Here is a 230,686-nt window from a genome sequence, read left to right on the forward strand (position 1 = left end):
AACGTCATGCGGCCTACATGGCGGATGGTTATGCAAGGGTGACAGGTAAGCCGGGTGTCTGCGAAGGCCCGTCTGGAGGCGGGGCGACCTATATTCTACCTGGCGTGGTCGAAGCCAACGAAAGCTCGGTTCCTATTCTTGCGATCACCTCGGATGTGGCGACAACCAGCCGGGGAAAGTACCCGCTGACCGAATTGGACCAACCCGCGCTGTTCAAGCCGCTGGCCAAGTGGAATGCGTCGCTGGATGATGCCAGGCGATTGCCGGCCATGGTTCGTGCGGCATTCCGTGCAATGACCACCGGTACACCTGGGGCCACACATCTTGCCTTGCCCTTCGATACTCAGAAAGCGCCGGTGGACGAGGCAGAGATCTGGGCGGATGCAAGACATCGCAGCTATCCGGCGGAACGTGCAGGCCCCGACATGGATGCGGTCGAGGCGGCAGCAGAGATACTTTCAAAGTCTAAATCCGCCGTAGCCGTTTGTGGCGGTGGACCCGTTCTATCAGGGGCAAGCGACGCACTGCGCCGGGTTGCGGGACTGTTGGATATGCCTGTCGCCACGACCGTGTCGGGGCAGGGCTCGATTGCCGAGACAGACTCGCTCGCGCTTGGTGTTGTCGGATCGAATGGCGGGGTGCCTGCCACCCGCGCTGTGGTAGATGCGGCGGATGTCGTTCTGTTCATCGGATGTCGCGCAGGATCCGTCACGACCGAGCGCTGGAGAAGCCCTGCGCGCGATGCCACCATCATTCATATCGACAGTGACCCGATGGTGATCGGAGCCAACTATCCGACCGAAGTCGCTATTTGTGCCGACGCGCGTCTCGCGCTGGAGGCATTGGCGGACGCATTGGCGGCACGCCAAGACCTGCCCAGGCTGGGCGGGGCGGCCAAATCAAACGCGGCATGGGCGGCCAAATTAGCTGCGTTCGCCCCGCTTGCAGCCAGCCGAGAAACGCCGATCCGGCCCGAGGCTGTCATGGCTTCGCTAATGGATATCCTGGATGATGATGCGATTGTTGTCGCTGATCCCGGCACGCCATGCCCATATTTCAGCGCGCATTACCGCTGGCGGACACCTGGGCGGCATTTCATCACCAACCGGGCGCATGGGGCGCTGGGATATTCCTTGGGTGCTGCAATGGGTGCGCATATTGGACGGCCTTCGGTCAAGACCTTGTCGGTGATGGGTGACGGCTCATTCGGCTTTACCTGTGGTGAGTTCGAAACCATGGTGCGGCACAACATGCCGATCACCTCGATAGTATTCTCGAACTCGGTCTTTGGCTGGATCAAGGCCGGACAGGACGCAGGGTTTGGGCAGAGATACTACAATGTTGATTTCAACCGCACCGACCACGCCGCTGTTGCAAGCGCCTTTGGTGTTAAATCATGGACTGTCAAAGATCCCGAAGACCTGTCCAAAGTTCTGAAACAGGCTATCGAGCATGATGGCCCGACATTGGTCGACATTCACTCACAACCGCTTCACGATGCCGCTGCACCGGTTTCGGAATGGGTGGCATAAGAGGCGATCGAAGGGGTTAGCTGAGCCAGAAAATCCTGTGCAATCGTTGATAGGGGTCGCCCTTTGGCGGTGATAATGGCCAGATCAAGCATCACAGCCGGTCGGAAGGGGCGGGTTTGGTACCCGCTCTCGTCGTCAAAGGTGACAGTGAAGGGATCGATCATCGCGACCCCCATGCCCTGCTTGACGAAACTTAGCAGGTTTTCTGACAGATGGGTGTGAATCTGGGTCCGCCAGTTGCGCTCCGCTGATTGGAAGATGTCCCGAGTTCGTCGGTGGGTTTGATGCTCTGGCCCCATCACGATGAATGGTTCGTTTTCAAGAATTTCAGGTGTGAGCACATCATAATCTGCCAAAGGGCTGGTTTCCGGAAAGGTCGCCAGCGTTTCGAACTCAAAGACCTGATAGTTCAGTGTGTCATGCAGAATGGGCATCTCGACAATGCCGATCTCAAACAGGCCAGAGTTTACCCATTCTTGAATCTTCGAGGAATACTGCGACTGAAAACTCACCGACAGGTTCGGGCGGCTTTCTGCGAAGCGAGCGATCTCACGCGGCATGAAGCCGAAGGATAGCAGATGTGGTGCGGCGATCTGCAATTGACCCGGATGCTTGTTCTGCAGATCCGTGACCGCCTGCGCCACGTGATCCAGCCCCCGAACAACCGTATCAACCTCGCGGTATAGAAGTTCAGCTTCTGGCGTGGGCAGCAACCGGCCTTTGTTGCGTTCAAACAGCGGCAAACGAGCTTCGCGCTCCAGCTGTGCCAACAGATTGCTGATCCCGGGCTGTGAAATCCCAAGCACCGAGGCAGCACCCGTGACAGTGCCGGTTTCCATGATGGCGTGAAAAGCCTGTAGCTGACGAAATCGCAGGGACATCGCTATAGTATCATTTTTCCTGATGACCTCTAGATAATATAGTATTTGAAATGATATCCCCGTCAAGGCAGGCTTCGGCCATTGGCAGGGGGTGCAATGGGCGATCTGACACAGAAAATCATCGGCTATGATCTCTGGTATCTTGAGTTGCCCGTGACGTCTCGCCGTGATCATGGCATCGGGTCCGTCGAAGGAACATGCGAAGTCGTCGTCCTGCGGCTGAGATCCGAAGACGGCAATGAAGGATTTGGAGAGGCCTCTCCCTGGTCTGTCTTCACGGGCACCCCAGAGGCCACTTATGCAGCCCTTGATCGCTATTTGCGCGCTCTTGTGGTTGGGGCCAGAGTGGGCGATCGTTCAGCGATCATGGCGCAGGCAGCTTATGCCGTGGCTCATTGCACCGAGGCGAAAGCTGCATTGGAAACCGCTTTGCTGGATCTTGCGGGCAGAATCAGCGAGGTTCCTGTTTGGTCTCTGCTGGGCGGGAAGTGCCGAGGAACCATTCCACTCAGTTGCTCAATTGCGAACCCGGATTTTGCTCAGGATGTTGAGCTGCTGGCACAATTGCAGGCCGATGGCGTTCGGATTGTAAAGCTCAAGACCGGGTTCAAGGATCACGCCTTCGATATCATGCGGTTGGAATATCTCGCGCAGAACCATCCGGATTTCAGGGTTCGTGTTGATTACAATCAGGGGCTCAGTATCGAGGACGCACCGGCTCAGGTTCGCGATGTTGCGCAATTCGCTCCGGATTTCATTGAGCAACCTGTCCGCGCTCATCAATTCAGCATGATGGGCAAGTTGCGACAGATGATTGACGTCCCACTTCTGGCTGATGAGAGCGTCTTTGGCCCCGAAGACATGGAGCGGGCAGCGCGTGACGGTATCTGTGACGGGGTTTCAGTGAAAATCATGAAATCCGGTGGCCCGACACGAGGCCAGACTGTGGCCCGTATCGCTGCAGCACATGGTCTGACAGCCTATGGCGGTGATATGTTCGAGGCCGGATTGGCGCATCTGGCGGGCACACATATGATTGCTGCAACACCTGAGATAACGTTGGGCTGCGAGTTCTATCAAGCCTCCTACTTCCTGAAAGAGGACATTCTGGAAAATCCCTTCCAAGTAAGCAGCGGCGAAGTTGTAGTCCCTGACGCACCCGGCCTCGGCAACAGGCCTGATGTAACCAAGCTTGAGCATTATGCAGTGGCCAAGGCGGTGGGGGCATGAGCGAGAAGAAGACCATAGCGATCATCGGCGCTGGGATTGTTGGCGTTTCAGCCGCAATCTGGCTGCAGCGGGATGGTCACGAGGTAATCCTGATCGACAAGGCCGGACCGGGAGAGGGCACCTCGCACGGCAATGGGGGCGTATTGGCGTCATGCTCGATTGTTCCGGTGACTGTTCCAGGGCTGCTCCGGAAGGCGCCCAAAATGCTGCTCAGCCCGTCACAACCGTTGTTTCTGAGATGGGGGTATCTTCCAAAGCTGATTCCTTGGCTAACAAAATATCTGAGTCATGCGAATGCATCAGATGTGGAACGCATCGCGTCAGCTTTGACGCCAATTGTTGGCGATAGCCTGAACGACCACAAAGCGCTGGCTGAGGGCACGGGCGCTGAAAAGTGGATCGTGCCGTCTGACTATCTGTTCCTGTACAAGGACCGCGCGCATTTCAATGATGATGCGTTTGGCTGGGACATTCGGCGCAGGAACGGATTCACATGGGAAGAATTGGAAGGCCCGGGCTTTCACGCCTACGACCCGGTCTATAGTGAAGATATCGGTTTTGCGGCGAAACTTTCGGATCATGGCCATATCACGGATCCTGGTCGGTACGTCAAAGATCTGGCGGCGTATGTCGAGGCACATGGGAGCACAATCCTACGTGCAGCGGTCGATGACGTGGTTCAGGAAAATGGTCGCGTAACCGGTATACGGGCGGCAGGCGAAACCATCGCGTGTGATACGGCAATTGTAACTGCGGGCGTTTGGTCGGGACCTTTGGCTAAGCTTTTGGGCATTTCTGTTCCCCTTGAAACCGAACGCGGCTATCATCTTGAATTGGTGGAGCCTTCTGCCATGCCGCGCAGTCCGGTCATGGTGGTTTCCGGCAAATTTGTCGCCACACCGATGGATGGCCGCATTCGTTTGGCTGGCATCGTGGAATTTGGCGGTCTTGATGCGCCACCCTCACGCGCGCCGTTTGAATTGATGCGCAAGAATGCCCGGATGGCCTTCCCGGGTTTGACATGGAAGGAGGAAGTGGAATGGATGGGGCACCGCCCAGCACCAACCGACTCGATCCCGATTATCGGTGAGGCTCCGGGGATTAGCGGTGCGTATATGGGCTTTGGGCACCATCACATTGGCCTGACAGGCGGGCCGAAAACGGGGCGACTTCTGGCCCAAATAATTGCGGGCAGAACACCGAACACTGACATGAGCGTCTACGCGCCCTCGCGTTTCGCAACATAGAAATGACTGGCGAAGAACGCCGGCGTCTCAAAACTCAACAGGGAGAAACATGATGAAAAAACTGACAAGCCTTCTGGCAGCAACCGCTCTGACGGCTGCCGCAGCAGCGCCAGTAATGGCAGAGAAATGGGATATGCCGATGGCCTATTCGGCATCAAACTTCCACTCGGCCACGGGCGCGGAGTTCGCCAAATGTGTGACCACCGGCACAGGTGGTGAGATTGAGATTGTCACGCACCCTTCCGGCTCGCTGTTCAAAGGTGCCGACATCAAGCGTGCGATCCAGACCGGGCAAGCCCCGATTGGTGAGCGTCTGCTGTCTGGGCACCAGAACGAAAACGCGCTGTTCGGCTTTGATTCCATCCCGTTCCTGGCCACGTCATTCGATGATAGCGCCAAGCTGTGGGATGCGGCAAAGCCGTCCATCGAAAAGCTGCTGGCTGAACAGAACCTGACGCTGCTTTACGCCGTGCCTTGGCCGCCTCAAGGGTTGTACTTCAAGGACGAGGTGAACTCGGTCGCGGATATGGCGGGGATCAAGTTCCGCTCCTATAACAACGCCACCTCACGCCTGGCCGAACTGACGGGTATGCTGCCCGTCACCATCGAGGCGGCTGAGATCAGCCAGGCCTTTGCCACCGGAGTAGCGGATTCCATGGTGTCTTCCGGGTCGACCGGCTATGACCGGAAGGTCTGGGAAAGTCTGAACTACTTCTATGAAGTGGATGCCTGGTTGCCGCGCAACTACGTGATGGTCAACTCAGACGTCTGGGCCGGTGTCTCGGATGCGAACAAGAACGTCATCAAAGGCTGTGCGGAACTGGCCGAGTATGCAGGTAACTGGCGTGCCAAGGAATATACCGGCTTTACGCTTCAGGGTCTGCGCGATGGCGGCATGACCGTTGGTCCTGCGTCCGAACAGATGACGAATGAGCTGAAAGAAATCGGCGTCACCATGACCAACGAATGGCTTGAGGCCGCCGGTGACGAAGGCAAAGCCATCGTCGACGCGTTTAACTCTCAATAATCATTCGAATGCGGGCGGCAGTTCATCCTGCCGCCTGCTCCCAATCCACAAAAAGCACAGCGGGGACAGCATGGCGGCGATGCGAGGGCTCAGGTCCGTACTGGATTTCATTTATCTGGCAGCAGGGGTTCTGGCGGCGCTCAGCCTGATTGCCATTCTGGTGCTCATTGTGGTGCAAATGCTGGCCCGTTGGACCGGCGAAGTTTTTCCCGGCGCGCCGGATTATGCTGGATACGCGATGGCCGCTGCGTCTTTTCTGGCCTTCGCCAACGCCCTGAACCGAGGCAGCCATATTAGAGTCTCCATTCTCCTGAATGCGGTTCCCGATGGCTTTCGCAGAATTCTGGAAATCTGGTGCTTTGCGATTGGTTCGGCGGTCATGTGGTATTTCTGCTGGTATGCCTATCGCTTTGTGTACTGGAGCTGGAAGTTCAACGATATCAGCCAGGGGCAAGATAAAACCGCCCTTTGGATACCGCAATCTACCATGCTGATCGGAGCGGTCATTCTGGCCGTCGCGCTGACCGATCACCTGTTCCATGTCCTGTTCAAGGGTGATCACCGCATCACCCGTGATCTGGCCGATCAGAGCCACGGAGAGTAAGAGCATGGAAAATATATCCGTTATTATCCTCTTCCTCTTTGTCCTTTTCACCTTGCTGGGCACCGGTGTCTGGGTCGGGCTGGCCCTGATGGGCGTCGCCTGGGTCGGGATGGAGCTGTTCACGACGCGCCCCGTAGGCGATGTCATGATCACCACGATCTGGTCGGCGTCCTCTTCCTGGACCCTGACTGCCTTGCCTATGTTCATTTGGATGGGCGAGATCCTCTACCGAACCCGATTGTCCGAAGACATGTTCAAAGGCCTGTCGCCGTGGATGGCACCTTTGCCCGGAGGGCTGGTTCACACGAATATCGTAGGCTGTACGGTGTTTGCCGCGGTATCGGGTTCTTCGGCGGCGACGCTGACTACGGTTGGCAAGATGTCGATCCCGGAACTGCGAAAGCGCAACTATCCCGAACGCATGGTCATCGGCACGCTGACCGGCGCGGCAACACTTGGACTAATGATCCCACCGTCGCTAACGTTGATCGTGTACGGCGTTACGATCAACGAGTCCATCACCAAGCTGTTCTTTGCAGGCATCCTACCCGGTCTTGTGCTGGCTGCCATGTTCATGGGCTATGTCGCCATCTATTCCAAAGTTGGCAAAGACTGGAACCCCAACGATGAGAGCAAGTTGACCTTTTCCGAAAAGGTTAAGAACTCTCGCTTTCTGTTGCCAGTGATCCTGCTGATCATGGTGGTAATCGGATCGATGTATCTGGGTTATGCTACAGCGACCGAGGCGGCGGCTTTCGGTGTGATTGGCGGACTGCTACTGGCAGCAGGGCAGGGATCGTTGAACTGGAAGACCTTCACTGAAAGTTTGATGGGCGCAACCCGCACCAGTGCGATGATTGCGCTGATCCTAGCGGGTGCTGCGTTCCTGTCATTGTCGATGGGCTTTACCGGCCTGCCGCGCGGGCTTGCGGATTTGATCGCGGGCTGGGAACTGACCCGGTTCGAACTGCTCATGGTTCTGCTGGTTTTCTACGTCATTCTGGGCTGCTTCCTTGATGGGATTTCTTCGGTTGTGCTGACTATGGCTGTTGTCGAGCCTATGATCCGGGACGCCGGGATCGATCTGATCTGGTTCGGGATCTTCATCGTGGTCGTTGTCGAGATGGCGCAGATCACACCTCCTATTGGTTTCAACCTGTTCGTGATGCAGGGCATGACTAACCATGAAATGAGCTATATCGCCCGCGCTGCGATCCCGATGTTCCTGATCATGGTGCTGATGGTGTTCGTTCTGATCTGGTTCCCCGAGTTGGCGACGTGGCTGCCCGAAAACCTGCGTCAAAGCCCCGGTGGGTAGACACCGTTGAACCCGCTTCACCTCGCGGCGCGTCACGGCCCATATGTGTTAGTATCGGGCCTTGCCGCAGGCCTTCTGCTGCCGGGGCTGGCCGCACCGATGCGGCCTCTCTTACCGCCCTTGGTCATGCTCCTGCTGTTTTTGACGCTGCTGCGAATGCAGCCGGGGGCCATTGTGGGTTCGCTGGTTGACCTGCGAAAAGTTGCGGGAACGATTGCCGCCTTTCAATTGGTTTTGCCGTTGTCTGTCGTTGGGATTGGAATTGCCTGCGGATGGACCGGTTCGCCAGTTTTTTTGGCATTGCTTGTCATGGCTGCAGCCCCATCAATATCCGGCAGCCCCAATATGTGCCTGATGATGGGCTATTCTGCGGAACCGGCGATGCGACTGGTCGTGGTTGGAACGGCTGTTTTGCCACTGACCGCGTTACCGATCTTTTGGCTGATGCCGGAATTGGGTGATCTCAGGGCGGTCCTGATGACCGCGCTTCGGCTTTTTCTTACCATCACAATAGCAATTCTCGCGGCTGTCATATTGCGCCGCACGGTGCTGCGCCAACCTTCAAAGTCTACGCTTTTGAACGTGGAAGGTGCGGCAACGATTACTCTGTCCGTTTTCGTTGTTGGCCTGATGCCATCATTGAGCGCAACCGCACTTGTGGACCCGCGTGTCGCGCTGTTCTGGATCGCGTTTGCCTGTCTGATCAACTTTGGGGCTCAGGTTGTCTCATTCCAATTCACACGAACTCGAATGCCCGGTGCCGAGGCTACGGCGGTGTCTCTGATCGCCGGAAACCGGAACATCGCGATATTCTTCGTGGCACTGCCACCTGAAGTGACCGCGCCGATCATGGTGTTCATCGGGGCCTATCAGATACCGATGTATCTGACGCCGCTGATCATGCGCCGACTGTATCAGACGGCTGCCACAACCAGTTGATTTGGGCCAGAGGCATTGGCGGTGCCAGCCCTAACGCTGATCCCCAACCCCGACGCCGACATAGGTTTCAAATCCCGATCCCAGAACCATCGTGGACGAGTAGATATTACGCAAGTCGACCATTCGGGGGGATCTCATAGTCTCTGCCAGCTCGCTCAGGTTCAGGGCGCGGAACTCGTTCCATTCTGTCAGCAAGACAACAACGTCCGCATCTTTGGTCGCGGCGTAGGGATCATCCATCCACTCGACGCCAGGAAGCAGCGCTTCCCCCTCGGCACGGCCTTGCGGATCGACAACGCGGACCTGGGCACCGCCGCCGATCAGGGCGGGAACGATGGTCAGGGAAGGTGCGTCGCGCATGTCATCGGTGTTGGGCTTGAAAGTCACACCCAGAACCGCCACGGTCTTGCCATTGAAGCTGTCATCGCAGGCATCCCGGATCTTCTCGATCATCCGCTTCTTGACCTCATCGTTTACACGAATGACGGTTTCGGTGATCTGCATCGGGTGGGCAAAATCCTGTCCGATCCGGGCAAGTGCAGCGGTGTCTTTCGGAAAACACGAGCCGCCATAGCCAGGGCCTGCGTGCAGAAACTTGTTGCCGATCCGCCCATCCAGACCAATACCGCGCGCCACCTCTTTGACATCGCCGCCTGCCCGCTCGCAAAGACCGGCGATTTCATTGATGAACGTGATTTTGGTCGCCAGGAATGCGTTCGCCGCGTATTTGATCATCTCGGCGCTTTCTAGATCAGTGGTCAGGATTGGAAAGTCACGCAGATAAAGCGGGCGGTAAATCTCGGCCATGACATCCGCCGCTCGTTCGCTTTCGACCCCTACGACAACACGGTCCGGGCGCATAAAATCATCTATTGCTGCGCCCTCGCGCAGGAATTCGGGGTTCGATGCGACGTCGAATTCCGCCTTCGGATTTGCACCCGAGACAACTTCATGAACCTTGCGGTTGGTGCCGACCGGGACAGTCGATTTGGTTACGACAACCGTATAGCCGGTGATGGCATGAGCGATTTCTTCGGCGGCGGCCATCACATAAGTCAGATCAGCGTGCCCGTCCCCGCGTCTCGTAGGTGTGCCCACCGCGATGAACACCGCGTCCGCGCCGTCGACCGCAGCGGCCAGGTCGGTGGTAAAGGTCAGGCGGCCAGCAGCCACGTTCTTGGCCATGAGCACATCAAGGCCCGGCTCGTAAATCGGCACCTCTCCATTCTGAAGCATCTTGATCTTGCGATCGGATTTATCGACGCAAATCACATCATGGCCAAAGTCCGAAAAGCAAACCCCGGACACCAAACCGACATATCCGGTGCCAATCATCGCAATGCGCATTTATCGAATTCCTTCTTTTGGGTTTCGCCAATGGCGCATTTCCTGGTCTCTTTCAACCGCTGAACTAAGAGCTTTTGGGGCTCGATAATTACAACCGCCTAGGCATTGCCGGCTTGCTTTCGACAACAGCTCGGCACTTCTGAGGTGTTGCGGGCGATAGGGCAAAATCATCAGACTGTCTCTTGGCGACCGAATATGCTTGTTGTGGTGAATTGTTCAAGTGCTGTTCGTGGCTTGCGTTGAACTGGCTATCTGGTCTCGGCGAAGAACGGCGTGTTGCGATCAAGATTCGTTGCCAGATCGGATTTCCGACGATGGCATTCGTTCGACCGCTGGCGCGCATTCTCAATCCTACATGTAATATCAGGCACTTCTTCGCTTCAGCAGGCGTTGGGCATAGCCAGAATGCGAAGCTTCATATAGTCTCACAATCAGTTTTCGTGGTGTCGAGCGGCGGTGCGAGCAATCTGTTAATTATTTTAAGGCTTCGCGATGGGGGGCATGTTCTCGTTTTTGGGTTCCGGGGAAGGCGTTGGCCTTAAATCTCCACGCCGCATGAGCGCCGGTCGCGGAGCGCGCTGATGGTGCTGCACCCCACCGGCCCGGAAACTGATCTTGGCGCGATGGAGCACCGCCATCTGACTGTCATGATGGTGGATCTTGTCGAGTCCACGGTATTGGCTCAAATGCTTGAGCCCGAAGATTTGCTGTCTACGACATTACGTTATCATAAACTGGTCGAACAAATTGCCGATGAGTTCGGGGGCAGGGTGCTGCAGATCGTGGGCGACGGTATCCTCGTCGCCTTTGGTTGGCCTGCTGCGTCTGAAAATAATGCCGAGCGCGCCCTACGCGCGGCGCTGCGCATCCACACTGATCTGCCCGCAATGGCGGGTCCGCTCGATCTCAGGTGTCGGATTGGGATCGCATCCGGCGTGGTTCTTGTCGGGGACATCGCGCTTGGGACCAATATTCAGCCCGACGCGATTTTTGGATCGACGCTAAATCTTGCAGCACGTCTTCAGTCGTTGGCGACCCCCGGTGGAACAATGGTTTCTGCGGCAACACGAGCGCTTGGGGCCGAACAAATGGAGTTCGAGCCGCAAGGCGTTCAGAACCTCGCGGGGTTCGACCGGCCTGTTCCAGTTTATCGATTGACCGGTGAAGGCAAGGATCAGGCACGCCGCCATAACCGCACCCCGTTGCTTGGCCGCAAAGCCGAACGCGGACAACTCCGCCGCGCGTGGAAAGATGTGGACGCTGGAAGAGGGCGGGTGATTCACATATTGGGTGAGGCAGGGATTGGCAAATCGCACCTGATCCGTGATCTGCGTTCGTCGGTCGGGCCGCAGGCATGGGTGACCTATCACTGCAGCCCGTTCCATGTCAGCACACCGTTCTTTCCCTTCATATCACAGGTCGAACGGTGGTGCGGCATCCACGATCAGGACGATATTGCCTCGCGTCGCAACCGGTTGTCAGAACATCTGAGCGATATTCTGGACGACGCGCAACTTCGCACGCTGTATTTCATTCTTGCCCCGGGCCCCGGCGACAGCGGGACGACCAGTGAGGACGAACTGCGCGCGCAGCTGAGTGACATATTCATCCGCGTCTACCAAAAACTCAGCCGAGAGGGGCCGGTGCTTGTCGTGGTTGAGGATATGCAATGGGTCGACCCATCGACCCTTTCGGTGCTGCGCGACGTGGCCGAGCATCTGACATCACTTCCCGTCCTGATGTTGATGGTTTCGCGGATGCCGGCGCCATCAGCGATCAAAGAGAGCATACCGTCTCTTGAGCAATTGTCGCTTCCACCGCTCGATGATGCGACATCGTCAGAACTGGCCAAGGCGGCCTCGGGTGAGCGCCTTGACGACCGCACCACGGCGCAGATTTTGGCGCGCGGCAATGGTGTGCCCCTTTTCATCAAGGAATGCTCTGCCGCCATCGCTGCGTCGCCTGAACGTATCGTGGACAACATTCCCGCCACGTTGCATGACCTCCTGGCGCAACAGGTGGACGAGGTCGGAGAACTCCGACGCGCCGCGATCGAGGCCGCTGTTATTGGTGGTGCCTTTGGGGCACCTTTGCTGGCTCAGATCAGTGGACTGACTGAAGACGAGTCCGAAGACGCTATCTTTGGGCTCGCCGCCACGGGTATTTTGCAACATCTGCCCGGCGCGAATGACGACGCAGAAATGATCTGGCGGTTCCGCCATGAATTGGTGCGTGAGGCGGCATATCAAAGCCTTGTGCGGGACCGTCGCATTCATTTGCATCGACGTACGGCAGAAGCCCTTGCCGCCCAACCGGAAGCCGCCCGACAGCCTGAACAAATAGCGCGGCACTGGGAACTGGCCGGTGAAACAACGAAGGCGGTGGCCGCCTGGTCGGAGGCCGCGCGGCTGAACCTGAGGCGCCACGCAAATCGCGAAGGGGCTCAGCATGCCCGAAACGGATTGCGGCTGTTGGACGAGTTGCCCGCAGACCAACGCGATAAAGCTGAATTGAACTTGCAATTCCTTCTGGCCGCTGCCGAACGCGTGCATGTCGGTTATGGTGCCGAGCCCGCAATCGATGCCTTTGGGCGCAGTTTTGAACTGGCTGAAAAGCTGGGCGACAGACGTACTCTTGTGCGCGCGGGCAGGGGTCTGTTTACCGCTGCAATGGTCAAAGGTGATTACCAGAACGCCGAGCAATGGGGGCAAGCGATCATCGATGCGTATGACGATCACCACACCCGAATGGTCGGAAACTACATCTGTGGGGCCGCGCTATCCCCGCGCGGTCGGTTTCAGGATGCGGCAGCAGCTCTGGAACAAGCGGCGTCTCATGCAGATGCGCATCGCGCCGAAGCTGGAAACAGCCCCGATATTGCAGCCGTGATACAAATCGAGAGTATGAGCGCGCTGGTTGACAGCTTTCAGGGCAAAACTGAGGCGGCACTCGCCAAAGCCAAGCGGGCAGTTGACGCCGCGATGGCGTCGGGCCAGCCCTTGATCATCGCAAATGCAATGCATTGGTTGACCGAAATCCACATGCAGATGGACCACCCGGATTATGCGCGTATGGCCAAGGCGCTGAGCGCGGCTGTTCAGGACAAGGGCGGCCCTTATTACCAAGCTGTTGCGACGGCCCATCTTGCCGGGGCTGCCATCAGAACCGGCGAGGCCACAGAGGGCGTGGCCATGCTGCAGGCCGCTTGGGGAAGGATGCACGCAACGGGTGCCGAGGCGGCTGGCGTGCTCGTCAACGCCGAGCTCGCACGGGGCTATCTTGCTCTGGGTGAGATTCAGAAAGGGTTGGATGCGGTGGAGGCTGGTCTGACATGTGCAGAAAACACTGACGAGCGGAACTATGAGGCTGAAATCCACCGGATAAAGGCGGCTCTTCTACTGGAACAAGGTAGTCCGTTCGATGCGGCTGAGGCGGCTTTGCGTGAAGCTATAGCCGTGGCAAATGATCAGGGCGCGGCGCTGTATGAATTGCGCGCGCTGAGTGATCTTGCCTGCATCCGGCCAGCCGATACGGAAGTTGCCGCGCGGATTGCTGAGCTGGAAGAGCGCGCGGTCGCGTCTTAGGTCCCGCCGGGACGTCGACCTAAAGTGCAGTCTTCGGGTTGCAGGTCCAAGCCAACAAAACGCGCCACCTGCGAGAATGACGAAGTTTTCTTCAACAACTGAAAACCTTTCTCTGAAAAAGTCTCAGCCGAGTACAAGTTTTTGGACACCATCGGGTTGTTCATAAGCTGCGTGATTGCGTCATACGCCACCATCGATGTCATCAGATCGCCCATGATCACATCGCCCTTGTGCTGTTCCGCAAAGAGACCAGGGAACAACTCGACCCTATTGACGTCGCAATAAAGCCGGCTCAGGTCGGCAATCAATTCGTCCGCAAACGGCTGATCACCAACCATCTCAGTAAAGCTTGAATGCGGTTTGCGGCAGAAATGATGACGATAAGTGTTCAGCGACGGAAGACGCGCCTTACGCGTCAGGGCAATTGTAGCTTCGACAGGGGCAGGAGCACCGGGCGCAGGCCTTTGGAACAGGAAATCGGGCGTGTTGCGCAGCGACATGCGGGCTGCAGGTTGGCGCGACAATGATCGGATCATTTCCGCCAAGCCCGTTTGTTCGACCAGTCGCGGATTGAACCTGAAGCCTTCTGGGCCAACCTGTGCGCCGTCGATTATGAACCGTTCGGGGATCATCGAATGCCAGCGGTAGAGCAAATTGAACTCAATCGCGATCTGGTTGGAGTGATGCCAGGGTTGCCAGCGATTTACGCCAATGGGCAGTTTGAATGGCATATTGGCGATGTGGGCGATGTAATCCTCAAGCACAAGCTTGATCAGCAATGCGATCAAGGTGCAGCGTGTAGTCTGGAACACACGCTCTTTATCCCAGCCTGATATGCCGCGCTTTTCGCGCCACAACAGCTCAGCAAAGGTGTTATGGGCGCGCAACATCAGCGTATTGATCGCGATATAGCCTATGGTACCATTGCCATTATCGAGCCCGGTTGCATGAAAATCGAGCAGTAGCTGGTCAATCGCGTGATCGCTGAGACCCGGATGCGCCCGTTTCACCGCATTCCACAGCTTGCATGGTTCGTGCAGAGGCTTTCCGCAATTCTCGCCAGTGGCAAGACTGCCATCAAAGGGGGGCGCAAGCTTAACACCACCGGATTGGTTTTTTTGAAACAGCTTCGGAGCCCACATCTCGCCCTGTGTATCCAGACGAAAGGCCAGCCGGTGGGTTAGTTCATTGGTTTCGGGATCGCGTTCGCGCAGCATGTCGGTCTGAAAATCGTTCAGCCCGTAGATTTGGCACAGATCGACCTCGTGGTTCGAATCCGTCTGATCAACCGGTCCCTTCGCCCCAAAGGTGCGCAGGAAACTGTCAGTAAACCATTGTGCGGCCGAGATAAACAAAAGTGTCGATCCTTGCGGGCACATCAAGGTAAGCGGGCTGCCATCCATTTGTGTCCGTCGGCGAAAGAGATCAGCAACTTCGCTTTCCGACGGCAGGACGGGTGAGAGGTCTTCTGGCGTTGTATGCCGACCGATCCAGCGATGGGAAAACACGCCGGGCCATGTCGTGTAGTCTGCGCCCATCGTATAGGGCCGCGGTCGGTGGATCTTCGCGGCGTTTGCAAGCCTGATCGCGGCTAAATAGCTCGTAACGGGTGGGGAGATCTTGAATCCGAGTTTGATCAGATCATCAACGTCCAGCATCAATACATCTCCGTTTGGTCATCGATTCGGGAACCGGGCGCGGGCCAGGCTCAGATAGGTTCTGAGCCGGATCGCATTAATCGGTCCTAAAGGTTCGTGATCTGCCGTGACACGCCAAGGCGAGAAGCTCATCGCGTCGCCATTCTGCGGATCAAATTCTGCACCTTTGGGAATCGTGATATCCGCCACGGGCGTGACGGTATGATGGTACGGATCAAGAGGTGCATTTGGTTGCGGATCGCATGCCCACCGGATGCGATTGTCTAGCACATCGAATTCGTCGGCCGGGCGCGGGGGCTCAATCACACACAGCTCGAAGTGATTATCTCCATCGGCCACGTCTTGCCGCAAACACTGCCCGATCCCATCTGGGTCGTCTACCGGATGTGCCGGAATTTTTAGTTTAGCGCTGCGGGCCAGGTATCTGATCGTTAGATCGGGGCCCAGCCGATACGGTGTTGTCGACCAGAAATGGACCTCAAAAGGTGAGTGCATATAGTTCGAGGCGAAATCACTCGCGACGCGAAACTGACGCTTGCCTTCACGAGTGAGGAAGGCTCGAAATCCTGCGCGCAGCCCTTTGATGATCAACCTAAGGCTCCAATTTCGTCGCCCTTTGATCGCGTGCTGGACCGCTTGTAATGTGGCGACAAGCCTGCCCAATCGCTCATATTCATCGGGGACATAGCTGGGAAACACATCCTGATCGACCAATACAAAATCGAACTCGTCGCTGAGTTGTGTGGTCCCCAGATGCGCAAGTGCTTCGGCGTCGATCAGCTTGGGGCCTGGCACGTCAAAAAGCTTGATCGCCATCCCGTGGGCATCCGATTTCCGGTCATCCAGATGCGCGCCGTTGGAAAAGCGAAGTGCGGCTGAATAGGCTGCGGGCTGTTCAAACAGGCCGTGACGGAACTGTTCTGGTAGATCGTTTCTGACGGTGAATGTTGCAGCCACACACCCGTGACTGCGCCCATGCTGAGCCCTTAAGCGATGGCTTTTCCACCGTGCAACGGCCTCGAGATTGTGGTCAATGACATCATCAACAATATCCGGCGGCAATGCGTTTTGCGAAACATGCGTCAAAGAACCGTCTCCTTGGATAAACCCAGGCAATGATCAATCAGGGGTAAGGCGCTGACAAAGCTAAACCTCTAAATTTGTTCAGCTTACCTCAGATTGTCTAATTTCCAAACACACCAACTATGGACACCCGTGGCCAGACAAATTCGGCGCGCAGCCCAACCCATTCGGTTGGTGCTACGGACACGTGGTTGCCCGCGCTCGATCCTCGACCAGAGTTCGGCGCCTTCGACTTTATCATTGACGTGTCCGGTGTTCTCGGGCACTCAATCGATTGATGGTTCCCGGTGGTGTTGCCGCGGGATGAAAAGGGAATACGGTGAGGTTTGCCAAAAGGTGCCAATTCCGTAACTGCCCCCGCAACTGTAAGCGGTGAGCAAGGCCAAACAGCCACTGGTCCACAGGGTCGGGAAGGTTGGCCGAGCGTGGACCCGCAAGTCAGGAGACCTGCCATCAGATGTTTAACCAACCCGGGGCGGGGCGTCCTGGAAGGAGGCTTTGATGGCGCGTCAATCGCGTGTTTACATTGTCGGCAGCTTCCGCATGCGCTTGGAAACAAGTGGAGTGGACCATGCCAGATACGCCTGATCATTTCATTCTAGTCTGCGAAAGCTGCACTGAAGGGCTGCCCCTTGATGAAATTTGCGATGCGTTGACTGGGAAATTACATCGCAGTTTTGCGATCCGCGCGTCGTCTTGCATGGCAGGCTGCGATAGTCCCAGAACGGTTGGGTTCCAGGCCGTAGGAAAGGCGCAATACCTTTTTGGTGGCATTCAGACCGCGGATGAGGTGCAGGCGCTGGCTGAGTTTGCAGCGCAGTATCGTGAAAGCCCGGATGGCTGGACAAATGCCACTGATCGCCCGCAGGCGTTGTTCAATAAAACCCTCTCGCGCATGCCGCGGATCGAACAGGGGGCATCGCAATGACGTTGCCACCCTTTCTGATTGCCGAAAACCTTGAGTATTATGCCCTTACCGGAGATGTCCTGTTGCAGGGCGTCTCGTTCGAGTTGTACGAGGGTTCCATTCTAGCCATCGCCGGCCCGAACGGGGCGGGGAAAACGACGCTTCTCAATCTGTTGTGCGGCGCTGAGCCGCTGGCACTTGGCGATGTTCGGATCAAAGGACGCAGTCTGAAACAGCTCTCCGCCAAAGAGCGTGCGCGCATGATTGCAGTGGTAGGTCAGCAGGAACTGCCCGATGGACGCTTGGCGTTGCGCGATTATGTTGCGCTGGGGCAAATACCCATCCGTGCGGACCGCTCTGCCGAAGGCCACGCGCAAGAGCTGGACCGGATTTTAGACCTGACCGGTCTCGCCAATCTCGCGGACAAGCGCATGGCCCAACTGTCCGGAGGCGAACGTCAGCGTGCCCATATCGCACGTGCTTTGGCGCAGAACCCTTCGTTGCTGTTTCTGGACGAACCGACCAACCATCTGGATCCTGATGCAAAAGGGCGGATGCTGTCTTTGGTCGCCGAGCTTGGGATCACCGTGGTCATGATCGTACACGATCTGGTCATGATCCCCGAATTCGCCACACACGTGGCGCTGATGAAATCGACCCGCATGATCGAGTTTGGATCGGTGGACAAGGTGCTGACACCCGAAAGAGTCCGCGAAACTTTTGGCGTTGATTTCCTCTGCTTTCTCCACGAAGGCCGCGTGATCCCGGCGCTTGATATTCGAAGAACCACAATCTCAACTTAGTCGAAGGAACACACTGAGATGAAATACATCTGGCCCGTGGCGTTGGCCACCGCCATGGCAAGCGGTGCTGCTGCGCAAGAAGTCACCGTAGACAACTGCGGCGAACAGCTGGTTTTTGATACCGCGCCCGAGCGCCTGGTTGTGCATGACATGAACATGACCGATATGGCTTTTGCATTGGGTCTGCAGGACAAGATCGTCGGCCTGACCGGCATCACCGGCTGGTACAAGACCAGCCCTGATTTTGATGCCCTGCGCGGCGACATCCCCGAGCTTGCGCCGAAATATCCGACCGTCGAAAACTTGGTGGCGGTTGAACCCGACCTGTTCTTTGCCGGTTGGTACTATGGCATGAAGCCGGGTGGTGATGTGACCCCAGATACATTGGAACCGTTCGGAATCAAGACCTTGGTTCTAACGGAAAGCTGTGTCCATCTGGACAAGGATCGCCCCGAAGCCAGCATGGATCTTCTGTTTGGCGATGTGTTGCGCTTGGGCAAGGTGATGCAAGTCGAAGACAAGGCCGAGGCTCTGGTCTCGGGCTGGAAAGAGCAGCTGGCAGCGATCGAAGCCAAGACTGCTGAACTGCCCAAGCCCCGCGTCTTTCTTCTGGATGGTCCTGCAGATGCTCCGTTTACCGCCGGTAAATTCGCGATTCCCGACGCGATGATCACAGCCGCCGGTGGTGAAAACGTCACTCATGATATGGACACGAGCTGGGGCCGCACTTCGTGGGAGGCCGTTGCCGCATCGAACCCGGAATTCCTGGTTTTGTTGGATTATCAGACCGGCAATGGTGCCGAGGACACCTTCAAGTTCCTGCAGGAACATCCCGTCATGTCGCAGACTGATGCCGTCAAGAACGAACGCTGGATCGGATTGCGCTACGAAGAGCTAACGCCGGGACCGGCAAATATCGAAGCGATCTCGAAGATGGCGCGCGCGATGCATCCGGGTCAGAGCTAATATGGGCCGACTGGGCCTGACGTTGTTGCTGGGGGCGGTCGTTCTGACCGCCCTTTTGCTGATTTCCACGATCTACGGCACAACCTCGATTCCTTTGTCCGACACCTTCACCGCGATATTGCGCGGTACCGGGTTGCAGGACGGAGAGATGTCACCGCTGCATAGGATCGTATTCGACCTGCGATTGCCCCGCGCGTTGTTTGCAGCCGTGATCGGTGCCGGGCTGGGCATCGTTGGCGTGGTGCTGCAAACGACCACACGTAATGACCTTGCCGATCCATTTCTGTTCGGCCTGTCCTCGGGCGCGGCAGCGGGGGCGGTGTTTGTAATTACCGTGACCGGAGATATTCTGGGTTTCTGGACTCTGCCGCTGGCTGCCTTTTGCGGCGGTCTTGTGGCGTCGGGCATCGTGCTGGCGCTGGTTCATGGGCTTCGCACCAGCGCACCGGAGAAGCTGATCCTTGCGGGTCTGGCTGTGTCGTTTTTGTTTTCGGCCATCACCAACTATCTGATTTTCGCCGGCGATAGCCGCGCCGCCCATTCTGTCATCTTCTGGATGCTGGGGGGGCTGGGCCTGGCCCGTTGGGAGACGTTCCCGCTGGTGTGCATCGGTCTGCTGCTGATCCTGAGCTATTCGCTTTATCGCAGCCGCTGGTTGGATGCGCTGCTGACCGGGGATTTGACTGCCGCTACTCTGGGTGTGCCGGTTCGGGGTCTGCGGTTCAGCATGTTTTTCACCGCAGCGTTGGCAACGGCCGTGTTTGTTTCCGTAGCCGGGGTGATTGGTTTTGTCGGTCTGATGGTGCCGCATATTGCACGCGGGATCGCAGGTCCGCTGCACAAAAACATTCTACCTACCGCCGCTATGGTTGGTGCTGCCTTGTTGACCGGCTCTGACATTCTCAGCAGGCTTCTGCTGGCTCCGCAGGAATTGCCGGTGGGGATCGTCACAACTTCAATCGGATCGGTGTTTGTATTCTTGCTTTTATTCAGGACTGCGAGAAATCAACGGTAAGGCCCTCGATCTTCGCTCACAAGATATTTCGTCCTGATCAGGTCTGAGCCGAGTTTATACCTTTCCGTCAGCCGCTTGGCCGAGCCACTTGAACACAAGCTTGGCGCGGTCGGATGAGGTGTTGTGTAGTTTCACGTAGAAATCCAGTTGCGATGAGATGGTTTGCGGCAACAGTCTGACCAGTTTTCCGGATGCGGTCAGCTCCGAGGTCAGTCCCTCCCATCCCAGCACCGCGCCCATATCGTCCTGCGCGGCCTGAAGCGCGATAGTGTAATTGTTGACCCGATGCGCGGAATTCAGGGGGCCTTCATAGCCGAGTTTCTGGGTCCAGGCACGCCAGTCGGTCCAGCCGGTATCCGGAGCGTCGAGATGAATTAGGGGGACCCTGGCAATATCTTCAACACGTTTGATGGGATTCTGTTGCGCAAACCTTGGGCTGCAAAGCGCCATGATCTTGTCGTGAAATAGTGTCTTGAAGATGCCCGTTTCGCGGCTGGAATCGCCGTAATGGATACTTAGGTCGCATTTTGACGTGTCGATGCCGAGGTCAGTCACGACCTGCGTCACGGAAACATGTCCGTATTGCTTCCAGAACTGCGCAAGGCGCGGGGTGAGCCAAAGTGAACTGACTGCCGTGGTTGAGCGGATCGTTACACCTTTTCTGTCATATTGACGCCGCAACTGCCCAAGGGCTTCGCTGATGCCTTCCAGACCACGTTGAAGGGCAACAAGAAGATAAGCACCGCTTTCAGTAAGTTCCACGCCGCGATGATGGCGCAGAAACAGCGCGCATTGCAGCTCGTTCTCCAGCGCTTTGACCTGATGGCTGATTGCGGCCGGCGTGACGTTCAGCTCTTCTGCGGCGGTCTTGAAGCTTACATGCCGCGCAGCAGCCTCAAAGCTGATAAGCGAACTTACAGGTGGAAGATCGTAGGGCCTGTTGAGCAAGGTGATTTGACCTGTGATGGTTTGTAAATCCAATATTATATAAGCACTATCCGAAGATCAGGCTTAGCTGATCTTATTCAAAGTGAATCTTTTTGCAATTGCCCGCCAGCGGTTCACGGTGAAAATTCGCCACAACCGTTTGAGACATGATCAATGGATGTATCAAAGGCCCTCAAGACCCTTGGTGTTCATATCGATCTTTCGTCATGCAATGCGACCCCCGGTTGGTCGTGCACAAGTTGAAGGAGTTGCAGTATGCAGTCACATGCAAAAGTCGTGGTTGTCGGTGGTGGATGCGTCGGGGCGTCAATTCTATATGGGCTGACTGAACATGGATGCTCTGATGCCGTTATGCTGGAACGCACCACACTGACCTCGGGTTCGACGTGGCATGCGGCTGGTTTGCTAGTAACCTTTGTGCGGTCGCACAACGTGTCGAAGATGACGATGGAAACCATCCGCATCTATACCGAGGTGGAAGAGAAGATGGGCAGTTCGGTCGGACTGCGTAAGGTAGGACAGCTGCGGGTCGCCAATACCGAAAAGCGCTGGGATGAGTTCCAGTCCTATATCTCGATTGCCGAAGCTGCGGGCGTGCCTTGTAAGCTGCTGACGCCAGAGGAGATTGCCGAGGTTCATCCCTTGCTGAACCAAAGCCCGGATATTCGGGGTGGTATCCTGCACACGGAAGACGGCTATGTGAATCCCGCCGACATTACCATGGCATTGGCCAAGCTCGCGCGGGATGCCGGCGCCAAGGTATACCAGAACACCGAAGCGCAGGCTTATGAGAAGCTGGACAATGGCCACTGGAAAGTGACCACCAATCAGGGTGAGATCACCTGCGAGCATCTGATCTTTGCCACCGGCAACTACGCCCGCGAAAATGCGCGCCGCGTGGGGCTGGACCTGCCATGTATCCCGATCGTTCACCAGTATTGGACGACCGAGACGGTGCCGCTGTTGAAAGAGCGCCGGGCGCAAGGCTTGCCCGAATTCCCAATCCTGCGGGATGAGGACTACGGCGCTTATCTGCGCGAAGATGTGGGCGGGATCCAGTTCGGGCCGTATGAATTCACCAAAGACCTCAAACTATTCGCCGAGGATCGTGTCCCGCCCGAGTTCGGAGCCGATCTGTTGCCCGAGGATTTTGATGCCGTGGAAACCCAATGGGAACGCGCCATCGAACGGGTGCCAACCTTGGGTGAGGTTGGGATCAAGGCCAACACCCGTGGCCCGTTCCAGATGACCCCGGACGAGCTGCCTCTGGCCGGACCCGCGCCAGGGCATGAGAACCTTTGGCTGGCCGAAGGCATGCCTGGTGGCATCCTCTGGGGCGGCACCGTTGGTAACCGTTTGGCCAAATGGATCGTCGATGGCGATCCGGGCATGGATATGTCGGAGCTCGACCCGCGTCGATTCTCGGACTACGCCTCAAAACGTTGGACCATGGATAAGGTGCGCGAGACATGGGGCACCCATATGGATGCGCATGTTCCGGGTGAGGACTTCCCGGATGCGCGCCCGATGAAGACCATGGGGTCATATGATCTTTTGACTGCTCAGGGCGCGGTTTGGACCAGCTTTAACGGCTACGAATTTCCTCGCTGGTTTGCCAAATCGCCCGAAGAGGCGATCCCCGAACACAGTTTCCGCCGCACCAACCATATGGAGCGTGTTCAGGAAGAGGTGCGCACCACCCGTGAAGAGGCTGGCTTCATCGAAATGTCGCCGATGACCAAGTTCACTGTGCGCGGGCCGGGTGCCGCCAAATGGCTGGATAGCCTGATGGCCAACAAGCTGCCCAAGGTGGGCCGCATGACCTTGTCGCTGATGTTGAACGACAAGGGCGGCATGGATGCGGAGTACACAATCGTGCGCTATGCCGACGACGATTTCTACCTGATATCGACGCCGAACTGGCGAGCCTACAATTGGGATCAGTTACAGCGCGTGCTGCCAGGTGATGGCTCGGTGGTGATCGAGGATATCTCAGAACAGCTGGGCGTGATCGCACTGGCCGGGCCCAAGGCACGGGACATCCTGCAACCATTGACCGATAATGATTTGTCGAACGAAGCATTCCCATGGCTGTCGGCACAGATGGGCGAGGTGGGCTATGCCAAAGGTGTGCACTTGTTGCGCGTCTCCTACACCGGTGAGTTGGGATGGGAACTGCACCACCCGGTCGGGTACAATCGCCACCTCGTTGATCTGCTGCTGAAATCGGGTGTGAAACCCTTCGGGCTTGAAGCGTTGGAGTCGATGCGGCTTGAGAAATCCTATCGCGCGATCAACCGCGAAATCTGCAAGGACCTGACCCCATATGAGGCCGATTTGGGCCGTTTCGTTGCAATGACCGAGAAGATCGGCGGGCAGGTGGCCGAACGTGATTTCATCGGCAAAGCCGCGTTGCAACAGCAGCAGGAGCAGGGTGGATACAACACACTGGTCACACTGAAGCTGCCGTTCTGCGACACCTCGGTGATGTTTGACGAAGGCGTCTATGCCGATGGCAAGCTGATCGGACGCGTCACTTCGGGCGGATTCTCGTATTACTGCAACCACGACATTGCGATGGCGCTGGTTCCATACGAGATGACGGCACCCGGCACCAAAATGCAGGTGCTCATCCACAATGAAATGCGCGAGGCCGAAGTGATCGATACCTGCGCCGTTGATCCCACCAGCGCCCGCGCGCGCGCCTGATCCGGAGGATTTGAGATGGCAGAAGTCAAAGCACGCTCGGGCCGTGGCGGTGGACGTGCCGCGCGGGTCAAGGCTCGTACCAACCCGCCCCCTGTCTACTTGTCGACGCTGAACCGCAAAGTTGGCCCGATTGATCTGCTTGGTCCCGAAGGCGTTGAGAAAATCCACAATGCGGCCATGACTATACTTGAAACCACAGGGATTGAGTTCCGCGATCCGGTGGCATTAGCGGATTGGAAGAAGTACGGTGCGGATGTGCAGGGTGAGCGGGTGCGCATCGGACGCGAGATGCTGATGGACCTGATCTCGGCCGTTCCCTCGGAATGGGGCTATGCCGCGCGCAACCCGGAACGCTCGCTGCGGGTGGGCAATCGGCATTCGGTCTTTGCCAATGCGTATGGCGCGCCATTTGTCTACGGTCTGGATGGTGTGCGCCGCCCTTCGATGCTGGAGGATGCGCATAACTTCTTCAAACTCAGTCAGATGAGTCAGTCGATGATGGTACCGGGTATTTTGCCGGTCGAGCCGCAGGACGTACCCGTCCCGCAACGCCACCTGGAGCTGGTTCATGCCGCACTGACGCTGACCGACAAACCGATCAAGGGTTCAGTTCTATCCGAACAGGCAGCGTTGGATTCGGTAGAGATGACTCGCATCGTGTTTGGTGAGGAATTTGTTGACAACAATGTGGTGATGGCAGCCCTGCTGAACTGCAACACACCGTTGGTCTGGGATGAGACCATGTTGCAGAGCCTGCGCGTCTATGCCGCCGCCAACCAGCCCTGCCTGCTGTCGCCCTTTGTTCTTGCAGGGGCGAGCACACCTGCAAGCCCGCAGGGCGGTGTCGCGCTGCTGATTGCAGAATCTCTGGCCGGTATGGCCTACAGCCAGATCATCCGGCGCGGAGCCCCGATGGTGCTGGGGGTAGCAATCATGGGCGTTTCGATGAAGACAGGTGCACCGATGATGGGTTCGCCCGAACCAGGGCTGATGAACCTTCTGGTGGGTCAGATGGCTCGGTTTTATGGTGTGCCATGGCGGACCTGTACCATGTGGACCGGATCGAAATCCCCGGATATGCAGGCTGCGTTCGACACCGCAAACACCATGTGGCCGGTACTGCTGGGCGGTGCAAACTACATCGTACACTCAGCAGGCTTCCTTGAAGGCGCGCTTGGGGTCAGCTACTCTAAATGGGTGCAGGACGCGTTGCAGTTGGAAAACTTCCACCGTTTCTTCAGCGGCCTGCAAGAGGAAAATCTGGACACGTTGCTGGGCGACATTGACAAAATCGGACCGGGTGGGCACTTCCTTGGTACTGACCATACGCGCGAAAACCCAATGCATATGAACCACTTGCAAAACAATGACAGTTTTGAACAGTGGGAAGCAGAAGGTGCTAAAACCGCAGAAACCGTTGGCACGGAAGAGGCGCAGCGTATGCTGAACACCTACGTCCAGCCACCAATGCCGGACGATCAGCGCGTGGCGTTGGATGAATTCGTCGCTAAGAAGCGGGTGGAATACAGCGCCTAAACAGATCTGCAAGCGGGCACTTATGTGCCCGTTTCCTCAACCAACGACAGGATTAGGCACATGGCCGATAACTCGACGATCGCTCTCTCACTCGACGAAGTAGAGGAATTGGCAAAATCTGTCCTTGTGGCTGCAGGCATGGATGAACATGGCAGCACGGTTCTGGCCGGGCTTGTGCGGATGAGCGAGCGCGACGGCCCGCGTAGCCATGGGTTAAGGATGTTGCCTGTTTATGCGCAGAGCTTTTCTTCGGGATATGCCAACCCCGAGGCCGACCCGAGTGTCGAACGGATCGCACCGGGGGTTCTGCGCGGAGATGGTGACAATGGCTATTACCAGATCGTGGCCGCCAAAGCGCGAGACGAGCTTATTGAAATGGCGCGCGCGAATGGTATTGCCGCGTTTACTTGTGCCAATTGCCACCATCTGGGGGCACTACGTTTCGATACAGGTCCGCTGGCGGACGCTGGGCTGGTAGCGCTAGGTGTTGTGAACTCGCTCTCGATGGTGGTGCCGCAAGGCGGCACCCGCCCTGTTTTTGGCACCAATCCGATGTCCTTTGCTTGCCCGCGACCGGGTCGTGCGCCGGTTGTTTGGGATCAGGCCTCGTCAATGGTTGCGCTGATGGACATCCGGATGGCCGCGGCCGAAGGGCACGAATTGCCGCGCCCTGCGGGGCTTGACCCGAACGGTCAGCCAACCAGCGATCCCAACGCGATTTTGGAGACCCGCAGTCTGTTGCCGTTTGGCGAGCACAAAGGCGCTGCGATTGCCTTCTTGATCGAAGTTCTCGGCGCGGCACTGGCCGGTGGAACATTGTCCGTGGACAATGCCAACCGCGAAGCGCACGGTGCCTTGAATATCAAGGGCGGTTCAACGTTGATCGCGATTGATCCGGCGCGTTTCGGGAATGCCGCATTTGAAGACTATGTCCAACGCATCTGCGCTGAGATTGAAGGCAACGGGGATGCCCGCGTTCCCGGAGATGGCCGCTTGAAGAACCGTGCTGCGGCCGAAGCGGATGGTGTTCGCGTCACGGCGGACTTGATGAAGCAACTTCGCGAACTTCTGTAGGGGTCCCAGTAATGGCACGGGTGGTTGTAATTGGCGGCGGCATCGTCGGAATATCCTGTGCGCTGAAATTGCAGTCGCAGGGCCACGAGGTCACCATCGTAGAACCGGGTCCGGTTGGTGAGGGCGCGAGTTGGGCTTCCTGCGGGTGTATCGCAGTGGGTGAGATCGTGCCGTTGTCGCAGCCGGGGATGCTGATGAAAGTGCCGGGCTGGTTGCTGGATGCCGAGGCCCCGTTGACACTGCGCCCGGCTTCAGCAGTGAAGCTGCTGCCGTGGTTTGCACGGTTTACCGCCAATGCGCGACGCTCGAAAATGCGCACAATCGCCTCCGATCTGGCAAGACTTACGTTTGCTGCAACAGCGGATTTCAAGGCTCAGCTTTTAGATGTAGGCCATCCTGAGCTTTTGGTCGAACGGCCGGTAATCAAGTTGTTTGACGACGACAATGACCTTGCGACCATGCGCCCAGCTTTTGAGTTGGCGCGTGAGTTGGGCTGCACGATTGATCAAGTTACAGGTCAGGAAGCGCATGAAATCGATCCTGCAATAGCATCTGATTTCAAACATGCAGCTTTGCTTAGAGACTGGAGTTTTGTGACGGACCCTAAGGTATTGGTTGAAACGCTGACGCAGAGTTTTAGCAGCCGCGGCGGGGCAGTCGTCGCAGGAAGAGCAATCGGTTTTACGCAGGACGGACAACATGTGAAAAGCGTGAAGCTGAGCGATGGGCGATCGATCAGCGCAGATGATTTCGTCATCGCTGCGGGAACGCCGTCTAGAATCTTGGCCAAGACGCTGGGCGTTCAACTGAGGATGGAAGGGGTGATCGGATATTCGACTGCGTTGAAAGATAGCGGGGTCGAGCTCCGCCATACGGTGTTTTATGCCAAAGGCGGGTTTGGCATTACACCGTATCAGCAGGCGCTGGCAGTGGCCGGTACCGCAGAATTTGCCGACCTGAACGCGCAGCCGAATTGGAACCGAGCCGATGTGCTGGTCAGGCGTGCATTCCGCGTATTACCGGGTTTGAAGACCGATAATGCGGAACGCCGGATGGGTCGCCGCCCGTTTACACCGGACACACGTCCGATCATTGGCCGCAGCAGGCGACTGGCTAACGTCGCCTTTGCGACGGGTCACGGACAGCTTGGCCTGACACTAGGCGCGACGACGGCGCGTATAATCGCAGATGTAATTGCTGGCAGATCACCGGACATCGATATAGAAGCCTTCAGTCCAGATCGGTTCTCGTCCTGAGCCAAAGCCCGCCCAGCTCTTTTTGAGCCACATGGGACGTCATCAGCAACGCGATCATCCAGCCAGTCACCACGGCACCCGCGGTGCCGAACCAGACACCAATTTCGTTAAAGCCGAGCAGGCCGACGAAAATCCAGACAAAAAAGGCGACGCCAAATCCCTGACGATATAGGCTGATCCACACGGTCCAGATCGGTCGCTTCAAGGCTTGCAATAGCGAGTTGATGGAAAACAGCATCATGTAGATCGGGAGGATCAGACTATCGACACGTAGATAGCTAAGTCCGACGCGGATCACTTCGGGATCGTCTGTGAAAAAGCCCATCATAAGGCGGCCAAATATCCACAATATGGGGGCTGCGATGGCGGTCATGATGAACCCGACTTTCCAGCAATAAAACAGTGCCTCGCGTACCCTTTCATAGTCGCGGGCACCGAAATTCTGGGACGCGATGGGCAGCAGTGCCCCCGTGACCCCCAGCACCGGCAAAAGCAAAATCTGCTCAAGCCGAATGGCAATGCCAAAGCCAGCGATTGCGTGCTCTCCAAAGATTTTCAGGGCGAACTGCATGACGAAACCTGACAGCAGCATCACGAAGAAAGATGTCGCTGTGGGAAGTACCTGAACCGAGATCTCCTTGAACTTCTGTAGGCGCGGAATGAAGTTTCGGGGGCGCATGCGCCTCATCCTGCGGCGTCTGAGGACCTGACGGATCAGAAACACCATCACACCGGTCTGGCTGATCACCGTCGATACAGCGAGGCCATCAAATCCGATGCCCGGGATCATGCCCGGAATGCCGTAGATCAAGAGGGGGTTCAGACCGATATTGGCAAAAAACGCCACCATGAGGGCGCGTTGCATCGATACCGCGTCACCATGTGCCTGGAGAATGCCATTGCAACCGAAGGCCAGTAGAAATCCGGGCAAGGCCAATAGGAGCCAGTGGAAATAACGTAAACCTGCATCGCGATAAGGTCCCGGTTCCGAAACCAGAGTTATCAGCGCAGGGCCGTACCAGAGACCAGCCGCCGCCAGAACACAGGCTGCAATGAAGCCATAGATCATTCCCTGTGCCGCAAACCGCCGCGCTGCTCGAGTGTCTCCAGCGCCTAATGCGTTGCCGACCAGCGCGCTCATCGCGGCACCCAACCCGACCCCGACCGAAATGGCAATGAAAAAGGCCTGAAAACCTAGTGCCAATCCAGCCTGCGCGCTGGTCGAGAGAAGGCCGGCGAAGAACATGTCGACAACGTTGTAGAGAGTGTTGAACAACATCCCGATTGCGCCCGGGATCGCCAGGGTTCGGAAATGGGTCGAGATTGGCCCGCGCGTCAGATCAATTTCAGTTGGGATGGCCATATCAACTGGCCACTACGGACGTTCGGCCTGAACGGTCAGGAAGACGAACTCGGGGGTCAGTACCTCTTCGAAGCCGTGATTCAGCTCTGCATCGACGCTGATGCTGTCTCCTGCTGAAAGAGTAAATCGGGCCTCGCCGTAGCGATAGATGGCCTGCCCTTCGAGAACCTGCACAAACACGACGCCATGGCCGACATAAGTGGGCGGCTGCCCCTCGTCGCGCAACAACGTGACACGACGGGCCTGAAAGCGCAGGTCCTTCCGGGAATGCAGCGCAAGGTTGACGTATTCGTGCGAATGGCCGCCCGCCAGTCGCGTAGACTTTAGCCCTTCGCCATGGCGAACCAGCGTATAGTCGGTGTGATCTGTCCGCGCTTCGCGAAACAGCGATACGATTGGTACTTCCAACGCCTCGGCAAGTGCAGCCAGCGTATCGATTGACGGAGAGACCAACCCGTTTTCGATACGGCTGACCATTGCAGCCGAGATACCAGACTGTTCTGCCAACCGACGGGCGGATTGCTTGCGGCTTTGGCGCAGCTCCCTGAGCGAGGCACCAATAGCGCGATCAATCTGTCTTCCCGGCGTGTCATCGTGCATGATTCAATCCGTCAATCCTCGGCGTAGTAGCCCACCACGTCCCCTTCCGTTGTGACACCCAGACCATTCAGCAATCGGTTGGCATAATTGAAATATCCGACGATCTGGTTGATCTCGAGAATCTCTCCGTCTTCCCAGCCGGCATCTTTCAATGCGCGAACTTCGGATTCCTCCATTGCACCCGGCGACAGGGTCAGCTTTTGCGCATAGATCAGCGCGGCCAACTGCGCACCTTCAAATGCGTCCTGCGGACGATGGGCCTTTAACGCGGCCTCGATTGCGTCGGCGCGTGCGTCGTCACCGATCAGATGTCGGGCGTTTGCCCAATGGTTGGCATAAGAATAGGGGCAGGTGTTCAACGTCGATACGTAAGAGCTGATGACTTCCTGAAACCACATGGGTATGGAATTGGCTTCATCATGCAGGCACGCGCGATACAGAATGACGTGACCTTTCATGGTGTTGGGACGCAGTGAATGCACGCGCATCACGTTGTCCACGGTCCCGTGTGGTGTGCGCGCCAGATCCAGAGTCGCTCTCAGGTGCTCGTCGGCATCTTCGTCAGATATCATCCGAATCCAGGCGGACATTCACGTTTCCTCTCGTGTTTTCTGTTTCTATTTTCGCGGCGTGTGCCGTTCGGCTGAGTTTTTTATTGACGAATATTGCACATTAAGCAACCATATTGAACAGCGCGCAACGAATTTGAGGATTCTGAGGCTTTGCCAGATCTCTCCACTCTGCCTGAATCGCCGCGAATGACTTCGTGCGCATGCGTGCATGACCTCATGTTGCGATCGCACTACCACAGCGTCATAGATCAGCGACGCCAGCTGATCCGCATCTTGACAGGTTCGGCATGACACAGCTCTCCCCCATGATCGAAGTGACCAATCTGGATAAGTTCTATGGGACTTTCCATGCGCTCAAGAACATCGATCTGACCGTTCATCAAGGTGAGAAGGTGGTAATCTGCGGCCCGTCCGGATCGGGAAAGTCCACCCTGATCCGCTGTTTCAACGGGTTAGAGTGGCATAATTCCGGGCGTCTCGTGATCGATGGGATCGAAGTCTATGAAGGTGCCAAGGAAATCCGTGGACTGCGACAGGAAGTCGGCATGGTCTTCCAGCAGTTCAACTTGTTTCCGCACCTGACTGTGCTTGAAAACCTGATGATCGGACCGATGAAGGTGCGCAAGCTATCCAAGGCGCAGGCCGAGGAAACCGCGCGCAATTATCTCGACCGCGTTCATATTCCTGAGCAGGCCGATAAGTACCCGGCGCAATTGTCGGGGGGGCAGCAACAGCGCGTCGCTATCGCGCGGTCCTTGTGCATGGAAACACGGATCATGCTATTTGATGAACCAACATCCGCGCTTGATCCCGAAATGATCAACGAGGTGCTGGATGTGATGGTTGAACTGGCCGATACGGGCATGACCATGGTGGTTGTCACGCATGAGATGGGGTTTGCGCGCAAGGTCGCCGACACGATGGTCTTTATGGAGGCGGGGCAGATCGTCGAAATCTCGCCGCCCGATCAGTTCTTCACCAACCCGTCAAGCGAGCGCTGCCGTCTATTCCTGAACCAGATATTGGAACACTAACGTGACCGATCTGGGCATATCACAGGGACGCGGGCAAGCGCTGCCGAAGCCGCCACTATACAAGCGGTTCTTTGGCTCGGTGTTAGTGTCCGTCGTGATCTATGCGGTTATTGTCGGTTTGATCGCCTACGGGTCATATGTTGGCGCGCAGGGTATGGGCTATAATTGGCAGTGGTATCGCGTGCCCCAATTCCTGTACCGCAACACCGAGATTGGGTTCGAGTGGGGCGAAATCCCCATCGGACTGGTTGCCACGATCAAGCTGTCAGTTACCTCGTTTCTGCTGGCCACAGCTATCGGGTTGCTAGTGGCGTTACTGCGCTTGTCCGGCTTGGTAGTTGGCACTGCTGTCGCGGTTGCCTACCTTGAACTGATCCGCAATATCCCTCTGCTGGTTCTGCTTTACCTGTTCTATTATGTCCTGGGTCCTATCTTTGGATTTGATCGATATACCGCCAGCATCCTGACTTTGGCGGTGTTTCATTCAGCCTTGATTTCAGAAATCCTACGGGCGGGGATCAACGCCATCCCATCTGGTCAGTGGGAGGCGGCCAAGTCTATCGGTATGACCCCCTATCAGACCTACAGATATATCATTCTGCCGCAATCTGTTCGCTTTATGCTACCGCCCATGACGGGCGAGGTCGTCCACTTGATCAAATCCTCGGCTATTGTCAGCGTCATTGCCGTGGCCGAACTCACCACCTTCGGGCGCAACATTATATCCGACACGTATATGAGTTTTGAAATCTGGTTCACTATCGCGCTGGTCTATCTGGTGGTGACCCTGATCCTGTCGATTGGCGTTAGCTATCTGGAGAAGAAATATGCCGTCGACCAATAACCACAAGAACTTAACCGGACAACAAGGAGAACCAAGATGAAGCTATCTCGCAGAATGCTCGGGGCGGCCCTGGGCGCGGTCGTGGCAACAGGCATGGCGACCTCAGGCTGGGCGCAAAGCGCGACTCAGGAACTGTCCCGCGAAAGTGTGATTGAAACGATCAAACAGGATGGAGTGATCCGGATTGGTCTGTCGCTGTTCGTGCCGTGGTCGATGCGCGACAAGAATGGTGATCTGATCGGGTTCGAACTGGATGTCGGTCGCAAGCTGGCCGAGGACATGGGTGTAGAGGTCGAGTTTGTACCGACCGCCTGGGATGGCATCATCCCGGCGCTCGTATCCGGCAATTTCGACGTGATCATCTCGGGCATGTCGGTGACTGCGCAGCGAAACTTGACGATCAACTTCACCGATCCTTACGCGTATTCGGGCCTGGCTATTATGGCTAACAAACAGTTGACCGATGGTATGTCTTTGGAAGATTTCAATAAACCTGAGGTCACCTTTGCCGCTCGTCGCGGTGCGACACCAGCTACGGTGATCGCGGAAAACTTCCCCAACGCGACGCTGCTGTTGTTTGATGAAGACGGTGCATCAACGCAAGAAGTGCTGAACGGAAACGCGCATGCCTCAATGGCGGCCCAACCCACACCGAACCGCGAGGCCGGTCGTCATCCGGAAACTCTGACCGTTCCGTTCGATAACCTCTATGATCCGCGTGGCGAAGCGTTCGGAGTACGCAAGGGCGATCCGGACGCCATGAATTTTTTCAACAATTGGATCGCTCAGAACTGGCGGTCGGGTTGGTTGGAAGAGCGTCACAACTATTGGTTCGCAACTGAAGAGTGGGCAGACCAGGTTGCCCAGTAACCAATTAGCCGGGGGCGGATCAGCCGCCCTCGGGCCTGAAGCGGAGCGCCCAGGTGCCTGAATTTCTTAGAAAACTCAGATGGCCAGATTATCTGATCGTAGCGGTATTGATCGCCTTCTTCGGATATATCTGGCTGTCGATCGAAGGTACGCTGAACTATAAGTGGCGGTGGGAATTGATCCCCAGCTACATCGTCGGCTGGCATACTGGGCGAGAAGAGTATTTTGCCAATCTATTGCTGCAAGGCTTGGTGGCGACGGTTCGTATCAGCATCTATTCCGGCATTTTGGCGCTCATTCTGGGTACAATTCTGGGGATCGCGCGCTGTTCTGCCAACCTGACTATACGCATGCTGGCACGCACTTATCTTGAATTTCTGCGTAATGTGCCACCGGTTGTTGTTGTCTTTATTTTCTTTTTCTTCCTTTCGCAGCAACTGATCGACGCACTAAACCTTGAACGCTGGGCGCGTGGAATTGCGCGGCAGGAAGACAACCAGATCTGGACATTTTTCTTTGGTGAGATGCGGCGCTTTCCGTCGCTTGTCTCAGGTGTCATCGTTCTGGCACTGTTTGAAAGCGCATTTGTCGGCGAAATTGTCCGAGCAGGTATCCAGTCGATCCCGAAAGGTCAGCGCGAAGCTGCACGCTCGATCGGTATGAGCCGCATACAGGAATTGCGCTATGTCGTTCTCCCGCAGGCGATGAAAAAGGTTGTGCCACCGTTAGCGAACCAGTTCATCTCATTGATCAAGGACAGCTCAATTCTGTCGCTGATCTCGGTTCAGGAACTGACCTACAAGACCGTCGAACTAGTCGCCTCGTCTCGAATGATCTTCGAGGCATGGATCACAACGGCGGCATTCTACTTCGTTGTTTGTTTCGGTCTTAGCCGTATTTTCGCGCGGCTCGAAAAACGATCAGATAAGCGCTAGGTTCTGGTCACATACGGACCTGAACCATCCCGTCTATTATGCGCGTTTCGAATACGCGCATGGCTCGGGTCGCAGGTGCAGAAACAGGCTTGCCTTCCCGAACGTCGAACGCGCCCTGATGCAAGGGGCATTCGATGACATGGCCGTCAAAATAACCATCGCAGAGATCTGCGCCACCGTGATTGCACAATGCCAGTGAGGCGTAGACACCGCTGGGTGTGTCATATACCGCAATCAATCGTCGCCCGACTGCGACCCGCGTGACCCAGTTTTTTTCCAGTTTAGATGCCTCGATCAGATCGCGCCATGGTTTGTCTGCCTGCATCGCTCAGGTCCTCGCTTTGCGCTGCATGATCTGGCGCAGAATGTCGCGATGCGCGGCAAGATATCCGCCCTTTTCGACAAAGATATGATCCTTCAGCTTCTCATGCAGCCGGGGCAGGGCGTGGAATGGGACCGAGGCGACATAATGATGTTCAGCATGATAGTTCATATTCCAGCACAGAAAGGACATCGGTTTTGACACCAGATTGGTGCGTGTATTCTCTGACATCTGAGCCACGGTTGGCCGCCCAACATGTTCGGTCATGCGCACAAATCGCATCACGGGCTCGCCCAGAAACAATGGTATGATCCAGTACCAGATCAGGCCCCACCACCCGGTGATCGCCATAGCAACAAAGACAACCGCGTAGATGGCAAGCATACGACGCGCGTCCCAATAGACCGATTGGTGTTCTTCCTTGGGAATAAAGCGCAGTTCTGCCGCACTGAGTTTGCCAAATGCATGGCGAAACAGCTCGGTAAACTTGGCGCGCCAGTAGGGCAAGGCGGACAGATACAGAAGATACTCGCCAAGCGTTTTGGGTAGCGGGATCAGTTCGGGGTCTTCGCCAGTCAGTTGGGTATAGGTATGGTGATCGCAATGCTCATACCGAAAGAACCGATGCGGCAAGATAATGATCAGCCCGCAAATCTGGCCAACCAGATCATTCAGCCAACGGGTGCGAAACACAGTATAGTGCACACATTCATGTTGCAGTGAGAAATGGTGCACCAGAACGGTGCCTTGCAGGAACATCGCGGGCCAGATCAGCCAGCTGTTCCAGGCTAGAGTGATCAGCGTTGTCGTGCAGGCCAGAACCAGAAACCAAAGCGCCAAATGGCGCAATCCGGGCCCGTTCGAGCGTTGCATGAATCCTTTAAGCTCTTCGCGTGTCAGTTTTCCTTCGGCCAGAGCCTGAGTCAGCGGCGTGACGATAGCTTTTGACATGTGATTTCCATGATTTTGCCGGAGCGGGGGTCTTGCCCTCTGCGCATATTCCGGCACCGGAGACGGGAGTGCTCCGCACCATAGGGCCAACTCGAACAGACCCTATTATCAAAGAGTATTTCCACAGCTTGTGATTCGATCAAGCCGCTATTGATCAGCCAACTGCACGCAGACCGATATCCGGATCGGGATGGGCGAACAGGGCGGCCGCGCAGGGGTGCCGATCCAGGATTGATTGACCGCAAGGCAACCGTTCGGCATGGAATGTACCTCGGTCCCAATAAGTTACGCCATCGATTTCGATGGAAGGATCAATAATGTTCCAGCTGATTTCACCGGGGGCGTACGCCCCGCAGGTGTGGAAATGCAGGATGCGTGGATTTCCGAAAGCGGAGCCGCCCCAGCGTTCATAGTTTTCGCGCATATCCCAGGGGTAGCCGCAGCCCGGATGGATACCTGCGTGCCAAGAGTGCACGAAATTGCGATCAATTCCCAACTGATTGGCTACCCGATCATAATGCGCCTCGGCCCGTGCGGCATTGGCGGGATCGCCGTCAAAACGCTGCAGCCGCCCATTCTCCATCATCGCAAAGACGGGGCGGTCGAATTCGATGGTGTAGTCATCGTAATACTTCGACCCCGTTCCCGTCAGAAAACTGATCGCCACACGGCCCGAGAAACTGTGGGCAGGAACCGGGGTAAAGACTGACATCGGAAAGCGCAGGATCGAGGTGTCGCCCGAGGGTTGCAGGTTCATCACCGGCCGACCGCTTACATCAGTGCCCAACGGGCAAGTGATCCGCACCTCGCTGGCCGCGTCCAAGACCGCGTTGATATCGGCCTTAAGCTCCATGAACGCATCGTGGTGGCCGTTGGAGAAACCAGATCCCAGCATTTCTTTGGTTAAAGCGAAGCTAACGATGACTTTCTTACCCTGCGGCATGTCCGAGAACCGCAACTGATCCCCAAGACGGGCCAGAAATAGAATGATGTCTGCCGCTTCGAACCGGGCAAGCAGATCGGGCGATAATTGCGGATTGTCCGGATTGAAGCCCACATCAATCGTGTCGACCCCCAGCCCAAGTTGACGGGCCGCCTGACTGACAACATTCACGCTGTCGGCGTCGAAATATCCAAACTCTGCAGGTTCATAGGCAATCAGCAGCCTTTCACCCGCCGCCGCGCGGGCGCAATTGACCAGCAGATTGTAAGCGCCCCGCTCTGGCGTCATGTCGGACATCGACATCTCCTGATTACTTGACATTATCAACTTACGGCCTAAGGCCGCCGGCAATCCATTTGAAAGTGATAATGGCTGACATTAGGATGACTAATATGATCTTGAATCTGCCATACTCCGCGCTGCGAGCCTTTGAGGCAGTTGTACGCCATTCCGGCTTTTCACCCGCCGCCGAGGAACTGGGGGTCAGCCAAAGTGCCGTCAGCCAGCACGTCAGATCGCTCGAGGAATGGCTTGGGCGGGATTTGCTGGTGCGCGGTGCGCGGCAATCGCGACCTACCCGCGAAGGTGAGCAATTGGCGCAGGCAATCTCGGATGGGCTGGGCCGCATTTCAGATGTGTGTGCGCAACTTCGCGATCGAACGCGTGCGGACCGGACCATCGTGATTTCATGCTTGCCGGGGTTTGCATTCAACTGGCTGTTTCCAAGGCTTCTGCACTTTGATTTGGCCCACCCGGACCTGTCTATTTCGATCGCGACTGATACGGGATACTATCCGTTTTCCGGCGCAGATTCCGATATCGGCATTCGATATGGTCTTGGTGAATATCCCGGGTTTGAAGTGGATTTGCTTATGCCGGAAAGGCTGTTTCCCGTCTGCGCGCCCGCGCTGTTGCCTGAACTGAAGCGCATTGAAGATTTGTCACAGCACACACTGCTCGTAGATGAAAATCTGCACCATGGTACGTCCAGCCCAACATGGGAGTTCTGGGCGCGGCAATCCAATCTGACATTGCCGTCTGGAGTGCGCACGCGCCGATTGGGCCAATCAAACATGGTCATACAGGCAGCGATTGAGGGGCTGGGGGTGGCGCTTGGGCGCGAACCGCTGGTGATTGATGCCTTGTGCGATGGCCGTCTGGTGCGACCGTTTCAGCAACTGACTCAATCGCCACTTTCCTATTGGCTCGTCCGGCGCCCTGATAGCAAAGACAGCCAAAAAGTCAGCGAGTTCCTGAACTGGATCAAGGCCGAAGTTGCTTCGCAGCCCGATCTGCCCCCGTCGGTTATGCTGCCGAATTAGCTTGCCTTATATGTATCATTACAAATCCAGAATGGTGTATTGCACTGACGCTGCCATAATGGCGCTAAGCCAACTGATCAAATTGGAGAGCAAACCATGTACCTCAGAAATTGCTGGTATGTTGCCGCCTGGAGCAAGGATATCGGGCGCGAACTGAAAGCTGAGACATATCTGGGTGAGAACATTGTGCTCTATCGTCAGCAGGATGGGACGCCCGTTGCGCTTGAGAATGCCTGCCCGCATCGCAAGCTCCCGCTATCCGATGGCAATCTGAAAGGGGATCTGGTCGAATGCGGCTACCACGGGCTGACATTCGATTGTTCGGGCAAATGTACGGACAGCCCAACGCAGCGGGGGATGACGCCTCGGCGCGCGGTGGTGAAGTCTTATCCAGTTGTCGACCGCTATCGCCTGCTCTGGATCTGGATGGGCGATCCTGAACTGGCTGATCCGGGCCTGATTTTCCCAATCGAAAACTTTGATGACACGAGCTGGGGCCTAACCGATGGCGGGGTGATGGATATCGATTGCCATTATCTTTGGGTTTGCGACAACCTGCTTGATCCCAGCCACGTGGCCTGGGTACATGTCTCGTCATTCGCCGGCGCGGGAACGGATGAAGAGCCTCTGGACGTCAAAAAGACAGATCGCGGCGTGATTGTCTCGCGCTGGATCGAAAACAAACCACCATCGCCTTACTATGCCAAACTGGTCTCGTTCGACGGCGATTGCGACCGCTTGCAGCATTACGAAATGTGCATGCCCGCAATCGGGCTGAATAAGTCCATCTATACTCCGGTTGGTACGGGTGGATATGACAAAGATCCTGTCGATGAGACATTCATCAACATCTCTTACAACTTCATGACGCCAATCAACGAGGATCAGACCAGGTATTTCTGGTTCCAGCATCGCAACTCTGATCCGGACAATGCCGAGGTTTCAAAGTTCATGAATGACGGTGCCCGGATGGCGTTTCTTGAAGACAAAGATGTGCTGGAAAAAGTGCACAAGGGCATGAAAAATGCTCAGACACCGCATATTGATCTGGGTTTGGATGCCGGGGCAAAAACATACCGACGCGTGCTCGACCGAGCGATCGAGGCCGAGGCCGCTGTGCCAGAGGGTGCAATTCGGCAAGCCTGAAACCTGAACAGAGGCCAGTTCCCGGCCCCTTATCTTAGGTATTGCTATAGATGACAGGGAAGCGCCCACCGGCAAAGGGAGCACCCGGTTTCAGGTCGTCATCATGCAGCCATTCAGTGACGCTATCGCGCGGTTCCTAGGTGGCACCTTCAACGGCAAAACGTACCGCATATCCACGCCTGCGACGGGTCGAGGTTCGGTTGCCCATCGCCGAATGCACAGTCATTCCATCGAAGGCCAGTGCATCGCCAGGTTCCATCTGTTCATGGTGGAATATGTCATATTTAGTGCGATCCGCCTCGAAATCGGGCATGTCGATATAGTCCGGGTTATCCTCTTCCAGATAGTGAAGAAACTTGCCAAGCTGGTCAGTTTTGAAAGGCCGGTATTTTGCGCCCCAAGCGTGCGAGCCACGGACAAATTCCAGCGCTCCATTGTCTGGGTCGACAGGATCAAGTGCGATCCACATTGTCATGATGGGACCGGCCACAGGCCAATAGGGCTGATCTGTATGCCAGCCGGTCTGGGTGCGTGTGCCAGGTTCTTTCACGAAAATTTGGTCATAGATCAACGATGTCCAGGGGCTGCCCGCCACCTCGGCCACTCGCTTTCCAATATCTGAGTTCAGACAATAGTCCTGAAAGACACTCGGTTTTTCACGCATATTTTTATAGGCAAAATACCGGTCACCCTTTTTAACCTCTTCGTCCACGGCATCACGCAACTTGTTTAACCAATCGTCCCTGAGGAGGTTTCTCAATAAAACGACGCCGTCGCGCGCATACGCTTGCTGAACAGTATCTGTATCCGGTGTGTTAATCATAGTTCTTCCATCCATAGCTTCCGCCTCATTTCCCGGCGGGTTTGAATTCAGGCGCAAAGCGCCACGGTCTGCATGGAGTCAGAGAGAGGGTGAACTGCGGCAGTTTATGATGAAGCAGGGCCAGCGGGATCGGGCCGACCATTTGCCAGCAAGATTCCGATGAAACTGTTCAATTTTGAAGGTCATGCGCCATGGTAGCCCCCGACCTTTGATTGCCCAAGCAGCTTTTGCGTAATGGTAAATATATTTATTGAAGATATATTTTTTCTGATAAATATTGTGCTTGTTATGCAAAAATATTCGGCATTTTCACTCGCCCGTAACGCGATTTCTGGTCATAAGAACTGGTCCCGAGCCTGGCGGAGCCCGCCGCTCAAAGACCGGTACGAGGTGGTGGTGATCGGGGCAGGGGGTCACGGGCTGGCCACGGCTTACTATCTGGCCAAAGAGTTTGGCATAACCGACGTCGCCGTGCTGGAACGGGGCTGGTTGGGTGGCGGAAACATAGCGCGCAATACGGTTACGATTCGGTCAAATTACATGCGTGACGAGTCGATCCCGTTCTACGTCAAATCCGTCGAGATGTACGAAGGGCTGACGCATGAGTTGAACTTCAACATGATGCATTCCAAGCGTACCATGGTGGATGTGGTGCAGACCTGGCCCAAACTGCGAGAGTTGCGGCGTCGGCAATTGGTCATGGACATCTATGGCTCGACCTATGAGCAGATCACCACAGACGAATTGCGCAAACGCATACCTGCGCTGACAGGTGGCGGGCCAGATGCGCGCCTGCCGATCATCTGCGGAATGGTCCACACAGATGCGGGTGTAAACCGTCATGATGCGGTGGCCTGGGGCTATGCCCGCGCGGCGGATGCAATGGGGGTCGAGATGCAACAACAGACCGCCGTGCAAGCATTGATCCGTGGCGCTGATGGGCGCATCGAAGGTGTCGAGACCAATCGCGGCACCGTGCGGGCGAAAAAGGTTGTGGTGGCCGTATCGGGCCATACCACGACGTTGACCGAGACAGCGGGGCTCAAGCTGCCATTGCGCACGATGAACCTGACGGCCTTTGTGTCCGAGCCTGTGAAGCCCTTGGTGGATGTCATCGTAAATTGCCCGGACAGTGGGTTCTATTTCAGCCAGTCTGACAAGGGCGAGATGGTGATCGGCGGCGCTCCTGATATGGGGCAAAGCTTTCGTCGCGACATCAAGCAACATGTGTTCGAAGACACTGTGACCGCGATGCTGTCGCTTTTCCCGAGCTTCAAGAAACTCAAACTAATGCGCCAATGGGGTGGGCATCTTGATATTGCCCATGATGCCTCGCCCATCATGGATCAGACTGAGGTACCGGGGCTGTTCGTGACCGCTGGCTGGTGGGGCGGATACAAAGCCATTCCTGCGGGCGGACTGACGCTTGCGCATCTGGTCGCCAAAGGCGAGCCGCATCCGCTGATGGCCTCGTTCACTTTGGACCGCTTCCGCCATCTAGAATTTGTGATGGAAGCCGGCACCACGACGGCGAGATAGGAAGGGACAGGATCATGATGCTCATCCCCTGCCCATTCTGTGGCAAGCGCAATGAAAGCGAGTTCGTCTATGGCGGCCCGGTCGGAGCTGCTCGACCCGATACCAACGCCATCAGCGATGCTGATTGGGTCGAATACCTGACCATAACGCCCAACCCTATGGGGCCTGTGCAAGAGCGGTGGTGGCACGCACGGGGCTGTGGCGAGTGGCTGACAATCTGGCGGGATACCGTGACACATGACATTGTGGAGGTGCCCGATGGCTCAGATTAATCGCCGCGCAGTGGGTGGTCGTGTTGATCGAAGCCGCCCTCTGACGTTCCAGTTCAATGGGAAAACTTACGAAGGGTTCGAAGGGGACACTCTGGCCTCGGCCTTGCTGGCAAACGGGGTGCGAGTAACAGCCCGTAGTTTCAAGTACCACCGCCCACGCGGCATTGTCGGACACGGTCCCGAAGAGCCAGGAACGCTTGTGGAGCTGGAAGGCGAGGACGCCTCGGGCAACCGTCCAGCGACCACGGTTCCATTGCGCGAAGGGCTGAATGCACGCTCGGTCAATTGCTGGCCATCGCCCGAGTTTGATCTGGGCGGGATCAATCAATTGATTGCCCGTTTTATTCCTGCGGGCTTCTACTACAAAACTTTCAAATGGCCTAACTGGCAACTGTTTGAACCATACATCCGCAAGGCGGCGGGGCTGGCAGCAGCGCCTGTGCACCCGCCTTCATCGGGGCATTTCGAAGCGCGCTACGCTCATGCAGATGTCTTGATTGCAGGTGCAGGTCCCGCCGGCCTGCAAGCTACACTTGAGGCTGGTCGGGCAGGCAAGCGAGTCTTCCTCGCAGACGAGGGAACCGAAGCGGGCGGCAGCCTTGTGAACCGCACCCTGACCATTGGCGGGCGTCCGGCGATGGATTGGGTGGGCGAAGCGGTTGAAGAACTAAGCCAAATGGCAAACGTCACCCATCTTCAGAACGCGACCGTATGGGCCTATCGCGAACACAACCTAGTGATCGTCAATGAACGCGAGCCAGATCAGGCCAGCATTCTAGAACGCAACTGGCGGGTCCGTGTTGCTGAGGTGGTGATTGCCACCGGGGCCACGGAACGGTCGATGGTGTTTGCCAATAATGACAGGCCGGGCGTCATGTTGGCCTCATCCGTGCAGGCCTATGTTAATCGTTGGGGCGTGACACCCGGTCAGAGTGTGGTTCTGTTCACCAACAACAACAGCGCTTACGCAGTGGCCGCCGATCTGGTCGCAGCTGAGGTAACGGTTAACGCGATCCTCGATAGCCGCGACACGGTTCCAAGGGAAGCTCTTGATCTGGTGTCGGGGATAACCGTCCATGCCGGAACAGTAGCCGCCGATATCCGAGGGTACAAAAGCATCCGTGCCGTCAAGGCCTTTCCCAAGTCCGGGGGCGTAGGCACCTGGATTGACTGCGACTTGCTGGCCCATTCCGGAGGCTGGAACCCAACCGTGCATTTGTGGTCTCAGTCCCGCAGCACACTTCGGTTTGATGAAGAACTCGCTGCGTTTTTGCCCGATCAACCGATTCAATCCTGTCGGGCCGTCGGCGCGGCGGCGGGGGATCTCACACTGGATCGGATCATCGATGACGGTTCAGAGCTGCCTTATTCGATTGAACCGCTATGGCGCGTAGATGTGCCAGGGCAACGCGGAAAGGCATTCCTGGATATTCAGAACGATGTTGCGGTCAGCGATGTGCATCTGGCGCTGCGTGAAGGATATGACAACGTGGAACATGTCAAACGCTACACCACTGGCGGGATGGGCATAGATCAGGGCAAGACGGGCAATATCAACATTATTGGCACCGTTGCTCTGCAAAAGGGCGTTCCATTGCAAGATTTTGGCACGACGACATTCCGCTCTCCCTACACGCCGGTCTCATTCGGTGCGATTGGGGGGCTGCGTGAGGACTCGGTGTTGTTCCCCTACCGGCACACGCCGGTGACCCAATGGAACAAGGATTATGGCGCAGTGATGTATGAGGCTGGTGCCCGATGGCGCCGTCCGGGGTTTTTTCCCAAACCAGGTGAGGGCCTGCAAGAGGCGGTGAACCGGGAATGCCGCGCGGTGCGTGAAGGCGTTGGCGTATACGACGGTTCGCCGCTCGGCACGTTTGAGCTTAAAGGGCGCGATGTTCCGCGCTTTCTGGATTTTCTGTATTCGAACATCATGTCCAGCCTGAAGCCTGGCGATGGTCGCTATGGTCTTATGTTGTCGGATGACGGTCTGATCATAGATGACGGGGTGGCCTTTCGGCTGGATCAGCACCGCTGGATGATCTTGACCTCAACAGGTCACGCGGACGCCATCAACCAGCACATGGAAAAGCTGCTTCAGACCGAGTTTCCTGACTGGCAAGTCATGATCACAACTGTGACAAGCCAGTGGAACAACGCCACCATTTGTGGTCCCCGCGCGCGCGATGTCATGCACGCGCTGTGTACGGATATCGATCTTTCGCCCGAGGCATTCCCCTTCATGTCGTTCCGGGACGGTACGGTTGCGGGGTTCCCTGCGCGGGTTGTGCGCGTCAGTTTCACCGGTGAGCTATCCTATGAGGTCAACGTTGCCCCACGCCACATGGCCGCCTTGTGGGACAAGGTGATGGAGGCTGGTGCACCCTTTGGTATCCTGCCTGTAGGATCGGAATCCAGCCATGTCTTGCGTGTGGAAAAAGGCTTTCTTTCGCTGGGGCACGAGGTCGACGGTACCGTGGACGCCTATGACCTGGGCATGGGCTGGGCAATGTCGAAGAAAAAGCCCGACTACCTAGGCAAGCGCTCGGTCCACTTGCGCCGTGAAGCGGAAGGGAAACGCCGGGAATTGGTCGGCATCTTGCCCGAAGACCCTGACAAGCAAGTGCCCGAAGGCGCGCCACTGACCCCTGAAGGTCGCAAAGAAGCGACCGAAGGATTGGTTACCGCCTGCGTCTGGAGCGTCGTCAACAATCGCTGGGTTGGCCTGGCGTTGCTGAAGAACGGGCAGGAGCGACACGGGCAAACCGCGCATGTTCGGCTGAAAGACGAGGTGATCCCGGTGACCATCACAAAGCCTGTATTCCATGACCCCGAGGGTCAGCGCCTGAGGTCCTGAGATGAGCTACGACGTCAAGATCGAACGCCAAACCCTGAATGCGCTGTTTGACCTCAAAGGGGATCCCGAGGTCGTTCAAAATTGGGCCGAATTTTCTCTGCCAAACCGCCCCAACACAAGGGCGATGCAGGAAGCGTTTGAGGTATATCACATTGGACGCAATCACTGGATTGTACGTGCTTCGCTGGAACTGGAAGAGGCACTGGAAGCACAGCTCAAACCAACGGATTGCCCTGCGGACATCAGTATAGTGCGGATATCGGACACCCTTACCTTCTTTAGTGTCGCCGGACCCCAAGCCGCTGAAGTGATGGCTATTGCCTGCCCGCTTGATCTGCATGTCACTGCTTTTGATGAAGACGCAGTAACCTATACCGAGTTGTTTGGCCTAAAAGCACTTGTGATGCGCTGCGAGGCTGGTTTTGAGTTTGCGGTTGAACAGAGTTTTGGCGACATGGTTCAGGATTATCTGACCCGAGCAACTGCCTGACGCAATTCGAAGCAGGGGCGGTTTACGCCTTATGGCTATTCATTACCTCGCCGGTCTATATGCATATCGTCCAGGAACAGGGTTCAGATAAGGACATAGCGGACTTATCGAAAGTCATTGGCTGGCACAAAATCCTTTGTGAAGTGTTGCTTTTAGACGGGACATCGCGCCACAGGTGCAAGGCTTGCAAGTTCCGGTCATTTAGTATACCGCCGCATACAATTAGGATCCTCGGGCGTTCATAACGTCTTTGAGCCCCTGCTAATCGAGCCACATATACCGGAACGAGCCATGAGCCTTTACACCAACTACCTCGACGAAATTGAAGCCCGCAAAGCGCAGGGTCTGCATCCGAAACCGATTGATGACGGCGCGCTTGTCAAAGAGCTTGTTACGCAGATCAAGGACGTCGATCATGCGCATCGTGCGGATTCTCTAAACTATTTCATCTATAATACGCTGCCCGGCACGACCAGCGCCGCTGGCGAGAAGGCACGTTTTTTGAAAGAGATCATTCAGGGCGAAGCGCTGGTTGACGAAATTTCAGTACCCTTTGCCTTTGAACTGCTGTCGCACATGAAAGGCGGTCCTTCGGTTGAGGTTCTTCTTGATCTGGCTTTGGGTGGTGATCCCGAGATCGCAGGGCAGGCGGCTGAAGTGCTGAAAACACAGGTCTTCCTATATGAGGCTGATACGGATCGTTTGAAGGAGGCGTTTTCTGCCGGAAATCCGGTCGCACGCGACATTCTTGAAAGCTATGCGCGGGCCGAGTTCTTCACCAAGCTGCCCGATATCGAGGAAGAGATCAAAGTTGTCACGTATATCGCTGCCGAGGGCGATATTTCGACTGACTTGCTGTCGCCGGGCAACCAGGCACACTCGCGCTCGGATCGGGAGCTGCATGGCAAGTGCTTAATCTCGCAGCAAGCGCAAGACGAGATTCAAGAATTACAGCGCCAGCACCCAGATAAACGCGTGATGCTGATTGCTGAGAAAGGGACAATGGGCGTTGGCTCGTCCCGGATGTCGGGTGTCAACAACGTTGCGCTTTGGACAGGCAAGCAGGCCAGCCCATATGTGCCATTCGTAAACATTGCCCCGATCGTGGCCGGCACGAACGGTATCTCTCCGATCTTTCTGACCACCGTTGGTGTGACGGGCGGGATTGGTATCGACCTGAAAAACTGGGTCAAAAAAGTCGATTCCGAGGGGAATCCGATCCTCAACAATGACGACAGCCCTATCCTGGAGCAAAAGTACTCGGTCGAAACCGGGACAGTGCTCACGATCAATACGAAAGACAAAAAGCTTTATGACGCCGATGGCGCCAATGAGCTTGTTGATATTGCCTCGTCCTTCACTCCGCAAAAGCAGGAGTTCATGAAGGCCGGCGGATCCTACGCCATCGTGTTCGGCAAGAAGTTGCAAACATTTGCAGCACAGACACTGGGAGTCGAGCTGAAGTCGGCATTTGCGCAGTCGAAAGAGATCAGCCGAGATGGACAGGGCCTGACCGCGGTTGAAAAGATCTTTAACCGCAACGCTTTGGGAGTAGCGGAAGGCACGGTCTTGCACGCCGGGTCGGACGTACGGGTCAAGGTCAACATCGTAGGGTCGCAGGACACCACTGGCCTGATGACCTCGCAAGAGCTTGAGGCGATGGCGGCGACCGTGATTTCTCCAACCGTCGATGGTGCGTATCAGTCCGGTTGCCACACCGCCTCGGTCTGGGACAAGAAGGCGCAAGCCAACATCCCCAAACTGATGGCGTTTATGAACAATTTCGGCCTGATCACAGGGCGCGATCCCAAGGGTGAATATCACTCGATGACTGACGTGATCCACAAGGTTCTGAACGATATCACCGTGGATGATCGCGCCATCATCATTGGGGGCGACTCGCACACGCGCATGTCCAAAGGTGTGGCTTTCGGGGCGGATTCGGGCACCGTTGCCTTGGCACTGGCCACGGGCGAAGCAACCATGCCCATTCCGGAATCCGTGAAGGTGACGTTCAAAGGCAAAATGGCCGATCACATGGATTTCCGCGACGTGGTCCACGCGACACAGGCTCAGATGCTGAAGGCATTCGGCGATAACGTGTTCCAGGGGCGTATTATCGAAGTTCATATCGGAACCCTGCTGGCGGATCAGGCTTTTACCTTCACCGACTGGACGGCCGAGATGAAGGCGAAGGCTTCGATCTGTATTTCCGAAGACGAGACCCTGATCGAGTCACTGGAAATCGCCAAAGGTCGGATTCAGATCATGATCGACAAGGGAATGGAGAATGAGGCACGGACCCTGAAAGGCCTGATCGACAAAGCCGACGCACGTATAGCCGAGATCAGATCCGGCGCAGTTCCAGCCCTGAGGCCGGATGAAAATGCCGAGTATTTTGCCGAGCTGGTCGTTGATCTGGACGAGATCAACGAGCCCATGATCGCCGACCCTGATGTGAACAACGCGGATGTCTCCAAGCGTTATACGCACGATACGATCCGGCCTGTTTCCTACTACAAAGGGGAAAAGAAAGTGGATCTGGGATTTGTCGGATCTTGCATGGTCCACAAGGGTGATCTGATCATCGTATCGCAGATGCTTAAGAACCTTGAGAAGAAGGAGGGCAAGATTGAATTCAAGGCCCCTCTGGTCGTCGCGGCGCCAACCTACAACATCGTTGATGAGTTAAAGGAAGAAGGTGAGTGGAGCATTCTTCAGGAATATTCCGGTTTCGAATTCGACGATCTTTTCCCCAAGACATCAGCGCGAACCGAATATGAAAATACGCTGTATCTTGAGCGTCCGGGCTGCAACCTTTGCATGGGTAATCAGGAAAAGGCTGAGAAAGGTGATACTGTTCTGGCGACATCTACCCGCTTGTTCCAAGGGCGTGTTGTCGAGGACTCGGAAGATAAGAAAGGTGAATCCCTTCTGGCTTCCACACCGGTAGTTGTACTGTCTGCCATCCTCGGGCGAACTCCGAAAATCGAGGAATACAAGGCCGCTGTCGAAGGGATCGACCTGACCCGCTTTGCACCTCCGGTCGCCAAGCCCGCAAATTCCAATTCGGCACATTTCTGATTGGAGAAGGCTGGTCGCCGCTAAGGCGCACCGGCCTTATGCTGTTTAACAGGATCCACTCTGAATCAATAAGCCTAGCAATACTGGTTTTGCGGTATGAGATTTTGGCCCCCTTAGGTAGGGTACCACGCTGGAAATCTAAGACTATACAATGCGAATAATCCGCAATCGCGCATCGCCTTTCTAGCAAAGAAAGTACTGTCGTCGCAGCATTTACCAGCTCGCGGACATTTCGACCCCAAGGCCCTTTCCACTAAAAAGCCCTGTGCGTTTCACGTCCTCGCGGTGCCATGGAAGTTCTCCGCTTCCGCGTTTGCAGCGCGAAGCATGAAGGCGTGTTCCGAAGCGACGAAGATCATTGTCACCCCATAGTCGCGCAGCTTGAGTCCGGCTTCTGCGCTTGCTGCAAAGGTCATCAGCGTCTTTCCATGTGCTTTGGCTGCATCGCCCGAGCGTCGCATTGCATCAAGAACCTGTGGGTCGGACTGATCAGTCACGCCGTAGCACACCGCAAGATCCGCAGGCCCTACAAAAATCCCGTCGATGCCCTCGGTCGCGGCGATATCATCGACTTCTGCGACGCCTTCTGGTTCTTCGATTTGGGCAATGATAATTGTCTCTTCTTCGCTTTGCTTGAGGACATCAGCCATGGATCGAGTCGCAAACCCTGCCCACCGGGTTGATCCGGCATAGCCGCGACCACCATGGCCAAAACGACCCTCGCGCGCAACGCGACGGGCCTTTTCGGCGCTGTCAACATGCGGCACAACAATACCTGTCGCGCCACTGTCGAGCGCCTTGAGAATCTCGTCCGCCGACCCAGTCGGCACCCGCACCAACGTCGGCAACCCCAGAGCCCGGGCGACGGCGAGGCAAACATCCAACCGACCCCGGTCAAAGGGTGCGTGTTCCGCATCCAGGCACAAGAAGTCCAGTTTTGACTTGGCAATTATCTCGACCAGTTCATGGGCTGGTGTCTTGAGAAACGTTCCGACGAGAGGCTCGCCAGAAAGCATGCGTTGTTTGAAATTCATGGGAAAGTCCTGACGGTTTTGTTTGGGCGGCACATGGCAATTGGCAGCCAAGCGGTTTGGAAACATCGGCCATAGCGTAGAGCATTGACGTTGGCAGGGCCAGACTATCGAACAGTCGTTATTGCGTTTTCACCCGAAACGCTGTTCTTGTCGAGGCTTGCCGGTAGTGTTGGCAGGCGCAACTCTGAAAAAGGTGTTCTCATGGTATTCGATATCCGTTCCAAACGCTTCACAGATCTGGTGCACCCTGACGCTCAACTGGAAGAAATCGCTAGCGGTCTGGGGTTTACCGAAGGGCCAATATGGCACCCCGAAGAGCATTGGCTGGTATTCTCGGACATTCAGGAGAGTCATCAATACAAGTGGAGCGAGGGTGAGGGAGTTCGCGTTTTTCGCACCCCATCCAACCAAGCAAACGGAAATTGCTTCGACAAAAGCGGGGCAGTGATCTCTTGCGAGCACGCCAGTTCGCATTTGGTACGCCATGATCACGGCGGCAAGCGGGTTACTTCGATCGCCACGCATTTTGATGGCAAAGAACTAAACAGCCCCAACGATGTTATCTGCGACTCGCACGGTCGGATTTGGTTCACTGATCCCAGTTTTGGTCGTATCCGAGAGGATCTTGGCATTCTGAGAGAGCAAGAACTGCCGGTGCAAGGCGTGTTCCGGCTGGATCCCGACGGCACGTTACACCTTGTCGCGGATGATTTTCAGCAACCCAACGGGTTGTGTTTGTCAGCTGACGAAACAAGGCTGTTTGTCAATGACAGTTGGGGTGGCCATATCCGCGTCTTTGATGTCGCCGCTGATGGCTCGCTGACCGGTGGGGTGGTCTGGGCCGATGTTGTTGGCGATGGGGCAGGGGTACCGGACGGTATGAAGTGCACCCGCGACGGCCAGATTTTGTGCAATGGTCCCGGCGGTGTACATCTATTTGATGCCCAAGCGCACTGCCTTGGTGTCATTCTGACGCCGCAGAAATCTACCAACTTCTGCTTTGGTGGAGCCGAGTTCAGCATGCTGTACATCACTGCCAGCACGTCCGTTTACCGTATTCCGACCAAAATGATCGGCCTGCCTATGATCTAAGAACCACCGTGGGTCATGCGGTCCAGAATATCGACACCCTGTTGCTTCCAGAAATGAAGCAGATCGATGAAAATCCAGTTCTCGGCCAGTTTATCACCTTTGCGACGATAAATGTCTATCACCCGGAACTCACCGGCTTTTTCAGTGGCAGGCATCCCCATGAACCCGCCGGTTGGTCGGGCGGTAAAGTTCGGCCAGCCAAAAAAGCCGCCATAGTGGCCCTCGGCCATGCGGCAGATATGGTTGGTTTTTGACCGGTCGGCAAACCCAGCACGGAACGGGCCAGCGTGTTGTTTGGCGTAACGTTCGATTGTGTAGGTCGCACCGATACCGGATGGCCCCCACCAGATCATGTCTTCGCACCATGTGCGGCGCAACTCATCTTCAAGGCTGAGCCCGCTGTCCCACCGCCCAAGATCGGAGATCATCGCGTTGATAGCGGCCAATGTCTTTTGGCCGTCTTCGGCGGGTTGAGGCGTGAACATCAGGCCGTCATGGGTCATGGGCCCGGGCTGGACAAGTTGTGCGGCGGTCTGCGGCGGGAAGGGCTGCAACCCGGCCTGAATCATGAAATGCGGGATGTCGAAATACATCGCGGTTTCGACAATCTTACCGCGCTCAATCCTGTTGAACTCGCAATAGCGCAGCAAGGCCATTTTTCCGGTTGGCGCAATGCCCAGCCAGTCCCTGTCGAACAGCCCCATGAGATGGCCCATCGAAACAACCCAGACTGAATTGAACCCGTCGATTTCATTTTGACCAGCCATGAACACGTCCATCCGACGCTGCAAGTTAGTTAGGCTGTGATTCAGCGGCTGCCAGAATTTTTGCGCCACGTTGCTAGCGCCACGCAGCTCGTTGAACGGGTGAAAGCCGCGCCACAGGAGGTCTTCGGCGCAATACTCAGCGATCACATCAGAGTGGGCTGATTCCTCTGCATCGCTCAGAGCTTTGTAGAAGTTCAGGACAATTTCTTTCTCGGCTTCGTAAGACATATCTTTTACTTTCAATGCTTTGCCCGGAGGGAAGCGTCAGTCTTTAGCAAGATTGCGGGCGCTTTTGCATTCGCTTGCAAAAAATACTTGCCAGATGTTCCTTTGGATGTCTATGCTTTTGCAAACGTATGCACTCAGGTGCAACTGGGAGGACAGTATGGCCGAGATTCAACTGCGCAATGTTGGAAAACGTTGGGGTTCGTTTGTTGGAGTGGACAATTTCGACCTGACAATATCCGACAAGGAATTTCTGGTGCTTCTCGGCCCGTCGGGTTGTGGCAAGACCACTACGATGCGCATGATCGCAGGTTTGGAAGACGCAAGCGAGGGTGATATTCTGATCGACGGTACCCGCGTCAACGATATGGAGCCAAAAGACCGCGACGTCGCGATGGTGTTCCAGTCTTACGCTTTGTATCCGAACATGAACGTCTACGAGAACATTCGTTTCCCGCTGAGGGTACGTGGCATCGACGCTTCCACCCATGACGAAAAAGTGCGCCGTGCGTCGGCGATGGTAGAGTTGGACGACTTTCTGCATCGCAAGCCGGCAGAGCTGTCAGGTGGTCAACGTCAGCGGGTGGCACTGGCGCGCGCGATTGTACGCGAGCCCAACGTGTTCCTGATGGATGAGCCGTTGTCCAACCTTGACGCAAAACTGCGTGTTTCGACTCGCGCGCAGATCAAGAACCTCAGCCATGAACTAGCCGTGACTACGATTTATGTGACACATGACCAGATCGAGGCGATGACACTGGCCGATCGCGTGGTGATCATGAAGCAGGGTGTTGTCCAGCAGGTTGGCTCTCCGACGGCGATCTACGACGAGCCTGCGAACACGTTTGTCGCCAGCTTTATCGGCAACCCGGCGATGAACCTGGTTGATGGCGATGTTCAGGGCGGTGTGTTCCGCGCGCAGAATACCGAAGTGCATGGTCTGAATGCTCCGGATGGCCCAATAACTTTGGGTTTCCGCGCCGAGGACGCCAATGTCGTAGAAAGCGGGGGCGAGATTAACGCGCCCATCTATACGCAGGAATTGCTGGGCGACAGCACCATGGTCTCGGTTCGGATCGGCGGAGCGCTGGTCTCGGTCAAGGCCGACAAAACCTATCGTGCTGAAATCGACGATCAGGTGTCGATTCATATCCATACCGATCACTGTCACCTGTTCGATGCGCAAACCGGCGCGCGCCTTGAGATCTGAGAGACGAAAACCAATCCCGCAATGACGGGACAATCTCGGGTGCAGGCTTCGAAGATGCACCCAATCACCTAGGGAGGAATCAAAATGTTTCTAAAGAAAATCGCATTGGCCGGGTCACTGACCACCTTTGCTGCGAGCGCGGGTTATGCCTGCGAGATCACGGATCGGGTCAACATCGTCGGCAACGAATTTGCCGCCATTCAGGCTGTGGCCGCCGCTGCAAAGGAATGCACGGGCGCATCTGTTGAATCCAACCTGACATCCGAACACCAAACCATCAACGTGGCCGGTCTGTCGGGTAATCCGTCGGAATACACCTCAGCCATCATCGCCAACAGCTCGATTGTGGCGTTGATGAATGAAGACGTAATCCGACCGCTCAATGACCTGGTCGAAAAACATGGTCAGAACCTGCAGCCGGGACAGTTGATCAAGATCGGCGATGACATCATGGCCATCGCCTTCATGGCCAACGCTCAGCACCTGATGTACCGCAAGGACGTTCTGGAACAGGCAGGCGTCGAAGTGCCAACCACGTATGAAGAACTGCTCGAGGCGGCCGAAGCCATTCGCGCGCAGGGCATAATGCAAAACCCGGTTGGTGGTGCTTACGCTGCGGGATGGAATCTGGCGCAGGAATTCAACAACATGTTCCTTGGCTATGGAGGTACTCATTTCAAGCCCGGCAGCGCAGAGCCCAACGTCAATACCGAGGCCGGTGTCAAAGCGCTGAACATGATGAAGGCTTTGTCCGAGTATATGAACCCCGACTTTCTGACCCATGATTCCAATGCCACCAACGCGGAATACCGCGCGGGCAATGTTGCGATCATGAATATGTGGGGGTCACGGGCATCACAGCAGACCACAACCGAAGGTGTCTTGCAGGAAGTAATCGATGGCCATGCAATTGCAGCGCCGCTGACCGTGGGTGGCGGCACGACTCCGGCCTCGACCCTTTGGTGGGACGGATGGACCGTCGGCAAGAACATCTCGGATGAAGAGGCTGAGGCGACCTTTGTCGCGATGACGCATGGCGTCCGCCCCGAAATGTTGAACGATGAAACCACGCCGCTGGCAGTCTGGTTGATCGAAGGGTACGAACCTGCAGACGACGCGCAGGGTGTATTTGACGCTGCCAAAATGGGCACGACGCCTTATCCGATGCTGCCCTACATGGGTTTGATGCACAGTGCACTCGGCAATGAACTTGCCGATTTCATGCAGGGCAAGGAAAGCGCTGAACAGGCGCTGGCCGATGTCGAGGCCGCCTATCGCGCCGCGGCAATCGAACAGGGCTTCCTACAGTAAAACGCCCCTCGCGGGTGCCCAATTCGGGCACCCGCCCAATCAAGCCGACATGGGAATTGCGACATGCGCCATAAGACATTCCTTTGGTTTTTCCTGCCCACAGGACTTGCAATGCTGCTGTTCATTGCAATGCCCATCGTCTCGGTGGTGATCCAATCCATTTATGCCCCACACCCGGCGGTTCTGGTGGAAGTCGAAAACTGTACTCCGCTTGTCGGGTGCACAACCGAGACCACCATCGATCAGGAAGCCACCGCAGCGCTTCGTGCCGAACAACCATTGGGCAGATTTGTCGGGCTGGATATCTACTTTGATCGCGGCCACCTGGCGATACAGGAGGTTGGCGAAATCTGGGCGGCGAGTGACACGTGGGGTGACCTTTTCTCAGAGGTCGGAAACTTGCCCTTCTATCGGGCCATGGCCTTTACGCTGACCTTCACATTCATTGTGACACCCCTCACGATCATTCTGGGGCTGGTGATTGCGCTGGCGGTCAACTCACTGCACCGGCACCTCAAGGGTTTGATGATCTTCTTCTCGCTCTTGCCCATGATTGTGACACCGCTGATCGGCTCGCTCATTCTGTTTTGGATGATTGACAGTCGTGGCGTCATCGGCAACGCCCTTGTAAACTTGGCCGGAGATCCGGATTTCAGTCTAAAGGCTTCGACCGGGCTGATGTGGGTGGCGCTGATGGTTTATGGCGTCTGGAGCTCGGCCCCCTTTGCCTTCGTGGTGTTCTATGCCGGTTTGCAAACTTTGCCCAAAGATCAGATCGAGGCGGCCCAGATCGATGGGGCAACCCGCTGGCAACAGGTCAAATTCGTGGTTGTTCCCCATCTCATGCCCCTGGTTACGTTTGTTGCGCTGATCCAGTTGATGGATAATTTCAAGGTGTTTGAACCGATTATCGGCTTCAGCGCTGGTGCCCATGCGCAATCGCTCAGTACTTTCATCTTCAACGACCTCGGCGGTGAAACGCGACAGCTGTCCTCTGCAGCCGCTACGTCTGTGATCACGATTATCGGGGTCGCCATTCTGTTGTCGCCCGTGCTTGTCCGCACCTGGCGTGACTTCAAAGGAGCAAGATAACATGGCCAGTCGTGCGCAAAGAATGCCCAAAAGCCTTCGGATTGCTTCGTCGCTTTTTGTGATCCTTTGGTTCATCCTGGCCGCTTTCCCGTTCCTCTGGACGGTTTGGGGGTCGTTCAAGGTAGAGCTGGATTTCTTCTCGATCGCCGATTGGACCAACGCTCTAACCGGCGCGCGGACCGAGGCAGTTTATGGCTCACCCTTTACCACCACCGGTTACGAAGGGGCTTGGATTCAGGAAGAATTTTGGCGGAATGTTCTGAACACGGGGATCGTTTGCGTCTTTGTGGTCGCCATCTCGCTGACCATCGGAACGCTGGGTGGCTATGCGCTTTCACGGTCGAGCTATAACTACACATTCTGGCTTTTGATCACGGCGCTGATCTTCCGCGCAATGCCGCCGATCACGTTGGTTTCGGGTTATCTGTTGCCCTTCTTTGAATGGAATATCTGGGGGATACTTCCGACGACAATTATCGTACTTGTCGCGATCAACCAGCCGTTCACCCTGTGGATGCTACATGCCTTCTTCAAGAACATCCCCAGCGAGCTTGACGAAAGCGCAAAGGTCGACGGCTGCAACCAGTTTCAGGCCTTCCGCCGCGTGATCATTCCCGTGATGTGGCCGGGTGTGATCACCACGGGGCTGTTCTCGTTTCTTCTGGCCTATAACGACTTTGCCGTTGGGGCGATGCTGTTGTCAGAAAGCAACCGCACAATGGTTCCAGCCATCGCCGCGTTCCTTGGTACAACGCAAACCGAGGGCAACGTAATGTTCGCCGTTGCGGCCGTGGTTTCTGCGACGGTTCCGCTGTTCATCTTGGTGATGTTCTTCCAGCGTCAGATTGTGGGCGGTTTGACCGCCGGGGCTGTGAAAGGCTGACGCTGATGGGACGCACGCATCCTCAGTCCGTATTTGCCCATGCGCACGCCGCCAGCCTGAATATGGCTGCGTGCCGGGCACGGCGACCAGGGCGAATTCCTTTTGCTTTGATGCGCGCAGGGCCTTGCGGGACGTTTCTCCGCAGACGCCTTGAACAGATCCTATAGAGACAAAGTTAATGGAACGCCTCGACCGTAAACCTTTTCTGAATTTCACCGCCGCGCAACGCCATCCAGGCAATTTCCGGCCAGCCTATGAGGGGTTCTTCGCCCCAGGTGCACATGTCAACGTGGTGCATCCTTTCAACGAGGTCGCGGGTGGCCTCGGGCTGCACGATCACGTCATCGCCCCGCTTGCAGCCTCCTTCGATGGGCTTTTTCGGCGCGACGATATCGTCATGGCCGGTATATTTGATGGACAGGGCTGGATCAGCGCCACCGGCTATTTCGTCGGTCGGTTCTCGCGCGACTGGCTTGGTATCCGCGCCACAGGTGAGCTTGCCTATCTGCGCTTCGGCGAGTTCCACCGCATGCAGGATGGCAAGGCGGTGGAGAGCTATATCTTCTTCGATATCCCAGAACTGATGCTGGCTGCAGGGCAATGGCCGATCACCGATAGCCCGGGCAAGACCCGTGGCTTCACCGGGATGATTCAGGGTCCAGCAAGCCATGATGGCATCTTGACCACGCCGCAAGACCCAGTCGAGGGGGCCAAGAGCTATTGTATGGTCACAGAAATGCTGGCCAAGCTTGCCACCAAGAACGAGGCCTGGCGCCCGTTCTGGCATGACAACATGGTCTGGTACGGCCCCGGCGCCTTCGGTTCTTTCGTCGGGCTCGAGAGTTTTGCAAGCTTCCAGGTGCCTTTCGAGGCCACCTTCGAAGGTTGGTCCGGAGGTAGTGCGGGAAATGGCATGACTGCGCATTTCACCCGCTTCGGCGAAGGCAATTACGTATGCTCGGGTGGCTGGCCTTCCTTGACTGGTGTCCAGGTGAAACCCTTCCTCGACCAGCCCTCAAGCGGAAAACGCGTCTTCATGCGGGTCTGCGACTGGTGGCGTCGAGAGGACGATCTGTTGGTCGAAAACTGGGTTTTCGTCGACATCCCGCATGTGTTGTTGCAGCTGGGATATGACCTTTTTGCCGACATCGCCGAGCAAGCCGCATGAGCAGCTCTGCAAGACATAACGCCGTTGGCCGCCACCCGGCGCTCAACCGGATGCCGAGGGATTTTCTGTCAGCTGATTGAGCTACCCGATGAAGACAGAATTTCTATTGGCACCAATACAAGGATGAGAAAGATGAAGGGTTCCCGCCCGGAACAGGCCGTGCTGACACGTGATACGGACCTAGACAAAACAGAAGACACCCGCCGTGTGATTGAAACCATGGTGGATGGTCTGAACGATCACCGCATAGATGACATCGGCGAATTCTTCTCGGAAGGCTTCCGCTGGATGGGCAATCAGGGCTGCGGCACAAAAACTGGCCTGAAACAGTTTCAGGACAATTGGCAACGCCCGTTTCAGGCGGCTTTTTCGGACAAGACATGCATCGACGAAGCGCGCCTTTACATGGGCGAGTGGGCGGCTGCGTTTGGCCGACAGGAAGCAACCCATTCGGGTGAGTTCCTGGGGATCGCCCCCACCGGAAAGCGGGTCGAGATCCGATATATGGATTTCTGGAAAGTGGTCGATGGCAAGATCGTCGACAATTGGGTGAATGTGGATTTCGCCCATGTAGCGGCACAGCTGGGTGTCGATCTGTTTAACGGTGAAGGCTGGGAAGCATTTGACCGGGGTGAGAAGTCTCCGCCCCGGCCTGAAACTAAGGATTAGGACAATGACAATCGAGTATCTGAAACGTGGTAAGTCCGATGCTGACCGGGCCGAGGATGACGCCAAAACACGCGCTGTCGTCGAAGCGACGCTGAAAGACATCGAAACACGTGGCGATGCTGCGGTACGCGAGCTAAGCGAGAAGTTCGATAACTATTCGCCAGCATCGTTTCGGTTGTCTCAAGACCAGATCGACGACCTGATCAATCAGCTGACGGATCGAGAGCTGGCGGACATCAAATTCGCGCAGGAACAAGTGCGCAACTTTGCACAAGCTCAGCGCGACTCGATGCTGGATATCGAAGTTGAGACTCTGCCGGGCGTCATTTTGGGCCACAAGAACATCCCCGTACAATCGGTGGGCTGTTATGTGCCCGGTGGCAAATTCCCGATGGTGGCCTCGGCGCATATGTCGGTGGCGACCGCCTCGGTGGCGGGCGTACCACGCATCATCGCCTGCACCCCTCCGTTTCAGGGCAAACCCAATGCAGCGGTGATCGCCGCCATGTATTTGGGTGGGGCGCATGAGATTTACGTGATGGGCGGCATTCAGGCTATCGGCGCCATGGCGTTGGGAACCGAGACGATTGATCCAGTCCACATGCTTGTCGGTCCGGGTAACGCCTTTGTCGCAGAAGCTAAACGTCAGCTATTTGGTCGCGTCGGTATCGACCTGTTTGCCGGCCCGACCGAGACCATGGTGATTGCTGATGAGACCGCCGCAGACGCAGAGCTATGCGCGACCGATCTTCTGGGTCAGGCCGAACATGGTTATAACAGCCCCTGCGTTTTGCTGACCAACTCGCGCAAACTGGCCGAGGACACGATGGCCGAGGTCGACCGGCTGCTGGGCATTCTGCCGACAGCGGGCACTGCAAAAGTGTCGTGGGAGGAATATGGCGAAGTGATCGTCTGCGATACGTATGACGAGATGCTGCAGGTCGCCGATAACATTGCATCTGAACATGTGCAGGTCATGACCGATCGCGACGACTGGTTCCTTGAGAACATGACTTGTTATGGCGCATTGTTCCTTGGACCGCGTACCAATGTCTCGAACGGTGATAAGGTTATTGGCACCAATCACACGCTACCTACCAAAAAAGCTGGCCGCTATACTGGTGGTCTATGGGTCGGTAAATATCTGAAAACACATAGCTATCAAAAGGTTCTGACTGATGAGGCGGCAACCTTGATCGGCGAATATGGCTCGCGCCTATGTATGCTCGAAGGTTTTGTGGGGCACGCCGAGCAATGTAACGTCCGCGTACGGCGTTACGGCGGCATCAATGTCCCCTACGGCGCGCCTGCACCTTACAGGGACGCCGCAGAATGAGTGACAGGCATACTGAGCACAAGACCCTGATCGCACAGATCAGGGCTGCGATGTATGACTTTACCGAAGCCGGTGTCCGGCAGGCGTTGGATCAGATTTGTTCTCCCGACGCTGTGTTCCATCTGAGCTATCCGTTTGGTGACACCAATGGGAGTAGTGCTTATTACGATTGTTGCTATCGCGATCTTCTGACCGCATGGCCCGATCTTGAGCGCCGCGATTATATCGTCATGGCTGGACCTGATGAATTCGGGGCTGATTGGGTTGGATGCGGCGGGTACTATACCGGCACTTTCGCGGGGCCATGGCTGGAGATTCCGCCGACAGGCCATCAGGTCACCATGCGGTTTCACGAGTTTTACCGGATCGAAAATGGCAAAGTCGCCGAGGTGCAGGCGCTTTGGGATATCCCCGAAGTGATGATGCAAGCGCAGGCTTGGCCCATGGCACCCGGTTTGGGGCGGGAATGGCATGTTCCGGGACCAGCGACGCAGGACGGGCTGGTGCCCGGCCCGTATGACAAGGCCAAGGGCAAAGAGACCTGCCAGCACATTGTCGACATGCTGGATCATCTGACCAAACATCCCGCAGAAGGTGGTCCGGAGGTGATGGAGTTGGAGCGGTTCTGGCATCCTCGGATGAACTGGTACGGCCCCTCGGGGATCGGCACAGGGCGGGGTATTGCGGGGTTCCGTAATTGGCATCAGATTCCATTCCTCAACGCAATGCCGGATCGCGGGCAGGATGTAGATGACATCACCTGTCATTTCTTTGGCGACGGTGACTATGCGGCTGTTACGGGTTGGCCCAACATGATCCAGACTGTCACCAATGATGGCTGGATGGGGATCGCACCGTCGGGCAAGAAGATCACGCTGCGCAGCCTCGATTTCTGGCGGCTTGAAAATGGCAAGATTCGCGAGAACTGGGTTCTGGTTGATCTGCTGAATACCTATCGCCAGCTGGGTGTTGACGTCTTTGCCCGTTTGCGAGAGTTCAACAAGGCGCGCGTTCCGGGCCGCATTCCATTTCCGGTTGGCGAGGTCTGATATGTCCCAATTTCCCAGCACCCCAAGTTTCAATCTTAACGGCAAACGCGCATTGGTCGCGGGCGCGTCGTCCGGTATCGGCATGGCCTGTGCCGTAGCACTGGCAGAGCATGGTGCCGAAGTGACACTGGCGGCGCGGCGCAAGGATGCGTTGCAGAATCTGGCAACAGAGATGACCGCTCGGGGATGGTTGGCGAATATACTTGAACTGGATGTTTCTGACGTTGCAGGCACTGCTGATGCTGTGGCGCAAAACGGGCCGTTTGATATCCTGCTGAACTCAGCCGGTCTGGCCCGACACAGCAGGGCCGTGGACACACGGCCCGAGGATTTTGATGCGGTAATGGATGTCAATGTCCGGGGGGCCTATTTTCTGACCCAAGCGGTGGCAAAAGGATTGTTAGAAGCTGGGCGCCCCGGATCGCTGATGAACATCTCCAGCCAGATGGGCCATGTAGGCGGGCGGGAAAGGGCGGTCTATTGCGCGTCAAAATTCGCGGTCGAAGGCTTTTCCAAGGCGATGGCGCTGGAGTTCGGTCCTGCAAAAATTCGGGTCAACACGATCTGCCCAACCTTTATTCTGACCGATTTGACCAAGCCGACCTTTGATGACCCGGACAAGCGCGCATGGATATTGGACAAGATCAAGTTGGGCCGCCCGGGCGAGATCGAAGACATCATGGGGGCAGTGGTTTATCTTGCCTCGGATGCATCGGCTTTGGTGACGGGCACCGCGTTGATGATAGACGGAGGTTGGACAGCAGACTGATGGCGGCGCAGAAAGTTACATCCATGGAGGTCGCCCGCCTTGCCGGGGTCAGCCAGTCTGCCGTAAGCCGTGTGTTTACCCCGGGGGCGTCGGCATCGAAAAAGACGATTGAAAAGGTTCGTCAGGCCGCCAAGCAACTGGGGTATCGGCCGAACGTCCTTGCGCGTGCCGTAGTGTCCGGCAAAAGCCGGATCATTGGGCTTGTTGTGGCGTATCTGAATAATCAGTTTTATCCTGAAGCACTGGAAAGGTTGACGAATACGCTGCAGGAGCGCGGCTACCATGTGATGATATTCATGGCGTCGAACCAGGCCGAAAACGTCGATAGCGTGGTCGAGGAATTGCTCGACTTTCAAGTCGACGGCATAATCGCGGCATCGGTGGCCCTTTCGTCGACCTTGTATGAACGTTGTCGGACCGTTGGCGTACCGATGGTGTTGTTCAATCGGGCACAGGATGACCTCACTATGTCATCGGTTACATCCGACAATGTCGCCGGTGGCCGAAAGGCAGCCGAGTTTTTGCTGGCTGGCGGTCATGAGAAGATCGGATATATCGCCGGATGGGAGGGCGCTTCGACCCAACGCGATCGCGAAGCGGGATTCGTAGCGGCCCTGCAAGAGGCGGGTGTCAAACTGCACGCCCGTGGAGCCGGAAACTTCATCGCAGAACAGGCGCGTGAGGCAACGCTACGCATGTTCGCGTCCGATCCACCGGACGCTGTGTTCGTGGCCAATGATCATATGGCGATCTCTGTGATGGACACGCTGCGGTTCGAGTTGGGCCTGCAAATTCCGGCCGACGTCTCGGTTCTGGGATATGACGATGTCGCCGTTGCCTCTTGGCCAGCCTACAATCTGACAACTATTCGTCAGCCTGCCAATCGGATGGTTGCCGAAACCGTCGATATTCTACTTAGCAAGATCGAAAATCCCGCTGCTGCGCCGCGCCGCACCGAGATTGACGGACCTTTGATCGTTCGCGGCTCCGCCCGCATACCTGAAGGATGGAAGACATGAAGGGATTTGATCCCAAATTCAAAGATTTCCCGGATTATATCATCGGCATCACCAAAGAGATTTGGGAAGACCGTGGCATTGCGACTCTGCATCAATATTACAGCCCAGACATCGTCGTCCGCTCGCCCGGTTCGGTTGTGTTGGGTAACCAGAATGTCATTGGTGCAACAATGGCCACGTTGGCCGAGTTCCCCGACCGTCAGCTGCTGGGCGAGGATGTGATCTGGTCGGGCACCCCGGAAGAAGGCATGCTGAGCTCGCATCGTATCCTGTCGACCGCCACGCATCGGGGCAATGGTGTCTATGGCAAAGCCACCGGAACACGCTTGCGATACCGAATTCTGGCCGACTGCCACGCCATCGACAACATGATCGATGACGAATGGCTGATCCGAGATCAGGGTGCGATCGTCCGGCAAATGGGCTGGGATCCCAAGGAATATGCCGCCGATCTGATAGCGCGTGAAGGTGGGGCCGAGGCCAGTGTGAAGCCTCTGTCACCCAAGATCGACATCGAAGGCCCCTACAAGGGGTACGGCAATGACAATGAATGGGGACACCGCCACGCGGATCTGCTGACACGGATAATGAATGCAGATATGGGCGCGATTGAACGAGAGTATGACCGAGGCGTGCAGACCGAATATCCCGGCGGTGTCACGGGCCATGGCTGGGATTCGGCTGATCGGTTCTGGATGTCTTTGCGTGCCGCCATGCCAAGCGCAACCTTCACCATCCATCATCAGATCGGGCGCGATGATCCGAATATGCCACCCCGCTCGGCCCTGCGCTGGAGCTTGCATGGCAAGCATGACGGTTGGGGCGTGTTCGGCAAACCCACAGGCGCTGAGTTGTATGTGTTGGGGATCAGCCATGCCGAATGGGGCGAGTTGGTTGGAGGCGACATCAGGCTGCGACGCGAATGGACCTTGTTCGATGAAACCGCGGTCTGGAAACAGCTTCTGTTGGAAACCGGGGATCTCTGATGCCTCAAACGCGCGTCGCATTGGATGCCAGTGAAGGAACCCGGCGGTACCACGGCCACCGGGCGTCCTTGCGGGCGCGGCGGCTGAATAATCGCCCTCCGGGTGCATGAGGATCGAGACCTCTTGTACCAATTCAATGAACGGAGACTATTATGAGCACGATCCAACAACGCATTGTCCGCTACGGCGAACTGCAGCCTTGTAAAACCGCATTTATTGACGCGCACACGCCCGGTTCGGACCAGAAGGAAAACTTTACCATCGTAGGCGGTGGCGTATCCGAAAGCCCCGATCAGCATGTCCACATCACCGACAAAATCGGTTTCAATATTGGCGCGGCGGGGCAACCTCCGAAATGCCGGAATTCGCTGCACAGCCACACCACGGCCGAGGTGTTCTTTGTCGCCAAAGGACGTTGGCGGTTCTTCTGGGGTCGCTATGGCACTGCGGGCGAGTTTATTGCCGAGGAAGGTGACATATTTAACATTCCAACTGGCATCTTTCGCGGTTTCGAAAATGTCGGGCAGGATTATGGGATGATCATGTCGATCCTGGGCGGCGATGATGCGGGTGGCGGTGTCACCTGGGCACCACAGGTGATCGAAGACGCGCAGGCGCATGGGCTGATGCTGGGCGACAATGGCGTGCTGTATGACAGCAAGAAGGGTCAGGAACTGCCCCACAACGTGCGCCCCATGCCGCTGCTGACCGAAGAAGAGCTTAAGAGCTATCCGGAAGTTCCGGTCGAAAATGTTATCGGCAAATATGTGGCACGCTATTGGGATCTGATGGCGCTTTCCGCTAACAAGCCAGCCAAAGTGATTGGCGAAGATGCCCTGATCACGGATAAGCCGGGGTTTGAGGTCGATTTCCTCGGACGCGGCTCTTGTTTGAACGAACCCGTCGCGGCGCATATGCCCGTCGTCCTCATGCCTGCGAGTGGTCATTGGCGGATTACAGTCGATGGCTATGAAACAACTTTGTCCGCAGGCGATACAGCGCTGGTTCTGTCAGGTGAAAGCTACAGTATCGTGCCCTCAATGACCGGAGAGGCCGGTCTGTATCGTATCACGGCAACGGACGATCCCGCCGGTGCTACCTGGACCGGTGCATAAAGGCAAAGTTGCGCGCTCCGATCTTTTTCGGGGCGCGCAGTATGTGAGCCGTGCTTCACTTTGGACTCGGCACAGGGAAGTAATTGAATTGGAGATGACAAGATGACCCGAATTTCAACCACCCATGTGGGAAGTCTGCCGCGCAGTCAGGAAGTCGTCGATTTCATCTTCGCGCGTGAGCGGGAGGAACCGTTCGATCAGACAGATTTTGATGCCTGCATGACGAACGCGGTGTCCGAGACCGTAGGCAAACAGGCTGCAGCGGGGATCGATATTGTATCGGATGGCGAGACTTCGAAAATCTCTTACGCGACCTACGTCAAGGACCGCTACACCGGGTTTGCAGGCGACAGCCCGCGCAACGCTCCGGCTGATCTGAAGATGTTTCCGGGCTTTCTTCAACGTTTGGCGAATGATGGCGGAACTCCGCAATACGCGCGGCCCATGTGCGTAGGCGATGTGCGCTCGAAAGGGCAGGGCGAGTTGCAGAAGGATATCGACAACCTCAAAAGAGCCATGGTTGAGCACGGGATTGAGCGCGGATTTATGAATGCTGCCAGCCCGGGTGTGATCTCTCTTTTTCTGCAGAACGACTATTACCCGACGCGCGAGGCGTATCTGGCCGCGCTGGCCGATGCGATGAAATCCGAATATGAAACCATCGTCGGGGCGGGCCTGGATATTCAATTGGATTGTCCCGATCTTGCCCTGTCGCGCCATATGCTGTTCACCGATCTTTCTGACGAGGAATTTGTCAGTATTGCCGAAATGCATGTCGAAGCGCTGAACCATGCATTGCAGGATGTGCCCGCCGACAAGGTTCGGGTTCACATCTGCTGGGGCAATTACGAAGGTCCGCATTGCTGCGATATCGGAATGGACAAGGTGTTCTCGACTTTGATGTCAACCAAGTCGCGCTATGTGCTGTTTGAAACCTCGAACCCGCGCCATGCACATGAATGGACGGTGTTCCGCGACCGCAAGTCCGAGATACCGGATGACAAGGTACTTGTGCCGGGTGTGGTCGATACCACCACAAACTTTGTGGAACACCCCGAACTGGTCGTGCAACGTCTTGAGCGGTTCGTGAACATCGTGGGAGCGGAGCGGGTGATCGGCGGATCGGATTGCGGTTTCGGCACCTTTGCGGGGTTTGGCGCTGTCGATCCTGATATCGCCTATGCCAAACTGGGTGCGCTGGCCGAAGGGGCTGCTCTGGTCAAATGACACCACTTGTCCTTTTGCCGGGCATGATGTGCGATGCTCGGCTATTCTCGCCGCAAATTGGTGCATTGTCTGGCAGATATCCGATATTTGTCGCCCCCATTGGTGCACATGATACGATGCAGGCTCTGGCCGCCGAGGTTTTAAGTCATGCGCCCGACCGGTTCGCCTTGGCCGGTCTTTCCATGGGAGGCATTGTTGCGATGGAAATACTGCGGCAAGCACCGGGGCGTGTAGCGGGGATGGCGTTGATGGACACCAACCCGCTGGCAGAGGTGGATCAGGTCAAGGCGAGGCGTGAGCCCCAGATTGAGGCGGTTAAAAACGGTCGGCTACGCGATGTGATGGCCGAGGAAATGAAGCCCAACTATCTGACCGATGGCCCTGATCGACAGGCAATTCTGGACCTATGCATGGATATGGCTATGGCCTTGGGGCCGGAGATTTTTGTTAACCAATCCAAGGCCCTACGAGATCGCCCGGATCAAAGTCACACATTGCGCGCTTTCAAGGGATCTGCGCTGGTCCTTTGCGGTCGTCATGACGCGTTATGCCCAGTCGAACGCCACGAATTGATGCATGACCTGTTGCCGCAAAGCCGGTTGGAAGTCATCGAACACGCGGGGCATTTGCCAACTCTGGAACAACCGCGGCAAACAACGGCGGCGCTGCTGCGCTGGCTGGAGACAATCGAAACAATCTAAGCCGGATTTCCGCAAGGCCGTAGATAGCCCTGGTGGAAACTGACTACGATATTACTCTGTCGGACTTGGAGCCCCTATCGTAGCATGGACGCAGCAGTAACGATTTAGAGTTTCTGAAGCACCCAAATCTGGTTCAGAGCCTGCTGTCGCGATCAAAACTGCACTTAAGTCGGGGCACACGCGATACACTAAATTCAAGGCCTGCTACCAAGTCTCTGACGAAGATTGCTTCGTTGCACTCAGCCACCTGCGGAAAGTGGTGGAAGAGGGAGGAATTTGCTGTTTGGCGTGATAAACTTTTCAATCGCCCGGAATGCCTCGGTGGATGATTGTCTGGTTTAGCCATGAGTGGCGATTGCGGTCGCTGCGGACCGGACAGTTTGATCGTCCTCTGCAACATTGACAGTTTCGAATAGCAAATGTTGTTATCGTAATGACAGGCATCGTCCCGAGGAGAAGAGCTATGCAAGACGTCGCGGATCAATCCGCTGGCTATGATGAGCACATTCTGATTTGTGACGATGACATCGAGTTTGCTCAGGGTGTTTGTGCATTTCTGACTGATAAAGGGTACAAAATCGAACACGCGCAAGATGTACCCGCTGCGCGGTTGATGATGGCTGATGAAACCTACAGCTTGTTTCTGCTGGACCTCGTGATGCCAGGAACTAGTGGTAAGGTGTTATGTCACGAGATCGCTTCGCGCATAGATGCCGGGATCATCATGATCAGTTCGATTGATGACGACGCCGAGCGGATTTCCCTGCTGGAACTGGGCGCGGATGATTACATCATTAAACCATTCAACGAGTTGGAACTCCTCGCGCGCGTGCGTGCTGTGCTGCGCAGGCGTGCTGGTGGAACGCAGGGAAAATCCCGGGTTACCCGGTTCGGAGAATGGGAGCTTGTTGAAAACGAGCGGCATCTCAAAAGCGAGGATGGTCGGCTCATCACCCTCACCTCAAGTGAAGTGCGCGTCATGCGGTTTTTTGCTGAAAATCCGGACGTGTTGTGCACCCGGGAAGACCTACTTGCCGTCGCTCGAACGCGGCAGCATGGCGGAGCAGGGGACAGGAGCGTTGATGCTCTGATCAAACGGTTGCGGTCGAAGATCGAGAACGATCCATCAAATCCGGAATATATTCGAACGGTCTGGGGGCAGGGTTACATCTTTCGTCCAGGCTGAACTCCGGAATCAAGCGGCAAAAGCACATTAGCCCTAAGGCCCCCGCTAGGGCGGTTTTCAAGCGTAACAGTGCCCCCCTGATCGACAACAATCGCCCGGACAATAGCAAGGCCGAGGCCTGTGCCGGGTTCGGTGGCTCCAAGTCTCTGGAAAGGCTCAAACGCTGTTTCAAGTTGTTCGGCTGGGATACCTGGTCCTTCATCGTCTATGTGAATTGCGGCCAAATCGTTCGACGCGGTCAAAGAGACATTTGTTCGACCCCCGTATTTGACCGCATTCTCCAACAAGTTTCTAAGAACCCGGGTAAGCGCGTTATGTCTTCCTTTGACCACCGCAGATTGTTCGATTGTGCAGGTCACATCGCGACCCGCCTCAACCTGTTCATCTACAAGCGCCTCAACCAGTGAGCGCAAATCCAGGCGTGCAAGCTCTCCATCGTGATGCGTTTCGCGGTTGAGGTTGGTGACGGAGTTTACAATATCGCTGATGGTTTCCAACCGCTTGAGCAGTTGCTCTTTGGGTGCTGTTGGTTCCAATTTCTGGATCGCATCGTGCATCCGTGCAATCGGTCCCTTCAGGTCATGCCCGAGGCTACGAAGCAAGGTTGTCTTGTACTCAAGCGCCAGAACAATCCGGGCTTCCATGCGATTGAACGCAATAATTGTGTGGCGGATATCAATGGCACCCGCCTCGACGAGTGGGCCGACCTCTTCGCCCCGGCCGATCAACTCGGCATTGACGGCCATCGCGCTCAGCGGTCGCATCACTTTCTGAATAAGAAACGCAAGTGCGCAAAGCAGGGTAAGCGCGACCAGACTGTCGATTGAGCCAACGATGACCAAAGGTACGATGTTCTTGTTTTTCATGAGCAAATAGCAGTTCAGCCATTCGTCATCATCCTTGAGCCGGACCGAAAAAACGCTCACCAGAAACGCGTCAACGCTTTCTGCATCGATAGGTTCGCCCGAGTGGCTCTTGAACAGTTGCAACAGCGCGCTTTGGTCGTGTTTGGCGTCAACGACCGTGTCTGCCACGGACAGTTCCGCGACGGCGATCCCGCGGTGTTCCAGCCGCGCCGTCAGCCAGTTAGCCAGATTCGGGCGGTCGCGGCCATTGGCCAAAGTGGTTGCTGCATCCTGCGTGCCGACCCTGACACTCCATTCTGCAGGAAAGAAACCAAGCGCTGCTTCGGAGCGGCTGTCAGGAGGCACGCGGGCCAGGGTTGAAACCACCTGCGCAAGAAAGGCATCGCCCCTGTTTCGGATCTCTTCAGCGCGAGAGTTTCGGATCTGGACCACGTCGGTGACTACCGAGAACACGCCGACAATCGTCCAGCTGATAAGCACGATGCTCATAACTTGTGTTCGAAGTGTCAGATCATTCCAGCGCATTGCGCGTAGGCTCCCTGTCCCATCCCCCTGACTTGGGACGCTAATTCAAATACCGCCGCATTCCCAAGCGGAAATTGCAACCGCCATGCCGCTGATGATGCAAAGGGGTTTCACCCACCGGTACCGCATTTCGGGGCACCCGGCTTCGTCAGCTCGGTAAACAACCGGCCAAATTCGTCAATTGAATCAAAGTGTGACAAGCCCTTGGGGCATCGGCGGCTGGTCTCCAAGTATCACCCACAGAGTTTTTATTGGGAGCCAGCTATGTCAAAGCATTCATCCGTTCATCCACAACTTGCCAGCGCCCGGCGCGCGCTGAGGGGCAATCTGATTGCCACCGGCGTTTTCAGCGGTGTTGTGAACCTATTGATGCTGACAGGGCCGATTTTCATGCTTCAGATCTATGATCGCGTGATGTCTAGCCAAAGCGTGAATACGCTTGTCGCGCTCAGCACACTTGTCGCCGGTCTGTACTTGTTCATGGCCTTGATTGACGGCGCGCGGACCCGTGTGCTGGTTGCCATGGGGCATCGCTTTGAACAAAGGCTCGCCCGCACAGCGTTTGATTGCACTTTGTCCGAGCCGTCGCGCAACCGTCCGGGTGGCAACCCTGCGGCGGCAATTCGAGATGTCGAAAAAATTCGCGGTTTCCTGTCGGGTCAGGGTGCCGGAGCTTTGTTCGATCTGCCGTGGATCCCGGTCTATCTGGGATTGGTTTTTGCCATGCACATGTGGCTGGGTATGGTCGGTGTAATTGGCGCGCTGGCATTGGTTGCCATTGCCATCGTTACGGATATCAAGGTCCGCGCTGCCGCGTGCGTTCAGTCTGAGCATTCAGCCAAGCGCAATCGTCTGGCAGAAGCCGGCCGCCGGAATGCCGAAATGGTTCGCGCGATGGGGATGCAGTCCAATCTTGGCAAGACCTGGCAAGATGTGAATGATCTCCACCTTGGTGCGAGTGCTAAGGCGGCCACTACTGTCGGAGTGTCTGGTAGCTTTACCAAGGTGTTCCGCCTGGCACTTCAGTCCGCCGTTCTTGCGGTCGCCGCTTATCTTGCCATCCATGGACATATATCGGCTGGCTCAATCGTTGCGGCATCGGTCATCATGTCCCGTGGCTTGCAGCCTATCGAGACTCTGGTCGGTAGTTGGCGCAATCTGGTTGCTGCCCGGCAAGCATGGGCTCAGCTGAAGCAAACTCTTTCTGGTGACGAAGCTGACCGTCGTATTTCCATGCCCAAGGCACAGAAGTCGCTGACCGTTGACGGCCTGATCGCTGCCCCTCCGATGGCCACTGCCGCTGTTCTCAAAGGTGTTGGTTTCGATATGAAAGCAGGCGAGGCACTGGCTGTGATTGGGACGACCGGCAGCGGAAAATCAACCTTGGCGCGCACACTTGTTGGTGCATGGTCGGCGGCCAAAGGCAGCATCAGTCTCGACGGTGTGCCGATCGACCAGTACCTGCCTGAGGAGCTTGGCCCCCAGATCGGTTTTCTGCCGCAGGATGTTGAGCTCTTTGACGGAACGATCGCCCAGAACATCGCGCGTTTTGATCCCGAGGCGACGGACGAGTTGGTGATTGCCGCCGCCAAGGCAGCGGGTGTTCACGAACTGATCGCTAGCTTCAAAGACGGCTATGCCACCTCGGTTGGCGAGCGTGGCGCGGCCTTGTCCGGTGGTCAGCGACAGCGTGTTGCCCTTGCACGCGCGCTTTATGGTGATCCATTTCTGGTGGTTCTGGATGAGCCCAATTCCAATCTGGATGCCGTGGGCGAGGCTGCACTGAACCATGCGATTCTCGCCGCCAAGGCACGCGGGGCGATTGTGATCGTCATCGCGCACCGGGCGAGCGTGCTGGGTTCAGTCGACAAGATTCTGATCATGGAAGACGGTCGCGCCGGAGATTTTGGTCCTCGAACAGAAGTGATGGAGCGGTTGCGTCAACGCAATCAGGCCGCCGCCGGAGCTGCACAGCCTGCCGCTGAACAGAAGACTGTCGAACAACCCCAACAAACAGAAATCGTTGCCGCCACGGGCTGACCCAGTCCGGCGCTGTAAACAGAATGAATGGAGGAAGTCATGAATACCAACAAGAATTCCAACACGAAGACCGAAGGGTTTAGGGATCGTTCTGCCCGATCCATCGGCTTTGGTCTGGTCGCAATTGCAGTGCTCGCCATAGGATTCGGTGGTTGGGCGATGAAAGCCCCGATGTCCGGGGCGGTCGTGACGGCTGGTAGCGTGGTGGTCTCGTCCGACCTCAGAGCTGTGCAACATCCCGACGGAGGTATTGTCGGCACCATTCACGTCAAAAACGGAGATAGGGTTGAGGCTGGCGATGTTGTTCTGACACTTGATGATCAGCTGTTGTCAGGCAGCCAAGCCTTGGTCGATGACAGGCTCGTGGCGCTTGAAGCGCAGTTGGTTCGTCTCACGGCCGAGCGCGATGGTCTGGACGATCTCGTACTGTCCGAGGAGCTTGCGTCTCGGAAAGACGAAGACAAAATTGACCGCGCACTCGCAACGCAGCGCGCGGTGATGGAAGCACGTCGTCTGTCGCAGGATGGTCAGGTCGCGGCCTTGGAAGAGAAAATCGAACAGGCAGAGCAGGAAATTGTGGGCCTGGAGGCGCAGCGCGAAGCTTCCGAAGAAGAGATCAAACTGATCGACAGCGAATTGGAGGGTCTGACGCAGCTCTTTGAAAAGGGTTTAGTGCCAGGCACCCGGGTGACGACTTTGCAGCGTCAAAGAAGCAGTCTTGTCGGTAATAGTGGCGGCCTGACCTCTCGGATCGCAGTCGCCCGTGGTCGTATCAGCGAGACGCGTATCCATATCCTGCAACTGGAAAAGACTTTCCGCGAGCAGGTGATGAACGAGATCTCCTCGCTGGAGGTCGAACTGGATGGCTTGAAAGAACGTCGGAGCGCGGCCGCGTTGCAGCTGGCGCGGGTTGACCTTCGGGCTCCGGCGGATGGCATCGTGCATGAATTGGGTGTGCATACAATCGGCGGCGTGGTGTCTCCGGGCGAAACGCTGATGCAGATCGTGCCCGAGGATGACGGGTTGGTGGTGACCGCTAGTGTCATGCCACAGGACATCAACAATGTCGCCTTGGGCCAGGCTGCGAGCGTGATGATCGGGGCGTTCGATCAACATGTTGCCCCTCGGTTGGATGGGCACGTTGAGTTTGTCTCGGCTGATTTGAAAACAGATGAGATAACTGGCTTACCCTACTACGAGGCGCGGGTTGCACTAAGCGAGGAGGCTGTCGGACTTTTGTCTGACCGCCAGTTGAGCCTGCTGCCGGGTATGCCGGCTGACGTCTTCATCGAAACCGGCGAACGTACCCTGTTCCAGTACCTTCTTGATCCTCTCAGTAAACAAATCCGGACCACGTTCCGGGAGGTCTGATCGACCGCATGATGTGAGCTGCCCAATAGGAAGAAACAGCTAAAACCAGCGCCAGAAATGGCGCTGGTTTTTTCGATCCTGAAGGCGAGGAGGGGCGTTGGTGGTACCTGAGCGGGTGCTGGTCCACATCTTGGAAGCGCGTCCTGTCTGAAAAGAGATGATGCCCGGCTTGAGAGCCTATTTTTGTCATACTTTGTAACAATTTAGCCCCCTTTTTCGCGTTGTAATGAAGGGGCCGGATAACCACCTTTTTGTTATACCCGAGGAGGAAGTTTCTAAGATTTTTTGGGTGCTAAACAAAGTGTGTAACAAGGAGAAATACAATGAAACATGTAACCGCTACGAGCTTCGAGAAAGCCAACGACGATGTCATCGCCGTGCCCCCGATTCAGCCTTTTCCAAAGTGCGGAACCGAGGTGCCAAATGATGGTGAAGACCTGGTGGCTGTAAATCCGTTGCCGATTGATCCGCTGGTTGCCGATCCCATCGAAGATCTGGTTGCCGTGAACCCGCTGCCTTTTGGTGCGGTTCCTGCCAGTGAAGGTGACGACGTCACCGCAGTTTCCCCGATCATGCCTGACCCCCGGTGTGGTACCGAGGTTCCGCAGGATGGTGAAGACCTGATCGCAGTAGCCCCGCTGCCTTATGGTGCGGTTCCTGCTGGTGAAGGTGACGATGTGACCGCAGTTTCGCCGATCATGCCTGATCCCCGTTGCGGCACCGAAGTGCCTCAGGACGGTGAAGATCTGGTTGCAGTGAACCCGCTGCCCTTTGATCCGATCGTTCTGGATCAGGGTGATGACGTCATCGCTGTACCCCCGATCCTGCCGCTGCCCAAATGCGGCACCGAAGTACCGGAGGATGAGTATGACCTGACGGAAATGGCGCCTCCGCCGCTGTGCGAAATCGTACCGACTGCAGGCGGCGAAGACATCTGCGGAACCCCCGTTCCGACCGACAGCTTCTTTGTCGATATGATTGCCTAAGTGGGGCGAAAACTCAGCGATCATCTATCGCTGCACAACCAAAATCCGGGCGTCTTAGTTCCTGTTGAAACGGACGCCCGGGCAAACAGAGGGAAAACCAAACTCACCGGCTGGGGCCTGAAACAGGCGCCAGCCGGATTGCTGGTTTTCTCAGGCCGTGGATTCCATTTTTGTCATACTTTGTAACAACTTAACTGGCTTTCGCCTGTTGAGATCAACAGCCTGAAAAACCACATCTTTCCTATGATCTGTGATGCGTATGGGCCCGAACCTCGGGTGTCGACCATCCAGGAAACAGGAGGAAAGACATGAAACATGTTAGCAAATCAAAATTCCAGCCCAACTCGGCGAGCACGCTCAACATATCGGTTGGTCTTGGTGAAACGGATGACGATCCTATCGTGATCCCGCCGGTTAGTCTGCTGTCGGAAGAAATCAGCGAATTGCAGGACTACGCCTGGGAAGATTCAGCCTCGGACGACGAGACTGTGGCCAGCAACAAACCTGATATTCCCGTCTGGATCGGTGGTAAATCACCTGGCGATGGCCACAGCGGTTGGTGGGATAAATATGGGACCCATCTGCATGACACCAGCGGCACCTATGTCGGCCGCGATGTCAAAGCCCGTGGTGAATACAAAATGGCAGACGGTGAGGTGAGCTTTGAAAACCTGATGCACCGTCTCTCAAGTGGGCAAAGCAAGGGGACATATCTTTACACCCGTATCGAAGGGAATGACGGGGATAACGTCATCCACGGTTGGAACCCCGAAAACTGGGATAACTATGATGGCGGCACCTCGATCAAGAATTACTATTCCAACTATCATCATCGGGACAATATCTCGGGCGGTGACGGAGATGACATCATCATCGCTTATCGTGGGAACGACCAGTTGTTCGGTGATGGCGGTAATGATGTCATCTATGGTGGCGGTGGCCACGACTACATCGATGGAGGTGAAGGTGATGATCAGCTGTTCGGCGAATCCGGCAACGACAAGATCATTGGCGGCGGAGGCAAGAACATCCTTGTTGGCGGCGAAGGCGATGACATCCTGATTGCCGGGAATGAAGGCGACAAACTGTACGGTGGTACTGGTAACGACCTTCTTGTCGGCGGTGACGGTGATGATGTCCTGTTTACCGGGCATATCGACGAAACCTCTGCCGACACGCTATACGGTGGAAAAGGGGCCGACACGTTCGTTATTGGCTCTGTGCCTGAACCAACAACTCATGATCCCAACCATAACCAATCGAATGGTCTGGGCGAAGAGTGGCTGGAAGAGGCAGGTAATCTGGCACTCGCCAAGATGCTGCCGGGCGCGAAGCTGTTCATCAACCTTGCCAGAGGCCTGATCGACGGGATCAAGAACATGTTCAAGACCGAGGAGCAGGTTGTCGAAACCGTCAACCCGCCGAAAGTGTCTCTGGTCGAGATCCTCGACTTCAACCCGCTTGAAGACAAGATCATTGTACCAGTCAACGTGGAGGGGCCAGTAACGCTGGACCTGCAGGCATCGATCGTTGATGGCGCGGCATTCGATCTGGTCGCGCTTGATCCGGCCGACAACAAGTTCAAGGTGATTACAACCTTCTATTGGGATGAGGCGTCGAACATCTTTCCGGGCGCAACAAGTATCTCGCAGCAGAACACAGATGCCTTCATTCAACGGTTGAAAGAAACTGCTCTGATCACGGGGCCGGATGGTGCGCATTATGGCTTGGGCCAAAAGATCGACCTTGGCCTGAGCAGTGAAGACCTTGCAGGTCTTGGAACCAGCAAGTTCGTCACATTCGGGGCGTTCGGCGGTGTTTCGATGGTCGGCTTTCATGACGAGGATCGTCAGTTGGGAACAAACCACAACGACGTTCTGCAAGCCTATACGTCCGAGCGCGATACCCACGGCGGAAACGAGGCCGAAATCCGCAATGACGGCAATGATGTTCTCTACGGCTTTGGCGGTGACGATATCATGGCTGGCGGTGGCGGCTTTAATAAGCTGTATGGTGGAGAAGGCAATGACACGGCCTGGTATGGTGACAGTCTGAGCGGCATCTATGTCGACATGAACAACAAGGCGGAAGATGCCAGCGGTGAGTATTACTGGGCCTGGCATGGCAACAGCGCCAATCCGTTCGATCTCAATGACGAGATTCGCGACAAGGAAGGCTATGATCTGCTCTGGAGCGTCGAGAACATCTATGGCAGCGACCATGATGATGTGATCATCGGCGACGACGGCGATAACGTCTTCACCTCGGGTGATGGCAAAGACGTGCTGACCGGTAACGGAGGAGCTGACACCTTCATTCTGAACGGCGGCGAGAACACGATCACCGATTTCGATGCCAATGAAGGCGATCGGATCGAGATCGATCTAGACGCTTATGGGATGACCGGTTGGTTTGATCTGGATCACCGCATCGAAAACGGCCAGATCGTGCTGTTCAACAAGCTGACAGACGAGATCATCGTGCGCTATGACGATGACGGGAACGGATTTGACCCGTCATACATCGACCTGCGCAGCTTGGTTGGCAACGATGAAGAAGGCTATCAGGTTGTCTACGAACCGCCCTTTGGTGCAAACACGCTGGAGTGGTTCGAGAAGTATGGCAACCGGATTGATGCCGAGGTCGGCGAAGAGCTCGTTACCGTAGATGGCACCGATAGTTGGGACTACATGATCGGCGACACCGGCAGTGGTGGATTGACCCTGAATGGTGGTGCTGGTGATGACTACATTGTTGGCGGTGCGCTCAATCAGTTCGCTACTCTGAACGGCGGCGACGGCAATGACACCATCGTGATCCGCAAAGGCGCGATGATCACCAATGCAAATGGTGGAGACGGCGACGACGTCATCATCCTTGATGCAGACCAGTCTTCAGAAGCCGGGTTTGCCAATATGTTCGGTGGCGAAGGCAGCGATACTTTTGTCATCACCGGCCCGGGCAGCCAGTATGGTGGTCAGGTGATCCGGGATTTTGAGGCTGACGACTCGATTGTTATCGATCTGGAAGGGTTCGGGATCTCGTCTCTGGATCAACTTCAGATCGAATGGCGTTCCAGCACTCACTGGGTCACGGCAAATGGCCAAAAGGTGATCAGCGTACAGGGTGTTGATGAGCATTTCGATGTCATGCAGCACATCAGCGAGCTGACGGCTCAGCAATCACAGGATTGGGGTCTCTGATCATCGCCTGATTACCAAAAAAACGCCTCAGCCGGTCTGGATCGGCTGAGGCTTTCTTAACATTTCGATCTGGCAATGATGCAAAGTTAATTATTGCGACATTCCAAATTTGGCGAAGACACGCGCAACTGCACCGATCTTTTGCTCAAACCCCGCTATAACCTACTGACGTACAGCGTTTTTTAGCGCATCAAAGGGTTGGCCTAGGCCCGCATCCGCTCAGATTAATTCGTTAATGAACTCTTAACGTATCCTGAACTTCTGACTTGTTACGCAAGTTGGGCCTGAATTCATCGGGCTAATAAAGCCGAAATACTTGGGCTGAAACAACGACAAGATGGGAGTCTGTTTCAAGATGAGTAATGGAACATATGAAGAATTTCGCGACGCTTTGCGTGCATTTGAATCTGGTTGGGATCGAGATCGATACGACGCAGGAATCATTCAGGATTGGCAGCTGAACCAATGGGCCGGAGGGGCCGTTGCTGACTTCTATCCAAGCTATTCCAGCTGGTCTGATCTAAGCAGTGATGAATGGGACGCGATGTCCTATCGCTCGATGAACTCGCTTGGTTTTGTTGGATATCAGTTCGGCGAGGCGCTGTTAATTGACCTCGGGTATTACACCGATGATGTCTATTATGGGAATGGCGCGGCTTCGAACACCTGGGATGGCACATGGACCGGTAAGAACGGGGTGAATTCGCTGGCAGAGTTCACAATCGCCGAAGCGCAGGAGCGCGCGATTCAAGAAGCGTTTGGCTACAATCTTCAAGTCATCGAAACCGGGCTGGGCTATCAGGGAGAGAGCCTGTCGGACTATCTCGGCACGACACGCACTTATCTGGAAAATGGCCAGGCCGTCTCTGTCACGCTCAGTCTCACTGGCATAATGGCCGCCGCGCACCTGCGGGGGGCATGGGGTACGTTGGCTCTGCTTCAGGTTGGAAGTGTATCCACCGATGAATACGGTACTTCGATCCTGCGGTATGTCTCGCAATTCGGCGGTTATGACGCGCCGAGTATCGAAGACGCTATCAAGGTATACACCGACGGTGTCTTGCCCACGGATACAAATGGCGGCACCGATAACGGGAATACGTCGCCGCCCGTTGTCCCACCGGTTATACATCCGGAACCCACGGAACCGACCGGCAACGGGACTGCTGACACCACAGAAGATACTGCGGATGTGGTGATTAACTGGGCTTGGGGCACGAATGCAACGATCCCGGATTTCGACCCTACGACCGATACGATCTTCATCGCATGGGTCGGTGCGGACGCGTTGGAGGTTGCCGAGGTTGATGGCGCGGTTGTGTTCTCGATCCCGTCCAATAACCAGGCCACGACCCTCAGCGGTGTGACACTTGCTGAGCTGAGCCCGGCAAACTTCACTATTCTGGACAATACCGCCGCAGCTGAAGTGCTTGGGCTGATAGGCACTGATGGTTCAATGCCGACCAGCGGTGGCGATGGTGGCGGAGATGGTGGTGGCGGTGGCCATAGCCACCAACATATGCACATCATGCTGGGCCTTGCCAGCGATGCACAGACGGTCGAAGGCTTCCTGCCCGCGATGGGAGATGTCATTGAAATCGGACCGGACATTGGGGCCGATAACTTCTCGATTTTCGAAGAGAGTGGGGACGCTCTGGGGCAGACCGTTAGAATTGAGCTGACCTCGGGCAATGTAACCAAGCAGATCGTATTCACTGGCTTTGGCCTGTCCGATCTTTCGCTCAGCAATTTCTCTATCACGGATCAGACGGTGTTGAACGAAGTGTCCACAGCTTTGGGGCAAGTTATCGTCTCGCCGAGAGACGGAGAGGGCTATGATGTCAGTTATGATGCAGACGGGTCAAACCCGCCCGCGATCACCGGCAATACAGACACGGGCGGGGTGAAATACCGGGCCGATAGCAACGCTGACGACATAACCGGATTCCGCCCCGGTGTGGACGAGTTGGACTTTGGCGGTACGTCGGTTCACGGCATGATCGTCACCAAATCCAAGGCCGGCGAGATTGTTATCGACAGCCCATGGTCGGACGCGGCGCAAATCGTGCAAGGTGTCACCTTCCAGGACGTGACCATCGACAGCTTTGGTGTGGTCGGCAACGAACACCTCCGTCAGGATATGGGCGGCGTTCTTAGTTGGGAGCAGGGCGTAGGACCTCGCGATGCTGACACAGTCTATGTTCGCAGCCACGAATATGGCGTGCACGAAGTTATTGACGGCTTTGATCCTTCAACGATGAAGATCAGCTTTCTGTATTTCGGAACCCGCGAGCGGCTTAGCGTCGAGGACAGTGGCGATGGTCTGGTGATCTCATCCTTGCCGACCGGACAAAGCATCACGCTGACCGGCGTGACCAAGGCTGACCTGATCCCGGGTCTGGTCGAATTCCATTTTGATCAGGTGATGGAAGACAATCTCGAGGTACCATTTGGCTTTGACCAGAACGATGTGACGTTGGTTGATCGCACCATACTGCTGACCCCACAGGCTCCTGTCGGGGCGACGACAGACGGTTATCAGACACGGGTCGGAGATCTGACAGGGGGATCGACCCAACCAGATATCGGTAGTGGAACCAACGAACCCGGAAACAGCCAAACCCCAGGAGTTGTGACCTTCGGCGCTGAAGCGGATGTGGCAGAGCTTACCTGGAACTGGGGGGTAAAGACCCAGATTATCGGTTTTAATGCCGATGAAGATATCATCGATTTCAACGCTTTGAGCGAAAGCGATGTGTCGGTCACCGAAATTGATGGCGATCTTATCTTTGAAGTTATCGGAAATGGCGGCCATACCGTTACACTTCAGGATGTTCAGGCCGAGGATCTGGATCTTGGCAACCTGACGGCTGATGACTGGAACAGTGTTGCCGAAGCAGAAAGCGCCCTGACAGACCAACTTGAAGCGCTCGGCATGTCCATCGCCTGAGGCACTCCAATAAGTGGTTCCCGGTCTGCGCTAGGCCGGGAACGAAAACAAACACATGAAAATCGATGGGCACTGGCCTCGTTTCCGGTTCGGTTCCGTGATCAAGCCATGCGACCATAATATTAATGCTCGGATCGCTTGCGCTAGGTTCTCGTGGCTGGCTTTTTTATCGTTTTTCCTTCCGGCTCTACTTAAACAGTACTCCAATAGGCTGCCGGGCGGAGCGTTTAGCATATCAATTTGCTGAGCCAAACTAATCGGATGTCTTTGACAGAAATTGGCCACCGCTGCAGAGTCGGGTTGCAGGCGTTTCCAGTGCGGAAGAAACCCATGATCGCAACCGTTAGAAGTGTGAATCCGATTAAAGCCTTCTTTTTGTTCGTTTTGTCCTTCGCTTGTTTTTGCGCTACAAGCGCTTTGTCCCAAAACTCAGTGCCGCAAGTCGTTCTAACGGATGAGATCGTCCAGCGCATAGAAACACAGCGCGCAGCCGATCAGGTGTTCGCGGCTGACTATCAGGCAATGATTGACAGTGCAGAAGCGCATTTGCAGTCGCCTACAATTGTTGAGGCAGTTCGGAATGGAGATGGTCAGCTTCACGAAGCTTTTCGTGGATTTGGACAACGTCCGGTCGAACGCCTCACCACACTGGCTTTGGCTTGGCGATTGACCGGTGACAGTCGCTATGCCGATCGCGCCAGAACCGAGCTCTTGCAGTTTTCGGAACTGGAAACATGGCAGCCCGCACACTTTCTGGGATTAAGCCGTGTCACATTGGCGGTGTCGCTCGGATACAGTTGGATTAGTGACAATCTGGACGAAGAGGATCATCAGACTATTCGATCGGCACTTGTTGAGAAGGGGCTGAAAGAAGCCGCAAAAATCTACGATCTGGATACGCTCTATTATGATAAGGGTTGGATCGCCCCCCAACGCTGGGTGAACCCAGTGTCTGTTCCCGCGTCGCTTCCTGATGGGACGGCTACCGCAGATATCGCCTGGCCCGTTGCTTCCTTCAACTGGAACATCGTTTGCAATGCAGGAATGATCGTCGCTGCTCTGGTTGTGTCAGAAACAGAACCGGAACTGGCTGATAATATTATTGAGCAGGCTCAGGTTTCACTTAGAAATGGGTTGGCAATGTTTGCTCCGGATGGTGCATGGCCAGAAGGACCGATGTACGGGGCTTTGTCCGCCCGGGACGCGGCAGTATCGTTTGATGCGCTTGTTTCCGTCCTCGGGCACGATTTTGATCTTTCGCGAATGGTAGGTTTGGAGGAATTCGGGGAGTTTCTGATCCATGCGTCTGGACCAACTGGCATGCTGTTTAACTTTGGAGACAGCGATACAAGCACTGACCTTGTTGTGTTGACCTGGTTGGCGTCGCGGTTCAATCGCCCGGGCTACGACATTAAAATGAATAGCAAAATGCGGTCTTCCCATCCAGCATTCGAGCTGATCTGGCAGCAGCGACGCAATAGTGAACCAATCACTGCCCGATCAACATCCTATTGGTCTGGAGGGCTTGGGATCGTAACCATGCGGTCTGGTTGGAATGACCCTACGGCCAGCTATATCGGCCTCAAGGCTGGGCCGCTTAGCAGCCATCACAATGACCTTGATGCGGGCACCTTTGTGCTTGAAGCCGACGGTGTACGTTGGGGGGTGGATCTTGGGCTCGGAAATTACCAATTGCCCGGCTACTTTACTGACAAACGTTTTGACTATTATCGAACGGCCACGATCGGGCAGAATACACTGACCTTTGACATGGCAAATCAAATCGAAACGGGGCGGGCCTATGTTGAGGAGTTGGCGCAGTTTCCAGGTTTCGATTTTGCAATCGCCGATCTTTCAGACGCCTATGGAAAGCCCAAGGGAACGGTCAGACGAGGCATAGCTCTTGTCGATGGAACGACAGTGTTGGTTCAGGACGAAATTAGCCCTGATCAACGGGGGCGGGCGGCGTGGGCAATGCATACCGAAGCGCAGGTAACAGTTGATGGCTCCAAGGCCACGTTGCGTCAGGATGGGAAAGAACTAACCGCGCGCATACTGTCGCCGCCAAACGCCACCTTCTCTCAACTTTCAGCCAATCCTTGCGAAACGGCATTCAATTCTGAATGTGCGATGCAGAATCCGAATTCAAGCGTTACACGGCTCATGATCCAACTTGATCTTGATGAAAGCGACAAGCGTGAAACCATTGTCGTTACTTTTGAACCTGACGCACAGGCCGCAAACAAGCCGGTCATCCCGTTAGGTGAGTGGCGACTGAACGCGACCCTCTCGAACGATGTTGAAAAAAAGCACATTGATCGGTTGCCTGCTGAAAACTCACGATAGGTTTGGGTCAAACTTGAACGACCTCAACCCTGGCTTTAGGCGATGCTAGGTGCGCTCAAGGAATGTAGTACGCACCAGAAGTCGCACTATGTTTGGAAACGAATTGAAGACGGCACCCTAGCGCCTGAGACAGCGCATGGCGACCTTCAGATACGATAGACTCCGCTGCAAATTGTCTGGCTGACCCGATCCAAATTTTTAAACCTATACAGCTTCGTGCTCACCACTGCTTAGATATCGGCGCAGGGTTACGCCAAGCCCAAACACAGCTACATCCCCCAGAACCGAGATCGCGCGATGCGCGATCGCAGCGCTTAGACCGACTCCTTGATCAGTGAAAAGGCCAAGTCCGAGAGCAATAATTCCATCTCGAATACCGATACCACCGGGTGCGCCTGGCATCAGGAAACCGATGACCCAGGCTGTTGAAAAGATTGCGATGCATTGCAATATACCGGCACCACCCTGAGGGTAGATCGCCCGTGCGACACACCAAAGTGACAAACCCAGCATCAAAAAGTTGAAGCTATGCAGAAACAACAGGATCAGGCATTTTGAAAATGTAAGTTTCGGTTTTCCCGCTTTGCGCCAAATCACAATCTGGCCAATCATTATGCAGGCCAGAATTCCGAAGAAGATGATTGTCATCTGTCCATCGAGCCAGGATCCTGGAAGGTCTGCAATTACTGCGGCGACAAGATCGGGCATGGTCAGGAGCACAATTCCGACGACCAGAGCACCGCTGGCGAGCAGAAAACCGATCTCGAGCAACAGAGATGACGCAATAATTGCGGATGGCACTCCATCACTCCGTGCGAGGGCGAAACGTCCCAAAAGGTGGGCAACATTGCCGGGGATGTATTTCCCGATCTGCGATACCATTAATTGACTTTCAGCGCGTGTGCGCGTTAGGGCAACGTCATAGATGTTTAGCGTCACCCCCCAAGCCACAGCACCTACGAGCTGCGACAGCACATAAAGGGTAAACCCACCTAGCAGTGCATAACGGGCGCGGCCTGACCCGAGGTCGAGCACTGCAATGTCTCCTGCGTGTCGAACCAGAATGATTCCGATGAAGATCAGGGCAGCAGCGGTGCCGATATAGCGCAGGGCGGTAGCCATGTGTTTACGTTTTGCGCGCCACTACAAGAAAACCATTTCCAAATTCGGTGTTAAGGAACGGGCGTTGTAGCTGGAAAAAAAGCCGCATGACCGTGACTGCGGGTATGGAAGAAAACACAGGCCAGAAGCGCCGCTCAATGGAACGATCGCTACCGCTCTCGTTGGTAAGGTCGTTCGCTGTTTTACCAGATTTGGCGTTGGTTTCTAATATCTGTCCATAGGCCCGAGCACGCCAATACTCCATAATATTGGCCAAAGGAAAACCGTAGCACTCAACAGTTTCGACGGTGAAGCCGGCGTCCTGAACCGAATGTACTAAAAGTTCTTTACTGTAGCGTCGAACATGCCCTGCCCAAACGTCGGCCGCATTCCAGCGGGATGGGTGCGCAGGCGTCGACAAGATCATTGTTCCACCGGGTTTCAGATAAGTTTGCCATTCTCTCATGGCCTCAATATCTTGCTCCAAGTGCTCAATCACTTCAAATGACATGATCAGGTCGAAGGAGTTTTTCCAGTCCGGGTCAAGCTCGGCAAAGAGTGTCATAGGGCTGGCTTGAGTGTTGAGTTTATCTGCCAGTTCAAGGGCCTGCTGCGAACGATCTACGCCATAAGCTTCAAAACCCTGTTCTGCCAGTTCTGACAATAGCGCAGCCGGTCCGCACCCGATGTCAAGCACTCTGCAAGGCATCAGATTTTTGAGATGCCGCATAACCCGATCACGCCTTAGAAGATACCGCGGCGCGGGCACCCAATTGGATTGCGGCAGGGCCGGGCCAAAGTGCCTGTGATAGATGGCAGAAGCACTATGCTCTGCGGAATTAATGGCGGTATCAGTCATGTCGACCACAGTTTTATCCGGCTTGAGGTGCACAATGAAACAAGTATCCGCAAAGAGTCCGCGCGATCTCATGCGGCTGGGCCATTTTCAGTTTGTCTTCAGGCATTACCGGATAGCCCTCGTGCCTCAATTCAGCGATGGCATCCAGCAGCGCTTCGGGATTTGAATGAGGGATAAGCTTCACCCCGAGAGCTTCGGTGCCGAAAGTTTCGATCATGGCAGGCGAGCTCCGGGTGATCACTGAACGCCCTGACAACAGCGCCTGATAAACCTTGTTCGGCACCACTGACGCAGCCTTGCCAGAGGCGCCAAAAATGCCGAGGCAAATGTCGGCATTTGAAATTGCCTCGGTCAGTTCCTCATAGGGAACCCACTTCTGCCAGGAGATATGCTTATGCTCCGCATCCACCAGAGCTGTCTCGAGCAATAGGCGCTCTTGCCCGGTGCCAATCAGGTGCCAATTGATATCGCGACCTCGACCCGAGGTAGCTGCCGTCAATATCGTTTTAAGCCCATGCAGCGGGATGAGCTGTCCATAAAACAACACTCTAGTGGGACCGTCGTGGCGCGCAGGAGGAGGCAGACGCTGGAAGGATCCCGGCTCAGCTCCCACCGGCACTGCTCCAATCCTGGATTCAGGCAAATTGAAGATCCGTGCAATATGCTCGGCATGCGCCTTCGTATCGAGCAAGACATGATGCGCTGCCCGGCAGGCCAGCCATTCAGTGACCCAAAGCATCCGGCCCGGCAGTGACTTGGCCCCAACCATACTTCGATCGTTAACGACAGTGTCGTAAAGCGAAAGGAACATGTCCCAGGTGATCTGCCGCCGACGTAGCAGGGCAAAGGGCCACAACACCAATGTATCGAGCGCGCCAAGATAGGGAACCATCACTGCATCATGACGAGGCGCACGCAAATAATGCAGGATCAGAAGCGGATAGGCCAAGAGCGCGCTGAACAACACTCGGATCATTACAGCCATGTTCAACTGGCTTTTATCCGCGTGTTTGGGCCAAATCTCTGCGTGGATTTCAATTACTTCTACGCCGAGCTCTTGCAATCCAGTTCGGAGAATTCGAGTACGCGGTTTGCTGAGATCATATGTTCCCCAAAAAATCACCCGCTTGTTGCCGGGCTCAGATGGTATCGGAGTGGTGCTGACCACCGGAGGGGAAAGAGGCATATCGGCATTCATGGCGAAAGCATCCGGAAGCCGGTATAAACCTCTCGATCCAAGCTTTCTGGCGCAACCGGAGCCACACCAGTATCCCAGATCAGCCTGACAGCAACACGTTTCGGTCCGTTGATTGTTACTGCCTTGGCCCCAATGCTAAGAATGTCTCCAGATGCGACGGCACTTGTATCAATCTGTACTGGCTGGCTGGTTTCGACCCGATACCTCCCGGGGAACGGAAGTGCCAATTCAACCGGTTCGCCGGTCAGCGTCATTGATCCTCCGGCAAGCCAAATCGATCCCGAATAGTGCACATATGACTCGCGTAATATCTTGTGGTCCTCAGGCAGCAGCACAGGCTCGGCTCCATTGGCCGAACTTGGGTCCATCGTCAGCGTCAGAGCAGTTTTGTTGGCGATAAGTAGAGGTGGCTGCTGTTCTGCGATGATTCTGGCAAATACGGGCTGGCCCGCCGCCTGATAGCGTGCAACGCCCCAGCCTGACATGAAGAAACCAGGATTCGGGAAACTTGCGATCATGTGGCTGTCATCAATATAGGCGACCTGATCTGGGAACAGGCGATGAATTTCCGCAATCGTGGCGCGTTGGTTTCCTGCACGATCTTGCAGTGCTAGGGCTGCCTGGACAAAAAGCCCCGCAAGCATCACCATCACCAGTTGTGCCGAGCGTCGTGATGATCCAAGCCTCTGTGCTCCGATCGCGACGGCTACCATCAGGAGTGGGGTAGCGAAGGGGTAAAAATAGACAAAGGCATTGCGATAGATCACCACCGAGAGGAGCGGTGCAGCAAAGAGCGCAATCAACAGAACCCGCCGAGCATTCCGACCGGCACACAGTCCGATCCCCACAAGAATGATCTGTGGGAGACTGAGCATAGCCCAACTCATGAATTCAGTTGATCGTGGGAATATGCCGCTTCTTAAAAGCGTCGTATTCAGCGCGTCCTTTGCATTGTTTGCCGTCTGGTTGCCTTCGGCGACGCGGAGGCCAGACGCATGCCAGAGGTAGAATGACACGCAAATGCCAGCCGCCAAGATACCCGTGATAATGATGCGCCGTACCGCTATCCGATCTTCGATCCTCCATATCAGCACGGCCAGAAATGCGGGCAGATAGAGTGCCGATTTGATCGTAACCAGTACGGCCAGAGCGCTCAGAAGCGCTGCCGCCAGTGTTTGCCAGACAGACAGGCGCGTGGTCAGCAAGATTGCAATCGAAGAAGTCAGTAACGCCGCAGCAATGGGATCGGCACGGAAACTGGCGCCATAGGCCAAAACGTAGCCCGAAGTCAGGAAACCCAGAGCAGCGATATCGGCAAATCGCTGTTCGGTAAAATACAGGGCGATACGGTGCACAGAAATTGTGGTCAGCCCGACGCATGCAACCATCACAAGCCGGGCTGCAAATATCTGTTCCATCTCATGACCCGGCAGCGCATCGAGCCATGTGAAACCATGCACGAAGAAGGTCTGCATTGGACGGTCCAATCGACCGTCGAGGAAGGCATGGACATGTGACAGGAAATAGAATTCGTCCCAATTCACATTGTGAGTATACGCCAGCACCAGCATAAACACGAAGACAACGACAATGCTCGCTCGTACCACTCGATCAAGAGTGATAGCCCCTACCAATCCGGCGTTTCGCTGATCGCCTAGCGCCGGATTATCCATTCTCTACCGCCCTGACCGGGTCGAGGGAAATTACTTCAGTAGGTCTAATCGGCGCGCGCAGCAACTCTCGGGCCCGGATGTCTTCCAGCAGACTACGGTTGGTGGCGATAAGATCGGCCAGGATACCAACGGCGAACAGTATCGTGGCCATTGCCAGCAGCACACCGGACAGAACCAGCGACTGAACATGCCCGGCCCCCCCGTCTGTCGCGTAATAATAGAGAAATCGCCCAACCCCGATTAAGCCAGGCAAGGCGAATACTGCCGAAAGCGTCAGGAAGAACTTCAATGGCGCGTAGATCACAAAAACGCGCAGAATAGTTCTTGCTGAGCGGGTGACATACTCTCCGATACCTCTGAACAGACGAGACGGGCGTGTTACCTTGTTGACCCGAACAGGCACCGAGGTCATCGGGATATGTTTGCGTCCGGCCTGAATGATGGTTTCCAGAGTGTAGGTATAAGTGTTGACAACACAGAGTCGGGCAGCGGCATCTCGGGAATAGGCGCGAAATCCGCTGGGCGCATCAGGGATTTCTGACTTGCTAGCCAGTCGCACGACCCAACTGCCCAGCCGTTGAAGGGTTTTCTTCAACGGCGAGAAGCCCTCGATCTCTCTGATCGGGCGAGCGCCGACCACGATTTGTGCCTTACGCTTCAGTATCGGATCAATCAGGGCCGGAATGTCGTCAGCGCAATACTGATTGTCTGCATCGGTGTTGACGATCACATCCGCGCCCAATGAAAGTGCATACTCGATGCCGGCACTGAACGCACGGGCGAGGCCGACATGGCTGCTCATTTCCAGAACGTGATCAGCTTTGGCGTTCCAGGCGACTTCAACGGTCCGATCGGTGGAGCCGTCGTCGATGACCAGTACTTCAACTTTACTGACGCCAGGAATCGATCGGGGAATTGCCGCGATCGCTTCGGCAAGGGTTTCCTCCTCGTTAAGCGCCGGTATTTGGACGACAAGCATCATGATCATGCCACATTGATAACTATTGAGTGCAATTACATTTTATTTTGGGACAAAATTGTGTCCAAAAGGGGTAATTGTTGAGCCATCTGAAACGGTTGAAACGCTCATTTGAAACAATTCGTATGAATACTCGATGGTTGGTGCGTCATCGGTGTCGACCGAAAACTGCGTTACTCTAAATCCGTGAATTGCGACCAGCCGTCTTTCTTCTCAAATCAACTTGACGCTGTAAATCGCTTCGAGCGATCAAGAGATCAACTCATTGGGGCCGATCAGTTTTACTCACGCCCGGCCTGGAAAATCCATTCTGTGTGAGGGTTCGCCTTCACGTCTTCCAACATTTTTAAGACCTCGGCTTTCCATCCAGCTTTGATCTTTAAAGCCAGTTGAGACGGCGGCCGGTGGTTGGGTTCTAGGATCGCGTATTCATATCTGAGCGGTTTCTTGAATGGCAAAAAAGCGACCTTTCCGTCGGACAGGTTCAATTCTTGCTCGGTCACGACGGTCAGCGGATCAACGATGCTGCAACATTGCCCGGAGCTGACGAAGGGGATGAGGGGCTGAAAATACTGGCAGGTCACCGTGGGATTGTACGCAGCACCGACCTCCTCGAATTCCTGCCGGATTTTGCGCTGGAATGGGTGTGACGCATGCAAGCCGCCCATGGGCGTATCGTTCAGATCAGACAGTGTCAGGCTCTTACGCGAAGCAAGTGGGTGGGTGCGGTCAATGGCACAGAAGCAATCTGCTTTGATTAGTTCGGCAGAGTACTGCGGTTCTTTGCCCGCTGAATGTTCGAAATCAGCAAATCCGAAGTCGATGTTCTGGGTCCCTGCAAGCTCCATAATCTGAGGTGAACTGCGGGTGGAAAGAGTGATGCGAATATCGGGGTTTTCTCCGACCGACTGGCTGATGAAACGCGGGAACAAAAAGGCGGACGGTCCGGGCATCGTTGCGATGTTCAGGCTGCCTGCATGCCCTTTGATCAACCCTTCCATTGTGCTGGAGATGGTGGCGAGACGGTCCAGAATGCCTGTGGTTTCGGCCAGAAGGTAGTGCGCTTCAGGAACCGGAACCAGGCGTCTTCCCTTGCGTTCAAACAGGGTCAGTCCCAGCGTTTTTTCCAAGTTTTTCAACGCAAGGCTAATCGCCGGCTGAGTGCGATTCAGTTTCTTGGCAGTTTGCGAGATAGAGCCGGTCTCCATCACTTCGCGAAACACTGTGAGCTGCATAAGGTTCATGGTGAATGTATAAATAAAACCTTAGTTTTGTGAAGTATAAAAAATTTGCATTTATGCGAATCGTCTCTACGCTGAGAAGATCGAATTCGGGAAAACCGAATCCAGCGATCCAACAACGGAGATGATTATGAAATTCGTGAAATGTTTGACCGGACTGGCCTTGGCAGGCGCGCTTGCCGCCCCTGCGCTGGCGCAGGATCCAACATTCTTCCGCATCGGGACCGGTGGCGCAGGCGGAACCTACTTCCCCATCGGCGGCACCATCGCCAACGGAATTTCCGCCCCTCCGGGATCGCGTCCATGTGAAGAAGGCGGCCAATGTGGCGTTCCGGGCCTGATCGCGATTGCGCAATCCACAACAGCGTCTGTATTCAACAACGCCGCCGTGCAGAATGGTGAGCTTGAGGCCGGTCTGGCCGCGGCTGATGTGACCCGATCGATGTATCTGGGTGAAGGCAAGTTCGAGGGTAAACCTCATCCCAACCTCCGCATCGTTGCAAATCTGTTCCCCGAGGACCTGCATCTCGTGCTGCCCGCCGGTCAGACGATCAACGACCTGGGCGATCTGGAAGGCAAACGCGTCGGTATCGCACAGGCCGGATCGGGTACGCAGGTTGCTGTTCTGCAGATGCTCGACGCCTGGGGTGTAAACCGCGACAATATGGATGAAGCCGAACTGAACAACAGTCAAAGCGCCGAGCGTTTGGCTGACGGTCAGTTAGACGCCTATTTCTACGCTGCGGGCTGGCCAGTTGCCGCGATGGTACAACTGTCGTCAACCAAAGGCATGAACCTGCATTCGTTCAGCGATGAAGATCTGGCCAAGATCAACGAGATCATTCCGGCCTATATTCCTTCGGCCATTCCGGGTGGTGTCTATGAAGGCATAGACGCGGAAACCAAGACCCCTGCGGTCAGTGCTATGCTGGTTGTGTCCTCGGATCTGTCCGAAGATATTGTATATCAGCTGACCAAAGCCCTGTGGAACGACAACACCCGCAAGCTACTGGACAACGGCCATGCCAAGGGTAAGCAGATCACGCCCGATACCGCGCTGGACGGTGTAGAGGCATTGGGTGTTCCACTGCATCCGGGTGCCGAGAAGTTCTACAAAGAAGCCGGACTTCTTCAGTAAACGTAACAGACTGAACTGTATCGTCGGTGCCCCTATGTGGGGCACCGCACACTGGAACTATGCGAAATCAGGAGGCCATCATGTCCGGGACCCAGAAACTTGATGACCACGAATTGACAGCCGAGGAACTAGCGGCCATCGAGGAACAGTTCGATGAAGGTGCCGCCGTCCGGCAGGTGACGCCTACCACAGGAAAAGTTCTCCGTGTTGTGGCCCTGATTTTAGCGTTCTACGAATTCTTCACGGCCGGATTCGGCCTGCCCGCAGACCACTGGCACATGGGCATCTACCTCGCCCTGCTGTTCATTCTGGTCTACGCCACAATCCCGATTGTCGGGGCCAAAAGCCTTTATGCCCTTAAGGTCAGCCGGTTCCGCATCGGTAACATCCCGCTCTATGATCTGGTTTTCATGGCGCTTGGCATCATTGCCGCGCTTTATGTCGGCGTCGCCTGGCGCGGCATTCCGTTCCTTGGGATCGAGGAACAGACGTTCCGGATGGGCAACCCCAACAACTATGATGTGTTTCTGGGCGTCGTCATCATCCTTTTGGTGCTGGACATTGCGCGGCGCACGCTGGGCTGGGTGCTGCCCCTTATCATCTGTGTTTTCATCTCATACGCCCTGCTGGGGCCGTACTTCCCCGGACTGCTGCAGCATCCCGGCGTGAATTTCAAAACCTTCGTATCGTCGATGTATTTTCCGCAGGAAGGTATCTACGGCGTCACGCTCTGGGTGGTTTCGACTATCGTCTTTCACTTTGTTTTGTTCGGCGTCATCGCGCAACGCACCGGTCTGGGGCAGCTGTTCATCGACAACGCGACTATACTTGCGGGCCGTTATACTGGCGGTCCGGCAAAGGTATCAGTGGTGTCCTCGGCTTTCTTTGGCACGATCTCGGGCTCATCGGTGGCCAACACCGTATCGACTGGTGCGCTGACCATCCCCAATATGAAACGCCTCGGATACCCGGGCCATTTTGCGGGCGGGGTTGAGGCTGCGTCTTCTGCTGGCGGCCAGATCACTCCGCCGATCATGGGCGCTGCGGCCTTCATCATGGCCGAGTTCCTAGAGGTCCCCTACACCACCATTGTGATCGCGGCCATTTTCCCGGCGATCCTGCACTATGTAGGTGTGTTCGCCGTGGTGCACCTGATGGCGCGCAAGCTGAACCTGAAAGGTCTGGCGAAAGAGCAACTGCCGCAACTCAAAGCCGTATGGGCGGAAGGTTGGGCCAATATCGTGCCGCTGATCGGTCTGCTGGTGGTGCTGTTTACGGGCTACACGCCATTCATGTCCGCTTTCTGCGGTATTTCGCTAGCGGTCATCGCTGGCATGTCGCGGATCAAACAGCCACCAACGCTGATCTATGCCGCGGCTTTCCTGGCTTTTGTGCTTTGGAAATTCTCAGATGGCGGTTTCGACCTGACGATGACCGCAATCCTCTGTGGCCTGTCGGTTATTGCCACGCTGAATCCACAGAAACGGATTGAAGTGCCCGAGATGCTGCAGGCGGTCGAACTGGGCGTAAAGTACTCGCTGGCCGTTGGTGCCGCAGCGGCTGCGGTTGGCATCGTGGTCGGAGTGATCAACACCACTGGCATCGGCTTTCGCATTGGCTTCATGGTGACACAGGGCGCGGGCAATCTGGCGTCAGATCTCTACAACATGATCTCGTTCGGCAGCTTCCAGCTGTTTGCCATGGAAGACCTGCAGCTTTTCATCTCGCTGGTCTTCATCGCCATCGTCTGTATCCTGATGGGCGCAGGTATCCCGACCACAGCGTTGTACATCATGCTGGTATCGGTCGCACAGCCTGCTTTGGCGCAGCTCGGCGTTCCTCCCATCGCCAGCCACCTGTTCGTGCTCTATTACGGCGTGGTGTCAGAAATCACACCCCCGGTCTGTACGTCGGCCTACGCGGCTGCTGCAATTGCCAACTCGAATCCGTTCCGCACTGGCCTGTCGGCATTCACTCTTGGATTGGGCAAGGTGATTGCGCCGATGGCTTTCGTATATGCGCCAGTTCTGCTGTTCGTATCCTCAACCGGCTTCAATTTCTGGGAGTTCACTTACACCGCCGCCAGCTGTATCGCCGGGGTCATCGCCCTGTCGGCTGCGGTTGTGGGCTACTGGCTGAAACCGATGAATGTTGCGGCGCGGATTCTGATGGCCCTTGCGGGGATTATCTTTGTCGCGCCCAGCCTGACGGCAGACCTGATCGCGCTGGCCGTTGCCTCGCCTGTCATCGTCACCCAATTGATCGCGCGCAACCGCAGTCAATCTCCGGCCTGAACTGATGACAGAACAAGTGACCATCATCGGCGCAGGAATCGTCGGCATCTGTTGCGCTTTGTCGCTGCAGGAACGGGGCATTCAGGTTCGGCTGATCGATCGAGGTGAGCCGGGTCAGGAAACCTCGTTCGGGAATGCTGGTGTGGTTTCGCCTTGGTCGATCATTCCGCAAGCAATGCCCGGTATCTGGAAAATGCTGCCCAAAATGCTGCTTGACCCAAAGAGCGCGCTGTCAGTCAGGCCCAGCTTCTGGCCCAAAATGATTCCTTGGGGGTTGCGATTTCTCAGAAACTCAGGAGAAAAAACTGTTCGCGAAGTCTCGGACGCGATGGAGGTTCTTTGTCGCCCCTCCGTCGATCTGTACCGGCGTCATTTACATGGTACCGGGCACGAGAACCTGATCACCGATAGCTATTACATCCACGCCTTTCGCCGACCAGAACAGGCTGATCTGGACGGGCTTGGATATCTTATCCGCCGAGAAAAAGGCGGCGATCTGGAACGCGTCGACGGTGACGAACTGCGCCGATTGGAGCCCGCTATGTCCGAAGCGTTCAAAGGTGCGATCGTGATCAAAGGGCAAGCGCGTGTAACCGCTCCGGGACGTGTGGGAGCGGTTTTGGCCGAAAAGGCGCAAGTGCAAGGTGCTGAGATTGTGCAAACCGAAGTCACCAAGCTTACCCCCGCAGAAGAGGGTGGTTGGCAGATTGCAACTGCGCAGGATACGCTAACCGCCAGCCATGTTGTTCTTGCGGCAGGCGTATGGTCTGCCGACCTGTTGAAACCATTGGGATTGCCTATGCCCCTCGTGGCCGAAAGGGGCTATCATGTCGAATTCCCAACCCCTGCGGTCGAACTGAACAACTCGGTCATGGATGTGGATGCAAAGGTGGTCGCAAGTTCGATGCTTGGGGGGCTTAGGGTCGCCGGTACGGCTGAATTCGGCAGCGCCGATGCACCCGCTGACCCACGGAAGAAGCAAATCCTGTCCCGACAGGCCAAGGCCATGATGCCCGAGCTTGATACAGGTGAGGCGCGGTTTTGGATGGGTCGGCGCCCGTCATTCCCGGACAGCTTGCCGGCAATCGGGCATTTAAAGGACCAAGAGGGGCTCTATGCAGCGTTCGGGCATTCTCATTACGGGCTGATGATGGCCCCGAAAACCGGCGAGCTAGTGGCGGATATCGTCTTGGATCGCATCCCGAATATCGATCTAGCACCGTATACACCAACCCGGTTTTGAACTTTCAAATCAAAAAAGGACCTGATGACAATGCCAATTTATCAAGGCGGCCAGAATATCTGCGGGGCCTCAATCGGTGTGCTTTGCCTTGAAAGCTATTTCCCAAAGCCACCGGGCCATATCAAGAATCCGTCCAGCCTGCCATTTCCGGTTCTGTATGAAATGATCGACGGGGTGACTGTCCCGACACTTCTGAACAACCCTACGCCGGAATTGCTTGAACCCTTCATCGAAGGTGCCAGACGGCTTGAGGCCGAAGGCGTGCGCGCCATTACCGGCAGCTGTGGCTTTCTTGCGCTGTTTCAAAAGGAACTCGCGGCAGCGGTTTCTGTTCCCGTCTTTGCCTCCAGCCTGATCCAAGTGCCGCTGGCTTATCACATGACCGGCGCGAACGCTCCGGTGGGTGTTTTGACTGCAGACGCGTCTGCTTTGACCGCCCGGCATTTTGAAGGCGTCGGTGCCGCCGGTGTTCCGGTGGCGGTGAAGGGACTGGAGGACACTAGTGAATTTGCAGAAGTGATCTTGCGGAATACCCGCACCCGTATGGACACAGACCTGATCGAGGCCGAGGTCCTGAACGCAGCCCGTAGCCTGATGCTTGAGGCCCCTGATATCCGCTCGCTGGTTTTGGAGTGTACAGACCTGCCGCCCTACGCATCGCGCCTTCAGGAAGAACTGCGCCTTCCCGTGTATGATCTGACGACACTTGCGCAAATGGCACATTCCGTAGCGGCCCGCGAGCTATACTCTGGATTGATGCCCTGGCAGCGTTAGTGCGTGCCAATCAATTCGAATGAAGGAATGACATGGACCATGGCCGTAACCTCAGGATATCTGAGGTCTTGCAACAATGCCAAAGCTGCAGGAGTGCTATGTGACCATTGATCTGTCTATTTTGATGGCCGCCATTTGCCTCGGGGCAATGCTGCAGGTTGGCGTGGGCATCGGTTTCAGTATCATCGCGGGTCCCCCGATGATGATCCTGCTCGGCACCTCGACGGCGGTTCCCATATTGCTGTTGCTGAATACCCTTGTGTCAGTAGTCGCGACGGACCGTCATGTACTGAAGAACAACAAGCCACTCATTCTTAATGCGATCATCGCATGTTGTGTCGGTGTAGCTGCCGGTCTTACTGTTTATCCGTTGTTGAACGAGACGTTTGTTCTGGCCTTGACGGCCTGCTTGTTGTTGATCGGCTTGATCACCACCCTGCTTCCCTTGCGCGGCACAATCGGGCGTTTTGGGTTTTCAGCCATTACAGGACTGTCCGGGCTTGCAACCGTCTGGGCGGCAACACCGGGCCCACTTATGGTGTTTGGTTTGATCGCAAAGGGCCGTTCAGCCAAAGAGGTGGCCAAGCTGGTGCAACCCATCGCGCTGGTGGCTTATGGCATTGCATTCCTGTTGCACAGCCTGTCCGAAACGCAGGCCATCACATACGGGCCGCAACTGCTCGGCTTTGTCATAATCACGCTGGTAGGCAGCCTGCTTGGACGGGCAGGGGGCCCTTACTTGCCGCAATCGGTCGTCATAGCCGCGATCCGCGTGGTTTCTTTCATCGCTTGCTGTGTCCTGTTCCTGCGCGCCTATATGATTGCATAATCCCGGGAGGTACACGATGCAACGAAACGACAATCTGGAGAGATTTCCTCGCGCCCGGCTTATGTCGGGCCCGACACCTCTGGAACGGTTAGACAGGTTGTCGGCGGAATTGGGGATCGATCTCTGGCTCAAGCGCGATGATCTGACGGAGCTTGTGTTTGGCGGCAATAAAACACGGCAGCTCGAATTCTACCTCGGCGATGCTCAGCAACAAGGTGCCGATACCATTCTAATCACCGGTGCTGTTCAGTCCAATTTTGTCCGATCTGCAGCTGCGGCGGCCGCTAAGCTGGGCATGCAATCCGTGCTTCAATTAGAAGAGCGTGTCCCAGATATGAACGAAGAGTATTACAGGTCCGGGAACGTATTTTTGGCACAGATTCTGGGTGCCGAGCATATGAGCTATCCCGAGGGCGAAGACGAAGCTGGGGCCGATGCGGCATTGCACGCGCGTGCTGACGAATTGAAGGCCCAAGGCCGCACGCCATACGTCATTCATCTGGGCTTGAATCATCCACCTCTGGGGGCGTTGGGCTATGTCGTTGGCGGACAGGAATTGTGCGCCCAGATGCCAAATTTCGATGCGGTGGTTGTGCCGTCAGGCAGTGGTGCTACGCATGGCGGTTTGCTAACCGGTCTAGCACTGGAAGGCAGCACGGCCCCGGTATTTGGAATATGCGTGCGCAGAGATCGCGAGAAGCAACACGCCCGCATGATGATCGTTCTACAGAAACTTGCAAACTTGCTGGATGTTGATGCCGCTCTATTGCAGGCGCGGATCGATGTCTATGACGATGCATTGCCGCCAGGTTACGGCAAAGTGAACGCAAGAACGCTTGCCGCACTGGAAAAAATGGCACGGACCGAAGGGGTTTTCCTCGACCCGGTTTATTCCGCCAAGACATTCGCCGGTTTGATGCATCTGGTTGAAAGCCAGAAGATTAAACCGGGTCAGAAGGTCATTCTGCTGCACACCGGCGGGCTGCCGGCCCTTTTTGGATATCAAAATGAACTGGCGGACAATCTGACTTGAAGGAAACTCGGCCTCGGAATGCCGGCTTCTGATCTATGGCTCCCATTGGCATTTCAACGCTTGTGCCGTGGGCAGCTCAAATCACTGCTAAATTCAACAATGAGAAAGTACAAGTTATGACAATCACCCGCATCGAAACCGGTCAGCGCATGAGCCGGATCGTCAAACACAACGGCGTTGCCTACCTGTGCGGTCAGACTTCGGACGCGCCGACCGTGGCAGATCAGACGCAGGACATTCTGGCCAAGGTTGAGGATCTTTTGCAAAAGGCAGGCAGCGACAAGACCCGCATCCTAAAATGCGAAATCTGGTTGGCGGATATGGCAGACTTTGCCGAGATGAATGCCGTTTGGGACGCTTGGGTGCCCGAAGGCCACGCGCCCGCCCGCGCCTGCGGAGAATCCAAGCTCGCCCGTGATGTATTGAAGGTCGAAATGATCGTGACGGCAGCTTACGACTGAGCGGCGGCTGATTGCGGTTAATAGGGTAGGTTTTCTGGACCTTTGCAAGTCCAGTCCCTCGGAGATTGAGCTATTCACGGTCTAGAAAACACCCTAGGTCTTCGCTTCTGCGTTCGCGTGCCCACATTTGCGTCTCTGAAAGCGATTGCTGACGGGAGATGACGGCGATGCGTTAGTTTCGCAGTTTTACCACCAACTGACATGTAATGAGCGCCCGTTGGGTTCTTATCGATTGCCCAAAGTGACTGTCGTGGATTCAAATCCTTACGCATTCTGGGTGAGTCAAGAAACAACACAGGATAAATAGCGCTATACGAGTGTTATCTCAGATCATTTTGGCCAATTCAGGACTGCGCTATGCTGCTGCTAATACAGCAAATTATTGCTTTCCGAATTTGACCAAATAGCTGCGGCGCGTATGGCATCGACTTGCAACGAAACGAGCGATCAACTCTTTGTCTTTGCAAGATACGTCCAGGTTGGTCCGGCAGTTTCCCCTGATCCATCAGGCAAAGGAATACGCATCAATTTTTGCGCCAGAGACTTGATGTCATACATTGCTGGGACCAATGACCTTAGCGCAGTCTTGTCCGTGTTGAACGCGATGTGCAGACCATCAAGCAGGCCGGACCAGGCCGCGTTAAATTCAGCAGATATTTCTGCGATCTCTGGCGCGTTTTTGAAGTCCTTTTCGGACGGATCATCCCGCATCGGGGATACCGCGCTCCAATCGACGATGAGGTCGCCACCGGTGGGCGGGCCGTCTATGCTGTCATCTGGTTTATAATACCGGCTGTGCAGGATTTCGTTGAATTTGAAATAGTGCGCAACATCCTCGCCGTGATCAGGGCCAGGGATAATGTCATTGTCGCCAGCTCTGTGACCAAGGTCTGCGCCTTCCCCTTCATCCATGATTTTCTTTATCGCCTTCAGCGCGGCCTTACGGCGCTGCGACGGGGTACCAATCACCTCGATCACCTCACCTCCAGCACCGAAATAGTCGGCGTCGGTGATTTGTCGTGCCTCATTACCGGTGAAAATCGCGGCATCCCCATAAGTATCACACGCTTTGCGCAACCTTTCCCGGATGTAGATGTAAAAACCTCCGATCGTATGATAATCACCGCTTTTCGCAGCTCTTTCATCTTTTGGTGCCGTTTCAACCGCACGAAAGCTCTTGATTTGGTCTGGCGTAAACCTGCGCAGATAAACAGTTGGACCGCGCCCGTTTAGCAGTGGCTGGGGGTATTTGGGTAGCAGCTTAGGATTGTTCAGCTCCGGAGTTCCGCCTATCGAATTCATGACATTCGCCGCAAGAACCATGTGGAGCATTTCTTCGACCATAACCTGCCGGATCACTTCGATGGGTTCGGCGTTTACGATTGTTGGCTCAGACCGGTCATACTGGCCTTGTTCGAGGATCGAATAACACGCGGTCGCATAGGGAGGAATGGTAGTGAGTTCAAGAATAAGCGCGTCCTGAAACAGTTTACACAGTGTCGCGCGCTCTTTCTTCAGTTTGTCTTTCGAGGTCATTTTGCACCCCCTTTCCGAACAGCATCCAATATTGCTCTGGAGGCTCGGTAAGCCATTGCCGACATCGTGAGTGTCGGGTTCGATGTTGCGATTGTTGGCATCGATCCGGCGCCTACCATCCACAAATTGTCGTGATCCCAGGTTCGCATTACGTCATTAGTCACCGAATTGCGCGGGTGCGTTCCGATCCGATGGGTTCCGACAAGATGACCTGCGCCAAAGAACGTGTATCCCCGGCCGTCATAGGTGAAATATCCGGCGTCAGATGGGTTGTAGGCCGTGTGGTTTCGAATACCCAGGCGCTGAAAAATCTGGGTGCAAGTGTCATAGGCAGTTGCCAAACCGGCCCGCGAATAGTCATCCAGATCATAGCTGATCACAGGGCGATATTCACCCATCGGTGTGCGATAGGCGGGATCAATCGTGACTCGGTTGGTCGCGCGGGGCAGTTGTTCGACCATCGTGCCGATGCGAACCTGTCTTTGAACATCGTGATATAATTTGTCACGAAGCGCTTTGCCAAAGAGGTTCTCCTGTTCAACAAAGCGCGCCACATCCGTGTTTGGGGCCCCGGTGGCAAAGTTCCAGCCCCAGTTTCCGATCTCGAGCCTATGCGCGGCAGTTCTGTCACGAAAGGTCCCGTCCCGGAAATTGGCGTAGCTTGACGTCGATCCCGGCCCACGAAACGGACCAACCGGCTCGGGCGCGGAACCCCAAGTCATCATGTAGGGATGATCCATCAGGTTGCGGCCCAATTCGCCGCTGGTCCGACAAATCTCGGAAGCCAGCGCGAGTGTCACGTTTTCCACCGCACCACCGGCAAGGACGTATTGTTTGCCTTTGGCCCGGCGCAATTCGTATTGCGCGACACCGGGGAACGGGTATTTCTTGTAGACGATACCCGAAACCCGACCGCTTTCGGCAAGCTCGACCTTGGACGCCACGGCTTGCGTGATGGTCTTCATGTGATGTTTGCGAATGTGCTTGGCATCTTCCAGCGTCTTCATCGCATTGTATTTTGCCTGGATTGGGCAGATCGGGATGCAGCTTGAGTTGCCCTCGCATCGTTGGCCCATATAAGCAAATGGACCGGTCGATCCTCGCGGGCGAAACTGATGCCGCATCTTGCGGCCCACGGGTATGCCATTGGCATTCGTTGGCTTACGCGGGGTTGAGTTGCGGCCTTGCGGCGTGCGTGAGACTTTCAGTTTGACCATGTCTTTAGGGTCTTCGCCAATTTCAATGGGCATGCCGTCTGCCCGGGCAAAGAACCCGTCGATATAAGACGAGGGTATCGAGTGCATGGGGAAGTCATATCCTTTAGCAAAGTACCCCCGGTTATCATGCTTGCCTGAGGTCTTTATTCCCAATGCTCTGGGTGTCTGTTCCTCGGCGTCCGCAGAGACGCCGATTTCCCACTCGGCTCTTTCATAGTCGGATCGAATATCCTTGTAGCCAAATGGCCAATCGACCCCTTGGCCGAACCTGCTCTGCATTTCGAAATCTGCGGGCATCATCCGAAGGCTGGTGCCCAGCCAATGCAAGGAGGTTCCGCCATAGGCACGCAGATAGTTGCTGCCGAAGGGCAACGGGCCACGTTGAACAAAGTACCCGTTCGTGTCCGGTTCGGTGCCGCGAACCGCCGTAATGTCCAGCACCGAAGGTGACGGCAAAGTCGGCAGATCCGGATAGGGTGAGTTCGGTGTTTTCGCCAACGAGAGGTAGTACTGATCCAGATAGGATCGGTAGGTCTCCCACGTTTTACCGTGATCTGCACCGGCCTCGAGGATCAGAACTGTATGCCCTGCTGACACAAGCTCTTTCGCCAGAATGGCACCAGAAAATCCTGCCCCTACAATGACCACATCATAGGTTCTGTCGTCGTCTGTAATCGCGTTCATTGGCCCGCCTCCCGTTTCCGGGGAGGTTCAAGCGCCCAAGCACCAAAACCCTGCTGCTTTGCCCCCATGGGATGGGCACCGATGGCGTCCCAGACCAATCCCTCCTTGTACGAGCGTGTCGAGATGATCTTGACCACATCAAAGCGAGAAGCGCCGTAGCTTTCGCGCCATTCTTGCGAAAGCGGAACCCACTGACCCGTGTACCAAAGCTGAATCAGCGAACGCGCAATCGGGCCAAGGCACCTGTCCGACAGATAAGTTTGGCGGATAATCTGATCATCGTCCCCTTGCCCGAGGGATTGAGCGTGAGACAGAAACCGGTTCAAAATCTCTTCTGGTAGAACCTGTCGGAATTGATGCCAGTATTCCCCGGTGCACCCGGTCCCTTGCAACTCGGCACTATTATAACCCGTCAATGCCGCGCTGACCGTCAGGAAGGCCTGATGGGCGGGACTGTTGTCATGCTGTGACATGGCGGTCTCCATCAATGGCATCCACGTAGAACCCGCGCGGCTCGAAGCAGGCGGGGGGGCTTTCAAAAACCTGTACGGCGACAGGGGTGAAGTCGGTGAACAACCGATGCATGTCCCGTGTCATCGGGAAATCGTTGTTGCCGAGTTTCAGTTTGAATGTCTTGGCGATGCGCTTGCCGTCCTTGTTGTCCAGCATTGCAGTTTCGAAGAGGCCCGAGATTGTCCAGCGGGTCCAAACAGTGCGGCCAAGACCGGTCGCGAATTCTGGGATCGGAGTGCAATTTGTTGTCGTCCACTGATTGCCGCTGAGCTTTCCCAAATCGGCGGTCAAATCGTAGACGATGGTTTGCGGGTCGTCGGGGTTGACCAATTGAATCCACCAGGATTTCGGAGAGATTGGCGGATGGCCTTTCATCTTGGCGTTCAGCGACGGCACCTTGTAATTGAACTGCCCCAGAAACTTGGGCTCACCAAAGGCCTGACGCCCAGCTTTGACAGCAACCGCATTGTCTGCGGCTACGTGTATTCGCAGATGCCCGATGGTCTTGGTCTGATCGCGGCCGTGCAGATACTCGGTCAGGGACATCTTCGGAACGCCGGGCACCCGGTTCGAAGGGTAAGCCAGAAGGTTAAATTCAACCTCGTTCACAAAGCCCAAGGAATTGTCATAGTGGGCGGTGTAGCGTTGAAAATTCAATAGAATGACAGCTTTGTTCTTTCCATTTTCATCGGGGAACTCCGCCACGCACAATCCTGTACCCTTGACGAAGGGTTTGGCGGCTTCGACCGAGGTATACCAATACATCCATTGGCATTGCAGAGAGGCATAATAGAAGGGAAACGTATCAAACTGCTTGGGCAGTTTTGGCATGACACCGGTGACATTCGTCTGATGGCAGCGGTCACCTTTTGATTTCTTCTTAGTCATAATGGCTATGTCCTCCCGACTGGCTTTGACTATCTCGTATTTTTTAAATGTCCTGTGATGAGCTCTCCGTTTTTGCAGTTCCAAGTTTACTCAGAATAGCGCGTGTCTCGGCCAAATCCGGACCATCGAACCCGGCGACTTCTTCAACCGCTTTTTTGATCCGGTTCAGGCAATCGGGGGTTGGATCAAGCTTTGCCAGCTCTTTGATCGTACGCAGCAGCGGACCAAAATGCCCGCGGTCCAGCGCCAAACTGACAGCCTGCTCGAAATGATCGATACACGCTTCTTCATGACCTTGGGCAAGCGCCAGACGTCCTCTTAGCCGGGTCAAACCGACAATCCAGAATTGTTCCCCCCCACCCAACGTGATCTGCTCGGCTTCGTCCAAAAGCTCTTCTGCGAGTTCGAGATGTCCGTGCAGGATGGCCGCGTCTGCATAAAGATACAGAAAGAAACTCAACCCCAGCCGGCAGCCGGTATCCCGCCATTCCTGAAGACCAAGTTCGATTTCCTTCAGCGCGCCGTCGCCCAACTCGTTCCGGCGTGCCCATCCGTTCATGATCCGCGCCCATCCACGCCAGAACTGAAACGAGTACTCCTCTGAAAGCGCAATCAGATTGGCCGAGCTTTCCAGTACAAGGTCTTCATCACCGCGGAACTGCGAGATCCAACCCAGAAATGCATTTGCAAAGGATTGACTGAAGGGATGCGCTGTTTCTTCCGCGTGAAGCACGGCCTTTTCGATCGCTTCCAAAGCGCTTTTCGTGTCGCCTGACAACCAGCAAGACAGCGCACGATATCCCTGAAGCGCGACGGATAGATCAACGACGTCAAAATCCAGCCCCATGAACCGGTGCTCAAGCGACAGATTGACATCAATCCCTGCCTGCAAATGCGTTAGGGCGTCCTGCGGCTGGCCAAGATATGTCTGCAGCGAGCCAAGTGATCTCTCGGCGGATACAATAGCAAGAGGGCTTTTCAGATCCTGACAAAGCGACACCAGGCGATCCGCATTCTGTTTCGATACAGCATATTCGCCCCCCAGCATTGTCGATCGGAACTGGCCATAGACGACTTTGAACAACCGCTCTGTTTCGCCGTATTCACGACACAAGGTTTGTGCCCGGGCATATGCGGAAAGGACCGAATTGTGTGCGTATCCTCGTACAAACGCCAAAGGAACCGCGATGGTGATTTGCAGATCAATCTCGCGCCGGTCGCGGTCTTGCGACGCAGGCAGTTCCTGCAGACATTCCAGGGCGTGCTGCAGATGGGTGATGGCCTCAACATTTGCAGAATGATCCAATGCCTGGCGCGCGGCCCGCATAAGGTTGAGCTCGGCCGCCAAATAATCACCGGCCCGCCAATAGTGATGGCCCAGAATCTCTGGCTCGTGTTTAACAATTTCCTTGTAGTTCTCTTCAAGAACCGCCGCGATTTGACCGTGCCATCTGGACGCTGTCGAACGCAGCATGGATTGATACGCCGCATCCTGTACCAAGGCGTGACGGAACCGATATGTGTCTTCCACGCCTCTCAGCCCGGCGGGAACAATCAACTCTGTTTCAAGTAGCTGCTCCAGCGCTCTGGTGATTTCCTGGTCGCTCCATTTCAAAACGTGGCTAAGCAGGTTTCTTTCAAAGTTGCGCCCGATTGCAGCAGCGACCTGCACGATTTCGCGGCTGGCGGATAATCGGTCCAGCCTGGCCATCAAGGAATCCTGCAGAGACTCCGGAATCGCCATGGACAACTCGGCCTTACTTTGCCCCCGGCTTGCCAGCAGACCGGATTCCATTGCCATTTTGGTCAGTTCTTCGACAAACAGCGGCACGCCATCGGTTCGGTCTGCCAACTGGGTCAGAACCTCATCCGAAGGCCGGATCCCCGAAATGCTTTCAACCAGTTTGAAGATATCGCGCCGGACCAGACGGTTCAGCTCCAAGGTGGTGACATGTGACTGGTTTCGCCAGGGTGACTGGAATTCACTGCGGGCGGTCATCAAGACCAGGCAGCGTCTACTTGACAGTTGCTCAACCCATCCGTCGACAAACTCAAGCGTGGAAGCATCGAACCAGTGCACATCATCCAGCAGCAACATCAGCGGTGAAGATTGCTCTAAGCTTGCACAAAGCCGCAGCAATGCTTCGATCAGAGCACCTTTTTCCCGTTCAGGTGCCATTGGTTCAGCTGGAATCGAAGTGTCTTCCAGCGCCACCAGGCGCAGAATGGGCGTCGCGCAGTCTGGATCATCAAGACCGAGTTCAGACAAAAACCCGATGACTTTTGCCCGGCTCTGTTCCGATGACTCATCAGGTGTCATTCCGGTCAACGCCGTAAGCGCATTTTTTATCGGATAAAATGCGCTGCTTTGATGAAGTGGTGAGCCGAACAGAATGAATCGGGATGCATCTTCGTCGGCCAGGTCATCGCTTAGCCCAAAGGCGATCTTGGATTTTCCGACACCGGCGTCACCGGTCAGCAACAGCACTTGCCCTTCACCTTCCAGCGCACCCTCCCACCGAGATCGGACCAAGGCAATTTCCGCCGTTCGACCGATGGTTGGTGTTTTGTCGTGTGAAAAGTCTTTGCGCCCCGTTTCGAACCCCAAAACCTTCTGCCGGGCCTCAAACAGCTCTAGCGGAGCGCTAATCCCTGCCAATTGCGGCGCGCCCAAAGACACAAAGTCGAGCCGTTCACCAATCAAGCGTCGTGTTACTTCGGAAATCACGACTTGCCCAACTTCGGCAACTGACTGAATACGCGCGGCCACGTTTGGTGTATCTCCGAACAACCACATCTTTTCGTCCAATGACGAGCTGTTGGCGGTGCCAACAACAACGGGTCCGGTATGCATTCCGATGCGAACGTTGGTCGCAACCGGCTGGCTGGAAAATCCGACTTCAATACCCTCTGCCATCTGAGTAATTTCAAGCGCGCACAGCGCGGCCGAATAGTGACTCGCCTCTTGCGCGACGGGGTAACCAAACACAGCCACAACACCATCACCCGCATAGTTTGCGATCTCACCGCCAAAATTCGCAACCGTGCTACCGACCAGATCGCGATATTGGGTGATAAGCTCACGATAGTCTTCGGGATCAAATTTTTCGGACAACGCGGTAGAACCAACCAGATCGCAGAACATGACGGTCAGTTGCCGCCGTTCCGCAACATTTTCGGATGCAGGCGTTAGTGGCGGTGAATTGTCTGGCTCTGAGTTTTTGACCGACGCTGATCCGACCAAAGACGCGCCGCAGGCCGTGCAGAACTTTGCCTTTTGCAAAGCTGGGGCTCCGCACGCTGTACACGTAAGGGACAGGGCGTTTCCACAGCTTTGGCAATACTTCGATCCGGCAGGATTGGCCGAACCACAATTTGGGCAATTAACGTCAGGACTTACCAAAATGGTCGCCTTCGTAAGTTTAGATAGATCAGGTCAAAATTAGAAACGATAGAACGAAATCACGGCTTCTTATAACATAATATCAACAATGCGTCGCCTAACAATTCCTGATGGATGAACCAGGCTGCAACTTTACCCCGCGCAAAGCCCCGTGGATCAACAAAATTACAGGGTTTCCTTGGGGCGGCCGGGATCGCCCGACCTACCTTTAGCCGTTGCTCGACCCAGCTTCGGGGCGTACGAATCCCTGAATGCGATCCACGTTCATGACCTCAAAGAATGGGCTCTTGCTCCCTGGGGCAGAAAGAAAAAGGTGACCACTTTTTTTCAGGAACTTCGAAAAGTCCGATCCTTTGCTCAGGTGTTTTTTAAATGCCTTTTCGTTTTTGTAGATTTCCACGAACACAATCTTATCGTCATCGCATGGCGGGACCGAGTCCGCGCCACCTGAGTGCACAAGGTAACCCCAGGTATCAGGTTCGTTTTTCTTGACGTCCCTAGCAAGCCGCCGGAGAGCAGCAATACCTTCGGACCGGGTTTCTGGGTTCAGATACCAAATCGCAATCGTGGTTAGCATTTCCTCGCTCCTTTCATGGGTTGGACCGATCGTCTAAATGCGCGTCCAACGGTTTGGTTGCCGCTCAATATTGGCAACGTCACCGGCGGAACGGGTCGCTAATCCTGGGCATTTGTCGAGTTCAATTCTTCACTTACTGCGCAGGTCTTTGGCCACCTTGAACCGGTGACACGGTTCCGCCGAAAAATAGTCTTCAACAAGTATCCAAGCGGTGATGGTTGTGCATCCAGCTGCAAGTCGGCCGCACGTGGAAGAATGCGCCCGAACTCACCGCCACCGAGGCTGTGTTTGACCTGCGTGTATATCATAAAGACAGGCGTAAATCCCGAATTTATGTTGCGACCACGCCTTCTGCGACCCATTCGTCGAACTGGGCCAATACATAATCGCAAAACGCGGCATCGTTGATATGTGCGTCTATTTCGGTCATAGGGACGCGCCCGGGCATGACTTTACGGGCCTCATCCATCATCTCGGCCAGGGCTTTGGGATCATACGCCTCTTCACCCTCCTTGTCCCAGGCTTCGACCCCGTGAACGGGCAGAAAAAAGTGAACCGGGCCAGTTGCGGCCTCCAATCGGTTGGCAAGCTCCCGCACCCAGGCACGGCGTTCATCGCCATTGAAGACCGAGCTTTTTATCAGGCGGTTGTGTTCATGAAATGGACGGTCGGCATACTGGTCAGGGATGTCCTGCCATCCGGCAAAGTCCAAAAGGTCCAGCGCGCCTGGCGCAACCAGCTGTGGTGTGCCCACACGCCCGGCATTTGTCACGCGATCCTCACCGCTGGAGACCACGGAACCCGCCATCAGGTTCCCGAATTCCTGCATGCAGAAGTCCATGACGCAGGCAAACGCCCCTTCACCCGCCAGTTTTTCGAATGCCATGCCGCCCATTCCGGTGGAATGAAAAACGGCAACCTCGAACCCGCGCTCTTCCAGCGCTGGTTTGAGCGTTTTCATGTAGCGCAAACACGAGGATCCAAGACTGGTCATCCCGATCAGCGGTTTGCTGCGATCCGGTATTGTGGCAGCCTTTGTGGCACCAACAACAGCGCCGGCCGCTTGCGCAAGCGATGATTGGCAGATCGAATTCATACCATAGAGCCCCCCGGCCCACAGGATCATCTGAATGTCCGGAGCCAGTCGGTGCGGCGGGATCAACGGAGAAAAACTGACGGTCGACACGATGTATTTCGGCACCCCCATTGGCAAGGCCTGCGCACAATCCAGGGCCAGATCGGTACCCATGGTCCCTCCAGTAGCCAGCATCCCATCAAATCGGCCATCCGCATAGGCTTGGGCCACGGTCTTCGAGGCACCATCTGACATCACGCGAAAGGCTTTGTTCTCATCCCCTTGTGCGATGACATCTTCGATGGTCATTCCAGCCGCTTGGGCGACGTCGTGCTTGGAGATGTCGGTTGGCTCCAAAGGGTCGCCCAATACCGAGACATCCATCGTCAACACATCCGCGCCCTGCGCCTTGATCGCCTGTTCGATGAACCGCATCTCGGGTTCTTTCGTGTCGTAGGTCCCAATCAGCAGGATTGTCTTTGTGGTCATTGGTTCCTCCTATTCATGCGACCTATGGGCCCCAGACAAAGCGGTGAAAACATGTCGTACAGACACCCCGCAGTCAGAGCTTTATCCAGGCGGTTTTCAATTCAAAGTACTTCTCAAGCGCGTGCAAAGATTTGTCATGCCCATTCCCGGATTGACCCACGCCCCCAAGCGGAACGGTCAGGTCCGAGCTGCCATAGGTGTTCACATGCATGACCCCGGTCCGCACTTCGGCCACCATGCGATGCGCGCGACTGAGGTTCGAGGTCCAGACTGCGCCTGCGAGCCCATAGACTGTGGCATTGGCAAGCCGGATCGCCTCGGCTTCGTCATTGAACGGGGTCACGGCCAAGACTGGGCCGAAGACTTCGTTCTGAAACAGATGATCCGTTTCTTTGACACCTGCCATAACTGTGGGGGACATATAGTAGCCCCCGGTTTCGGTCAGAATGCGGTTTCCGCCCGTACGACGTTCGGCACCTTCAGCTTCGGCCTTGGTAACGAACTCCAAATTGGCCTCTAACTCGGGCAGGCTGTGCACGGCACCAATCTGGCTGTTCAGGTTCAACGGATCACCAACGCGAAAGGCTGCGGCGTAGCGCGTGATCTCGGCGACAAAATCCTCGTAGATGTCCTGCTGCACCAGCAGGCGCGAGCCCGCGATACAGACCTGTCCTGAGTTGCGGAAAATCCCGGCGGCCGAGACCTTGGCGGCCTCGGTCAGATCCGGGGCATCCGCAAAGACGATGTTCGGAGACTTGCCGCCCAATTCCAGATAGCAGCGTTTCAGATTGGACCGCGCCGAGTATTCCAGCAGTCGCCGACCTGTCGCGCCGGATCCCGTGAAGACCATGATGTCCACATCCATCGACAAGGCCAAAGTTTCCCCCACGACCGACCCGCGCCCGGTCACCACGTTGAAGACGCCATCCGGAACTCCGGCTTCGGCAGCCAGCTCAGCGATTTTAAGCAGGCTGAGCGATGCGCTTTCTGCAGGCTTCAAGACGATGGAGTTGCCCGCCGCAAGGGCAGGGGCGATTTTCCAACTGCCGATCATCAACGGGAAATTCCAAGGCACAATCGCCCCGACAACTCCGACAGGCGCATGATGTACGAGGCCAAGAACATCGTGGCTCGTCGGGGCAATCTGCCCGTAAATCTTGTCGATGGCTTCGGCATAGTAGCGGAAAGTGGCCGCAGCCGAGAGCGCCTCGGCCTTATAGGCCATATTGATCTCGGTTCCGTTGTCACGTACGCCCAGCACCGCGATCTCGAGCGCGCGGGATTCGATCAGATCCGCCAGTTTCAGCAGAACCTTCTTGCGTCCTGCAGGGGCCATGCGCGACCACCGGCCATCCTCAAACGCGGTCCGCGCGGCGCGCACCGCTGCATTCACATCCGCCGGGCTGCCCTCGGCGATTTGAGCGAGAGGCTGGCCGTCGATGGGCGACAGCACCTCATGCAGGGCGCCAGTTTCACCGGCACGGAAATCGCCATTGATAAAGTGTCCGCGTGTGGCAATCTCCTGCACGCGCAAGGCATCGATGGAAGACTGATCCATGAAAGCTATCCTTGTTGGTTCGGGTGGTCGGAATCCACGGCTGGGACATGGGGTTCGGGGCGCAGCTTGTTTTTGAACTCGTAGTACAGCGTGCGGAAATGCAGGATCAGGATCAGCACAATCAGGCCGAACAGAATGGCTGCGATGGGCCGGTCGATGAAGTCCAGCGGCGTCTTGACCCGAGCCATTGCGCTGCGAAGCTTGGTTTCCATGATTCCACCCAATACCATGCCCAGGATGATCGGGACGATCGGCAGATCAAGCCGTTTGAGGATCAGACCAAAGACGCCAAACCCCGCAGCGATCGCGCAATCGGTGATCGAATTGCGCAGGCTGTATACTCCGACAAAAGCAAGGATCAGGATCATCACGCCGAGGAAGCGTGTGGGGATTTGAATGATCTTTAACAGCAGGTTTGTCGAAAACAGCAGAAAGACCAGAACGATCACATTCAGCAGGATCAGCGCCATATATAGGGCCATGACGAAATCCATCTGGTTCTCAAACAGTTGCGGGCCGGGGATCACGTTGTGAACATAGAAGACCGACAGCATCATCGCCGTAAGCGCTTCGCCGGGTATACCGAGGGCGAGTAGGGGGATCATCGCTGCCCCCGGCACGGCGTTGTTCGCGGCTTCGGATGCCACCAACCCTTCGGGCGAGCCATCGCCGAATTTGTCGGGATTTTTCGAGCTTTTCTGAGCATAGGTGTAGGACAGAAACTGCGAAGTGAACTCACCCGTTCCCGGCACCATGCCCATGAATACCCCGATGCTTGAAGAAACGGTAGCGATCCGTTTCAGGCCCAACAGTTCCTTCAAACCTGCAAAGATATTCCCGCTGACATGGGTGTCCTCTGGAGCGTGGTTCTTTTCCAACAGCAAAAGAAAAGCCTGGCTGAGCGCAAACAGGCCCAGCACAACCACGATCAGGTCAACGCCTGACGCCAGCCAACTTTGATCGAATGTATAGCGGCGCGTATATTTGACGGGCTCCAGTCCGACCGTGTTCAAAAAGACGCCAAATGCAGCAAGCATACCTGCTGCAAAGATCTGTCCTCGATGGGCTAAAACGACCAGAACAATACCTAGCAACGCGGCCAAAAAAATCTCGCGGCTGCCAAAATGCGGGGCGATCATGGCCAACACGGGCGAGAGGACCATCAGGCAGATGATGGCAAAGACCCCCCCGAAGAATGAAGCTGAATAAGCCAGCGATAACGCCCTGTGGCCTTGGCCGCGCTTGGTCATTGGATAGCCATCATAGGTCGTCAGCGCATTGACCGCCGTGCCGGGCGTGTTGATCAGGATGGCCGGGATCGCGCCGCCATACATGGATGATCCGTAAATCCCCAACAACAAGGTCAGACCGACGATGGGCTCAAAGGCAAAGGTTGCGGGCAACAGGATGGCGATGGCAACGGCAGCGCCCACACCGGGCAGCGCGCCGATGATGACACCACCGATCGAGCCGATGAACAAGGCCACGATGACCTGCCATTGCAGCAGGATTGAAACACTGGACAGAAGGGTATCCATACGTGCCTCCCTACAAATATGTCAGCGCAAAGGCGCGGATCGAGTCGGGAAGGTATTCATAGACAGCCCCTGCCGGGATTTTGACTTGCAGAAACGCTCGGAACACGATGGTGACGACGAAGCCGAACAGGGCTGCGATGCCGATCGCGCCCGAGCCTCGAAACCCTGAGCGCAGCGTCAGAAACACCGCGAACAACATGGTGGACGGCAGATAGCCAAGCTGTGGCACCAGTAGGACATAAATCAGGAAATAAGCCACATATTCCAGAGACCGGACCCAAAACCCGACCTCGGCCCAACGACCATCGATCCGATCGGATAAGGCAGAGCTGAGCCAATGTAAAAAGCTGAACAAGACCATGCACCACACGGCAACGGTGGGCCACAGACCGGGTTGAGCAAACCATTTGGTCCGCTTGACGACCTGCGTCTGCTCCCCAAGCTGAGACAGCAGAAACACCGAGAAAGCCAGGAACAATACGGCAAAGACAATATCACCCGGACGGCGATACCGTTTGAACATGTCCTGAAGCGTTCTTGCGATCATTTCATCCTCCCAGCCCTATGAAGAAGGCGCGGAAATCACTGCCCGCGCCTCGATCCGGGGTGTTACTCGCCTAGAATCTCTTCTATTTTGGCGAATGACGCTTTATCTTGCTCGATCTGGGCATTCGAAGCATCGGGATCCTGCCAATAGATCAGCGCACCGGTTTCTTCGGCAAGCTTTTTAGCCTTGTCCGATTGCAGTGCTTTTTGGGCTGCGGCGGTGATTTTTTCGCGAACCTCGGGCGGCGTGTCTTTGTGAACAAACAATCCGTTCCACAGCGCCAATGGCAGGTCTGGGTTAAGCTCAACTACTGTCGGCGTATCCGGTACCAGAGCGATCCGGTCGCCGCCGATGCTGGCCAGCACGTTCACTTCATCCAGACAGGGCAGAATAAGCTGGAGCGTGGTGTTGATGACATCAACGTCACCGGACGCCAAGGTGTTGCAGTCCAGCGCATCGAACGCGGCTTCGCTGGCAAAGTCGAAACCGCTGCTGACAGCGGCGGCAAAAGTAACCTGCGTGGGTGGCAGAACCGAGCCAAAGTGGCCGAGTGCCACGTCGTTTGACTTGCCGTGTTCCACCAACTCATCCCAGCTTTGGAACGGGGCGTCTTTGCTCGACGCGATTACGAACGGGTAGGTCAGGAAGATGCCGATCGGTTCAAACGGGTTCGGGTTCAATTCAGGAATACCAATCTCGGGCCCGATGACCGGAACACCAATCACAAACGACCCGATCGTATAGCCATCCGCCGGTGCTGTGGCGACTTCGACTGCGCCGGGGAAAGGACCACCACCGCCGCCGGGCTTGTTCACAACAGCTGCCGGTACCCCGTACATCGCCTGAAATTCATCTGCGATCATTCTGGTCAGGACGTCTTCAAGATCACCCGGAGGCCAAGGAACCACAAAGGATACGGGCTTTTCGGGGTATTCTGCCAAAGCGGCCGTTGCAGAGGCGGCCATCACGGCTGCCGCAATAAACTTTTTCATTTACACCTCCCAGTGTATGGTTCATTATTTGAACCGTGTTAACAATAATAATCTTGCTTTGTTAAGTTCATTCTGTCAAGGATAACATCAACGGAAGGAGGCAAAACACATGGGTGCCGCACTTAATGCGCTAAAAATGCTGGACTTATTCTCAAACACGATGGCCGAAATCGGCCTGAGTCAGGCCGCGCGCCTGTCAGGATTGAACAAGGCTACAGCCCTGCGTCACCTACGAGCGCTTGAAGAATTCGGGTTGATCGAACAAAACCCGCAGTCAAAGACATATACCATCGGACCAGCTGCGCTGCGGCTTGCGGCACTGCGCGAGATTGCCAAACCCGGCCTTGAAGGCGCGCGCCAAAAAATGCACTTGGCCATGCAGGAGGTTGGCGAAAGCCTGCACCTAACGCTGCTGGAACAGGGCAGCCTGCAAACCGCCATCGTGGTTGAGACAACCAAGCACAGCGTTCGCGTCAGCCTTGATCCAAGCGAGATAATCCCGGTCAACGCGACTGCGGCGGGTCTATGTATGCTCAGCTTTGGCCCACCTTTCCTGCTGGATCGTCTGGATCAGGAAGCGCAGGTACGTTTCACCGAATCCACCCTGACAGACCCGGATCTGATCAAGGAAAAAGTTGCTCTGATCCAGCGGGCTGGCTGGGCCAACAGCAACGGCAGCTACGAAGAAGGTGTTTTTGGTTTTGCAACGCCAATCTTTGGCATCGATCAAATCGCCCTTGGAACCATTTCGATCGCCGTGCCCGAGATTAGAGCCACTTATGAGCGCCTGCCCTTGATCCTGAAATCCCTTCAATCCCTCTCGCGCGATCTGACCGCAAATTTCGGCGGCCAAATGCCCGAGGCCTTTCCAACCGAGTTCCACCCATGAGCGAAAGTGGACAACCCCGGAGAACCGCAACATGAAAGACTCCAACTTTCTTAAGGAGAACAACGCCCGCCATTTCTGGCATCCGATGGCGCACCCGGCCGACAGCAGGAACAACCCTCCGACCATTCTGACCGGCGGGGAAGGAGTTAGCATCATCGATGTGGACGGGCACAAGGCCATCGACGCCGTAGGTGGCCTTTGGAACGTCAACCTGGGCTATTCTTGCGATCCGGTGAAACAGGCGATCGCCGACCAGCTATACGCCCTGCCTTATTATTCGACCTTCCGGGGTACGAGCAACGACAAGGCGATCGAACTGTCTTACGAGTTGGCACAGTTCTTTGCTCCTGATGGGCTGACACGCGCCTTTTTCACCTCGGGCGGATCGGATTCTGTGGAAATCGCACTAAAGCTTGCGCGTCAGTTCCACAAAGTTCGGGGTGAGGCCGGTCGCACCAAGTTCATTAGTCTCAAGCAGGGATACCACGGCACCCATTTCGCTGCCGCTTCGGTTAACGGCAATCAGAAGTTCCGCGCCGTGTATGAACCCATGATGCCAGGCTGTTTTCATGTGCCTGCGCCTTGGACCTATCGCAACCCGTTTGACGAAACCGACCCTGAACGCCTGGCTCAGCTTTGCGTCAAAGCGCTTGAAGCCGAGATTGCGTTCCAGGGGGCCAACACGGTTGCCGCCTTCATCATGGAGCCGATTTTGGGCGCTGGCGGTGTAATTCCGCCGCACAAAAGCTTTATGCCCATGGTGCGTGAGGTTTGTTCGAAGAACGGTATTCTGCTGATTTCAGACGAAATCATCACGGCGTTTGGTCGAACCGGTAGTGAAAGCGGAGCGAGACATTGGGGCGTCCAGCCTGACATCATGACGACGGCCAAGGCGATCACCAATGGCTATTTCCCGTTTGGCGCCGCGATGATCTCGGGGGCAGTTGCCGAGGTATTTGAAAATGACACAACCGGGTTGGCATCCGTTGATCAGGGATACACCTATTCCGGTCACCCCGTCGGCGCGGCGGCGGCACTGGCGGCTCTTTCAGAAATCAATCGTCTGCGGATTTGGGAAAACGCTGCAGCACGCGGGGATGAGCTGTTCGAGGGCTTGAAGAAACTGGCTGAAAAGCACGAGGTGATCGGTGACGTACGAGGGGGCGAGGGCCTTATGTGCGCGCTGGAGCTGGTCTCGGACCGCGCAAGCAAGGCGCCGATTGCCAAACAACTGCCAATACAGGTGCAAAAGGCAGCTTATGAGGATGGTGTGATGGTGCGCGTATCTGGCAACAACATCATCATTTCGCCACCTCTGATTGTCACATCCGACGATGTTGCGAAGATCCTGTCAGCGCTGGATACAGGATTGTCGAGTTTGTAGTCGTCGCGCAGACCCCGCTTGCCAACTGGCGGGGTCAAACCTTAACAGCTTGCAGCTCTTCAAGCAGGTCCAGTAGCTCATCAAGCTTCTCTCGCCCCATCTGCGCCTCAATACTATTTGAAATGGCCAATGACGCTTGCAGGTTTTCTTTCAAAATCTGCCGACCCGCATCAGTAATCATCACCATCGTCCGCCTTTTATCCTGGCTGTCCTGACGGCGCGTGACCTGTCCATCGGCTTCCATGCTGCGCAATATTCGCGTCAGGCTGGGCAGCAACAGACAAGCTTCTTTGGCGATAGCGCTTTGCTCGACCTCGCCAAGCTCATCCAGTACGCGCAGGACGCGCCATTTTTGCTCGGATATCTGTATATCCTGCAGCATGTCCCTGATGGGGGCCATGATCGTTTCGCGGGCGCGCAATAATGCAATGGGAAGCGACCTTGAGGTGCTCTTGGTATGGCTTTGAGTGTTCATGCCGCCTTCTAGTGTGCTGCCCCAGGAAATGCAAAGATTAACAACACAACTTCTTGACGACATAAGCTTATTGACGACATAAGCTCATAATGGTAAACATGTTAATTAATAACGGAGGAATCATGCCGCATTTTCACGTCGAATATTCCAGGAATCTGGAAGACAGGATCGACATGGGCGGTCTGTGCGATTGCATCCGTGCAACGGCCGCTGAGGTTGACACCTTTCCGCTAGCAGGCATTCGCGTCCGAGCGATCCGTGTTGATCACTATGCCATCGCAGACGGAAATCCAAAGCATGGGTTCATCGATATTTCGATCCGGCTGCGGGCCGGTCGTTCGCAGGCCGACAAGAAGGACGCAACGCAGCGCATCTTCGAGGCGGCCCGAACCTATCTGGAGCCCGCCATGAGCCAGCATTCCATCGCGCTGTCGCTTGAGATGCGCGACATCGATCCCGACCTCTCCCCCAAAACCGGCACGATCCGCGACCATCTGGAGGCCTGACCATGAGTGACCTGCACAAGAATATTGAACGGCTTGATGGTTTCCTTGCCCGTTTCAAGAAGACCGGGATCAAGAACCGGATCGCAGGAGAAGATCAAGATGGGTCAGCAGGGGTGTTTCAGACGATCTCTCCGGTGGATAAATCGGTGATCTGCGACGTCGCCCATGGCACTACGGAAGATGTCGATACAGCAGCACAGGCCGCGCATGAGGCCTTTGCAGATTGGCGCGACATGCCCGCCCCGGAGCGCCGCCGGATATTGCTGAATGTTGCAGATGCGATTGAGGCAAGAGCCGAAGAGATCGCGCTGTGCGAATGCTGGGATACCGGCCAGACCCTGCGCTTTATGTCCAAAGCCGCCCTGCGAGGGGCTGAGAATTTTCGCTATTTTGCCGATCAGGTGGTTCAGGCGCGGGATGGTCAACACCTGAAATCACCGACACTGATGAACATAACCACCCGCGTCCCAATCGGGCCCGTTGGTGTCATCACGCCGTGGAACACTCCGTTCATGCTTTCGACATGGAAGATCGCTCCGGCACTGGCCGCTGGCTGTACGGTCGTCCACAAACCAGCTGAAGATTCACCGCTGTCTGCGTGGCTATTGGTCGAAATCGCGGAAGAAGCCGGTCTGCCCAAGGGTGTGCTGAACACTGTCAACGGTTTTGGTCCAGACGCAGGTAAGCGGCTGACCGAACATCCATTGATCAAAGCCATTGCCTTTGTCGGTGAAAGCCGTACGGGCAGCATCATTACCAAGCAAGGCGCAGATACGCTTAAACGGATGCATCTGGAGTTGGGCGGTAAGAATCCGGTCATCGTCTTTGACGACGCCGACTTGGATCGCGCGCTGGATGCGGTGATCTTCATGATCTATTCGATCAACGGCGAACGCTGCACGTCTTCTTCGCGGCTGCTGGTACAGGATACGATCAAGGAAGAGTTCGAAGCCAAGCTGATCGAGCGCGTGAACAATATCAAGGTCGGCCACCCGTTGGACCCTGCAACCGAGATTGGCCCTCTTGTAACGGAAGAGCATTACAACAAGGTCACTTCATACTTCGACATCGCCAAGGAAGACGGCGCGACTGTCGCGGCCGGTGGCGTCAAGGTGGGCGAAGAGGGGTACTTCGTACGGCCCACCCTGTTTACTAACGCTAACAATCAAATGCGCATCGCACGCGAGGAAATCTTTGGCCCTGTCCTGACCGTGATCCCGTTCTCGACTGAGGAGGAGGCGCTGCAGATCGCAAATGACACGCAATATGGTCTGACCGGCTATGTCTGGACCAACGATCTGACCCGCGCGTTACGTTTCACGGACAAGCTTGAGGCCGGAATGATCTGGGTGAACTCGGAAAACGTGCGCCATCTGCCCACACCGTTTGGCGGGGTCAAAGCGTCCGGCATCGGTCGCGATGGCGGCGACTGGAGCTTTGAGTTCTATATGGAACAAAAGCATGTCGGCTTTGCCACAGGCCAGCACAAGATCATGCAACTGGGCAAGCTCTAGCGGCCCCTCAGACGACAATCGCGCGAAAAACCTTAACTCCAGGAGCAGACCATGGGAGAAATCGTTCTTGCCGCCAAAATGACCCATGTGCCGACGCTGCTCATGTCTGAGCAGGAAGGCCCGGTGAAAGGTAAACGCCAGCCTGCCATTGATGGCCACCGCGAGATCGCGCGCCGCGCCAGAGCATTGGGGGCGACCACGGTGATCATCTGTGACACCCATTGGGTGATCAATGCCGGGTTCCACATCAACGCCAATGAGAAGTTCGAAGGCCTGTTCACGTCGAACGAGTTCCCGCAATTCATTCAGGACCTGCCGTATTCCTATACGGGAAATCCTGAAATGGGCGACGCCATTGCTAAGATAGCTTCAGAAAAGGGCGCCTATACTTTGGCGCATCACCTGGACAGCCTCGAACTGGAATACGGCACACTGGTGCCGCTGCGGTTCATGAGCCGCGAGCATGATATGAAGGTTGTCTCGGTCGCGGCCTGGGCCACGGTGCATAGCCATGAAGAAAGCCGAATTGTCGGCGAGGCCATCCGTGAAGCGGTTGAGGCCAGTGACGAAAAGGTGCTGCTGGTCGCGTCAGGCTCGCTGTCGCACAAAATCTGGGCCAACAAGGACTATGCCGCCAACAACGGCACTTTCACCATCAGTTCGGAATTCAACCGTCAGATGGACCTGCATGTGCTTGAGATGTGGAAGAACGGCGATCATGCCACGTTCCTGAAGATGCTGGGCGATTATGCCAATTTCTGCTGCGGCGAAGGCTCGATGCACGACACGTCGATGCTTTACGGCGCGCTGGGGTGGGATACCTATGACAAGAAATGCGAGGTTGTGACTGAGTATTTCCCAAGCTCCGGCACCGGCCAGACAAACGTCATCTTCCCCGTATAACAGGAGGTTAAAATGCCCGTTCCAGCCCCCAACCTGTATCCCGACTTCAACACAATCCGGCTGAGCCATGTTTGCCTGAACGTCAGCGATTTGTCAGCTTCGCGTAAATTCTACTCGGAGGTTCTGGGTTTGCAGGTCACGGACGAAAGCGACACACATGTCTACCTGCGCGCTATGGAGGAACGTGGACATCATTGTGTGATCCTGCAGAATTCCGATCAGCCGGCGACTGTCGAGGTCATGGGTTTCAAAACCTTCGACGAAGAGGATCTGGATCGGGCCGAGGCGTATTTTCAATCCAAAGGCCGACCGACCTCATGGGTTGATCGCCCCTATCAGGGCCGGACTCTGTTAACCTCGGACAATTTGGGCATACCGCTGGAGTTCTATCACAAGATGGATCGCCTGGAGCCGATCCATCAGAAATACGCGCTCTATCGTGGTGTGAAACCGCTGCGGATCGATCACTTCAACTGCTTCTCAACCAATGTCGATGACAGTGTCGCATTCTACAGTGATTTCGGGTTCCGCGTGACCGAGTATACGGAAGACGAAGATAGCAAGAAACTGTGGGCCGCGTGGATGCACCGCAAGGGTGGGGTGCATGATATGGCCTTCACCAATGGCAAAGGCCCACGGATGCACCACGTGGCCTTCTGGGTGCCAACACCGCTGAACATCATCGATTTGCTCGATCTAATGGCCACCACCGGCTATGTGGACAACATCGAACGCGGCCCGGGGCGACATGGTATTTCGAATGCTTTCTTCCTGTATATTCTCGATCCCGACGGACACCGGATTGAGATTTATTGCTCGGATTATCAGACCGTTGACCCCGATCTGGAGCCGATCAAATGGGACCTGAAGGACCCGCAGCGTCAGACGCTCTGGGGCGCTCCGGCACCGCGCAGTTGGTTTGAACACGGCACATCCTTTGTCGGTGTGGATGTAAACGAGCCAGACCTGTCTGCGTCTCCCATCATCGCACCGTAAGCAAAGTATGCTTGATCTAAAACATCTTAGTATGGGCGGGTTCCATAACGCCGAGGAGGCCTGATGCGCATTGCAACCTACACTGCCAACGGTGAAACATTTTTTGGTGCGATCACTGATGAAGGCGCGGTCGCACTAAACAGCGAATTTGCCGAGTTCAAAAGCCTCTACGAGGTTGTCGCCGCTGGTGCGTTTGGCCAATTGGCCGAGGCTGCCGAAGGAAAGCCGGTAACCCATACGGATTTCACCTTTGAGATGGTGATGCCAGATGTCCGTCGCATTCTGTGCGTTGGTGTGAACTATCCAGATCGCAACGCGGAATACAAAGATGGCAGTGCCCAGCCGAAATACATGTCGCTGTTTCCGCGCTTCGCCAGTGGATTTACCGGCCATAATCGCCCTCTGATCCGCCCGCCCGAAAATCACACGCTGGATTACGAGGGTGAAGTGGCCATCGTGATCGGCAAAGCAGGCCGCCGGATTTCGCAGGACGATGCTTATGGCCATATCGCAGCCTTGACCCTGTGCAACGAAGGGACAATCCGCGATTGGGTTCGGCACGCCAAGTTCAACGTCACGCAAGGCAAGAACTGGGACAATTCGGGTGCCATCGGCCCTTGGCTGGTCCCTTTCACTGGCGCTGCCCAGTTGGATGACGCCCGCATTCAGACTCATGTGAATGGTGAATTGCGTCAGGACGATACGTTGAACCGAATGATGTTCCCGATCCGGCGCGAGATCGAATACATCTCGACCTTTATGACCCTTCATCCGGGCGATATCATCGTCACCGGCACCCCAACTGGTGCAGGTGCACGATTTGATCCGCCAAAATACCTGGCTCCCGGCGATGTGGTTGAGGTATCCGTCGATGGGATAGGCACCCTGTGCAACACCATCGAGGACGAGCAGATATGACCCCGGAAGACCACGCGCGCGCTGCCGCCGATCTGCTGAACGCGGAAAGGACGCGACAGCAGATTGGTCTACTGACATTGCGGTATCCCGAAATGGCGATGGATGACGCTTATGAGGTGCAGAATGCCATCTATCGTGCCAAATTGGCGGAAGGGCGCAAGGTCATCGGCTGGAAGATCGGGCTGACCTCGAAAGCGATGCAATATGCGTTGAATATCGACATTCCTGACAGTGGTATCCTGTTTGACAACATGGCCTTTGAAAATGGCGGGACCGTTCCCGCAGGTCGTTTCATCCAACCCCGGATCGAAGCCGAGATCGCCTTTGTCATGAAGGAAGCCATTGGCGGCGCCGATGTGAGCCGCGATCAGGTTTTGCAGGCGACCGACTATGTTACTCCGTCCATTGAAATCCTCGACACTCGTATAAAGCGGGCAGACCCTGAGACTGGAAAGTCACGCACTGTATTCGACACGATCAGCGACAACGCCGCAAATGCCGGCATTGTACTAGGGGCGGAACGCCGCCCAGCGGATGCATTTGACCTGCGATGGGTAGGGGCCCTAACCTTCCGCAACGGCGAAATCGAGGAAACCGGCCTGGGTGCGGGCGTATTGAATGATCCGGTCGAAAGTGTGGTCTGGCTTGCCCGTCGCATGGCGCAATACGGCCAGAGGATTGAACCCGGCCACGTGATTCTGTCCGGCAGCTTCATTCGCCCGATCGAATGCCCATCGGGTGCGGAAATCCACGCCGATTTCGGATCGTTCGGATCCGTCGACATCAGTTTTGCCTAAAGGAGCAGCGACATGCCCGCACCAAAGAACACCTTTAAGGCTGCATTGAAGGCTGGAAAGCCTCAGGTCGGGTGCTGGATCGGAATGGCCGACGCATATGCAGCAGAAATTTCCGCGACCGCAGGGTTCGATTGGTTGTTGGTCGATGGCGAACACGCACCAAACGACCTGCGCTCGACCCTTGAACAGGTGCGAGTGATCGAAAGTTCGGGCAGCGCGCCAGTTGCACGTCTACCGATTGGTGAGACATGGATGATCAAGCAATATCTCGATGCGGGTGTTCAGAGTATTCTGGTGCCGATGGTCGAAAGCGCTGATCAGGCGCGCGAACTGGTGCGCGCGGTGCAATACCCCCCACGCGGCGTCCGAGGTGTGGGATCATCCCTTGCGCGGGCTTCGCAATTTGCCAAAATCCCGGACTACCTCGATACGGCGGATGAGCAGATTTGTCTGCTGCTGCAGGTTGAGAACAACGCGGGCATGGCCGCTCTGGACGACATTCTGACGATTGATGGAGTAGACGGAGTTTTTATCGGACCTGCAGATCTGGCCGCCGACATGGGTCATATCGGCAACGCCGGGCATCCAGATGTTGTGGAGGCCATTGAAGACGCGCTGACCCGCATCGTCGCGGCAGGTAAAGCCGCGGGTATCCTAACACTGGACCCAGCAATGCAGCGTAGGTGCCTTGAGATCGGCGTGACCTTTCTGGCCACTGAAATTGACGTCACCCTTTTCGCAAAAAGCATGCGCGCCAAAGCGCAAAACGGCCTCGCGCTTTTGCCGCGGCAGAACGCAATCGGATCGGCGACAACAGAAAATGCCAGCAAGTACTTACAGCAATTATGCAAACATTGGTCACATAAGGGACAGGTCGAGTTCGATGCAGATACTGGAACCGTTTCTTTTGGCAGTGGCAATGCCGTTGAACTAAAGGCTACGCCAGTAGCACTGGAAGTTTGCGCCTCGGCGCAACAACGCGGTGACCTAGACAGTTGGAAGACGGTGATTTCCGATCACCTAAAACGGTTTGCCTTTCGCGAAGAGCTTGAACTGAACTGGGATGACTAGCGACTTTTGTTTTGCTGGAAATAGTATGGGTTTTTCTGAGCGTTCCTGCCTGCTCGCGTGTTTACAACTCGTTTGTTGTCAGTAACAGGGCGCCGTTGCGATGTCAGAGTATGCGCCAAGATCACTTAGGCAAGCATCTATTTCTAAGGTTATCTGAACACTTGCTCATGGATTACTCCCTAGAATGTTGTGGACGGCACTGCGGCGAGTTTGCAAGAAACCAACAGACCCGTCGGGGTGAATTGATGCGGTCAACTTGTCCAAGATCATCTTATAAGCAATTGAGTTTTATCTGTAAATTCCCAAGAACAAATAAAAGTCTCCTTCTTTTTGTTCTCATTGTTCAGCCGTATAAGAAAAAGAACCGGCTGTTACGTGGTGCAGCAGGGTCATCTAATTGAAAGACCCGCCGGTAGGATATCTCGATGAAGCTGCGGAAGAAGAACGAAACGCTCTTCGCTCACTTCAAACGCGTACTTGGGTTAGGACGGCTCCGATTTTGTGGCCCGTATGGCGCAAATTAAAAATTAACCCTCACTGCCACCGCCCAGAACATACACAAATGGGTCAATATCTTTACCGCACCGTAACAAACACGCAAAGCCTAATCGGGAAGGCGTTTTTTGCCGTGTTCAGATCATTGCATTCTGCGCGCGTAACACTTTGTTTTTGAATAAAACCAGTCGCTTTCTGCCCATTACTCTGGAAGCATCCCAAACCGGCCTTTCAAGCACGCTGTCGCGCCCGACCAATTTCTACGATCAAAAACTTGCACCAACTACAACGCCAACAGCGGGAACCTCTGTTGGCGCGGTGACCATCGATTTATCTGCAACTAGCTATTGGCTCAGTACTCGATCGCATATTTCCTGAGCGATTGGCATAGCGCTTGTTGCTGCCGGCGAAGGCGCATTTAATACGAACGTCATACGATCCTGAGATCTGAACAGAAAATCGTCTTCAAGTCGCCCGTCAGGATGAACGATCTGGGCACGATGGCCTGCCACGTAGTGACACAAATCCGGCAATTCAACTTTTGGACAGTATTTCTGAACTTGTTTGAGATAGTAACGCTTTGACACCGCGCTTCGAATTTCATTGGCTATGGCGCAAGGATGCTTGGCAAGAGATCGCCAAAAGCCTGCGAACAAGGCCATTTCACGAAAGTCTGCTGAGCTGAATGACACCTTGGAGTATCTTTCGCGTGCCAATGATATGATGGCATTCGGACCGACATTGATCGATCCATCAATCATAGGCGTCAAATGGATACCTAGAAACGGTAGGTTGGGGTCAGGCACAGGATAAATCAGATGCTTGACCAGTTTGGATTTTCGTTTTGGAAGACGATAATATTCCCCCCGAAACGGTACGACTTTGGCATCGCACGCAAGTCCCGCCATGCGAATTATACGGTCGGATTGCAAACCTCCACAAACAACAAGATGCTCACACCCGATCATACCCTTAAGTGTGATGAGCGCGGTTTTTCCATAACTGTTATCGATGCCTACCAAAGGGGTGGAATATAGAAATGTCCCTCCATTAGCCACGAAGTCCTCAAGGAGTGACCGAGCTATTTGGGAGTAGTCTACAATCGCGGTGTCTGGTAGCCGAACAGCGGCGCACCCCGCTACGTTGGGTTCCAAGGAAGTTAGGTCGGCCAAAGACAGGTCTTGAACTGTTACGCCGTTCTGACGCGCGCGATCCGCCAAGTCGCCAAGTCGAGCTTTCTCTTGATCGTTCGTGGCGACTAAGAGCTTCCCGCGTGTCTCGTACTTCAAGCCCTTTGTCTCGCAATAGTGCTTCGTTCTAAGCAGTCCTTCACGACAAAATCGCGCCTTTTTACTGCCCGGCTTGTAGTAGGCACCAGTATGGACCACACCGCTGTTACGGCCGGTTTGGTGACGTGCTGGAGCATCTTCTTTTTCGATTAGCAATATCCGCGCTTTGGGCGCTCGTCTGGAAAGCTCCAGCGCGGTAGCTACTCCGACAATCCCGGCGCCTACTACTGCATAATCGTAAGTTCCGAGATCCATAAACTCTCCTGTATTTTGAGCCCTTGATGTGCTGGGCATAGATCAAATTACGAGGCGGTTTATGAAGTGGCAATACCCGCCGGTCAGCTTCGCTTTTTCTGATGTTGGTTAAGTTATTACAAGTTTTTATGCGCCAGAGAGCCTTAGGAAGGCTCAAACGGGACTAGACTTCAAAGGCAACAACATGTCTGAACTGCAAGGCAATCGACCGGATGTCCGCTACCCATGATGTTGTACCGTTCGTGGTATTCGAAAGTATAGCTGGGGCAATGAAAAACGCCAAAACAAGCGAGATTATGTGGCAGAGATAATCTTATCTAAAGCCCCAGTTTTATACAGACGGTCTGAGATCGACAAGGTCGATCTGAAACAGTTTATGACCCCACCGAACTCGCAGAAAACTCGCCTCAGATTTCTGCTATATGATCCTGCCGCATCGCCTAACGGCAGGCTGCTCATCAATGCCAGCGCACGGAAGTGATCGCTGACCTGCCCGGCGGTCTCAAACAGGTTTATTTGGCTCTCGAGGCTGTTGCAGATCGCGTACAGATTTGTGTTCATTTCGACCTTGGTTCTGCCAATCAGGCGCCCGCGCTCCCTTTATCATCGAAAGACTGAACGCCGTGCGACTGACTCCGAGATATGTTGCGTCAACTATCATGCTCATTTCCTCACCGTTAATCAGCGGCCAACTCTATCAAACTCGGCGCAAAGATGCCTTTATCGCTCCGGTGCTGCCAACGGTTATGTAACGAATTGCGAAGACCGCGTACGCTGGGCGCATCTTGTAGATCTGAGTGACCTTGGTTCTCTCATTGAACGGGTTCCTTAGGCGCTGGCTTTGCGGCCGATCGATCTGACTCGATGATCTAACACTGACCACCTTCAGCCTCATCAGATCGCAGCCGCGCAACTTGCTATCGATTACCATGTTGAAGAGCGCTAGATCTCGATGATTTTCGGCGAGCTCGTGGAGCATTTGGATCGCCCAAACGTGTTTTGGTTTAAGCGGGCGCTGTTAACCTGCAATACGCCTTTCGTTCCAGACTGGACGAAGTGAGCGTATAGCAGTTAAGTTTGGCGTTTCCATGGCTGATGTTCCGATCCGCCATGCCCGCCAACAACGACAGCTCGGCGTTGATGCAATACAAAATCACAGGATGCAGCATTTGCTCCGATGGCCGCTGTGGAGCCAAAAGTGACTGACAAGGCAAATTGCGCCAATGTCGGAAATGCGCTTTTCTATTATCTTAACCGCCGTTGGAGCAGAAGCTTTAGGTCGTTACACGATTACAATTGGTTGAGGCGAGTTTGTTGTCGGGCATATGGATATCACATGCAGTTCGGCTCAGTTTTCTAAGTATGGTTGATGGCAGTCATATTCTCGGTCCAATCTATAAAGGCAAACCTCGAAACGAGCGGTAGCTTCCTTGTTGATGCTGGTATCATAATTACGCCCGAAAAGAACGATCTTCGCCTTTAGGAGCGTCCGACCCGTCTGGTGATAATTGACGACGAACGTGTCAATCAAGTGATCCGAGATATTGTTGAAACAATTGAAACCGCGGTTAGTTCGCCATCTGGAGCGGAGTTTCTTAGCGAGGTTATGTTTCAAAAACTTCCAAAAGGGCTTGGCGCGGGATAGCAGCCAATGTCAGTGCTGATAGAAAGGGTGGACTTTCAGGACGCAATATCCATCTGAACCTTGTTGATGCGTTCGTTCTCCAAACTAACATCGTTTCGGTCGTGGCCAGCAGGTTGACGGTTGCAATGATTAACGGGCTTTGGGGTATGTCATCCAGTGACAACCAGGCCATGCTGAAGGAAGGCGGTAGTTAGTGTTCCCATTCGATCAGATCCATAAATGGCGTCAAGTATGGCGCATCGATATCGGTTTTACCTAACTAGCGTTCGAGCTAGCTGAGGATTGTCTTTTGGATGAGATTTCTCATTCGCTGGGCCCACTAAAGGATATGCAAGGTTCACCCGTTTTTTTGTATCTCGTTCATTGAACAAGGAAGGAGCGTCAATGGAGTACTGCCAATCTTGCTCAGAATGCAGTTTATACAAGCTTCGCCGCATAATCCTTACTATTTTTAGTACCTTGGAGGGCAATCACAAATTAGCTGTCGGTTAAAAAGCTTGATATTCATTCTCCAACTAAGAGACCGCCGATGACCAAAAGTTGGCGAATAACCCTTCAAAGTCTTAGCGAGAGACATGACATGCCGCCATCCAGCTTGGCGCAATCGGTGTTGTCAATTTCTACGATCTCATACCCTTCACGATCCAACATGTCTGCTGTGCGCGAGAAGCCTGCGGCCATCAGCACCAGATTGTTGAAGCGGATCGCGTTGGCAGCAGCTTCTTCCCCATCAGCAACATGAAGCACTCGGTAGCCCTCAAAGCAGCCTGATGCATCAAGTCTTCGGGTAGACAGGATTGTTTCGGCATCCATCAGTGAACAATCTGTCTTGAAGTGCAAAACGCCTTCCGGTGTAAACACTTCGCGCAGTTTGTGACCCCACGCGGAGGTGATTTTAGACAGCTCGGCGACACCTTCAGCGTCCGTGCGGTCTGATCTGCCCACCAAAATTTCGCGACCGGTTACAAGAATATCTCCGCCCTCGATATGGCCGGGGCCGTTGATTTCCAGAACCGTCTCGTAGCAAGCGCGAAGATTTGGCGCCATTTCTGCCACCTCACCCATCCGCGATGGTGCGCCTGGCCGCATCAGCACAGCGCCTTGCGGCAGGCAAAGGGCCGTATCCTCGACAAACTGCGCGTCGGGGAACGCGTCGAGGGGATCAAGTTCGATTACTTCAGCCCCGGTGCTTTTCAGTGCAGCCACGTAAGCCTTATGTGCCGCCATCATCCCTTCGAAATCGGGGTTTCCAATATCCTTTGCACGCAAACCGCCGGCAATGGTCGCAGCCGGGCGGCGGGTGATTGCGCGGGAGAACTCAAAGGTCGGGTCTGACATGTTTCAATCTTTCTGAGGTTCACATTTCGGAGCGATGACTTCGATCATTGCAGGCCCATCTAAAGCGACAGTTTCGCGCAACGCCTGCGCGACAGCCTGTGGTTCGGCCGGAACCTTGGTGAATGGAATGCCAAAAGACTTGGCTGATGCAGAAAAATTCGGGGGCGAAGGATCACAACCTATGACGGTCACACCCACATCCCGCATCGACGCGGCAATTTCCTGATATCCATGATTGTTCCAGATCACGAAGGTGACCGGCAGGTTTTCATCTGCTGCGGCCATGATTTCAGGCAATGAAAACTGTGCACCTCCATCGCCGACAATGCAGATCGCCCTTGCTGTCGGATCGGCGATCGACGCGCCGATGGCAGCGGGTATCCCGTAGCCGAGCGCGCCATATCCCGTTGCTGCGTTGAACCAACCTCCGGCCCGGTCGTGGTCGTAGAAAAGATTGCCGGCATAAATTGGTTGGGTTGAGTCTCCGACCATCAATGCATTCGGAACTGCCGAGCGAATGGCGTTCAGGATTTCGACCTGATGGCGATAGTCCGGACCAATTTCCTCCCAGGCGGCGCGGCGTGTTTTGCTGGCGCGTTCGGCACCGTCGTCTTGCTTTGCCTCATTGGACAATGCCCCAAACAGCGCCGGTACAACCAAATTGACGTCACCTTGAATGGTAAGCGCTGCCTCATGTCGCGCCAGTTGATCGCTGCAGCGATCCACCCTGATCAGGCCTGACCTTCCTGCAAATTGTTCGGTGGCGTACATGTCATAGTCGGTTGGCCCCAATTCGGTTCCCAAAGCCAAAACGCAATCAGCGCTTTCTATCAGCTCGCGTACTGCTTTGAGGCTGGGGCTGGCCGGAACGGTCAGTGGATGTCCGTGCATCAGGCCCCGTGCGTTGACGGTTTGCACGACGGGGGCATCGAGAGTTTCAGCCAATGTCTGTAAATCGGTTTCCGCTTTTTTCGCGCCACCACCCGCCAGAATGACAACTCTATTTGCTTCAGCCAGTTGCCTTGCCGCTTGTGAGATTAAGTCTGGATTGACCGGGGGTGCTGGATCGAGCGTCTCGACTGGTGTTTTTTGATATTTTTCTGCTGCTACATCCAACGGGACCCCTATATGCACCGGCCCTGGGCGACCGTTGGTAAGGTCGTGAAAAACACGGTCCAAGACCGGGTCCAGAGCGTTGGAGTCGGGAACTTGTTCTGACACCAACGCAACTGTTCTGGCCAGCCCCAGTTGGTCTGGCAATTCATGCAGATGTCCCAAGCCCTTGCCAAGTGAAGCGGTTTTATTGACACCAGAGACCACCAACATCGGAATTGAATCAGCGCGCGCCTGCGCCATCGGTGTCAAGGTGTTGGTCAATCCGGGGCCGGTGATCACAAAGGTCACACCCGGTTTCCCCGAAACACGCGCGTAGCCATCAGCCATGAAACCAGCACCCTGTTCATGCCTGGGCGTGATATGACGAATGCCCGAAGCCGCAAGACCGCGGTAAAGTTCGACCGTGTGAACGCCCGGAATTCCGAAGACGCAGGTCACATCTCTTTGGCGAAGCTTGGCAACCAAAGCTTCACCGATTGTCATTCCGCTCATGCAACCTCGCGCGATTTGCTGTTGGCGTGATCAATGATGCGAGAAACCGCTTTGGCAAAATCGGCGTCACTAATCGTCAGCGCGACCCGGACCCAGTCTTTCAGACCGTTGCCAAAGGCGGACCCTGGCATGACAGCCACCCCGGCCTGCAACAGATCCCACGCATAATCTTCGCCATCAAACCCGGTGGCAGAAACGTTGATGAGGGCGAACATTCCCGCCTCTGGGCGATGAACCGTCATATCCGTTTCTGCTTCAAGACGATCGGCCAGCAGGGTGGCGCGGCCAGAGAAGCGAGCGGCCATGCCGGGGGCAACCTCGGACCCGTCGCGGATTGCCTTTTCGGTCATGTCCGCGATGAAGGGCTGATTGCCAAAGAGCATTGTTTCGGAATACGGCAGCAGCGCTTCACAAAACGCTGCTGGTCCGACACACCAACCGCTACGAAACCCTGGGGCAGCATGTGATTTCGAGATGGATGATACACCTATGACACGATCCGCCAGTTTCGGGTCTGCCAATGGTGAAGCAAATTCGGCCTCGTCAAAGATCAGTTCTTCATAGACCTCGTCCGAGATGATCCATAAATCGTGCGCCATGGCGAGCTGCCCGATTTCGGCAATTTCCGCGGTAGTCAGAATTGCACCTGTCGGGTTGTGTGGCGTTGTCAGAAGAATGGCGCGGCTGCGTGGAGTGATGCGTGCAGCAATATCTTCGGCTTGCATGCGAAACCCGTGCTCTGGCCGAAGCGGCACAGGCACCATATCCGCCCCGGATGCACGCACGACTCCTTCGTATGTCGCGTACATCGGATCACCAACCAAAACCTCGTCTCCAGCCTCTGCAATCCCGGACATCACTGCGAAAAGGGCGGTTTGCGTCCCGGGAAAGCACAAAAAGTTCTCGGGTCCGAAGGGCCGCCCACGAGAGGCTGAATAGCGAGAAGCAAGCGCGTCAAGCAGTCCGGCTTCACCGCGCCCGTTGGAATACCCTGTCCGTTGTGCCCGCAAGGAGGTTACGGTGGCTTCTACCAATGCGGCTGGCACGGGCACATCCGGTTCTCCAATCGTCATTTCGACGATATCCGCTCCGGCTTTGATAAGGTCACGTGCTTTCAGGTGTACACCCCATTTGGCACCACCCAACCCCGCTAAACGCACAGTCACAGATGTTGTCTTCATGGCTGCTCCGCCTCTTTGTTTAATGGTATCCCCAGGATGGCGCTCACGGAGTCCAAGCCGATCCGCGCCAGTTGCCCTTCGGAAAACGCGTCCGGAAGCGCACCGCCTTCCAGCCAAAGGCCGTCGATTACCGCGTTGCAAGCAATGGCCAGTTGCGTTGCCTCCGTTGCAGCAACTGAATGTCCGGTTTCCAGCAATGCGGCGACGATCAGCTCCTCGAGGTGACCCCGGAAATAGTTATAGGTCTGCTGGTGAATGCGCTGCATTTTTGAATCATGTTGCACCTTGTTCAGAAAGCTGGCCCACAACGCCACGGCGCTTGGATCAACGATTGGTGGTCGTAGCGACGCGTCAACGAAGTTGGTCAACTGAGATACTGCGCTGCCCGTTCCTGACGAAGCTGCTGTCTGATCGGTTAGCGTATTCATGTGGTGCTCATAAGCCGCCTGGACCAACTCTTCCTTTGAAGAGAAATAATGACGGATCAACCCTTGGGTCACGTTCGCGCGGGCTGCAATCTCACGCACCGTGGCACCGCGGACGCCCATCTCGGCGATCAGGTCCAAAGTCGCCAATATTAGCGCCTCGCGCCGAAACTCAGCAGACTCACGTTTAAATTTGCGGCTGTCGTCCTGCACGTCAGTGTCATCCATGGCATGGAGTTATTATACACTTGCATAATTGCGAGATTCGAGGCTTACTGCAAGCTGAAATCAGAAGATTGTTAGATATGGACACAGCCGAAGCAGCATCACCCACACCCGAAGCCACTGCGTCCATTGAGGCGATAAAGATTGAGGACCTGCACAAATCCTTTGGTGCGCTAGAGGTCCTGAAGGGTGTCTCCCTGACTGCCAACAAGGGGGACGTTGTCGCAATCATCGGGGGGTCAGGCTCGGGCAAATCCACCATGCTGCGCTGTATCAACTTCTTGGAAACGCCGAGCTCGGGAAAAATCACCATAGGCGGTGAATTGGTTGAAATGCACGCCGATGGTAGCCCCGCGAACCGCCGCCAGATCGAGCGTATCCGAACGCGGCTGGCAATGGTTTTTCAGCAGTTCAATCTGTGGACGCATCGCACGCTTCTGGAGAACGTGATCGAAGTGCCGATACATGTCCTAAAGGTGCCAAAGGCAGAGGCTATCTCGCGGGCGCACGACCTGTTGAAAAGGGTAGGGCTTGGTGACAAGGCCGACACCTTTCCGGCCTATCTATCTGGCGGTCAGCAACAGCGCGCCGCCATTGCCCGTGCGCTTGCCGTAGATCCTTCGGTGATGCTTTTCGATGAGCCCACATCGGCGCTGGACCCCGAGTTGGTCGGCGAAGTTTTGAACGTGATCCGTGATCTCGCTGGTGAAGGACGCACCATGCTGCTCGTCACCCATGAAATGAAATTTGCGCGCGAAGTTGCCAGCCACGTTGTCTATCTTTTCGAAGGCCGCATTGAAGAGCAGGGTCCACCTGCCGAGGTCTTCGGTAATCCAAAATCAGAGCGGTTGAGGCAGTTCCTCAGCTCGGTCGCCTGATTCAGTCAAAACAAACTAATGAACCAAAAGGGAGTAACAAAATGAACCTTAAGAAACTGCTTGCGTCCGGAGTTGCCGCCGCCATCCTTTCAGTTGGTGTCGCCAGTGCCGAAGAGGTCAAGATCGGTATCGCGGCTGAACCTTATCCACCATTCGCTTCGCTTGACAGCTCAGGCAACTGGGTTGGATGGGAGATCGATGTTATCAATGCTGTCTGTGCCGCTGCCGAACTGGACTGTGTTATAACGCCTGTAGCCTGGGATGGTATCATCCCATCGCTGACCGGGCAGCAAATCGACGCCATCATGGCCTCTATGTCGATCACCGAGGAGCGGCTGAAAACCATTGATTTCAGCGATCCTTACTACAACACACCCGCTGTGATCGTTGCGGACAAATCGATGGATATCGAAGCGACACCAGAGTCGCTGGCGGGTAAAGTTGTCGGCATTCAGGCTTCGACCATCCACCAGGCCTATGCGCAGGAATATTTCAAGGATGCTGAACTGCGGGTTTATCAGACACAGGATGAGGCCAATCAGGACCTGTTCGCAGGCCGTATTGATGCAACTCAAGCAGACAGCATCGCCATGGCCGACTTTGTAAACTCGGATGCGGGCGCTTGCTGTGAAATTAAAGGCGCCGTTGCAGATGATCCCGCTATTCTGGGACGCGGCGTTGGGGCTGGCGTGCGCAAAGGGCAAGATGACCTGCGTGAGGCGCTGAACAAAGGCATCGCCGCAATTCTTGCCGATGGCACGCACGAGAAGATCACATCGAACTATTTCTCGGCCAGCATTTACTAAGCCGCTGCTGTGAACGGACTGTTGGATTCACTTGGATTGGCGCAGAGCGCAGAGCTTTTGTCGCTCTCGCCGCCGGGATGGGGGGCCAATCTGCTGCGCGGATTGTCCCACTCATTGCAGATTGCTTTCGGCGCTTACGCCCTCGGTCTCGTGATCGGATTGTTCGGAGCTTACGGCAAACTCTATGGCGGGAAGGTCACGCGCGATCTTCTCGCCATCTACACGACGGTGATCCGGGCCGTGCCCGAGCTGGTCCTGATCCTGATCCTGTATTACGTGGGATCTGACATCATAAACAAAATCTCCGCCGCAATGGGCGGGGGTCGGGTTGAGGTCAGTGGTGTTGGCGCAGGCATATGGGTGCTGGGTGTTGTCCAGGGCGCTTACGCGACCGAGATTTTGCGCGGCGCAATTCAGGCGGTTCCGCCCGGTCAGATCGAAGCCGCCAAATCCTACGGGATGCCCGCCTTCATGACCATGCGCCGCGTGACAATCCCGGCCATGATGAGCTTCGCCGTGCCAGGTCTTGCCAACCTGTGGCTGATTGCAACCAAAGATACCGCGTTGCTCGCTGTTGTGGGTTTCAACGAGCTGACACTGGAAACCCGCCAGGCTGCAAGCAGTACACGCGCCTATTTTACTTTCTTTCTGGCAGCGGGATTTCTTTATCTCATGGTTACGCTGTGTTCGGGCGGCATCTTCGCTCGGATTGAGAAATGGGCGCGTCGCGGCCAACCCTCTCTGAAGGGAGGGGGCAGATGATTGATTTCAGATCTTTGATGCAACCACATCGCATTGTGATGATGCTGATATTCGCTGGAATCGTTGTCTGGTGCGCCGTCTCTCTTCAGTGGGACTGGATCCCGAAATATGCGCCGCTCGCCCTTCAGGGCATTTGGACGACAATCTGGCTGTTGGTGGTCACCGTAGTTTTGGGTTTCCTACTCGCCGTTCCTCTTGGATTGGCACAGGCGGTTGGGCCTTGGTATCTTGCCGCCCCGGCCAAGGCATTTTGCACTATCATCCGCGGCACACCGCTGCTGCTGCAACTCTGGTTATTGTATTATGGGCTTGGGTCTTTGTTTCCGCAGTTCCCCTGGATACGCTCTTCCGAGTTGTGGCCCTATTTGCGACAGGCCTGGCCATATGCAGTACTGGCGCTGACGTTGTCCTATGCCGGCTACGAAGGAGAGGTGATGCGCGGTGCCTTCAAAGGGGTCGCCAAGGGTCAGCTTGAGGCAGCCAAGGCATTTGGCATGCCACGTTTCACCATGTTTCGCCGTATCTGGTTGCCGCAGGCTATCCGCAACGTCCTGCCGACATTGGGCGGTGAAACCATATTACAACTCAAAGCAACTCCATTGGTTGCGACGATCACTGTCGTCGACATTTACGCCGTGTCTTCACGTGTGCGCTCCGACACTTTCATTATTTACGAGCCGCTCATCCTGTTGGCCGTATTCTATATTCTCGTCGCGGGCGTGATCGCATTTGGTTTCCACTGGCTGGAAGTAAAGGTTCTTGGTACTGGAAACCGCAATGGCGGTATCAGTTAGTATTGCCAGCAGCGGATGGGGATCCATGTGCTGAAAGTCGGCTCCGACAAATGCTTCGAGCTCAAAGCACTCTGTGCTGCAACTTGCGTTCAGGTTAGCTGAGTTCTGATGGCTGACATCAATATCAGGCCATACTGGAATGGTGCGCAATTATATCTCTGCGCACCAATCCCGGCCGGTTCCGTTCACAGCTCTACAACAACTTTTCCGACCGCCGCTCCGTTTGTCAGGTGCTCATAGGCTGCATCGACATTGGTCCACCCAAGCCTCTGTTCGTCAACAATTGGTTTGAGTTGGCACGCATCCGCCATTTCCGCCAGAGTTTTCAGGATGTCACCATGGGATTGACGCCCGACATCATGCATCATCGGGATCAGCATGAAGACGACGTGCAGAGACAGACCTTTGAAATGCACAGGTGTCAGATCAATCTCGACCATCGCGACGGTTGAGGCGACTTGGCCATTGAGCTTGGCCGCTTCGAACGAGTTCGTCATGTTAGGCCCACCCACGCTATCAAACACCACATCGAAGCCCACGCCATCAGTGTGTTCGGCCACGTAGTCCTCGACCTTTTGGGTTGTGAAATCCAACGGGCGCGCACCGAGACCCTCGATGAGGGCTAACTGATCCGCTCCACGACCTGTTGCCGACACGGCTGCGCCAAGGTGGCGCGCAACTTGAACGGCAACATGACCAACGCCACCGGCACCGCCTTGAACCAGAACGGTCTGCCCTTCGCCGACACCGGCGCGGGTCAATCCTTCGTAGGCGGTGATGCCTACGAGAGGCAGCGCCGCGGCCTCTCGCATGCTCAGCGTCTTGGGTTTGCGTGCAATCAGGCGGGCATCCGCCTTGATGTACTCGGCTAGCGAACCATGGAGGTCCATCAAACCACCAGCGCAGCCATACACTTCATCACCTATGGAAAAACCTCTAACACCTTCGCCAACGGCGGTGATTGTGCCAGCAAAATCCATGCCAAGGACCGCGGGCAAATTGGGGGACAGAGGTAGATCCGCGCCCATGCTTCGGATCATTGTATCGACGGTATTGACGCTGGCCGCGGCCACTTTGACGACTACATGCCCAGACGTTGCGACCGGGTCGGGCATTTCCACAAGCTCGAACGGTGCATCGGGTCCGTAGGCGTTCAGAACCATAGCTTTCATTGGGATATTCCTTTTTTTAGCGAAGTGTCAGGCGCGGCTTTGAACAGCGCACGCCTGACGTGATCATTGTGTTGGAGGACGGATCAGTTGATATCCTGAACCTGCATAACCAGATCGCCCCACTTGCGCTGGTTTTCGATGTCGTGTTCCAGACCCTGTTCATCCGCGATGGTGAACCGTTTGACCGCCGGGGTTTTGCTTGTGGCCTGATACAGCCAATAGGCTTCGGCCTTCAGCGCTTCATCAATGGGTTTGTCGATGGATTCATAGACCATCTGCTTGCAGGCATTGATCGACTCTGCCGGGAATTTTGCGATCCGCTCGGCGAGCGCTGTCACATACGGGCCAATCTCATCTGGCTCCAAAGCCTTGTTTATGGTGCCCAGACGTTCTGCATCATCCGCATCGTAGTCTTGTGCGCTCAGGATGATCTCAAGCGCTTTTCCAAGGCCGGTTTGACGTGCCATGCGCGAAGCACCGCCGCCGCAAGGCAGGATGCCCATTCCAACTTCCATCTGCATGAACTTGTACTTACCCCGCGCCGCAAATCGCATGTCGAGCGCCAACGCCAACTCGTGTCCGCCACCACGTGCGAACCCTTCCAGCTTTGCGATGGTGGCTTGTGGCACCTTGCTGATCCGCTCGCAGACCGATTGAAGGTCCAAAAGCTGTGCGTCCTCCCGGGATACGGCCTCAGTCGACATATCCTTGAGCAGCTCGGTATCGTAGTGGCAGACCCAGATTTCCGGGTTGGCGGACTGAAAGATCACGACCTTGGTTTCGCGGTCTCGCTCTAGCCGCATGGCCAGACTGTTGAGGTCGGCCAGCATTTCCTGGCCTTGCACGTTTACGGTGCCAAAGTTGAATGTGACTGTTGCGATGCCGTTTTCAACAGCAACGTCAAAGGTTTGAAAGTTCTCATATTTCATCAGACAGTCCTTTCTTGGGCCTCGACGCGGCACACGCGAGGGGTAAGGGAGGTTAAAGTTGGAAGCGCGTCTGGATTTAGTGCAGCGCGGGTCAGTTGGTCTGGTTAATCAAACCTCTGATCGAGTTCATGACGTCGGCAACATGTGCTTTGTCCAGTGCTGCGGCATGTGGATTCGCGAAGGCACCGCTGTCATTGTCAAAATAGGCACCTGACGCATCAGCGAACCGATCACCCAATGCTGCGTCAATCAGGATATCAGCGCCGATGTTCATATCGTTCCCGGCTAGGCCGAATCCTTCTTTCACCATCTTTGAGGCCAACAGCGATCCCGGATTTACCGCGACCATGACGGGTGCATCGGACAGAGATTTGGCCCATTCCCGGGTCCAGATGGTGATCGCCAGCTTGCTTTGCGCATAAGCCTCCATATCAGCCAGCGGGACACTACCCTCCAGTGCATTAATATTCACCGGGGCCTGCGCTGCCGATGACAGGTTCACGACGCGCCCGGCGGCGGGAATGATCGGCATCAGCAATTCTGTGAGCAGATAGGGTGCGAGTGTGTTGACGACAAAGCGGATGTCCTGCCCATTCGCAAGCACGGTTTGCGGAGCTTTCAGCACACCTGCATTGTTGATCAACACGTCCAGTTTGTCATGTTTGGCCTTTACGCTCTCAGCCAGTTCTCGCACTGCGGACAGATCGCTCAGATCAGCGCTATAAGTTTCGACATCGCCGCCGACTTCGGAGGCCGCGCTGTCCAATTTGGAGGTACTGCGTCCATGCAGAAGTACTTTGTGTCCATCGGCGGCCAGCTTCTTTGCCGTGAGCAAACCAATGCCGTCGGTTGAACCTGTAATGAGTATAGTCTTGGTCATTGATCTGATCCTTTAGGAAAAGTCGGGCAGTACGGTATCTGCCAAGTGTTCGAGGGTCGTATCGATGGGCGCTTGATTGAACCGTAGGTTCAGTGCAACGTGATTGACCCCAAGCGTTTCTATTTCACGTAGATAGCTACGCAGGAAATCGGTGCCAGACTGAAACCCGAGATGGATCGGGCGCGGTGGTGCGGCGTGATCGGCAACGACATCGATATACAGGGATTGCATGACAGGCTTGTCTGGCTGGCCCGCTTCCTTACCGCGCCTCCGATAGTCCGCAATAACCTGCCTTTGGGCAGTCGCATTGCGCGGATAGGTCATCCAACCATCGCCGTTCTGCGCCACCCAATCGGGGGATTGCTGGCTACCACCCGTAATAATCATCGGCAGGCGGGTCCCATGCGGCTTTGGCAGCAGGTCAATCCCGCCAGACAGCATACCCTGTGCACTTTCACGCTCGGGATAGTCCAATCCAACGGCGCGGATATAGTCAAAGCTGTCGCGGAAACGTGGCCCGCGGTCATCATAGCTCTGGTTCATTGCCGGATACTCCTCAGGCCGGTCCCCGGAGGCTACACCCAAGAGCAACCGTCCGCCCGAGAGCACATCCGCGCTCGCCGCCGCCTTGGCTACATGAGCGGGGTGACGCAATGGCAGGATCACGCTCGCCGTTCCAAGGGCAATTCGGTCCGTCACCGCAGCAAGCGCACCCAGATAGACAAATGGATCGAAAATCTGTCCTGCATCACCAAAGCTTGGAACGTTGAATGGCACGTCGCGCAGCCAAAGTGATGCAAACCCGAGGTTCTCCGCTTTCCGAGCCGCTTCCAGATGATCCCGAAGCGTCGGCTCTGCACCGACTGCATATGCTTCGAGCGGCAACACAAGGCCAACGCTCAGCCGTCCCGGTCGAAATACCCGGTTATAGGCCACGTTGATTTGGGCAAAATCAGCAGGCTGCATTTTATCCAACATGTCCGGCTCTCCTTTAATAGCGCACCAAGGTGCGGCTCTCGATGCTTTTGCGAATGGTGTTGACGTTTGAATCTTCGACCATATCAAGCGCACTATGCGCGATCGACGGAGCACCTTGATTGTCATAGATGTTGAAGATCGCGACCTCATCTGGCGTCATCTTCGATTGATAAATCCATTCATGCCTGGGGTTTCCTACCAGCCCCATTATTTGCCCATTGCGGTCGGGATAGATCAGGTCCAGCAAAATCCAATCAGACGGTTCAACTGATGACGGGCGAACAAAGCCCAGGGGTGCTGAGTTGATAGGATGATCCACAGGGCGCCACACATTAACAAAAGCATAGTGACCGCGCGCCCACTCGGCCGCGGCCTCGGCACCCAAAAGATCGACAAGCCGCTGTTCGGCTCCGTCCTTGCTATAGTCACTGTGGACGTTGCGCGCGGGTTTGCGCGTCGCTCCTGGGTCATCTATCCGAACCGTGTGATCAAAAACCACAACCTCGCGCGCACCTAACTTGTTCGAGAGCATTGCCGTTAGTTCCGCATCGTATGTCGGTTTCCAGACCTCGCCGGTAAAATCTTGTACCTGCGTTTCCAGCAGCGCGAACTCAACAGCATCAGACGCAAATGTAACTGTGTTGCTCGTGGTGCGGGCATCTGTCAATGCAACAGCCGTGCTGGCCAGTTCGGGCGAAATCAAATTACCAGCAATCCCGCCTGCATCTAGTTCAAAGGCTTGCCGCCAGGGCTTGTGAACGTGGTAATTGACAGTGGCTGTCCGCGTCATCTGCGTTTCCTTCCCATGCCGAGTTGCATCCATGAAGGGGATTTAACGCTAATCTATTTGCGTATAAACTGCCCATTCATGGATTGAAAATTCGGGTTTGCGATATAATGGGGCTTGATACAGACGCGCTGAGATTGTTTGTAGCGGCGGCAGAAAGGCTGAACATCAGTGCGGCGGGGCGCGCTTTGGGCATGGCTCCAGCTGTCTCGAGCGCAAAGCTTGCCAAGTTGGAGCAAAGCCTGGGTTCCGAACTGTTACATCGCACAACGCGCAAGGTGTCGCTGTCTGTTGAAGGTGCCGATTTCCTGCCCTTCGCCCGAGAGATTATTGCGCAGGAAGAGGCAGCACTTACGGCGTTGGGCAAACAAACAGCGACCATCCGCGGTACATTGCGCTTCGCTGCGCCCAGCACCTTTGCTCAGCTCTACATTGCTCCAATCCTGCCGAAATTTCTTCAACAGCACCCCGATCTGACGCTCGATTTGCGCCTGTCGGATGTGCAGTTCGATCTTATCGAGGGGAGTTACGACCTTGCACTAAGAAATGCGCCGCTTGTCGACACCAGCCTGAAAGGCCGAAAATTGGCTGATGACCGACGCATACTGTGCGCTGCGCCGCACTATCTTGACACATACGGCACACCCAAAACACCTGCCGATCTGAAAAGCCACCACCTGATCGCTTTCCAAAATCGCCAATTGCGCACGCTAACGGGAAAGGCAGGTGAGAAAGCCGGATTTGACCCAGCGATGGCTAAGGGTCAATTGATCATAGACGACGGCCAAAGCCAGGTCTGCGCCACTCTGGCCGGCGCCGGAATATCCCTAAACGCACTATGGAGCGTGTATGATCACCTGAAATCGGGCCGGTTGTTGCAAATTCTGCCAGACTTTGAGGCTACGGAAGACAATGTTTTATGGCTTATCTATCCCAAGTCCAACGTATTATCCCCCAAAGTTCGGGTATTCATGGATTTTCTGATCACAGAGATTGGCTCAAATCCACCTTGGGAAACATGATCCCAATATTGGTCAAGCGCGCCTTAAGACATCACGGCGCCAGTTTGGAGAAATGCACGAGGCGGACACGCCTTTTACAATTGCAATAGCAAGGTTTGCCCAGCGGTTAATGAGTTCGCGTGAACGCGGCCAACGCGCTTGTAGCGAGTGACATGAACGACGAGCTGCATCGGAGCATCTTGACGGTTTGCCCAAGACTGGTTCAGGTCATTTTATTGAAAATTCGAAATAGCAGAAATTCAAACCGCCGCAGGCAACATTAGTTAGTAGAAAGGTAATATCCACGGTCAAAACGCAATACACCGTTGCATTTGACACTTGATTTTATTGGTCGGAGTGAGAGGATTCGAACCTCCGACCCCTGCCTCCCGAAGGATCAGGCCGGAGCCTAACCCCCTGTATTTATTATGATGCGTTGTCATTTGACTGCTCCTTTGTTAACGTTTGTGATGGTCTATTTCCGGAAATGATCCGGATGTCAGATGGCATCCGCCGCCCCGCGCTGATGGTCTGGGTGGTGGTGCCCGTAGTTCTTTTCGAGCGTCTCGAGGGTCATCCCCAGAAAGCCGCAGGCGTCCCACTTTGGCGCACCCTTCTGCATGAGCCAGGTTGCGCAAGTGTGCCTCAGAGTGTGCGGCACGACTTTCCGGTCTCCCTGACCTTCGAGGCCAGCCGCTACAACGGCGGATCGAAACGCACGCTTGATATTCTGCAGGGACTTGCCGCGATGGGTGACAACGAATTCGTCTTCCGGAAATCGCTTCCGCCTGCGCAACAAGTGTTTCTTCAGGCGCGCGGGCAACCTTGAGCTCGGGCGCTCCTTCTTGGTCCGTCGACGCCCGACCGGATTCCAGTAGATGATGTTGCTGTTGAAATCGATATCGGACCAACGCAAGGACAGGATCGCTTCCTTCCGCTGGCCCGTCAGTAAACCGATACGGAGAAACAGGGTCAGGTGTTCGGTTTTTGACTCCGTCGGCACACCATCTTCCAAAGGGGTATCGAAGCTTCGCGAGGCTTTTATAAGTTTTATCGCTTCATCGCACGTCAGGAACCGGATTCGACCTTCGGGCTTCGGTGGAAGTCGAACGGCTATCCTGCGCGTGATCAGCTGATCTTCTTCGGCGCGCCTGATAGCGGTCGACAACAGGCTGAGTTCTCGTCTGAGCGTGCCGTCCTTGAGACCCTTTTCACCCCGGCCCTTTCGTCGCTTCTGGCAATACTCCTTGATGAGCGCATCATTGATGTCACCAACGGCGTAGCCGTCGAAAAATCGGATGATCGGCTTGGCCGCATTGGCCAAGCGCTCCGGATCGGAGACGTCATCAAGCCGTTTTGCCAGGTAGTGCGAAATTGCGTCGGCCACATAGAATTCGTAAGGCTCGACTGCTCGATCTGGCCTAAAGCGCCTTAGCTTCCACTCTGCGAAGTAGAGTTCAGCCTGGTCGCGATCCCCAGTGCCAGTCGAGTGCTCGCGGCTGCGTCCCCCCTCGGTCCAGTAGATGTACCAGTTGCCCTCGGACGGACGCTTGCGGTCGCGCTCGAGGCGCGGCGGGGATGGCTTTCTGGGCATGTTTTCACCGTGAAATTGTCGACGTACCGCTCCCACGCGCCGGAAGGGATTTTCGGATTTCTACGCCCAGGGGCCGTATAGATGTGGTCCAGCATGTCTTCGCGGATCAGGTAGCGAATATTGGACACAGGAATGCCAACGCGCTCGGCCAGTTCTTTCGGGGTTTCCAAGAGCTTTTCCACGCTTCACCTCCTCAAACTCTTTGCTCACAAATCGAGGCAGTTAATTTCATTTTGCGTTCAGAATGAAACAAACATACGCTGATCTTACGTGAATCGAGCGTGTTGATACGATTTATGGTCATATGTGATTCATATAACCAGTATCGTGGTCAATGCAACCATTAAGAAGGTTTTCTATGACAGTTCCCGGTTTGGGACATCGCCTTGCGGCTGTGCGAAACATGGCAAGCCTCTCCCAAGAGGAGATGGCGCAGCGCCTTGGCGCCAGTCGGAGCGCATACCAGTACTATGAACGCAGCCAGCGGGATTTGACGGCTTCACTACTGTTGAAAGTCTACGAGGAATTCGACGTTGATCCGCTCTGGATGCTCGAAGGCGACTCGGAAGATGGCAAGAGCCGAAGGCACGAAGAGATCGCCGCCGCCTATCGTAAGATCGGCATCGCAGTCGAGCGCCGGATCAATGAACGCGGGCTGACTGTGACCCCTGAAAAGAAGTGGGATGCCATCGATTTTCTCTTCGATGAGTTCCTGAACACCGATGCCCTGACGATTGAAGGCGGGGAACCGGACACAACAAGGATCGACAGCGTATTGAGGCTTGTAAGCTGATGTTGAATGAAGAATTTCCCGATGAAGTGCTGAAACTACGCCCGCGAAAGCTGCGGCTTGGTCAGGATATAGAGCGCCTGCTCGAAGGCGTCTGCGGGGCTGAAGAAGTCCCCGATCGCGAAGGTCAGAAGAAACACCTGCGCCCGAAAGCGGATAGTATCAATGCGGTCCGCTGCGCAGCCTGCGGACAGGTTGAGTACATCACACGCGATTATTGCCGTTGTGACCACTACATCGCTGGCCAAGTCATGGACGAATTCCTAGCATGGGAGCGCGATTTGGTCGAGATTCATGCCCGGTTGGCTGCGGAAGCCGAGGAAAAGATGAAACCAGTCAAGTGGTCAGCCTTGGCTGCCATGCCATTCTTGATTTGGCCTCTTCTCCAAACTTTGCTCTACAGTGAGCAAATGCCATTGGCGACGGGGCTTTGGTTCTTCCCGGGCATGGTAATTCTTGGCCTGTGTGCCGTGATCGAAAAGGTTATTACCCGGAAGCGCGATACCAGCGCATATGCGGTCGAAACCGCCACCTTCGAACAATTTCTAACTGAGCGCATTCCCGTTTCGAACAACTAACTTCACATGAGCAAAGCCCCACAGATCGACGAGTTCGTCGCGCACTGGAAATACACCGGTGGGAGCGAACATGCCAGACTCGAAGAATTTTGGTCAGTGCTCACCGAGTCGTCACACTATCATGTTCAGGATTTGACGGGCACGAATGCAGACTTCGGCGGTGCTCTTTTTCCTTCTGACCACAGATTTTATCCTCAGACGCGTATCATTTAGCTGGTACGGGGACTTTAACAGAGCGAGGGCCATAATCGTACACCTGCCGTTCGCTTCAACAGGAGCGAACTGGTAAGATGCGGACAAACCGGACTTGTGCGATTGCGGCAATTGCTGACGCAGCATTGATTTGCTGTCGCAGCACATTCATCGCTGCGTTGCAGCTGTTGTCGCCAGACCGGTCATTCAAAGCTATGATGATGCGATACTATCAAACTGTAGTTTCGAGGCACATAGGATCAGCAACTTAGACGCCGAACAAAGCCAACGTTTGCGTTGTCGCAGGCAGTGCAGCAGGACAGGCCATGCGGGCCTTCAGCCAGTAAGCAAATTCTCGTTGTGGCTCATGCAGGTGGCGGGGAAGAGGGGGTAATTCGCGGTCGTGGAATTTTTCATTAAGTTGAGATATTGCAGAGATTGGATCTTTGGTTCTTGCTTCGTGTTTGAATTGATCGGGAACGAAGCACCAATAGTGCTTCTATTTGTTGTTATGCTTTTTTGACGAGCGTAATCTTGTTTTTCTGACAGGAAATTAACGTTACTGCCGAACGCGATAGCCGGAAGCAATGATCTTGTTTATCAGAACAGCGGCGGCCTGGTGCATGTCCTTTTCATCGTTATTGCCGACCGCTGTTTCGTGGACAGCAGCTGCGTCATGCAGAACTCCCACAATTTCATGTTCGGGCAGAAGCTCACGATCTTTAATTGCAAGCAAAAGCGCTTCACAAATTGAGAGTGCGGCCATTCCTGAATGGTCTTGCCGGTCAGCCATGGTAGACGTCCTTTTCTAACAGGCGTCCAAGCATGGAAGCGCCACGATGAATTGCACCATACTGGCATAGATTGCTGTATACTAAACTGATCGAAAGCAGTCTTGGCGTCGGATAGTTTCGCGGGCTGCTCATCGATGAAGGAAGAACACTTGCGCACTATCAAAAATAGTCCACTCACCCGAAAGCTTTCAAACTTCGTCGCTCTGACTGAGGTTGAACTTGCGGTATTGGCACGCCTGCACAAGCGTCGCAGAACCTTTGAAGCCGGACGTGACCTTGTGCATCAAGGGCAATCAGAGCAGGCGGCCTACATTCTGGCCTCGGGCTGGGTTTGTTCCTACAAAACCCAGACTGACGGGTCGCGTCAGATCGTCGATTTCCAAATACCGGGTGACTTTCTGGGCTTGCGAAGCGTTCTGTTGCACACCTCGGATCACAGCATAGAACCAATCATGGAAATCCAAGCCATTGAAGTAGTAGTGGATGATCTCCTGGAAGCATTTGCGCAGACGCCCCGGCTGGCGACAGCAATTCTTTGGGCGGTCTCCCGAGATGAAGCGATGGTGGTTGAGCACCTGGTCAACATAGGACGGCGCGATGCGGGTGAGCGCATGGCGCATTTTCTTTTGGAACTTGGTGTGAGGCTGACTCAGGTCGGGATGGCAAACAAGACGGGATACACTTGCCCCCTGACACAATACCACCTTGCCGATGCGCTGGGACTGAGTGCCGTGCATGTTAATCGTGTCCTACGGCAACTGCGGGAGAAGGGGCTGGTTACTTTTCAATCCGGGCAAGTGGTATTTGATGATTATGAAGGACTGGTGACGTTGGCCGGTTTTGACCCCACTTATCTGGATCAGGCCGGGCCACTATTGAAGCAATAAGTTCACCCCTACAGCGATGCCGGGATTTTGATGATCGTTGCCTGTTAGAGACGGAATTCGCTTCGGCAGATTTGGGATTTCACTGAAAAAGAAGCGCAAGATAAATACAGTCCGATTGCGGTACTGGATTTCCTGCGCTTCTTAAATACTCGTTAAGAACACGCTAGCAAATATCCCGCCAACACACATCACGTTGCCGGAATCCAAACATCGTTGCACTGACGCAGGTTAGTTCGTTTTCGGCGTCACCTGATCCTCGGACACCAAATGCATTTGAGATTCTAATAAAATCTCAGGTCATTGGCCGCCGACTAACATCGATCAGCGCGCGCCTGCCATTTGCACATTATTCTAAATTACAACGCCAGTACTACCGCGGCGCTTACGAGCGTGTACCGCGGCAGACTGCGCGGGGAAGATCCAACAAACTAAATGGAGGACAAAGGTGAGCACAAGATCGTCCAGTTCTTTGGTGACGTTTTCAAATCCGTTCTCTTTGTCCGGCTACCCGGATGTACTTCCTGCAGGCGAGTATGAAGTAGTTGTCGAAGAAGAGCTACTGCAGGGCCTGAGTTTCGAAGCATATCGCAGAACCGGAACCTACCTGACAGTTCGGGGCAAAGGCAGCAAGCCAGGCCGCACGGAAATGCGCCCAATTGACCCAGAAGATTTTGAACTGGCGCTCAAGCACGACCAGACCTTGGCCACATCTAACAATGACAGCGATGCGGCGCTTTCCCCGCAGGAGGAATAGATTATGAACACGCCCGAATGGCTTAAACCCGGAATCTACGGTGCTCTGATCGGCGGGGTTTTCGTAGGCGTCGTTGGATTTTCATGGGGTGGATGGATGACCGGCGGTAGCGCGGACAAGATGGCCAACGCCATGTCCCGCGATAATGTAATCGCTGCGTTGGTTCCGGTCTGCGTCGACATGGCGAGAACTGACGCCCAACGCGCCGAAAAAATAACGACGATCAAAGAGGCTTCTTCTTTCAAGCAGAAGGATGCCGTCATGGCGGCTGGCTGGGCAACGGTGCCGGGATCCCAAACTCCTAACAAAGACCTGGCGCAGGCCTGTATCGAGGGGCTGAACCTGGATGGATCGTAACTCAATCACTCAACATTCGGACAACGCCGTTTGCATCAGGGCAAATCGAAAAAATCAGTACCGGTTTTGCGCTCACTTAATGGCTGCGTTGTTTGTTGTCGTCTTCAGCAGTTTGGCGGGCTCCTTTATCTCATCAAGTCCCGCATCGGCCGAAACAAATTCGATCCCGGATAACGCGCATCCCAAAAAGTATGGCGACGGTTGGGAATGCGATTTGTCCTATCGGTTGAAAGGCGAAGAATGCGTGGCCATTGTCGTGCCGGGAAATGCCTACCCCACAAACAGAACCTATGGCTCAGGGTGGGCATGTATGCATGGCTTTGTTGAAGTTGGCGGCACCTCATGCACTGAAGTGATTGTGCCTGAGGGTGGATATCTCGATCCATCAGGTGAGAGGTGGCGGTGCCTGCGTGGATACACAAGAGTAGACGATAGCTGCCAGAAAATCGTGGTGCCGGATAATGCTTACCTAACGAATAGCACTTATGGATCTGCATGGCGTTGCAACCGTGGCTACGAAAAAGACGGAGAAGCATGCGTGGCAGTAGCGGTGCCGGAAAACGCTTTTCTGAACGCATCAACCAGCGGGCGTCCCTGGACGTGCGAGCGTGGGTATTTTGAGCGCGACGGACAGTGCGATGCCGTGTTTGTGCCTGAAAATGCTTTCTACGATGACGCGATCCATGGAGTTGGATGGAAATGCGAACGTGGTTACGAGGCGTCCGGTGATCGCTGCAATGCAATCGAGTTACCAGAAAATGCCCATATCGACCGATCCGGTAATAGGTGGGAATGCCACAGAAATTATCATCAGTCAGAAGGTCAGTGTGTTCTGAACAATTGAGGTTTCAGGCAGAGAGCCCATTTTTCCAAACTTCACAATTTGTGCCCGTTCTTACCAAGGACGGCGCGTTTCACACTCCCAAAAGGAACAGATATGAAACCCCTACCCATTGCGTCGGATGACAGGAAGTTCATTGCCAGCAATGCGCAAAAGCTGCCGCCTGAACAAGCAGTTTTTCCAGAGCTTCACCGCAAGACACTTGTGACAGATACACCGACTGCAATTGTGTATTGCGAAGGAAACTTCGCAAAGATCGATGGCAAGACGGCTAATGGTCTCGTTCGACATTCACAGGCCTATCGCGTTCTTTCGGTGATCGACAGCACGTATGGCGGTTGTGACAGTGGCAAAGTGCTTGATAATGTCGCAAATCAGGTTCCCATCTTCGATGATCTTGATGCCGCCGTCGCTAATGAAGCTACTATCCCCGACACGTTTATTTACGGAATGGCGCCGGCCAGCGGCAGAATGTCCCTTGAAGATCGCGAAGCTGTTGTGGATGCGATAACGCTCGGAATGAACATCGTCAGTGGGCTGCATGAATTTCTTTGCGATGACAAAGAGCTCGCCGGATTTGCCAAAATTCACGATGTCACGATACGCGACATTCGCAAGCCGCGGCCTAATCGCGACCTGCGCCTGTTAGATGGCAGTGTTGGAGACGTCCAGGCGATCCGCATCGCGGTGTTCGGCACCGATTGTGCAATTGGAAAGCGTACAACCGCGACAATCCTGACAAGTGCCCTTAACGCGCATGGGATCAAAACAGTTTTGGTCGGTACCGGCCAAACTGGTTTGATGCAGGGCGCCAAGTATGGTGTCGCGATGGATTCGGTGCCGCCGCAATTTTGCTGTGGCGAGCTTGAGCGCGCTGTTGTTGCAGCATCTGAAGATGAACACCCGGATGTCATAGTGATCGAGGGCCAGGGCGCGCTAAGCCATCCGGCCTTTTGCACATCAGCCTTCATTCTGCGAGGCAGTCAGCCACATGCAGTTATTCTTCAACACGCGCCCAAACGAAAACGTCGATGTGATTTCCCCAACATGACAATGCCCGACCCTTGCGATGAAATCACCCTGATCGAGGCTTTTGCGAACACAGAGGTAATTGGCATGACGATCAACCATGAAGGAATGAATGATATTGAGATTTCAAAGGCCATCACAGACTATAACCGCAAATTGTATCTCCCGGTCACTGACGCATTGAACCGTCCTCCAAAAAACTTGGTGAATATGGTTCTATCTGCCTTTCCGCGCTTGCAACCCGTACGTGCTACGACGATTGAATGAGCAAGCTGCGTATTGACGTTGATCTGGACAAAATTCGGTACAACACACGGTTCCTGGTCGACCACCTTAGACCCCGCGGAATTACGGTGACAGGTGTGACCAAAGCCGTGTGCGGTCATCCTGAAATTGCGAATGCTATGCTTGAAGGTGGCGCGACAGGGCTGGCGGACGCGCGGATCAGCAATATCATGCGTATGCGCGATGCTGGGATCTCGTGCTCCATATCCTTGATCCGAACGCCCATGCTGAGCCAGGTCGCGCAAGTTGTTGATAACTGCAATGTCAGCTTCAACACAGAGATGGACATTATCGCAAGCCTGGCCGTGAGTGCGCTGGGAAAGAACATTACTCACAATATTATCCTGATGGTGGAAATGGGGGATATGCGGGAAGGCATCTTGCCTGAACACATTGAAAGCACTGTGTCTCAAATTCTTAGAATGGAAGGGATTTCTCTGAAGGGGATTGGTGCAAATTTTGCCTGTCTGGGTCATGTGGCACCCTCTGCAAGAGCAATGGAATTGCTTTCGTCGCTTGCCGTCGGCACCGAACTTGCAAATGGACCCGCTCTGGAAACAGTGTCAGGCGGCGGCTCAGCCAGTTTGCCATGGGCGCTTGGCAAGGGGGCGACCGGAAAGATCAACAACCTGCGTCTGGGTGAGGCCATCCTGCTGGGTACTGACCCCATTTCGGGGTACACGATCGACGGGCTATACACAGATGTTTTCACGCTTTGGGCGGAAGTGATCGAAACGAAGACCAAAGCAAATTCAAATCCCGTGCAAATGACTTATCCTATGCCTTCAATGCGGTGTGTGACTTTAGACAGTCCTTCGAACACTCGGTCGATCCTTGCCATTGGACACCAGGACACCGATGCGGCGGGTCTAATTTTCCCTACTGGCGTCACGTTCGTCGGAGCCACCAGTGATCATATCGTTGTTGAAACCACCAATTGCCTGCTTCGCGCTGGTGGCGAGATGAAACTGAAATTGAACTATAGCGCGCTCTCGCGCGGCATGGCTGCACCCGATGTAGCAAAAGTCTTCCATGGTGATGGCGCATTGGTTGACTGCACCGCAGCGAACACTGATCGCCCATATTCGAAGCGAAAGTAGCGCGCCAGGGTTGCCGCCGCCTCGGCTCTGCTTCAGCCACCCGTCTTATTCTACGGCTTTACGTAGTAAATGAGGCACCCAATCCCTATATTGGATGTAGCCGCATTCACTTTTCACACCCCATCTGGGCTTGTGGGTGGTGCGGACAATCAAAGGATCAAAATGATGTCTTTCAAAGACCTGACGACCAGAGCGGCTGCCGCACTGAAGGAAAACGATGCGGACGCGTCAAAAAAAGAAGTGACGTCGAAAGGGCAGGACACCGTCCCCGAAAAACCAAAGCCTAAACCCCAAAACTGATAATACCCTGCCGGGAGTGGGTGGCTTGTTCTTGTCTGCATCTCCGAGCGAGCGGTATCAGCAAAGGAGAACTACCCAAATGAACCAACTAATCAGCAAGACAATCGCAGTCTTTTCCAGGCCGCTTACTTTCCCTGGCTTTGACGAATTACTCCCGGCGGGCGAATACGACATAGAAACTGAGCTTTCCGCACCACCAGATTATTTGGATCCAAAAGCCTGGAAAGCATCAGTGCTAATCTTTCTGCATCCACGGAAATCTCACCCCGGTCTGGCGCGAACCTTGACCGTTTCTCTTGCTGATTTGGAGAGAGCCCGCGCAAGGGATAAATTGTCTGCGAAGGAGTTGTCGCAATTCCTGCTCGACCAGCTTTTGGCCGATCCCATGGTGCAATTGATTATGGAAGCGGATGGCGTTTCAGAGACTCAACTTCGGCACCTCTACTCGGAGTCGATCATCTCTGAGGCAGACGACATATCATCAGATCAACGAGCCCTACCGCGAGGATGCGGAAACGGTTCTCGGTATACTTTCGCTGTCCAAGCTGCTGAGAACGAAGGAATGCCAGTTCGTCCTAATAAAACCCCTCGGATTACAGGCCGTCCCATCGGACAGTCTGAACCAGGCAGCTCCTTCAATCTCAAGGCTTAGGGCTCGGAACTTTCTTTTCCAGTCGCTGTATAAACCAAAACAGAAATCGAGGCCAAGAACTGATGGAAGACTTCGACAACGAAGCAGATCCGATCGTGGCTCGCGCCCACAATGATGTGCCGCAAGAACGCCCGTGCCTACGTTGCAGAACGCCATTCTGGAGCGAAGGGTTCGGAGAGCGGATTTGTCGACGCTGCAAGGGGTTGAGCGCGTGGCGAAATGGCGTATCGATAAGCCCCGGGTTAGCTCGGCGTCGCTGATAACCTGACGCCGGTCTTACCAGCTTTTCTGATTATATCTCATTTTACCTCATTGGTGCTGACCCAGCCCGCTAATCCGGGCCGTTTTAGTGTGGAACCAGGTCGGTAATCGGCGCTGAAGACGAAGCGTAACCGCAATCGGATTGGAACCGAGCGGATATGGCACGCATTCGCTTCGCCGAACCAAAGTAGCTGAGATCTACCGCAAGAAAGGAAATCTCCGCGCGGTCCAACTTCTGCTCGGGCACACAAAAGTCGATAGCACCGTGCGATACTTGGGCGTTGAATTGGAAGACGCGCTAAGCATTGCAGAGCGCATAGACATCTGAGACAGTTTGGCGTTCGGCACTGTCGGTCGCCAATCCATAGCGGTTCTAGTTCTTTTACGCAGGGGGGGGGACGTAGCGAGCCCTGAGCGGAAGTGTCAAAATCTTGTTGCATACGCTCGCAGCACAGATTTCTCGGCACAGGCGCAATTTACAGGGTACCGGACCGAGCGGCCATTTGATCGCACCGCGGGTACTTGTGCAGAAGCGGCGCGAACATCCCCGCCTGACAGCCAATGTCGTCCGGCCAGTCATTCCTAGTTACGAGGAAGCCTTGATCACATACTCCTCTCTCGCCGCACTCAGGCCCGGCAACTGAAACGCGGACTTAAACTGCCACCCGCTGATAGCCTGGCCCCAATTCGACACAACGAAAAACTAATACCAGACAATTTCTTTCGGTAGTTCACCAGGAACCTTGGTCACCGGCAGTTTCAAATACTACTAGCCGTAGCGGTGCTCCCATTGCGATGAGGGAAACTTCCTTGACTCTATTCTGGGTAAGGACCACAAAAGCGCATTGGTGAAAATTACTCGCCGCCGCGATGCTGCCGGTTACGATAATCCAATGGCCTTCAGACTAACTGTAGCATGTGCCCCAGCATAGGAACGGGTTTCGCTGGGGTCTTCGCTATGAGCTCGTTCCTCGCAAGCATTCGCAACCGTCACCTGACAAGCCCCAGTCATCGCGTGACCCATGAAAGAAGGCGCCGTATGAACAGCACATGGCTCATAAATTGCGTACTTGATGCCAGATAGATCAAGTCTGACGCTCCGTATCAATCTGTCATTCATCGTGTTTACGCGCTGCATTCTTTGTTTGATCCCGACACTTTTGGTGTTGCTCTCAGGAACGCAGCTTCCTGCCCAAGTCGCAGGCAATGCCGATGGATCGGTTTGTGACGAAGGTTTCGAAAACAAGAACGGATCGTGCCAAAGAATAGACTTACCAGAAAACGCATATTTAACTGGTAGCTCCTATGGCAGCGGCTGGGAATGCAATCACGGTTTTCAGAATGTCGGAGAACTCTGTGAGGAAATAAGAGTTCCTGAAAATGCCTTTCTTGTATCAACCGGAGATCAGTGGAAATGCAATCGGCTGTTCCGGCGTGTTGGAGAAGAATGCGAAGAACTGATTGCACCTCAAAATGGGTACGTCGAAACGCGGTTTGGTGCGCAAGAAGTACACTGCAACTGGGGATTTCGTAAGGAAAGCCAGGAGTGTGTTGCAATAGTTGTCCCAAAAAACGGTCGTCTGAGCGACAAAAGAAGCTCGGATGGTTGGGTATGCCTCAGAGGTTACAGGGCAGCGGAGAGCGGCTGTGAGCCAGTGGCTGTTCCACAGCATGCATATCTTGCGCCTGAAACCTATTCCGGATGGAAATGCGAACGTGGTTTTCGCGCGAACCAGGACAGGTGTGTTGCGATCTTTGTCCCTTTCAACGCTCACTTAAATCGAAGAGGTGACGGTTGGGAATGTAATCGGCCGTTCACGAGACAGAATGACAAGTGCGCCGAAAATGTGCCGCGACAATAGGTTGGTGGAAATCAATACCGCCTGAAATATCCGGAAGGACCAAGCCGTGAACCATAACTCGATTAACGAAAATCTGGGCAAAAGGCTCAAGGCGGAAAGGGCGCATCGCTGGTCCTACAATGTAAAGATGTTTATCGCGATAGCGGTATTTGTTACGGCGATAATTGTTGTGGTGTTTTTCTGATGCGCAAAAATGCCCCTCAAGTAACCCTTCCGGACTACAATATGTCAGCTCGTGGTTTGGAACAAAGAGCATTTCAGGACCGCAGTGTTCGTAAGTCGCGGAACGCTGACGTATCAGGAGTGATTGAAGTAGAATTTGGAAAGTACTTGATTAAGGCTGGCGTTCTGAGCGGTAATAGTGTTGCACGGGCATTTCCCATGCCACCAGCTAAAACGCAGGCAATGATTGCCGATGCAGTTGGCGAAACGCCGGCATTAGCCATTGAAGCCTTAAAAGAAGTTCTCGAAGAACGAGACAGGAAGCGTAGCGGTCAACGCCGTTTGGAGGGAAACTCCGGCACCCTCGTTCCCAGTGAAAGAGAATATGCCGAGGCATTGCGCCAGATCAGGCTCACCCCTGCGCAAGTCACAATGCTCAAAGCACTTACAATCGCAGGCAAGGACGGTCTGACCATTGGTCACTTGTCTCAGGCAGCCGGTTACAAATCGCGCGAGGCATCCATAAAGGTCTTCAAGAAAATCGGACTATTGATCGCAGAATATCTGGAGCTCGAACTTCCCGAAGCCGGATCGGTACAGAATGATGGCGCCGCTCAGGTCCTGGCGTTTTCTCACATCGAAAGTGACGATGAGCCAGCCACTTGGATCATGCATCAGGAACTGCGCGACGCTGTTCGTTCGGTTCTATGACGCACGTTCCAGCCCCCGCTTTTGCAACGAACTCTGAACCGGAACAATTGCACGAAAGGTTGCTCACGTAGCTTATGTTGGAGAAAAGACCATATCCGCTCGACCTGATCTATGTACCTGTGAAACGGGCGAAAACGCTTGATCAACAAAAAGTTCTGACGCTGGCCGAAGATATCCTGAAGAACGGCCAGAAGACCCCGATCCAGATACGCTCGGACAACAAGAGGTTCGTGCTGATTGAAGGCCTTCACCGATTAGAGGCCATTCGCGCCTTGGGCGGCGATACGGTCGATGCCTATTTGGTCCGCGCCAGATTACACTAAACTCTTGTTGGGATTGGCGTTCGACAAAGCCTGAGAAAACGTCAGCAGGCGCTGACATTCTTCATCCCAAAGATGCAATCGTGCGCAATGAAGGCTCTCATATAGAGTAATACGCTGGCAATTTTCCAACTCGGAATGGTCACGCAATACCTCGTTTAGCCGATAAAACGGTATGCGGCTGGCAAGGTGGTGAACATGGTGCACACCGATATTGGCAGAGAACCACCGCAGGATGCCTGGCAGGGCATAGTGAGAACTTCCATAGAATGCGGCGTTCTGAAGATTCCACACTTCTTCCCGCTCCCAAGTCGTGTGTTCAAACTGGTGTTGAATATAGAATAGCCAAATACCAATCGACGCGGCGACGATCATGGTTGGAAGGAATACAAAAACCAGTACATCCAGGCCTCCGGTCCAAAAAATCAGAGCCAGGACCACCGCAATCGCGGCGTTTGTTCCCATTGCACTTGCCCAATACAGCCAGCCTGACCGCATGAAACCAAAGGGCAAGCGATTTTGAAAAACGAACGTGTAGACCGGTACGATACAGAACAGGATGAAGGGGTTCCGGATTAACCTGTAAGCGGCACGCCCGAACCAATTCCGTTTCAGGTATTCCTCAATGGTCAATGTAGGAATGTCACCCATACCACGCCGATCAAGGTTACCGGTTGAGGCATGGTGAATCGCATGGCTTTGCCGCCAGACGTCATAGGGTGTCAGGGCGAGAACACCCAGAACCCGGCCAGTCCAATTGCAAACATTGCGGCTTCTAAAGAAAGATCCGTGACCACAATCATGCATGATGATGAAGATACGCACCAGAAATGCGGCGTTCAGGATGGCCAGTAGAACAGTGACCCAGATACTAAGGGATAGCGCAAACCACGCTGCGCCCCATAGCGCGAAAAAGGGGATGACAGTGATTGTCAGTTCAAAAACGCTACGCTTCGTATCGGGCACACGGTATTGCGCGAGCGCCCGGGTCAATTCCTGCTGTTGCAACTGACTTGTTCTCCAAGGGCTTTTAGCAGCCCGTTGTGCAAACGAGCACCCCATAAGGGTGCCCGTAAAAGGTCAGGCCAGTGCCAGATTGGCGGCGCTGTCGCGTCCGTCACGGCCAGCTTCGACGTCAAAAGTGACCTTCTGGCCGTCTTTCAATTCGCTGATGCCGGAACGTTCAAGTGCTGAGATATGCACGAACACATCGCGCTTACCATCTTCAGGCTCGATAAAGCCAAAACCTTTGGTCGAGTTGAACCATTTTACTGTGCCATTTGCCATGGTGGAAGTCTCCTAATACTTGCCGCCCGCATCATTGCGGCGACTCGGCGTGGTCGGTCTGAATCGAAAGACTGAACGCCGAGTTTGGGAGACAGCAGGTCGAAAAAGAAAAACGTAAGCCTTGTGTATATGGACTTTGAGTACACACGATACAAGCCTTGATACAATGGAAAGCAACAGAAGATCTGAGTCTGCCTAGCCCAATTTGGGACAAAGATAGGCAGAACGCATTGCTCTGCGTTTCGGAAATCAGAGGTCGGCTTCTGATAAAACCTGCCGAATGCGTATGCAGCAAATTGATTGCTCAGGCACGGCAGGTAGGGCTCACTGTCCGAAATCGCCGCGTGCTTCAAGAACACCGCGGCCAGGCACAAATGTTCATTGATTGAAACATTACTAAATCAACGAGTTGACCTCTCTAACGAACGGTAGATTCTGCGCGGCCCGAATCTTGGGTCATGCTGCGTTGGCATAGGGCGACTGCGAGCCTCAAAGTGCCATTAGTAGGTCCGTATCTGCGTAAGCATCGGGCAAGAAACGTTACCGATGTTACAGTTGGCCGTAAGTTCATTCAGGGCGGCCTCCAATCGCTTAAGTTCGATTATCTTCATACGCACATTGGAGATATGAAGCTCGGCCAGTTCCTTAACGGATTGGCAATCCTCGCTATCACCTTCGGACAGGTTGAGAAGCACCTTTGCATCGGCAAGCGCAAAACCCAAGTCTCGGCACTTCCTTAGAAAACAAAGCCGTCCCACATCGTGCGCAGAGTACATGCGTCGATTATTCGATGCCCTTTCTGGTTTCGGCACGATCCCTTCGCGTTCGTAGTAGCGGATAGTTTCAATTCCGACACCGCTTTGCCGGGATGCCTCCCCAATCGCAAACATGTGAGATTTCCTGTCTTGATCCTGTAGTGGCTACAGAAGTTATACGAGAGGTTGTTGTCTCTACAACTCCGCGCGACGTAGTCCATCAGGGAAACAGAATGCAGAAGTACCTTAGCCTCAGCTATTTGGGATCGCTATCAGCGCTTGGCGTCGCGACTTGCTGCGTTTTGCCCATGATGATGATGTTACTGGGGCTGGGCGGCAGTTGGTTGGCAATCTTTGGGAAGGTTGCGGCAGCGAGTTACTATGTGCTGACGATTTCAACGGCGCTCGTCGCGATATCGTGGCTGGTATCTTATCGGCGCGGTTCCTTACCGACGTTAAAATGGCGGCTTGCAGGAACAACTCTAATCACCGGCGTGGCTTGGGTCGTTGTGTTTAACGAGGCACGGATTAACGATTACCTGATCATGCAGATGTGAGACTATGACAAAACAAACTGTAGTCCTAGAAAGCACCCTGATTTGCCCGAAGTGCGGCCACAGCGAAACCGAGCAAATGCCAACGGATGCTTGCCAGTGGTTCTATGAATGCAAGTCGTGCAAAACAGTTTTGAAGCCGTTGGAAGGCGACTGTTGTGTTTACTGTTCATATGCCACGGTCCCGTGTCCACCAATTCAGCTAGGCGATAGCTGTTGCGGATGAAGTGAAGGACGGCTTTGTTGAGCAAACTGTGAACTGCCGCCGCGAGCATCGCTGCTATTTGCATGAATGACAGTTCTTTCCGCTGCTTGGCCGCACAAGATATTCGGCAGTTGCAATGTTGTTACTGCTACAAGCGCATGCAGCAATAAAATCCAGGGTACAGGTTGGGCTCGCAACTGACCTTCTCTGCGCACACCATGAATGGCCGTTCCGGCGCTAGCGTACTATATCGCCCCCAGCCTTAAGCGACCCCACAAACTCAATCAATGGCTCAAAATCAAACCCATCAGCAGCCCGTAGTGCCGCGATGTAACGTGTGCGGTGGTCACCGTCCGCAGTCAGTGTCCCACTGCCTGACCAGTCGAGGAATATGTCCGGATCAATCGTGGTTAGGTAGGCATCCGCCATGATCCGAGCCCAGCGTCCGTTACCGTTGGCGAAGGGGTGAACCCATACCAGTTTGTGGTGGAAGCGCGCGGTGGCTTCCAGCGGCTCGTAGGTGCCGTTGTCGCACCAGTATCGGGCGTCGTCGAGGCAGGTGCGCATCTCGGTCGAGATGTGCCAGACCGGCACGCCGATGTTCTTCTCGGTCAAGCGGTAGACGCCTGCCCAATCCCAGACTTGGCCGAACAATCGCTTGTGGACCTCTCGTGCTGCATCGTCGGTCATAACTTCAAATGACTTGGGCCGCCGATCTAGCCAGGTAAGCCCTTCGATAATGTTTTCACCCTCCAGCTCATTCAGCTCGCCGCACGTGGTGATGTGCTTGGCCTTAAGGCCAAGCAACTCGTCCGGTGTCAGTGGTGTTGCGCCGGTGGGTTCGTGCAGTTCCAAGGTCACTTCCAGAAATCCCGCGGCTTCTCACGTGCGATTTCCTTCGCAAGCTCTTCAATCATCTCTTCCTGGCTGCGCAAGCCTTCGATCTGCTCTTCCAAGGCCATGTGCGCGCGGGTGCGTTGTATGATGCGTTTGGCCTTCTTGCGAGCCTGCGCCATGACGATCTCCTCGACCGCTCCTTTGCGCGGAATGATCGCGTAGACCAGTTTACCGCCCATCGCCTCAGCCATCTTGTCCAGCTGGTTAAGGGAGATTGTTCCAGCTTTTTCCTTTTGGATAGAGCTGTAAACGCTGTTCCTGGATACGCTTAGCCGTTCGGCTAGCGTTGGTGCGCTCATGCCAATGGCTTCCTGGAAGGTTGCGATCCAACCTCCAAGTGGCTTGGCGAAGACCTGAGCCACTTGACTAGCCTGGTTTATCTTGCCTTCGGCTTGCCGCTGTTTTGCGCTTGATACGGACATCTGCCAACCTATGGTTTTGCATATTTACGTCTATTGTAATACTTTAGTATGTCATTCTAACACGATTTGCAATACTACAATATGCCAAGTAATTTGATTTTGCCATGCCATAGCATTGCAGAATTACCAAAAGTTTTCGTAATCGGAAACACTCAAACTCATTGATGTGCTGGGAAGGCCGAGCAGAAATCACTAAGTTTCCGCGAGGAGAAATTGCTGTCCAACGGCAATTTCCTTCGCATTGATACCCAACTCCTTGATCGGATAGCCTTTATCGCCCCACCAACGAATATTTCGCATGTAGCCATTTCCAGCAACGTCCACAAACAAGCAGCGGATGTTCTGGTAGTCGCCCCAGACACCCGCTACGGCAATAAGCGGAACCCCTTCTGGAAGGCAAGCCACCTTTTCAAAACCGCGATAGTCGATGCCGTATTCGCGGGCTTGATGATAGCTCATGGTGAAGTGGTCGTGTGCAAAACTCATTGGTTTCCCTTCTTCGCTAAAGTTCCAGACCATGGCTGCGGCCTCGTTCGATCTGCAATTCGTTCAGCTCTGCTTCAGCTTCTCTTCGGCGGCCTTCACTAAGCTCAAGCTCTCGTTCAACTTCGTGTCCAGCGCGTTGTAAGTGGCCTCTTCGTTCAGCAAGCCACGCAACGCCCTCATTGACGCGATCTGCGAGCGTATGAGCAACGTCGTGCAGGCCGCGATACCATCCAATTGGGCTTGCAGCCTCTTCGTTGAGCGTGCCTCTAATCCGCTCAATTCTTTGGCTGAGGTTTCGCAGGCCGTCACCAACCGCTCGACGCAGGCGAGCAAGTCGCGTTCCAAGGCTGTCAGGGGCGTTGTCATTCATCTCTCCTCGATCTTGATGCAAATGACCGGCCTCCCAGCCATCGTGCAGGTCTTCAGCTCGGTCTGGTCGGGGTCCAGCGTCAGCCAGGTCTGTTCCCCTTGGTCGATCCGCGTCAGGCCCAGTTCCGCCAGCTCCGAACGTGTCAGCAGAACCATCCAAAACCAGCTCGCGGCCATCATCGAGGCGATCCCCGTCACGATCAGCCCTGAGATCACCCAAGGAGAGATCGTCAGCCAGCGCCTGATCTGCTCGGTCCGTGTCTCGAACAAGCTCCTGCTCTCGTTCAGGAAGTGACGCGTATCGCTCTCGATGGTACGCCGCGCGTCGCTCACAATGGCTGTCAAATCGGTTCTGAAGCTCTCCAGCTGGGATGCCATCGAGGCGGCGTAGTCTTGGCGTATCGTGTCCAGCTCCGCGTTCAGTTTCTCGCTCAGCCGCGTCGGCTTGCCAGTCTTCATGAAAAATCTCTCCTTTAAGGCGCCAGCGTTCGCCGGACGCGGGGTCTTGGGCGGTCAGATAGGATTTGCCCGCACGAGGTAGGTCGAAGCCCGCGTCGGTAAGCGCCTCGATCATGCTTGCACGATCCTCGATCAGACCCATGGAAATCTGATCGAGGATCCACGCATGCAGTTCGTCGCGGCCTTGGGCGCGGTTCGGAGCTTCGATGGTGTCACGCACTTCTTGGGTGCGCTCCAGTTCCATTGGATCGGCCCAGCCGTGGCGCTGGTTCATCAGGTCGCGCAGGCTGTCATAGGCGTCCTGGTAGCCCGGTGGCGCGATGTTAAGGCTGCGCCCGGTGGTCAGCTCCAGACGCGGGGTGCAGAAATGCAGCTCGACGCGGTCTTCGTGGCTGTGACGGACCCAGAGCATGTCATACTGCTCGCCGTCCAGCCCGGCGAAGGCTAGTTGCTCAAAGGCGTCCATTACCTCGGCCTGCCGCGCCTCGCTGGGAGCATCCTCGGCGGCAAAGCTGATCACGCCTGCACGATAGGTCCACTGGTGACGGCTCGCATCGATCAGGGCCTCGGTGCGGCTGGGATCGCCACGCAGCACCTCGGGCAAGGGATCGCGCGTCACCGTCAGCGGCTGGCCGTCTGCATCGCGGATCAGGTCACGGTTGCCATCGTAGGCCAGCACGCGCTCAGCCACGAGGTAGCCGACCGGCCCGGCGCCCGCGCCCTTGCCGTTGGGAAAGAACTTGATCAGCACCGCCGCGCCTCGTCGAGGAGCTGGGCAAGCTGGCGTTCGATCACCAACAGGCGGCGAGCAACCGCCAGGCTGTCGAGGTCGGTGCGACCCACCAGCATCGCCCGGTTCAGCCAACGCGCGATCTGGTTGAGGTTGCCGCCGATACGCCCCACGGCCAGCACCAGCGCCGGATCGACGCGCGGCACGGGCTTGCGACGGCGGGCCTCGGTCAGGCCAAGTGCCTCCCGCAGGAGCGTCGCGGCGGGCAGGCCAGCGGCCTCGGCTCTGGCGCGCAGCTCGGCCTTCTCGGTCGCCGTGCAACGGAAGACGAAGGTCTCTGTCAGCGGCTCCTTCGCGCGGGGCTTGCTCGCGCCGGTGGGGTTCGAAGGGGAGGCTTGCCGCCCCTCGCAAGGTCCCATGTCATCCGCGCCAGCGTATGACATGGGTCGCCTTGCTGTTTGCTCAGACCGCATGGCGGTGCTCCGCGTTTTCTGACGTCTCGCGGATCAAATCTCTGAGCAATTGGAGCTGGTCCTGCCACTCAGCGCTGCCCAACGGGGCCGGTGTTCTCGCTGGAAGCCAGAATCCCAGGTGATGTTCATGCGGGGACAGGGGAAGGCTGCGTTCCAGCGTGGTCATACCCTCCCTGGCCAGCCTCTCGTTCCAGTCCCGGACAAAGCAGATGCCCCTCGAGACGAAGACCAGGTGCTGGCCATCCGGGGCTCGTTTTGAGCGTGTTCCGCCGGATTGCCCTTCATCGAGCAAATCCGGCGCGGACGCGTGCCCTCGTTCTATTCTAAGTTCTTGTTCTCTGTTCGGGGGGCGATCCTGTCCCCCTTTCCCGGACAGGTCTGTCCCGCTTTGTGGACAGGATTGTCCCCCTTTGGTGCGGCTAAGCGGGACAACCTTGTCCCGCTCCCGGCGGCGATCCGTGGCTCGTTTCAGAGCCGCGTCGGTCGGGCGATAACGGGACGCGTTCCCCTTGTTGGTCCCGCGCTCGATGGTCATGTAACCCGCCGCCTCGACTTTGTTCAGCGCTCGCTTGACCGACTTGGCGTGCTTGCCGATTGCCGCGCCGATGGTCTCGAAAGACGGGCGGCTCTCGCCGGTCTCATGATTGGCATGTGCCAGTGCCAGATAGAGCGCCACGCGCAGGGCGTTGTCGTCCAGTTCGTGGTCGGTGACCATCTCCAGCAAGTATTGCAGCTTGATCTTGCAGAAGGGCAGAAGCTCAGACATCGGCCCCTCCCGCGATTGCGATCACGCCCGCGATCTGGTATCCATTCTGTGCAAACTTTTCGATTTGGCCGTTGACGCGGGTGCCAGCCCAGTCAGCGGCCTTTCGATTTCTGAGGGGGCTGGACTCACCGAAACCCGCCTCAAAAGCCGCATAATCCGGATCAAATCCGGACCGAGCCTTAACAAGGGTAATGACAAAACCGACTAAGTACCTGGATTTATTGGTCGGAGTGAGAGGATTCGAACCTCCGACCCCTGCCTCCCGAAGACAGTGCTCTACCAGGCTGAGCTACACTCCGACCGTGGCGCGTGATCTATACCTCGTCATATCGATGTGCAAGAGGGATTTTGGGCGTACACACATATGTCGTCGCTGGATTTGAGGGGTGGTTTTAACCCTTCGCCTGATCTGCGATTTCGCTGAGTTACTGCAACGGATTTGTTCGATACAGTCGGATTTTTGTTCCCCCGTGATCAACGATTGGGCCGGGGGGAAGCATTGGCAATCGCGTTGCGCGGGCAAGTCCGGGTGTGGTGGTGATGATGCCCACACGCCATCGTTGGAAACGACTGGATAATACCTTGCCTAAACTGCCATAGAGCGACCGCAGGCGCTTTTCATCACCGATGCGTGCCCCGTAGGGCGGATTGACGATGACCAGCCCAGCTGGGCCTTCTGGTGGTTTGATGTCACTAACCGAGCAGTGCTGAAATCGGGTGGCATGATCCACATGTGCTTGCTGGGCGTTGGAGCGGGAAGCCTCAATCGCGCCTGCATTACGATCTGAGCCATAGAACCTGAGCTCTGTTTCGGGCGGATCGGTTTGGGCGCGCATATCTTGCCAGACATCAGGATCGAAGCTTGCCAAATCTTCGAACGCGAACTGACGTGAACGGCCTGGGCGCAAGCCAAGAGCGATTTCAGCCGCTTCGATAACGAATGTTCCAGAGCCACACATCGGGTCTAGAACCGGTTCAGACCCGTCAAACCCACACTCACGCAGGAACATCGCGGCCATTGTTTCCCGCATCGGGGCCTTGGCGACTGCAGGCTTATGACCGCGCTTGTGCAAGAGCTCGCCGGATGTGTCGACGGAGATCGTGCATATGTCTTTTTCGATTCGTAGCAGCACGCGGACTTTGCCATCGAGTGAGATTGAGGTGCCGAGCCCCTCGGATATGGCTTGTTCGATGCGCTGTCGCGCCGCTCCTGCATGATAGATACGAGATTTACGGCAGGTTGCTTCGACCTTCACGGGAATGTCTGGCCTGAGATAACTCGCCCACGGGAATTTTCGGGCGCGCTTGTCCAATTGCGCCAAATGCACGGCGGGGAAACTGCCCAGTCGCACCAGAACCTTGTTGGCACCGCGCAATTCCAGATTGGCGCGCCAGACTTCCGGCCAATCGCCACGGCACACGACACCACCTGGAACGATCCTGGCGCCTGAGAATCCGCGCTCGATGGCCTCGGCACACAAAGGCGTTTCGAGCCCTGGAGTGGCAATCAGAAAAATCTCGAATTTATCATTGTTGTCCATTGTGGTTGCTTACACCGGTTGATCAGCCTGTGCGACACGCAAATTAAATGGGCAAATTGTTCTGAACGACCGTAAGCTCAAAAGAATGTGACATTCCTTTTCGATTTTGGGCGGTAACAGGTTTGCGTTTGCACTCATCCCCGCGTAAAGGACCCGTGATCGGAAATACGCCTGCGGATTCTGGTCGGATAATGGCGCTTTCGCGACCGGACAGACGGGAAATTTCGTGTTATTTCCTGGCATCATTGTAAGATGGCGCGCAGCAGGCGCAGGACAAAGGCTTGGAAGAACGTAGCAACATGCAAACTTTCAAACTAAAAAAAGGGTTGGATTTGCCGGTTGAAGGCGCGCCCGAACAGAAAATCCAGCCGGGGCCTGAATTCTCGTCGGTTGCCGTTCTGGGCAGTGATTATATCGGATTAAAGCCCAAGATGCTGGTGCAAGAGGGCGACGCGGTCCAGCGAGGAACGCCGTTGTTCTGCCACAAGGATGCGCCCGACGCGATGATGGTCGCGCCGCTGACCGGCAAGGTCGTGGCAATTAATCGCGGGGCGCGACGCGTATTGCAAAGCGTGGTGATAGAGGTCTCGGATGCCAATGACGCCGGCATAGATTTCTCGGGCACCGGCGATGCCGAGACTGCCGAAGGTGTTACGGCTAAGCTCTGCGCGGCCGGGCTGTGGACTTCTTTCCGGACACGTCCTTATTCAAAGATGCCCGAACCAGGCTCCAAGCCTACAGCAATCTTCGTGACAGCCATGGACAGCGATCCACTGGCAGGTGATGCGGCATTGGTTATTGCGGATGCGGGCGAGGCATTTGCGGCTGGTCTCGCAGCTGTCTCAAACCTGACCGACGGCAAGACTTATCTGTGCCAGCAAGAGGGGGCATCCATCCCCGGTTCCGATCTGCCAGGTATAGAAGCGGCTGCGTTTTCCGGCCCACACCCCTCGGGCCTTGCTGGAACTCATATTCACTTCCTTGAGCCGCTGGGAGGGGACAAGCAGGTTTGGACCATTGGCTACCAGGACGTGATCGCGATCGGTCGTCTGATGCAGACCGGTCATCTGGATTCAAACATCGTGATTGCTTTGTCTGGACCGGGCGCGCGCCAGCCGCGCCTGATCCGCACCGTGATGGGCGCGTCGACGGATGACCTGACCCGGGATGAAGTGAACGTCGACGGGATCGCGCGGATCATCTCGGGGTCGATCTTGTCGGGGCAGCATGCCGATGGTCCGACCGCCTATCTGGGCCGTTTTGCGCGCCAGATTAGTATTATTCGCGAAGATCATGATCAGCACACACTGGGCTGGATTCTTCCTATGCCTTCGAAATATGCGGTACAGCCTGTTTTGGGATCGGCTTTTACCAAGAAGCTCTATTCATTCACGTCAAACCTGAATGGTGGTCGCCGCGCGATGGTGCCGACGGGTGTATTCGAAGAGCTTATGCCCCAGGATTATCTGCCGACGCAATTGCTGCGGGCGCTACTGGTGATGGACACCGACACCGCGCAGGCGCTGGGTGCACTGGAACTGGACGAAGAAGATCTGGGCCTTGTGGGCTTTGCCTGCCCTGCGAAATATGAATATGGGCTGGCGCTGCGCGACTGCCTCACCAAGATTGAAAAGGAGGGCTGATCCACATGGGTTTGCGCAGCTTCTTCGATCGGATCGAGCCGAACTTTACCAAGGGCGGCAAGTACGAAAAATATTTCCCCATCTACGAGATGGTGGAAAGTTTTATCTACACTCCGAAAACCGTCACGACCGTCGCGCCGCATGCGCGCTCTTACGTGGATATGAAGCGGATCATGACCTACGTCGTGATTGCTACGATCCCCGCAATCCTCTGGGGGATGTATAACACCGGCTATCAGGCAAACTCGGCCATCGCCACGCTAGGACCGGATTCGGCAACAGGATGGCGGATTGCGATCCTGCAGATGTTCGGTATCTCGCTGAACCCTGACAGCATTTTCGCCAATGTGATGCATGGATTGATGTATTTCCTTCCGATCTACATCACCACACTGGTTGCGGGCGGTATTTTTGAGGTCATCTTCGCCACTGTGCGCGGCCATGAGGTCAATGAGGGTTTTTTAGTTACCTCTATGCTTTACACCCTGATTATGCCTGCGACTGCGCCATTGTGGCAGGTCGCGTTAGGCATCATTTTCGGTGTCGTGATCGGTAAGGAAGTATTTGGCGGTACGGGCAAGAACTTCCTCAACCCAGCGCTGGTCGGACGCGCTTTCCTATATTTCGCCTATCCCGCGCAAATGTCGGGGGATTCAGTCTGGACCCCGGTGGACGGATTTTCCGGTGCGACTGCTTTGGGTATCTCCGCTGCTGAAGGCGTTCAAGCACTGGCGGCCGACGGGATCACCTGGGCCAATGCGTTCTTCGGGCAAATTCAGGGTAGCTTTGGAGAGACATCGACGCTGGCTTGCATGATCGGCCTGGCCTTCCTGCTGATGACCAAGATTGCCAATTATCGCCTGATAGTGGGCTGTCTTGCGGGCACCATAGGCTTCACGCTTCTGCTGAATCTTATCGGATCGGACACAAATCCGATGTTCGCGATGCCTTGGTACTGGCATATCGTTCTTGGGGGCTACGCCTTTGGTCTGGCGTTCATGGTAACCGAGCCCGTTTCGGCCAGTCACACCAATATGGGCCGCTACATCTATGGCGCGCTGATTGGTATCATGGTTGTGATGATCCGCGTCATTAACCCAGCTTTCCCAGAAGGTATGATGTTGGCAATCTTGTTCGGAAACGTTTTTGCGCCGCTGATCGACTATTTCGTCGTCCAGGCAAACATCAAACGGAGGGCGCGTCGCCATGTCTGATACGCAATCCAATGAACCCAAGGGAGCGATTGCCAAGTTTCTGGCTGCTTCGCCAGATTCAGTTGGCAAGACTATCTTTGTTGCCGTTGCCGTCTGCCTTGTAGCCTCGATGGTCGTGTCTGCTGCTGCGGTCAGCCTGCGCCCGGTGCAGGAAATCAACCGTTTGAAGGATAAGCAAGTCAACGTTCTGCAGGTTGCCGGCATCTACGAACCGGGCATTGATGTGACCGAGGCATTCGCTGCGTTTGAGCCGCATGTACTGGAATTGTCTACAGGTGAATTCGTTGACGATCAGTTCGACGCGACCACCTTTGATGATATCGCTGCTGCCAGCGATCCAGATCTGAGCGTCGCTTTGGACGATGACCCGGCTGGGATCGGGCGCAAGTCCAAGTACCGCGTGATCTATCTGCTGCGTGATGATGCAGGCGCGCTTGATAAGGTAATCCTGCCGCTTCACGGTTATGGCCTGTGGTCCACGCTTTATGGTTTCATCGCGCTGGAAAACAACGGCAACGATATCTACGGCCTGCAGTTCTATCAGCACGGTGAGACACCGGGCCTTGGCGCCGAAGTGGACAATCCTCGCTGGAAGGCGCTGTGGAATGGCAAAAAGCTGCGCGATGATGCAGGCGATCTGCAAATCACCGTCGCCAAGTCGCAACCCGCAGCAGGTCCTGATTTCTATGTCGATGCGCTGGCAGGCGCCACGCTGACTTCGGTTGGTGTCGACAACCTGGTGAAATTCTGGATGGGCGACGCGGGCTACGCTCCGTTCCTGGCCAAACTGCAAGCAGGAGAGCTTTGATGTCTCAGACCAAGAAAGAGATGCTGGTCGACCCGCTTGTCGACAACAACCCGATTACGCTGCAGGTGCTGGGCATCTGTTCGGCGCTGGCGGTGACCTCGTCGCTGCAGGTGTCGATGGTGATGGCGCTGGCGGTGATCTTCGTGACCTCGTTCTCGTCCTTCTTTATCTCGTGCCTGCGAAACCAAATCCCGGGTTCGATCCGGATCATCGTACAGATGGTTATCATTGCCTCACTGGTGATCCTGGTGGACCAGATCCTCAAGGCTTATGCGTTTGAGATTTCGAAAACCCTTTCGGTCTTTGTCGGCCTGATCATCACCAACTGTATCGTGATGGGCCGGGCCGAGGCGTTTGCCATGAAGAACCCCCCGGTCGCGTCCTTTATCGACGGCATGGGCAACGGCATGGGCTATGGTCTGATCCTGCTGCTGGTCGGCTTCATTCGTGAGCTGTTTGGCGCCGGGTCACTGTTCGGTGTCACCATTCTGGAGACCGTTAACAACGGCGGCTGGTATGTGCCCAACGGCATGCTGCTGCTGCCGCCTTCGGCTTTCTTCATCATCGGTCTGATCATCTGGGCCTTCCGCACATGGAAGCCGAACCAGGTGGAAGAGCGTGAATACAAAATCCAGCAGGTAGAGGCCCACTGATGGAAGGTCTGATTTCACTGGCCGTAAAGGCCATCTTTGTCGAAAACCTTGCGCTCAGCTTCTTTCTGGGGATGTGTACCTTCATCGCTGTTTCGAAGAAGATTTCAACTGCGCTGGGTCTGGGCATCTCGGTCATGGTGGTGCAAGCCATCACCGTGCCGGCGAATAATCTGCTGCTGAACTATCTGCTGAAACCAGGTGCTCTGGCTTGGGCAGGTTTCCCGGATGTGGACCTGACGTTCCTTGGACTGATCTCGTATATCGGCGTGATCGCAGCGATGGTTCAGATCCTAGAGATGGTGCTGGATAAGTATTTCCCCCCACTCTACAACGCGCTGGGGATTTTCCTGCCGCTGATCACTGTAAACTGCGCCATTTTGGGTGGTTCACTGTTCATGGTGGAACGCGACTACAATTTTGCCGAAGCGGCGACTTACGGTCTGTCCTCTGGCTTTGGCTGGGCTCTGGCGATTACCGCGATGGCGGGTGTTCGGGAAAAGCTGAAGTATTCGGACATTCCCGATGGTCTGCAAGGCCTGGGCATCACTTTCATCACCGCTGGACTGATGGCGATGGCCTTCATGTCCTTCTCGGGCGTGAAACTGTAAGGAGGGCGGAATGGAAACCTTTGGCTTAGGTGTAGCCCTTTTCACCGTTATCGTTCTTGGTCTGGTTGCCATCATCATGGCGGCGCGGTCCAAGCTGGTTTCAACCGGTAACGTGAACATCACCATCAATGGTGAGAAAACAATCTCGGTCCCGGCGGGTGGCAAGCTGCTGCAGACGCTTGCCGCAGAGAAGCTATTCGTGCCCTCCGCTTGTGGTGGCGGTGGCACCTGCGCGCAATGTCGCGTGCGCGTGCATTCCGGCGGTGGCTCGATCCTGCCGACCGAGGAAAGCCATATCACCAAGCGAGAGGCGTCTTGTGGTGACCGGCTATCCTGTCAAGTTGCAGTCAAGCAGGATATGGACATCGAAGTTCCCGAAGAGGTCTTCGGCGTCAAGAAATGGGAATGCACAGTTCGCTCGAACGAGAACGTAGCGACCTTCATCAAGGCTCTGACATTGGACCTCCCGGAAGGTGAGGACGTGAACTTCCGCGCTGGTGGTTACATCCAAATCGAAGCGCCTGCACACCAGCTCGCCTATACGGATTTCGACGTAGAAGAAGAATACCGCGAGGATTGGGATCGCTTCAATCTATGGCAGTACAAATCCGTCGTCGCCGAACCGATCGAACGCGCCTATTCCATGGCAAACTATCCGGATGAAAAAGGCATGATCATGCTGAACGTCCGCGTGGCTTCGCCCCCTCCTGGGTCCGAAGGTATCCCTCCGGGTCAGATGTCGTCGTATATTTTCAACCTGAAACCGGGCGACAAGGTCACAATCTCAGGTCCCTTTGGCGAGTTCTTTGCTCGCGAGACAGAAAAAGAGATGGTCTTCATCGGTGGTGGTGCTGGTATGGCCCCAATGCGCAGCCATATCTTTGACCAGCTCAAACGCCTTGAAAACCGCAACCGCAAGATCAGCTTCTGGTACGGCGCGCGGTCGAAGAAAGAGATGTTTTTTGTCGAAGACTTCGACACGCTGGCCAAGGAATTCGACAATTTCGAATGGCACGTTGCGTTGTCGGACGCCCAGCCCGAGGATGACTGGAAAGGCTACACTGGCTTTATCCACAACGTTCTGTTCGAGGAATATCTGAAGAACCACCCCGCACCCGAGGATTGCGAATACTACATGTGTGGTCCGCCAATCATGAACCAGTCGGTCATCAACATGCTGCTGGATCTGGGCGTGGATCGCGAAGACATCATGCTCGATGATTTCGGCGGATAAACAGCATCGGTCGGTTCCAACCCTTGGGACCGACCATTTTCATTTTTGGGTCTGATGTTGGGCAGGCTGCCAATATCAACGTCTGCATTTGGCGAATGCTGCTCCATATTTTTCCGCATTAGGCAGCAGGTCTTATGTTAACCGGATGGATCAAAAGGCTTATCGCATTTCAAACACCGTCTGATCAGCCGGTGAATCTGTATTCATTGGCGCCTACAGAAAAATTCTACGCAATCGGAGACATTCATGGGAGGTTGGATCTTTTACAACGGCTGCTACCTGCGCTGGATAACGAATGTCCGGTGGTGTTTGTAGGCGACTATGTTGACCGGGGCGGATACAGCGCGCAGGTGTTGCGTCAGCTACACCACCTCGACACGAACCCTGAAACCCGGGCGATCTGCCTGAAAGGCAATCACGAAGATATGCTGCTTGGGTTTTTGTCTGATCCAACACGGATGGAGCGTGTCTGGCTGTATAATGGCGGTGCTCAGACTTTGGCTTCGTTTGGGCTTGCTGATATTGACCGGTCCAACCCGCAAGCCGTTGCCGAACAACTGCAGCAAGCGATGGGACAACCGCTTTTGGACTGGCTGCATGATCGGCCGCTGACCTGGACGAGCGGGAATGTAACGGTTGTTCATGCCGCGCTTGATCCATCGCAGCCGGTCGATCGGCAACAGGACAGAACTTGCCTTTGGGGGCATCCTCAGTTCCGCAAGAAACGCCGGAAAGACGAGCAATGGGTGGTGCATGGCCATACAATCGTCGACGAAGCTCGGGTCGAGCATGATGTCATTTCGATTGATACAGGTGCGTTCATCACCGATCAGTTGACGGCTGCGGAAATCTCGCCTGGTTCTGTCCGATTTATCTCGACCGCGCACACCGGAATCGCGCGCGTATCAGCGTAAGTCGCTAGCCGACGATCATTTGCTTCATTCTAAGTGCTTCGTATTCCAGTTCTTTCAAGCGGAAATGAACCACATCGCCAATGGTGATCACCCCGCGCAGATTTTCATCACTCAGTACGGGCATATGCCGGAACCGGCCTTCGGTCATGGTTTTCAGCACGTCGTTCAGATAATCTTCGGGGCTGCAGGTTTTAACCTCGGTCGTCATAAGATCAGCCACGGATTGGGGTAGGGTCTGGCCGGGCGTTTCCGCCATACGGCGCACGATGTCACGTTCGGACAGGATACCCTGCAGGGCACCATTCTGATCCGTCACAACAACGGCCCCGATGCGTTTTTCGCGCAAGATATCCACGACCGAGTGAATCGTGTCGTTGGGCCGCACCGAAAAAACAGCATCCCCTTTGCCTTCCATCAGTTTCGCAACCGTTGTCTGGGTATGCGACAGATTGGTCTCAACTGATTGACTGCGGGTTGTCGCCGCGGCCTTGTCGCCGCGTGTCGGAGGCTGGTAAGAGCTTGGGGCCATGGGCGGTCTCCTCTTTCACCGGTATTGTCCTTACAACCTACCTTACCGCAGGGACCGGCCCTGTATAGGGTGCAATTTCGAAAACCGGCGTAACTTGGCCACTTCAAAAGGAAATTGCTTGTGAGCAACCTGTATCTGACCCCACCAGTTGCCGCGCTGATATTCTTTATCGTGGTGGTCTGCGGCCATAATTTTCGCATGGCTTGGAAACAGCAACCGGAAGGTTGGCAAAAGCGCGCTTGGCTGTTTGGCGTCCCGGCAGCAATCGGGCTTTTTGCATTGGCGTTTTTGCCGCTCAAGATTTGATGTCGGTTTGACTCTGAACAGGCTCACTGGCATATGCCGGGCAAGAACACTCCCGGGAGATTGCACCATGCGCCCACTGATCGCACTGGCCTTACTTTTGACTGTTTCGGCCTGCTTGTTTGGCAAAGAGCCTGACGTGGTACGCCTGTCCGGCGAGACGATGGGCACCACGTTCAACATCACCGCAATCGGCGATGATTTGGACGAAGCAGCGCTGGGGCAAGCGGTTCAGGAGACCCTGGCGCAGGTCAATGCCAAGATGTCCAACTGGGACCCGAATTCCGAGGTCTCGACCTTCTCGGCCTCAGGCAGCACGGACCCCATGCAAGTGTCAGACGAATTTGCCTTCGTCATCGAGGCCGCAAATGAGGTTCACGAGAAATCCGGTGGTACGTTTGATGTTACCCTTGGTCCGCTGATCGAATTGTGGGGGTTTGGACCGCGAAAACCTGAAGACCCAATTCCGGCAGATGACGAGATCGCGACAGCGCTTGGGCAAGTGGGGCAAGCGCGGCTGTTAGACTTGGATCGCGGAGCGGGCACTTTGGCCAAATCAGAGGCCGGAGTCGGGATCAACCTGTCTGCGATCGCCAAAGGCTATGGCATCGATGCGGTTGCCGCACAGCTGCGCGAGGCCGGGATCGAGAACTATATGGTCGAGATCGGTGGTGATCTGGTGACCATGGGCGAGAATGACAAAGGCGAAAGCTGGCGCATCGGGATCGAACAACCCGAGACTGGCGCGCAATCAATCCAGTTGATCGTGCCGCTCGACAATCTGGGAATGGCGACCTCGGGTGATTACAAGAACTTCTTCGAACAGGACGGGGTGCGCTATTCGCATATCATTGACCCGACGACGGGCCGCCCGATTACTCATCGCACCACTTCGGTTACTGTTTTAGCAGACAACGCCATGATGGCGGATGCGTGGGCAACGGCGATGCTAGCATTGGGTCTGGAAAAGGGTCTGGAACTGGCCGAAGAGCATAAACTTGCCGTGTTCTTCATCTCTCGGGATGTGACAAGCGGAGAAGAAGCCTATATCACCGTACAAAGCAGCGCCTTCAAGGCTGCGCTGGGGACCAACTGACCGGTAGGAACCGCTATGAGCACCTTTATTCTAGCCTTTTTCCTGTTGCTGATCGTCATGGTTGGCATGGCGCTGGGTGTGATGTTGATGGGCAAAACCATCAAAGGCAGCTGCGGTGGCCTGAACGCGATCTCGGGTGCCGATAAATGTGTGGTCTGTCAAAAGGATATCGATCCCGACAGCCCTCTGCGCGACCAGTTGCAGTGCAAGCGTGCGAAAAAGATGCTGCAACAGATGGAAGGCTAGGATAACCCTCTTGGCATGAACAAAGCCAAGAACGTCCTCTTCATCATGTTCGACCAATTGCGCTGGGATTACCTCAGCTGCTACGGACATCCACATCTGCATACGCCAAATATTGACCGTCTCGCCTCGATGGGTATGCGGTTCACACGGGCCTACATCCAGTCACCGATCTGCGGCAGTTCCCGTATGTCGACCTATACCGGCCGCTACGTGCATTCGCACGGCGCGTCATGGAATGGAATCCCGCTGAAAGTTGGTGAGATCACCATGGCCGATCACTTGCGCAAGGCAGGGATGGATTGCTGGTTGGTTGGCAAGACTCATATGCGCGCAGACGCCGAGGGCATGGCCCGTTTGGGGCTTGAGCCCGACAGCCTGATCGGCGCGCGCGTCGCTGAATGCGGGTTTGATGTTTTTGAACGCGATGACGGGATGCACCCCGAAGGGCCGGATGGGTTTTATGACCCGGATGGCGCCAAAAGGTACAACGAGTATCTGAAAGACAAAGGCTATGAGAGTGACAACCCCTGGCACGACTTCGCCAATTCGGGGCTGGATGAAGAGGGCAATGTACTTTCAGGTTGGTTCCTGAAAAATTCGTCAGAGGCCGCGAATATCGCCGAGGAAGACAGCGAAACGCCTTATCTCACCTCTCGCGGCATGGAGTTCATGGAAAACCATGAGGGGCCGTGGTGCTGCCACCTCAGCTATATCAAACCGCATTGGCCCTATATTGTGCCAGAACCCTACGCCTCGATGTATGGTCCCGAACACATTCTGCCTGTCATTCGGTCCGAAGCTGAACGGCAGAACGCTCATCCGGTGCTGAAAGCGTTCATGGATACGAAAATCGGCCAGACCTTCTCCCGTCAGGATGTACGCGAGGCCGTGATTCCAGCCTATATGGGCCTGATCAAGCAGGCTGACGACCAAATGGGGCGGCTGTTTGACTGGATGGAACAGACCGGACGAATGCAGGACACGATGATCGTGCTGACCTCGGACCACGGGGATTTTCTGGGCGATCACTGGATGGGAGAGAAGACCTTCTTCCATGACGCCTCGACCAAAATGCCGCTGATCATCTATGATCCATCGCCCGAGGCTGATGCCACGCGCGGCACCACATGCGATGCATTGGTCGAATCCATCGATCTAGCGCCCACGTTTCTGGAGGTTGCAGGCGGTGAACCTGCGGGGCACATTTTGGAGGGGCATTCATTGCTGCCCATCCTGCACGGTCAGGCCGAAAGCACTCCGCGCGATGTGGTGATTTGTGAGTACGACTACTCCGCATCCCCCATTGCGCAGACACTGAACGCCTCGGTTCGGGATGCGGTCATGTTCATGGTTGCAAACGAGAAATGGAAGCTGATCCATTGTGAAGGGGGCTATCGCCCGCTTTTGTTTGATCTAGAGAATGATCCGAATGAGCTGACGGACCTTGGCGTAAGCGATGAGCATGCAGACATCATCACCGAGATGTATGATCACCTGTTCACCTGGACGCGGCGCCAGTCGCAGCGCACGACCCGGTCGGAAGAACAACTGCTAAACATGCGTGGATCAAGCCGAGGAACAGGCGTGGTGATCGGTATTTACGACGAAAACGAGATGCCGCTTGAGCTGACCGTTAAATACCGCAACCGCAAAGCGCGACCCTTTGGGGACTACAAGACAGATTAATTCTTCATTCGCGGCCCTAATGACGGTTCAACCTTGAGCGGGCAGGGGGTAGAAGACAGCAACGCCGCCTCAATCGGAGAGCTTTCATGACCGCCCCAAAGCCCGTTGTCCTTTGTATCCTTGATGGTTGGGGCCTATCCGACGACACCAAGGCCAATGCGCCTTATCTGGCAAATACGCCAACCTTTGATGCTCTCATGGCTGAAGGTCCTCATGCGCAACTGATAACGCACGGGCCGGATGTGGGTCTACCTAGTGGTCAGATGGGTAATTCCGAGGTTGGTCACACCAATATCGGGGCTGGGCGCGTGGTTGCGATGGATCTGGGGCAGATTGACCTAGCCATAGAAGACGGTTCTTTCTTTCACAATGAGGCGCTGCAGAGCTTCATCGCTAAGGTGAAAGCTGCAGGCGGGACAGCGCATCTGATGGGGCTGGTATCGGATGGGGGCGTGCACGGGCACCTGGATCACATCGTAGCTGCCGCCAAAGCGGCTACCGATGCGGGTGTGCCTGTGGCGCTACATGCGATCACCGACGGGCGCGATGTGGCCCCGAAATCGGCCTTTACCTACATCGCCGAACTCGAAGACCGGTTGCCCGATGGCGCAAAGGTCGTCACCGTCTGTGGGCGCTACTTTGCCATGGACCGCGATAATCGCTGGGAACGCGTCTCCGAGGCCTATGGCGCAATAGTCAAAGGTCAGGGGCGCACTGTGGCCTCGGCCCATGAGGCCGTCGACCATGCCTACGCCCAATCCGAAACCGACGAGTTTATCGCGCCCACGGTTCTTGCTGGTTATTCCGGTATTAAGGACGGTGACGGGTTCTTTTGCCTGAACTTCCGCGCCGACCGTGCCCGAGAAATCCTGCGGGCAATTGGGGAGCCCGGTTTTGCCGAGTTCGACTCCGGTCCGCGCCCGCAGTTGTCGGCGTTACTGGGCATGGTTGAGTATTCCGATGGCCATAACGATTATATGACGACCGTATTTCCCAAGCGGGATATCGTGAACACGCTGGGCGAATGGGTTGCTAAGCAAGGCCTGCGCCAGTTCCGGCTGGCCGAGACCGAGAAGTACCCTCATGTCACTTTCTTCCTGAACGGTGGCAAAGAGCAGCCTGAGGGTGGCGAGGATCGCTTCATGCCCAAATCGCCCAAAGTGGCGACATATGATTTGCAGCCCGAGATGTCCTCGGCCGAAGTGACAGAAAAGTTCGTCGAGGCGATCCACGGCGGATATGATCTGATCGTCACCAACTACGCCAATCCAGATATGGTTGGTCATACCGGTGATGTGCAAGCTGCGATTGAAGCCTGTGAAGCTGTTGATCAAGGGCTGGGGCAGGTGGTTGCAGCACTGAAGCAGGTCGGGGGTGCGATGATCGTGACCGCAGATCATGGTAACTGCGAAATGATGGTCGATCCGGAAACGGGCGGTCCACATACGGCCCATACGCTGAACCCCGTGCCTGTCGTTCTGGTCGGCGGCCCCGAAGGTTCAAGCCTGCGCGATGGGCGCTTGGCCGATCTTGCTCCAACTTTGTTGCAGCTTATGGAATTGCCGAAACCCGTTGAAATGACAGGGGAAAGCTTGCTGACATGAGATTGCACCCGATCGTTGCTGCAGCGCTGATTTGGGCCACCCCTGTCGTCGCCCAAACCAGCCCGTCAAAGGCGGCACTAGAAGCGGCCGAGATGCTGGAGCAAGCCTCGATCGCGTTGACTGAGGCCGAATCTGCCCGCGACCGGGTCAAAGCCCTGACCGAAACCATAAAAGCCTACGAGGCCGGTCTGAGCGCTATGCGCGACGGCCTGCGCCGCGCGGCCTTGCGCGAGGCGCAATTGACTGCAGAATTGCAGGTACAAGAGCAGGAGGTGGCGCAGCTGTTAGGTGTTCTGCAGACGATCGAAACCACCGCGCCTCCGGTACTTATGCTGCACCCGTCCGGCCCACTTGGGGCCGCGCGCACTGGTATGATGTTGTCCGAAGTCACGCCTGGGTTGAACGCGCAGGCTCAGGCGCTTGCAAACGAATTGCAAGAGGTACAGACACTGCGACAGCTTCAACAAAACGCTGCCAATACGCTGACCGAAGGGTTGGAGGGTGTTCAGGATGCCCGCACGCAGCTTAGTGAGGCGATAGCGGACCGGACCGATCTGCCTCGCCGTTTCGTAGAAGATCCTGTGCGTACAGCGATCCTGATATCCTCGACCGAAACGCTGGATGGGTTTGCCAGTGGGTTATCCGAGATCACCGATGGTGAGATTGAAGATACAAATGCAGATGTCTCGGGCCGGAAAGGTCAAATCGCCTTGCCCGCACAAGGGGTCATGCTGCACCGGGCGGGCGAAACGGACGCAGCGGGGGTAACGCGCCCCGGGCTGGTGCTGGGCACGCGACCCCGCGCATTGGTCACCGCGCCAACGGCTGCCACGATCCGTTACCGCGGGCCCTTGCTGGATCTCGGGAATCTTGTGATCCTTGAACCCCAGCCCGGATTGCTATTCGTGTTCTCAGGTCTGCAAGAGGTATATGGTCTGACCGGGGAAGTGATACCCGAGGGTACTCCGGTAGGTTTGATGCCGGGTGAAACTCCGGAAATCGGCGCTATTATGTCAACAAGCGGTGATGGCACTGGAACTGACTGGTCAGAAACGCTCTATATAGAAGTAAGACAGGATAACAGCCCAGTGGACCCGGAATCATGGTTCCGGACGGACAAGGATGGATAAACGAGTATGAAGAAATTTGTGATGGCCGGACTGGCCGGCACCGTGGCAGGGATAGTCGCAACAACACAGATCGCAGGCCCTCTGCTTGCGCAAGAGGCCGAGAACAAGGCAAGCGTTTATGAACAACTTGATCTGTTCGGTGACATTTTCGAACGTATTCGCGCCCAGTATGTCGAAGAGGTAGAAACCGACGAGCTGATCGAGGCTGCGATTGACGGGATGCTGACCTCGCTAGACCCACATTCCAGCTACCTGTCGCCTGATGATGCCGAGCAGATGCGCGTGCAGACACGTGGCGAATTTGGCGGGCTCGGTATCGAAGTCACGCAGGAAGAAGGCTTTGTCAAAGTTGTATCGCCCATCGATGACACCCCAGCGGATGCTGCTGGTATCGAAGCGGGCGATTTCATCACTCATGTGGATGGCGAGAGCATTTTGGGGCTGACGCTGGATAAAGCCGTGGACCTGATGCGCGGCCCGGTGGGATCGGAAATCGTGATCACAGTCGTGCGTGAAGGCGAGCAGGAGCCATTCGACGTAACGATCGTTCGCGACACGATCAAGCTGACCGCAGTTCGTGCACGTACCGAAGGTACAAGTGTCGTGTTGCGTGTCACGACCTTCAATGACCAAACCTATCCGAACCTTAAGGAAGGACTGGAAGAACAGATTGAAGAGGCCGGGGGCATCGAAAACGTCAATGGGATCGTTCTGGATCTGCGTAACAATCCCGGCGGGCTGTTGACTCAGGCCATTAAGGTCTCTGACGCGTTCCTGGATGAGGGCGAAATCGTCTCGACCCGGGGTCGCAATCTTGAAGATGGTGAGCGATTCAACGCAACACCCGGCGATCTGACCGGAGGCAAGCCCATCGTTGTGCTGATCAACGGTGGTTCGGCCTCGGCGTCGGAAATTGTCGCGGGCGCCTTGCAGGATCACAATCGCGCCATCGTGGTTGGCACTAAGAGCTTCGGCAAGGGATCGGTGCAGACGGTCATGCCGCTTCGGGGTGACGGGGCTATGCGTCTGACAACCTCTCGCTACTACACGCCCTCGGGTCGTTCGATTCAGGCGCTTGGCGTCAGCCCGGACATCATCGTCGAGCAACCGCGCAACAACCCGGTTGACGAGGAAGAGGAAGATACAAACACTCGCACCCGGTCCGAGGCCGATCTGCGCGGCAGCCTGAATAATGACAGCCTCAGCGAGGACGAGATTCGCCAGATCGAAGAAGATCGCGCCAAGGCCGAAGCCACGGCGGAGCTGCGGGAAGAGGATTATCAACTGGCCTATGCCATTGATATTCTCAAAGGCCTGTCCGCGTTCAATCCGACCGGGCCGTCACAATAAAGGGGAGGGGGGCCGCCATCTGCGGCCCTATACTCGCACCCTGAAGTGTTACCCTTCGACCTTGTGCAGTTTCTTCTCATCCAGCATCAGCGCCAAGACGATTCCAGCAGCGACTGAGATCGTGGCGAATACAAAAGCCATATTCATTCCGGTATCAAAGGCCGCCGCAATGGCGGCCTGAACCTTTTCAGTTTCACCTGAATTCAACTTTTCAAGCACTGCTTTTGCCGAGTCTGTGTTCAGCGTTCCACCATTGATCGCTTTCTGATCAGCGTCGGACATGTTGATGCCTGACGCGGTCAATCGGGTTTTCAGGCTGGACAGGCTTGTCACATACATGACCGCCGTCGCACAGGCGACCGCGATTGCCCCATAGACAAGATGGGTCATGAAACTCAGGCCGCCAACCAGTCCGGCGCGTTCCGGCTTGACCGCGCATACAGCGGCTGTTCCCGAAGGCCCGACCGTCAGCGTTGCGCCCAAACCAATCAGCGCCATTCCGGGCAGAATCTGAAAATATCCGGTCCCGGAAGGCATGATGACAACGCTTGCCGCCCCGACTGTGGCGCAAATATATCCCCAAAACAGCAGTCGCTTGGGCCCAAAATCGTTATACAGCGTACCCGAGACGATCGATCCGACCGCTAGCAACACCGTCAGCGGTGCCAAACCCAGCGCCGATTGGAACACAGACCATCCCAAGACTTTTTGCATATACTGCGGAAAATATAGCAGCCCGACAAAAGCTGCCGAGACGTTGAACATATTCAGACCCAAGGTAATCAGAAACTCTCGGTTCTGCATCAACTGAGGCATTAGCAAGGGTTCCTTGACCCTCTTTTCGACTTTCGGAAACAGGAAGAACAAAACGGCGCTGACAAAAAACAGCAGCAAAAGCGGCAGCGAAGTCCAGCCCCAATCGGCACCAACATCCAAACCGTAAAGCAAGAGCAAAACTGCAAAAGACAGGATGCCCATCCCGGCAAAGTCGATGTGTTCACCTTTCTTATGCTCGGTCTCACGCTCCATCAGCAGGATCGCAGTCGTCATCGAAATGCTGGAAAACACCACATTGGCGAGGAAAAACAACCGCCAATCACCCAGATTGACCACCGCGCCGCTAATCATCGGTCCAAAGACATTACCCGTGGTGACACCCGCCAGTATCAGCCCCATCACCAATGCGCGGTGTTCTTCTTTCGACACTTTGGTGGCTCCAAATGCCAGTGTGCAGGGCCACACGCATCCCGCCCCGATCCCCTGCAAGGCGCGTGCGCCGATCAGGTAGTCCAAACCGGGTGAGACAAAGCATAAAACCGACGCAAACAGAAAGATCGAAAGACCGATGATCATCATCTTGCGATGACCATACATGTCACCCAGGCGACCTCCGGCCACCATCGTCATTGCAAAGAACAGAGCGTAAATATTCAGAACCCACTGGGTGCTGGTGATGTCGGCGTCAAAGCTGTTTTCGATTGCCGGGACCAGCATCAGGGCACCGGTAAAATCGATCCCGATCCCGAAACCCGTCACCATCAGCGCGATGACCTTTATGATGCTGTTGCGATCCATAGGCCAATCCAATGATGCACGTATGGACCTGAAAAGATAGGGACAATCCTATCGGTACTGTGGTCAGGTTTCGCTTTGAGATGCCTGAGAGCGGCGGAACGCGCGCTTTAACATGTCCAGCTCGGCGCGCAACAAAGCGACTTCGGCCCTCAGATCATCTGCGGCGGGTGAACCGGCGATGATGGTGAAATCCCCCAGCTTATGGCCTGTTGTTCCATCGTGAATCACTACAGTATGGACACCTTCCGACAGCGCGGCGGGCGGCACTGGGATGCGCATGGCCCAGCCATCTGTTGCTGGTTCCAACTCAACATCATTCACGGGCTCACCAAGAAACAGCACCTCGATCTGAGGGGGGCTTTCGCTGGTCAAATGGCCTTCCCACAGGCCGTTTTCGAAGCGGATTGGTGTCAGGGTGGTATGAGACATTGAGTACCCTTTACAGATCGGCCCGGTGGTAACGGCAGAATGTCAGGTCACGAAACACCACACGGTTCATCGCGGGTTGATCAATGATCAGATCCAGCCAGAGTTTTTCAATTCGACGCTCATTCACGTTCAGATGGGCCAGATCAAAATCTACAGTCGCCGCAGGTGTTGAAAGATCAAGTTCGCGCAGAACCTGCTCGGTATTAGGGCCATGCTGAATGTTCAGGCGGGCGAAGACAACGGTAGAACGCTCGCACTCAACCAGAGTGTCGACCCGCATCAGATGCTGGCGGGACAGATTTATGGCGGCATCAGTGGGCAGATCAACGGAGAGCGACAGGAAAGATCCCTGAAAATCAAATACCTCAACGGCCAGACTGAAAGGCGCCAAATCCTTGTCTCGCCGATTTCGGATTTGCTGCAGCCCGATCTCGACCTGGCTGCAATCGTGAAACAGGATGATCTGCCCATCCATCCGCGCCTTGCGCGGGACCGAGGCTAATCCTTTGCGGATCAGTGGCGTCCGCCACAGGTCCGGTCGCCACGACCAATCCGTTCCCAGGGGTTTTGGAAACTGCGTCGCCCCAATCAAGGGTTGGATCAGTCGAGCATCAGCTTTTTGAATTGCTTGTTCAAGTTTGCCGCGCAACCGCCGGGCGTCATCACGTTGGCGGCGAAGCTCAGGCAGTGCGAGGTGGTCAGACTGCTGCGCGGCACGCTGCCAGCGCCCCAGAGCCTTTAGTTGAATATATCGATCCAGTAATCTGCCCATCGCCCCATCTTTCAAGACAGCCCCTCTTTAGTCAAAGTCGGGGCAGGGGACAAACCAGTCTTACTTGATTAGCGGATAAATCTTCCCGAATCCTAAATGTGATCTCCTATCCAGCTGGTTTCTGCGTCGCAAAGAGCCGCCATTCTTGCAATAGCTCGGGCCGAGGCTTACCGTCGTCGCTCGGGCAATCGGCATTTGTCCCGGATCATACAGGCTCATCATGAGGCAGGGGAATGGAACCCACCCTATTTTCATTCATATGGAAGCATTCGAAAAAACAGCAATTGGTCCTGCTATTGCTGACCGTTCTGTCATTTCCGTTCCTTTACGCTTCGTTGGAGCTTCCCAAGCAGATCATCAACGACGCGATTGGTGCGCCCGCTGACACCGTGACAGTACTTGGTATCACCGTGACACAGGTGCAGTACCTGCTGATTCTGTGCTTTGCCTTTTTGGCAACTGTCATCGCCAGTGGCGTGATGAAAATGCGCATCAATACCATGAAAGGCATTCTCGCCGAGCGGATGTTGCGTCGCCTTCGCTTTACCTTGATCAGCCGCTCGATGCGCTTTCCCAAATCCTATTTCGCCACCACCAGCCAAGGTGAACTGGTATCGATGATCACGTCCGAGGCCGAACCCATGGGCGGGTTGATGGGAGATGCCATCGCGCAGCCCGTTTTTCAGTTCGGCCAGATGATGACGATCGTCACGTTTCTTTTCATGCAAAGCGTGTGGTTTGGTCTGGCCAGTATTGCATTGATCCCTTTGCAGGCTTGGCTGATTCCCAAATTGCAGCGTCAGATCAACCTTCTGAACAAGGATCGCATTCAGGAGGTCAGGCGGCTGAGCTCTGAGATTGGCGAAAGTGCTGCTGGTATCAGCGATCTGCGCACCAATGGCGGCTGGCGCTATCGTCTGGCGCAATTCAGCCATCGGCTAGGAACCTTGTTCGAGATCCGCTTTAAGATCTACAACAAGAAGTTCTTCATGAAGTTCCTCAACAATCTGATCACTCAGATGACACCCTTCCTGTTCTATTCAGTGGGCGGCTATCTGGCGATCACGGGCGAGGTGACAGTAGGCGCATTGGTCGCCGCGTTGGGTGCATATAAAGACCTCAGCGGCCCTTGGAAGGATCTTCTGACCTACTACAACCAGGTACAGGACATGTCACTGCGCTGGGAAATTGTGACCGAACGGTTTGCCCCATCGAATATGATACCCGAACAGTTGTTTGAGGGCGTCCCCGAGGCAATCCCGCACCTAACCGGCGATATCGAACTGCGCAACGTGACCGTTCGTGATGATGACGGCAAGACCATACTTGAGGATATTGATCTTACCATTCCCCAAGGCGCTCGGGTTGCGATTCAGTCGAAACACGCTTCGGAACGCAGTGCGCTTGCGCAGTTGCTGACGCGCGAAGTGCTGCCGGTTCAAGGCGAGGTTCTGATGGCTGGCCACAACCTCAACAGCCTGCATCAGGCGGTGATTGCGGCGCGGATCGGCTATGCCTATTCACGCCCTTACCTGTTCGACGGAACATTGGGTGATAACCTGCTAATGCCGCTGCGCACGCATCCTCAACACGAAAGTGGTGCATTGCAGGCCCCCTCACGCCGCCAGATCGAAGCCGTGCGCGCCGGGAACCCACCCGATTCATTGTCCGATGAATGGATCGATCCAAGCCTCGCGGGTCTTGATGACATCGAGGATATTCGTGATTGGTGGTTCCAGCTTGTCGAAGCGATGGGCATTGATGAATTTATGTTCCGGCGCACTTTGCGCTCTCAGTTCGACCCGGAAGTACACCCGGTGCTGGCGAAAGAAATAGTCGATCTGCGAGATACCGTTGCTACACGCCTGCAAGAGCGCGGTTTGGACAAGTATGTCTATCGGTTCGATCCTGACCAGTTCAATCCCGCCGTGCCCTTGGGCGGGAACCTGCTGTTCGCTTCACCGACGCATGATATCGCACCGGACATTCTGGCGGGGGACCACCGGTTTCTGTCGTTGCTTACGGGCAATGGCCTTGATGATGACGCGCTCAGCATCGCTCAGGCCGTTCTGGAAACCCTAAACCAGACTTTCGGGCGAGATGGGGCCGATCACCCGTTGTTCTTGCGGCTTGGCATGTCAAAAGACATGTACCACCGTCTGCTCGATATCGAAGAGCGCCGCAAAACCAAGGGCGAAGAAGCCATCGGCGATCAGGAACGTGCGCTGCTGTTGACCGTCCCATTCATGCTGACCGCTGAACAAATCGGCCCGAGTTTCCCTGAGGAGTACAAGGACAAAATCCTTTCCATTCGTCACAGTCAGGCCGAACGGCTGCGGGGCGCTATGGGTGCGATGTTCGTGCCGGTGTCACCGGACGTCTACGTTCCCCGCCTGACAGCAATGGAAAACGCTCTGTATGGTCGGGTATCCATCATGGCTGGTGCCCATGCAGAAGAGATCGAAGATCTGGTCGCGGAGGTTCTGAACGAGGCCGGGCTGCGCCGAAGGGCCGCCGCGATCATCTACGACCTGCCGTCCGGGTTAGGTGGGAATAACCTTCCGACAGTGTTTCAGGAGCGTGCTGCCTTTTCTCGTGCTGGGATCAAACGCCCCGATATCCTGATACTCGACAAGGCACTGGCCAGCCACGACTCTGAAAGCCGCCTGCGGACCCGTCTGAAGCTGCGCGAGTTATTACCCGACTCGATCATGATTTTTATGGAGGATCATTTTGCCCATCCGGAAGCCTATGATTTGTTTGTTGAAATAAAGGACGGTCGGATCGATGGTGTCTCACGCGTGTCCACCGATGCCGAAGACACCGGGACGGACGACCTGAGCCGGAAACTCAAGATCATTTCTTCTACCGAGTTGTTTTCACGAGTCGATGGGCGCAACCAGCGTCTTCTGGCGTTTTCGGCCCAATGGTACGAGGTCGCGGCAGGTCAAACCATTTTCGCACGCGGCCAGGCTCCCGACGCGGCATATTTGTGTATTTCAGGTTCGGCGAGCCTGAATTGGCTGAATGAACACGGTGAAATGCGTTCGCTCTCGATAGTAGAACCCGGGCGCCTTATCGGCGATCTTGCGATTATCACCAATGAGCCGCGACAATTGGATTTGGTGGCCCTCACGGATTGCTCGTTCCTGCGGATCGGCGCGGAGGAATTGCGTGCTGTGATTGAAAGTGACGCGGGCGTTGCGATGAGGTTGCTTGAAACCGTGGCCGGATATTTGTCCACGGTGTCCGAGCGGTTGCGTGACCCCAACACTCCAATTGGGGATGACCTGCCTTCTGTAAATGCTGAGCAATCCGATGAGCACTAACGAAAGGCAGGGTGCCTATTCAAGTCATCAGCAATTGCTAGGTGCCGCCCGCAGATATCCCGAGATATGGCGCTTGTTGGCTGGTCTTGCGCTAGTCTCAGTGGTTGTGGTCACGCTCAATGCAATCTTGTTCGCAATCGTTGCCAGTCTTGGCTCATCAGGGTCGGCGGTCACATTCTTGAATGGATCGTCGCCAACAGCGCTCCTTATTGTGCTCTCCAGCTTTATTTTTGTCACTATTGGCGTGGCGTTGGGGGCACGATTATTTCAGCACCGGTCACTTGCCTCGGTCCTGGGCGAACAATCCATCGCAATCTGGCAGTTTTGGCGCGTTGTTCGCGCATTGCTTCTGCTGGGTGCAGTCATATTCATACTCCCCCCCTATGACCTTGGTGCACCATTGGTGGCGAATCTCGCGTTAACCAAATGGCTTATGCTGCTTCCCTTATCCGCTGTTGCGGTGCTGATTCAGACCAGCGCCGAGGAAATCCTGTTCCGAGGCTATATGCAACAGGGCCTGGCCGCGCGGTTTCGGTCTCCGCTGATCTGGATGGGTCTGCCATCAATCTTGTTCGCAGCTGGCCACTACAGCCCCGCGACGGTCGGAGACAATGCGGTCTTGATTGCCATCTGGGCGCTGACATTTGGGCTTTTGACCGCCGATCTGACCGCGCGAGCGGGCACGCTGGGCCCCGCCATTGCGCTGCATTTTTTCAATAACATCGCGGCTCTGCTTGTCATTTCGCTTCCCGACAACCTTGGTGGCCTGGCCTTGTTCCATCTTCCTTATGAGGCATCGGACGCCGAAGCGTTGCGACCTTGGTTGCTAGTCGACTTTGCGCTGATGATCGTGGGGTGGCTCACCGCAAGATTGGTCCTTAGGCGCTGATTGCATTTCCCGGCATTGCGTCTTATTTGACTTCAACGCCGAATTATCAAGGTTCCGACATGAACTGGATCACAAACTACGTCCGCCCCCGGATCAATTCGATCTTCTCGCGCCGCGAAGTGCCCGAAAACCTTTGGCACAAGTGTGATGAGTGTGGAACCATGCTGTTCCACCGCGAATTGGCGGAAAACCAGAATGTCTGCACCCAGTGCGACCATCACATGGCAATCACGCCGCGCGATCGGTTCCAACATCTGTTTGATGGCGGTATTTTTTCCGAGGTTGATGTCCCGGCACCGAAAGACGATCCCCTGCAGTTTCGGGATCAGAAAAAATACCCTGACCGTATGAAGGCGGCCCAGAAAAAGACCGGCGAGAAAGAAGCGATGCTGGTCGCCGTTGGCGAAATCGGCCGTACCCCGATCGTGGCTGCCGCGCAGGATTTTTCGTTCATGGGCGGATCGATGGGCATGTATGTAGGCAATGCCATCATTGCTGCAGCACAGGAGGCTGTTAGGCTACAGCGGCCCCTGATCCTGTTTTCGGCAGCCGGCGGCGCGCGGATGCAGGAAGGCATTCTGAGCCTGATGCAAATGCCGCGTACGACGGTCGCAGTGGAGATGCTCAAAGAAGCAAACCTGCCCTATATTGTTGTCCTGACCCACCCGACTACAGGCGGCGTTACAGCCTCGTACGCGATGCTGGGTGACGTTCATATTTCGGAACCCAATGCCCTGATCTGTTTCGCCGGACCCCGTGTGATCGAACAGACCATTCGTGAGAAACTGCCCGAAGGATTCCAGCGCGCTGAATATCTGCTGGATCACGGGATGCTCGACCGAGTGACCAAACGCACCGAGATGCGGGATGAGCTGATCACCATCACCCGAATGCTGATGAAGCAGCCCCCTGCGGTCAAAGGCGACCTTCCTGCGCCCGAGCCGGAAGAAGCCCCAACCGAGGCACCCACCGAGGACGCGGTCGAAAAATGACCTCCCCATCTTCGGATGCCATCCTAGACCGGATGATGGCGCTGCACCCCAAGATCATCGACCTGACCTTGGACAGGGTATGGCGTTTGCTGGCGGCACTAGACAATCCTCAGGTTAAGCTGCCTCCGGTCATTCATATCGCTGGAACCAATGGCAAGGGCTCGACCCAGGCCATGATCCGGGCGGGGCTTGAAGGGGCAGGGCATGCGGTCCATGCCTATACCTCACCTCATCTGGCCCGGTTTCACGAGCGAATCCGACTGGCAGGTGAGCTGATTTCCGAACCCGACCTTACCGCCGTGCTGGATGAGTGTTACGCCGCCAATGGCGGTGAGAACATCACCTATTTCGAAATCACCACCTGCGCCGCGCTGCTGGCATTTTCCCGCACCAAAGCTGACTATACGCTGCTCGAAGTCGGGCTGGGCGGGCGGCTGGACGCCACCAACGTGATCGAACGGCCCGAGTTGACAGTCATCACCCCCGTTTCGATCGACCATGAGCAGTTCCTGGGCGACACTTTGGGCAAGATCGCCGCTGAAAAAGCCGGAATCATCAAGCCGGGCGTTCCCTGCATCGTCGGCCCGCAGCAGGATGAGGCGCTGGAAGTCATCGAATATACCGCAGCCCGTCTGGGCGCTCCGCTAATGGTCCACGGGCAGCACTGGCATGTTCATACTGAGAATGGTCGCCTTATTTATCAGGACGAAACCGGTTTGCGCGATCTGCCTATGCCAAACCTACTGGGTGCTCATCAGATCGAAAATGCAGGCGCGGCTCTGGCTGCGTTGCGCCACCTGCAAATGGGTGATGATGCCTACGAGGCCGCTGTGGCCAAGGCCGAATGGCCCGCGCGCATGCAGCGGCTAAAAATCGGTCCTCTGGTTGAGCAGGCCCCTCAAGCTGAGTTGTGGTTGGATGGCGGTCACAACGCGGCTGCAGGCACTGCTTTGGCCGAGGTTTTAGCGTCACTACCAGAACGTCCCACGCATATGATTTGTGGTATGCTGAATACCAAAGATGTCACCGGTTATCTCGCGCCATTGGCCCAAAGGGCAGACAGCCTGACGGCCGTATCGATCCCGGGTGAGCAGAATACGCTGAGCGCGGACGAAACCGCCACCGCTGCTGCTAAGGTGAATCTGACCGCCACTACAGCAGACAGCGTCACAGACGCGCTCGCCGCAATCACCGCTCAAACCCCTGATGCACGCATTCTGATCTGCGGGTCGCTTTATCTTGCGGGAAACATCCTTAGAGAAAACGCCTGATCCTCCGCCAGATGAAAAGATCCTGCGCCAGGACAGCGCCCCCTATCTGCCCCAATCCTTGTCTTGCATCTCCCGCAGGCGCGAGGCCGTACGCTCAAATTCAAAAGTTCCTTCCCCTTCGACATAGAGCATCTCGGGCTCGGCAGCGGCGGAACAAATCAGCCGAACTTTCGCCTCATAAAGCGCATCGATCAGGGTGACGAAGCGCTTGGCCTCATTGAAATTATTGCGTGACAAACGCGGGATGTCTTCAAGAACCAATACCTTCAGCGCTTCTGCGATAGCCAGGTAATCTCCTGGACCCAACATTCGTCCGCAGAGGTCATAAAACGAGGCCCGTGCAACGCCGTTGCGAAAGGCGGACAGGACAACTTCGCGACCCTTCACCTGAAGGGCCAGCTCTTCTGCCGGTCCACCCGACAGATCATTCCACACCTCACGAATCTTTTCCCGCGCTTCGGGCCCGATGGGGGTGAAGTAAACCGGCGAGCCTTCAAGTCGGTTCTGGCGGTAATCCGTGGGTGAAACCAACTCCCACACTTCCAGTTGCTCTTTGATATGCTGAATGAAAGGCAGAAAAAGCTGCCGGTTCAACCCATCCTTATATAGATCTTCCGGATGTCTGTTCGAAGTCGTAACGATAACGACACCACCCTTGTAGAGCAGATCAAACAACCGCCCCACGATCATCGCGTCGGTGATATCGATGATCTGCATCTCATCAAAGGCCAGCACCCGCGCCGATTTGATGACTGCATCGGCCACAGGGACCAGCGCGTCCTCAACGCCGTCTTCACGCGCCTTGTGCAGACCGGTATGGATTTCCTGCATGAACGCATGAAAATGCACCCGTCGAACTGGGATTTCACCCAATGTCTCGACAAACATGTCCATCAACATCGACTTGCCGCGCCCAACACCTCCCCAAAGATACAAACCCTTGGGTGGCGGCGGCGCTTTGCGGAATAATCCACGCTTAACCGGTTCGGCCAAGGCTGCCCGAATGCGCTCAAACTGGGGCAGCACAGCCTCTTGCGCGTCGTCCCGGGTCAGCGTCCCATCAGTAATAAGATCTTCATAGTGCGAAATTAGAACCGTCATATGTTGAGCCATACCGATCGCTTCGTGTGTTGAAAAGAAACCTTTTTTCCAGACACATCAATTTTGCTGAACTGGCGTCACAAAACTCCTGAATTGACGCGCCGAGTTGTACCGCTAACGTCTGCTGGAACCAATCTTCGGAGCCTTAATGTCGCAATCCACCCGTTTGCTGAACCCGATCCTGATCGTCGGCTGCATCGTAATTACAGTCAGTTTTGCCGTACGCGCCTCTTTTGGTGTGTTCCAGATACCGATTGCGGATGAGTTCGGCTGGCTACGTAGCGATTTTTCGATGGCGATCGCCATACAAAACCTGGCTTGGGGGATCGGCCAGCCGATCTTTGGCGCCATTGCGGAGAAGATAGGTGATCGGCGCGCCATCGTTCTGGGCGCTCTGACCTATACGGCGGGAATGGTCCTGACAGCATGGTCCGTTACCCCGTTTGAACATCAGATGTATGCCTGGCTCGTGGGTTTCGGGATCGCTGGGACGGGGTTTGGCGTGGTCCTTGCGGTCGTAGGTCGTGCCTCATCGGATGCGAACCGCTCGATGTCATTGGCGATTGTCACCGCAGCGGGCAGTTTCGGGCAAGTCATTGGCGCACCCACAGCAGAGTGGTTGCTGACTTTCTTACCCTGGCAGCAAGTGTTTCTGATCTTTGCGGTGGCTATCCTTGCATTGATCCTGACATTGCCATTCATGCGCGCGCCTCAGCCCATCAGCAGGACGGAGCTAGAGGAGAGTATGGGGCAGATCCTGTCCAAGGCATTCCGCGACCCGTCTTATTCGCTGATTGCGATCGGCTTTTTCAGTTGTGGCTATCAACTGGGCTTTGTCACAGCCCATTTCCCCGCCTTCGTCACCGAGATGTGCGGCCCGATCCAACCTGGAGGCCTCTTACATTCGATGGGGATCACCACAACTTCAGCCTTGGGGGCGATTGCGATTTCGTTGATTGGGTTGGCCAATATCGGCGGAACCCTTTTGGCCGGATGGGCTGGAAATCACTTTCCGAAGAAGTACCTGCTCGCGGCGGTTTACACCGGCCGAACGCTTGCCGCAGGTGCCTTCATCGTGTTCCCAATCACGCCCTTGTCCGTGATCGCATTCTCGCTTGTGATGGGGTCGCTCTGGTTGGCGACCGTACCGCTAACATCTGGCCTTGTCGCACATCTCTACGGCCTGCGGTACATGGGCACGCTCTACGGGATCGTATTCCTGAGCCATCAGATCGGCAGTTTTCTGGGCATCTGGTTAGGCGGGCGCATGTACGACCAATTCGGTGATTACACCATGGTTTGGTGGATCGGCGTCGCTATCGGAGCGTTCAGCGCCATCATTCACCTGCCCATCCGCGAAAATCGCTCACCAACCGGCGTGACAGCCTGAGCTATGCGGCCTCTTCAGCGGTCAGCAGCCCCTCAGAAACCAATCGATCCGCCCAACCCTGCGGATCGATGAAGTGATGCGTTTGCCATCCGCGCGCCCTTGCTGTTTCGATATTCTCGATCCTGTCATCTGCAAACAAAAGCGCCGAGGGAGGGATGCCGCAATCGGCCTCAACCATTTCGTAAATTGGCATATGAGGTTTGACCGTCTTCATCCGACCCGAGACGTATTGACGATCAAACTCATTCAGAAACGGATAAACGGTATTGGCATAGTCAAAATTCTGAACCCCAAAATTCGTCAGGGCAAAGACCGGGATCTTCTTGGTCCGCAACGCGCGCAGCAGTCGCGCTGAATGTGGGATCTCGGGCGCGGCCAGTTCGATCCAGTTGTCATGCCACATTCGGATTTCATCGCGCCATTCCGGGTACTTGTCCGCCCAATTGTAAATCGTATCCGTGAAATGATGGCCCTGATCTACCAGATCATTCATCCCATGCAGATCGACCTCGTCAAACATGGCGCGACGACGATCCTCGCCGATTATTCGATCATAATAGCGCTCGGGCTGCCACTCGATCAGCACATTTCCGATGTCAAATATGACGGCTTCAACGGCCATGACTTAATCCCATACCAGTTCAATCACCACCGACTGAACCAAGCGCAAGTCAGAGATGCAAGCGCCAACCGCCGCGCGGCACGCGCTGCCCAGCCCAACGGGAGGATACGCATCTTTGATGCGTCTCTGACCGGCGGGAGCACTACCTGCGAAGGGCAGCGCGTATCTCGCGCTCAAGCGCATCTAGAAAACGCGACCGGTCGGCTTTGCTAAATGGTTTTCCCCCGCCACCTGTCCCCAGCGGGTTCGCCGCGCGAAGGTCCGCCATCAGATCGCGCATTGCCAATTGCTGGCCGATATTGGCCGCGGTGAAAGCCTCACCACTGGGCCGAAGCGCGCGTGCTTCGGCTTCAATACACTTGGCGGCCAGCGGTATATCAGAGGTAACGACAATATCGCCGGTGCCGCAGCGTTCGGCAATCCACTTATCCGCCTCATCTGCTCCCGAGGCGACGATCACTACCTGCACCAACGGGTTGGCGGAGGGGCGTAGCCCTCCGTTTGAGACCAGAACCATCGGCACCTTGTGCCGGGTTGCCACCCGTTCAGCCTCGGCCTTGACCGGGCAGGCATCCCCGTCGATGTAAAGCGTCGTCACGCCTCTTTGACCTTTGGGGCTGACTTCGCCTTTGGCGTCGATTTGCGCACCTTGAATTCGTCCGGAATGGGCATCCGGTTAAAGGCATCCAGCCCCGCGATTTTGTAAGCTTCGGCAAGGGTCGGATAGTTGAACGTGTTCTGCACGAAGTAGTCCACCGTGCCTTTCAGGTTCAGCACCGCCTGCGCAATATGGATCAGCTCGGTTGCCCCTTCGCCAACGATTTGCACACCTAGAACCCGCCGGGTCTTGAGCGAAAATAGCATTTTCAGCATGCCATGCTCCAACCCCATGATGTGCCCGCGTGAGGTTTCGCGGAAACGGGCCACGCCCACTTCGTAGGGAATACCACGCTCCTGCAGTTCTTCCTCGGACATCCCGCAGGTTGAGATTTCGGGGACCGAGTAGATCCCATACGGATACCAGGGGCTTTCCGGCAGGGTTGGAGTCTCCAGCGCATGACAGGCCGCGACCCGCCCTTGTTGCAACGAAGTTGAGGCCAACGACGGATGCCCGATGACGTCTCCGGTGGCATAGATATGCGGCGCCGAGGTCTGATAGGTCTTGCGGTCCACACTGATACGATCGCGATGATCCGTTTCAATGCCAACCGTATCCAGGTTCAGCGCCGAGGTTGCCCCCATCCGCCCGGCTGCAAACAGCAGCATCTCGGCCCGGACGTGCCGCCCATTGTCCAGCGTGATCTCAACATGGCTACTGGCGTCTTCTATTTTCTCGACGGCTGCACCCAACCGCAGATCGACGCCATTTTCACGGATCTGATGTGTGAAATCGTGGATCAGTGTCTTGTCGATGAAATCCAGAAACGTCTCGCGCGGTTCGATCAACGTCACCCGGACATCAAGCGCCGAGAACATGGTTGCATATTCAACGCCGATCACGCCCGCACCGATCACGCAGAGCGAACGCGGGATTTCCTCCATCTCAAGGAAATCATCCCCATCGACGACAGTTTTGCCATTGAAAGGCACGTAATCTGGCCGGTAGGTCTTGGTGCCGGTGGCGATCAGGAATTTGGCTGCTGTCAGACGCGTGGATTCGCCTGCATCCGTAGCCACCTCGATCTCGTGTGGCCCCGTGAACGTCGCCAACCCGTTCAGCGTTTCAACATGGTTGCGGTTGAACTGATGCTCCAGCACATCGACCTCGTGATCGAGTGTCATGTGCAGCCGTGCTTTCAGATCCTCTGCGCTGATCTGATCCTTGACCCGGTAAGAACGCCCGTAAAAACTGCGCTCGCGCCAGCCTGACAGGTTCAGCACCGTCTCTCGCAAGGTTTTCGATGGGATCGTGCCGGTATGTACCGAAACGCCACCAAAACGGTCTTTGCGGTCAATCACCAGCACCCGGCGTTGCAATTTGCCTGCCTGAATCGCCGCTGCCCGGCCTGAAGGGCCCGAGCCGATGATGATCAGGTCATAGTCATATTTGCTCATGCCTCAGTCCCCATACAGCGCTTCGGCGTGGAAGGTGATGTGATCCTCCATAAAGGTGGACACGAAATAGTAGGAATGGTCATAGCCGGGCTGCAGTCGGTAAGTGGCCTGCTGGCGACGCTCGGCAATTGCCTGCGCCAGTGCCTCCGGGCGCAACAGATCCATAAACTGATCGTTTGCACCGGTGTCGATCAGGATCGGTCCGTCAAAGCCTGTGCTTTTCATCATCGCCGACGCGTCATGCTTGGCCCATGCGGTCTCATCATCGCCCAGATACGCGCTGAGTTGCTTGCGGCCCCAATCCGCCCCCATGGGGTTCGAGATCGGCGAGAAGGCCGAAACAGAGCGGTAACGCCCGGGCAGGTTCATCGCCAGCGTCAATGCGCCATGCCCACCCATCGAATGTCCTGTGATGGCCTGACGATCAGGATCAATCGCAAAGTTCTTGGCCAGAAGGGCCGGCAACTCTTCGGCAACATAATCCCACATGTTGAAGTGAGGCGTCCAAGGGCCTTGCGTGGCATTGACATAGAACCCTGCACCTTGGCCAAGGTCATAGTCCTCGTGATCCGCCACACCTTCGCCGCGTGGCGAGGTATCGGGGAATACCAGAGCAATGCCTTGTTCGGCCGCCCAGCCCTGGGCACCCGCCTTCGTCATGGCATTTTCATGGGTGCAGGTCAGGCCCGACAGGTACCACAGAACAGGAACGGGGCCGTCCTTGGCTTCGGCTGGAAGAAACAGGCCAAATGTCATATCACATTTGCAGGCCGAGGAAGCATGGCGATAAACGCCCTGCACACCACCAAAACAGGCATTTTCCGAAAGGGTTTCCATCAAGCTGATCCTTACGTTGTTTCCGGGCCATGGCTACCGGTCTGCAGCGTCGGCGTAAAGTGCAGCCACCTCTGGAAAGCTCATTTTTCGAAAAGGTGAAGATCAGAATCCGCTGACCCATCCTATCGCCAGCGGGACGGTCAGAATGCTGGCGATGGTAGATAACAGGATGGCAGCAGATGCCCGTTGCGGGGCCACACCGTAGTGCGCGGCCAGCATGTAAACATTGCCTGCAACTGGTAAAGACGCCGCCGCGATTGCGACCATCGCAGGGAATGAGGCAACCGGGATCAGCCAAATCACCATAAGTGCCACGAAAAACGGATGCAGCACCAGTTTGCAAAAACTCAACCAGCCCGCGATCTGGATGCGCTCGGCCGATTTGTCTGCCAGCGACGCCCCGATGGCAAACAGCGCCCCCGGCGTAGCCGCACCGCCCAGAATTGTCAGAAAATCATTAAGCGGGGCTGGTACAGGCACCTCTAACGCAGACCAGATCAATCCGGCGGAGATTGACAAGATCATGGGGTTTCTCAGCAGGCCAATCCCGATCAGGCGCATCGTCCCCAGGCTGAGCCGACCATCGCGGCCACCGTTGATCAGGATCACGATCAATGAGGAAAACACAACCAGATCAACTGTCAGCACCAACATCACTGGACCTATGGCAGCTTCGGAGAATAAAAGCGCAAGCATGGGCAGGCCCAGAAACCCAACATTGCCAATAGCAGCACATTGCGCCTCGACCGCGGCGGTGGGGATGTCCAGCCCTCGGAGATAAGCGATAGCCGTCGCCAGCGCATAGACGCCAGCAGTGCCGATCAGATACCCGATAACCAGCCGACCGTTGAAAATTTCGGCAAAGGGCAGGGTGGCGGCAAACCGGAATAGCATAGCCGACAAAGCAAAGAAAAACACGAACTTGGTTAGATATGCTGTCGCCTCGGGAGGGAAAAACCGGCTGCGTCCGGCCCAGAACCCCAGGCCGATGATTGCGAAAAAGGGGAGAGTGCGCAAAAATATCTCGACCATGGCAACGTGTTAACATGGCTGGTCAGGCTCGCAAGGTTGACGCACGGTCGGCGGTACGATTGAAGCCGTAACGTTGTGCCAAAACCGCTATCGGAGTGAAAAGCGTTGAAACTGAACCGAACGGTTTATAGTGTTGCAGGATATCGCAATTCGGAGACATCATGACCCAAGCCGCCACCATCCTGCGTACAGGCCGTAAATTCGACCAGGTGTTACGTGGGGCCCGAGAGGTTTTCATGGCGGATGGGTTTGAAGGCGCAAGCGTCGATGACATCGCGCGTGCGGCGGGTGTTTCGAAGGCAACGCTATACAGCTATTTCCCCGACAAGCGACTGTTGTTCACCGAGGTTGCCCAGACCGAATGTCGCCTGATGTCTGAACGCATCCTTTCGATGATCGATGAGACCAAGCCAGCCCGCGAGGTGCTGACGATAGCAGCCACTCAGCTTACGGCTTTTCTCGTCTCGGACTTCGCGCAGCAAGTCTTTCGAATATGTGTGGCCGAGCGCGACCGATTCCCCGAGCTTGGTAAAGCGTTTTATGAAGCAGGGCCGAAGAACGGCCAACGCCAGATGGCCGAATATCTGACCAAGGCGGTTGGTAAAGGTGAGTTGGCGGTTGAAGACGTCAACATCGCGGCCGAGCAGTTTTCTGAACTGTGCAAAGTCCGACTATGGGGCCGCGCGGCGTTCGGTATCCAAAATCGATTTGACCAGAACGAGATAGACGAGATTGCATTACAGGCCGTCGACATGTTTATGGCCCGCTACGGCGTTTGAACTGCGTAAGTTCGCCAGCGATCAATCACTTTGATGGTAAGAAGTCGTGTTGGTGCGGGTGGAGGGACTTGAACCCCCACGCCTTGCGGCGCCAGAACCTAAATCTGGTGCGTCTACCAATTTCGCCACACCCGCAACCCGATGCCGAAGCACCGCGACGACGCGCTGAATAGCAAAGCTTTTGAATGAGTGCGAGAGGTAAAATCAAGCGAGAGGGCAGTTTATTATCGTCTCGCTGGAAACAATCTTTTGCCCAAGTAAGTTTAACCAGAACTCGCATGTGCCAAATGTTAAAGAACGTGCCTTGGACAGTGAGAATGCGGTTTGGCCAGTCTTTCCAGCACGAACAGTGCTCAGGTGCTGGTTTTGGTCGTAATTTCACCTGTGTGAAGGCCCGTTCTCTGGTCCTTCTTTTTGTTTCCATTTAGCGAACATTTATCGCAATTTTTCTCTTTATCTTAAACTCGCATACGTTGAGTCGCTGAAAGATTACTTTGTGTGGGGCACATTTCAAAAAAGTGTAACTTGAGGTGAGTGGTTTCGTATCGAATTTCAATCAGAGGTTCCTTCGATCACAGAAATAGAAATTATTTTTATATATTTCAAAATGTAAGAAGCAGCGTGTAAATCCTTGACGCCACGGAATCTCGGACTTTTTAACAAGCAATCAAAGCCATAAAAACTTGGGCAACTCGTCAACGTCGTGGCTTACACTCTCATAGGTTGAGGTATTTCTATGAGACGCCATCATAATTGTGCCACATTTCAAACGCCAAAATATCCTATTCGCGTCAAAATAACACCGCGGTAATCGTAATTGATTGGGCGCAGGAGTTAATGAGTCTTTTTGCCTTCTGGCACCGTGCGAGTTTCTGCTCAACTCCAGAACAAGGGTCTCTGTCGTGACCAACCAGATCAAATCCGTTGCTTCCGAGCAAGACGCTGTCAGCCTTGCGCGTGAAAGCTTTATTGGCGAACTGAAAACCCTGAACCGTCAGCACCCTGGCACAGGATTCGGCGTCGCTCTCCGTACGCATTCGGGCAATCGCTACTTGCTGGCTAATGCCCGCATGCCGCTGCCTGCCAACAAAACAGATGATTTTCCGACCGGACGCCGTGTGGCTTGTTTGGAAAATGGTGAAGGCTTCAGTTCAATCGAAGTTCTGGCTGATTCTTTCGCATATGAATCGATTTCACCGCGAACCGAGGCCGCAATCCTCGGCAACGCGCTGGATCTGATCGCACGAATCGACACGCTTGCAAGCCTGCCTGACGGGGCAGGGAACCACATCGCTGCAACTGGTACCGGAGGCTGACCATGGCGCGTAACGACCACCTTCTGTCTGTCGGAAACGAGTCCCTGTCTGAGATGACAGAGGCAATGACCTCGTTGACGACACAGATCGACCAATTGACAGAGGTGGCGGATGCGCGGTCTTCCGCACGGCTGGCTGCGCTCAAGACCAAAATGGAGAATTTTACCGCCAGTGTCACGATGGTGGGGCAGGTGAAGGCCGGCAAATCCTCTATCGTAAACATATTGGCCGGGCGGCCAAATCTTTTGCCTTCCGATGTGAACCCGTGGACCTCGGTGGTTACAACGCTGAACATCAACACCCGCACAGAAGGCGACACCCGTTCCAAATTCACATTCTTCGAGCAGGAAGAATGGGACAATCTGATGGTTGGCGGCGGTCGTCTGGGCGAGTTGGCCAATCGAGCCGGTGCCGATGATGAGATGGACGATATTCGCCGTCAAATCGGCGAGATGAAGGCCAAATCAGAAGAGCGGCTTGGGAAGCACTTTGACCTGATTCTCGGTCAGAGCCACCAGTATGATTATTTCGACGATGAACTGATTCAGCGGTATGTCTGCCTCGGGGATGAGGATGACCCGGATATCGACCCCAAGACGGGTCGTTTCGCCGATGTGACTAAATCGGCCGAGCTGTTCATGGATATCCCGCAATATCCGATCTCGCTCAAGCTCTGCGATACCCCAGGTGTGAACGATACCTTTATGGTGCGCGAACAAATCACCCTACGCAGCCTGCGTGGATCAGAGGTGTGTGTTGTTGTTTTGGCTGCCAGCCAGGCGCTGACTACGATGGACATGGCACTAATGCGGATCATCGCGCAGTTCGAGAACCGCCAGATCATCCTGTTCGTGAACCGCATCGATGAATTGTCAGACCCGGTCAATCAAGTGCCTGAGATACGTGATCGTATTCAAGACACACTGAAACAGAACAACATAGACGCCAACACCAGCGTTGTTTTTGGCAGCGCTCTGTGGGCCGAGGCTGCGCTAACCGGAAACCCGGACATTCTAACTGAGGAATCGCGCGAGGCGTTGAACACCTTCTATCTGGCGGCTGGATTTGGCGATCAGGCTGCATCGCTGGATAAGATCTGGGCGCTATCAGGATTGCCTGATCTGCTGCTCGCCATGAATGAGCGTATCGCTGAGGGTGCAGGAACGCGTCTTTTGGATCGCGTTCGCCATCGGGCGCGCAACATCGCCAGCCAGATCCGGGCTACTGCAGTGGCCAAGACGCTGTCAAACTCCGACGGTATCGTTCGGGATCTGGACGGTGCGTCGCCCGAAGAAGCGATCGCAAAGGTTTCGGCTGAGTACGAAAAGAAAGCCTCGGAACTGACAACCAAGCTTCGCGACAAGGTATTAGAGCGACTTGCGTCTGCGGAAGCAAATTTTGTCAAACGTGCGACGGATTCTCTGATCTCACATCTGGAACAGAATGGTGAGCAGGGTACATGGCAATATGATCCGGCAGGTCTGCGCACCTTGCAGAAGGCGGCATATTTCAGCTTTGCCCGATCCATGCGTAAGGATGCCGGTGCTCTGTATTCGGCTGCTGCAGCGGATGTCGAGGCACTGTATCAGAAGCTGCTGGGCAACCACTTGGGTGAATTCAACATCGAAGCCCCGATCGTGCCGCGTGTACCCCCGCCATTAGGGATTGGCCGCACAATCGCACTGGACCTGCAGAGCACATGGTGGCGACGTTGGTGGCAACGCCGCAAAGGGTTCGAAGCCTATGCCGCAGATTATACGCGACTGATCGCGTCCGAGGCAAACTCGATCACCAAAGACATCGAGGAAAACCAGATCGCCGCCGTACTAGAGAACGTGCGGGCCGCGCTGACAGACTTTATTGCCGAACAGAAAGACACGCTGCTCAGCATCTCGCAATCGCCTGAAAGGGCTGCGGCCCAGATGGCCGAGCAGAAGCCGCAGAAATCACGTGACGATATTCTGGGCGATATCCTGAAAGACCTTAGTAACGAAGCAGCATAAGAAGAGTTATGGTAAAAGAATCACAAACCCGCTTCGTCTCTCCCAAGGCTTGGAACCGCATCGAGCAGTGGTCCCGCCGCAAACCTGTGTTTGCGCTCATGGGGGAATTCAGTGCAGGCAAATCGACGTTGATGAATTTCCTGCTGCGCAAACAGGCACTGCCGACGCAGGTCACAGCCACGCAACTGCCGCCGATCTGGTTCAGTTGGGGCAATCGACCCGCCTATATCAAACGCCATGATGGTAGTACGCAGAATATCGAATTGGATCAGCTTGAACAGGTTGGTGTCAACGACGCGCAGTTCATTCGCATCTTCCTCGAAGCCGACATTCTTGAGGCGGTCGACCTGATCGACACACCCGGCATTTCGGACCCGAAGATTTCGACGGACGTCTGGCAACGCGCAGTTGGCCAGGCCAATGGTGTGTTGTGGTGCACGCACTCGACCCAAGCTTGGCGCGAGACTGAACGTGCCACTTGGGTTTCGCTGCCAGAACGTCTGCAGCACAAGTCGCTGCTATTGGTGACGCGCGCAGATGCCTTGAATCAGAAAGACCGTCAAAAGGTCTTACGCCGTGTAAATCGGGAAGCGGGTCATTTGTTCAATCGCACGATCCTGTTCTCGGCCCGTGATGCCATCATGGCCCGTGACAAAACCGGCGACGCCGAGCTGTGGTCACGCAGCGGCGGAGGCAAGATGGTCGACAGTTTCCTTGAGATCACTGAGCAGATCATGGACAGCCGTGCGGATATGCTGTCGCGCTATCAAATTGACAAATCCCTATCAGACGCACCCAAAGTTCAGCCATCGCGGCCCGAGAAAACCTCTGGCGATGCACCGCTGAAACTTGTCACGCCGATGGAAGATGACTCTGCCGAGAATGATGTGGTTACAAGTTTCCCAGTACGCCCTGCCCGCGTGGAGCGTCGCACCGAGGAGTCCGGACAGGCGCGGATTGATGCAGAAGAAGCCGAGCGGATGCGCGCGAAAATGGCTACCGAAGCGGAGCCTGCTGATGAAGACTTACGTGCCTTGTTCTCTGACAAGACGGAAGATCCGCTGGATCTGAACCTCTTGGCAAATCCCATCACCGACGTGGATGAGTTTGATTTCATGGATGACGATGATGAGGAAGAGCAGGAAGATGCCGAACTGATCGTCTTGGGCGAAGAAGAGGACGAAGCGGAAGCAGTCGAAGCTGCGGACACCGAACAAGAGCCGTCGGAAGACGCCGAAGAATCATCAGATATCGAAGTATCGGTTTCGTCGATTACGGCCCTGTTGGCGGAACAGTCGGAAAACTCGGCAGACGAATATGAACCGGAGCCCGAATCGAATGCGCTGGCTCCAAACCGCGTCGTATCAATGGTGGGTGAAGCTGCTGCCGAAGAGATTGAAGATGCAGCCGATGACAAGGCAGATGATTTGGGCGATCGCCTCATAGAAACGCCACTCAGTGCTGCAGCAATGTGGGGTGAAATCGTGGCGCGTGAGAACCTGCCTGACGATGCAAATGGCCTGAAAAGCGCCTTTGCAGCATTCTTGTCCGAGTTTGACCAGATTGCGTTGGAACATGACGCTAAGCGGAATCAAGACATACCGCGCGCCGTTTCTGAGGCTCGCAAAAACGGCGGAGCGGAGTGGCATGCGATTTAGATTAAACCCGAAGGTGGGCATCTGAATGTCGATTGAATCTGCTCTGGCTTCGGCCATCGAAACCATACCCGACTGCATCGCAGCCGGGTATGTCGACATGGAGACCGGCATGTTATTGGGCGTCGACGCGTCGGACCAAGACAGCGCTGATGCGCTCGAAAATCTCGCACTTGCAGTAGCTAATCTGTTTCAGGGACGCGGTATGAAGGGATTCGAAGAACTCCTGCGTGCGGCAAAAATCGACGATACTGAACACCCCGGATTTGGGGAAATCGCGGTGTTCTCAAACGACCGGCTGCACATCTTTCTCAGGACAACAGAATATCCTGATCACGTGGTATGCTATATCTGCCGCGACAGCGCGAATGTCGGGCTGGCGCTTACGAAATCACATCTCAGCCTCGGGCCGGTGGCGGCCGCGGTGTAGACGGGACCAGAGGGGGTCACGCATGATGGATAGTGAAATACTGGATATGCTCGAAGGGATCGGGCGGACTTCGGTCGCGCGCTTATCGCCTGCAATCTACCTATCGGGTAGCAGCGCACTGTTACGCCGGAATGAGATGCTGGGGGCCATCCGGGGCACGATCTTGCCTCGGCGTTTGGAATTTACGGCGGCTGACGGGGCAACTTTGGCTATCGAAGTCAACAGCTCTCGGGTCACCGACGTGTTCCGCTGTGCTTCGGGCCCTGTCCCGGATTTTGAAACCGAAGCACGCGAAAAACTGATCGAACGACTGGCGCAATTGGTGTCGGAAATTGCAACGGCACCCGGCCCGCTTGAGTTGGTTTCTCTGCGCCCGGATACGGCGCTTGAGGCTGATGACGTAGGGGTTACCTTTTCGGAGGTCGAAGCGGCCTGCGCGCGGATTGAACTAACCGAAGAGCCGCGCATGGCCATCGTTTCCGACCAGACCTTAAAACCGGAAGCTCAGCCAGAAACTGCGTCACAAGGCGCCACCAGTATTGCCGGAAAATTCTTTGAGGGCGCGGATCGGTTCGCATTAGGTCGAATACTGATTGGGTCGACTGAAGACGAGATGCAATTTGACGGGTTGTGTGCGCAGGGCCAAGACGCACATCCGGACACGGATATATTGGCCCGATTCACCCGGGATCTGGCGGGATGGCAGGCCGATGGTTCCGATGCTTTTACTGATCCACAGCTGATCGTCATTCGCCCGACAGGTGGACAAGGCGCGGGTCTCGCCATCTTGTGCGACGGTCAGGAAACCGCCGCCGCCGTTCATGACGCCCGCAAGCTGGGCGCTGTCGTCAACCTATGGAAAACATTGAATAGCGCCGTTGAATAACCGCGTTCCTGCCAAATAGTGTCCACTTTGCAAAGTTAAACAAAATACGAGTTACCAGGGTAAATCTTATGAGTGAGTTAAACCGCCGCGAGCTTATTCGCATCGCAGAAGACATGAACGGGACGAGCAATGACGAAACGCGTCACTTCATCTCGCGCATCGTTGACGACTTGTCGAACCTCAAGCCTTCGATAGCATTCGTAGGTCAAATCAAGGCCGGAAAATCGCGCTTGATCAACGGTTTCACCGGGCATGCAGAATATCTACCCTCGGACGTGAACCCATGGACGACAGTGATCACCGACATGCATTTCGGTCATCCGTCCGGTCGGACGTCGGGCGCCGAGTTTCATTTCTTCGACAATCGCCAATGGCAGGCCCTGATCGCCGAAGGTGAAGAGTTGCGCAACATGTTCCCTGATGAAGAGGACAGCTACAAGCGCGAGATGATCGAAGAGCAGGTCGAGGCAATGAAAACCCGCGCCAAGCTACGCTTGGGCGAAAGCTATAAGCACCTGCTTGGCGAGCATCACGATCTGGATGAACTGACCTCGGATGACCTGGCGCGCTATGTCTGTGCCGGGGATGACCCGACAGATGAAGACCAGTATGACCCCGGTTCAGATCGGGGCCTTTACAGCGACATCACCCGTAAGGCCGAGGTCTATTTTGACATTGGCCATTTTCCGTATCCGGTGACAGTCACAGACACACCCGGTGTCAATGACCCGCTGCTGATCCGTGAAGAGATTTCGCGCCAGTATCTCAAGGAATCCGACTTTTTCGTCGTCGTGCTGTCTGCGCATCAGGCGTTGTCGCGGGCTGATCTGAAGCTATTCCGCCTGATGCAAGCGCTAGAGCTTGGTCAGATCGTGGTCTTCATCAACCGCGTGGACGAGTTGGGCGGTGGCGCCGAAGATGCCGGCAAGGTGCGCACTGACGTATTGGACGGGCTCGAACAGGCGCTTGGCAACTCGGAGATTGACGTTCTGATGGGCAGCGCCCAATGGGCCCATTATGCGCTGACCGGGGATGAAACCGGAATCGACCATGATCAAATATTGGCGTGGCTGAGGGCGCATCCCGAACAGATGAAGCAATATCTTGACGGCGTCGAAGAGATCAAACAAGGTCCCGGCCCCATCAGCCGCGAAGGTGTATTGCGATTTGCCGCAATGATCGCGTCGGGCTTGCCCGATCTGCGCCGTCATGTGACCAAAGCCCTGACCGAAGGACCGCGCCAAGAACAGCTTAATATTGCGTGGCAGCACCTCAACAGTTTTGCCCAAGGTGAGCTTGAGCGCAGCACTGCGCGGCTTCGTGCGATTGAAGAAAAGGATGGTCCCGACACAGCGGATGTCGAAGAAAACAACAAAACGCTTTCTGAGTTGCGCGCGCTAGTTGAAGATAAATCCAAGGCCATCACCAATGATATGGACGATGTATTGGCCAATTTGCGGGGCGTTATGGATGACACCGTCGCCGAGGCTGTCTCGATCGTTGTGCGCGGCCCTGATGGGCAATCGCCTTTGCTGGCCAAAGACGGAGATACCGAGCTGAACTTTACGCCTCTGCGTGAGCGGATGCGCGAGCTTGTCCAGGGCGCGACCCAGGTGGTGCGGCAGCGTATGCTTAGTGAGCTTTACGCAATCGATATGCAGACCAATGCTGCTTTGCGCGCCCTGCCCGGATGGCAGGAGCCCGTGGACAATCGCATGAATACCAGCGCGGTGCGTTGGTTCCGTCCGAATACAAGCGCGCTGACGCGTGGCATTACGGTTGAGTTGCGTGTGACATGGCTGTCGCGACTGATATCGCGTCGCAGTGTGTTGAACCGCGCCGAACGGATGATCGTTCAAGAGTTTGAGATGATCGGAGACGATCTTGTAGATACCGCCAGAAGCGACCTGATCGAACGGATGAAAACCGTTCTTGACCATTATATGGCGCTGCTGGCCGGGCATCTGGAACATCGCGCAGGCCCCGATGGGTCGAACGCGCGCGCCGAAGCGCAACGTGCGGTTGACCAAGCGCGGCGCATCAGCGATGAACTAGGGGCGGTGCACGGAACTGCACCCGTGGACACTCGACAGGCAGAGGCCGCAGAATGATTGAATTCCCCGGAACCGAGAAGGAAGTGCGCCAGCTAGAGCGTTTCCTGACCGCCACCGAAAATGCGCACTCATCGGCAGAGCTGGATGATATGCGCGCCCGCGCGCTGGCCCATGCCGAGCGGCTTTCGAACGCGGTTTCCATTGGTTTTGCCGGGGAGTTTGGAGCCGGAAAGTCCAGCCTTGCCAACATGCTGGCGGGGGCAGACATTCTGCCCACCGGGCCGCAGCATCTGAAATTGCCCCTGGTGATCGTGGCCTATGCTGATACGCCTGAGACAACCGTTGGTTGGTGGGACAAGGAACCCAAAGTCTATTCGGGTATAGCGCTGGAAAAGGCAGCGGCGGACGAACCCGATTTCATCTCGGTCGGGTTGAACACCCCTGCCCTGCAGGAGATTTCGCTGTTTGATCTGCCCGGTGCCGGTGCACTGGATGATACCTACAAACAGACTCTAAATTTGCTCGACTATGTGGATTGTGCGATCTGGTGCACCAATGGCACCAACGCCTGGCGTGAAACCGAACGCCATTTGTGGTCGCAGGTCCCTCAAAAGCTGCGCGATAACAGCTTGTTGGCTGTAACACATGCCGATTTGCCTCCGGTGCGGGATGCTCTGGATCGGGTAGTCGCACGCCTGAACAAGGAGAAGGGCGATTTGTTTCGCGCGGTTGTGACCATCGGCACCCCGGTAGCGGTACGGGCCATGGAACAAGAGCCTGAACCCGACTTTGCTTTGTGGGAAACCTGTGGCGGACAGAACTTGGCAGAACAGGTTTTGCACATAGCCTCTGATCACCGTCGCCATGATCTTGAGGCCGCCCAAAAAGATCTGGCTGAAGATTTTATGCCTTATCTGGAGAACCTTACTGGTGCGGCTTCGACAGATGGCGCTGAGGCCGACGGCAATACTGTGCAGGCAAGCCTAGAGGCCGCCCTGCCCCCCCTGGACAATCCAATCCTTGAAGACTGGCTTGCGGCCATCGCCAGCATTTACAACGATCTGCGCGAAAGCTCAGATATTGAACCGGCGGCCTTCCTGCAAAGCTGTCAGGAAATCGTCGAGGATTTTGCCGAAAGGTTAGAATCTGGTACCGAAATCGATCCCAAAGCAGACTGGATTCCGGCCGAGTTTGAAAAGGCCACTGACCTGTTGCTGTTGCTGCAGTTTGAAACCGGGGACGCACCGCTGAAGGATGCAATAAGCATTCTCGCACAACTCAGCGACAATCTGGCTTGGGCAGGCAGCTCTGTTGCGTCGGCGCCCCCAAAAACCGGCACATAAGTTTTTCCCGCTTGAATTGAGCCGCATCGCAGCGATTCGAAGCGTTCGGAATCAGCGCGATATTGTTTCGAATTCGTGGACCAAGCGTCTATTTCGGCGGTATAGAATCCATTTCTTCCATCAGGCAAACACAACATATTGTGGTCTGAGGGTCTGGACTCACTATATAGGCGATTTCGATTTTTGTGATCCATAGTGAAGCCATCAGGCGGCCCCAATAAAGTCAAATTTGAAACGTCTAACCGTCTTAAGTGTCCTGCGGTTGTGTTTGGTTGTGAGTTCGCGGGCTGAAGCCCTGGTTATCTATGCCGCAATAAACGAGTAGAATGGGCGGGAAGAAATGAGCCACAACCAGGCGGTCGGCGCAACGCACGACGAACCTCAGATCGAAGGATTGCAGCCAGGCGCAAAGCTGCTGCGCGGACAGTATGAAATCCTCCGGTTCCTAAGCAACGGCGGGTTTGGGATCACCTATCTCGCGCGCGATAGTCTGGATCGCGATGTGGTCATCAAAGAATGCTATCCGGGGGCGCTCTGCCAGCGGAATGGTGATCTGGTCGAACCTGCCAACCCCGACCACAAAGAAGACCTGCGCGCCATTATCGACCTGTTCATTCAGGAAGCACGCAACCATGCGCGGCTGGTTCATCCCAACATCGTCGACGTGCATCAGGTGTTTGAGGACAACGACACCGCTTATATCGCGATGGACCTGATCCGCGGATGCGATCTTCTGGATTATGTCGAAAAACCCGAAAACAAGAGCGGACCGGACTTTATCGTTCAGGTCACCGAAAAAATGCTGTCTGCGGTGTCGTTCATTCACCAAAGTGGCATGCTACATCGCGATATTTCACCCGACAATATCCTGATCGATGAGAATGGCGAACCCATCCTGATCGACTTTGGCGCAGCACGCGAGCAGGCGGCACACAAGTCAGCGGCGCTATTGACGCTGCGCGTGATTAAGGACGGGTATTCGCCACACGAATTTTATGTGCGTGGCGCGGATCAGGGCCCCAGCAGTGACCTCTATGTACTGGCTGCAACGCTGTATCATGCGATCAGCGGCGAGCGACCGATTGATGGCCAGACACGTTTGAATGCGTTCAACAACGGCCAAGACGATCCTTATGAACCGCTGACAGGGCGATTCAAAGGGTATCCAGACGGGTTCCTTGAGGCGATCGACAAAGCAATGGAAGTGCACGCCACTGACCGTGTGCAAACCGCATTGGACTGGCTGCGTATGTTCCGTGGTCCCGGTGTGATGTTCGACAGTTTCGCGTATCGCCCGGTTTCGGTCATTGTTGGCATGGATCGCAAAGACGAAGAGGCCGAAAAAGAACGGATCAAAGCCGAAAGCGAGAATGCGGAGGCCGTCGTGACCGCGCTGCTGGCCGGGAACTCTGATCTGGCCCTCGGGAACGAGGAAAAAACGGAAGACACTCTTGCTAAATTTGCACCTCAGGACGAGGCCGTTGCTGCAGTCGACACCGTTGTAAAAAGCGGCTCGGGCGGCAGTGGCAAGATGATCGCGGGTATCGCGATTGTATTGGCGGCTCTGGCCGGAGGTGGATACTTCGTAATGACGGGCGATCAGCAATCGCCCGAGGCAACTCCGGTGACTGCAGAGGTTCCGACTACTCCGGTGCCCGCAGAAGCAGCTCCGGAACCCGTCGAGCAGACCGCCGAAGCCACAACAGAGCCGCAACAGGCCGAAGTCGCTTTGGCATCAGAACCAGAAGCGGCGCAGGAACAACCTGTCGAGCAGGCTAATGAGGTGCCGGAAGCCGCCATTGTGTCAGAGCAGCAACCCGAAGAAATCGCTTTGGTGGAACCTGAAGAAGTGGAACCTGAAGTGACGGAACCTACGGTTGAAGACATCACACCCATCGCACCTGCGACGCCGGTAAATCTAGCCGAAAACCAGGTCGCATTTGGGCACTGGGATATTGAGATTCCATTCACGATGTCCAAGCGTCGCAGCTCGACCGGGAGTGTCATTGCCATCAATGGATTGAACGCCGGTCAAGATAGGTCGGTGATCGGGGATTGGGTCGAACGGGGCGCTACGATTTTTACTCTGAATGGTGAACCTATTCGTCCGGACACAACGCTTGCATCGTATGTTCTAGATAATTTCTCGGTCGACCCAGACGGGTATATCCGTGTAGCAGCGCGCTATCGCAGTCTGGGCGAAACGCGCGCGCAGAATGGATTGCTGGCCCTGCCCGCCTTCCGCAGTTTTGGCCTTCTGAACGGTTATTCGTTTGATGTGGCTCATGCGGGCGAGGCAGGTTGGCAAACCGTCGTCGCATCTGTTCCGGAAGAAGTTGCTGGCAGTTTGCAGCGGGGGGATGTGCTGCTGCGCGAAACACAGACTGGAGTCTCGATCAATGAGCCCGAGAGTCTGGACGGCATCCTTGCTCAACTTGTTTCCGACAACCAACCCGAGGCGCGCCTAAGCATTCTGCGCAACGGAGCTGAAAGTACTGCGGTCATGCAACTAACGCAGGAGTGATCGCCCAGTTGATGTGACTATCGCCAGGTCAGTGTGCTGGGGGTGCCGCCCATCGCGTCACCCCGTCGGGGACCAACCCGTCGCGACGTAAATGTTTCTCTGTTTCCTCTTCATCAGTGCCCTGCGCCTACGGCGAAGCGGTTTGTAGCAGTCCCGCGGGTAAAACCCCGCATCAGAAATCAAAGAAGGTGACGACACCATGTTCAAATACAAAAGCCCTCTGAGCCGGCTTCTAGAAGGTGCCGGAAAACCGAAAGAAGAAGATGCGGTGGAAACCGAAACCGAAACCGTTGCGGAAGCGGTCGAAACAGAAAGCGCTGCTCCGATTGCGGATTTCAACGCCCTGCGCGCGGCCCTTGCGGGTGGAAACGTTAGCTCGGACAGCTACGAGGAAGCAGACGAACTGATCCCCGAAGAACCGATGCCCGAGTTTTCGGAAGACCAGATCGAAGATCAGGCGACCGAAGAAGAAGTGGCCGAGATTCAAGAGGTCGAAGAAGATGAACAGATTGTCACGCTTCATCTGACTGCGGAAGACGAGGTTCAGGACGATGAACCCGAAGTCACCGTAGAAGAACCAGAGGCCATCGAACCTGAAGTCGTATCTGAAGTTGCGGGCGAGGTGGAAATCGTCGGAGAACCCACACCGGAACCGGAGCCTGTTGATGTAACCCCGGAACCCGCCATGGTCGCACCTGCACCTGCACCGGCTGAAGATCGGCGTTCTCGTGTGAAGACGACGTTTTTGGGTTTCGAGCGTGCAGACACGCATGTTCAGGAGCTGATGGAAACAGCTGAGCCCGTTGAAAAGACAGAAGCGGCCGAACAGACATTCCCGGTTGGCTGGCTGGTCGTGACCGCCGGACCGGGTCGGGGTGCCGCGATTACCTTGACCGAGGGATTGATGCAGATCGGTCGGAATGACGATCAGGCTATTCAGCTGGATTTCGGCGACACCGGGATCTCTCGCAGCAATCACGCCGTCATCGCATATGACCCAGAGGACCGGAAATGCTATCTGGGCCATGGCGGCAAGGCCAACCTTGTGCGCCTGAATGGCAAACCAGTGCTCAGCACCATCGCTTTGTCCAACGGTGACCTGATCCGGATCAGCGAAACCTCGATCCGCTTTACCGCTTTCTGCGATGACGGCTTTGACTGGCGGGATGCCGATTAATGCTGGCGACCCCTGCATATGATATTGCCCTGATCCTGGACCAGGGTCAGCGCGACTCGCAGGAAGACGCGATTGCTGCGCGGGTCTCTGACACGGCAGACGCGGGATATGTCGTAGTTGCCGATGGAATGGGTGGCCATGAAGCGGGCGAAGTCGCTTCGCAGTTGGTCATTTCAGCATGGCGCGACACAATGGATGCCCAGTTGGATGGGCCCGACCTTGCCGAGAGCGCCCTGCTCGACGCTCTGCCGATGGCCGCAATGCAGGCCAACGCCGCTATGGCTAGCCATAGCGAGGAAAACCAGGTCAATCTGGGCTCTACCCTTCTGGGCATGCTGATGCTGGATCAACGGCTGTTCTGGATCTCGATCGGTGACAGTCCGCTGTATCTGTTCCGCAATGATGCCCTGTTACAGATCAACGAGGATCACTCGATGGCCCCGATGATCGATGAACAGCTCGCGCAGGGCTTGTTGAGCGCGGAAGAGGCGCGGCGGCATCCGGACCGTAACCAGCTGACTTCGGTGATCATGGGGGCTGCGATCCCAAAAGTGGATTGCCCGGAACAACCGCTGGCGCTGGTTGCGGCAGATGTTCTGATCCTTGGCAGCGACGGCCTGCAGTATCTCGGCAATTCCGAGATCGAAACGCTGGTGCGCACGCATATTCAATCCCCGGCCCGCGATATTGCTGATGCGCTGCTTCAAGCGTTGCACGCAAAGGCGGACCCGGATCAGGACAACATCTCAATCGCCGTGGTCAAACCGGCACAGACATAGACAGGCAGTGAAACAGGACAAAATGAGAAACCATCTTATCATATCCAGCCTCGCGCTTGCCGCTGCAGCAGGGGCAGCATCGGCGCAAGAGGCGTGCTCAACCTATGAAATCCAGCGCGGTGACAGCTTGCGGGAACTGGCAATTGCGGTCTACGCGACGGAGGATTACCGGGTCATCTACGATGCGAACCGGGAAACGATCGGGTCGAACCCCAACATCATTCGCGTTGGTGACATTCTGACTTTCCCTTGCCTTGAAGATATCGGGCGCACAGCGCAGCTGCCGGATACCGAAGCGGGCCGCATGGCCGCTGAAATGGCGTCCGAACTGGTCAAAGCTGCCGAGGAACGGGCGGAGAAAGCAATCGCCGAGGCCGAAGCCCGCGTCGCCGCCGCTGAGGCCGAAGCCAAAAAGACCAGCGAAGAAGCTGTGATCGCGGCCAAGGCAGCTGCCAAGAAAGAGATTGAAGCCGCGCGTGCGGAAGGTGCCGCGCTGATCCGCAACGCGGATGGTGGCGAACGCCCTGAAATTCGTGACCGTCAGATTTTGTTGATTACGGGTGGCAACTACGCACCGTTTACGGATGAAGCCCTGCCAAATCGCGGGCTTTACACCAATCTGGTCGAAACCGCGATGCTGCGGGCCGCGCCTGAGCAATCTTATAAGATTCAGTTCGTCAATGACTGGTCGTCGCATCTGGACCTGCTGATGCCGACCCTCGCTTTTGACGCGACATTCCCGTGGTCGCGGCCGAACTGTGAAGAAGCCGCAGCGTTGTCGGAAAACGATCGCTCGCGGTGCGAAACCTATAATTTCTCGAACCCGTTTTACGAGGTCGTGGACACGTTCTTTGCCAAAAGCGGCTCGGGATATGAAGAGACCCTGACTTACGCAGATTTCGCGGGCTCGACGATTTGCCGACCCGAAGGGTGGTCGCTGTCGCATATGGATGCGGTTGGTCTTTATGAACCTGCAATCAAACTGATGCGCCCGGTTTCACCTGATGAGTGCTTTCACGCAGTCATGGACGGCACAGCCGACATCGTCGCGATCGAAGCCCATCTGGCGGTCGAGGCGATCGGGCGTCTGGGCTACGAACATCAGATCATCGAAAACCCCAACCTTGCGGCAATCAAGTCGCTTAACGTTATGACCCACAAAGATAATCCGGATGGGGAAGCGATCCTTGAAACGCTCAACCAGGGTCTGGCGATCATGCAGCAATCCGGCGAGTGGCGCGACATCGTATCAACCGCTCTGCGCTATCAAATGGAAAATGGCTAAGGCCTTGATTGGCCCAACGAAACAAAGTCTGGAGGAAGTGGACATGTTTAACAAGAAATTGAAGAAAGCAGTACTGTCGGCATCAGCCTTCACCGCCCTGAGCGCAGGTGCAGCCGCCGCTCAAGAGGCCTGCTCCAACTATACGGTTCAGGATGGTGACACATTGGCGACCATCGCCATTGCCGCCTACGGCACCTCAAACTATCAGCCGATCTTTAACGCTAACCGCAACGCAATCACCAATCCCGGTTCGCTAACCCCCGGTCTGGTACTGGCGCTGCCCTGTGAGGATGGCAGCCTGCCCAACGGTCAGAGCGCGCAAGAACTGATCGCGGCAGAAGAACAACGTGCTGCAAGCGTCAAGCGCTCGAATGTCTACGCGCCTCCGATCAAGATGGTCGCTGGCAACGGTTGGGAACCGTTCACTACTGAAGATCTGAGCGGCGGTGGCATCATGACCCGTCTGGCGACGACAAGCCTTCAGCGTGCTGGTAACAGCCGCGATTTCTCGGTCAGCTTTGTAGATGACTGGAGTTCGCATCTGGACACACTGTTGCCATTGGGTGCGTTTGATATTTCGATCGCGTGGACTGTACCGGATTGTACCAACCGCTCCTATGAGTGGTCTGCAGAGACCGAAGCCCGGTGTACCCAATTTGTCGCTTCTGTTCCGGTATATGACATTGTCGGAGGTTTCTTCACTTTGCCTGAAAGCGAATACGCAAAGGCGACAGATTTCTCCGACCTTGAGGGCTCGACCGTTTGCCGCATGGCAGGCTGGAGCATGGTGGTGCTGGAAGAACAAGGGCTGAACCGCGAGAACACAACCGTAGTCCAACCCAATTCGGCCCGCGAATGTCTCGATGCCGTATTGACCGGTACGGCAGATGTGGCTGCATTCGAAGTCGATCTGTTTGCCTCGACAATGAAAGACATGGGTTTGACCTCGGCGGATATTGTTGAGAACCCGTATGTCTCGACACTGTCTTCGATGAGCTTCCTTGCACACCGCACCAATCCATTCGCGCGCGAGTACATCGCGATGATGAACAAGGGTTTGATCGAGATGCGCGAATCCGGCGAATGGTACGCGATTATTTCCGACACGCTGCGCGAACAAAATGAAAAGCTGAACGCAGCATCAAACTAATCCCTCGGTCGTTATGACCTTTCTTAGGGGCCGGTCTTCGGACTGGCCCTTTTTTTGTCGGTGGGTCAGAATCTTCAATGATAACGGCAAAGCCAACTGACTAGGCCTCAGACGTGGCGCAGTCAGCATTTGGTCTTATTTGCACATACATAATGATTATTTTTATCCTTAATCGCTCATAAAAGGCGGCCGTCTACGGGAATCCCCGAATATTCAGCGTGAACGATAAGCGTAGGATGAACTCAACTGCACCGGTGAGGCGTAAGCCCCACCACTCACTCAGAAAGAGGCTGGCTATGGGGGCTGGCCTTTTTCTTTTTCAGGGCATGAAAAAACCGGCCCTCTTCGGACCGGTTTCTTTTTAGGCGTTTATGCAACCCTCGGCTTATCCGATGATCGCATTCAGGGTTGCACTTGGCCGCATCACCGCAGCCGCTTTGGCCGGATCAGTGTGGTAGTATCCACCCAGATCGGCGGGTGCGCCCTGCGCTGCCGCCAACTCGGACAAAATCTGTTCTTCTTTGTCCGCCAACTCTTTCGCGAGCGGTGCAAACTCGGCGGCAAGCCCAGCATCATCGGATTGCCCCGCCAAAGCTTCGGCCCAGTAACGAGCGAACCAGTAGTGGCTATCGCGGTTATCCGGCTGGCCGACTTTGCGGCTGGGTGACTTGTTGTTATCCAAAATTCCCTGCGTGGCAGCCTCGGCAGCGGCGCCCAGGACGCCCGCTTTGGCGTTGCCCTTGCTGTCAGCGAGGAAGTTCAGGGATTCTCCGAGCGCACAGAATTCACCCATGGAGTCCCAGCGCAAGTGGTTTTCTTCAACCAGTTGCTGAACATGTTTCGGCGCCGAACCACCTGCACCGGTTTCGAACAGACCGCCGCCATTCATCAGTTTAACGATTGATAGCATCTTGGCCGACGTCCCCAGTTCGAGGATCGGGAACAAGTCGGTCAGATAATCCCGCAATACGTTACCGGTGATGGCGATGCTGTCCTTGCCCGCCGTGATAGTTTCCAGCGACTGGCGGGTTGCTTCACGCGGGGCCATAGTCAAGAACTTGTCGGCCACGCCTGCAGCTTCAAGCGCTGGTTTGACATACTTGATCAGCTCGGCGTCATGTGCGCGGTTGGCATCCAGCCAAAAGATCGCCTCGGACCCGGTCAGGCGCTGACGGTCCATCGCCAGCTGGATCCAGTTCTCGATCGGGGCCTTCTTGACGGTGCAGGCGCGCCAGATGTCGCCCTTTTCGACGTCATGGGAATGCAGCGTTTCGCCATTGGCCAGAACGATACGGATTGTACCATCTGCGGGCGCTTCAAACGTCGTCGGGTGCGAGCCGTACTCCTCGGCCTTCTGCGCCATCAATCCAACGTTGGCGACGGCTCCTGCGGTGGCTGGGTTCAGTGCACCATTGGCTTTGAAGAAATTGATGGCCTCATCATACACCGATGCATAGCAACGGTCAGGGATCACACAGTTAGTATCGCCCTTGGCGCCGGTTTCGTCCCAACCCTTGCCGCCAGCACGGATCACTGCGGGCATCGAGGCGTCGATGATAACATCAGACGGGACATGCAGGTTGGTGATGCCACGGTCCGAATCCACCATATACATCGACGGACGATCCCCTTCGATCGCATTGATTGCGGCGACGATGTCTGCGTTGCCCTGAACCCGCTCAAGCAGGTCCCCCAGACCCGAGTTCGGGTTTACACCCAGTGCGTCCAGCTCTGCACCGAATTTTTCGAACACGGGGGCAAGCCAGGCCTTGACTGCATAGCCGAAGATAATCGGGTCACTGACCTTCATCATCGTCGCCTTCATGTGCAACGAGAACATGGTGCCGTCTTTCTTGGTGTCCTCAATGGCTTCGGTCAGGAACGACGACAGCGCCTTGACCGACATGAATGTTGCGTCGGCCACAGTTCCTTCGGCCAGTGGCCAAGCGTCTTTCAGAACCGTAACGCTGCCATCTTTGCCCACAAACTCAATTTTGGCATCGCCGGCTTGCGCCGCAGTGATCGTTGCCGATTTCTCATTGGCGTAAAAATCATTGCCCGGCATCGAAGACACTTTGGTCTTGCTGTCCGCGCTCCACTCTCCCATCGAATGAGGGTTCTTCTGGGCATAATTCTTCACAGCGCGCGCTGCGCGGCGATCGCTGTTGCCTTCGCGGAGGACCGGGTTCACGGCCGAACCCTTGATGGCGTCATAACGCGCACGGATCGCCTTTTCGTCGTCCGTCGAAGGCTCTTCGGGGTAGTTCGGAATGTCATAACCCTGTGATTGCAGCTCTTCGATGGCTGCCACCAGCTGGGGCACCGACGCCGAGATGTTGGGCAGTTTAATGACATTTGCGTCCGGTGTTTTCACCAGCTCACCTAAAGCAGCCAGATCATCAGTAATACGCTGTTCGTCTGTCAGCTTTTCGGGGAAGGTCGCGATAATACGCCCGGCCAGCGAAATGTCTTTGGTTCCGACGCTGACACCGGCTGCTGACGCAAACTTGCGGATAATGGGCAGGAACGAGGCGCTCGCCAGCTCGGGCGCTTCGTCTACAATGGTATACAATACGTCGAAGTTCGATTTTTCTGCCATATTCCCTTACCTTTTTTAAGCCTTTCAGGGGCGTGCGATCCAAGAGCATGTGCCGCCGTGACATAGGCACCAATCCCAAAGGTGACATGACGGCCCCACGGGTGACTCTGATTTGACAGGGCCTCCCTTAAATGAGGATTGGCTTGGGATCAATCGTATTGAGCGGCGCAAATTGACACGGGTCGAATTAGTTTGGGCTGTTGAGTGATATCACGCACCCGGAAACACCAACTCAAATCGCGCACCGGTCTTGGAAGGCACCAGCAAAATCCGCCCGCCATGTGCCCCCAACAGGTTTGTAACGATGGTCAGGCCCATCCCGGTCCCTCCCTTCTCGCGCGCGGTTGTGAAGAATGGGTTGAAGATGCGGTCCCGATTACCGTCGGATATGCCGGAACCATCGTCTTGGACAACCAATCGACCGAGTTCTGCGTGCAGGACCACCTGCCTTGCCCCGTGACGGCATGCATTGTCCAGAAGATGTTGCAGGGCAATTTTCAGGCCAGAGGCTGCAAGGTTCAATGCCTGATCACCGCCTTCTATGCTGATGTCCAGTTCGGGAAACGAAGCGCGCAACTGATCGGCAAGATCGTTCAGGCTTGCCTCCCCATGATGTTCCGGCACTCGTGCCTGTGCAACCGTGTTAAGAGCGCTGAGCTGCGTTTGCATCTGATCGCTTGCGCCCAATATCTGTTGCAGCAATGCGTGATCCTGGTCCGAGAGCGTTTCGGCCTCGGCCAACAACTCTCCTGCCGCACGGATCGCGGTGACAGGGGTTTTCAACTCATGCGTGACATGATCTGCAAAGACGCGGATCGAAGCTTCGCGCCGTTGCAGCGTATCCGCCATGCTCAGAACCGAACCGGCGAGGCGCGACAGTTCTTGTGTGCCGTAGTGATCGGGCGGCTCGGCGCGTTGCCCTTGTTCAATGGCCCCTGAATAGGTCGCCAGCGACGTTATGGGGCGGAGCAGAAGCCGAACCATAAGGTATCCGACTACTCCGGTCGCACATCCGATCACGATCGCCAGCAAGCCCGCAGCGTTTCGAAACCCGATCTCAGGTCCAAGATACCGCAGCGCGATCAGACCCAGCAGAGACAGGGCGAGCGTACCCGCGAGACCTCCGCCAAGAACAAAACCCAGCGAAGGGCGCCATTTGCGTCTCAGCCCGGCCATGCACCCATCCGCAATCCGATCCCATGCACGGTTTCGATGGCACCGGCCCAGCCCTGATCCCCCAACTTGCGTCGTAAGTTCCGCAAATGACTATCCAGTGTCCTATCCGAGACCGGACTGCCTGCGCCATAAATCGCATCAACCAATTGTGGTCGCGAGACGATGGCGGCGGGCGTTTGCATCAGGCGACGCAAAATCGACAGCTCGGTTGCGGTTAAGGCAAGCGCATTGCCGTCGACCCGAACCAAATGCGCCGACACATCCATTTCAACCGGGCCATGCCGCAGGAGAAGCTCTGCAGCACCCGGTTTGCTGCGTTTCAGGATGGCTTTGATCCGTGCAACCAACTCACGGGGGCTGAAAGGTTTGGTCACGTAATCATCCGCTCCCAACTCGAGGCCCAAAATGCGATCAATCTCGTCATCACGCGCGGTCAGGAACAAGATTGGTACGTCCGAGCGTGCCCGCAAGCGGCGACAAACCTCAAGCCCATCGATCTCAGGCAGGCCGACATCCAGCACGACAAGATCAGGCGCTTCCCGCATCGCGTGGGTTAGCGCCATTTGGCCATCGCGGGCGGTAACCGTTTGGTAGCCCACGCGCTCAAGCGTGATCGAGACCAGCTCTCGCAGGCGTGGATCATCATCCACGACGAGGATTTTCATCTACCTTCTCCGGCATGGGTTCGACGGCCAGATTACGGATCACCCGATCTGCGCGAAAGCCCCAATTCCTCCAATTGTCGACGACCGGAGGGGTTACGCAATTGCGTACCCGTTTGTCCTTCAGCAACTCTGCCGCCGCCATCTCATTGAGCTGACATGCGTAGTAGGCATCAAACCGTATCGGATTTTCCAGATTCCAACGGGCGATTAAGGCTGAAAAATTCACGAAGCAGCATGCATAGAGCACGCCAATCCCCAGGATCGCAGATCGCAGCAATAACCAACGGTTCGATTTACCCAGCAAAATTTGCCAACCGGTCAGACACAAGCCCACAGCAACCAGCGCCATCCATATTGCCGCATGAACACGCAAATAGGTCAGCCCGTAGAAATCAACGTAAAGCGACAGGCGCATCAGCGATGAGATCACCAGCAGTACATTCTGCGCCAGCCACAGCATCATCCATCTTGTCAGCCCCTGCCGCTCGTTCAGATAGGGTCGCGCGGCCAAGGCAAATGCGCCCGCCAGCAAAGCTGTGACCAAGAGTGGATATGCCCCGCGATGAGCATATTCAGCATAGGTCATCCCCTCGGGCAACTTGGCATTGCCCCAGAGAAAGACCATGTCCATCCCAGTTTGCACCGCCAGCAGCAAGTTGAACACCATTAGCGCATTGGCAACGGATTGGGCATTCAAGCCAAAGGCAGGCAATGGGCGCTTGCGTCCGGGGCCAAATCGGGGGGCAAGCAAGTCAGGCCGCAGGGTGACCGCAAGAAAGGGCCAGATCGTGATTGCCGCCCCGATCCAGAATAGCAGTCGGTCGAACCGCAGATCAAATCGCCAAATCCGATCGATCCAATCAGACAAGACCGGATTGGCCGCAACCATCAGCGAAGCAAGGATCAGTGCGCCTCCGATCGGGAAACTCCAGTTGCGCAGTGCACGAAGGGCAACCCCGTCAATGCGGGAAACCGAATGACCTTTCTGAACCGCCTCTATCCCGTGTCTGAGCGCCAATATTGGAAACAGAGACAGAAACCGGCGAACCGAAGCGACCTCATGATTGCCCAGCACGGCCCAACACAGCGCAATGGTCGATCCACCCAGCAAGAAAGCTATGGACAGGGCCTGAACATATTCCACCACCGGAAGAATGCTAAGCAGCAAAAGAAGGGTTGGCCCGACAAGTCCACCACGGCGGCGCAGCAAGGCAAACACTACAGCGGAAACCGCCAACGTAAAGAGTGCGATTGAAAGGCCAGGAGAATGGTCGAAAAACAGAAAATCGGCGAGCGCAACCAGAAACACCAAACCCAAAAAAGCGTGGCGATTGCTGGGTTCCGCTAAGCCATCGGCTCGGTTTGCGCCTCGATCAGGGGTGTCCAGCCACCAACTATCTTGTAAAACTGATGCCGGTACGCCGCGCACGATGAACTGTCCCATAAAACTGCTCCTTGTTTATGCTGGTTCTGTCTGGCCTAGGCAGGTGCAGATCACCGCGTAAGGGTCGTGCATTTTTTGTGCAGAGGTGCTTTTCGCAGCACAGCCTCTTCCCCTTGTGCGTGCCGGTGGCTAAGACGATCTTCCAACCGCAAGTCAGGAGGCCCCTTTGGACCGTATCGCCCGCACCATCGCCACCGAGATTAACGCCCGCGCGGAACAGGTTGGGGCCGCGGTCAGGTTGTTGGATGAAGGTGCGACCGTGCCCTTTGTCGCCCGTTATCGGAAGGAAGTGACCGGCGGGCTGGATGATACCCAATTGCGCACCCTTTCCGACCGACTGAATTATCTGCGTGAGCTTGAGGCCCGGCGCGAGGCGATTCTGTCCTCGATCAAGGATCAGGGGAAACTGACGGACGATCTGGTGAAATCGATCGCCCAAGCCGAAACCAAGGCGCAGTTGGAAGATATTTATCTGCCGTACAAGCCCAAACGCCGGACCAAGGCGATGATTGCCCGCGAGAATGGTCTGGAGCCGCTGGCCGATGCGATTCTGGCGGACCGGTTGGCTGAACCAGAAGGGCTGGCTGAAGGGTATCTGATTGAGGCTGTCCCCACGACCAAAGACGCGCTGAATGGTGCACGGGACATCATCACAGAGCGGCTTACCGAAAACGCTGCTTTGCTAGGAGAGCTCCGAAACTTCATGCAACGTGAGGCGTTGCTGAGCGCAAAGGTCGTCGAGGGCAAGGAACAGGAAGGTGCCAAGTTCAGCGATTACTTTGATCATTCCGAGCTTTGGTCGAAAACCCCGTCACATCGAGCGCTGGCAATGTTGCGCGCCTCAAAGGAAGGGATCGTAACGCTAGACATTGCTCCCGAACCCGAAGCGGGAGCCGCGCGGGCCGAGGCCATGGTTGCGGCTCATCTGAACACGCGCGGTGATACTCCTGGTGACAAGTGGCTACGCAAGGTCGCGGGCTGGACATGGCGGGTCAAGCTATCGCTGTCGATGATGGTCGAGCTAATGGCCGACCTGCGCAGCCGCGCACAAGACGAGGCAATTCAAGTGTTTTCGCGCAACCTAAAGGATCTGCTATTCGCTGCTCCGGCGGGGGCACGTCCGACGCTTGGGTTGGATCCCGGCATTCGCACCGGGGTTAAAGCCGCCGTGGTGGATGCAACCGGCAAGGTGGTTGCAACGGATACGCTATATCCGTTTCAGCCCAAGAATGATCTGCGTGGTGCACAAGCGGCAATCCTGAACCTTATCGCTACACATAAAATCGAGCTTATTGCCATCGGCAACGGCACAGCCAGCCGCGAGACTGAGCGTTTGGTGGCCGATACGCTGTCGCTTCTGCCCAAGACCGTCAAAGCGCCCACCAAGGTCGTCGTGTCCGAGGCTGGAGCCTCGGTCTACTCGGCATCCGAGCTTGCCGCGCGCGAATTTCCCGACCTCGACGTCTCGCTACGTGGAGCGGTCTCGATTGCCCGCCGGCTGCAGGATCCCTTGGCTGAACTGGTCAAGATAGAACCCAAGAGCATCGGGGTCGGCCAGTATCAGCACGATGTGGATCAGCACCGCTTGTCACAGTCACTGGAGTCGGTGATCGAAGATGTAGTGAACGCTGTGGGCGTGGATCTGAATACAGCTTCAGCCCCCTTGCTTTCGCACGTCTCGGGTCTGGGACCGGGATTGGCCGAGGCGATTGTCACGCACCGAGATATTCATGGTGCCTTTGCCTCTCGCAAGGATTTGCTGAAGGTGGCCCGCCTTGGTCCGCGCGCCTTCGAGCAGTGTGCAGGTTTCCTGCGAGTTCGTGACGGGTCGGAACCTTTGGACGCCTCCTCGGTTCACCCCGAGGCTTACGATGTCGCCCGTCGGGTAGTGGCAGCATGTGGGCGCGACATTCGCCAAATCATGGGGCATGAAGGCGCGCTGAAAGATCTGCGCGCCGAGCAGTTTGTGAGTGACACTTTCGGCTTGCCTACGGTTCGGGATATTTTCACCGAATTGGAGAAGCCCGGCCGAGACCCGCGACCCAGTTTCAAAACGGCGTCGTTTACGGACGGGGTTGAGGAAATCACGGACCTGAAGCCCGGATTGGTGCTGGAGGGTACCGTCACCAACGTCGCCGCCTTCGGCGCGTTTGTCGACATTGGCGTGCATCATGACGGGTTGGTTCATGTCAGCCAACTGGCCGATCGGTTCGTGAAGGACCCGCATGAGGTGGTCAAAACCGGGCAAGTTGTCAAAGTGACGGTGGTCGAAGTCGACGTTCCACGTAAGCGCATTGGGCTGTCCATGCGCAAGGACGGTGGTGCTTCGGCACGCGAGGGCAATGCACTTCGTGGCAAGGGCAAACCGGCACGAACACCCAAGCCAGGGGAACAGCGGCGCAGCCATGGGGGTCAGAGCACCCAGAACGGGGCCTTTGGTGACGCTCTTAGAGACGCCTTCAATAAACGTTAGGCGGCAACCCTGTCATAGGGCTAAATACGAGGCGTGTTTCTGCAAGACCTACATTCACCTAAGCCCCGGCAGACAGAAAGAAAAGCAGGGCGCTAACATTCGGGTGTTGCAACTCGGACCATGATCTGGATGATGCTGGCCCATGATGGCCGAAAAATTCGGCCAACCGTATGAAAATGCGGCCACAACAAAAAATGGGGAGACGACTTATGTCATTCAAAACTCTGATGCTTGCCGCCAGTGCAACGGCGATGATCGCGGCGGGCGCTTCGGCGGAGACGCTGCGATGGGCCCGTGCAGGTGACGCGCTTACGCTGGACCCGCATGCGCAAAACGAAGGCCCGACCTCGGCCATGGCGCACCAGATCATGGAAACGCTGGTGATGCGTGATCACTCAGGTGCACTGGTTCCATCTCTGGCGACCGAATGGGCACCATCGGAAGAAAATCCGAATGTCTGGGTGTTCAAACTGCGCGAGGGCGTTACCTTCCACGACGGTGCCGAGTTCGACAGCGAGGATGTCGTGTTTTCGCTGAACCGCGCGATGACGCCGGATTCGGATTACAAGGAACTGTTGGCCTCTGTGAAAGAGGTGCGTGCGCCCGACAAGTTCACGATCGAGATCGAAACTGACGGCCCGAACCCGATCATGCCCAACAACCTGACCAACATGTTCATGATGGACAAAGGTTGGGCCGAGGCAAACAACGCCGTCAAGGTTCAGGACTATGAGGGCGGCGAAGACACGTTTGCGGCCAAGAACGCCAATGGCACAGGTCCCTACAAGCTGGTCAGCCGCGAGCCCGACGTGAAAACCGTCCTGGCAGCCTATGACGGCTATTGGGGCAAGGATGAGTTCCCGCTGCAGGTAACCGAGATCATCTATACCCCGATCCAGAACGCCGCGACCCGTGTTGCCGCGCTGCTTTCGGGTGAGGTTGATTTCATTCAGGACGTGCCCGTACAGGACCTCGAGCGTGTAGCCGGAACCGATGGTCTGGACGTACGCACCGCGCCGCAGAACCGGGTAATTTTCTTTGGCATGAACATGGGCGATGCTGATCTGACCTCGGACAATGTGGATGGTAAGAACCCGCTGGCTGATGTCCGCGTTCGACAGGCGATGTCAAAAGCGATCAATCGTGATGCGATCAAACAGGTCGTGATGCGTGGTCAGTCTGCTCCTGCTGGCATGATCTCACCTCCGTTTGTGAATGGTTGGGATGCAGATATGGATGCGTCCTCGTCAACCGATATCGAAGGGGCCAAGGCGTTGATGGCCGAAGCAGGCTATCCTGATGGATTCTCGCTGACCCTGAACTGCCCGAATGACCGCTACATCAATGATGAGGCGATCTGTCAGGCAGCGGTTGGAATGCTGGCCCAGATCGGCGTCACAGTTAACCTGGACGCCAAACCGAAAGCCCAGCATTTCCCGTTGATCAACAACCTAGAAACAGATTTCTACATGCTGGGCTGGGGTGTTCCGACTTATGACTCGGAGTACATCTTCAACTTCCTCGTCCATTCGAAGGGCGAAAAGTACGGCTCGTGGAATGGCACACGCTATTCCAACCCGGATCTGGATGCCAAAATCGTGGCCCTTGCCTCTGAAACTGATCTGCCCGCACGTGATCAGCAGATCGGTGATATCTGGCAGGTTGTTCAGGACGAACAGCTTTATATCCCGATCCACCATCAGGTGCTGAACTGGGGCATGAAATCGGGCGTGGGCACCATCGTCGAGCCGGAAGATTCACCGAAGATCAAGTACTTTGAGATGAACTAAACTATCCTTTGTGATGGTATGCAGGGCGCGGAAACGCGCCCTGTTCTTGTTTGCGCCGTCGGTAACGGACATGTGATCTCGGCGCAGGAACGGCTTTACGTGGCAGCGAAAAAGCTGGATTGTTTCAGCGCTAACAGGGAGATTTCGCCATGATCCTCAGAAACAGTGCAATCGGCCTGACCATGTTGCTTGCAAGCGCCGCACAGGCGGCCGAATTTAAGTGGGCCTCGACCACCGATCCGCAGACGATGGACCCTCACGCGGTCAACTCGGCCCCAGTTCTCGGGTTCCTGAACAACGTCTACGAAGGGCTGGTCCGCCGCGGAAAGGATATGAGCGTTGAGCCCGCGTTGGCTGTCAGTTGGGAGCCGATCGGCGACGGCGAAGGATGGCGGTTCAATCTGCGTCAGGGCGTGACCTTTCACGACGGAAGCAGCTTTGACGCGCAAGATGTGCTGTTCAGCTACCAACGCGCCTCGGGTGAGGCGGCGGACACGCGCAGTTGGTTCGCTCCTGTCAGTGACGTCATTGTAGTTGATGACTACACCGTTGATATCATGACCACAGCACCTAACCCGCTGTTTCCGTCATCGATTGCCAACTGGATGATCATGGATCAAGACTGGACTGAGGCCAACGACGCCGTGGTCCCCGACAAAGAAACCGGAAACTACGCCACCATCAACGCCAACGGCACCGGCGCATTCAAGGTGACCGAGCGCGAGCCGGGTCTTAAGACCGTGTTGGAACCTTATGAAGGCTGGTGGGGGGATGTTGAACACAACATCACTCGCGCGGAATTTAATCCGATCCAGAATCCTGCCACGGCCGTAGCGGCGCTGCTATCGGGCGATGTGGACATGATCAACCCGGTCCCCATTCAGGACGTCGCACGGCTGCAGCAGAACGCAGAGGTCGATGTCATCCAGGGCATTGAGGCGCGCGTGATCATGCTGGGCTTCGACCACGAGGCTGACACGCTGAAATACACAGACGATGCGGGCAAACCCAACCCGTTCCGTGACGCGCGCGTGCGGCAGGCAGTTGCGCAAGCGGTGAATGTCGACGCCATTCTGGCCACGATCATGCGCGGAAATGCCGAGCCCGCATCGCAGCTCGTCAGCCCAGCCATGAGCGGGTTTTCCGAAGCCAACGCCGGACGCCCCGCGTTTGATGTGGAATCGGCAAAGGCGCTGCTGGCCGAGGCCGGATATGCAGATGGTTTCTCATTTGGCCTGAAATGCCCCAATGACCGCTACCTTAATGACGAGGCCGTCTGTCAGGCCGTCGTTGGTATGCTGGCTCAGATCGGGATCACCGCCGAGCTGGACGCGATGCCAGTGCGGAACTATTGGCCGGAACTGCGCGAAGATAATTACGACATGTACCTGCTGGGCTGGAGCCCCGGTACGTTCGACGCCGAGCATCCGGTCCGGTTCCTTGTCGCAACCCCCAACGAAGAGAAAAAGCTGGGTAGCTGGAACTTCGGCGGCTTCTCGAATGCACGTGTCGATGAGCTGTTGCCGATGATCCAGTCAGAACTGGATGAGGCCAAGCGTCAGGCGATGCTGGACGAGGTTACCCAAATCTATCAGGACGAACACGTTTATGTGCCGATGTATGTCCAGCCGCTGGTTTGGGGCACGCGCAGCAATGTCGAGGTCACGCAGCGTCCGGACAACTTCTTCCTGCTGCGTTGGGTGAATGTGAATTGATCGGCGGCAACGTCGCGTTGAGTTGACAGCACTCTCTTGACCATCTGGTCAAGGTCGGCCTAGAGAGACCGATCTACGAGGGAAACATATGTTCGCATATATCGTCAGACGGATGTTCCAGTCCGTCATAGTGCTGTTGGTCGTGGGGTTGGTCGCCTTTTCGATGTTCCGATTTGTTGGCGACCCGATCGACAACATGCTGGGGCAGGAGCGCACGCAGGCCGACATTGACCGACTACGGACCGAACTTGGGTTGGACCAACCCTTTGTTGTGCAATACGCCAAGTTCCTGCAAGGCGCTGTTCAGGGCAATTTCGGTGTGTCTTATCGCCAGGGGCGACCGGTCTCGACCATCCTGGTGGAACGCGCCCCGGCGACGTTGGAATTGGCCTTTGTGTCCGGCTTTCTTGCGATCACGATGGGCATTGCCCTCGGTGTCTTTACTGCAATCCGACGACAAGGGATCGCTGCCAATGTGATCATGACCGTTTCCTTGATCGGGGTTTCGCTGCCGACGTTCCTCATAGGTATCCTACTGATCTATGTTTTCTCGGTTGAACTTGACTTACTGCCCAGTTTCGGGAGGGGCGAGACGGTTATGATTGGCAGTTGGTCCACCGGGTTTCTGACGACCTCGGGGCTCAAGGCGTTGATATTGCCTGCAATCACGCTGGGCCTCTATCAAATGACACTGATTATGCGGCTTGTCCGGTCCGAGATGCTGGAGGTTCTGCGCGCTGACTATGTCCGCTTTGCCCGCGCCCGAGGGCTGTCGGACCGGGTGATCAATTTCCGCCACGCGCTGAAGAACACTCTTGTGCCAGTGATCACCATCACGGGCCTGCAGCTGGGGTCGATCATCGCTTTTGCCATCATCACCGAAACGGTGTTCCAATGGCCGGGCGTGGGACTGCTGTTCATTAACGCGATCCAGTTCGTGGATATCCCCGTTATGGCTGCCTATCTGATGCTGATCTCGGTGATGTTCGTGACAATCAACCTGATTGTCGACCTTCTGTACTATGCCATTGACCCGCGCCTGCGTGTCGACGCGAGGACCACATGACCGAAACGATGGAAACCCCGAAAGTCGCGCCTAAATCGCGCACGGCCAAGTTCTGGGATAGCGATTTCGCTTGGTCGTTCCGGCACTCTCCCGTAGCCATGATCGCATCTTTGGTCGTGGTCATTCTGGTGCTGGCGGCGATCTTTGCCCCGCTGATCGCGCCATATAACCCGTTCGATCCAGCAACACTGAACCTGATGAACGGGTTCACACCACCAGGTACGCCCAATGCGTTTACGCAAGAGACCTTTTTGCTAGGCACAGATGACCAAGGGCGCGATGTGTTCTCGACCATCCTCTACGGGTTGCGCATTTCATTGTTCGTAGGTGCCTCTGCTGTGCTTCTTGCCTTGATCATCGGCGTGATCCTCGGTCTGATCGCTGCGTATTTCGGAGGTTGGATCGAGACGCTGATCATGCGTATCGCAGACGTGCAGCTGACGTTCCCGGCCATTCTGGTCGCGATGCTAATCTTTGGGATCGCCAAAGGGATCACTCCGCCGGAATACCGCGATGAGATGGCAATCTATGTTCTCATCATCGCAATTGCGTTGTCGGACTGGGTGCAGTTCGCACGCGTCGTCCGTGGTGCTGCTCTGGTTGAGAAAAACAAGGAATATGTACAAGCCGCGCGCCTGATCGGGCGTGGATCGTTCCCGATCATGTTCCGTCACATCCTACCCAATGTCCTTAGCCCTGTTCTTGTTATTGCGACCATCTCGCTGGCGCTGGCAATCATTGCTGAGGCCACATTGAGTTTTCTGGGTGTGGGCGCCCCCCCGACCCAGCCGTCGCTGGGAACACTAATCCGGATCGGGCAAGGTTTCTTGTTCTCGGGCGAATGGTGGATTTTGTTCTTCCCGGCCTGCACGCTTCTGGCCCTCGCCCTGTCGGTCAACTTGTTGGGCGACTGGCTGCGCGACGCGCTGAACCCAAAACTGCGGTGATTTCATGAGCCTTCTGACCATCCAAGACCTCACCGTCGAATTCCCGACCCGCCGCCAGCTGTTTACCGCAGTGGACCACGCCAGCCTTTCTGTAGAACCCGGCGAAATCCACGGACTTGTGGGCGAATCCGGGGCAGGTAAATCCACCATCGGCGCTGCCGTGATGGGCCTTCTGGAACGCCCAGGTCGCATTGCCAGCGGCCAGATTAAGCTGGGCGGCGATAAGGTCAGCGGCATCGATGCCGAGGCGATGCGCGGGCTGCGCGGCAAGAAGATCTCGATGATCTTTCAAGACCCGCTTACGTCGCTGAACCCGCTATTTACAGTGCGCGAACAACTGGTCGAGACGATCCAGACCCATCTGGGTGGTTCCGAGGCCGAAGCAAGCAAGCGCGCCCGTGATTTGATCGACCGCGTTGGCATCCCAGACCCGGATACTCGGCTGGATCAGTACCCGCACCAGTTCTCGGGCGGCATGCGGCAACGCGTAGTGATTGCTCTGGCACTTTGCACCGAACCGGATGTGATCATCGCCGATGAACCCACGACGGCTTTGGATGTTTCGGTTCAGGCCCAGATTTTGGACCTGATCAAGGAACTGGCACAAGAGCGTCAGGTGGGTGTCATCCTGATCACCCATGACATGGGCGTGATCGCCGATACAACTGACCGCGTGACCGTGATGTATGCGGGCAAGGTGGTTGAAAGCGGCACCACGGCACAGGTGATGGGCCAGCCGCAACACGAATACACCAAGTCCCTGATCGCCGCCGTACCACGCCCGACGCTGAAACTGCATCGCTTCCCTCAGATCAGCTATGGCGGGCGTGAAACGCGTTTCGCGATCGAGGATATGGCACGCCACTGGCCCAAGGTGGATAACGACGCCAGCAAACCGATCTTTGAAATCCGCGATCTGACCAAGAAATTCCTGCAAAAGCGTGGATTACTGCCTTGGGATCGTACCTACTTCACCGCTGTCGACAACGTCAGCTTTGACATTCGCGCAGGTGAGGTCTTTGGGGTTGTCGGTGAGTCCGGATCGGGCAAGTCCACCGTCGCGCGGATGATTGCGGGGCTCTATCCTGTGGATGGTGGTACCATAACCTTTGACGGGCAACTGGTAAGCGATCTGAGTAATCGTACGGTGCAGGAAGAGTACCGCAAAAACATCCAGATGATCTTTCAGGACCCCTACTCGTCTCTCAATCCGCGTATGCGGGTGGATGAAATTGTGGCGGAGCCGATCCGCCATCACCGCCTGATGGAAGGTGCCGACGTCAAGCGCCGCGTGGACGAATTGCTGGATCAAGTGGGGTTGGGGTCAGAGGCCGGGCTGAAATATCCACATGAGTTCTCGGGCGGTCAGCGCCAGCGTATTTCGATTGCCCGCGCATTGGCGACACAACCCCGGTTCCTGATCTGCGATGAGCCCACAAGCGCGCTCGACGTTTCGATCCAGGCGCAGATATTGAACATCCTGAAAGACCTGCAAGAGCATCTGGGCCTGACCATGCTGTTCATTAGCCACGACCTACCGGTGGTGCGCCAGATGTGTGACCGAGTTGCGGTCATGAAACAGGGACAAATCGTCGAGGTTCAGGACACCAGCGATCTGTTTGCCAGTCCGAATACCGAATACGCGCAAGAACTGTTGCGGTTGATGCCAAAACTCGATGACCTGTCGACTGACGGGCTTGGGGTCGAAGCAGAATAAGGCCGCGACACCCGTTGCAGGCGCTCCGTGACTAGAAGCCTTGTTCGAATGCCCGGAACTCGGCAGCGATAGCCGCAGCTGCTATCGCCAGCAGACGCTCGCCATCCTGAGGATTGGCCAAAGCTGAATGCGATCCAACGCGGCCATCCGGGAAGTCCGCGCGATGCTCGTCGGGTGGACCATGGCGATCACCTGCGTGATCCCGGATGTATTCGGCGCTGAGTTTCTGGGGCGGCTCAGCGGCCTGATTGGCAGGCAATGGTCCAAGCAAAGACTGGGTTATGGCAATCTCCGAGGGGGTGGCGTGCATCCCTTCCCAATCTCCATAGAGCTGCTGTCGCAGAACATTCACTGCGTTCGGCTCCCACCAGCTACGGATCAGCAATTGACCACCGGCAATTTCGCTTTCGATCTGCCGAAGAGGCGCCAGATTGGCCCCGTGCCCATTCACTATGAACACTCCAACGAAACCTTGCTCCAAGAGCCCCCGGATCACCTCATCTGCGATGGTGCGAAAGGTTTCGGCTGAAATAGACACCGTTCCGGGAAATCCCACGTTGAAAGGCGCTGGCGTGTAGGCCAGCGCCGGAGCGACGATACCCTCGCATTGCATGGCGGCAGCGAGTGCGACAGCCTCGGCGCAAATCGTGTCGGTGCCAATGCGACCCATCGGGCCGTGCTGCTCGGTCGATCCAACCGGCAGCAACACGGCCGCACCGGCATTGATACGAGTGTCAACCTCGTACCATGTCATGTGCTCAAGTTTCATGACTTTGAAAACTCTCGCAGGCGCTCCAGTTACTAGGGCCTCTGATCAGAGACCCCAGCGTTCCCGGTTTTCGTCAAAGAAGCCTTGGGCTTTTTTCACTTCAATCCAGTTGTTCACATAGTTGATCCAGACCTGATCACTTTGCGGCAACAGCATCGCGATGGGAGAAGGAGAACGCGGCCCGGCATTCTTGACGCGGACGACCGGGAACTTTGCTTCAAGGGTCGATCCCTCGATATTCGAGGTTATGAACACATCTGCACGACCGGCCAAGACCTCCTGAAAACCACGCGCTGGAGCTTCGACCACTTTGATATCCGCATCGGGGAACCATTCGCGCACGCGCTTTTCAAAGGTGGTGCCCAGGGTAGTAGCAACCTTCACGTCTGGCTTGTTGATCGAGTCGTAGCCATCAAATTTGTCGGCCTTTTCCTTGGTTGTGTAAGGAAACAACTCAACCGCGATGTAACTGTCGGAAAACCCTGCAACTTTCATGCGCGGAGGTGAGATAGAAGCCGAACCGGTGATGTGGTACTTCCCCGCTACCACACCATTGACCAATGTTTTCCAGTCGGTGGGCACATATTCGACCTCAACACCCAGATCAGCGGCCAGCGCGTTCATGATGTCGATATCATAGCCTTTATAGCTGTTAGTCGCCGGGTCGCGCAGTGACATCGGGTTCCAGTCACCGGTTGTCCCCACTTTCAGCACGCCGTCATCCAAAATTTCATTCAGAGCCGACTGTGCTTGCGCAGCGCCGCTGATCACAAGACCGAGCGCAGCCGCAGCCGCGACTTTAACAAAACGTTTCATGTGGTTCTCCCGTTGGTGGCGTTAGTCTTTTTATCACGACATTGCTTCTTGATTTAAGCGTAAAGAAAAAGATAACCTCAAGCAACTAATTAACTCATAGTAATCACAAGTGGGCCAGCAGATGCCAAACGCAGCGATCGAGCTTGTCGACGTAGACAAGTGGTTTGGCACATTTCACGTGCTCAAGAACATCAACCTGACAGTCAAAAGTGGTGAAAAGGTTGTGATCTGCGGCCCATCCGGATCGGGTAAATCAACGGTCGTAAGATGCATCAATCAGCTTGAGAAACATCAAAAGGGCACCATCCGCATCGATGGGGTCGAACTGAACGATGATGCCAAATCTGCAGCCACCATCCGCTCAGAAGTTGGTATGGTGTTCCAGCAATTCAATCTGTTCCCGCATCTAACAGTGCTGGAAAACCTGACCCTTGGTCCGATCAAGGCCCGCGGGTTGAGCCGAAAAGAAGCCGAAGACAAAGCGCGCCACTACCTCGAACGTGTTCATATACCCGATCAGGCCGACAAGCGCCCGATACAGCTTTCGGGTGGACAGCAGCAGCGAGTGGCAATCGCCCGTTCGCTTTGCATGGAACCCCGGGTCCTTTTGTTCGACGAACCCACCTCGGCGCTCGACCCTGAGATGATCTCCGAGGTGCTCGACGTGATGGTCGAACTTGCCGAGGAAGGCATGACCATGGTTGTGGTGACCCATGAGATGGGATTTGCCCGAAAAGTGGCCGACAACATGGTGTTCATGGACGCAGGCGAGATTGTCGAACAAGGTAAGCCCGAGCATTTCTTCACCAATCCAAAGTCTGAGCGGTGTCAGAAATTCCTGAGCCAAATTCTGCAGCATTGAGTTGGGTCCGATGAAAAAATCACTTCTCTTCCTTCCCCTTTTCTTGCTGATCACGGGCTGTTCGTCCTCACAGACCTGGGGTTGGTACGTCATTGACCCAACCACGGCTTCAGGCTGGACCAATGTAAAATTCCTAATTTCGGGCATGGGTGCGACCATTCAGATTTCGCTGATTGCGGCGATTTTGTCGATTGTCATTGGATTGCTGGTTGCCCTGCCGGGTCTGTCGGAAAAGCGCGGCTGGCGGCTGGTAAACCGGGTATATGTCGAATTTGTCCGCTCGATCCCTCTGTTGCCTATGCTGTTTTGGGTGTTCTACGGGTTGCCGATTGTCTTTCAGTCGATGGGTATGGACATCCCAATCGAACCCTTCTGGGGCGCAATTATCACCCTTGCGATATCGGACAGCGCCTTTACCGCCGAGATCTACCGTGCCGGTATACAATCTATCGCAAAAGGGCAAAGCGAGGCGGCGCAAACGATTGGCCTGAACTATTTTCAGACCATGCGCTATGTGATCCTGCCGCAAGCGATCCGGCGCATTCTGCCGCCGCTGGCCAACCAATTTATCTACATTGTGAAGATGAGCGCTTTCGCCAGCGTCATCGGCATGCAAGAACTGACACGCCGTGCGAATGAGCTGGTAGTGACGGAATACCGCCCGCTTGAGATCTATACCTTGTTGATCTTCGAGTATCTGGTGCTGGTACTGATCATCAGCGCCGGTGTGCGTTGGCTCGAGCGCCGGATGGGTGCAGATGAGCGCGGATAAGGAGCAGAGAAATGGACTGGAAAGACTTCATGGCCGAGACCGAGGCCAATATTGGTGCATTCTCGAAAGAAGTGCCCGAAACCGTCCGTGGTTTTGGCATCATGGGTAAGGCCGCCAAAACAGATGGTGCGCTGAGTGAAAAGACAAAGGAATTCATGGCGTTGGGGATTGCCATCGCGACGCGCTGCGACAGCTGCATCGGCTTCCATATCCGCTCATTGGTGCGGCTGGGTGCTACCCGCGAAGAGCTGTGCGAAGCGCTGGCTATGGCCACCTATATGGGCGGCGGCCCGTCTTACGCCTACAGCGCCAAGGCGTTGAAGGCGTTTGATGTGTTTTCAGAGTAATAGACCGGTACGCGGTCCGATTTCATTGGATGGTTCTTGCCATGGCAGTCACCGAAATCCGTAATGAAGGGATGCGAATTGGTGGCAAGATCATCATTACCGCTGAGACCATCCCGGTTCACTACCCCTATACCAATGAGGTCGTGGGCCATGTGCCCGCAGGGCAGGCTGAACACGCGCGCCGCGCCCTCGAAATTGCGGCCCACTACAAGCCCGAACTGACCCGCTATGAACGCAGCCAAATCCTGCAACGGGCTGGAGAGCTGATTGGTGAACGTCGCGATTACCTCACCAAATGGCTGGTGCTTGAGCTTGGCATCTGCCATCAACACGCGATCTACGAGACCAAGCGCGCGCAGGATGTCTTTCAATTTGCAGCGGCCGAGGCACTGAAGGATGATGGCGAAATCTTTGCGTGCGATCTGACCCAAAACGGTAAAGCCCGCAAGATTTTCACGATGCGCGAGCCTGTGACCGCAATCAGCGCGATCACTCCATTCAACCATCCACTCAACATGGTCAGCCACAAGGTTGCTCCGTCGATCGCCACCAATAACTGCATGGTCTGCAAACCGACCGAGTTGACGCCTCTGACCTGCCTGACGCTGGCCGATATCCTTTATGAGGCAGGCCTGCCGCCTGAGATGTTTCAGGTGGTCACTGGCTGGCCACAGGACATTGGGAATGAGATGATCGTCAATGAGAACATCGACATCATAACCTTCACCGGTGGTGCTCCCGTGGGCAAGATGATCGCAGAGAAGGCGGTTTACAAACGTCAGGCGCTGGAGTTGGGCGGTAACGATCCACTGATTGTTCTGAATGACCTCAACGATGCCGATCTAGACAGGGCCGCAACGATCGCCGTAGCCGGGGCCACCGGCAATTCGGGACAACGCTGCACTGCGATCAAGCGAATACTGGTGCAAGAGAGTGTCGCGGACACCTTTGTGCCTTTGGTGCTGGAGAAGGCCAAAAAGATCAGGTTCGGAGATCCGCAGGATCCTGAGACCGAGCTGGGTTGCGTGATCCACGAGGAAGCGGCCAAGCTTTTCGAAGATCGTGTTCACTTGGCCCAGAAAGCGGGAGCACAAGTCCTTTACCACCCCGGACGTCAGGGCGCGCTGCTGCCGCCGATCGTGGTCGACGACGTTCCCCACGACTCTGCGTTAGTGATGGAGGAAACTTTCGGCCCCATTATTCCCATCATTCGCGTGCCCGACGACGATGACGAGGTCATGCGCATCTCGAACTCTACTGTGTACGGCCTGTCGTCGGGGGTATGTACAAATGACCTGAACCGCGCAATTGCCTATATCAATGGGCTGAACGTGGGCACCTGCAATATCTGGGAACAACCCGGATACCGTATCGAAATGTCCCCCTTTGGCGGCATCAAGGATTCGGGCAATGGTGTCAAAGAAGGGGTCATCGAGGCCATCAGGTTCTTTACGAATGTCAAAACCTACTCGCTTCCTTGGCCCGGTTGAAGGCTTGTTGAAGATTGCAATGCACACCACCAGTGATGCATGCTCGCTCAGCCAAGAAATGACCGCTTGAGCCCTTCGGCTCTTGGCGTCATATGTGCCTTCGAACGCACGCGCGATGCCCCGAAACAAGGAAATACCTCATGCAAAAGGTTCTGATCACAGGTACTGCCGGATTTATCGGATTCCATCTTGCCAAACTTTTGCTTGAGAACGGTTGCCGGGTTCATGGCTTTGACGGGATGACTGATTATTACGATGTCCGCCTCAAACAGAGCCGACATGCGCTGTTGCTGGAGAACCCAAATTTTTCGTGCGATGAAGGGATGCTGGAAGATACCGCCAAGTTCGACCAGATCGCTGATGCTTTTGAACCGGACGTGATCATCCATCTCGCAGCGCAAGCTGGCGTCCGATATAGCCTGGAAAACCCGCGCGCCTATGTCGAAAGCAATGTTGTCGGGACGTTCAACGTGATGGAAGCTGCGCGGCGGCACAAAGTGCGGCATCTGCTGATGGCTTCGACTTCGTCGATCTACGGGGCAAATCCTGACATGCCCTTCGACGAGTGCGAAAAAGCAGATCATCAACTCACTATGTACGCAGCCACCAAAAAGGCAAATGAAGCGATGGGGCATTCCTATGCCCATCTTTGGGATATTCCGACGACAATGTTCCGCTTCTTCACAGTCTACGGTCCTTGGGGGCGCCCGGACCTTGCTTTCTTCAAATTCACGGACGCTATCCTCAACGACCGCCCGATAGACATCTACAACCACGGCGACATGTATCGTGATTTCACCTATGTGGATGACCTGGTGCGCGCAATCTCTCTGCTGATCGACGTTGTGCCTGTTCGCCCCAAAGCCCCCGAAGACATCGCCGAAGGTGACAGCCTGAGCCCGGTCGCTCCCTATCGCATAGTGAACATTGGAAATTCAGACAAAGTGCGTTTGTTGGATTTCATCGACGCCATCGAAGAAAGCCTCGGCAAACCCGCGATCCGAAACTATATGGAGATGCAGTTGGGCGATGTGCCTGCAACTTGGGCCAATGCCGATCTGCTGCACCGCCTGACCGGTTATCGCCCAAAAACCGAAATCAGGGACGGCATACAGGCCTTCGTGGACTGGTATCGCGCATATTACGGTAAATAGAACCTGCGAACCTGCCTAAACCTGAATTCGCCGGCCCCAGCACCGATTAAACCGTCAGCGCGTTCAGATCGCTTTTTTCAGTGCCTCGATTATCTGCTCTTGCGAATTCTCCTGCAGATACGGGTGCATCGGCAGGCTAATCACTGTTGCGGCGGCCTGATCGCCAACAGGCAAGTCGGCATTTGGGTCAGAAACAGCTGGTTGCTTGTTCAACGGCAGTGGATAATGCACGGCGGTCGGAACCCCGGCGTCTTTGAGCTTAGCTTGCACATCCTCACGA

199 protein-coding genes, 2 tRNA genes, 2 pseudogenes and 1 riboswitch (2 of these 204 running past the window's edge) are annotated in these 230,686 nt (G+C 55.5%); of the genes and pseudogenes, 128 read left to right on the forward strand and 75 right to left on the reverse strand.

What is annotated here, in order from left to right; genetic code table 11:
- On the forward strand, positions 1–1,532 hold the 3' portion of the coding sequence (locus ACR0AH_RS06735) for a thiamine pyrophosphate-binding protein (protein ID WP_480590999.1). Its footprint begins 163 nt before the window's first position; only the last 1,532 of its 1,695 coding nucleotides appear in the window; its start codon lies off the left edge, out of view; the stop codon is at positions 1,530–1,532.
- Here the strand turns inward: ACR0AH_RS06735 and ACR0AH_RS06740 are convergent.
- On the reverse strand, positions 1,493–2,413 hold the full coding sequence (locus ACR0AH_RS06740; RefSeq protein ID WP_480591000.1) for a LysR family transcriptional regulator: 921 nt from the start codon (positions 2,411–2,413) through the stop codon (positions 1,493–1,495). The genes ACR0AH_RS06735 and ACR0AH_RS06740 overlap by 40 nt on opposite strands.
- Positions 2,414–2,509: 96 nt before the next feature.
- On the opposite strand from ACR0AH_RS06740, the gene ACR0AH_RS06745 reads away from it, so the two are divergent.
- The 6 genes from ACR0AH_RS06745 (at position 2,510) to ACR0AH_RS06770 (ending at position 8,778) form a co-directional block, all read left to right on the forward strand.
- Positions 2,510–3,643 carry an enolase C-terminal domain-like protein gene (locus tag ACR0AH_RS06745; RefSeq protein WP_480591002.1) on the forward strand — a complete coding sequence of 378 codons (1,134 nt, stop codon included), beginning with the start codon at positions 2,510–2,512 and terminating at the stop codon, positions 3,641–3,643.
- Positions 3,640–4,890, forward strand: a complete 1,251-nt coding sequence (locus ACR0AH_RS06750; RefSeq protein ID WP_480591003.1) for an NAD(P)/FAD-dependent oxidoreductase — start codon at positions 3,640–3,642, stop codon at positions 4,888–4,890. Before ACR0AH_RS06745 ends, ACR0AH_RS06750 begins: the two co-directional genes overlap by 4 nt.
- A gap of 52 nt (positions 4,891–4,942) precedes the next feature.
- Positions 4,943–5,917 (forward strand): TRAP transporter substrate-binding protein, encoded by a 975-nt coding sequence (locus tag ACR0AH_RS06755; protein WP_480591004.1) that lies wholly within the window; start codon positions 4,943–4,945, stop codon positions 5,915–5,917.
- Between the two features lie 70 nt (positions 5,918–5,987).
- Positions 5,988–6,521 (forward strand): TRAP transporter small permease subunit, encoded by a 534-nt coding sequence (locus ACR0AH_RS06760; protein WP_170732617.1) that lies wholly within the window; start codon positions 5,988–5,990, stop codon positions 6,519–6,521.
- Positions 6,522–6,525: 4 nt separating this feature from the next.
- The gene (locus ACR0AH_RS06765; RefSeq protein ID WP_170393803.1) at positions 6,526–7,839 is read left to right on the forward strand and encodes a TRAP transporter large permease subunit; all 1,314 of its coding nucleotides are present in this window, start codon (positions 6,526–6,528) and stop codon (positions 7,837–7,839) included.
- A 6-nt stretch (positions 7,840–7,845) separates the two neighbouring features.
- A complete protein-coding gene (locus ACR0AH_RS06770) occupies positions 7,846–8,778 on the forward strand; it encodes a hypothetical protein (RefSeq protein WP_170646813.1) in 933 nt (310 codons plus the stop codon).
- A gap of 30 nt (positions 8,779–8,808) precedes the next feature.
- Here the strand turns inward: ACR0AH_RS06770 and ACR0AH_RS06775 are convergent, their stop codons facing one another.
- Entirely contained in the window at positions 8,809–10,125 is a 1,317-nt protein-coding gene (locus ACR0AH_RS06775) for a UDP-glucose dehydrogenase family protein (protein ID WP_170732618.1), read from the reverse strand.
- Positions 10,126–10,706: 581 nt separating this feature from the next.
- On the opposite strand from ACR0AH_RS06775, the gene ACR0AH_RS06780 reads away from it, so the two are divergent.
- Positions 10,707–13,709: an ATP-binding protein gene (locus ACR0AH_RS06780; RefSeq protein WP_480591006.1), complete on the forward strand. Its 3,003-nt coding sequence runs from the start codon at positions 10,707–10,709 to the stop codon at positions 13,707–13,709.
- On the opposite strand, the gene ACR0AH_RS06785 is transcribed toward ACR0AH_RS06780, so the two are convergent.
- Entirely contained in the window at positions 13,706–15,367 is a 1,662-nt protein-coding gene (locus ACR0AH_RS06785) for a peroxidase family protein (RefSeq protein ID WP_480591008.1), read from the reverse strand. The genes ACR0AH_RS06780 and ACR0AH_RS06785 overlap by 4 nt on opposite strands.
- 18 nt (positions 15,368–15,385) lie before the next feature.
- Positions 15,386–16,453 (reverse strand): catalase family protein, encoded by a 1,068-nt coding sequence (locus tag ACR0AH_RS06790; protein WP_480591010.1) that lies wholly within the window; start codon positions 16,451–16,453, stop codon positions 15,386–15,388.
- A gap of 258 nt (positions 16,454–16,711) precedes the next feature.
- Positions 16,712–16,919, forward strand: a riboswitch (cobalamin riboswitch).
- Positions 16,920–17,021: 102 nt separating this feature from the next.
- Here ACR0AH_RS06790 and ACR0AH_RS06795 point away from each other — a divergent pair.
- From ACR0AH_RS06795 to ACR0AH_RS06810, 4 genes are read left to right on the forward strand one after another with little or no spacing between them, the layout of a single operon-like run.
- The gene (locus ACR0AH_RS06795; protein ID WP_170406981.1) at positions 17,022–17,378 is read left to right on the forward strand and encodes a DUF1636 family protein; all 357 of its coding nucleotides are present in this window, start codon (positions 17,022–17,024) and stop codon (positions 17,376–17,378) included.
- On the forward strand, positions 17,375–18,160 hold the full coding sequence (locus ACR0AH_RS06800; protein ID WP_480591012.1) for an ABC transporter ATP-binding protein: 786 nt from the start codon (positions 17,375–17,377) through the stop codon (positions 18,158–18,160). Before ACR0AH_RS06795 ends, ACR0AH_RS06800 begins: the two co-directional genes overlap by 4 nt.
- Positions 18,161–18,178: 18 nt before the next feature.
- Entirely contained in the window at positions 18,179–19,126 is a 948-nt protein-coding gene (locus ACR0AH_RS06805; protein WP_480591013.1) for an ABC transporter substrate-binding protein, read from the forward strand.
- Position 19,127: 1 nt separating this feature from the next.
- Positions 19,128–20,141, forward strand: coding sequence for a FecCD family ABC transporter permease (locus tag ACR0AH_RS06810; RefSeq protein WP_480591015.1), 1,014 nt, complete (start codon positions 19,128–19,130; stop codon positions 20,139–20,141).
- A gap of 54 nt (positions 20,142–20,195) precedes the next feature.
- On the opposite strand, the gene ACR0AH_RS06815 is transcribed toward ACR0AH_RS06810, so the two are convergent.
- Complete coding sequence (locus ACR0AH_RS06815; protein WP_170393823.1) at positions 20,196–21,089, reverse strand: LysR substrate-binding domain-containing protein; 894 nt, start codon at positions 21,087–21,089, stop codon at positions 20,196–20,198.
- A gap of 255 nt (positions 21,090–21,344) precedes the next feature.
- Here ACR0AH_RS06815 and ACR0AH_RS06820 point away from each other — a divergent pair, with 255 nt between their 5' ends.
- From ACR0AH_RS06820 to ACR0AH_RS06835, 4 genes are read left to right on the forward strand one after another with little or no spacing between them, the layout of a single operon-like run.
- Positions 21,345–23,798 carry a GcvT family protein gene (locus tag ACR0AH_RS06820; RefSeq protein WP_480591016.1) on the forward strand — a complete coding sequence of 818 codons (2,454 nt, stop codon included), beginning with the start codon at positions 21,345–21,347 and terminating at the stop codon, positions 23,796–23,798.
- 15 nt (positions 23,799–23,813) lie between these two features.
- Positions 23,814–25,334: a trimethylamine methyltransferase family protein gene (locus ACR0AH_RS06825; RefSeq protein WP_480591018.1), complete on the forward strand. Its 1,521-nt coding sequence runs from the start codon at positions 23,814–23,816 to the stop codon at positions 25,332–25,334.
- Between the two features lie 60 nt (positions 25,335–25,394).
- On the forward strand, positions 25,395–26,408 hold the full coding sequence (locus ACR0AH_RS06830; protein ID WP_170732628.1) for an Ldh family oxidoreductase: 1,014 nt from the start codon (positions 25,395–25,397) through the stop codon (positions 26,406–26,408).
- 11 nt (positions 26,409–26,419) lie between these two features.
- Entirely contained in the window at positions 26,420–27,664 is a 1,245-nt protein-coding gene (locus ACR0AH_RS06835; RefSeq protein ID WP_170732629.1) for an NAD(P)/FAD-dependent oxidoreductase, read from the forward strand.
- Here the strand turns inward: ACR0AH_RS06835 and ACR0AH_RS06840 are convergent.
- The 3 genes from ACR0AH_RS06840 to ACR0AH_RS06850 are packed head-to-tail and all read right to left on the reverse strand — an operon-like array spanning position 27,639 to position 30,217.
- Positions 27,639–29,027, reverse strand: a complete 1,389-nt coding sequence (locus tag ACR0AH_RS06840) for an MATE family efflux transporter (protein ID WP_170732630.1) — start codon at positions 29,025–29,027, stop codon at positions 27,639–27,641. The two genes, ACR0AH_RS06835 and ACR0AH_RS06840, sit on opposite strands and share 26 nt — an antisense overlap.
- Positions 29,028–29,039: 12 nt before the next feature.
- Positions 29,040–29,627, reverse strand: a complete 588-nt coding sequence (locus ACR0AH_RS06845; RefSeq protein ID WP_170393837.1) for a helix-turn-helix transcriptional regulator — start codon at positions 29,625–29,627, stop codon at positions 29,040–29,042.
- Between the two features lie 11 nt (positions 29,628–29,638).
- Entirely contained in the window at positions 29,639–30,217 is a 579-nt protein-coding gene (locus tag ACR0AH_RS06850; protein WP_170393839.1) for a carboxymuconolactone decarboxylase family protein, read from the reverse strand.
- A 269-nt stretch (positions 30,218–30,486) separates the two neighbouring features.
- Here ACR0AH_RS06850 and ACR0AH_RS06855 point away from each other — a divergent pair, with 269 nt between their 5' ends.
- From ACR0AH_RS06855 to ACR0AH_RS06870, 4 genes are read left to right on the forward strand one after another with little or no spacing between them, the layout of a single operon-like run.
- Positions 30,487–31,233: an amino acid ABC transporter ATP-binding protein gene (locus tag ACR0AH_RS06855; RefSeq protein WP_480591019.1), complete on the forward strand. Its 747-nt coding sequence runs from the start codon at positions 30,487–30,489 to the stop codon at positions 31,231–31,233.
- A 1-nt stretch (position 31,234) separates the two neighbouring features.
- Positions 31,235–32,077 (forward strand): amino acid ABC transporter permease, encoded by an 843-nt coding sequence (locus ACR0AH_RS06860; RefSeq protein WP_170393841.1) that lies wholly within the window; start codon positions 31,235–31,237, stop codon positions 32,075–32,077.
- Positions 32,078–32,113: 36 nt separating this feature from the next.
- On the forward strand, positions 32,114–32,947 hold the full coding sequence (locus ACR0AH_RS06865) for a transporter substrate-binding domain-containing protein (RefSeq protein ID WP_170393843.1): 834 nt from the start codon (positions 32,114–32,116) through the stop codon (positions 32,945–32,947).
- 53 nt (positions 32,948–33,000) lie between these two features.
- Positions 33,001–33,882, forward strand: coding sequence for an amino acid ABC transporter permease (locus ACR0AH_RS06870; RefSeq protein WP_170646825.1), 882 nt, complete (start codon positions 33,001–33,003; stop codon positions 33,880–33,882).
- A 7-nt stretch (positions 33,883–33,889) separates the two neighbouring features.
- Here ACR0AH_RS06870 and ACR0AH_RS06875 read toward each other — a convergent pair whose 3' ends face one another.
- The 3 genes from ACR0AH_RS06875 to ACR0AH_RS06885 form a co-directional block, all read right to left on the reverse strand.
- Positions 33,890–34,207 carry a non-heme iron oxygenase ferredoxin subunit gene (locus ACR0AH_RS06875; protein ID WP_170646826.1) on the reverse strand — a complete coding sequence of 106 codons (318 nt, stop codon included), beginning with the start codon at positions 34,205–34,207 and terminating at the stop codon, positions 33,890–33,892.
- A gap of 3 nt (positions 34,208–34,210) precedes the next feature.
- Positions 34,211–35,155 carry a fatty acid desaturase family protein gene (locus ACR0AH_RS06880; RefSeq protein WP_170646827.1) on the reverse strand — a complete coding sequence of 315 codons (945 nt, stop codon included), beginning with the start codon at positions 35,153–35,155 and terminating at the stop codon, positions 34,211–34,213.
- A gap of 154 nt (positions 35,156–35,309) precedes the next feature.
- Positions 35,310–36,395: a hypothetical protein gene (locus tag ACR0AH_RS06885; protein WP_480591021.1), complete on the reverse strand. Its 1,086-nt coding sequence runs from the start codon at positions 36,393–36,395 to the stop codon at positions 35,310–35,312.
- Positions 36,396–36,490: 95 nt separating this feature from the next.
- On the opposite strand from ACR0AH_RS06885, the gene ACR0AH_RS06890 reads away from it, so the two are divergent.
- Positions 36,491–37,420: a LysR substrate-binding domain-containing protein gene (locus ACR0AH_RS06890; protein WP_170732632.1), complete on the forward strand. Its 930-nt coding sequence runs from the start codon at positions 36,491–36,493 to the stop codon at positions 37,418–37,420.
- Between the two features lie 96 nt (positions 37,421–37,516).
- Complete coding sequence (locus ACR0AH_RS06895) at positions 37,517–38,566, forward strand: aromatic ring-hydroxylating oxygenase subunit alpha (protein WP_170732633.1); 1,050 nt, start codon at positions 37,517–37,519, stop codon at positions 38,564–38,566.
- A 136-nt stretch (positions 38,567–38,702) separates the two neighbouring features.
- Here the strand turns inward: ACR0AH_RS06895 and ACR0AH_RS06900 are convergent, their stop codons facing one another.
- On the reverse strand, positions 38,703–39,404 hold the full coding sequence (locus ACR0AH_RS06900; RefSeq protein WP_480438930.1) for a phytanoyl-CoA dioxygenase family protein: 702 nt from the start codon (positions 39,402–39,404) through the stop codon (positions 38,703–38,705).
- 273 nt (positions 39,405–39,677) lie between these two features.
- Between ACR0AH_RS06900 and ACR0AH_RS06905 the strand changes: the two genes are divergently transcribed.
- The 5 genes from ACR0AH_RS06905 (at position 39,678) to ACR0AH_RS06925 (ending at position 47,631) form a co-directional block, all read left to right on the forward strand.
- Entirely contained in the window at positions 39,678–40,928 is a 1,251-nt protein-coding gene (locus ACR0AH_RS06905) for an FAD-dependent oxidoreductase (protein WP_480591023.1), read from the forward strand.
- A gap of 14 nt (positions 40,929–40,942) precedes the next feature.
- The gene (locus ACR0AH_RS06910; protein ID WP_170407032.1) at positions 40,943–41,200 is read left to right on the forward strand and encodes a sarcosine oxidase subunit delta; all 258 of its coding nucleotides are present in this window, start codon (positions 40,943–40,945) and stop codon (positions 41,198–41,200) included.
- Positions 41,187–44,057: a 2Fe-2S iron-sulfur cluster-binding protein gene (locus tag ACR0AH_RS06915; RefSeq protein WP_480591025.1), complete on the forward strand. Its 2,871-nt coding sequence runs from the start codon at positions 41,187–41,189 to the stop codon at positions 44,055–44,057. Before ACR0AH_RS06910 ends, ACR0AH_RS06915 begins: the two co-directional genes overlap by 14 nt.
- Position 44,058: 1 nt before the next feature.
- Positions 44,059–44,547, forward strand: a complete 489-nt coding sequence (locus ACR0AH_RS06920; protein ID WP_480591027.1) for a sarcosine oxidase subunit gamma — start codon at positions 44,059–44,061, stop codon at positions 44,545–44,547.
- A 291-nt stretch (positions 44,548–44,838) separates the two neighbouring features.
- On the forward strand, positions 44,839–47,631 hold the full coding sequence (locus tag ACR0AH_RS06925; protein WP_480591029.1) for a bifunctional aconitate hydratase 2/2-methylisocitrate dehydratase: 2,793 nt from the start codon (positions 44,839–44,841) through the stop codon (positions 47,629–47,631).
- Between the two features lie 272 nt (positions 47,632–47,903).
- On the opposite strand, the gene ACR0AH_RS06930 is transcribed toward ACR0AH_RS06925, so the two are convergent.
- The gene (locus ACR0AH_RS06930; protein WP_480591031.1) at positions 47,904–48,665 is read right to left on the reverse strand and encodes an HpcH/HpaI aldolase family protein; all 762 of its coding nucleotides are present in this window, start codon (positions 48,663–48,665) and stop codon (positions 47,904–47,906) included.
- 201 nt (positions 48,666–48,866) lie between these two features.
- Between ACR0AH_RS06930 and ACR0AH_RS06935 the strand changes: the two genes are divergently transcribed.
- A complete protein-coding gene (locus ACR0AH_RS06935; RefSeq protein ID WP_170732637.1) occupies positions 48,867–49,757 on the forward strand; it encodes an SMP-30/gluconolactonase/LRE family protein in 891 nt (296 codons plus the stop codon).
- On the opposite strand, the gene ACR0AH_RS06940 is transcribed toward ACR0AH_RS06935, so the two are convergent.
- Positions 49,754–50,752 carry an ester cyclase gene (locus ACR0AH_RS06940; protein WP_170732845.1) on the reverse strand — a complete coding sequence of 333 codons (999 nt, stop codon included), beginning with the start codon at positions 50,750–50,752 and terminating at the stop codon, positions 49,754–49,756. The two genes, ACR0AH_RS06935 and ACR0AH_RS06940, sit on opposite strands and share 4 nt — an antisense overlap.
- A 157-nt stretch (positions 50,753–50,909) precedes the next feature.
- Here ACR0AH_RS06940 and ACR0AH_RS06945 point away from each other — a divergent pair, with 157 nt between their 5' ends.
- The 15 genes from ACR0AH_RS06945 (at position 50,910) to ACR0AH_RS07015 (ending at position 66,470) form a co-directional block, all read left to right on the forward strand.
- Positions 50,910–51,959, forward strand: a complete 1,050-nt coding sequence (locus ACR0AH_RS06945; RefSeq protein WP_170394099.1) for an ABC transporter ATP-binding protein — start codon at positions 50,910–50,912, stop codon at positions 51,957–51,959.
- 84 nt (positions 51,960–52,043) lie between these two features.
- Positions 52,044–53,270, forward strand: coding sequence for an ABC transporter substrate-binding protein (locus ACR0AH_RS06950; RefSeq protein WP_480591033.1), 1,227 nt, complete (start codon positions 52,044–52,046; stop codon positions 53,268–53,270).
- A 63-nt stretch (positions 53,271–53,333) separates the two neighbouring features.
- Positions 53,334–54,362 (forward strand): carbohydrate ABC transporter permease, encoded by a 1,029-nt coding sequence (locus tag ACR0AH_RS06955; protein WP_170394095.1) that lies wholly within the window; start codon positions 53,334–53,336, stop codon positions 54,360–54,362.
- A 1-nt stretch (position 54,363) separates the two neighbouring features.
- Positions 54,364–55,245, forward strand: a complete 882-nt coding sequence (locus tag ACR0AH_RS06960; RefSeq protein ID WP_170394093.1) for a carbohydrate ABC transporter permease — start codon at positions 54,364–54,366, stop codon at positions 55,243–55,245.
- 178 nt (positions 55,246–55,423) lie between these two features.
- The gene (locus tag ACR0AH_RS06965; RefSeq protein WP_480591034.1) at positions 55,424–56,413 is read left to right on the forward strand and encodes a nuclear transport factor 2 family protein; all 990 of its coding nucleotides are present in this window, start codon (positions 55,424–55,426) and stop codon (positions 56,411–56,413) included.
- Between the two features lie 132 nt (positions 56,414–56,545).
- Positions 56,546–57,082 carry an ester cyclase gene (locus tag ACR0AH_RS06970; RefSeq protein WP_170407056.1) on the forward strand — a complete coding sequence of 179 codons (537 nt, stop codon included), beginning with the start codon at positions 56,546–56,548 and terminating at the stop codon, positions 57,080–57,082.
- A gap of 4 nt (positions 57,083–57,086) precedes the next feature.
- Positions 57,087–58,418: a histidinol dehydrogenase gene (gene hisD, locus ACR0AH_RS06975; protein ID WP_480591036.1), complete on the forward strand. Its 1,332-nt coding sequence runs from the start codon at positions 57,087–57,089 to the stop codon at positions 58,416–58,418.
- Positions 58,415–59,467: an ester cyclase gene (locus tag ACR0AH_RS06980; RefSeq protein WP_480591038.1), complete on the forward strand. Its 1,053-nt coding sequence runs from the start codon at positions 58,415–58,417 to the stop codon at positions 59,465–59,467. The genes hisD and ACR0AH_RS06980 overlap by 4 nt, the downstream gene beginning before the upstream one ends.
- A 1-nt stretch (position 59,468) precedes the next feature.
- The gene (locus tag ACR0AH_RS06985) at positions 59,469–60,236 is read left to right on the forward strand and encodes an SDR family NAD(P)-dependent oxidoreductase (RefSeq protein ID WP_223118582.1); all 768 of its coding nucleotides are present in this window, start codon (positions 59,469–59,471) and stop codon (positions 60,234–60,236) included.
- Positions 60,236–61,255 (forward strand): LacI family DNA-binding transcriptional regulator, encoded by a 1,020-nt coding sequence (locus tag ACR0AH_RS06990; protein WP_170465610.1) that lies wholly within the window; start codon positions 60,236–60,238, stop codon positions 61,253–61,255. Before ACR0AH_RS06985 ends, ACR0AH_RS06990 begins: the two co-directional genes overlap by 1 nt.
- On the forward strand, positions 61,252–62,241 hold the full coding sequence (locus ACR0AH_RS06995) for a nuclear transport factor 2 family protein (protein WP_170611474.1): 990 nt from the start codon (positions 61,252–61,254) through the stop codon (positions 62,239–62,241). Before ACR0AH_RS06990 ends, ACR0AH_RS06995 begins: the two co-directional genes overlap by 4 nt.
- Before the next feature lie 152 nt (positions 62,242–62,393).
- Positions 62,394–63,356 (forward strand): cupin domain-containing protein, encoded by a 963-nt coding sequence (locus ACR0AH_RS07000; protein ID WP_170663400.1) that lies wholly within the window; start codon positions 62,394–62,396, stop codon positions 63,354–63,356.
- Between the two features lie 102 nt (positions 63,357–63,458).
- Positions 63,459–64,583: a cobalamin-independent methionine synthase II family protein gene (locus tag ACR0AH_RS07005; protein ID WP_480591040.1), complete on the forward strand. Its 1,125-nt coding sequence runs from the start codon at positions 63,459–63,461 to the stop codon at positions 64,581–64,583.
- Positions 64,580–65,284, forward strand: a complete 705-nt coding sequence (locus ACR0AH_RS07010) for an alpha/beta fold hydrolase (protein ID WP_480591042.1) — start codon at positions 64,580–64,582, stop codon at positions 65,282–65,284. The genes ACR0AH_RS07005 and ACR0AH_RS07010 overlap by 4 nt, the downstream gene beginning before the upstream one ends.
- 463 nt (positions 65,285–65,747) lie before the next feature.
- Positions 65,748–66,470 carry a response regulator gene (locus ACR0AH_RS07015; protein WP_170561885.1) on the forward strand — a complete coding sequence of 241 codons (723 nt, stop codon included), beginning with the start codon at positions 65,748–65,750 and terminating at the stop codon, positions 66,468–66,470.
- On the opposite strand, the gene ACR0AH_RS07020 is transcribed toward ACR0AH_RS07015, so the two are convergent.
- Positions 66,449–67,825 (reverse strand): ATP-binding protein, encoded by a 1,377-nt coding sequence (locus tag ACR0AH_RS07020; RefSeq protein ID WP_170732644.1) that lies wholly within the window; start codon positions 67,823–67,825, stop codon positions 66,449–66,451. The genes ACR0AH_RS07015 and ACR0AH_RS07020 overlap by 22 nt on opposite strands.
- Positions 67,826–68,125: 300 nt before the next feature.
- On the opposite strand from ACR0AH_RS07020, the gene ACR0AH_RS07025 reads away from it, so the two are divergent.
- The 6 genes from ACR0AH_RS07025 to ACR0AH_RS07050 all read left to right on the forward strand — a co-directional run bounded on the left by ACR0AH_RS07025 (position 68,126) and on the right by ACR0AH_RS07050 (position 80,757).
- Positions 68,126–69,901, forward strand: coding sequence for a type I secretion system permease/ATPase (locus ACR0AH_RS07025; protein ID WP_480591044.1), 1,776 nt, complete (start codon positions 68,126–68,128; stop codon positions 69,899–69,901).
- Between the two features lie 39 nt (positions 69,902–69,940).
- The gene (locus ACR0AH_RS07030; protein WP_480591046.1) at positions 69,941–71,272 is read left to right on the forward strand and encodes an HlyD family type I secretion periplasmic adaptor subunit; all 1,332 of its coding nucleotides are present in this window, start codon (positions 69,941–69,943) and stop codon (positions 71,270–71,272) included.
- A 323-nt stretch (positions 71,273–71,595) separates the two neighbouring features.
- Positions 71,596–72,258, forward strand: a complete 663-nt coding sequence (locus tag ACR0AH_RS07035) for a hypothetical protein (protein WP_480591048.1) — start codon at positions 71,596–71,598, stop codon at positions 72,256–72,258.
- A gap of 308 nt (positions 72,259–72,566) precedes the next feature.
- Complete coding sequence (locus ACR0AH_RS07040; RefSeq protein WP_480591050.1) at positions 72,567–75,461, forward strand: calcium-binding protein; 2,895 nt, start codon at positions 72,567–72,569, stop codon at positions 75,459–75,461.
- A 355-nt stretch (positions 75,462–75,816) separates the two neighbouring features.
- Positions 75,817–78,411, forward strand: coding sequence for a hypothetical protein (locus ACR0AH_RS07045; protein ID WP_480591052.1), 2,595 nt, complete (start codon positions 75,817–75,819; stop codon positions 78,409–78,411).
- A gap of 432 nt (positions 78,412–78,843) precedes the next feature.
- On the forward strand, positions 78,844–80,757 hold the full coding sequence (locus ACR0AH_RS07050; RefSeq protein WP_480591054.1) for a heparinase II/III domain-containing protein: 1,914 nt from the start codon (positions 78,844–78,846) through the stop codon (positions 80,755–80,757).
- Positions 80,758–80,961: 204 nt separating this feature from the next.
- On the opposite strand, the gene ACR0AH_RS07055 is transcribed toward ACR0AH_RS07050, so the two are convergent.
- The 6 genes from ACR0AH_RS07055 to ACR0AH_RS07080 form a co-directional block, all read right to left on the reverse strand.
- Positions 80,962–81,879, reverse strand: coding sequence for a hypothetical protein (locus ACR0AH_RS07055; RefSeq protein WP_480591056.1), 918 nt, complete (start codon positions 81,877–81,879; stop codon positions 80,962–80,964).
- A 4-nt stretch (positions 81,880–81,883) separates the two neighbouring features.
- A complete protein-coding gene (locus ACR0AH_RS07060; protein WP_170509141.1) occupies positions 81,884–82,717 on the reverse strand; it encodes a class I SAM-dependent methyltransferase in 834 nt (277 codons plus the stop codon).
- Between the two features lie 13 nt (positions 82,718–82,730).
- Positions 82,731–83,702 carry a glycosyltransferase gene (locus ACR0AH_RS07065; RefSeq protein ID WP_170625646.1) on the reverse strand — a complete coding sequence of 324 codons (972 nt, stop codon included), beginning with the start codon at positions 83,700–83,702 and terminating at the stop codon, positions 82,731–82,733.
- Between the two features lie 209 nt (positions 83,703–83,911).
- The gene (locus tag ACR0AH_RS07070; protein ID WP_170732653.1) at positions 83,912–85,588 is read right to left on the reverse strand and encodes a glycosyltransferase family protein; all 1,677 of its coding nucleotides are present in this window, start codon (positions 85,586–85,588) and stop codon (positions 83,912–83,914) included.
- Positions 85,581–86,567, reverse strand: a complete 987-nt coding sequence (locus ACR0AH_RS07075) for a glycosyltransferase family 2 protein (RefSeq protein WP_480444193.1) — start codon at positions 86,565–86,567, stop codon at positions 85,581–85,583. Before ACR0AH_RS07075 ends, ACR0AH_RS07070 begins: the two co-directional genes overlap by 8 nt.
- Positions 86,568–86,848: 281 nt before the next feature.
- The gene (locus tag ACR0AH_RS07080) at positions 86,849–87,811 is read right to left on the reverse strand and encodes a LysR family transcriptional regulator (RefSeq protein WP_170635776.1); all 963 of its coding nucleotides are present in this window, start codon (positions 87,809–87,811) and stop codon (positions 86,849–86,851) included.
- 127 nt (positions 87,812–87,938) lie between these two features.
- Between ACR0AH_RS07080 and ACR0AH_RS07085 the strand changes: the two genes are divergently transcribed.
- The 7 genes from ACR0AH_RS07085 to ACR0AH_RS07115 all read left to right on the forward strand — a co-directional run bounded on the left by ACR0AH_RS07085 (position 87,939) and on the right by ACR0AH_RS07115 (position 95,580).
- Positions 87,939–88,946, forward strand: coding sequence for a TAXI family TRAP transporter solute-binding subunit (locus ACR0AH_RS07085; RefSeq protein ID WP_480591059.1), 1,008 nt, complete (start codon positions 87,939–87,941; stop codon positions 88,944–88,946).
- A gap of 80 nt (positions 88,947–89,026) precedes the next feature.
- Positions 89,027–91,240 (forward strand): TRAP transporter permease, encoded by a 2,214-nt coding sequence (locus tag ACR0AH_RS07090; RefSeq protein WP_480591061.1) that lies wholly within the window; start codon positions 89,027–89,029, stop codon positions 91,238–91,240.
- A 4-nt stretch (positions 91,241–91,244) separates the two neighbouring features.
- On the forward strand, positions 91,245–92,483 hold the full coding sequence (locus ACR0AH_RS07095) for an NAD(P)/FAD-dependent oxidoreductase (protein WP_480591062.1): 1,239 nt from the start codon (positions 91,245–91,247) through the stop codon (positions 92,481–92,483).
- 30 nt (positions 92,484–92,513) lie between these two features.
- Complete coding sequence (locus ACR0AH_RS07100; RefSeq protein WP_170801608.1) at positions 92,514–93,257, forward strand: aspartate/glutamate racemase family protein; 744 nt, start codon at positions 92,514–92,516, stop codon at positions 93,255–93,257.
- 76 nt (positions 93,258–93,333) lie between these two features.
- Complete coding sequence (locus ACR0AH_RS07105; RefSeq protein WP_480591064.1) at positions 93,334–94,086, forward strand: TSUP family transporter; 753 nt, start codon at positions 93,334–93,336, stop codon at positions 94,084–94,086.
- 16 nt (positions 94,087–94,102) lie between these two features.
- Entirely contained in the window at positions 94,103–95,119 is a 1,017-nt protein-coding gene (locus tag ACR0AH_RS07110; protein WP_480591066.1) for a D-cysteine desulfhydrase family protein, read from the forward strand.
- 116 nt (positions 95,120–95,235) lie between these two features.
- Positions 95,236–95,580 (forward strand): RidA family protein, encoded by a 345-nt coding sequence (locus ACR0AH_RS07115; protein ID WP_170394035.1) that lies wholly within the window; start codon positions 95,236–95,238, stop codon positions 95,578–95,580.
- A gap of 447 nt (positions 95,581–96,027) precedes the next feature.
- On the opposite strand, the gene ACR0AH_RS07120 is transcribed toward ACR0AH_RS07115, so the two are convergent.
- The 11 genes from ACR0AH_RS07120 to ACR0AH_RS07170 form a co-directional block, all read right to left on the reverse strand.
- A complete protein-coding gene (locus tag ACR0AH_RS07120; RefSeq protein ID WP_480591068.1) occupies positions 96,028–97,116 on the reverse strand; it encodes a ferritin-like domain-containing protein in 1,089 nt (362 codons plus the stop codon).
- Positions 97,113–99,017, reverse strand: coding sequence for a GMC family oxidoreductase (locus ACR0AH_RS07125; protein ID WP_480591070.1), 1,905 nt, complete (start codon positions 99,015–99,017; stop codon positions 97,113–97,115). The genes ACR0AH_RS07120 and ACR0AH_RS07125 overlap by 4 nt, the downstream gene beginning before the upstream one ends.
- Positions 99,014–99,490, reverse strand: a complete 477-nt coding sequence (locus ACR0AH_RS07130) for a hypothetical protein (RefSeq protein WP_170732660.1) — start codon at positions 99,488–99,490, stop codon at positions 99,014–99,016. Before ACR0AH_RS07130 ends, ACR0AH_RS07125 begins: the two co-directional genes overlap by 4 nt.
- Complete coding sequence (locus ACR0AH_RS07135; RefSeq protein ID WP_170511785.1) at positions 99,477–100,418, reverse strand: hypothetical protein; 942 nt, start codon at positions 100,416–100,418, stop codon at positions 99,477–99,479. The genes ACR0AH_RS07130 and ACR0AH_RS07135 overlap by 14 nt, the downstream gene beginning before the upstream one ends.
- A gap of 43 nt (positions 100,419–100,461) precedes the next feature.
- On the reverse strand, positions 100,462–103,821 hold the full coding sequence (locus ACR0AH_RS07140) for an adenylate/guanylate cyclase domain-containing protein (RefSeq protein WP_170776287.1): 3,360 nt from the start codon (positions 103,819–103,821) through the stop codon (positions 100,462–100,464).
- A 208-nt stretch (positions 103,822–104,029) separates the two neighbouring features.
- Positions 104,030–104,398, reverse strand: a complete 369-nt coding sequence (locus ACR0AH_RS07145; protein ID WP_480591073.1) for a putative quinol monooxygenase — start codon at positions 104,396–104,398, stop codon at positions 104,030–104,032.
- 331 nt (positions 104,399–104,729) lie between these two features.
- Positions 104,730–105,962 carry a Tm-1-like ATP-binding domain-containing protein gene (locus ACR0AH_RS07150; RefSeq protein ID WP_480591074.1) on the reverse strand — a complete coding sequence of 411 codons (1,233 nt, stop codon included), beginning with the start codon at positions 105,960–105,962 and terminating at the stop codon, positions 104,730–104,732.
- Positions 105,963–106,035: 73 nt separating this feature from the next.
- Positions 106,036–107,520 carry an aldehyde dehydrogenase gene (locus ACR0AH_RS07155; protein WP_480591076.1) on the reverse strand — a complete coding sequence of 495 codons (1,485 nt, stop codon included), beginning with the start codon at positions 107,518–107,520 and terminating at the stop codon, positions 106,036–106,038.
- 5 nt (positions 107,521–107,525) lie between these two features.
- On the reverse strand, positions 107,526–109,058 hold the full coding sequence (locus ACR0AH_RS07160) for a tripartite tricarboxylate transporter permease (protein ID WP_480591078.1): 1,533 nt from the start codon (positions 109,056–109,058) through the stop codon (positions 107,526–107,528).
- Positions 109,059–109,068: 10 nt separating this feature from the next.
- Positions 109,069–109,605: a tripartite tricarboxylate transporter TctB family protein gene (locus tag ACR0AH_RS07165; RefSeq protein WP_170394014.1), complete on the reverse strand. Its 537-nt coding sequence runs from the start codon at positions 109,603–109,605 to the stop codon at positions 109,069–109,071.
- Between the two features lie 62 nt (positions 109,606–109,667).
- Complete coding sequence (locus tag ACR0AH_RS07170) at positions 109,668–110,597, reverse strand: tripartite tricarboxylate transporter substrate binding protein (RefSeq protein WP_170732666.1); 930 nt, start codon at positions 110,595–110,597, stop codon at positions 109,668–109,670.
- A 109-nt stretch (positions 110,598–110,706) separates the two neighbouring features.
- Here ACR0AH_RS07170 and ACR0AH_RS07175 point away from each other — a divergent pair, with 109 nt between their 5' ends.
- Positions 110,707–111,486, forward strand: coding sequence for an IclR family transcriptional regulator (locus ACR0AH_RS07175; RefSeq protein WP_170596484.1), 780 nt, complete (start codon positions 110,707–110,709; stop codon positions 111,484–111,486).
- Between the two features lie 31 nt (positions 111,487–111,517).
- Positions 111,518–112,870 (forward strand): aminotransferase class III-fold pyridoxal phosphate-dependent enzyme, encoded by a 1,353-nt coding sequence (locus ACR0AH_RS07180; RefSeq protein ID WP_170732667.1) that lies wholly within the window; start codon positions 111,518–111,520, stop codon positions 112,868–112,870.
- Between the two features lie 34 nt (positions 112,871–112,904).
- On the opposite strand, the gene hpaR is transcribed toward ACR0AH_RS07180, so the two are convergent.
- Entirely contained in the window at positions 112,905–113,345 is a 441-nt protein-coding gene (gene hpaR, locus ACR0AH_RS07185; RefSeq protein ID WP_480591654.1) for a homoprotocatechuate degradation operon regulator HpaR, read from the reverse strand.
- Between the two features lie 122 nt (positions 113,346–113,467).
- On the opposite strand from hpaR, the gene ACR0AH_RS07190 reads away from it, so the two are divergent.
- From ACR0AH_RS07190 to ACR0AH_RS07225, 8 genes and pseudogenes are all read left to right on the forward strand, one after another.
- On the forward strand, positions 113,468–113,851 hold the full coding sequence (locus ACR0AH_RS07190; protein WP_480591080.1) for a 5-carboxymethyl-2-hydroxymuconate Delta-isomerase: 384 nt from the start codon (positions 113,468–113,470) through the stop codon (positions 113,849–113,851).
- A 2-nt stretch (positions 113,852–113,853) separates the two neighbouring features.
- Positions 113,854–115,365: a 5-carboxymethyl-2-hydroxymuconate semialdehyde dehydrogenase gene (gene hpaE, locus ACR0AH_RS07195; protein ID WP_480591082.1), complete on the forward strand. Its 1,512-nt coding sequence runs from the start codon at positions 113,854–113,856 to the stop codon at positions 115,363–115,365.
- A gap of 51 nt (positions 115,366–115,416) precedes the next feature.
- The gene (gene hpaD, locus ACR0AH_RS07200) at positions 115,417–116,268 is read left to right on the forward strand and encodes a 3,4-dihydroxyphenylacetate 2,3-dioxygenase (RefSeq protein WP_170509180.1); all 852 of its coding nucleotides are present in this window, start codon (positions 115,417–115,419) and stop codon (positions 116,266–116,268) included.
- A 12-nt stretch (positions 116,269–116,280) separates the two neighbouring features.
- Positions 116,281–117,264 carry a 3,4-dihydroxyphenylacetate 2,3-dioxygenase gene (gene hpaD, locus ACR0AH_RS07205; protein ID WP_170625660.1) on the forward strand — a complete coding sequence of 328 codons (984 nt, stop codon included), beginning with the start codon at positions 116,281–116,283 and terminating at the stop codon, positions 117,262–117,264.
- A 63-nt stretch (positions 117,265–117,327) separates the two neighbouring features.
- A complete protein-coding gene (locus tag ACR0AH_RS07210) occupies positions 117,328–118,182 on the forward strand; it encodes a fumarylacetoacetate hydrolase family protein (RefSeq protein WP_480591084.1) in 855 nt (284 codons plus the stop codon).
- On the forward strand, positions 118,179–118,979 hold the full coding sequence (gene hpaH, locus ACR0AH_RS07215) for a 2-oxo-hept-4-ene-1,7-dioate hydratase (RefSeq protein ID WP_170732668.1): 801 nt from the start codon (positions 118,179–118,181) through the stop codon (positions 118,977–118,979). The genes ACR0AH_RS07210 and hpaH overlap by 4 nt, the downstream gene beginning before the upstream one ends.
- A 12-nt stretch (positions 118,980–118,991) precedes the next feature.
- Entirely contained in the window at positions 118,992–120,050 is a 1,059-nt protein-coding gene (locus ACR0AH_RS07220) for an aldolase/citrate lyase family protein (protein ID WP_170732669.1), read from the forward strand.
- A 419-nt stretch (positions 120,051–120,469) separates the two neighbouring features.
- Positions 120,470–120,640 (forward strand): annotated as a pseudogene (locus ACR0AH_RS07225) (IS5/IS1182 family transposase); the annotation flags it as partial.
- Between the two features lie 249 nt (positions 120,641–120,889).
- Here ACR0AH_RS07225 and lhgO read toward each other — a convergent pair.
- The 5 genes from lhgO to ACR0AH_RS07250 all read right to left on the reverse strand — a co-directional run bounded on the left by lhgO (position 120,890) and on the right by ACR0AH_RS07250 (position 128,514).
- The gene (gene lhgO / locus ACR0AH_RS07230) at positions 120,890–122,089 is read right to left on the reverse strand and encodes an L-2-hydroxyglutarate oxidase (protein WP_170732670.1); all 1,200 of its coding nucleotides are present in this window, start codon (positions 122,087–122,089) and stop codon (positions 120,890–120,892) included.
- A 2,200-nt stretch (positions 122,090–124,289) separates the two neighbouring features.
- Entirely contained in the window at positions 124,290–125,072 is a 783-nt protein-coding gene (locus ACR0AH_RS07235) for an arginine deiminase family protein (RefSeq protein WP_170663437.1), read from the reverse strand.
- Positions 125,073–125,075: 3 nt separating this feature from the next.
- On the reverse strand, positions 125,076–126,680 hold the full coding sequence (locus ACR0AH_RS07240; protein ID WP_480591086.1) for a 5-guanidino-2-oxopentanoate decarboxylase: 1,605 nt from the start codon (positions 126,678–126,680) through the stop codon (positions 125,076–125,078).
- Entirely contained in the window at positions 126,677–127,861 is a 1,185-nt protein-coding gene (locus tag ACR0AH_RS07245) for a pyridoxal phosphate-dependent aminotransferase (protein WP_480591088.1), read from the reverse strand. Before ACR0AH_RS07245 ends, ACR0AH_RS07240 begins: the two co-directional genes overlap by 4 nt.
- Positions 127,858–128,514 (reverse strand): TetR/AcrR family transcriptional regulator, encoded by a 657-nt coding sequence (locus ACR0AH_RS07250; RefSeq protein ID WP_480591090.1) that lies wholly within the window; start codon positions 128,512–128,514, stop codon positions 127,858–127,860. The genes ACR0AH_RS07245 and ACR0AH_RS07250 overlap by 4 nt, the downstream gene beginning before the upstream one ends.
- A gap of 77 nt (positions 128,515–128,591) precedes the next feature.
- Here ACR0AH_RS07250 and ACR0AH_RS07255 point away from each other — a divergent pair, with 77 nt between their 5' ends.
- From ACR0AH_RS07255 to ACR0AH_RS07270, 4 genes are read left to right on the forward strand one after another with little or no spacing between them, the layout of a single operon-like run.
- Positions 128,592–129,389 (forward strand): ATP-binding cassette domain-containing protein, encoded by a 798-nt coding sequence (locus ACR0AH_RS07255; RefSeq protein WP_170407522.1) that lies wholly within the window; start codon positions 128,592–128,594, stop codon positions 129,387–129,389.
- Between the two features lie 41 nt (positions 129,390–129,430).
- Positions 129,431–130,195, forward strand: a complete 765-nt coding sequence (locus tag ACR0AH_RS07260; RefSeq protein WP_170394204.1) for a transporter substrate-binding domain-containing protein — start codon at positions 129,431–129,433, stop codon at positions 130,193–130,195.
- A gap of 9 nt (positions 130,196–130,204) precedes the next feature.
- The gene (locus tag ACR0AH_RS07265; protein ID WP_170423024.1) at positions 130,205–130,957 is read left to right on the forward strand and encodes an ABC transporter permease; all 753 of its coding nucleotides are present in this window, start codon (positions 130,205–130,207) and stop codon (positions 130,955–130,957) included.
- Positions 130,954–131,751, forward strand: a complete 798-nt coding sequence (locus ACR0AH_RS07270; protein ID WP_170625582.1) for an ABC transporter permease — start codon at positions 130,954–130,956, stop codon at positions 131,749–131,751. The genes ACR0AH_RS07265 and ACR0AH_RS07270 overlap by 4 nt, the downstream gene beginning before the upstream one ends.
- Positions 131,752–131,936: 185 nt before the next feature.
- Here the strand turns inward: ACR0AH_RS07270 and ACR0AH_RS07275 are convergent, their stop codons facing one another.
- The 5 genes from ACR0AH_RS07275 to ACR0AH_RS07295 all read right to left on the reverse strand — a co-directional run bounded on the left by ACR0AH_RS07275 (position 131,937) and on the right by ACR0AH_RS07295 (position 136,500).
- On the reverse strand, positions 131,937–132,923 hold the full coding sequence (locus ACR0AH_RS07275; RefSeq protein ID WP_480591092.1) for a zinc-binding dehydrogenase: 987 nt from the start codon (positions 132,921–132,923) through the stop codon (positions 131,937–131,939).
- A gap of 83 nt (positions 132,924–133,006) precedes the next feature.
- Complete coding sequence (locus ACR0AH_RS07280) at positions 133,007–133,852, reverse strand: enoyl-CoA hydratase/isomerase family protein (RefSeq protein ID WP_170394211.1); 846 nt, start codon at positions 133,850–133,852, stop codon at positions 133,007–133,009.
- A 91-nt stretch (positions 133,853–133,943) separates the two neighbouring features.
- On the reverse strand, positions 133,944–134,732 hold the full coding sequence (locus ACR0AH_RS07285) for an SDR family NAD(P)-dependent oxidoreductase (RefSeq protein ID WP_170509410.1): 789 nt from the start codon (positions 134,730–134,732) through the stop codon (positions 133,944–133,946).
- A gap of 12 nt (positions 134,733–134,744) precedes the next feature.
- Positions 134,745–135,710, reverse strand: a complete 966-nt coding sequence (locus tag ACR0AH_RS07290; protein WP_480591094.1) for an LLM class oxidoreductase — start codon at positions 135,708–135,710, stop codon at positions 134,745–134,747.
- Between the two features lie 13 nt (positions 135,711–135,723).
- A complete protein-coding gene (locus tag ACR0AH_RS07295; protein WP_170663444.1) occupies positions 135,724–136,500 on the reverse strand; it encodes a CmcJ/NvfI family oxidoreductase in 777 nt (258 codons plus the stop codon).
- Between the two features lie 107 nt (positions 136,501–136,607).
- Here ACR0AH_RS07295 and ACR0AH_RS07300 point away from each other — a divergent pair, with 107 nt between their 5' ends.
- Complete coding sequence (locus tag ACR0AH_RS07300; protein ID WP_480591096.1) at positions 136,608–137,519, forward strand: LysR family transcriptional regulator; 912 nt, start codon at positions 136,608–136,610, stop codon at positions 137,517–137,519.
- A gap of 478 nt (positions 137,520–137,997) precedes the next feature.
- On the opposite strand, the gene ACR0AH_RS07305 is transcribed toward ACR0AH_RS07300, so the two are convergent.
- Both ACR0AH_RS07305 and ACR0AH_RS07310 read right to left on the reverse strand, forming a co-directional pair.
- Positions 137,998–138,885, reverse strand: coding sequence for a site-specific integrase (locus ACR0AH_RS07305; protein WP_170417171.1), 888 nt, complete (start codon positions 138,883–138,885; stop codon positions 137,998–138,000).
- A gap of 44 nt (positions 138,886–138,929) precedes the next feature.
- Complete coding sequence (locus ACR0AH_RS07310; protein WP_170417169.1) at positions 138,930–139,274, reverse strand: MerR family transcriptional regulator; 345 nt, start codon at positions 139,272–139,274, stop codon at positions 138,930–138,932.
- A 176-nt stretch (positions 139,275–139,450) separates the two neighbouring features.
- On the opposite strand from ACR0AH_RS07310, the gene ACR0AH_RS07315 reads away from it, so the two are divergent.
- Together ACR0AH_RS07315 and ACR0AH_RS07320 are read left to right on the forward strand one after the other, a co-directional pair.
- Positions 139,451–139,885, forward strand: coding sequence for a helix-turn-helix domain-containing protein (locus ACR0AH_RS07315; protein ID WP_170417167.1), 435 nt, complete (start codon positions 139,451–139,453; stop codon positions 139,883–139,885).
- A complete protein-coding gene (locus ACR0AH_RS07320; protein ID WP_170417165.1) occupies positions 139,885–140,460 on the forward strand; it encodes a hypothetical protein in 576 nt (191 codons plus the stop codon). Before ACR0AH_RS07315 ends, ACR0AH_RS07320 begins: the two co-directional genes overlap by 1 nt.
- Before the next feature lie 751 nt (positions 140,461–141,211).
- On the opposite strand, the gene ACR0AH_RS07325 is transcribed toward ACR0AH_RS07320, so the two are convergent.
- Positions 141,212–141,445: a hypothetical protein gene (locus ACR0AH_RS07325; RefSeq protein ID WP_010442296.1), complete on the reverse strand. Its 234-nt coding sequence runs from the start codon at positions 141,443–141,445 to the stop codon at positions 141,212–141,214.
- Between the two features lie 135 nt (positions 141,446–141,580).
- Between ACR0AH_RS07325 and ACR0AH_RS07330 the strand changes: the two genes are divergently transcribed.
- The 10 genes and pseudogenes from ACR0AH_RS07330 to ACR0AH_RS07375 all read left to right on the forward strand — a co-directional run bounded on the left by ACR0AH_RS07330 (position 141,581) and on the right by ACR0AH_RS07375 (position 150,970).
- Positions 141,581–142,333 carry a Crp/Fnr family transcriptional regulator gene (locus ACR0AH_RS07330; protein ID WP_170759981.1) on the forward strand — a complete coding sequence of 251 codons (753 nt, stop codon included), beginning with the start codon at positions 141,581–141,583 and terminating at the stop codon, positions 142,331–142,333.
- A gap of 445 nt (positions 142,334–142,778) precedes the next feature.
- Positions 142,779–143,087 carry a hypothetical protein gene (locus ACR0AH_RS07335; RefSeq protein ID WP_170329073.1) on the forward strand — a complete coding sequence of 103 codons (309 nt, stop codon included), beginning with the start codon at positions 142,779–142,781 and terminating at the stop codon, positions 143,085–143,087.
- 3 nt (positions 143,088–143,090) lie between these two features.
- On the forward strand, positions 143,091–143,444 hold the full coding sequence (locus tag ACR0AH_RS07340; RefSeq protein ID WP_170329075.1) for a hypothetical protein: 354 nt from the start codon (positions 143,091–143,093) through the stop codon (positions 143,442–143,444).
- A complete protein-coding gene (locus ACR0AH_RS07345) occupies positions 143,434–144,288 on the forward strand; it encodes a hypothetical protein (RefSeq protein WP_170759979.1) in 855 nt (284 codons plus the stop codon). Before ACR0AH_RS07340 ends, ACR0AH_RS07345 begins: the two co-directional genes overlap by 11 nt.
- Before the next feature lie 201 nt (positions 144,289–144,489).
- Positions 144,490–145,581, forward strand: coding sequence for an N-acetyltransferase DgcN family protein (locus tag ACR0AH_RS07350; RefSeq protein ID WP_480591100.1), 1,092 nt, complete (start codon positions 144,490–144,492; stop codon positions 145,579–145,581).
- Positions 145,578–146,699, forward strand: a complete 1,122-nt coding sequence (locus tag ACR0AH_RS07355; RefSeq protein ID WP_480591102.1) for an alanine/ornithine racemase family PLP-dependent enzyme — start codon at positions 145,578–145,580, stop codon at positions 146,697–146,699. The genes ACR0AH_RS07350 and ACR0AH_RS07355 overlap by 4 nt, the downstream gene beginning before the upstream one ends.
- A 379-nt stretch (positions 146,700–147,078) precedes the next feature.
- Positions 147,079–147,651, forward strand: a complete 573-nt coding sequence (locus ACR0AH_RS07360; protein WP_480591104.1) for a hypothetical protein — start codon at positions 147,079–147,081, stop codon at positions 147,649–147,651.
- A 388-nt stretch (positions 147,652–148,039) separates the two neighbouring features.
- A pseudogene (locus ACR0AH_RS07365) lies at positions 148,040–148,240 on the forward strand (tyrosine-type recombinase/integrase); the annotation flags it as partial.
- 1,717 nt (positions 148,241–149,957) lie between these two features.
- Complete coding sequence (locus ACR0AH_RS07370; RefSeq protein ID WP_170759972.1) at positions 149,958–150,647, forward strand: hypothetical protein; 690 nt, start codon at positions 149,958–149,960, stop codon at positions 150,645–150,647.
- Between the two features lie 74 nt (positions 150,648–150,721).
- Positions 150,722–150,970 carry a ParB N-terminal domain-containing protein gene (locus tag ACR0AH_RS07375; protein ID WP_170759970.1) on the forward strand — a complete coding sequence of 83 codons (249 nt, stop codon included), beginning with the start codon at positions 150,722–150,724 and terminating at the stop codon, positions 150,968–150,970.
- Here the strand turns inward: ACR0AH_RS07375 and ACR0AH_RS07380 are convergent.
- The 3 genes from ACR0AH_RS07380 to ACR0AH_RS07390 all read right to left on the reverse strand — a co-directional run bounded on the left by ACR0AH_RS07380 (position 150,962) and on the right by ACR0AH_RS07390 (position 153,144).
- Positions 150,962–151,975 (reverse strand): fatty acid desaturase, encoded by a 1,014-nt coding sequence (locus ACR0AH_RS07380; protein WP_260026608.1) that lies wholly within the window; start codon positions 151,973–151,975, stop codon positions 150,962–150,964. The two genes, ACR0AH_RS07375 and ACR0AH_RS07380, sit on opposite strands and share 9 nt — an antisense overlap.
- Positions 151,976–152,047: 72 nt before the next feature.
- On the reverse strand, positions 152,048–152,254 hold the full coding sequence (locus ACR0AH_RS07385) for a cold-shock protein (RefSeq protein WP_170430361.1): 207 nt from the start codon (positions 152,252–152,254) through the stop codon (positions 152,048–152,050).
- A 500-nt stretch (positions 152,255–152,754) separates the two neighbouring features.
- Positions 152,755–153,144, reverse strand: a complete 390-nt coding sequence (locus tag ACR0AH_RS07390) for a MerR family transcriptional regulator (protein ID WP_170499190.1) — start codon at positions 153,142–153,144, stop codon at positions 152,755–152,757.
- 98 nt (positions 153,145–153,242) lie between these two features.
- Between ACR0AH_RS07390 and ACR0AH_RS07395 the strand changes: the two genes are divergently transcribed.
- Both ACR0AH_RS07395 and ACR0AH_RS07400 read left to right on the forward strand, forming a co-directional pair.
- Entirely contained in the window at positions 153,243–153,566 is a 324-nt protein-coding gene (locus ACR0AH_RS07395) for a hypothetical protein (RefSeq protein WP_170499188.1), read from the forward strand.
- 4 nt (positions 153,567–153,570) lie between these two features.
- Positions 153,571–153,789 (forward strand): GDCCVxC domain-containing (seleno)protein, encoded by a 219-nt coding sequence (locus tag ACR0AH_RS07400; RefSeq protein ID WP_237217120.1) that lies wholly within the window; start codon positions 153,571–153,573, stop codon positions 153,787–153,789.
- A gap of 216 nt (positions 153,790–154,005) precedes the next feature.
- Here the strand turns inward: ACR0AH_RS07400 and ACR0AH_RS07405 are convergent, their stop codons facing one another.
- The 8 genes from ACR0AH_RS07405 to ACR0AH_RS07440 all read right to left on the reverse strand — a co-directional run bounded on the left by ACR0AH_RS07405 (position 154,006) and on the right by ACR0AH_RS07440 (position 159,911).
- Positions 154,006–154,629: a mobile mystery protein B gene (locus ACR0AH_RS07405; RefSeq protein WP_480591106.1), complete on the reverse strand. Its 624-nt coding sequence runs from the start codon at positions 154,627–154,629 to the stop codon at positions 154,006–154,008.
- On the reverse strand, positions 154,626–155,087 hold the full coding sequence (locus ACR0AH_RS07410; RefSeq protein WP_170759965.1) for a helix-turn-helix domain-containing protein: 462 nt from the start codon (positions 155,085–155,087) through the stop codon (positions 154,626–154,628). Before ACR0AH_RS07410 ends, ACR0AH_RS07405 begins: the two co-directional genes overlap by 4 nt.
- 192 nt (positions 155,088–155,279) lie before the next feature.
- The gene (locus tag ACR0AH_RS07415) at positions 155,280–155,606 is read right to left on the reverse strand and encodes a hypothetical protein (RefSeq protein ID WP_480591108.1); all 327 of its coding nucleotides are present in this window, start codon (positions 155,604–155,606) and stop codon (positions 155,280–155,282) included.
- Positions 155,590–157,152: a relaxase family protein gene (locus ACR0AH_RS07420; RefSeq protein ID WP_170789858.1), complete on the reverse strand. Its 1,563-nt coding sequence runs from the start codon at positions 157,150–157,152 to the stop codon at positions 155,590–155,592. The genes ACR0AH_RS07415 and ACR0AH_RS07420 overlap by 17 nt, the downstream gene beginning before the upstream one ends.
- Positions 157,146–157,574 (reverse strand): plasmid mobilization protein, encoded by a 429-nt coding sequence (locus ACR0AH_RS07425; RefSeq protein WP_237218008.1) that lies wholly within the window; start codon positions 157,572–157,574, stop codon positions 157,146–157,148. Before ACR0AH_RS07425 ends, ACR0AH_RS07420 begins: the two co-directional genes overlap by 7 nt.
- 19 nt (positions 157,575–157,593) lie before the next feature.
- Positions 157,594–158,370, reverse strand: coding sequence for a helix-turn-helix domain-containing protein (locus tag ACR0AH_RS07430; RefSeq protein ID WP_170759961.1), 777 nt, complete (start codon positions 158,368–158,370; stop codon positions 157,594–157,596).
- A 222-nt stretch (positions 158,371–158,592) separates the two neighbouring features.
- A tRNA-Pro gene (locus ACR0AH_RS07435) sits at positions 158,593–158,669 on the reverse strand.
- A gap of 126 nt (positions 158,670–158,795) precedes the next feature.
- A complete protein-coding gene (locus ACR0AH_RS07440) occupies positions 158,796–159,911 on the reverse strand; it encodes a THUMP domain-containing protein (RefSeq protein ID WP_170732677.1) in 1,116 nt (371 codons plus the stop codon).
- A 299-nt stretch (positions 159,912–160,210) separates the two neighbouring features.
- On the opposite strand from ACR0AH_RS07440, the gene ACR0AH_RS07445 reads away from it, so the two are divergent.
- From ACR0AH_RS07445 to ACR0AH_RS07475, 7 genes are all read left to right on the forward strand, one after another.
- Entirely contained in the window at positions 160,211–161,554 is a 1,344-nt protein-coding gene (locus ACR0AH_RS07445; RefSeq protein ID WP_480591111.1) for a Na(+)-translocating NADH-quinone reductase subunit A, read from the forward strand.
- Between the two features lie 5 nt (positions 161,555–161,559).
- On the forward strand, positions 161,560–162,768 hold the full coding sequence (locus ACR0AH_RS07450) for an NADH:ubiquinone reductase (Na(+)-transporting) subunit B (protein ID WP_170596544.1): 1,209 nt from the start codon (positions 161,560–161,562) through the stop codon (positions 162,766–162,768).
- Positions 162,761–163,576, forward strand: a complete 816-nt coding sequence (locus ACR0AH_RS07455) for a Na(+)-translocating NADH-quinone reductase subunit C (RefSeq protein ID WP_480591113.1) — start codon at positions 162,761–162,763, stop codon at positions 163,574–163,576. Before ACR0AH_RS07450 ends, ACR0AH_RS07455 begins: the two co-directional genes overlap by 8 nt.
- Positions 163,576–164,229 (forward strand): NADH:ubiquinone reductase (Na(+)-transporting) subunit D, encoded by a 654-nt coding sequence (locus ACR0AH_RS07460; protein WP_152460184.1) that lies wholly within the window; start codon positions 163,576–163,578, stop codon positions 164,227–164,229. The genes ACR0AH_RS07455 and ACR0AH_RS07460 overlap by 1 nt, the downstream gene beginning before the upstream one ends.
- Positions 164,229–164,837 (forward strand): NADH:ubiquinone reductase (Na(+)-transporting) subunit E, encoded by a 609-nt coding sequence (gene nqrE, locus ACR0AH_RS07465; protein ID WP_050603817.1) that lies wholly within the window; start codon positions 164,229–164,231, stop codon positions 164,835–164,837. The genes ACR0AH_RS07460 and nqrE overlap by 1 nt, the downstream gene beginning before the upstream one ends.
- Before the next feature lie 10 nt (positions 164,838–164,847).
- Positions 164,848–166,071, forward strand: coding sequence for an NADH:ubiquinone reductase (Na(+)-transporting) subunit F (nqrF, locus tag ACR0AH_RS07470; RefSeq protein WP_170393981.1), 1,224 nt, complete (start codon positions 164,848–164,850; stop codon positions 166,069–166,071).
- A gap of 134 nt (positions 166,072–166,205) precedes the next feature.
- Positions 166,206–166,985, forward strand: coding sequence for a metallophosphoesterase (locus ACR0AH_RS07475; RefSeq protein ID WP_480591115.1), 780 nt, complete (start codon positions 166,206–166,208; stop codon positions 166,983–166,985).
- Between the two features lie 4 nt (positions 166,986–166,989).
- On the opposite strand, the gene ACR0AH_RS07480 is transcribed toward ACR0AH_RS07475, so the two are convergent.
- Positions 166,990–167,514, reverse strand: coding sequence for a CBS domain-containing protein (locus ACR0AH_RS07480; protein ID WP_480591117.1), 525 nt, complete (start codon positions 167,512–167,514; stop codon positions 166,990–166,992).
- Positions 167,515–167,634: 120 nt separating this feature from the next.
- On the opposite strand from ACR0AH_RS07480, the gene ACR0AH_RS07485 reads away from it, so the two are divergent.
- The 7 genes from ACR0AH_RS07485 to ACR0AH_RS07515 all read left to right on the forward strand — a co-directional run bounded on the left by ACR0AH_RS07485 (position 167,635) and on the right by ACR0AH_RS07515 (position 174,929).
- Positions 167,635–167,820 (forward strand): hypothetical protein, encoded by a 186-nt coding sequence (locus ACR0AH_RS07485; RefSeq protein WP_170407230.1) that lies wholly within the window; start codon positions 167,635–167,637, stop codon positions 167,818–167,820.
- 67 nt (positions 167,821–167,887) lie between these two features.
- On the forward strand, positions 167,888–168,913 hold the full coding sequence (locus ACR0AH_RS07490; RefSeq protein WP_170646885.1) for an FAD:protein FMN transferase: 1,026 nt from the start codon (positions 167,888–167,890) through the stop codon (positions 168,911–168,913).
- A 15-nt stretch (positions 168,914–168,928) separates the two neighbouring features.
- Entirely contained in the window at positions 168,929–169,159 is a 231-nt protein-coding gene (nqrM, locus tag ACR0AH_RS07495; RefSeq protein WP_170393970.1) for a (Na+)-NQR maturation NqrM, read from the forward strand.
- A 15-nt stretch (positions 169,160–169,174) separates the two neighbouring features.
- On the forward strand, positions 169,175–170,845 hold the full coding sequence (locus ACR0AH_RS07500; protein ID WP_480591119.1) for a sulfatase-like hydrolase/transferase: 1,671 nt from the start codon (positions 169,175–169,177) through the stop codon (positions 170,843–170,845).
- 86 nt (positions 170,846–170,931) lie between these two features.
- On the forward strand, positions 170,932–172,449 hold the full coding sequence (gene gpmI / locus ACR0AH_RS07505; RefSeq protein WP_480591121.1) for a 2,3-bisphosphoglycerate-independent phosphoglycerate mutase: 1,518 nt from the start codon (positions 170,932–170,934) through the stop codon (positions 172,447–172,449).
- Positions 172,446–173,579, forward strand: a complete 1,134-nt coding sequence (locus ACR0AH_RS07510) for a peptidase M23 (protein ID WP_170625670.1) — start codon at positions 172,446–172,448, stop codon at positions 173,577–173,579. Before gpmI ends, ACR0AH_RS07510 begins: the two co-directional genes overlap by 4 nt.
- A 6-nt stretch (positions 173,580–173,585) precedes the next feature.
- Positions 173,586–174,929, forward strand: coding sequence for a S41 family peptidase (locus ACR0AH_RS07515; protein WP_170393963.1), 1,344 nt, complete (start codon positions 173,586–173,588; stop codon positions 174,927–174,929).
- Positions 174,930–174,977: 48 nt separating this feature from the next.
- Here ACR0AH_RS07515 and ACR0AH_RS07520 read toward each other — a convergent pair whose 3' ends face one another.
- The 3 genes from ACR0AH_RS07520 to ACR0AH_RS07530 all read right to left on the reverse strand — a co-directional run bounded on the left by ACR0AH_RS07520 (position 174,978) and on the right by ACR0AH_RS07530 (position 177,705).
- Entirely contained in the window at positions 174,978–176,504 is a 1,527-nt protein-coding gene (locus ACR0AH_RS07520) for an MFS transporter (protein WP_170646888.1), read from the reverse strand.
- Between the two features lie 63 nt (positions 176,505–176,567).
- The gene (locus ACR0AH_RS07525) at positions 176,568–176,933 is read right to left on the reverse strand and encodes a hypothetical protein (RefSeq protein ID WP_170611567.1); all 366 of its coding nucleotides are present in this window, start codon (positions 176,931–176,933) and stop codon (positions 176,568–176,570) included.
- A 10-nt stretch (positions 176,934–176,943) separates the two neighbouring features.
- Entirely contained in the window at positions 176,944–177,705 is a 762-nt protein-coding gene (locus tag ACR0AH_RS07530) for a DUF6478 family protein (protein ID WP_480591124.1), read from the reverse strand.
- A gap of 233 nt (positions 177,706–177,938) precedes the next feature.
- On the opposite strand from ACR0AH_RS07530, the gene ACR0AH_RS07535 reads away from it, so the two are divergent.
- The 4 genes from ACR0AH_RS07535 to ACR0AH_RS07550 are packed head-to-tail and all read left to right on the forward strand — an operon-like array spanning position 177,939 to position 184,186.
- The gene (locus tag ACR0AH_RS07535; RefSeq protein ID WP_170646891.1) at positions 177,939–181,034 is read left to right on the forward strand and encodes an ABC transporter transmembrane domain-containing protein; all 3,096 of its coding nucleotides are present in this window, start codon (positions 177,939–177,941) and stop codon (positions 181,032–181,034) included.
- The gene (locus ACR0AH_RS07540; protein WP_170646892.1) at positions 181,024–181,923 is read left to right on the forward strand and encodes a type II CAAX endopeptidase family protein; all 900 of its coding nucleotides are present in this window, start codon (positions 181,024–181,026) and stop codon (positions 181,921–181,923) included. The genes ACR0AH_RS07535 and ACR0AH_RS07540 overlap by 11 nt, the downstream gene beginning before the upstream one ends.
- A 59-nt stretch (positions 181,924–181,982) precedes the next feature.
- Positions 181,983–182,915, forward strand: coding sequence for an acetyl-CoA carboxylase, carboxyltransferase subunit beta (accD, locus tag ACR0AH_RS07545; protein ID WP_170393952.1), 933 nt, complete (start codon positions 181,983–181,985; stop codon positions 182,913–182,915).
- Positions 182,912–184,186, forward strand: a complete 1,275-nt coding sequence (locus ACR0AH_RS07550; protein WP_480591126.1) for a bifunctional folylpolyglutamate synthase/dihydrofolate synthase — start codon at positions 182,912–182,914, stop codon at positions 184,184–184,186. The genes accD and ACR0AH_RS07550 overlap by 4 nt, the downstream gene beginning before the upstream one ends.
- Positions 184,187–184,228: 42 nt before the next feature.
- On the opposite strand, the gene zapE is transcribed toward ACR0AH_RS07550, so the two are convergent.
- The gene (gene zapE / locus ACR0AH_RS07555) at positions 184,229–185,287 is read right to left on the reverse strand and encodes a cell division protein ZapE (RefSeq protein ID WP_480591128.1); all 1,059 of its coding nucleotides are present in this window, start codon (positions 185,285–185,287) and stop codon (positions 184,229–184,231) included.
- Between the two features lie 148 nt (positions 185,288–185,435).
- Here zapE and ACR0AH_RS07560 point away from each other — a divergent pair, with 148 nt between their 5' ends.
- Positions 185,436–186,677, forward strand: coding sequence for an MFS transporter (locus ACR0AH_RS07560; protein ID WP_170732691.1), 1,242 nt, complete (start codon positions 185,436–185,438; stop codon positions 186,675–186,677).
- 1 nt (position 186,678) lies between these two features.
- Here the strand turns inward: ACR0AH_RS07560 and ACR0AH_RS07565 are convergent, their stop codons facing one another.
- The 5 genes from ACR0AH_RS07565 to ACR0AH_RS07585 all read right to left on the reverse strand — a co-directional run bounded on the left by ACR0AH_RS07565 (position 186,679) and on the right by ACR0AH_RS07585 (position 191,223).
- Positions 186,679–187,299, reverse strand: coding sequence for an HAD family hydrolase (locus ACR0AH_RS07565; RefSeq protein WP_480591130.1), 621 nt, complete (start codon positions 187,297–187,299; stop codon positions 186,679–186,681).
- Positions 187,300–187,441: 142 nt separating this feature from the next.
- A complete protein-coding gene (locus ACR0AH_RS07570; protein ID WP_480591132.1) occupies positions 187,442–187,897 on the reverse strand; it encodes a YaiI/YqxD family protein in 456 nt (151 codons plus the stop codon).
- Positions 187,894–189,354 (reverse strand): Si-specific NAD(P)(+) transhydrogenase, encoded by a 1,461-nt coding sequence (gene sthA / locus ACR0AH_RS07575; RefSeq protein WP_170407278.1) that lies wholly within the window; start codon positions 189,352–189,354, stop codon positions 187,894–187,896. The genes ACR0AH_RS07570 and sthA overlap by 4 nt, the downstream gene beginning before the upstream one ends.
- Positions 189,355–189,357: 3 nt before the next feature.
- Positions 189,358–190,191 carry an S-formylglutathione hydrolase gene (gene fghA / locus ACR0AH_RS07580; RefSeq protein WP_170422726.1) on the reverse strand — a complete coding sequence of 278 codons (834 nt, stop codon included), beginning with the start codon at positions 190,189–190,191 and terminating at the stop codon, positions 189,358–189,360.
- Positions 190,192–190,293: 102 nt separating this feature from the next.
- Positions 190,294–191,223, reverse strand: a complete 930-nt coding sequence (locus tag ACR0AH_RS07585; protein ID WP_170393935.1) for an AEC family transporter — start codon at positions 191,221–191,223, stop codon at positions 190,294–190,296.
- A gap of 161 nt (positions 191,224–191,384) precedes the next feature.
- On the opposite strand from ACR0AH_RS07585, the gene ACR0AH_RS07590 reads away from it, so the two are divergent.
- Positions 191,385–192,002, forward strand: a complete 618-nt coding sequence (locus ACR0AH_RS07590) for a TetR/AcrR family transcriptional regulator (protein ID WP_170732693.1) — start codon at positions 191,385–191,387, stop codon at positions 192,000–192,002.
- A gap of 50 nt (positions 192,003–192,052) precedes the next feature.
- Here ACR0AH_RS07590 and ACR0AH_RS07595 read toward each other — a convergent pair.
- Positions 192,053–192,137, reverse strand: a tRNA-Leu gene (locus ACR0AH_RS07595).
- Between the two features lie 767 nt (positions 192,138–192,904).
- Here ACR0AH_RS07595 and ACR0AH_RS07600 point away from each other — a divergent pair.
- From ACR0AH_RS07600 to ACR0AH_RS07655, 12 genes are all read left to right on the forward strand, one after another.
- Positions 192,905–193,318 carry a hypothetical protein gene (locus ACR0AH_RS07600; protein ID WP_170393931.1) on the forward strand — a complete coding sequence of 138 codons (414 nt, stop codon included), beginning with the start codon at positions 192,905–192,907 and terminating at the stop codon, positions 193,316–193,318.
- 2 nt (positions 193,319–193,320) lie between these two features.
- A complete protein-coding gene (locus ACR0AH_RS07605) occupies positions 193,321–195,321 on the forward strand; it encodes a dynamin family protein (RefSeq protein ID WP_170511876.1) in 2,001 nt (666 codons plus the stop codon).
- Positions 195,322–195,329: 8 nt separating this feature from the next.
- A complete protein-coding gene (locus ACR0AH_RS07610) occupies positions 195,330–196,979 on the forward strand; it encodes a dynamin family protein (protein ID WP_170596611.1) in 1,650 nt (549 codons plus the stop codon).
- Positions 196,980–197,004: 25 nt separating this feature from the next.
- Positions 197,005–197,406, forward strand: coding sequence for a hypothetical protein (locus tag ACR0AH_RS07615; RefSeq protein WP_170393925.1), 402 nt, complete (start codon positions 197,005–197,007; stop codon positions 197,404–197,406).
- A gap of 22 nt (positions 197,407–197,428) precedes the next feature.
- On the forward strand, positions 197,429–198,292 hold the full coding sequence (locus tag ACR0AH_RS07620) for a hypothetical protein (protein WP_480591134.1): 864 nt from the start codon (positions 197,429–197,431) through the stop codon (positions 198,290–198,292).
- A gap of 68 nt (positions 198,293–198,360) precedes the next feature.
- Positions 198,361–200,403, forward strand: a complete 2,043-nt coding sequence (locus ACR0AH_RS07625; RefSeq protein WP_170407302.1) for a dynamin family protein — start codon at positions 198,361–198,363, stop codon at positions 200,401–200,403.
- Positions 200,400–201,689, forward strand: a complete 1,290-nt coding sequence (locus ACR0AH_RS07630; protein WP_480591136.1) for a dynamin family protein — start codon at positions 200,400–200,402, stop codon at positions 201,687–201,689. The genes ACR0AH_RS07625 and ACR0AH_RS07630 overlap by 4 nt, the downstream gene beginning before the upstream one ends.
- Positions 201,690–202,029: 340 nt before the next feature.
- Positions 202,030–204,213, forward strand: coding sequence for a serine/threonine protein kinase (locus ACR0AH_RS07635; protein WP_480591138.1), 2,184 nt, complete (start codon positions 202,030–202,032; stop codon positions 204,211–204,213).
- A 199-nt stretch (positions 204,214–204,412) separates the two neighbouring features.
- Positions 204,413–205,390, forward strand: a complete 978-nt coding sequence (locus tag ACR0AH_RS07640) for an FHA domain-containing protein (protein WP_480591140.1) — start codon at positions 204,413–204,415, stop codon at positions 205,388–205,390.
- On the forward strand, positions 205,390–206,169 hold the full coding sequence (locus tag ACR0AH_RS07645) for a PP2C family protein-serine/threonine phosphatase (protein ID WP_480591142.1): 780 nt from the start codon (positions 205,390–205,392) through the stop codon (positions 206,167–206,169). Before ACR0AH_RS07640 ends, ACR0AH_RS07645 begins: the two co-directional genes overlap by 1 nt.
- A gap of 22 nt (positions 206,170–206,191) precedes the next feature.
- Positions 206,192–207,454: a type 2 periplasmic-binding domain-containing protein gene (locus ACR0AH_RS07650; protein WP_480591144.1), complete on the forward strand. Its 1,263-nt coding sequence runs from the start codon at positions 206,192–206,194 to the stop codon at positions 207,452–207,454.
- Between the two features lie 43 nt (positions 207,455–207,497).
- Positions 207,498–208,604: a transporter substrate-binding domain-containing protein gene (locus tag ACR0AH_RS07655; protein WP_170393909.1), complete on the forward strand. Its 1,107-nt coding sequence runs from the start codon at positions 207,498–207,500 to the stop codon at positions 208,602–208,604.
- Between the two features lie 385 nt (positions 208,605–208,989).
- Here the strand turns inward: ACR0AH_RS07655 and ACR0AH_RS07660 are convergent, their stop codons facing one another.
- From ACR0AH_RS07660 to ACR0AH_RS07675, 4 genes are all read right to left on the reverse strand, one after another.
- Positions 208,990–211,203 (reverse strand): NADP-dependent isocitrate dehydrogenase, encoded by a 2,214-nt coding sequence (locus ACR0AH_RS07660; protein ID WP_480591146.1) that lies wholly within the window; start codon positions 211,201–211,203, stop codon positions 208,990–208,992.
- 210 nt (positions 211,204–211,413) lie between these two features.
- A complete protein-coding gene (locus tag ACR0AH_RS07665) occupies positions 211,414–212,379 on the reverse strand; it encodes a sensor histidine kinase (protein ID WP_480591148.1) in 966 nt (321 codons plus the stop codon).
- Positions 212,367–213,044 (reverse strand): response regulator transcription factor, encoded by a 678-nt coding sequence (locus tag ACR0AH_RS07670; protein ID WP_480591150.1) that lies wholly within the window; start codon positions 213,042–213,044, stop codon positions 212,367–212,369. Before ACR0AH_RS07670 ends, ACR0AH_RS07665 begins: the two co-directional genes overlap by 13 nt.
- Positions 213,022–214,488: a DUF4153 domain-containing protein gene (locus ACR0AH_RS07675; protein ID WP_480591151.1), complete on the reverse strand. Its 1,467-nt coding sequence runs from the start codon at positions 214,486–214,488 to the stop codon at positions 213,022–213,024. Before ACR0AH_RS07675 ends, ACR0AH_RS07670 begins: the two co-directional genes overlap by 23 nt.
- 166 nt (positions 214,489–214,654) lie before the next feature.
- On the opposite strand from ACR0AH_RS07675, the gene ACR0AH_RS07680 reads away from it, so the two are divergent.
- The 6 genes from ACR0AH_RS07680 (at position 214,655) to ACR0AH_RS07705 (ending at position 224,196) form a co-directional block, all read left to right on the forward strand.
- The gene (locus ACR0AH_RS07680) at positions 214,655–216,961 is read left to right on the forward strand and encodes a Tex family protein (RefSeq protein WP_480591153.1); all 2,307 of its coding nucleotides are present in this window, start codon (positions 214,655–214,657) and stop codon (positions 216,959–216,961) included.
- 209 nt (positions 216,962–217,170) lie between these two features.
- The gene (locus ACR0AH_RS07685; protein WP_170393897.1) at positions 217,171–218,751 is read left to right on the forward strand and encodes an ABC transporter substrate-binding protein; all 1,581 of its coding nucleotides are present in this window, start codon (positions 217,171–217,173) and stop codon (positions 218,749–218,751) included.
- Positions 218,752–218,900: 149 nt separating this feature from the next.
- Positions 218,901–220,466 (forward strand): ABC transporter substrate-binding protein, encoded by a 1,566-nt coding sequence (locus ACR0AH_RS07690; RefSeq protein WP_170393895.1) that lies wholly within the window; start codon positions 218,901–218,903, stop codon positions 220,464–220,466.
- A gap of 88 nt (positions 220,467–220,554) precedes the next feature.
- On the forward strand, positions 220,555–221,532 hold the full coding sequence (locus ACR0AH_RS07695) for an ABC transporter permease (RefSeq protein ID WP_480591155.1): 978 nt from the start codon (positions 220,555–220,557) through the stop codon (positions 221,530–221,532).
- Positions 221,529–222,479, forward strand: a complete 951-nt coding sequence (locus tag ACR0AH_RS07700; protein WP_170393891.1) for an ABC transporter permease — start codon at positions 221,529–221,531, stop codon at positions 222,477–222,479. The genes ACR0AH_RS07695 and ACR0AH_RS07700 overlap by 4 nt, the downstream gene beginning before the upstream one ends.
- Positions 222,480–222,483: 4 nt before the next feature.
- Positions 222,484–224,196, forward strand: a complete 1,713-nt coding sequence (locus tag ACR0AH_RS07705; RefSeq protein ID WP_480591157.1) for an ABC transporter ATP-binding protein — start codon at positions 222,484–222,486, stop codon at positions 224,194–224,196.
- A 31-nt stretch (positions 224,197–224,227) separates the two neighbouring features.
- Here ACR0AH_RS07705 and ACR0AH_RS07710 read toward each other — a convergent pair whose 3' ends face one another.
- Positions 224,228–224,965, reverse strand: coding sequence for a creatininase family protein (locus ACR0AH_RS07710; RefSeq protein WP_480591159.1), 738 nt, complete (start codon positions 224,963–224,965; stop codon positions 224,228–224,230).
- Between the two features lie 45 nt (positions 224,966–225,010).
- A complete protein-coding gene (locus ACR0AH_RS07715; protein WP_170393886.1) occupies positions 225,011–225,781 on the reverse strand; it encodes a transporter substrate-binding domain-containing protein in 771 nt (256 codons plus the stop codon).
- A gap of 121 nt (positions 225,782–225,902) precedes the next feature.
- On the opposite strand from ACR0AH_RS07715, the gene ACR0AH_RS07720 reads away from it, so the two are divergent.
- The 5 genes from ACR0AH_RS07720 to ACR0AH_RS07740 all read left to right on the forward strand — a co-directional run bounded on the left by ACR0AH_RS07720 (position 225,903) and on the right by ACR0AH_RS07740 (position 230,406).
- Positions 225,903–226,643 (forward strand): amino acid ABC transporter ATP-binding protein, encoded by a 741-nt coding sequence (locus ACR0AH_RS07720; protein WP_480591160.1) that lies wholly within the window; start codon positions 225,903–225,905, stop codon positions 226,641–226,643.
- Between the two features lie 10 nt (positions 226,644–226,653).
- Positions 226,654–227,415, forward strand: coding sequence for an amino acid ABC transporter permease (locus ACR0AH_RS07725; protein WP_480591161.1), 762 nt, complete (start codon positions 226,654–226,656; stop codon positions 227,413–227,415).
- An 11-nt stretch (positions 227,416–227,426) separates the two neighbouring features.
- A complete protein-coding gene (locus ACR0AH_RS07730; RefSeq protein WP_170732709.1) occupies positions 227,427–227,762 on the forward strand; it encodes a carboxymuconolactone decarboxylase family protein in 336 nt (111 codons plus the stop codon).
- Positions 227,763–227,803: 41 nt separating this feature from the next.
- Positions 227,804–229,252 carry a phosphonoacetaldehyde dehydrogenase gene (gene phnY / locus ACR0AH_RS07735; protein WP_480591163.1) on the forward strand — a complete coding sequence of 483 codons (1,449 nt, stop codon included), beginning with the start codon at positions 227,804–227,806 and terminating at the stop codon, positions 229,250–229,252.
- Between the two features lie 140 nt (positions 229,253–229,392).
- Complete coding sequence (locus ACR0AH_RS07740) at positions 229,393–230,406, forward strand: NAD-dependent epimerase/dehydratase family protein (RefSeq protein ID WP_170611609.1); 1,014 nt, start codon at positions 229,393–229,395, stop codon at positions 230,404–230,406.
- A gap of 63 nt (positions 230,407–230,469) precedes the next feature.
- Here ACR0AH_RS07740 and ACR0AH_RS07745 read toward each other — a convergent pair whose 3' ends face one another.
- Positions 230,470–230,686, reverse strand: partial view of a DegT/DnrJ/EryC1/StrS family aminotransferase gene (locus ACR0AH_RS07745; protein ID WP_480591165.1) — the end only. It continues 866 nt past the right edge of the window; the window shows 217 of its 1,083 coding nt (coding positions 867–1,083); its start codon lies off the right edge, out of view; it ends in the stop codon at positions 230,470–230,472.

Source organism: Ruegeria sp. AM5 (genome assembly GCF_056540645.1).

What these genes read in the sequence shown, in the direction of transcription:
- ACR0AH_RS06845 (WP_170393837.1), bottom strand. Translation starts at nt 29,627, where the DNA reads ATGCACGATGACACGCCGGGAAGACAGATTGATCGCGCTATTGGTGCC.
- ACR0AH_RS06855 (WP_480591019.1), top strand. Translation starts at nt 30,487, where the DNA reads ATGACACAGCTCTCCCCCATGATCGAAGTGACCAATCTGGATAAGTTC.
- ACR0AH_RS07090 (WP_480591061.1), top strand. Translation starts at nt 89,027, where the DNA reads ATGTCCGGGACCCAGAAACTTGATGACCACGAATTGACAGCCGAGGAA.
- ACR0AH_RS07455 (WP_480591113.1), top strand. Translation starts at nt 162,761, where the DNA reads ATGTCTGATACGCAATCCAATGAACCCAAGGGAGCGATTGCCAAGTTT.
- ACR0AH_RS07055 (WP_480591056.1), bottom strand. Translation starts at nt 81,879, where the DNA reads ATGGCTACCGCCCTGCGCTATATCGGCACCGCTGCTGCCCTGATCTTC.
- ACR0AH_RS07395 (WP_170499188.1), top strand. Translation starts at nt 153,243, where the DNA reads ATGCAGAAGTACCTTAGCCTCAGCTATTTGGGATCGCTATCAGCGCTT.
- ACR0AH_RS06745 (WP_480591002.1), top strand. Translation starts at nt 2,510, where the DNA reads ATGGGCGATCTGACACAGAAAATCATCGGCTATGATCTCTGGTATCTT.
- ACR0AH_RS06930 (WP_480591031.1), bottom strand. Translation starts at nt 48,665, where the DNA reads ATGAATTTCAAACAACGCATGCTTTCTGGCGAGCCTCTCGTCGGAACG.
- ACR0AH_RS07665 (WP_480591148.1), bottom strand. Translation starts at nt 212,379, where the DNA reads ATGGCCGGGCTGAGACGCAAATGGCGCCCTTCGCTGGGTTTTGTTCTT.
- ACR0AH_RS07170 (WP_170732666.1), bottom strand. Translation starts at nt 110,597, where the DNA reads ATGAAAAAGTTTATTGCGGCAGCCGTGATGGCCGCCTCTGCAACGGCC.
- nqrF (WP_170393981.1), top strand. Translation starts at nt 164,848, where the DNA reads ATGGAAACCTTTGGCTTAGGTGTAGCCCTTTTCACCGTTATCGTTCTT.
- ACR0AH_RS07015 (WP_170561885.1), top strand. Translation starts at nt 65,748, where the DNA reads ATGCAAGACGTCGCGGATCAATCCGCTGGCTATGATGAGCACATTCTG.
- ACR0AH_RS07425 (WP_237218008.1), bottom strand. Translation starts at nt 157,574, where the DNA reads ATGTCATACGCTGGCGCGGATGACATGGGACCTTGCGAGGGGCGGCAA.
- ACR0AH_RS06875 (WP_170646826.1), bottom strand. Translation starts at nt 34,207, where the DNA reads ATGCAGGCAGACAAACCATGGCGCGATCTGATCGAGGCATCTAAACTG.
- ACR0AH_RS07535 (WP_170646891.1), top strand. Translation starts at nt 177,939, where the DNA reads ATGGAACCCACCCTATTTTCATTCATATGGAAGCATTCGAAAAAACAG.
- sthA (WP_170407278.1), bottom strand. Translation starts at nt 189,354, where the DNA reads ATGAGCAAATATGACTATGACCTGATCATCATCGGCTCGGGCCCTTCA.
- ACR0AH_RS06885 (WP_480591021.1), bottom strand. Translation starts at nt 36,395, where the DNA reads ATGTCCGACATGACGCCAGAGCGGGGCGCTTACAATCTGCTGGTCAAT.
- ACR0AH_RS07035 (WP_480591048.1), top strand. Translation starts at nt 71,596, where the DNA reads ATGAAACATGTAACCGCTACGAGCTTCGAGAAAGCCAACGACGATGTC.
- ACR0AH_RS06880 (WP_170646827.1), bottom strand. Translation starts at nt 35,155, where the DNA reads ATGTCAAAAGCTATCGTCACGCCGCTGACTCAGGCTCTGGCCGAAGGA.
- ACR0AH_RS07500 (WP_480591119.1), top strand. Translation starts at nt 169,175, where the DNA reads ATGAACAAAGCCAAGAACGTCCTCTTCATCATGTTCGACCAATTGCGC.
- ACR0AH_RS07020 (WP_170732644.1), bottom strand. Translation starts at nt 67,825, where the DNA reads ATGAGCATCGTGCTTATCAGCTGGACGATTGTCGGCGTGTTCTCGGTA.
- hisD (WP_480591036.1), top strand. Translation starts at nt 57,087, where the DNA reads ATGACAATCGAGTATCTGAAACGTGGTAAGTCCGATGCTGACCGGGCC.
- ACR0AH_RS07120 (WP_480591068.1), bottom strand. Translation starts at nt 97,116, where the DNA reads ATGACCTCGAAAGACAAACTGAAGAAAGAGCGCGCGACACTGTGTAAA.
- ACR0AH_RS07540 (WP_170646892.1), top strand. Translation starts at nt 181,024, where the DNA reads ATGAGCACTAACGAAAGGCAGGGTGCCTATTCAAGTCATCAGCAATTG.
- ACR0AH_RS07125 (WP_480591070.1), bottom strand. Translation starts at nt 99,017, where the DNA reads ATGAACGCGATTACAGACGACGACAGAACCTATGATGTGGTCATTGTA.
- ACR0AH_RS07445 (WP_480591111.1), top strand. Translation starts at nt 160,211, where the DNA reads ATGCAAACTTTCAAACTAAAAAAAGGGTTGGATTTGCCGGTTGAAGGC.
- ACR0AH_RS07655 (WP_170393909.1), top strand. Translation starts at nt 207,498, where the DNA reads ATGTTTAACAAGAAATTGAAGAAAGCAGTACTGTCGGCATCAGCCTTC.
- ACR0AH_RS07730 (WP_170732709.1), top strand. Translation starts at nt 227,427, where the DNA reads ATGGACTGGAAAGACTTCATGGCCGAGACCGAGGCCAATATTGGTGCA.
- lhgO (WP_170732670.1), bottom strand. Translation starts at nt 122,089, where the DNA reads ATGGATCTCGGAACTTACGATTATGCAGTAGTAGGCGCCGGGATTGTC.
- ACR0AH_RS06995 (WP_170611474.1), top strand. Translation starts at nt 61,252, where the DNA reads ATGAAGGGATTTGATCCCAAATTCAAAGATTTCCCGGATTATATCATC.
- hpaD (WP_170509180.1), top strand. Translation starts at nt 115,417, where the DNA reads ATGGGAGAAATCGTTCTTGCCGCCAAAATGACCCATGTGCCGACGCTG.
- ACR0AH_RS07450 (WP_170596544.1), top strand. Translation starts at nt 161,560, where the DNA reads ATGGGTTTGCGCAGCTTCTTCGATCGGATCGAGCCGAACTTTACCAAG.
- ACR0AH_RS06865 (WP_170393843.1), top strand. Translation starts at nt 32,114, where the DNA reads ATGAAGCTATCTCGCAGAATGCTCGGGGCGGCCCTGGGCGCGGTCGTG.
- ACR0AH_RS07095 (WP_480591062.1), top strand. Translation starts at nt 91,245, where the DNA reads ATGACAGAACAAGTGACCATCATCGGCGCAGGAATCGTCGGCATCTGT.
- ACR0AH_RS07355 (WP_480591102.1), top strand. Translation starts at nt 145,578, where the DNA reads ATGAGCAAGCTGCGTATTGACGTTGATCTGGACAAAATTCGGTACAAC.
- ACR0AH_RS07375 (WP_170759970.1), top strand. Translation starts at nt 150,722, where the DNA reads ATGTTGGAGAAAAGACCATATCCGCTCGACCTGATCTATGTACCTGTG.
- ACR0AH_RS07175 (WP_170596484.1), top strand. Translation starts at nt 110,707, where the DNA reads ATGGGTGCCGCACTTAATGCGCTAAAAATGCTGGACTTATTCTCAAAC.
- ACR0AH_RS06910 (WP_170407032.1), top strand. Translation starts at nt 40,943, where the DNA reads ATGATGCTCATCCCCTGCCCATTCTGTGGCAAGCGCAATGAAAGCGAG.
- ACR0AH_RS07285 (WP_170509410.1), bottom strand. Translation starts at nt 134,732, where the DNA reads ATGACCAAGACTATACTCATTACAGGTTCAACCGACGGCATTGGTTTG.
- ACR0AH_RS07400 (WP_237217120.1), top strand. Translation starts at nt 153,571, where the DNA reads ATGACAAAACAAACTGTAGTCCTAGAAAGCACCCTGATTTGCCCGAAG.
- ACR0AH_RS06755 (WP_480591004.1), top strand. Translation starts at nt 4,943, where the DNA reads ATGAAAAAACTGACAAGCCTTCTGGCAGCAACCGCTCTGACGGCTGCC.
- ACR0AH_RS06830 (WP_170732628.1), top strand. Translation starts at nt 25,395, where the DNA reads ATGGCCGATAACTCGACGATCGCTCTCTCACTCGACGAAGTAGAGGAA.
- ACR0AH_RS07610 (WP_170596611.1), top strand. Translation starts at nt 195,330, where the DNA reads ATGGTAAAAGAATCACAAACCCGCTTCGTCTCTCCCAAGGCTTGGAAC.
- ACR0AH_RS07695 (WP_480591155.1), top strand. Translation starts at nt 220,555, where the DNA reads ATGTTCGCATATATCGTCAGACGGATGTTCCAGTCCGTCATAGTGCTG.
- ACR0AH_RS07080 (WP_170635776.1), bottom strand. Translation starts at nt 87,811, where the DNA reads ATGAACCTTATGCAGCTCACAGTGTTTCGCGAAGTGATGGAGACCGGC.
- ACR0AH_RS06960 (WP_170394093.1), top strand. Translation starts at nt 54,364, where the DNA reads ATGGCCAGTCGTGCGCAAAGAATGCCCAAAAGCCTTCGGATTGCTTCG.
- ACR0AH_RS07245 (WP_480591088.1), bottom strand. Translation starts at nt 127,861, where the DNA reads ATGAAGACAACATCTGTGACTGTGCGTTTAGCGGGGTTGGGTGGTGCC.
- hpaR (WP_480591654.1), bottom strand. Translation starts at nt 113,345, where the DNA reads ATGAACACTCAAAGCCATACCAAGAGCACCTCAAGGTCGCTTCCCATT.
- ACR0AH_RS07615 (WP_170393925.1), top strand. Translation starts at nt 197,005, where the DNA reads ATGTCGATTGAATCTGCTCTGGCTTCGGCCATCGAAACCATACCCGAC.
- ACR0AH_RS06890 (WP_170732632.1), top strand. Translation starts at nt 36,491, where the DNA reads ATGATCTTGAATCTGCCATACTCCGCGCTGCGAGCCTTTGAGGCAGTT.
- ACR0AH_RS07060 (WP_170509141.1), bottom strand. Translation starts at nt 82,717, where the DNA reads ATGACTGATACCGCCATTAATTCCGCAGAGCATAGTGCTTCTGCCATC.
- ACR0AH_RS07040 (WP_480591050.1), top strand. Translation starts at nt 72,567, where the DNA reads ATGAAACATGTTAGCAAATCAAAATTCCAGCCCAACTCGGCGAGCACG.
- ACR0AH_RS06820 (WP_480591016.1), top strand. Translation starts at nt 21,345, where the DNA reads ATGCAGTCACATGCAAAAGTCGTGGTTGTCGGTGGTGGATGCGTCGGG.
- nqrM (WP_170393970.1), top strand. Translation starts at nt 168,929, where the DNA reads ATGAGCACCTTTATTCTAGCCTTTTTCCTGTTGCTGATCGTCATGGTT.
- ACR0AH_RS06835 (WP_170732629.1), top strand. Translation starts at nt 26,420, where the DNA reads ATGGCACGGGTGGTTGTAATTGGCGGCGGCATCGTCGGAATATCCTGT.
- ACR0AH_RS06965 (WP_480591034.1), top strand. Translation starts at nt 55,424, where the DNA reads ATGGAACGCCTCGACCGTAAACCTTTTCTGAATTTCACCGCCGCGCAA.
- ACR0AH_RS07685 (WP_170393897.1), top strand. Translation starts at nt 217,171, where the DNA reads ATGTCATTCAAAACTCTGATGCTTGCCGCCAGTGCAACGGCGATGATC.
- nqrE (WP_050603817.1), top strand. Translation starts at nt 164,229, where the DNA reads ATGGAAGGTCTGATTTCACTGGCCGTAAAGGCCATCTTTGTCGAAAAC.
- ACR0AH_RS07115 (WP_170394035.1), top strand. Translation starts at nt 95,236, where the DNA reads ATGACAATCACCCGCATCGAAACCGGTCAGCGCATGAGCCGGATCGTC.
- ACR0AH_RS07070 (WP_170732653.1), bottom strand. Translation starts at nt 85,588, where the DNA reads ATGGATAATCCGGCGCTAGGCGATCAGCGAAACGCCGGATTGGTAGGG.
- ACR0AH_RS07490 (WP_170646885.1), top strand. Translation starts at nt 167,888, where the DNA reads ATGCGCCCACTGATCGCACTGGCCTTACTTTTGACTGTTTCGGCCTGC.
- ACR0AH_RS07340 (WP_170329075.1), top strand. Translation starts at nt 143,091, where the DNA reads ATGAACACGCCCGAATGGCTTAAACCCGGAATCTACGGTGCTCTGATC.
- ACR0AH_RS07155 (WP_480591076.1), bottom strand. Translation starts at nt 107,520, where the DNA reads ATGGATCAGTCTTCCATCGATGCCTTGCGCGTGCAGGAGATTGCCACA.
- ACR0AH_RS07220 (WP_170732669.1), top strand. Translation starts at nt 118,992, where the DNA reads ATGCCCGCACCAAAGAACACCTTTAAGGCTGCATTGAAGGCTGGAAAG.
- ACR0AH_RS06810 (WP_480591015.1), top strand. Translation starts at nt 19,128, where the DNA reads ATGGGCCGACTGGGCCTGACGTTGTTGCTGGGGGCGGTCGTTCTGACC.
- ACR0AH_RS06850 (WP_170393839.1), bottom strand. Translation starts at nt 30,217, where the DNA reads ATGTCCGCCTGGATTCGGATGATATCTGACGAAGATGCCGACGAGCAC.
- ACR0AH_RS07525 (WP_170611567.1), bottom strand. Translation starts at nt 176,933, where the DNA reads ATGTCTCATACCACCCTGACACCAATCCGCTTCGAAAACGGCCTGTGG.
- ACR0AH_RS07145 (WP_480591073.1), bottom strand. Translation starts at nt 104,398, where the DNA reads ATGCTAACCACGATTGCGATTTGGTATCTGAACCCAGAAACCCGGTCC.
- phnY (WP_480591163.1), top strand. Translation starts at nt 227,804, where the DNA reads ATGGCAGTCACCGAAATCCGTAATGAAGGGATGCGAATTGGTGGCAAG.
- ACR0AH_RS07720 (WP_480591160.1), top strand. Translation starts at nt 225,903, where the DNA reads ATGCCAAACGCAGCGATCGAGCTTGTCGACGTAGACAAGTGGTTTGGC.
- ACR0AH_RS06905 (WP_480591023.1), top strand. Translation starts at nt 39,678, where the DNA reads ATGCAAAAATATTCGGCATTTTCACTCGCCCGTAACGCGATTTCTGGT.
- gpmI (WP_480591121.1), top strand. Translation starts at nt 170,932, where the DNA reads ATGACCGCCCCAAAGCCCGTTGTCCTTTGTATCCTTGATGGTTGGGGC.
- fghA (WP_170422726.1), bottom strand. Translation starts at nt 190,191, where the DNA reads ATGGAAACCCTTTCGGAAAATGCCTGTTTTGGTGGTGTGCAGGGCGTT.
- ACR0AH_RS07590 (WP_170732693.1), top strand. Translation starts at nt 191,385, where the DNA reads ATGACCCAAGCCGCCACCATCCTGCGTACAGGCCGTAAATTCGACCAG.
- ACR0AH_RS07715 (WP_170393886.1), bottom strand. Translation starts at nt 225,781, where the DNA reads ATGAAACGTTTTGTTAAAGTCGCGGCTGCGGCTGCGCTCGGTCTTGTG.
- ACR0AH_RS07315 (WP_170417167.1), top strand. Translation starts at nt 139,451, where the DNA reads ATGACAGTTCCCGGTTTGGGACATCGCCTTGCGGCTGTGCGAAACATG.
- ACR0AH_RS07385 (WP_170430361.1), bottom strand. Translation starts at nt 152,254, where the DNA reads ATGGCAAATGGCACAGTAAAATGGTTCAACTCGACCAAAGGTTTTGGC.
- ACR0AH_RS07415 (WP_480591108.1), bottom strand. Translation starts at nt 155,606, where the DNA reads ATGGTCTGGAACTTTAGCGAAGAAGGGAAACCAATGAGTTTTGCACAC.
- ACR0AH_RS07025 (WP_480591044.1), top strand. Translation starts at nt 68,126, where the DNA reads ATGTCAAAGCATTCATCCGTTCATCCACAACTTGCCAGCGCCCGGCGC.
- ACR0AH_RS07640 (WP_480591140.1), top strand. Translation starts at nt 204,413, where the DNA reads ATGTTCAAATACAAAAGCCCTCTGAGCCGGCTTCTAGAAGGTGCCGGA.
- ACR0AH_RS07390 (WP_170499190.1), bottom strand. Translation starts at nt 153,144, where the DNA reads ATGTTTGCGATTGGGGAGGCATCCCGGCAAAGCGGTGTCGGAATTGAA.
- ACR0AH_RS07475 (WP_480591115.1), top strand. Translation starts at nt 166,206, where the DNA reads ATGTTAACCGGATGGATCAAAAGGCTTATCGCATTTCAAACACCGTCT.
- ACR0AH_RS07075 (WP_480444193.1), bottom strand. Translation starts at nt 86,567, where the DNA reads ATGCTTGTCGTCCAAATACCGGCGCTTAACGAGGAGGAAACCCTTGCC.
- ACR0AH_RS07625 (WP_170407302.1), top strand. Translation starts at nt 198,361, where the DNA reads ATGAGTGAGTTAAACCGCCGCGAGCTTATTCGCATCGCAGAAGACATG.
- ACR0AH_RS07635 (WP_480591138.1), top strand. Translation starts at nt 202,030, where the DNA reads ATGAGCCACAACCAGGCGGTCGGCGCAACGCACGACGAACCTCAGATC.
- ACR0AH_RS07740 (WP_170611609.1), top strand. Translation starts at nt 229,393, where the DNA reads ATGCAAAAGGTTCTGATCACAGGTACTGCCGGATTTATCGGATTCCAT.
- ACR0AH_RS07605 (WP_170511876.1), top strand. Translation starts at nt 193,321, where the DNA reads ATGGCGCGTAACGACCACCTTCTGTCTGTCGGAAACGAGTCCCTGTCT.
- ACR0AH_RS07210 (WP_480591084.1), top strand. Translation starts at nt 117,328, where the DNA reads ATGCGCATTGCAACCTACACTGCCAACGGTGAAACATTTTTTGGTGCG.
- ACR0AH_RS07045 (WP_480591052.1), top strand. Translation starts at nt 75,817, where the DNA reads ATGAGTAATGGAACATATGAAGAATTTCGCGACGCTTTGCGTGCATTT.
- ACR0AH_RS07700 (WP_170393891.1), top strand. Translation starts at nt 221,529, where the DNA reads ATGACCGAAACGATGGAAACCCCGAAAGTCGCGCCTAAATCGCGCACG.
- ACR0AH_RS07005 (WP_480591040.1), top strand. Translation starts at nt 63,459, where the DNA reads ATGACCCGAATTTCAACCACCCATGTGGGAAGTCTGCCGCGCAGTCAG.
- ACR0AH_RS06795 (WP_170406981.1), top strand. Translation starts at nt 17,022, where the DNA reads ATGCCAGATACGCCTGATCATTTCATTCTAGTCTGCGAAAGCTGCACT.
- ACR0AH_RS07650 (WP_480591144.1), top strand. Translation starts at nt 206,192, where the DNA reads ATGAGAAACCATCTTATCATATCCAGCCTCGCGCTTGCCGCTGCAGCA.
- ACR0AH_RS06985 (WP_223118582.1), top strand. Translation starts at nt 59,469, where the DNA reads ATGTCCCAATTTCCCAGCACCCCAAGTTTCAATCTTAACGGCAAACGC.
- ACR0AH_RS06945 (WP_170394099.1), top strand. Translation starts at nt 50,910, where the DNA reads ATGGCCGAGATTCAACTGCGCAATGTTGGAAAACGTTGGGGTTCGTTT.
- ACR0AH_RS07710 (WP_480591159.1), bottom strand. Translation starts at nt 224,965, where the DNA reads ATGAAACTTGAGCACATGACATGGTACGAGGTTGACACTCGTATCAAT.
- ACR0AH_RS07690 (WP_170393895.1), top strand. Translation starts at nt 218,901, where the DNA reads ATGATCCTCAGAAACAGTGCAATCGGCCTGACCATGTTGCTTGCAAGC.
- ACR0AH_RS06800 (WP_480591012.1), top strand. Translation starts at nt 17,375, where the DNA reads ATGACGTTGCCACCCTTTCTGATTGCCGAAAACCTTGAGTATTATGCC.
- ACR0AH_RS06780 (WP_480591006.1), top strand. Translation starts at nt 10,707, where the DNA reads ATGGTGCTGCACCCCACCGGCCCGGAAACTGATCTTGGCGCGATGGAG.
- ACR0AH_RS07280 (WP_170394211.1), bottom strand. Translation starts at nt 133,852, where the DNA reads ATGAAATATGAGAACTTTCAAACCTTTGACGTTGCTGTTGAAAACGGC.
- hpaE (WP_480591082.1), top strand. Translation starts at nt 113,854, where the DNA reads ATGAGTGACCTGCACAAGAATATTGAACGGCTTGATGGTTTCCTTGCC.
- ACR0AH_RS07430 (WP_170759961.1), bottom strand. Translation starts at nt 158,370, where the DNA reads ATGTCTGAGCTTCTGCCCTTCTGCAAGATCAAGCTGCAATACTTGCTG.
- ACR0AH_RS07065 (WP_170625646.1), bottom strand. Translation starts at nt 83,702, where the DNA reads ATGGCTGTAATGATCCGAGTGTTGTTCAGCGCGCTCTTGGCCTATCCG.
- ACR0AH_RS07150 (WP_480591074.1), bottom strand. Translation starts at nt 105,962, where the DNA reads ATGACCACAAAGACAATCCTGCTGATTGGGACCTACGACACGAAAGAA.
- ACR0AH_RS07440 (WP_170732677.1), bottom strand. Translation starts at nt 159,911, where the DNA reads ATGGACAACAATGATAAATTCGAGATTTTTCTGATTGCCACTCCAGGG.
- ACR0AH_RS07135 (WP_170511785.1), bottom strand. Translation starts at nt 100,418, where the DNA reads ATGACTAAGAAGAAATCAAAAGGTGACCGCTGCCATCAGACGAATGTC.
- ACR0AH_RS06915 (WP_480591025.1), top strand. Translation starts at nt 41,187, where the DNA reads ATGGCTCAGATTAATCGCCGCGCAGTGGGTGGTCGTGTTGATCGAAGC.
- ACR0AH_RS06935 (WP_170732637.1), top strand. Translation starts at nt 48,867, where the DNA reads ATGGTATTCGATATCCGTTCCAAACGCTTCACAGATCTGGTGCACCCT.
- ACR0AH_RS07370 (WP_170759972.1), top strand. Translation starts at nt 149,958, where the DNA reads ATGCGCAAAAATGCCCCTCAAGTAACCCTTCCGGACTACAATATGTCA.
- ACR0AH_RS06895 (WP_170732633.1), top strand. Translation starts at nt 37,517, where the DNA reads ATGTACCTCAGAAATTGCTGGTATGTTGCCGCCTGGAGCAAGGATATC.
- ACR0AH_RS07325 (WP_010442296.1), bottom strand. Translation starts at nt 141,445, where the DNA reads ATGGCTGACCGGCAAGACCATTCAGGAATGGCCGCACTCTCAATTTGT.
- ACR0AH_RS06765 (WP_170393803.1), top strand. Translation starts at nt 6,526, where the DNA reads ATGGAAAATATATCCGTTATTATCCTCTTCCTCTTTGTCCTTTTCACC.
- ACR0AH_RS07550 (WP_480591126.1), top strand. Translation starts at nt 182,912, where the DNA reads ATGACCTCCCCATCTTCGGATGCCATCCTAGACCGGATGATGGCGCTG.
- ACR0AH_RS07100 (WP_170801608.1), top strand. Translation starts at nt 92,514, where the DNA reads ATGCCAATTTATCAAGGCGGCCAGAATATCTGCGGGGCCTCAATCGGT.
- ACR0AH_RS07360 (WP_480591104.1), top strand. Translation starts at nt 147,079, where the DNA reads ATGAACCAACTAATCAGCAAGACAATCGCAGTCTTTTCCAGGCCGCTT.
- ACR0AH_RS06740 (WP_480591000.1), bottom strand. Translation starts at nt 2,413, where the DNA reads ATGTCCCTGCGATTTCGTCAGCTACAGGCTTTTCACGCCATCATGGAA.
- ACR0AH_RS07320 (WP_170417165.1), top strand. Translation starts at nt 139,885, where the DNA reads ATGTTGAATGAAGAATTTCCCGATGAAGTGCTGAAACTACGCCCGCGA.
- ACR0AH_RS07275 (WP_480591092.1), bottom strand. Translation starts at nt 132,923, where the DNA reads ATGAAAGCTATGGTTCTGAACGCCTACGGACCCGATGCACCGTTCGAG.
- ACR0AH_RS07010 (WP_480591042.1), top strand. Translation starts at nt 64,580, where the DNA reads ATGACACCACTTGTCCTTTTGCCGGGCATGATGTGCGATGCTCGGCTA.
- ACR0AH_RS06805 (WP_480591013.1), top strand. Translation starts at nt 18,179, where the DNA reads ATGAAATACATCTGGCCCGTGGCGTTGGCCACCGCCATGGCAAGCGGT.
- ACR0AH_RS07110 (WP_480591066.1), top strand. Translation starts at nt 94,103, where the DNA reads ATGCAACGAAACGACAATCTGGAGAGATTTCCTCGCGCCCGGCTTATG.
- ACR0AH_RS07240 (WP_480591086.1), bottom strand. Translation starts at nt 126,680, where the DNA reads ATGAGCGGAATGACAATCGGTGAAGCTTTGGTTGCCAAGCTTCGCCAA.
- ACR0AH_RS07130 (WP_170732660.1), bottom strand. Translation starts at nt 99,490, where the DNA reads ATGTCACAGCATGACAACAGTCCCGCCCATCAGGCCTTCCTGACGGTC.
- ACR0AH_RS07250 (WP_480591090.1), bottom strand. Translation starts at nt 128,514, where the DNA reads ATGGATGACACTGACGTGCAGGACGACAGCCGCAAATTTAAACGTGAG.
- ACR0AH_RS07620 (WP_480591134.1), top strand. Translation starts at nt 197,429, where the DNA reads ATGATGGATAGTGAAATACTGGATATGCTCGAAGGGATCGGGCGGACT.
- ACR0AH_RS07675 (WP_480591151.1), bottom strand. Translation starts at nt 214,488, where the DNA reads ATGGGACAGTTCATCGTGCGCGGCGTACCGGCATCAGTTTTACAAGAT.
- ACR0AH_RS07515 (WP_170393963.1), top strand. Translation starts at nt 173,586, where the DNA reads ATGAAGAAATTTGTGATGGCCGGACTGGCCGGCACCGTGGCAGGGATA.
- ACR0AH_RS07510 (WP_170625670.1), top strand. Translation starts at nt 172,446, where the DNA reads ATGAGATTGCACCCGATCGTTGCTGCAGCGCTGATTTGGGCCACCCCT.
- ACR0AH_RS07260 (WP_170394204.1), top strand. Translation starts at nt 129,431, where the DNA reads ATGAACCTTAAGAAACTGCTTGCGTCCGGAGTTGCCGCCGCCATCCTT.
- ACR0AH_RS07270 (WP_170625582.1), top strand. Translation starts at nt 130,954, where the DNA reads ATGATTGATTTCAGATCTTTGATGCAACCACATCGCATTGTGATGATG.
- ACR0AH_RS07560 (WP_170732691.1), top strand. Translation starts at nt 185,436, where the DNA reads ATGTCGCAATCCACCCGTTTGCTGAACCCGATCCTGATCGTCGGCTGC.
- ACR0AH_RS06950 (WP_480591033.1), top strand. Translation starts at nt 52,044, where the DNA reads ATGTTTCTAAAGAAAATCGCATTGGCCGGGTCACTGACCACCTTTGCT.
- hpaD (WP_170625660.1), top strand. Translation starts at nt 116,281, where the DNA reads ATGCCCGTTCCAGCCCCCAACCTGTATCCCGACTTCAACACAATCCGG.
- ACR0AH_RS07190 (WP_480591080.1), top strand. Translation starts at nt 113,468, where the DNA reads ATGCCGCATTTTCACGTCGAATATTCCAGGAATCTGGAAGACAGGATC.
- ACR0AH_RS07725 (WP_480591161.1), top strand. Translation starts at nt 226,654, where the DNA reads ATGAAAAAATCACTTCTCTTCCTTCCCCTTTTCTTGCTGATCACGGGC.
- ACR0AH_RS06825 (WP_480591018.1), top strand. Translation starts at nt 23,814, where the DNA reads ATGGCAGAAGTCAAAGCACGCTCGGGCCGTGGCGGTGGACGTGCCGCG.
- ACR0AH_RS07670 (WP_480591150.1), bottom strand. Translation starts at nt 213,044, where the DNA reads ATGAAAATCCTCGTCGTGGATGATGATCCACGCCTGCGAGAGCTGGTC.
- ACR0AH_RS07630 (WP_480591136.1), top strand. Translation starts at nt 200,400, where the DNA reads ATGATTGAATTCCCCGGAACCGAGAAGGAAGTGCGCCAGCTAGAGCGT.
- ACR0AH_RS07645 (WP_480591142.1), top strand. Translation starts at nt 205,390, where the DNA reads ATGCTGGCGACCCCTGCATATGATATTGCCCTGATCCTGGACCAGGGT.
- ACR0AH_RS06900 (WP_480438930.1), bottom strand. Translation starts at nt 39,404, where the DNA reads ATGGATGGAAGAACTATGATTAACACACCGGATACAGATACTGTTCAG.
- ACR0AH_RS06990 (WP_170465610.1), top strand. Translation starts at nt 60,236, where the DNA reads ATGGCGGCGCAGAAAGTTACATCCATGGAGGTCGCCCGCCTTGCCGGG.
- ACR0AH_RS07000 (WP_170663400.1), top strand. Translation starts at nt 62,394, where the DNA reads ATGAGCACGATCCAACAACGCATTGTCCGCTACGGCGAACTGCAGCCT.
- ACR0AH_RS06840 (WP_170732630.1), bottom strand. Translation starts at nt 29,027, where the DNA reads ATGGCCATCCCAACTGAAATTGATCTGACGCGCGGGCCAATCTCGACC.
- ACR0AH_RS06785 (WP_480591008.1), bottom strand. Translation starts at nt 15,367, where the DNA reads ATGCTGGACGTTGATGATCTGATCAAACTCGGATTCAAGATCTCCCCA.
- ACR0AH_RS06920 (WP_480591027.1), top strand. Translation starts at nt 44,059, where the DNA reads ATGAGCTACGACGTCAAGATCGAACGCCAAACCCTGAATGCGCTGTTT.
- ACR0AH_RS07105 (WP_480591064.1), top strand. Translation starts at nt 93,334, where the DNA reads ATGCCAAAGCTGCAGGAGTGCTATGTGACCATTGATCTGTCTATTTTG.
- ACR0AH_RS06775 (WP_170732618.1), bottom strand. Translation starts at nt 10,125, where the DNA reads ATGCGCATTGCGATGATTGGCACCGGATATGTCGGTTTGGTGTCCGGG.
- ACR0AH_RS06955 (WP_170394095.1), top strand. Translation starts at nt 53,334, where the DNA reads ATGCGCCATAAGACATTCCTTTGGTTTTTCCTGCCCACAGGACTTGCA.
- ACR0AH_RS06925 (WP_480591029.1), top strand. Translation starts at nt 44,839, where the DNA reads ATGAGCCTTTACACCAACTACCTCGACGAAATTGAAGCCCGCAAAGCG.
- ACR0AH_RS07290 (WP_480591094.1), bottom strand. Translation starts at nt 135,710, where the DNA reads ATGTTGGATAAAATGCAGCCTGCTGATTTTGCCCAAATCAACGTGGCC.
- ACR0AH_RS07705 (WP_480591157.1), top strand. Translation starts at nt 222,484, where the DNA reads ATGAGCCTTCTGACCATCCAAGACCTCACCGTCGAATTCCCGACCCGC.
- ACR0AH_RS07480 (WP_480591117.1), bottom strand. Translation starts at nt 167,514, where the DNA reads ATGGCCCCAAGCTCTTACCAGCCTCCGACACGCGGCGACAAGGCCGCG.
- ACR0AH_RS07530 (WP_480591124.1), bottom strand. Translation starts at nt 177,705, where the DNA reads ATGGGCAGATTACTGGATCGATATATTCAACTAAAGGCTCTGGGGCGC.
- ACR0AH_RS06760 (WP_170732617.1), top strand. Translation starts at nt 5,988, where the DNA reads ATGGCGGCGATGCGAGGGCTCAGGTCCGTACTGGATTTCATTTATCTG.
- ACR0AH_RS07520 (WP_170646888.1), bottom strand. Translation starts at nt 176,504, where the DNA reads ATGGATCGCAACAGCATCATAAAGGTCATCGCGCTGATGGTGACGGGT.
- ACR0AH_RS07180 (WP_170732667.1), top strand. Translation starts at nt 111,518, where the DNA reads ATGAAAGACTCCAACTTTCTTAAGGAGAACAACGCCCGCCATTTCTGG.
- ACR0AH_RS07295 (WP_170663444.1), bottom strand. Translation starts at nt 136,500, where the DNA reads ATGACGCGGACAGCCACTGTCAATTACCACGTTCACAAGCCCTGGCGG.
- ACR0AH_RS07345 (WP_170759979.1), top strand. Translation starts at nt 143,434, where the DNA reads ATGGATCGTAACTCAATCACTCAACATTCGGACAACGCCGTTTGCATC.
- ACR0AH_RS07330 (WP_170759981.1), top strand. Translation starts at nt 141,581, where the DNA reads ATGAAGGAAGAACACTTGCGCACTATCAAAAATAGTCCACTCACCCGA.
- ACR0AH_RS06970 (WP_170407056.1), top strand. Translation starts at nt 56,546, where the DNA reads ATGAAGGGTTCCCGCCCGGAACAGGCCGTGCTGACACGTGATACGGAC.
- hpaH (WP_170732668.1), top strand. Translation starts at nt 118,179, where the DNA reads ATGACCCCGGAAGACCACGCGCGCGCTGCCGCCGATCTGCTGAACGCG.
- ACR0AH_RS07660 (WP_480591146.1), bottom strand. Translation starts at nt 211,203, where the DNA reads ATGGCAGAAAAATCGAACTTCGACGTATTGTATACCATTGTAGACGAA.
- ACR0AH_RS07255 (WP_170407522.1), top strand. Translation starts at nt 128,592, where the DNA reads ATGGACACAGCCGAAGCAGCATCACCCACACCCGAAGCCACTGCGTCC.
- accD (WP_170393952.1), top strand. Translation starts at nt 181,983, where the DNA reads ATGAACTGGATCACAAACTACGTCCGCCCCCGGATCAATTCGATCTTC.
- ACR0AH_RS07235 (WP_170663437.1), bottom strand. Translation starts at nt 125,072, where the DNA reads ATGTCAGACCCGACCTTTGAGTTCTCCCGCGCAATCACCCGCCGCCCG.
- ACR0AH_RS07160 (WP_480591078.1), bottom strand. Translation starts at nt 109,058, where the DNA reads ATGGATACCCTTCTGTCCAGTGTTTCAATCCTGCTGCAATGGCAGGTC.
- ACR0AH_RS06750 (WP_480591003.1), top strand. Translation starts at nt 3,640, where the DNA reads ATGAGCGAGAAGAAGACCATAGCGATCATCGGCGCTGGGATTGTTGGC.
- ACR0AH_RS06980 (WP_480591038.1), top strand. Translation starts at nt 58,415, where the DNA reads ATGAGTGACAGGCATACTGAGCACAAGACCCTGATCGCACAGATCAGG.
- ACR0AH_RS07085 (WP_480591059.1), top strand. Translation starts at nt 87,939, where the DNA reads ATGAAATTCGTGAAATGTTTGACCGGACTGGCCTTGGCAGGCGCGCTT.
- ACR0AH_RS07030 (WP_480591046.1), top strand. Translation starts at nt 69,941, where the DNA reads ATGAATACCAACAAGAATTCCAACACGAAGACCGAAGGGTTTAGGGAT.
- ACR0AH_RS06940 (WP_170732845.1), bottom strand. Translation starts at nt 50,752, where the DNA reads ATGTCTTACGAAGCCGAGAAAGAAATTGTCCTGAACTTCTACAAAGCT.
- ACR0AH_RS07165 (WP_170394014.1), bottom strand. Translation starts at nt 109,605, where the DNA reads ATGATCGCAAGAACGCTTCAGGACATGTTCAAACGGTATCGCCGTCCG.
- ACR0AH_RS07585 (WP_170393935.1), bottom strand. Translation starts at nt 191,223, where the DNA reads ATGGTCGAGATATTTTTGCGCACTCTCCCCTTTTTCGCAATCATCGGC.
- ACR0AH_RS07460 (WP_152460184.1), top strand. Translation starts at nt 163,576, where the DNA reads ATGTCTCAGACCAAGAAAGAGATGCTGGTCGACCCGCTTGTCGACAAC.
- ACR0AH_RS07410 (WP_170759965.1), bottom strand. Translation starts at nt 155,087, where the DNA reads ATGTCCGTATCAAGCGCAAAACAGCGGCAAGCCGAAGGCAAGATAAAC.
- ACR0AH_RS07565 (WP_480591130.1), bottom strand. Translation starts at nt 187,299, where the DNA reads ATGGCCGTTGAAGCCGTCATATTTGACATCGGAAATGTGCTGATCGAG.
- ACR0AH_RS07300 (WP_480591096.1), top strand. Translation starts at nt 136,608, where the DNA reads ATGGGGCTTGATACAGACGCGCTGAGATTGTTTGTAGCGGCGGCAGAA.
- zapE (WP_480591128.1), bottom strand. Translation starts at nt 185,287, where the DNA reads ATGACGGTTCTAATTTCGCACTATGAAGATCTTATTACTGATGGGACG.